This is a genomic window from Rhizobium sp. BK312 (assembly GCF_014193605.1).
Classification (GTDB): domain Bacteria; phylum Pseudomonadota; class Alphaproteobacteria; order Rhizobiales; family Rhizobiaceae; genus Rhizobium.
The window spans coordinates 57,672-288,357 of the sequence record NZ_JACHZP010000004.1 but is presented as its reverse complement, the minus strand read 5'-3'; the positions used below and the strand labels follow the sequence as shown (position 1 = coordinate 288,357).

Annotated in this window: 200 protein-coding genes and 3 pseudogenes (2 of these 203 only partly in view); 119 read left to right on the top strand and 84 right to left on the bottom strand. The window is 59.4% G+C overall.

What is annotated here, in order from left to right; genetic code table 11:
• Positions 1-985, bottom strand: partial view of an IS630 family transposase gene (locus FHT85_RS13580; RefSeq protein WP_112410784.1) — the 5' portion only. It extends 149 nt beyond the left edge of the window; only the first 985 of its 1,134 coding nucleotides appear in the window; it begins with the start codon at positions 983-985; the stop codon falls past the left edge of the window.
• A 302-nt stretch (positions 986-1,287) separates the two neighbouring features.
• On the opposite strand from FHT85_RS13580, the gene FHT85_RS13575 reads away from it, so the two are divergent.
• The 6 genes from FHT85_RS13575 to FHT85_RS13550 all read left to right on the top strand — a co-directional run bounded on the left by FHT85_RS13575 (position 1,288) and on the right by FHT85_RS13550 (position 9,212).
• Positions 1,288-2,001: a sugar transferase gene (locus FHT85_RS13575; RefSeq protein WP_112337144.1), complete on the top strand. Its 714-nt coding sequence runs from the start codon at positions 1,288-1,290 to the stop codon at positions 1,999-2,001.
• 156 nt (positions 2,002-2,157) lie between these two features.
• Positions 2,158-2,850: a class I SAM-dependent methyltransferase gene (locus tag FHT85_RS13570; protein WP_112337055.1), complete on the top strand. Its 693-nt coding sequence runs from the start codon at positions 2,158-2,160 to the stop codon at positions 2,848-2,850.
• A gap of 140 nt (positions 2,851-2,990) precedes the next feature.
• Entirely contained in the window at positions 2,991-4,394 is a 1,404-nt protein-coding gene (locus FHT85_RS13565) for a hypothetical protein (RefSeq protein ID WP_112410783.1), read from the top strand.
• Positions 4,391-6,430 (top strand): glycosyltransferase, encoded by a 2,040-nt coding sequence (locus FHT85_RS13560; protein WP_112410782.1) that lies wholly within the window; start codon positions 4,391-4,393, stop codon positions 6,428-6,430. Before FHT85_RS13565 ends, FHT85_RS13560 begins: the two co-directional genes overlap by 4 nt.
• Entirely contained in the window at positions 6,427-8,145 is a 1,719-nt protein-coding gene (locus FHT85_RS13555) for a Wzz/FepE/Etk N-terminal domain-containing protein (protein ID WP_112337058.1), read from the top strand. The genes FHT85_RS13560 and FHT85_RS13555 overlap by 4 nt, the downstream gene beginning before the upstream one ends.
• A gap of 65 nt (positions 8,146-8,210) precedes the next feature.
• Positions 8,211-9,212, top strand: a complete 1,002-nt coding sequence (locus tag FHT85_RS13550; RefSeq protein ID WP_112410781.1) for a glycosyltransferase family 2 protein — start codon at positions 8,211-8,213, stop codon at positions 9,210-9,212.
• 35 nt (positions 9,213-9,247) lie between these two features.
• Here the strand turns inward: FHT85_RS13550 and FHT85_RS13545 are convergent, their stop codons facing one another.
• Positions 9,248-10,687, bottom strand: coding sequence for a lipopolysaccharide biosynthesis protein (locus tag FHT85_RS13545; protein WP_112337060.1), 1,440 nt, complete (start codon positions 10,685-10,687; stop codon positions 9,248-9,250).
• Positions 10,688-10,906: 219 nt separating this feature from the next.
• A complete protein-coding gene (locus tag FHT85_RS13540; RefSeq protein WP_112410780.1) occupies positions 10,907-12,874 on the bottom strand; it encodes a hydrolase in 1,968 nt (655 codons plus the stop codon).
• 304 nt (positions 12,875-13,178) lie between these two features.
• Here FHT85_RS13540 and FHT85_RS13535 point away from each other — a divergent pair, with 304 nt between their 5' ends.
• From FHT85_RS13535 to FHT85_RS13525, 3 genes are all read left to right on the top strand, one after another.
• Complete coding sequence (locus FHT85_RS13535; RefSeq protein WP_112410779.1) at positions 13,179-14,516, top strand: NAD(P)-binding protein; 1,338 nt, start codon at positions 13,179-13,181, stop codon at positions 14,514-14,516.
• Positions 14,517-14,687: 171 nt separating this feature from the next.
• The gene (locus FHT85_RS13530) at positions 14,688-15,770 is read left to right on the top strand and encodes a glycosyltransferase family 4 protein (RefSeq protein WP_112410778.1); all 1,083 of its coding nucleotides are present in this window, start codon (positions 14,688-14,690) and stop codon (positions 15,768-15,770) included.
• Positions 15,771-15,816: 46 nt separating this feature from the next.
• Positions 15,817-16,749: a 1,3-beta-glucanase gene (locus FHT85_RS13525; protein WP_112410777.1), complete on the top strand. Its 933-nt coding sequence runs from the start codon at positions 15,817-15,819 to the stop codon at positions 16,747-16,749.
• A 47-nt stretch (positions 16,750-16,796) separates the two neighbouring features.
• Here the strand turns inward: FHT85_RS13525 and FHT85_RS13520 are convergent, their stop codons facing one another.
• Positions 16,797-17,954 (bottom strand): glycosyltransferase, encoded by a 1,158-nt coding sequence (locus FHT85_RS13520; protein WP_112410776.1) that lies wholly within the window; start codon positions 17,952-17,954, stop codon positions 16,797-16,799.
• Between the two features lie 447 nt (positions 17,955-18,401).
• Between FHT85_RS13520 and FHT85_RS13515 the strand changes: the two genes are divergently transcribed.
• The 5 genes from FHT85_RS13515 to FHT85_RS13495 are packed head-to-tail and all read left to right on the top strand — an operon-like array spanning position 18,402 to position 24,739.
• Positions 18,402-20,051: an ABC transporter substrate-binding protein gene (locus FHT85_RS13515; RefSeq protein WP_112410775.1), complete on the top strand. Its 1,650-nt coding sequence runs from the start codon at positions 18,402-18,404 to the stop codon at positions 20,049-20,051.
• A gap of 38 nt (positions 20,052-20,089) precedes the next feature.
• The gene (locus FHT85_RS13510; RefSeq protein ID WP_112410774.1) at positions 20,090-21,100 is read left to right on the top strand and encodes an ABC transporter permease; all 1,011 of its coding nucleotides are present in this window, start codon (positions 20,090-20,092) and stop codon (positions 21,098-21,100) included.
• Positions 21,097-21,945 (top strand): ABC transporter permease, encoded by an 849-nt coding sequence (locus FHT85_RS13505; protein ID WP_112410773.1) that lies wholly within the window; start codon positions 21,097-21,099, stop codon positions 21,943-21,945. Before FHT85_RS13510 ends, FHT85_RS13505 begins: the two co-directional genes overlap by 4 nt.
• Positions 21,924-23,651 (top strand): ABC transporter ATP-binding protein, encoded by a 1,728-nt coding sequence (locus FHT85_RS13500; RefSeq protein WP_112410772.1) that lies wholly within the window; start codon positions 21,924-21,926, stop codon positions 23,649-23,651. The genes FHT85_RS13505 and FHT85_RS13500 overlap by 22 nt, the downstream gene beginning before the upstream one ends.
• The gene (locus tag FHT85_RS13495) at positions 23,648-24,739 is read left to right on the top strand and encodes an LLM class flavin-dependent oxidoreductase (RefSeq protein WP_183774142.1); all 1,092 of its coding nucleotides are present in this window, start codon (positions 23,648-23,650) and stop codon (positions 24,737-24,739) included. The genes FHT85_RS13500 and FHT85_RS13495 overlap by 4 nt, the downstream gene beginning before the upstream one ends.
• A gap of 188 nt (positions 24,740-24,927) precedes the next feature.
• Here the strand turns inward: FHT85_RS13495 and FHT85_RS13490 are convergent, their stop codons facing one another.
• The 7 genes from FHT85_RS13490 to FHT85_RS13460 form a co-directional block, all read right to left on the bottom strand.
• Positions 24,928-25,530 (bottom strand): alkylhydroperoxidase domain protein, encoded by a 603-nt coding sequence (locus tag FHT85_RS13490; RefSeq protein WP_112410770.1) that lies wholly within the window; start codon positions 25,528-25,530, stop codon positions 24,928-24,930.
• A 24-nt stretch (positions 25,531-25,554) separates the two neighbouring features.
• The gene (locus FHT85_RS13485; protein WP_112410769.1) at positions 25,555-26,184 is read right to left on the bottom strand and encodes a CMD domain protein; all 630 of its coding nucleotides are present in this window, start codon (positions 26,182-26,184) and stop codon (positions 25,555-25,557) included.
• 30 nt (positions 26,185-26,214) lie between these two features.
• Positions 26,215-27,264 (bottom strand): putative FMN-dependent luciferase-like monooxygenase, encoded by a 1,050-nt coding sequence (locus FHT85_RS13480; RefSeq protein WP_112410768.1) that lies wholly within the window; start codon positions 27,262-27,264, stop codon positions 26,215-26,217.
• Between the two features lie 5 nt (positions 27,265-27,269).
• On the bottom strand, positions 27,270-28,949 hold the full coding sequence (locus FHT85_RS13475) for a dipeptide ABC transporter ATP-binding protein (protein ID WP_112410767.1): 1,680 nt from the start codon (positions 28,947-28,949) through the stop codon (positions 27,270-27,272).
• Positions 28,946-29,863 (bottom strand): ABC transporter permease, encoded by a 918-nt coding sequence (locus FHT85_RS13470; protein ID WP_112410766.1) that lies wholly within the window; start codon positions 29,861-29,863, stop codon positions 28,946-28,948. The genes FHT85_RS13475 and FHT85_RS13470 overlap by 4 nt, the downstream gene beginning before the upstream one ends.
• Positions 29,863-30,804 carry an ABC transporter permease gene (locus tag FHT85_RS13465; RefSeq protein ID WP_112337077.1) on the bottom strand — a complete coding sequence of 314 codons (942 nt, stop codon included), beginning with the start codon at positions 30,802-30,804 and terminating at the stop codon, positions 29,863-29,865. Before FHT85_RS13465 ends, FHT85_RS13470 begins: the two co-directional genes overlap by 1 nt.
• Positions 30,805-30,865: 61 nt before the next feature.
• Positions 30,866-32,491: a TIGR04028 family ABC transporter substrate-binding protein gene (locus FHT85_RS13460; protein ID WP_112410765.1), complete on the bottom strand. Its 1,626-nt coding sequence runs from the start codon at positions 32,489-32,491 to the stop codon at positions 30,866-30,868.
• Between the two features lie 402 nt (positions 32,492-32,893).
• Between FHT85_RS13460 and FHT85_RS13455 the strand changes: the two genes are divergently transcribed.
• The 3 genes from FHT85_RS13455 (at position 32,894) to FHT85_RS13445 (ending at position 35,175) form a co-directional block, all read left to right on the top strand.
• Positions 32,894-33,091 carry a hypothetical protein gene (locus FHT85_RS13455; RefSeq protein ID WP_112410892.1) on the top strand — a complete coding sequence of 66 codons (198 nt, stop codon included), beginning with the start codon at positions 32,894-32,896 and terminating at the stop codon, positions 33,089-33,091.
• 105 nt (positions 33,092-33,196) lie between these two features.
• Entirely contained in the window at positions 33,197-34,042 is an 846-nt protein-coding gene (locus FHT85_RS13450) for a VOC family protein (protein WP_112410763.1), read from the top strand.
• Between the two features lie 101 nt (positions 34,043-34,143).
• Positions 34,144-35,175: an NADP-dependent oxidoreductase gene (locus FHT85_RS13445; protein ID WP_112410761.1), complete on the top strand. Its 1,032-nt coding sequence runs from the start codon at positions 34,144-34,146 to the stop codon at positions 35,173-35,175.
• A 32-nt stretch (positions 35,176-35,207) separates the two neighbouring features.
• Here FHT85_RS13445 and FHT85_RS13440 read toward each other — a convergent pair whose 3' ends face one another.
• On the bottom strand, positions 35,208-36,560 hold the full coding sequence (locus FHT85_RS13440) for an FAD/NAD(P)-binding protein (protein WP_112410759.1): 1,353 nt from the start codon (positions 36,558-36,560) through the stop codon (positions 35,208-35,210).
• Between the two features lie 375 nt (positions 36,561-36,935).
• Between FHT85_RS13440 and FHT85_RS13435 the strand changes: the two are divergent.
• Both FHT85_RS13435 and FHT85_RS13430 read left to right on the top strand, forming a co-directional pair.
• A pseudogene (locus FHT85_RS13435) lies at positions 36,936-37,341 on the top strand (CBS domain-containing protein).
• A 27-nt stretch (positions 37,342-37,368) separates the two neighbouring features.
• The gene (locus tag FHT85_RS13430) at positions 37,369-37,662 is read left to right on the top strand and encodes a hypothetical protein (protein WP_112410758.1); all 294 of its coding nucleotides are present in this window, start codon (positions 37,369-37,371) and stop codon (positions 37,660-37,662) included.
• 13 nt (positions 37,663-37,675) lie between these two features.
• On the opposite strand, the gene FHT85_RS13425 is transcribed toward FHT85_RS13430, so the two are convergent.
• From FHT85_RS13425 to FHT85_RS13410, 4 genes are read right to left on the bottom strand one after another with little or no spacing between them, the layout of a single operon-like run.
• Positions 37,676-38,968, bottom strand: coding sequence for an alpha/beta hydrolase (locus tag FHT85_RS13425; RefSeq protein WP_246779976.1), 1,293 nt, complete (start codon positions 38,966-38,968; stop codon positions 37,676-37,678).
• Positions 38,969-38,979: 11 nt separating this feature from the next.
• Positions 38,980-42,030, bottom strand: a complete 3,051-nt coding sequence (locus tag FHT85_RS13420; protein WP_112410757.1) for an efflux RND transporter permease subunit — start codon at positions 42,028-42,030, stop codon at positions 38,980-38,982.
• Between the two features lie 11 nt (positions 42,031-42,041).
• Positions 42,042-43,112: an efflux RND transporter periplasmic adaptor subunit gene (locus tag FHT85_RS13415; protein ID WP_112400868.1), complete on the bottom strand. Its 1,071-nt coding sequence runs from the start codon at positions 43,110-43,112 to the stop codon at positions 42,042-42,044.
• A complete protein-coding gene (locus FHT85_RS13410) occupies positions 43,109-44,185 on the bottom strand; it encodes an efflux RND transporter periplasmic adaptor subunit (RefSeq protein ID WP_112400867.1) in 1,077 nt (358 codons plus the stop codon). The genes FHT85_RS13415 and FHT85_RS13410 overlap by 4 nt, the downstream gene beginning before the upstream one ends.
• Positions 44,186-44,291: 106 nt before the next feature.
• Here FHT85_RS13410 and FHT85_RS13405 point away from each other — a divergent pair, with 106 nt between their 5' ends.
• Positions 44,292-44,915 carry a TetR/AcrR family transcriptional regulator gene (locus tag FHT85_RS13405; RefSeq protein ID WP_112337087.1) on the top strand — a complete coding sequence of 208 codons (624 nt, stop codon included), beginning with the start codon at positions 44,292-44,294 and terminating at the stop codon, positions 44,913-44,915.
• A 254-nt stretch (positions 44,916-45,169) separates the two neighbouring features.
• Complete coding sequence (locus FHT85_RS13400) at positions 45,170-46,204, top strand: LacI family DNA-binding transcriptional regulator (protein ID WP_112410756.1); 1,035 nt, start codon at positions 45,170-45,172, stop codon at positions 46,202-46,204.
• 19 nt (positions 46,205-46,223) lie between these two features.
• On the opposite strand, the gene FHT85_RS13395 is transcribed toward FHT85_RS13400, so the two are convergent.
• The gene (locus tag FHT85_RS13395; protein ID WP_112410755.1) at positions 46,224-47,177 is read right to left on the bottom strand and encodes an alpha/beta hydrolase; all 954 of its coding nucleotides are present in this window, start codon (positions 47,175-47,177) and stop codon (positions 46,224-46,226) included.
• Between the two features lie 23 nt (positions 47,178-47,200).
• Positions 47,201-48,349, bottom strand: a complete 1,149-nt coding sequence (locus FHT85_RS13390; RefSeq protein WP_112410754.1) for a Gfo/Idh/MocA family protein — start codon at positions 48,347-48,349, stop codon at positions 47,201-47,203.
• A gap of 174 nt (positions 48,350-48,523) precedes the next feature.
• Between FHT85_RS13390 and FHT85_RS13385 the strand changes: the two genes are divergently transcribed.
• The 9 genes from FHT85_RS13385 to FHT85_RS13345 are packed head-to-tail and all read left to right on the top strand — an operon-like array spanning position 48,524 to position 56,857.
• Entirely contained in the window at positions 48,524-49,870 is a 1,347-nt protein-coding gene (locus tag FHT85_RS13385; protein WP_112410752.1) for an ABC transporter substrate-binding protein, read from the top strand.
• Between the two features lies 1 nt (position 49,871).
• Positions 49,872-50,804, top strand: coding sequence for a carbohydrate ABC transporter permease (locus tag FHT85_RS13380; protein WP_246779975.1), 933 nt, complete (start codon positions 49,872-49,874; stop codon positions 50,802-50,804).
• A complete protein-coding gene (locus tag FHT85_RS13375; RefSeq protein WP_112337092.1) occupies positions 50,801-51,637 on the top strand; it encodes a carbohydrate ABC transporter permease in 837 nt (278 codons plus the stop codon). The genes FHT85_RS13380 and FHT85_RS13375 overlap by 4 nt, the downstream gene beginning before the upstream one ends.
• 5 nt (positions 51,638-51,642) lie before the next feature.
• Positions 51,643-52,461, top strand: a complete 819-nt coding sequence (locus FHT85_RS13370; protein WP_112410750.1) for a sugar phosphate isomerase/epimerase family protein — start codon at positions 51,643-51,645, stop codon at positions 52,459-52,461.
• An 11-nt stretch (positions 52,462-52,472) separates the two neighbouring features.
• Entirely contained in the window at positions 52,473-53,549 is a 1,077-nt protein-coding gene (locus FHT85_RS13365) for a Gfo/Idh/MocA family protein (protein WP_112410749.1), read from the top strand.
• The gene (locus FHT85_RS13360; RefSeq protein WP_112410747.1) at positions 53,549-54,367 is read left to right on the top strand and encodes a sugar phosphate isomerase/epimerase family protein; all 819 of its coding nucleotides are present in this window, start codon (positions 53,549-53,551) and stop codon (positions 54,365-54,367) included. The genes FHT85_RS13365 and FHT85_RS13360 overlap by 1 nt, the downstream gene beginning before the upstream one ends.
• Positions 54,367-55,194 (top strand): alpha/beta fold hydrolase, encoded by an 828-nt coding sequence (locus FHT85_RS13355; protein ID WP_112410745.1) that lies wholly within the window; start codon positions 54,367-54,369, stop codon positions 55,192-55,194. Before FHT85_RS13360 ends, FHT85_RS13355 begins: the two co-directional genes overlap by 1 nt.
• Positions 55,191-55,916 carry a ribulose-phosphate 3-epimerase gene (locus FHT85_RS13350; RefSeq protein ID WP_112410744.1) on the top strand — a complete coding sequence of 242 codons (726 nt, stop codon included), beginning with the start codon at positions 55,191-55,193 and terminating at the stop codon, positions 55,914-55,916. The genes FHT85_RS13355 and FHT85_RS13350 overlap by 4 nt, the downstream gene beginning before the upstream one ends.
• Complete coding sequence (locus FHT85_RS13345) at positions 55,913-56,857, top strand: ROK family protein (protein WP_112410743.1); 945 nt, start codon at positions 55,913-55,915, stop codon at positions 56,855-56,857. The genes FHT85_RS13350 and FHT85_RS13345 overlap by 4 nt, the downstream gene beginning before the upstream one ends.
• Positions 56,858-56,932: 75 nt before the next feature.
• Here FHT85_RS13345 and FHT85_RS13340 read toward each other — a convergent pair whose 3' ends face one another.
• The 8 genes from FHT85_RS13340 to FHT85_RS13305 all read right to left on the bottom strand — a co-directional run bounded on the left by FHT85_RS13340 (position 56,933) and on the right by FHT85_RS13305 (position 66,478).
• Positions 56,933-57,499 carry an invasion associated locus B family protein gene (locus FHT85_RS13340; protein WP_210293681.1) on the bottom strand — a complete coding sequence of 189 codons (567 nt, stop codon included), beginning with the start codon at positions 57,497-57,499 and terminating at the stop codon, positions 56,933-56,935.
• A 132-nt stretch (positions 57,500-57,631) separates the two neighbouring features.
• The gene (locus tag FHT85_RS13335) at positions 57,632-58,105 is read right to left on the bottom strand and encodes a DUF4189 domain-containing protein (protein ID WP_112337099.1); all 474 of its coding nucleotides are present in this window, start codon (positions 58,103-58,105) and stop codon (positions 57,632-57,634) included.
• Positions 58,106-58,107: 2 nt separating this feature from the next.
• Complete coding sequence (locus FHT85_RS13330) at positions 58,108-58,797, bottom strand: hypothetical protein (RefSeq protein ID WP_112337100.1); 690 nt, start codon at positions 58,795-58,797, stop codon at positions 58,108-58,110.
• Positions 58,798-58,810: 13 nt separating this feature from the next.
• Positions 58,811-59,386, bottom strand: coding sequence for an invasion associated locus B family protein (locus FHT85_RS13325; protein WP_112410741.1), 576 nt, complete (start codon positions 59,384-59,386; stop codon positions 58,811-58,813).
• Between the two features lie 7 nt (positions 59,387-59,393).
• Positions 59,394-64,223, bottom strand: coding sequence for a YadA-like family protein (locus FHT85_RS13320; RefSeq protein ID WP_246779974.1), 4,830 nt, complete (start codon positions 64,221-64,223; stop codon positions 59,394-59,396).
• 101 nt (positions 64,224-64,324) lie between these two features.
• A complete protein-coding gene (locus FHT85_RS13315) occupies positions 64,325-64,744 on the bottom strand; it encodes a hypothetical protein (RefSeq protein WP_112401129.1) in 420 nt (139 codons plus the stop codon).
• Positions 64,745-65,085: 341 nt separating this feature from the next.
• A complete protein-coding gene (locus FHT85_RS13310) occupies positions 65,086-65,970 on the bottom strand; it encodes a helix-turn-helix domain-containing protein (protein ID WP_112337104.1) in 885 nt (294 codons plus the stop codon).
• 310 nt (positions 65,971-66,280) lie between these two features.
• Positions 66,281-66,478 carry a hypothetical protein gene (locus FHT85_RS13305; RefSeq protein WP_112337105.1) on the bottom strand — a complete coding sequence of 66 codons (198 nt, stop codon included), beginning with the start codon at positions 66,476-66,478 and terminating at the stop codon, positions 66,281-66,283.
• 445 nt (positions 66,479-66,923) lie between these two features.
• On the opposite strand from FHT85_RS13305, the gene FHT85_RS30990 reads away from it, so the two are divergent.
• Positions 66,924-67,139, top strand: a complete 216-nt coding sequence (locus tag FHT85_RS30990; protein ID WP_405048025.1) for a hypothetical protein — start codon at positions 66,924-66,926, stop codon at positions 67,137-67,139.
• A 64-nt stretch (positions 67,140-67,203) separates the two neighbouring features.
• Here FHT85_RS30990 and FHT85_RS13300 read toward each other — a convergent pair whose 3' ends face one another.
• Together FHT85_RS13300 and FHT85_RS13295 are read right to left on the bottom strand one after the other, a co-directional pair.
• Entirely contained in the window at positions 67,204-68,325 is a 1,122-nt protein-coding gene (locus tag FHT85_RS13300) for an HPP family protein (protein WP_112337106.1), read from the bottom strand.
• Positions 68,326-68,377: 52 nt separating this feature from the next.
• Entirely contained in the window at positions 68,378-69,283 is a 906-nt protein-coding gene (locus tag FHT85_RS13295) for a LysR family transcriptional regulator (protein ID WP_112401127.1), read from the bottom strand.
• Positions 69,284-69,391: 108 nt separating this feature from the next.
• Here FHT85_RS13295 and FHT85_RS13290 point away from each other — a divergent pair, with 108 nt between their 5' ends.
• Positions 69,392-70,075 carry a 5-formyltetrahydrofolate cyclo-ligase gene (locus tag FHT85_RS13290; RefSeq protein WP_112337108.1) on the top strand — a complete coding sequence of 228 codons (684 nt, stop codon included), beginning with the start codon at positions 69,392-69,394 and terminating at the stop codon, positions 70,073-70,075.
• Positions 70,076-70,149: 74 nt separating this feature from the next.
• Here the strand turns inward: FHT85_RS13290 and FHT85_RS13285 are convergent, their stop codons facing one another.
• Positions 70,150-71,295 carry an ROK family protein gene (locus FHT85_RS13285; RefSeq protein ID WP_112410736.1) on the bottom strand — a complete coding sequence of 382 codons (1,146 nt, stop codon included), beginning with the start codon at positions 71,293-71,295 and terminating at the stop codon, positions 70,150-70,152.
• Between the two features lie 199 nt (positions 71,296-71,494).
• Between FHT85_RS13285 and FHT85_RS13280 the strand changes: the two genes are divergently transcribed.
• The 5 genes from FHT85_RS13280 (at position 71,495) to FHT85_RS13260 (ending at position 77,965) form a co-directional block, all read left to right on the top strand.
• On the top strand, positions 71,495-72,772 hold the full coding sequence (locus tag FHT85_RS13280) for an ABC transporter substrate-binding protein (RefSeq protein WP_112410735.1): 1,278 nt from the start codon (positions 71,495-71,497) through the stop codon (positions 72,770-72,772).
• 116 nt (positions 72,773-72,888) lie between these two features.
• Positions 72,889-73,764, top strand: coding sequence for a carbohydrate ABC transporter permease (locus FHT85_RS13275; protein ID WP_112337111.1), 876 nt, complete (start codon positions 72,889-72,891; stop codon positions 73,762-73,764).
• Complete coding sequence (locus tag FHT85_RS13270; protein WP_112410733.1) at positions 73,764-74,615, top strand: carbohydrate ABC transporter permease; 852 nt, start codon at positions 73,764-73,766, stop codon at positions 74,613-74,615. The genes FHT85_RS13275 and FHT85_RS13270 overlap by 1 nt, the downstream gene beginning before the upstream one ends.
• 39 nt (positions 74,616-74,654) lie before the next feature.
• Positions 74,655-75,806, top strand: coding sequence for an ABC transporter ATP-binding protein (locus FHT85_RS13265; protein ID WP_112410732.1), 1,152 nt, complete (start codon positions 74,655-74,657; stop codon positions 75,804-75,806).
• Positions 75,807-75,823: 17 nt separating this feature from the next.
• Positions 75,824-77,965, top strand: a complete 2,142-nt coding sequence (locus tag FHT85_RS13260; RefSeq protein WP_183774139.1) for a beta-galactosidase — start codon at positions 75,824-75,826, stop codon at positions 77,963-77,965.
• A gap of 57 nt (positions 77,966-78,022) precedes the next feature.
• Here FHT85_RS13260 and FHT85_RS13255 read toward each other — a convergent pair whose 3' ends face one another.
• Positions 78,023-78,505: an Lrp/AsnC family transcriptional regulator gene (locus FHT85_RS13255; RefSeq protein WP_112337115.1), complete on the bottom strand. Its 483-nt coding sequence runs from the start codon at positions 78,503-78,505 to the stop codon at positions 78,023-78,025.
• A 172-nt stretch (positions 78,506-78,677) separates the two neighbouring features.
• Here FHT85_RS13255 and FHT85_RS13250 point away from each other — a divergent pair, with 172 nt between their 5' ends.
• The 5 genes from FHT85_RS13250 (at position 78,678) to FHT85_RS13230 (ending at position 82,693) form a co-directional block, all read left to right on the top strand.
• Entirely contained in the window at positions 78,678-79,457 is a 780-nt protein-coding gene (locus tag FHT85_RS13250; RefSeq protein WP_112337116.1) for an ABC transporter ATP-binding protein, read from the top strand.
• A 42-nt stretch (positions 79,458-79,499) separates the two neighbouring features.
• Positions 79,500-80,273, top strand: coding sequence for a transporter substrate-binding domain-containing protein (locus FHT85_RS13245; RefSeq protein WP_112410730.1), 774 nt, complete (start codon positions 79,500-79,502; stop codon positions 80,271-80,273).
• A 12-nt stretch (positions 80,274-80,285) separates the two neighbouring features.
• On the top strand, positions 80,286-81,011 hold the full coding sequence (locus FHT85_RS13240) for an ABC transporter permease (protein ID WP_112410729.1): 726 nt from the start codon (positions 80,286-80,288) through the stop codon (positions 81,009-81,011).
• Between the two features lie 11 nt (positions 81,012-81,022).
• On the top strand, positions 81,023-81,712 hold the full coding sequence (locus FHT85_RS13235; RefSeq protein ID WP_112337119.1) for an ABC transporter permease: 690 nt from the start codon (positions 81,023-81,025) through the stop codon (positions 81,710-81,712).
• Positions 81,713-81,775: 63 nt separating this feature from the next.
• Positions 81,776-82,693, top strand: a complete 918-nt coding sequence (locus tag FHT85_RS13230; RefSeq protein ID WP_112410728.1) for a homocysteine S-methyltransferase family protein — start codon at positions 81,776-81,778, stop codon at positions 82,691-82,693.
• A gap of 63 nt (positions 82,694-82,756) precedes the next feature.
• Here FHT85_RS13230 and FHT85_RS13225 read toward each other — a convergent pair whose 3' ends face one another.
• Positions 82,757-84,442, bottom strand: a complete 1,686-nt coding sequence (locus FHT85_RS13225) for a Na/Pi cotransporter family protein (protein WP_183774136.1) — start codon at positions 84,440-84,442, stop codon at positions 82,757-82,759.
• 380 nt (positions 84,443-84,822) lie between these two features.
• Between FHT85_RS13225 and FHT85_RS13220 the strand changes: the two genes are divergently transcribed.
• Positions 84,823-85,629, top strand: a complete 807-nt coding sequence (locus FHT85_RS13220; protein ID WP_112413134.1) for an MBL fold metallo-hydrolase — start codon at positions 84,823-84,825, stop codon at positions 85,627-85,629.
• A 27-nt stretch (positions 85,630-85,656) separates the two neighbouring features.
• Here FHT85_RS13220 and FHT85_RS13215 read toward each other — a convergent pair whose 3' ends face one another.
• Genes FHT85_RS13215 through FHT85_RS13205 form a run of 3 tightly spaced genes read right to left on the bottom strand, consistent with a single transcriptional unit; the run spans position 85,657 to position 87,955 of the window.
• The gene (locus FHT85_RS13215) at positions 85,657-87,048 is read right to left on the bottom strand and encodes a sensor histidine kinase (protein WP_112399883.1); all 1,392 of its coding nucleotides are present in this window, start codon (positions 87,046-87,048) and stop codon (positions 85,657-85,659) included.
• Positions 87,045-87,716 carry a response regulator transcription factor gene (locus FHT85_RS13210; protein WP_015342375.1) on the bottom strand — a complete coding sequence of 224 codons (672 nt, stop codon included), beginning with the start codon at positions 87,714-87,716 and terminating at the stop codon, positions 87,045-87,047. Before FHT85_RS13210 ends, FHT85_RS13215 begins: the two co-directional genes overlap by 4 nt.
• A 2-nt stretch (positions 87,717-87,718) precedes the next feature.
• A complete protein-coding gene (locus FHT85_RS13205; protein WP_015342374.1) occupies positions 87,719-87,955 on the bottom strand; it encodes a PepSY domain-containing protein in 237 nt (78 codons plus the stop codon).
• Between the two features lie 259 nt (positions 87,956-88,214).
• On the opposite strand from FHT85_RS13205, the gene FHT85_RS13200 reads away from it, so the two are divergent.
• Entirely contained in the window at positions 88,215-92,276 is a 4,062-nt protein-coding gene (locus FHT85_RS13200) for a Pls/PosA family non-ribosomal peptide synthetase (RefSeq protein WP_112413135.1), read from the top strand.
• Positions 92,277-92,283: 7 nt separating this feature from the next.
• Positions 92,284-92,901, top strand: coding sequence for a 4'-phosphopantetheinyl transferase family protein (locus FHT85_RS13195; RefSeq protein WP_112338229.1), 618 nt, complete (start codon positions 92,284-92,286; stop codon positions 92,899-92,901).
• Positions 92,902-92,982: 81 nt separating this feature from the next.
• Here the strand turns inward: FHT85_RS13195 and FHT85_RS13190 are convergent, their stop codons facing one another.
• Positions 92,983-93,930, bottom strand: a complete 948-nt coding sequence (locus tag FHT85_RS13190; protein WP_112338227.1) for a bile acid:sodium symporter family protein — start codon at positions 93,928-93,930, stop codon at positions 92,983-92,985.
• A 159-nt stretch (positions 93,931-94,089) separates the two neighbouring features.
• Between FHT85_RS13190 and FHT85_RS13185 the strand changes: the two genes are divergently transcribed.
• Positions 94,090-94,788: a methyltransferase family protein gene (locus FHT85_RS13185; RefSeq protein ID WP_183774133.1), complete on the top strand. Its 699-nt coding sequence runs from the start codon at positions 94,090-94,092 to the stop codon at positions 94,786-94,788.
• A gap of 18 nt (positions 94,789-94,806) precedes the next feature.
• Here the strand turns inward: FHT85_RS13185 and FHT85_RS13180 are convergent, their stop codons facing one another.
• On the bottom strand, positions 94,807-95,304 hold the full coding sequence (locus FHT85_RS13180) for a cupin (RefSeq protein ID WP_112413136.1): 498 nt from the start codon (positions 95,302-95,304) through the stop codon (positions 94,807-94,809).
• A 133-nt stretch (positions 95,305-95,437) separates the two neighbouring features.
• Here FHT85_RS13180 and FHT85_RS13175 point away from each other — a divergent pair, with 133 nt between their 5' ends.
• The 4 genes from FHT85_RS13175 (at position 95,438) to FHT85_RS13160 (ending at position 98,841) form a co-directional block, all read left to right on the top strand.
• A complete protein-coding gene (locus FHT85_RS13175) occupies positions 95,438-95,998 on the top strand; it encodes a DJ-1/PfpI/YhbO family deglycase/protease (protein WP_112413137.1) in 561 nt (186 codons plus the stop codon).
• A gap of 191 nt (positions 95,999-96,189) precedes the next feature.
• The gene (locus tag FHT85_RS13170; RefSeq protein WP_112413138.1) at positions 96,190-97,008 is read left to right on the top strand and encodes an ABC transporter ATP-binding protein; all 819 of its coding nucleotides are present in this window, start codon (positions 96,190-96,192) and stop codon (positions 97,006-97,008) included.
• Entirely contained in the window at positions 97,005-97,775 is a 771-nt protein-coding gene (locus tag FHT85_RS13165; RefSeq protein ID WP_112338221.1) for an ABC transporter permease, read from the top strand. Before FHT85_RS13170 ends, FHT85_RS13165 begins: the two co-directional genes overlap by 4 nt.
• Before the next feature lie 34 nt (positions 97,776-97,809).
• Positions 97,810-98,841 carry an ABC transporter substrate-binding protein gene (locus FHT85_RS13160; RefSeq protein WP_112399888.1) on the top strand — a complete coding sequence of 344 codons (1,032 nt, stop codon included), beginning with the start codon at positions 97,810-97,812 and terminating at the stop codon, positions 98,839-98,841.
• Positions 98,842-98,909: 68 nt separating this feature from the next.
• Here the strand turns inward: FHT85_RS13160 and FHT85_RS13155 are convergent, their stop codons facing one another.
• On the bottom strand, positions 98,910-99,503 hold the full coding sequence (locus tag FHT85_RS13155; RefSeq protein WP_162709828.1) for a TetR/AcrR family transcriptional regulator: 594 nt from the start codon (positions 99,501-99,503) through the stop codon (positions 98,910-98,912).
• Positions 99,504-99,636: 133 nt separating this feature from the next.
• On the opposite strand from FHT85_RS13155, the gene FHT85_RS13150 reads away from it, so the two are divergent.
• Positions 99,637-100,860, top strand: a complete 1,224-nt coding sequence (locus FHT85_RS13150; protein WP_112413140.1) for an MFS transporter — start codon at positions 99,637-99,639, stop codon at positions 100,858-100,860.
• 79 nt (positions 100,861-100,939) lie between these two features.
• Here the strand turns inward: FHT85_RS13150 and FHT85_RS13145 are convergent, their stop codons facing one another.
• From FHT85_RS13145 to FHT85_RS13135, 3 genes are all read right to left on the bottom strand, one after another.
• Positions 100,940-101,581 (bottom strand): Pr6Pr family membrane protein, encoded by a 642-nt coding sequence (locus FHT85_RS13145; RefSeq protein WP_246779972.1) that lies wholly within the window; start codon positions 101,579-101,581, stop codon positions 100,940-100,942.
• A gap of 327 nt (positions 101,582-101,908) precedes the next feature.
• Positions 101,909-103,537, bottom strand: coding sequence for a thiamine pyrophosphate-binding protein (locus FHT85_RS13140; protein WP_112413141.1), 1,629 nt, complete (start codon positions 103,535-103,537; stop codon positions 101,909-101,911).
• Positions 103,538-103,888: 351 nt separating this feature from the next.
• Positions 103,889-104,215 carry a hypothetical protein gene (locus tag FHT85_RS13135; protein WP_246779971.1) on the bottom strand — a complete coding sequence of 109 codons (327 nt, stop codon included), beginning with the start codon at positions 104,213-104,215 and terminating at the stop codon, positions 103,889-103,891.
• A 318-nt stretch (positions 104,216-104,533) separates the two neighbouring features.
• Between FHT85_RS13135 and FHT85_RS13130 the strand changes: the two genes are divergently transcribed.
• From FHT85_RS13130 to FHT85_RS13115, 4 genes are all read left to right on the top strand, one after another.
• Positions 104,534-106,018, top strand: coding sequence for a nucleobase:cation symporter-2 family protein (locus tag FHT85_RS13130; RefSeq protein WP_112338214.1), 1,485 nt, complete (start codon positions 104,534-104,536; stop codon positions 106,016-106,018).
• A 622-nt stretch (positions 106,019-106,640) separates the two neighbouring features.
• Entirely contained in the window at positions 106,641-107,690 is a 1,050-nt protein-coding gene (locus FHT85_RS13125; RefSeq protein WP_183774130.1) for a porin, read from the top strand.
• 548 nt (positions 107,691-108,238) lie between these two features.
• On the top strand, positions 108,239-110,335 hold the full coding sequence (locus FHT85_RS13120) for a carboxy terminal-processing peptidase (protein ID WP_112399893.1): 2,097 nt from the start codon (positions 108,239-108,241) through the stop codon (positions 110,333-110,335).
• A 509-nt stretch (positions 110,336-110,844) separates the two neighbouring features.
• Positions 110,845-111,429, top strand: coding sequence for an IMPACT family protein (locus FHT85_RS13115; RefSeq protein WP_112399894.1), 585 nt, complete (start codon positions 110,845-110,847; stop codon positions 111,427-111,429).
• Between the two features lie 68 nt (positions 111,430-111,497).
• Here FHT85_RS13115 and FHT85_RS13110 read toward each other — a convergent pair whose 3' ends face one another.
• Together FHT85_RS13110 and FHT85_RS13105 are read right to left on the bottom strand one after the other, a co-directional pair.
• Positions 111,498-112,715: an MFS transporter gene (locus FHT85_RS13110; protein ID WP_246779970.1), complete on the bottom strand. Its 1,218-nt coding sequence runs from the start codon at positions 112,713-112,715 to the stop codon at positions 111,498-111,500.
• A 135-nt stretch (positions 112,716-112,850) separates the two neighbouring features.
• Entirely contained in the window at positions 112,851-113,327 is a 477-nt protein-coding gene (locus tag FHT85_RS13105; protein WP_210293679.1) for a VOC family protein, read from the bottom strand.
• Positions 113,328-113,409: 82 nt separating this feature from the next.
• Between FHT85_RS13105 and FHT85_RS13100 the strand changes: the two genes are divergently transcribed.
• Both FHT85_RS13100 and FHT85_RS13095 read left to right on the top strand, forming a co-directional pair.
• A complete protein-coding gene (locus tag FHT85_RS13100; RefSeq protein WP_210293678.1) occupies positions 113,410-114,321 on the top strand; it encodes a LysR family transcriptional regulator in 912 nt (303 codons plus the stop codon).
• Between the two features lie 633 nt (positions 114,322-114,954).
• Positions 114,955-116,514, top strand: a complete 1,560-nt coding sequence (locus tag FHT85_RS13095) for a glycosyltransferase family 39 protein (RefSeq protein WP_112410984.1) — start codon at positions 114,955-114,957, stop codon at positions 116,512-116,514.
• Between the two features lie 68 nt (positions 116,515-116,582).
• Here FHT85_RS13095 and FHT85_RS13090 read toward each other — a convergent pair whose 3' ends face one another.
• From FHT85_RS13090 to FHT85_RS13065, 6 genes are all read right to left on the bottom strand, one after another.
• A complete protein-coding gene (locus tag FHT85_RS13090; RefSeq protein WP_112410985.1) occupies positions 116,583-117,203 on the bottom strand; it encodes a YdeI/OmpD-associated family protein in 621 nt (206 codons plus the stop codon).
• A gap of 294 nt (positions 117,204-117,497) precedes the next feature.
• Entirely contained in the window at positions 117,498-118,130 is a 633-nt protein-coding gene (locus tag FHT85_RS13085) for a phosphoribosyltransferase family protein (RefSeq protein WP_112410986.1), read from the bottom strand.
• Entirely contained in the window at positions 118,120-118,800 is a 681-nt protein-coding gene (locus tag FHT85_RS13080) for an energy-coupling factor transporter transmembrane component T family protein (RefSeq protein WP_112410987.1), read from the bottom strand. Before FHT85_RS13080 ends, FHT85_RS13085 begins: the two co-directional genes overlap by 11 nt.
• Positions 118,797-120,320, bottom strand: a complete 1,524-nt coding sequence (locus FHT85_RS13075; protein ID WP_112410988.1) for an ABC transporter ATP-binding protein — start codon at positions 120,318-120,320, stop codon at positions 118,797-118,799. The genes FHT85_RS13080 and FHT85_RS13075 overlap by 4 nt, the downstream gene beginning before the upstream one ends.
• 18 nt (positions 120,321-120,338) lie before the next feature.
• Positions 120,339-120,911: an aminotriazole resistance protein gene (locus FHT85_RS13070; RefSeq protein WP_112410989.1), complete on the bottom strand. Its 573-nt coding sequence runs from the start codon at positions 120,909-120,911 to the stop codon at positions 120,339-120,341.
• A gap of 439 nt (positions 120,912-121,350) precedes the next feature.
• Positions 121,351-122,226 (bottom strand): phosphoribosyltransferase family protein, encoded by an 876-nt coding sequence (locus FHT85_RS13065; protein ID WP_246779969.1) that lies wholly within the window; start codon positions 122,224-122,226, stop codon positions 121,351-121,353.
• On the opposite strand from FHT85_RS13065, the gene FHT85_RS13060 reads away from it, so the two are divergent.
• Together FHT85_RS13060 and FHT85_RS13055 are read left to right on the top strand one after the other, a co-directional pair.
• Positions 122,194-123,138, top strand: a complete 945-nt coding sequence (locus tag FHT85_RS13060; protein ID WP_112410991.1) for a LysR family transcriptional regulator — start codon at positions 122,194-122,196, stop codon at positions 123,136-123,138. The two genes, FHT85_RS13065 and FHT85_RS13060, sit on opposite strands and share 33 nt — an antisense overlap.
• 271 nt (positions 123,139-123,409) lie before the next feature.
• On the top strand, positions 123,410-123,952 hold the full coding sequence (locus FHT85_RS13055; RefSeq protein ID WP_246779968.1) for a hypothetical protein: 543 nt from the start codon (positions 123,410-123,412) through the stop codon (positions 123,950-123,952).
• A gap of 97 nt (positions 123,953-124,049) precedes the next feature.
• Here FHT85_RS13055 and FHT85_RS13050 read toward each other — a convergent pair whose 3' ends face one another.
• On the bottom strand, positions 124,050-125,126 hold the full coding sequence (locus tag FHT85_RS13050) for a LacI family DNA-binding transcriptional regulator (RefSeq protein ID WP_112410992.1): 1,077 nt from the start codon (positions 125,124-125,126) through the stop codon (positions 124,050-124,052).
• Positions 125,127-125,346: 220 nt separating this feature from the next.
• On the opposite strand from FHT85_RS13050, the gene FHT85_RS13045 reads away from it, so the two are divergent.
• From FHT85_RS13045 to FHT85_RS13015, 7 genes are all read left to right on the top strand, one after another.
• The gene (locus FHT85_RS13045) at positions 125,347-126,300 is read left to right on the top strand and encodes a sugar phosphate isomerase/epimerase family protein (RefSeq protein WP_112410993.1); all 954 of its coding nucleotides are present in this window, start codon (positions 125,347-125,349) and stop codon (positions 126,298-126,300) included.
• A 59-nt stretch (positions 126,301-126,359) separates the two neighbouring features.
• Entirely contained in the window at positions 126,360-127,592 is a 1,233-nt protein-coding gene (locus tag FHT85_RS13040; RefSeq protein WP_112410994.1) for an ABC transporter substrate-binding protein, read from the top strand.
• 70 nt (positions 127,593-127,662) lie between these two features.
• On the top strand, positions 127,663-128,550 hold the full coding sequence (locus tag FHT85_RS13035; protein WP_112399907.1) for a carbohydrate ABC transporter permease: 888 nt from the start codon (positions 127,663-127,665) through the stop codon (positions 128,548-128,550).
• Complete coding sequence (locus FHT85_RS13030; protein WP_112410995.1) at positions 128,550-129,434, top strand: carbohydrate ABC transporter permease; 885 nt, start codon at positions 128,550-128,552, stop codon at positions 129,432-129,434. Before FHT85_RS13035 ends, FHT85_RS13030 begins: the two co-directional genes overlap by 1 nt.
• Before the next feature lie 4 nt (positions 129,435-129,438).
• The gene (locus FHT85_RS13025) at positions 129,439-130,521 is read left to right on the top strand and encodes an ABC transporter ATP-binding protein (RefSeq protein WP_112410996.1); all 1,083 of its coding nucleotides are present in this window, start codon (positions 129,439-129,441) and stop codon (positions 130,519-130,521) included.
• Positions 130,522-130,551: 30 nt separating this feature from the next.
• A complete protein-coding gene (locus FHT85_RS13020) occupies positions 130,552-132,204 on the top strand; it encodes a GMC oxidoreductase (RefSeq protein WP_112410997.1) in 1,653 nt (550 codons plus the stop codon).
• A gap of 451 nt (positions 132,205-132,655) precedes the next feature.
• Positions 132,656-133,948 (top strand): NCS2 family permease, encoded by a 1,293-nt coding sequence (locus FHT85_RS13015; RefSeq protein ID WP_112410998.1) that lies wholly within the window; start codon positions 132,656-132,658, stop codon positions 133,946-133,948.
• 92 nt (positions 133,949-134,040) lie between these two features.
• On the opposite strand, the gene FHT85_RS13010 is transcribed toward FHT85_RS13015, so the two are convergent.
• A complete protein-coding gene (locus FHT85_RS13010; RefSeq protein WP_112410999.1) occupies positions 134,041-134,526 on the bottom strand; it encodes an ureidoglycolate lyase in 486 nt (161 codons plus the stop codon).
• 579 nt (positions 134,527-135,105) lie between these two features.
• Here FHT85_RS13010 and uraH point away from each other — a divergent pair.
• Genes uraH through xdhC form a run of 4 tightly spaced genes read left to right on the top strand, consistent with a single transcriptional unit; the run spans position 135,106 to position 140,179 of the window.
• Positions 135,106-135,471, top strand: a complete 366-nt coding sequence (gene uraH / locus FHT85_RS13005) for a hydroxyisourate hydrolase (RefSeq protein WP_112411000.1) — start codon at positions 135,106-135,108, stop codon at positions 135,469-135,471.
• A gap of 3 nt (positions 135,472-135,474) precedes the next feature.
• Entirely contained in the window at positions 135,475-136,959 is a 1,485-nt protein-coding gene (gene xdhA, locus FHT85_RS13000) for a xanthine dehydrogenase small subunit (RefSeq protein ID WP_112411001.1), read from the top strand.
• Between the two features lie 3 nt (positions 136,960-136,962).
• On the top strand, positions 136,963-139,317 hold the full coding sequence (gene xdhB / locus FHT85_RS12995) for a xanthine dehydrogenase molybdopterin binding subunit (protein ID WP_112411002.1): 2,355 nt from the start codon (positions 136,963-136,965) through the stop codon (positions 139,315-139,317).
• Positions 139,318-139,321: 4 nt separating this feature from the next.
• Positions 139,322-140,179, top strand: coding sequence for a xanthine dehydrogenase accessory protein XdhC (gene xdhC / locus FHT85_RS12990; protein ID WP_112411003.1), 858 nt, complete (start codon positions 139,322-139,324; stop codon positions 140,177-140,179).
• Here the strand turns inward: xdhC and FHT85_RS12985 are convergent.
• A complete protein-coding gene (locus tag FHT85_RS12985; protein ID WP_112411004.1) occupies positions 140,160-141,104 on the bottom strand; it encodes a LysR family transcriptional regulator in 945 nt (314 codons plus the stop codon). The two genes, xdhC and FHT85_RS12985, sit on opposite strands and share 20 nt — an antisense overlap.
• 156 nt (positions 141,105-141,260) lie before the next feature.
• Between FHT85_RS12985 and FHT85_RS12980 the strand changes: the two genes are divergently transcribed.
• Together FHT85_RS12980 and guaD are read left to right on the top strand one after the other, a co-directional pair.
• A complete protein-coding gene (locus FHT85_RS12980) occupies positions 141,261-142,499 on the top strand; it encodes a urate hydroxylase PuuD (RefSeq protein WP_112411005.1) in 1,239 nt (412 codons plus the stop codon).
• A complete protein-coding gene (gene guaD / locus FHT85_RS12975; protein ID WP_112411006.1) occupies positions 142,496-143,842 on the top strand; it encodes a guanine deaminase in 1,347 nt (448 codons plus the stop codon). Before FHT85_RS12980 ends, guaD begins: the two co-directional genes overlap by 4 nt.
• 63 nt (positions 143,843-143,905) lie before the next feature.
• Here the strand turns inward: guaD and bhcR are convergent, their stop codons facing one another.
• Complete coding sequence (gene bhcR, locus FHT85_RS12970) at positions 143,906-144,733, bottom strand: HTH-type transcriptional regulator BhcR (protein ID WP_112411007.1); 828 nt, start codon at positions 144,731-144,733, stop codon at positions 143,906-143,908.
• Positions 144,734-144,928: 195 nt separating this feature from the next.
• Between bhcR and gcl the strand changes: the two genes are divergently transcribed.
• The 8 genes from gcl to FHT85_RS12930 all read left to right on the top strand — a co-directional run bounded on the left by gcl (position 144,929) and on the right by FHT85_RS12930 (position 155,108).
• A complete protein-coding gene (gene gcl, locus FHT85_RS12965; protein ID WP_112411008.1) occupies positions 144,929-146,713 on the top strand; it encodes a glyoxylate carboligase in 1,785 nt (594 codons plus the stop codon).
• A gap of 13 nt (positions 146,714-146,726) precedes the next feature.
• Positions 146,727-147,542 carry a hydroxypyruvate isomerase gene (gene hyi, locus FHT85_RS12960; protein WP_112411009.1) on the top strand — a complete coding sequence of 272 codons (816 nt, stop codon included), beginning with the start codon at positions 146,727-146,729 and terminating at the stop codon, positions 147,540-147,542.
• Between the two features lie 5 nt (positions 147,543-147,547).
• Positions 147,548-148,432: a 2-hydroxy-3-oxopropionate reductase gene (glxR, locus tag FHT85_RS12955; protein ID WP_112411010.1), complete on the top strand. Its 885-nt coding sequence runs from the start codon at positions 147,548-147,550 to the stop codon at positions 148,430-148,432.
• 15 nt (positions 148,433-148,447) lie between these two features.
• On the top strand, positions 148,448-149,725 hold the full coding sequence (locus FHT85_RS12950) for a glycerate kinase (RefSeq protein WP_112411011.1): 1,278 nt from the start codon (positions 148,448-148,450) through the stop codon (positions 149,723-149,725).
• A 280-nt stretch (positions 149,726-150,005) separates the two neighbouring features.
• Complete coding sequence (locus FHT85_RS12945; RefSeq protein ID WP_112411012.1) at positions 150,006-151,634, top strand: MFS transporter; 1,629 nt, start codon at positions 150,006-150,008, stop codon at positions 151,632-151,634.
• Positions 151,635-152,000: 366 nt separating this feature from the next.
• A complete protein-coding gene (locus FHT85_RS12940; RefSeq protein ID WP_246779967.1) occupies positions 152,001-153,056 on the top strand; it encodes a hypothetical protein in 1,056 nt (351 codons plus the stop codon).
• 219 nt (positions 153,057-153,275) lie between these two features.
• Entirely contained in the window at positions 153,276-154,133 is an 858-nt protein-coding gene (locus FHT85_RS12935; RefSeq protein WP_112411014.1) for a helix-turn-helix domain-containing protein, read from the top strand.
• Positions 154,134-154,232: 99 nt separating this feature from the next.
• Entirely contained in the window at positions 154,233-155,108 is an 876-nt protein-coding gene (locus tag FHT85_RS12930; protein WP_183774121.1) for an NAD(P)H-binding protein, read from the top strand.
• 48 nt (positions 155,109-155,156) lie between these two features.
• On the opposite strand, the gene FHT85_RS12925 is transcribed toward FHT85_RS12930, so the two are convergent.
• Entirely contained in the window at positions 155,157-156,215 is a 1,059-nt protein-coding gene (locus FHT85_RS12925; protein WP_112411016.1) for a sensor histidine kinase, read from the bottom strand.
• Positions 156,199-156,891, bottom strand: a complete 693-nt coding sequence (locus FHT85_RS12920) for a response regulator (RefSeq protein WP_112400154.1) — start codon at positions 156,889-156,891, stop codon at positions 156,199-156,201. The genes FHT85_RS12925 and FHT85_RS12920 overlap by 17 nt, the downstream gene beginning before the upstream one ends.
• 239 nt (positions 156,892-157,130) lie before the next feature.
• Here FHT85_RS12920 and FHT85_RS12915 point away from each other — a divergent pair.
• From FHT85_RS12915 to FHT85_RS12900, 4 genes and pseudogenes are all read left to right on the top strand, one after another.
• Positions 157,131-158,313, top strand: a pseudogene (locus tag FHT85_RS12915) (efflux RND transporter periplasmic adaptor subunit).
• A 7-nt stretch (positions 158,314-158,320) separates the two neighbouring features.
• A pseudogene (locus FHT85_RS12910) lies at positions 158,321-161,481 on the top strand (multidrug efflux RND transporter permease subunit).
• Positions 161,482-161,922: 441 nt separating this feature from the next.
• Positions 161,923-163,497, top strand: a complete 1,575-nt coding sequence (locus tag FHT85_RS12905; protein WP_112411018.1) for a gamma-glutamyltransferase family protein — start codon at positions 161,923-161,925, stop codon at positions 163,495-163,497.
• A complete protein-coding gene (locus FHT85_RS12900; RefSeq protein ID WP_112411019.1) occupies positions 163,494-164,738 on the top strand; it encodes an amidohydrolase family protein in 1,245 nt (414 codons plus the stop codon). Before FHT85_RS12905 ends, FHT85_RS12900 begins: the two co-directional genes overlap by 4 nt.
• A 93-nt stretch (positions 164,739-164,831) precedes the next feature.
• Here the strand turns inward: FHT85_RS12900 and FHT85_RS12895 are convergent, their stop codons facing one another.
• Both FHT85_RS12895 and FHT85_RS12890 read right to left on the bottom strand, forming a co-directional pair.
• Positions 164,832-165,746 carry a proline iminopeptidase-family hydrolase gene (locus FHT85_RS12895; protein ID WP_162709664.1) on the bottom strand — a complete coding sequence of 305 codons (915 nt, stop codon included), beginning with the start codon at positions 165,744-165,746 and terminating at the stop codon, positions 164,832-164,834.
• Positions 165,747-165,800: 54 nt separating this feature from the next.
• Positions 165,801-166,583, bottom strand: a complete 783-nt coding sequence (locus tag FHT85_RS12890; protein WP_112411021.1) for a LuxR family transcriptional regulator — start codon at positions 166,581-166,583, stop codon at positions 165,801-165,803.
• A 131-nt stretch (positions 166,584-166,714) separates the two neighbouring features.
• Here FHT85_RS12890 and FHT85_RS12885 point away from each other — a divergent pair, with 131 nt between their 5' ends.
• From FHT85_RS12885 to FHT85_RS12820, 14 genes are all read left to right on the top strand, one after another.
• The gene (locus FHT85_RS12885; RefSeq protein WP_112411022.1) at positions 166,715-167,605 is read left to right on the top strand and encodes a proline iminopeptidase-family hydrolase; all 891 of its coding nucleotides are present in this window, start codon (positions 166,715-166,717) and stop codon (positions 167,603-167,605) included.
• A gap of 51 nt (positions 167,606-167,656) precedes the next feature.
• A complete protein-coding gene (locus tag FHT85_RS12880; RefSeq protein ID WP_112411023.1) occupies positions 167,657-168,595 on the top strand; it encodes an ABC transporter permease in 939 nt (312 codons plus the stop codon).
• Entirely contained in the window at positions 168,592-169,443 is an 852-nt protein-coding gene (locus tag FHT85_RS12875; RefSeq protein ID WP_112411024.1) for an ABC transporter permease, read from the top strand. The genes FHT85_RS12880 and FHT85_RS12875 overlap by 4 nt, the downstream gene beginning before the upstream one ends.
• Positions 169,440-171,143, top strand: coding sequence for a dipeptide ABC transporter ATP-binding protein (locus FHT85_RS12870; protein ID WP_112411025.1), 1,704 nt, complete (start codon positions 169,440-169,442; stop codon positions 171,141-171,143). The genes FHT85_RS12875 and FHT85_RS12870 overlap by 4 nt, the downstream gene beginning before the upstream one ends.
• Positions 171,144-171,162: 19 nt before the next feature.
• Positions 171,163-172,677, top strand: coding sequence for an ABC transporter substrate-binding protein (locus tag FHT85_RS12865; RefSeq protein WP_183774119.1), 1,515 nt, complete (start codon positions 171,163-171,165; stop codon positions 172,675-172,677).
• Between the two features lie 119 nt (positions 172,678-172,796).
• The gene (locus FHT85_RS12860) at positions 172,797-173,081 is read left to right on the top strand and encodes an acylphosphatase (RefSeq protein ID WP_112338135.1); all 285 of its coding nucleotides are present in this window, start codon (positions 172,797-172,799) and stop codon (positions 173,079-173,081) included.
• A 138-nt stretch (positions 173,082-173,219) separates the two neighbouring features.
• Positions 173,220-173,864: a Rieske 2Fe-2S domain-containing protein gene (locus tag FHT85_RS12855; RefSeq protein ID WP_112411027.1), complete on the top strand. Its 645-nt coding sequence runs from the start codon at positions 173,220-173,222 to the stop codon at positions 173,862-173,864.
• A complete protein-coding gene (locus tag FHT85_RS12850) occupies positions 173,861-174,706 on the top strand; it encodes an aromatic ring-hydroxylating oxygenase subunit alpha (RefSeq protein ID WP_112411028.1) in 846 nt (281 codons plus the stop codon). The genes FHT85_RS12855 and FHT85_RS12850 overlap by 4 nt, the downstream gene beginning before the upstream one ends.
• Entirely contained in the window at positions 174,703-175,359 is a 657-nt protein-coding gene (locus FHT85_RS12845; RefSeq protein WP_112411029.1) for a glutathione S-transferase family protein, read from the top strand. The genes FHT85_RS12850 and FHT85_RS12845 overlap by 4 nt, the downstream gene beginning before the upstream one ends.
• Before the next feature lie 4 nt (positions 175,360-175,363).
• Positions 175,364-176,743 carry an amidohydrolase gene (locus FHT85_RS12840; RefSeq protein WP_112411030.1) on the top strand — a complete coding sequence of 460 codons (1,380 nt, stop codon included), beginning with the start codon at positions 175,364-175,366 and terminating at the stop codon, positions 176,741-176,743.
• A gap of 21 nt (positions 176,744-176,764) precedes the next feature.
• Positions 176,765-177,865, top strand: a complete 1,101-nt coding sequence (locus FHT85_RS12835; RefSeq protein WP_112411031.1) for a BMP family ABC transporter substrate-binding protein — start codon at positions 176,765-176,767, stop codon at positions 177,863-177,865.
• Positions 177,866-177,872: 7 nt separating this feature from the next.
• Entirely contained in the window at positions 177,873-179,396 is a 1,524-nt protein-coding gene (locus tag FHT85_RS12830; protein WP_112411032.1) for an ABC transporter ATP-binding protein, read from the top strand.
• On the top strand, positions 179,393-180,493 hold the full coding sequence (locus tag FHT85_RS12825) for an ABC transporter permease (RefSeq protein WP_112411033.1): 1,101 nt from the start codon (positions 179,393-179,395) through the stop codon (positions 180,491-180,493). The genes FHT85_RS12830 and FHT85_RS12825 overlap by 4 nt, the downstream gene beginning before the upstream one ends.
• Positions 180,490-181,401 carry an ABC transporter permease gene (locus FHT85_RS12820; protein ID WP_112411034.1) on the top strand — a complete coding sequence of 304 codons (912 nt, stop codon included), beginning with the start codon at positions 180,490-180,492 and terminating at the stop codon, positions 181,399-181,401. Before FHT85_RS12825 ends, FHT85_RS12820 begins: the two co-directional genes overlap by 4 nt.
• A 110-nt stretch (positions 181,402-181,511) precedes the next feature.
• On the opposite strand, the gene FHT85_RS12815 is transcribed toward FHT85_RS12820, so the two are convergent.
• From FHT85_RS12815 to FHT85_RS12800, 4 genes are read right to left on the bottom strand one after another with little or no spacing between them, the layout of a single operon-like run.
• Positions 181,512-182,285, bottom strand: coding sequence for an ABC transporter permease (locus FHT85_RS12815; RefSeq protein ID WP_041678126.1), 774 nt, complete (start codon positions 182,283-182,285; stop codon positions 181,512-181,514).
• A complete protein-coding gene (locus FHT85_RS12810; RefSeq protein ID WP_112338120.1) occupies positions 182,269-183,102 on the bottom strand; it encodes an ABC transporter ATP-binding protein in 834 nt (277 codons plus the stop codon). The genes FHT85_RS12815 and FHT85_RS12810 overlap by 17 nt, the downstream gene beginning before the upstream one ends.
• Before the next feature lie 11 nt (positions 183,103-183,113).
• Positions 183,114-184,115, bottom strand: coding sequence for an ABC transporter substrate-binding protein (locus tag FHT85_RS12805; RefSeq protein ID WP_112411035.1), 1,002 nt, complete (start codon positions 184,113-184,115; stop codon positions 183,114-183,116).
• 47 nt (positions 184,116-184,162) lie between these two features.
• Positions 184,163-185,245, bottom strand: a complete 1,083-nt coding sequence (locus FHT85_RS12800) for a 4-oxalomesaconate tautomerase (RefSeq protein ID WP_112411036.1) — start codon at positions 185,243-185,245, stop codon at positions 184,163-184,165.
• A 110-nt stretch (positions 185,246-185,355) separates the two neighbouring features.
• Between FHT85_RS12800 and FHT85_RS12795 the strand changes: the two genes are divergently transcribed.
• Positions 185,356-186,249: a LysR family transcriptional regulator gene (locus tag FHT85_RS12795; protein ID WP_112338115.1), complete on the top strand. Its 894-nt coding sequence runs from the start codon at positions 185,356-185,358 to the stop codon at positions 186,247-186,249.
• A 125-nt stretch (positions 186,250-186,374) separates the two neighbouring features.
• Here the strand turns inward: FHT85_RS12795 and FHT85_RS12790 are convergent, their stop codons facing one another.
• The 3 genes from FHT85_RS12790 to FHT85_RS12780 form a co-directional block, all read right to left on the bottom strand.
• Complete coding sequence (locus tag FHT85_RS12790) at positions 186,375-187,019, bottom strand: glutathione S-transferase family protein (protein WP_210293677.1); 645 nt, start codon at positions 187,017-187,019, stop codon at positions 186,375-186,377.
• A 318-nt stretch (positions 187,020-187,337) separates the two neighbouring features.
• The gene (locus tag FHT85_RS12785) at positions 187,338-187,916 is read right to left on the bottom strand and encodes a flavodoxin family protein (RefSeq protein ID WP_162709666.1); all 579 of its coding nucleotides are present in this window, start codon (positions 187,914-187,916) and stop codon (positions 187,338-187,340) included.
• A gap of 183 nt (positions 187,917-188,099) precedes the next feature.
• Entirely contained in the window at positions 188,100-188,459 is a 360-nt protein-coding gene (locus FHT85_RS12780; protein ID WP_112338112.1) for a DoxX family protein, read from the bottom strand.
• Between the two features lie 142 nt (positions 188,460-188,601).
• On the opposite strand from FHT85_RS12780, the gene FHT85_RS12775 reads away from it, so the two are divergent.
• The gene (locus FHT85_RS12775) at positions 188,602-189,180 is read left to right on the top strand and encodes a TetR/AcrR family transcriptional regulator (RefSeq protein ID WP_112411098.1); all 579 of its coding nucleotides are present in this window, start codon (positions 188,602-188,604) and stop codon (positions 189,178-189,180) included.
• Positions 189,181-189,337: 157 nt separating this feature from the next.
• Here the strand turns inward: FHT85_RS12775 and FHT85_RS12770 are convergent, their stop codons facing one another.
• Positions 189,338-190,774, bottom strand: a complete 1,437-nt coding sequence (locus tag FHT85_RS12770; RefSeq protein WP_210293676.1) for an MFS transporter — start codon at positions 190,772-190,774, stop codon at positions 189,338-189,340.
• Between the two features lie 101 nt (positions 190,775-190,875).
• Between FHT85_RS12770 and FHT85_RS12765 the strand changes: the two genes are divergently transcribed.
• Positions 190,876-191,490: a TetR/AcrR family transcriptional regulator gene (locus tag FHT85_RS12765; RefSeq protein WP_112338109.1), complete on the top strand. Its 615-nt coding sequence runs from the start codon at positions 190,876-190,878 to the stop codon at positions 191,488-191,490.
• Between the two features lie 44 nt (positions 191,491-191,534).
• Here FHT85_RS12765 and FHT85_RS12760 read toward each other — a convergent pair whose 3' ends face one another.
• Positions 191,535-192,515, bottom strand: a complete 981-nt coding sequence (locus tag FHT85_RS12760) for an AraC family transcriptional regulator (RefSeq protein WP_112338107.1) — start codon at positions 192,513-192,515, stop codon at positions 191,535-191,537.
• 99 nt (positions 192,516-192,614) lie between these two features.
• Between FHT85_RS12760 and FHT85_RS12755 the strand changes: the two genes are divergently transcribed.
• Entirely contained in the window at positions 192,615-193,838 is a 1,224-nt protein-coding gene (locus FHT85_RS12755; RefSeq protein ID WP_183774116.1) for an MFS transporter, read from the top strand.
• Positions 193,839-194,070: 232 nt separating this feature from the next.
• Here the strand turns inward: FHT85_RS12755 and FHT85_RS12750 are convergent, their stop codons facing one another.
• The gene (locus tag FHT85_RS12750) at positions 194,071-194,961 is read right to left on the bottom strand and encodes a LysR family transcriptional regulator (protein WP_112411038.1); all 891 of its coding nucleotides are present in this window, start codon (positions 194,959-194,961) and stop codon (positions 194,071-194,073) included.
• A gap of 105 nt (positions 194,962-195,066) precedes the next feature.
• On the opposite strand from FHT85_RS12750, the gene FHT85_RS12745 reads away from it, so the two are divergent.
• Positions 195,067-195,936 (top strand): SDR family oxidoreductase, encoded by an 870-nt coding sequence (locus tag FHT85_RS12745; protein WP_112411039.1) that lies wholly within the window; start codon positions 195,067-195,069, stop codon positions 195,934-195,936.
• Positions 195,937-196,157: 221 nt separating this feature from the next.
• Here the strand turns inward: FHT85_RS12745 and FHT85_RS12740 are convergent, their stop codons facing one another.
• The 10 genes from FHT85_RS12740 to FHT85_RS12695 all read right to left on the bottom strand — a co-directional run bounded on the left by FHT85_RS12740 (position 196,158) and on the right by FHT85_RS12695 (position 206,961).
• Positions 196,158-196,583 carry a DUF4168 domain-containing protein gene (locus FHT85_RS12740; RefSeq protein ID WP_112411040.1) on the bottom strand — a complete coding sequence of 142 codons (426 nt, stop codon included), beginning with the start codon at positions 196,581-196,583 and terminating at the stop codon, positions 196,158-196,160.
• A 457-nt stretch (positions 196,584-197,040) separates the two neighbouring features.
• The gene (gene kdgD / locus FHT85_RS12735; RefSeq protein WP_112400123.1) at positions 197,041-197,949 is read right to left on the bottom strand and encodes a 5-dehydro-4-deoxyglucarate dehydratase; all 909 of its coding nucleotides are present in this window, start codon (positions 197,947-197,949) and stop codon (positions 197,041-197,043) included.
• Positions 197,950-197,986: 37 nt separating this feature from the next.
• Positions 197,987-198,961: a mannonate dehydratase gene (locus FHT85_RS12730; protein WP_112411041.1), complete on the bottom strand. Its 975-nt coding sequence runs from the start codon at positions 198,959-198,961 to the stop codon at positions 197,987-197,989.
• Positions 198,962-199,686: 725 nt separating this feature from the next.
• On the bottom strand, positions 199,687-200,484 hold the full coding sequence (locus FHT85_RS12725) for a glycerophosphodiester phosphodiesterase (RefSeq protein WP_112338093.1): 798 nt from the start codon (positions 200,482-200,484) through the stop codon (positions 199,687-199,689).
• A gap of 37 nt (positions 200,485-200,521) precedes the next feature.
• A complete protein-coding gene (locus tag FHT85_RS12720; RefSeq protein ID WP_112411043.1) occupies positions 200,522-201,412 on the bottom strand; it encodes an ABC transporter permease in 891 nt (296 codons plus the stop codon).
• Between the two features lie 24 nt (positions 201,413-201,436).
• Positions 201,437-202,363 (bottom strand): ABC transporter permease, encoded by a 927-nt coding sequence (locus FHT85_RS12715; RefSeq protein WP_112411044.1) that lies wholly within the window; start codon positions 202,361-202,363, stop codon positions 201,437-201,439.
• Between the two features lie 11 nt (positions 202,364-202,374).
• A complete protein-coding gene (locus FHT85_RS12710) occupies positions 202,375-203,244 on the bottom strand; it encodes an ABC transporter ATP-binding protein (protein ID WP_246779966.1) in 870 nt (289 codons plus the stop codon).
• Complete coding sequence (locus FHT85_RS12705; RefSeq protein WP_112411045.1) at positions 203,234-204,202, bottom strand: ABC transporter ATP-binding protein; 969 nt, start codon at positions 204,200-204,202, stop codon at positions 203,234-203,236. The genes FHT85_RS12710 and FHT85_RS12705 overlap by 11 nt, the downstream gene beginning before the upstream one ends.
• Before the next feature lie 10 nt (positions 204,203-204,212).
• On the bottom strand, positions 204,213-205,820 hold the full coding sequence (locus FHT85_RS12700; RefSeq protein WP_112411046.1) for an ABC transporter substrate-binding protein: 1,608 nt from the start codon (positions 205,818-205,820) through the stop codon (positions 204,213-204,215).
• Between the two features lie 94 nt (positions 205,821-205,914).
• Entirely contained in the window at positions 205,915-206,961 is a 1,047-nt protein-coding gene (locus FHT85_RS12695; protein ID WP_183774113.1) for a LacI family DNA-binding transcriptional regulator, read from the bottom strand.
• 360 nt (positions 206,962-207,321) lie between these two features.
• On the opposite strand from FHT85_RS12695, the gene FHT85_RS12690 reads away from it, so the two are divergent.
• Positions 207,322-209,055, top strand: a complete 1,734-nt coding sequence (locus FHT85_RS12690; protein ID WP_112411047.1) for a phospholipase D-like domain-containing protein — start codon at positions 207,322-207,324, stop codon at positions 209,053-209,055.
• Positions 209,056-209,812: 757 nt separating this feature from the next.
• Here FHT85_RS12690 and FHT85_RS12685 read toward each other — a convergent pair.
• Positions 209,813-211,453, bottom strand: a complete 1,641-nt coding sequence (locus tag FHT85_RS12685) for an FAD-binding dehydrogenase (protein ID WP_112411048.1) — start codon at positions 211,451-211,453, stop codon at positions 209,813-209,815.
• Between the two features lie 294 nt (positions 211,454-211,747).
• On the opposite strand from FHT85_RS12685, the gene FHT85_RS12680 reads away from it, so the two are divergent.
• Positions 211,748-211,972 (top strand): hypothetical protein, encoded by a 225-nt coding sequence (locus tag FHT85_RS12680; RefSeq protein WP_112411050.1) that lies wholly within the window; start codon positions 211,748-211,750, stop codon positions 211,970-211,972.
• A gap of 184 nt (positions 211,973-212,156) precedes the next feature.
• Positions 212,157-212,534 carry a hypothetical protein gene (locus FHT85_RS12675; protein ID WP_183774110.1) on the top strand — a complete coding sequence of 126 codons (378 nt, stop codon included), beginning with the start codon at positions 212,157-212,159 and terminating at the stop codon, positions 212,532-212,534.
• Positions 212,535-212,855: 321 nt separating this feature from the next.
• On the opposite strand, the gene FHT85_RS12670 is transcribed toward FHT85_RS12675, so the two are convergent.
• Both FHT85_RS12670 and FHT85_RS12665 read right to left on the bottom strand, forming a co-directional pair.
• Positions 212,856-213,044 carry a DUF3008 family protein gene (locus tag FHT85_RS12670; protein ID WP_112411051.1) on the bottom strand — a complete coding sequence of 63 codons (189 nt, stop codon included), beginning with the start codon at positions 213,042-213,044 and terminating at the stop codon, positions 212,856-212,858.
• A 67-nt stretch (positions 213,045-213,111) separates the two neighbouring features.
• Positions 213,112-213,573, bottom strand: coding sequence for a YbhB/YbcL family Raf kinase inhibitor-like protein (locus tag FHT85_RS12665; RefSeq protein WP_112411052.1), 462 nt, complete (start codon positions 213,571-213,573; stop codon positions 213,112-213,114).
• A 139-nt stretch (positions 213,574-213,712) separates the two neighbouring features.
• Between FHT85_RS12665 and FHT85_RS12660 the strand changes: the two genes are divergently transcribed.
• Positions 213,713-213,970: a DUF2934 domain-containing protein gene (locus FHT85_RS12660; protein WP_112411053.1), complete on the top strand. Its 258-nt coding sequence runs from the start codon at positions 213,713-213,715 to the stop codon at positions 213,968-213,970.
• 105 nt (positions 213,971-214,075) lie between these two features.
• Here FHT85_RS12660 and FHT85_RS12655 read toward each other — a convergent pair whose 3' ends face one another.
• Positions 214,076-214,432 carry a hypothetical protein gene (locus FHT85_RS12655; protein WP_112400111.1) on the bottom strand — a complete coding sequence of 119 codons (357 nt, stop codon included), beginning with the start codon at positions 214,430-214,432 and terminating at the stop codon, positions 214,076-214,078.
• A 268-nt stretch (positions 214,433-214,700) separates the two neighbouring features.
• Between FHT85_RS12655 and FHT85_RS12650 the strand changes: the two genes are divergently transcribed.
• Positions 214,701-215,129, top strand: a complete 429-nt coding sequence (locus tag FHT85_RS12650; RefSeq protein WP_312861341.1) for a hypothetical protein — start codon at positions 214,701-214,703, stop codon at positions 215,127-215,129.
• A gap of 10 nt (positions 215,130-215,139) precedes the next feature.
• Here FHT85_RS12650 and FHT85_RS12645 read toward each other — a convergent pair whose 3' ends face one another.
• The 4 genes from FHT85_RS12645 to FHT85_RS12630 form a co-directional block, all read right to left on the bottom strand.
• Positions 215,140-215,286 carry a hypothetical protein gene (locus tag FHT85_RS12645; RefSeq protein ID WP_183774107.1) on the bottom strand — a complete coding sequence of 49 codons (147 nt, stop codon included), beginning with the start codon at positions 215,284-215,286 and terminating at the stop codon, positions 215,140-215,142.
• A gap of 9 nt (positions 215,287-215,295) precedes the next feature.
• Positions 215,296-215,844, bottom strand: coding sequence for a BON domain-containing protein (locus tag FHT85_RS12640; RefSeq protein ID WP_112400110.1), 549 nt, complete (start codon positions 215,842-215,844; stop codon positions 215,296-215,298).
• Positions 215,845-215,912: 68 nt separating this feature from the next.
• Entirely contained in the window at positions 215,913-216,641 is a 729-nt protein-coding gene (locus tag FHT85_RS12635) for an MgtC/SapB family protein (protein ID WP_112400166.1), read from the bottom strand.
• Positions 216,642-216,880: 239 nt separating this feature from the next.
• Positions 216,881-217,510 carry a hypothetical protein gene (locus FHT85_RS12630; RefSeq protein WP_112411054.1) on the bottom strand — a complete coding sequence of 210 codons (630 nt, stop codon included), beginning with the start codon at positions 217,508-217,510 and terminating at the stop codon, positions 216,881-216,883.
• 604 nt (positions 217,511-218,114) lie between these two features.
• Between FHT85_RS12630 and FHT85_RS12625 the strand changes: the two genes are divergently transcribed.
• The 11 genes from FHT85_RS12625 to FHT85_RS12575 form a co-directional block, all read left to right on the top strand.
• Positions 218,115-219,812: a putative bifunctional diguanylate cyclase/phosphodiesterase gene (locus FHT85_RS12625; RefSeq protein WP_112411055.1), complete on the top strand. Its 1,698-nt coding sequence runs from the start codon at positions 218,115-218,117 to the stop codon at positions 219,810-219,812.
• Between the two features lie 44 nt (positions 219,813-219,856).
• On the top strand, positions 219,857-220,363 hold the full coding sequence (locus FHT85_RS12620) for a ubiquinone biosynthesis methyltransferase UbiE (RefSeq protein ID WP_112411056.1): 507 nt from the start codon (positions 219,857-219,859) through the stop codon (positions 220,361-220,363).
• The gene (locus FHT85_RS12615) at positions 220,360-221,535 is read left to right on the top strand and encodes a class I SAM-dependent methyltransferase (RefSeq protein WP_015343793.1); all 1,176 of its coding nucleotides are present in this window, start codon (positions 220,360-220,362) and stop codon (positions 221,533-221,535) included. The genes FHT85_RS12620 and FHT85_RS12615 overlap by 4 nt, the downstream gene beginning before the upstream one ends.
• Positions 221,532-223,892 (top strand): SpoIIE family protein phosphatase, encoded by a 2,361-nt coding sequence (locus FHT85_RS12610; RefSeq protein ID WP_112411057.1) that lies wholly within the window; start codon positions 221,532-221,534, stop codon positions 223,890-223,892. Before FHT85_RS12615 ends, FHT85_RS12610 begins: the two co-directional genes overlap by 4 nt.
• A gap of 4 nt (positions 223,893-223,896) precedes the next feature.
• Positions 223,897-224,451: a slr1658 superfamily regulator gene (locus FHT85_RS12605; RefSeq protein WP_112411058.1), complete on the top strand. Its 555-nt coding sequence runs from the start codon at positions 223,897-223,899 to the stop codon at positions 224,449-224,451.
• An 18-nt stretch (positions 224,452-224,469) separates the two neighbouring features.
• The gene (locus FHT85_RS12600) at positions 224,470-224,808 is read left to right on the top strand and encodes a slr1659 superfamily regulator (protein WP_112338070.1); all 339 of its coding nucleotides are present in this window, start codon (positions 224,470-224,472) and stop codon (positions 224,806-224,808) included.
• A 555-nt stretch (positions 224,809-225,363) separates the two neighbouring features.
• Positions 225,364-226,377, top strand: coding sequence for a UDP-glucuronic acid decarboxylase family protein (locus FHT85_RS12595; RefSeq protein ID WP_112411059.1), 1,014 nt, complete (start codon positions 225,364-225,366; stop codon positions 226,375-226,377).
• Positions 226,377-227,363 carry a UDP-glucose 4-epimerase GalE gene (galE, locus tag FHT85_RS12590; RefSeq protein WP_112411060.1) on the top strand — a complete coding sequence of 329 codons (987 nt, stop codon included), beginning with the start codon at positions 226,377-226,379 and terminating at the stop codon, positions 227,361-227,363. Before FHT85_RS12595 ends, galE begins: the two co-directional genes overlap by 1 nt.
• A complete protein-coding gene (locus FHT85_RS12585; protein ID WP_409527330.1) occupies positions 227,360-229,192 on the top strand; it encodes a glycosyltransferase family 2 protein in 1,833 nt (610 codons plus the stop codon). The genes galE and FHT85_RS12585 overlap by 4 nt, the downstream gene beginning before the upstream one ends.
• Positions 229,193-229,432: 240 nt before the next feature.
• On the top strand, positions 229,433-229,972 hold the full coding sequence (locus FHT85_RS12580; RefSeq protein ID WP_183774103.1) for a DUF995 domain-containing protein: 540 nt from the start codon (positions 229,433-229,435) through the stop codon (positions 229,970-229,972).
• Positions 229,973-229,989: 17 nt separating this feature from the next.
• Positions 229,990-230,686 carry the 5' portion of a glycoside hydrolase family 26 protein gene (locus FHT85_RS12575; protein ID WP_112400102.1) on the top strand. 251 nt of this gene lie beyond the right edge of the window, so 697 of the gene's 948 nt are visible here — the first part of the coding sequence; the start codon lies at positions 229,990-229,992; its stop codon lies beyond the right edge, outside the window.

Here is a 230,686-nt window from a genome sequence, read left to right as displayed (position 1 = left end):
TGAAAGCCCGCATATCAGCTTCCAACTGGCTCGCTGATGTCTGAGCGCCAGGCGGTGACCGCCTGCGGCTCATTTCACCGAACCAACTCTCGACCTGACGCAACCAGAAAACCGGTGTAGGTGTGAAATGCAGGTGATAGCGGGGGCGATGCATCAGCCAGGACTGAACCAATGAGTTCTTATGCACCTCGCTATTGTCCAAAATGATGTGAATATCGATCTCGGGCCGGGCGCTCGCATCAATCTGTTTGAGAAATTCCAGAAACTCACCGGCGCCATGCTGCTTGTGGTATCTATCGATTACAAAACCGCAAACAATATCGAGGGCGCCGACCAGCGAGACGGTCCCTTGCCAAGGTGCGGGATGGGCCTGACCTTCGCTCCCCGAGCGGTTTGACGACCCCACGGATCGCTCGTCGTCAAGCTTCTGAAGAAGGCCGCGCTCGTTGACACCCAACACCAGCGCGCGATTGGGCGGAGACATGTAAAGTCCAAGAATATCAATGACCTTATCGATGAAAAATGGATCAGTTGAGAGCTTGAATGTCTGCATGCGATGCGGCTGAAGACCGAAAGCCGCCCATATGCGCCGAATTGTCGTATGCGAAAATCCGGTCGCCGCCGCCATCGAACGGATCGACCAATGGGTAGCGTCGGGCGTGGATTGAAGAGTGCGCTCAATAATGGCCGCAATCTGTTCGTCATCGATCGTGCGCGGCCGACCCGGCCGCTCCTGATCGAGAAGCCCGTCTGTACGATTTTTCAAGAAGCGCCGCCGCCACTTGCCGACGGTGTTTTCATGGATTCCAAGCTTCGCCGCCACGGCCTTGCTGGTCATGCCATCTGCGCAGTAAAGGATGATCTGGCATCGTTCGGCCATAGAGCGCGCTGCCGCCCGACGCCGATGCACTTGCAGCTCCAGATAATCTCGCTCTTCCTTACTCAAAACCAAGGGCTCTGTGGGCCGTCCGGTCGCATTTGCCATCGCTAAGCTCCCTGCCAACAAGTACTCACTAAATAACTCGAACTTATGTTCCGGTCACCATTCACACAACCAAATATATATAGAGACGATAACCGCCGTATATATTAAGATATACAAAAATAAGTTGTGTAATAACTCGAATTTATCGGAAATAACGCACATATATTGCAGAGCAACAAAGACATTGTCAAATTATTTATTATTTGTTAATCTCAAACTACATTCGATCTCGGCGCGGGACAGCGCCTTTCTAAACATTGCTGACGACATTTCTTTGTTTCTTCCGAATGCGGGGCAAGCTGATGAGGGAAATTAACGTTAGACGTGAGCTCGATACACTGGGCGATCTGGGAACGCGTCGCCGCAGCGGCACGTCCATTCGTCGGGCAAACAACAGAACTCCAACCTCCAGCACGACCAAGCGTTGCGTTGATGCCACCCTGGCCGGGATAGCATTGGTTGTATTGGCGCCAATGATTGTCATGGTCGTGGCTATTCTTTTGGTAACGCAGGGGCGACCGATCTTCCATTCGCATCGACGCGTTGGCAAAAATGGGGTCCTGTTTCCCTGCCTCAAATTCAGAACGATGGTCAAAAATGGCGAGGAAGTTTTAGCCCAGCATCTTGATGCCAATCCTGCTCTCAGGGCCGAGTGGAACGCGACGCGCAAGCTCAAGGACGACCCGCGCGTCACGCAATTCGGCAGGCTGCTGCGCAAAAACAGCATCGATGAAATTCCCCAGCTTTTCAACGTGATACGGGGAGAAATGAGCCTTGTCGGGCCACGGCCGATCGTCGCAAGTGAAGCCGAGTTGTATGGGGCACATTTTGCCGACTATATCCGTGTCAGGCCCGGCCTGACAGGCCTTTGGCAGGTCAGCGGCCGTAGCGACACCAGCTATGATACGCGCATCGCACTTGATGTGCGCTATATTGCTGAACAGAGCCTATGGGGCGACGTCGTGATCATGGTCAAGACCATTCCGGCCGTCTTGTCGTCTCGGGGCAGCTACTGATCAGGCTGCCTCGGATGCATATTACATGCGATTGCATACGAGCTGCGTAAGCTTCCATTTTCGTAAGCCGCAGCTGCCAAACGACCCAGTATAGATTTCCAGAACCTCCGCGGCAGTCGACAGGAGGTATAAACTCCTGGCAGGGAAGGGTTAGCTTTGCACGATATTTATCTCACCGACCAATATGCCGAACTGAACCCAACGTGGCACGAGGAGGATTCCCCGTGGAAAGCACATCAGATCGAAGCGATTATTCGCAAAAATCGGCTGAACTTCGATACACTTTGCGAAGTCGGCTGCGGTACGGGTGAAATCCTCCTGAATCTGTCGCGCTCCTTTCCAAAGGCACATTTTACCGGCTATGAGATTTCCCCCCACGCCTATCAAAGAGCAAAGACGAAGGAAACCAGCCGCGTTTCCTTTCAACTGAGCGATATACTTGAGGAGAAGGATAGTACTTTTGACGTCGTCGTCATTGCCGACGTGATCGAGCATGTCGAAGACTATATTTCCTTCATCAAGGGGCTGCGCTCTTGCGGTCGCTACAAGATCTTCCATATCCCGCTCGACCTTTCCGTGCAGTCCGTCCTGCGTGCTTGGCCGATCGCGAATTTGCGCGATAATGTCGGGCATCTACATTATTTCTTCAAGGATACGGCGCTTGCTACCCTGCGGGGCTGCGGCTACTCCGTTATCGACTATGCGTATACTGCAAGCCGCCTGGAATTACCCAATCAGGCTTTCAGCAGTACATTGATGCGGTTGCCGCGCAGGCTGCTTTATTCGATTCATCCGGATTTGGCAGTGCGAATCCTTGGCGGCTACTCTCTTCTCGTTCTTGCAGAGTAGTCATCCATGGCATCAGCGCAAACCCATGCCGACGCCTGCGATGCGGCAGATTTGCAGCTTCGCCCCGACGTCTCCGCATCGCGCGGCGCCTCGAACTGCAACGCTGTCCAGCGTCGATCTCGTCGCCGCGAGGCTCTGCCATGAGTATCGAGCCGATCGGTATCGCTGCCATTCTATGCGGGCTCTTCTGCCTCTTCCTCGGCGATAGTGCAACCGTCATAGCCCTGGGGGTGGCGGCTGTATTCGGATCGGCAGCGGCAATGTTCGTCGGAGCCGCCAATATTCAGCCCGGCCATGTTATGCTCGGCTTCCTACTATTGGGTGTCATGACGCGGGAACGTGCAACACGCGAATTTCTCCACGCGTTGAAATTCGGCGAACCTGGCTTCTGGTTTGCCCTCCTTGTCTTTTATGGCGTGCTGAGCGCATACTTTTCGCCGCGGATTCTGTCGGGCGTCACCCAGATCGTACCCCTCGGCACGACAATATTTGACGATAGCCGATCGACGGTTCCGCTTGTTCCTGTTTCAAGCAATCTTACGCAAAGTGTCTACATGGTTGGCAATCTTCTTTGCTACGCGTTGACGGTTGCAATTGCCTCCAATTGGCGCGGCTTTAATGCGGTCTTGACCGGGCTTCTTGCCTATGCCGTTGCCAACACTGCCTTTGCATTTCTTGACGTCGCCACCTATTCCACGGGCACACAAGGCATGCTCGCCTTCATACGAAATGCCCAGTATGTTCTCCATACCGACGATCAGATTGCTGGCGTCAAACGCATTGTTGGATCATTCACCGAAGCCTCTTCCTTTGCACGCTCAACCCTCGGTGTCTTTGCCTTCACCGGCACGCTCTGGCTCTGTGGCCGCCGTCCTTATCTCACTGGTTTTGTCGCCGTGACGTCGCTTATCCTGGTTGTGATGTCCACATCTTCAACCGGCCTTGTCGGCGCACCCGTGATGGGTTTGATCCTTTACCTGACGGCAATTGCCGTCGGAGGGCATAAGAATGCCCGCCGCTTCAGTACCCTGGCGATCGTATTCATACCGACGATTGCGACCGCAGCGGCGCTACTGATCGCGATAGATCCTGAGGTGTCGAAGACCGTATATAATTACATCGACATCATCGCACTCGGCAAATCCACGTCCGACTCCGCCGTTGAGCGGGGCTCCTGGAACATGGCCGCAGTCCAGAATGTCGTCGACACCATGGGCGTAGGCGTCGGTCTCGGCACTGCTCGCACCTCCAGCTTTGCCCTTGCCCTTCTTGCAAATGTCGGCATCGCCGGTACGGTTTTCTATCTGCTTTTCGCCTTCGGAGCATTGATCAGGAAGCGTGGAACCCCTGGCAGCCTTACCGCGGATGCGCGGCTGGCGGCCTGCAACGGCTGCTTCGGCCTCCTTGTCGGCGATATGCTCGTCAGCCCCGTCATCGATCAGGGCCTATTCTTCTGCATGCTTGCCGGACTGGCGTCGGCCCTACCGGAACGCAGCAGACAACATACACGCACCGGTCGCCCTATAGGAGTAGTCACCATATGAGCGCTGGCGCCCTTTTTGCGGTCAACGGCCGCTTCCTCGGTCAGAATCCAACGGGCGTGCAGCGTTACGCATCGAATGTGGTGCGCGCGCTCAACACGGCGCTTGCCGCCGCCGATGAACGGGCGGCGATCATTGCCCCTTCCGGGACAACGGATCCGGGGTTCAGTCATATGCCGCTAATGCAATCCGGAGCGCTTTCCGGCCATCCGTGGGAACAGATCACCTTGCCGGCACAATGGCATGGCCGCCTTCTCAATCTCTGTAACACGGCGCCGGCGACCAAGGCGGATCAGATCGTATGCATCCACGACGCCAATGTCTTCACCACGCCGGATAGCTATAGCCGGGCTTTCCGGATCGTCTATCAGACGCTTCAACCGCTTCTCGTAAAGCGCTCGGCTCGCATCGTGACCGTGTCGCATGCCGCGGCGCGCCAGATCACAAGACATCTGCCGATCCGGATCGAAGACATCGCCGTTCTTCCCAACGGTCACGAACATGCCTTTGGCTGGGATCCGGCGCTTGCGCAGATTGCGCCGAGCTTCGTCGCCGAAACCTTCGAGCGATGCGATCGTCAGTTCATCCTGGCACTCGGCTCCAAGGCGCGACACAAGAACCTTGCACTACTCGTCGACGCCGCACCGGGGCTCGACGAGATGGGTATCGATATCGTCATTGCCGGCGGCGATGCAGGAATTTTCGTCCCGGGCGCACTCAAGGAACGGCCGAACGTCCATATGATAGGACGTGTTTCGGATCACGACTTGGCTTACCTGCTCGAAAGAGCGCTTTGCCTTGCCTTTCCATCCCTAACGGAAGGCTTCGGTCTGCCGATCGTGGAGGCGATGGCGCGTGGCTGCCCTGTCGTTGCCTCTTACTGTGCAAGCATACCGGAAGTCTGCGGCGACGCTGCTCTGCTTGCCTCGCCGACCGACCCGGCGGCATGGGTTCGACAAATCAGAACGCTGAAGGAATCTCCGGGATTGCGCATCGATCTGATGGGACGAGGATACGACCAGATCAAGAATTTCTCCTGGTCGCAAACGGCGGCCGGCTATATGGAGCTGCTGGCGCAGCCCATCGCGCGGCCAAAAACCTATAAGCCCTCCGGAATCGGAACTCCCCATATCGCGGTGATCGTCGCGACGCGAGGACGGCCGGCGACCGTAAACGCGACCGTGCGCCACCTGCTGGCCACGCAGACGCTAAAACCCAAAACGGTCATCGTCTCCTGTATCGATGCCGCCGATGCCGGTAATCTCATCGGTCATCCCGACGTGACAGTCGTAACAGGCCCCGGTGGGTTGACGAAGCAACGAAATACCGCGCTGTTGAACATCCCCGAGGAATGCGAGATCGTCGCCTTTTTTGACGATGATTTCCTGGCAGACGCGAACTGGCTTGCGGCGGCGGCAAGGGCGTTTCGCGATGATAATCAGATCGTGGGCTTCACCGGCCGTGTGCTGGCCGATGGCGTCGGCGGTCCGGGAATCGGCCTTGAGGAAGCATTGCGCCTTGTCGAGACCGCGCCGGCGAGCGACGGGACCTGGGTAGAGCCCTACAGCCCCTACGGATGCAACATGGCCTTCCGGGCGGAGGCTATCGGTGAAACACGCTTCGACGAACGTCTGGTCCTTTATGGCTGGCTGGAGGATCGCGACTTTGCCGCAGCTCTCGGCAAGCAAGGGGGTCGCTTCGTCAAATGCGGGGAAGCTTTCGGGGTGCATATGGGCGTGAAGAGCGGCCGCGTCAGCGGGGACCGCTTCGGCTATTCGCAGGTGATCAACCCCATTTACATGCTGCGTAAGGGAACAATGACAGGCCCGATGGTCGCCAATCACATCTTATCCAACATGGCCATGAACTTCTCGCGCGCCGTCTGGCCGGAGCCTTTCGTCGACAGATGGGGGCGCGCAAAAGGCAATCTCATTGCAATCAAGGATCTCCTTTATGGGCGCCTTGAACCCGAACGGGCGGCAAAATTGCCGACGCGAAGCAAGGCAGAACAACTCAAGTCAGAGGTGAGGACTAGATGACGCAAAACGCCCCGTCTCTACTGGAACGGTCGTCACGGCTTTGGCGGTTGGACGAACTGCCCGCGGACAAGACCAGCGAAGGGCCGGTCGCGCTCCTGCGATCGTTGTGCATGCTCGCCCTGCGACACAAGACGAAGCTTATTCTTTGCACGGCAGTTGGCGTCGGCCTGGCAGCAGCCTATGCCCATTCATTGCCGCGCACCTACACGGCGACGGCCACTGTCCTGCTCGAACCTCGCCACCTCTCTCTGACTTCAAGCCAGGACGCCCAGAATTTCGACCTCAACAGGGCGGACGGCGAGCTTCAAATCATCCGTTCCGAGCGTCTGCTCTCGGCCGTATTCAGCAGCCTTAATCTTGGCAACAACCCGGAGCTTGGCCCGCAGCCGCCAAGCATAAGTGCGTTTGTCATCGGCAACATAACGGGTGCAATAAACTACGTGTGGTCTGCCATAAGCAGCCCCGACACGGGGAAAGCCCCTCGTTCCGATACCACGTCGGGCACACCGGCAAATAGCTCGGCTGGCGATGCGTACCAAGCAGCCTTCTCGAATTTCACACAGCATCTGGACGCTCGCCGTGTCGGTCAATCCTATGTTATCGAGATCAGCTATTCCTCGTCCAATCCGACGCTTGCGGCACGCATCGCGAACGCCACCGTTTCCGCCTACATCCTGCAGGCCGTGAGCTTCAAGGACGAAATGGCCCGGGCGGGAACCGAGGTTCTTCAGTGGCGCCTCGACGCGCTGGCAGCCCAGGTTACCGCCGCGACCGATGCCATGAAGCTGGGAGCCTTGCCTGCGGTACCGACGCCCGACGGCGATGCACGAATTATTGGCGCGGCACTCGTACCGCTCAGTCCATCGGGGCCACGCGCCACCTTGATTACCGTTTTGGGCGGTATTCTCGGCGTGCTCTTCGGCTTCTCGATCATCGTCCTCAATATCGCCTTCGATCGCAAGGTTCGCAATGCGAAAGATCTGGCGCGGGATACGGGGGTACCATGTCTCGGAAGCCTTCCGGATCCGGCTGGCCGGGCGAGCACCTTGCGTGGGACCTACAGCAGAAAGTCCTCGGTTGCTATCAATCAGCCAGGCAGCGCCTACGCCATGGCCATTCACAATCTCAGGACATCCATCGAGATCGCATGCTCGACCATTCGAAATGAGCGAGGACTGATCATCGCGATTACCGGATGGGAGCCGGGTCAAGGCATCTCGAAGATGGGCGTCAGTCTGGCGCAATTCCTCAGTCGAAGCGGCCGGCATGTCACCCTCTTTTATGACGAGGCGGGCCAGCACAATCACAGCAATCGCGAGTCGGACGATCTGCTGATGACATCGCTGGCAGATGCTCTCGTCGACGATATGCGGCCCGAGCAGATATTGCTTTCCAACGGACGCAATGACGGACAAGGCATCGCCCGTTTTCCGATCCATTCCACCAATGCCCTGACCAATCTCTATGTCGATTTCCGCGACAGAAGGGCAGGACGGATCGTGGAGACGGCAAGGGCCAGAGGCGACGTACTCCTGGCGTTGCCTCCCGTCGGCAGCTCGTCGGATGCGGTTGCATTGTCAGTCCACGCCGATGCCGTGGTGGTGATTGCCAGCGCCGGCAGGACAACGACCGACCAGGTCAACGATACCTTGCTACAATTGCGACGCGCCGGCGCCAATGTCATAGGCACGGTCATCGATCTGGCAAAGGCATGATGCACGTCAAATCAAATCGGTAGTACTTGCTTCAAGGCACCTGCCATTCAATAAGATAAATTCCCATGAAACCGCCAAGAATTGCCGTCGTCATTACCTGCTGGAATTATGAAGCCTATGTGGCGAATGCGATCCGCAGCGTCGTATCGCAGGATTGCGACGAATGCGAACTTGTCGTCATCGACGACGGTTCCACCGATACATCATGGGATGTCATCCAACGCGAAGGTGTTGCAGCCTACCGCATTGAAAACAGCGGTCAGAGGGCGGCCGGCCTTTATGGCCTGGAGCGCACGCGGGCGCCCTTCGTGCTGTTTCTGGATGCGGATGACGAGCTGGCGCCGGGCTCCCTTGCGACCATCCTCTCGGAATTGGACGACGACGTTGCCAAACTTCAATTCTCTCTGACACGGATCGATCACCGTGGAGACACTCTCGGCGCCGGCACGACCCTCGAAGGATTTCGAGATCGCCACGTGATTGCAGACAGCGTGCTGCATACGGGTGTTTATACCACCCCTCCGACATCGGGAAATGTCTTCAGACGCGACGTCTGCGAATATTTGAGAGAAATGGATTACGATCCAGCGATCGATGGATTGCCGCTCTTCGTCGCCCCTTTCATGGGCGATATCGTCAGCCTGCCCCAAAGGCTTGGGCGCTACCGCATCCACGACAAAAATTTTTCCGGACTAGGACGCGCGGTCGATCCAGCCCCGTTGCGCCAGGAGCTGCGCCGATTTGTTATGAGGATGGAGCACTTGCGCCGAATTCTGGAGAGAACCGGACGCGCAGACGCGCTCGTTCGACCGGAAGAGGCCTATTATTATATCGAGCGCAATTTCTATCTGGCGATCGCGGAAGGCAGGCGCCCCCCGATCAAGTGCTTCCTTTCTCTGCTGCGAAAACTCCAATACCAGCGATACCCGTTGAAGACCAAGGGGACGATTGCGGCATTTTGCCTGCTCACGATGATATTGCCGAACCGGAACGCCCGCCGCGGCCTCGCCTACCGGCTGAACGGCGGTAACCGTTCGACCGTCGGACTCCTACAGGCGTTGATGTAACAAAGGCATCCTTCACGCGCGGCACAATCGAAGCATCACCGACGATCGGCCAATTCAAATCGTCCTTGGCCGGCGATCAAGCGCATGCCAAGCGCCAGCAGCGTGCCGACATAGGCCGCTGCACCGGTTCCAGCCACGAAGACAAGCTCGAGAACATGGTTCAAGGCACGACCTGCCAATTCGTCGCGCAGTATTACGACCCATAAGACCATGACAATGGCAGCAAATCCGATTTTCCAGAGATTCTTCAGCTGTGCCCATATTCCAAGCCCCAGTTGCCGCCGCACCTCATCCAGATAGAACGCGAACATGATGGTCGAAAGAAGCACCCTTGCGGCACTGACGCCCGTGATCGAGAAAAGATAGAAGCCGATCGATATCAGTATGACCCGCAGGCACAAATCGATGCTGTTCAACCTGAAAAGGACATGCGGGCGATCAAGCGCAAGGCTGACCGAATACAGCGTCTGAAAATAAGGTATTGGGATCACGGACAGGGATAGAAGGCTAAGCAAAGGAGCGGCGTCTTTCCATTTCTCACCTAGAAGCAGATCCGTGACGAGATCTGCCGTCAAAAATATTCCGATGCAAGCGGGGATCGAAATAAGCATCGCGAACCGAGCCGCCTTTAGAAATGCCAGACGCATTCGCTGCCGATCAGAAGTTATGAGCGAGAATGCAGCCATGACCGGCTGCAATGCGGGACCGATGAGAGACTGTGTTGGAACGACCGAGACATCGCTGGCAATTGCATAGCGTCCAAGCGTCGTGCTATCGGTCGTCGCGCCGATGAGAAAGCGATCGAACTGCCAGTTGAGCGCTGAAATCAATTGTGCGGAACTAAACCATCCAACGAATCCGGCGAAATCCGAGAGACGCCGCAACGAAAACGCCGGCCGATATGGTGCAAGCAGATAGGAAACCACCACAGCCGCCACTGAATTGGTGACGAAATTCGCGGCGATTGCCCAATAACTTCCTCCCGAAAAGACCGTGATCATCGCAATGACAAAGGCACATAGTTTCCCGCTGAACTCCAGAAGAAAGGTCTGACGAAAGCCGAGCTCTCGGACGAAATGTACCATCGCCGGACTACAGAAACCCCTGGCAATCGGCCCGATCGCCAGAACGGCAATCAGCGGAGTGAGTTGCGGATTGTGATTGATCCACGAGAAGGGCCACGCGGCGGCCAGTACGATGAGCGCGATCAGACCGCTTCTTACCACACTCAGGGTAAAGCCCGTATCGAGATGGCTCTTATCGACAATATCGAGCCGAACCATCGCCTGCGTCACCGGCACTTCCAACACCGTATCGACAACCACGACAAGCGACATCGCCAGCGCCGCCAAACCGAAATCGGCGGGAGTCAGGATGCGAGCGAAGAGAAGAAGCGTGCAGAAATCGACGAGGCGGCCGATAAAGCGTGAAACGACGAGCCAACCGGCTCCCTTGAAGGCTTTGAACGCAAGCATGCGATCCTAATGCTCCGTCTGTCTGGGACCCGGCCCACGGCTGCGACGACGCAACGCAAAGACCTGATGTCGAAAGCAGCTCATCGCTGACGACCGATCCGGGGCCTTGCAAGCCGGAATCACCTCGGTCCTCGATGCAGAATCCGCAACTTTCCTGAAGGGGCCAGGATAGCTAAGCGCCATATTACTCATGTACATATCCTTGGCAGCCTCCATTATTCAGCGATACAGACGGGCCGAGAACCCTCGCAACACATGCGCCATTTCCAGCGCTGCAAGCAGCGGCGGCTTGAAGCGGGGAAAATCTCGAGCGATGGCGCCCTCACGCCAAAGATGGGATTTCACCGACATCAGCTTCGCGGCCAGGGCGACTTTCTGCGAATGATTGAGCACTTGAACATGATCGGACCGGCCAAAATCCACGGAGCGGGCGCCGACGTCGAGCGCGATCACATCACTCGGACTTGGATTGATGATCGCCTGCTTCAGACGAAGCCATGCACTCCCGGCATCCCGCAGAACTTGTCCTCCCGTCTCGACCTGTGCGATATATTGCAGCGCGCCAGTCAGAAGCGGATTTCCGGCCGACGGATCCACGACGCCGAACCGGATATCCCCGGCATTGGAGACGACGGCACCCTCGGCTGTCTCACTGAAATGACGAACGGAAGAGAGTGCCGGCTCGAACAGGCTTTCGATGATCTGCCAGTACCGTAGAATGACGGTTTCCGGCTTGAAAGGGTTATAAAGATTCTGCTCGACGACAAGGCCGGCGACCCTGGGAAAATGATCCTCACTCAGACCCTTGTAGTTGCACCGGGCAAACTGGATCGTCTCGAAGCGCTGTTGAGGAAACCCCGCAGACAACAGGCGCTGCGTGCTGCCGTAAAAGCCGGTATCGCAAAGTATGATGCGCTGCGCTCCGGCAGAGATCTGTTCCAGGTGGCGAGCAAAGAGATCGTTCTGTTTGCGAATGTCATCAAGAACGTCTCGCCCAGCATCCGTATCCAGAAGGGCAAAGAACCGCGCTGGATCGAATATATGGCGCCAGGTATCAGGCAATTCATAGGCACGCCCGCCTAGGGCGCGAGCGACATCTGCAAAGCTTCCACCCTGGAATTCGCGTCCAAGCTCATCCAGGACCGCGGGGCTTCGAAGGACGACCGCCGAGCGCGCGGCCACGAGCCTCGAAATCTGAATATTGTCACGCTTGAGATCGAGGGGAAGCCCTAGCTTCTGCACAACGCGTTCGAACGCCTCGCGGATGCCGATGCCGCCCCGCGCGCAGAAGAGCAGCGCGGTGTCATGCCCAAGTCTGGCCTGCGCAGCATAGAGCCAGATATAGAGACAAAATTCTGCAACGATCGGCCCGAAGATATCTCGGCCAAACAAGACCTTGTCGCTTAGCGTGGGGGGCGGAGGGACGTGCCGCCAAGGCTGCTTCCCCAATCGACTGATCGCCTCGGTTTTTGCTCCGTCCACGCGCGAGGCGTAGCGTTCCAATCGGCTCTTGGGCAGGTGAAGTGTACGCAATCCCATCGAGTCCGGCATTCGAAAATCGGCGATATCGTCATCGCCTATGTGCAAGACGCGAGATGGAGCAACGGACTCGTTCTCAAGCATGGCGGAGAACAATGCGCCATAGCGCTTGCTTGCCTGGGCGTCAGCGCTCGAATAGACGCGATCGATCAGGCCTGGGCCGTGAAAATGATTGATCAGCACTGTAAGCTCTGCAGCGGAAAGCGCTGTATCGCTGACGGCGACGATACGGGTTCCCGCCTGGCGAAACTGCCGCAGCAGGGCAGCAAGCCAGGCGTTTGCGCGAAGAGCCGTCTTCTCGACCGAAAGCTCTATAGCGATGCGCTCTCCGACAAGATCGTCCGGCAAGCCAAGCAATTGGAGCTGCCTGCGGATAATGTCGCTCAGTTGCACTTCGCCAACCCCTCCGCCCATGTTGAGCGCGCGATAGGCGAACTTCTGCGCGAGAAGGCGACACCTGACCAGTTCAGCCTTCTCGACAAACAGTCCCTTTTCTTTCAGGAGGCGGGCAAACCGGGTTTCGCCGGCGGCAATGCGCGCACGCTGCGACGTTCCGCGGCGCAACAGCAGTGTGTCGAATACATCGGTGGAAATCAGGTCGATTTCGCTAAGATTCTTGTAGACATCGTCGAGGCTTGGCCGCAGCACGAGATAACTCCCTCGGCGTTCACCGGAATAGTAATAATCGACATAGTCGTAATTTATTCGCAATCAAATCTGGCGCTCATCAGAAGACGAGCCGATCCGCCGATGATCTAACTACACAAATACGGATATATCAAGTAAAATTGCAATATATATTGAGTATTCACTCGAATTTTTGTTCCATATAGAACTTACACAGATTTGTGATACACCGTTAATGAAGTGAGTTCCGAGCAATTTTCGACTTAAACTTTCAATAAGCAAAATTTAATCTAGTGCATGAAAAGCCGCAGCAGGGGACGCTTCCATGAACGATGCGGGTCATTATGCCGCCAACGATGTTATCGCCGAAGTAGAGAGATTTGATGCCATAGTGCTAGGGGCGGGCATCTCTGGGCTGGTCTCCGCCTCGGTCCTCCAAAAGCAGGGCTATCAGCGTATCCTGATCGTCGACACCTACGGCCATGTCGGGGGCAATCACATCGACTGGTCGCATGGAGGATATACATTCGATATCGGCAGCCTGATCTTTCAGGACGACTCCCCGTTGCTTGCCCATTTTCCGGAATTGCTACCGCTCTATGTTCCGATCGAACCGACATGGGCGCGCTTGAACCCTCAGGGAATGATCACTGCCTATCCGATTTCAGTACGCGATGACATTTTCAGCGCCGGCGTCGCTGAAGTAGTCCGAATTTTCTCCTCGGTCATTTTCGCGCGGCTCTTTCAGCGAAAGATGCGCAACGCGAAAGAATTTGCCCGCTATTGGATCGGGAGCCGCCTGCTGCATCGCTCCGGCCTGGAATCCTACATGAAGCGTTTCTATGGAGCTGCCGTCGAAAGCATAGACATCGATCTCGCTCGCAAGCGGATGCTCTGGATCAGCGAGCATGCCTCCTTGAAAAATCAGATCGCGCGGGCATTCAGACGCAGTCACAAAGGACCGAAAAACCGGCAGATGGCTCGCCCGAAGGAAGGTTTTCAATTCCTCTACCGGGCTGCAATCGAACGGTTGGAGCGGCGTGGCGCGGAATTTCATTTGGCAGCAGACATGCAGACGATCCGCAAGGTTCACGATCAGCTTCACCTACAACTGCAGGACAGGGTCGTGGCCTCACATCGCGTTATCTCGACCATACCCATTCATATGGCCGAAAAACTGTGTGGCCTCGATTCCGGCCGGAAGCTTGAGACGATCACCCTCATCTCCCTCTATTTCAGCTTTTCCGGCAATCGCGGCTTTTCGCAACCAATCATCTATAATTTCTCGCATCAAGGCGCTTGGAAGCGCCTGACGATGTACTCCGATTTCTACGGTCGGGTCGATGATCGCGAATATTTCACAGTCGAGGTCATCGGCAACCAGATTGGCTGCTCGATAGAACGCGCCGAGAGCGACTTCAGGGATCATGTTCACGCCAACGGCCTTTTTGAGGGTGATCTCAAATTGGAAGGCAGCGACATGCTCGGAGAAGCATATCCCATCTATAGCAAGGGTGCTGCTGGCCATGCTGCCCAAGCAATGCAACAACTCCTTGCGTTCGGCCTCGAATCCTTAGGCCGCCAGGGTGGCTTCAACTATCAGCCAACAGCACGGGCTTCAACGGTGGAAGCAGAAGCAGCACTGCAAAAGCCAATACCATAGGCATTGACAACAGCACTCTGGTATAATTGGAAATACCATTCGAGATAGCAGCAAATTCTATAATATAAACGCGATGCTTTATCATTGCCATGCCGAGACAGCTAAAGCATACTACGTCAGAATCCTCGATATATCGTGTTTATATTTATCACACTTATATAAGGTGCATTCATGCGGATCTTGCATATACTGAATCACACGAACAGGCTGAATGGACATGTCCATGCAGCAGTCGATCTGGCATGTGCACAAGCCCAATTGGGACATGACGTATGTATTGCAAGCGGCGGCGGTGATTTCGACCCACTGCTACACAAGAATAATGTCGCAACGGTAATGGTTGACCACCAGCGAAAGCCGGTCAATCTTTTGAAATCATCCTTCGCCTTGCGCAAGCACGTCCATGCATGGCAGCCCGATATTGTCCATGCCCATATGATGACAAGTGCAGTTCTGGCGTGGCCGATTTGCAGGTTGTCGGGCACTCCGCTCGTCACCACCGTTCACAATGAATTCGAAAAGAGCGCGATCTTGATGGGCCTTGGAAACCGCGTCATCGCAGTCAGCGAGGCCGTGCGCGCTTCCATGCTCAGGCGGGGGATACCGTCATCGAAGCTTTGTGTGGTCCTTAACGGGACGATCGGCTCGGTCCGCTCCGAAGGCCGCAGCAGAACGCCGGTCGATCTGCCATCTCCGAGCATCCTTTTCGTCGGCGGTCTACATCCGAGGAAAGGCCTGCCCGATCTCTTTGAGGCCTTTCGCCTGGCGCATGAACAGCATCCCGAGGCCAGACTTGTTATCGTCGGAGAAGGGCCCTTCCAGACCAACTACATGGAAATGGTGGCAAAGATGGAGTGCGCTTCGGCTGTCGCTTTTCTGGGAGCGAAAGAGGATCCATTCCCCTGGATGGCGGCGGCGGATATTTTTGTGCTGCCGTCACATGCCGATCCGGCTCCGCTGGTTCTCTCCGAAGCCCGGGAGGCAGGATGCGCGGTTATCGGCAGCAATGTAGACGGGATCCCGCAGCTCCTGGAATATGGGGCGGCGGGAATACTGGTGCCGCCGCACGATCCGCCCGCTTTGGCCGCCGCGCTATGCGAACTCCTTGGAGAACCTGTCCAAATGCAGGAGTGGAAGGATAAGAGCCAAGTTCATCTCGACCGCCTGACGATCAGCCGCGTTGCCCATGAGACGCTTGATATCTATGGCAGCGCCCTTGCGGCCGGCTCGAAGAACGCAGCCGTCGCCGCGTAGGACTTGAACCGTCAGCGACGATGCAATCGATCGAGGAGAAGCAGCAATGCCAAGCCTGACATCCCGGCGCAACGTGCTGATAGGCACGGCATCGTTGGCAGCGGCCGGCGGCCTGCTGCTTGCAAACCGCCATCCCGCGGCGCAGGTACAGCAGGATCCGACCGCAGGCCGTACCATCATCTTCGATGAAAACTTTACAGCGCTTGATCAGACAATCTGGCATGCCGGGGCCAAGGCGACCACCTTTGACAGCGGCTTTTATGGCAGATCGGCCTTCAGCCGCTTCGGTGGTGAGGAAGGGTTCGATCCTTATGCGATCGTCGACGATCCATCCGCCAGCAACGGCAAGGCACTGCAGATCTCGGCTCAATATATTGGGCGCCCCATGCAGGTACCGAACTATTACGGCAACAATCTTCCCGAATATCAATGGATATCGGGCAATATCCAGACGGCGAAGCCTGACGGCACGATCCTGAAGGGTTGGCGACAAGGCTATTTCGAGGCGCGGATGTGGTTTCCTGCCCATCCCTTGAGCTTTCCGGCTTTCTGGCTGATGAATGGCAGAAGCATTCTGTTCCCCGCAACGAGCAACGAACTCGACATAGTCGAGCAGAAGGGCTGGGAGCGCGATTTATACGGCGCCTATCTGCATGAATGGGGCAAGCCCGGCGAGCATCACGAAGGAGTGGGCGTTCCCACCGACGTCGATATTACAACCGGCTATTTCCGCTATGGCCTGCTCATCGAAGGTGCACGCTGTCGCTTCTATTTCGAACGTAAGCAAATCGCCGATCCAAAGACCGGCGGGCTCATCGAGTGGACGCTCGGACGCGCGGCAGAGATGGATGCGCAGAACGATGTCTTTTGGCCGCTCCTGACGCTTGCTCTGCGCTCGGATGTCCCCTTCCCCGATCCTTTGCAGCCGCAGGATCGCCAAACCCACATGCGTGTCGACTACATGCGGGTCTACGCATGATATCCCTAAGACTCGGCGAGCGCCGGGTTTCATGATGCCGTCATTTTTCAGGCAATCAGCGGTGCAGGTCCCATGGCGGCTATCCGCAAGGCATCTGCATGAACATCCACGACCCGTTCTGTGTCGTAAATATCAATGAAGTTTTGCCGAAATTCGGCATGCGCACGCTCTTCCTCGAGATGGTCGCAATAGTAAAGCATCGCCTTGACAAGCTCCTCGCCTCCGGAAACCGGCACGAGAAGGCCGAGGCGTCTATCGACCAATATGTCGCTCGGGCCAAATTCACAATCGGTCGAGATGACCGGCAGCCCAAATCGCAACGCCTCACATATTGCCAACGACCACCCTTCCCAGCGTGATGTCGATACATAGACGTCACTCGCCGCCAGTGCCGGTGAGGGATTGTCGGGATGGTGTTCGACGCTTACCACGGCTGCGAGCCCCAAATCCCGTATCTGGTTACGCAGTTCAGCCTCGCCGTCTCCATAGCCCACGACCTTCAGCCTGATATTAGGACGAAGCTTGTAGGCTTCGGCAAATGCCGTGAGGAGAATGTCCTGCCCCTTCTGGAAGGAGAAGCGACCAACATTTACAAACGTGACGCACCCCTCTTCTCCCTCGGGCTTTTGAAGGGCATCGAAGCGTCTGACAGGATTGGGCAGCCAATATTGCCGGACGCTGCTTCTGAACATCGCTTTGAACGATTCAAGCTGCCTTGGCGACGTGCCGAACACATAGGTCAGCCGCTTGATGAAATAGATCCTCATCAGGAAGAAAAGGATCTTCGCTTTCAGATGGCTCGGCTCCAGCCGCGGGTTGCCATGCAGGTGCATGGCAAAGTTCCGCCGGATGCCGATACAGGCAATCATGCAGATCACTGTCGGCTCGATCTGCGGAACAACGACCAAGTCATAGTCTTTTGCGCCGATGACATCGCGCAAGACCGACATGAGCTCGCGTCTGTTGTGCACGATCCTGTCGATTATGTTGTAGCTCTGTGTTCCGTGCGGCCGGTTTTTATGCTCGGACGTGTAGAGAACATCGATATCGAAATCGGCGGGATATTTATCGGAGAGGGCTGAGCATATCGTATCGACAACTCTCTCGATACCGGCAAACGAACTCGTTCCCGGCTGGATATAGAGGATTCTCTTGGGGGACGCAGGCGAAGCCTGATCCGTCTCAGTCGATAATGCGGCCTTCATCTGCACGCGCCCTCTTCGACCTATCCGTTCGTCTCTAACTATACTATCAATGCTAAAGCTATATGAGGGAATATTGCCTCAAATTCGGGAGAAATCTACACGAATAATGCCGGCGATCGAATAAGTTCTCGTTCGCGACTATAAACCTCGCCTTACGCCTATTCGAGCATTCGATCTGGCTGCATCAGCCAGTTCCAGGAGCCCTATTGGCTCGGATACATCGGTCGTGACAAGATCGATGCGGTGACGTTGCTCGCCAGCAAATATTTTTCCGGTTAAGTCTCCCCCGCCGGGCCTGAAAAATGCTGATCCCCTGCAGAGGCCAAAACCGGCCAAAATAATCCATAAAATTAGTAGAAAAAGAACAACCAGTCTTTCTCCTTTTGGTTCTGCCTGCGTAGGCTTTGTTTCAAGAATTCGCAGAACCCGAACCATCAGGATCTTTCTATGACCGAACGCCTTTTCTCGCTCTCCCTTTCCCGGCGCCGCTTGTTGATCACTTCATCCGCCGTGGCGACCGGTGCTTTGGTGGCGATGGCAGGCTTCACTCCCGCACATAGTGCCGGCGAGCCGAATGGCGGCGACATCACCTTCCTCATCGATTCATTGGGTGACAGCTGGATCCCGAACAACAGTGCGATTTCCAGTTTCCAGGGCCACATATGGGGTCACGTAACCGACAAGCTCATCTACGTGGATGCCGCCGGCAAGGTTAGCCCGTGGATCGCCGAGCGCTGGGAGCAGAATGATAGTGCCACCGAGTTCACCCTCCATCTCAAGAGTGGCGTGACCTTCTCGGACGGCACGCCCCTCGATGCATCTGCCACTGTCGCCAATCTCGACATCTGGTACGCCGGACGCAAGAAAGAAGGCATCAACCCGATTGGGCTTTTCCCGAAGACCTACGACCACGCCGAGGCGGTCGATGCGACCACGGTGAAGGTCTTCTTCAAAAAGCCGACGCTCGGCTTCATTCCGACCCTTGGCTATCACGGCTCCATTCTGATCTCCCCCAAGACCATCGCACAGCCGGCCGCGCAGCAGGCCGATCTCAGCAAGACCTCCGGCAGCGGGCCCTATGTGGTCGATTCCTGGAAGGAAGGCGACTTCGTCAAGCTGGTCAAACGCAAGGATTACAACTGGGGTCCTGCGGCCGTCGGTCATACCGGTCCGGCCTATCTCGATACGATCACCTACAAGCTGGTATCCGAACCGTCACTGCGGGTTGCCGCAGTCCAGTCCGGCCAGGCGGACATTGCCTATAACGCCTCGCCGCAGGAGCTGACGTCGCTCAAGCAGGAGGGCTTTACCGTCGCGACGCCGCGTTATCTCGGCTTCGTCAATGGCTGGGCAATCAATACGAAACTCGCGCCTTACGATGACGTCAAGGTGCGACAAGCCTTGCAGGCCGGCATCAATCGCCGGGAAATCATCGATACCGTCTACACGCCCGACTGGAAGCTCGCGACATCATTCATTCAGAGCAACGTTCCCGGCGCGACCGATCACAGCGAGCTTCTGGCCTACAATCCAGACAGAGCCGAGAAACTCCTTGACGAGGCTGGCTGGAAAAAGGGGGCTGACGGCATACGCACCAAGGACGGCAAGCAGCTGTCATTGACGCTCAATTCCAACCCATATCTCGTGACCTCGAGGTCGATCGACGAACTCATCGCCCAGCAGCTCGGCAAGATCGGCTGGAAGGTTGATATCCGGGCCTATGACGTCGTGACCTACGGCCAGAAGGTTCAGTATGGCGGCGCCGGCGTCCCGGCCTATGAGGTGACGCGCAGCTTTATCGACGCCGGCACCGTCGCGAGCATCCTGACCAACGCCAATAACGGCGAGAACTGGTTCGCGCTCGGCGAGAGCGACCAGAAGATCAACGAGCTGCGCGACAAGATCGCCAGCGCCGGTTCTCTCGAGGCCAGAAACCCGCTGCTCGACGAGCTTCAGAAATATGTCCTCGAGCAGGGCTACTTCATTCCGCGCACACAGATGGTCCAGCGCATCTATGTCCAGTCTCCCAAGCTCAAAGGCGAGACATACAACGGCGTCGCCTATGCCAGCTATTACACGGCCACGATCAGTGACTGACCCGCAGCGCAGCGAAGGAAAGCGAGGAGGTGACGAGCATGAACAATGCCTATCTTAGCTATGCTACAAAGCGCCTCGTCCAGGCCGTCATCGTCATCCTGCTGGCCTATGTCTTCACCTTCACCGTCGTCAGCGTTCTGCCGGGCGATCCCGTTACCAACGTTCTGCGCAACCCGCAAAACGGCTTCAGCGAGGCGGAGATCCAGGAGATCATTGCCGCCCAGGGCCTCGACAAGCCCGTTCTCGTACAGTTGTCGACATCGCTTTCCCACTTCCTGATCGGCGATCTCGGCCTGTCGATGCGAACCAACCGTCCGGTGACGACCATGATCGCCGAGGTGCTGCCCTCGACGCTCGTTCTCGCCTTTGCGGGTCTCGTCGTCGCGCTGCTTTTGGCGATCGTAATTGCCTATGGCACCCAGTTCCTCCCAAAGAGGTTCGGCCAGGGCTTCCTGCGAGGTTTCCCGTCTCTGTTCCTGTCGGTGCCGAATTTCGTGATCGGCCTGGTGCTGATCCACATCTTCGGCTTCCAGCTCGGTCTCTTCCGCGTGATTAATCCCGACAGCTTCTGGGCAACTTTTTTCGCGGCGGTCGCGCTCGGCATTCCGATCTCGGCCCAGATCGCCGAGGTACTCATCGCCAATCTCGATCATGAGTCGGGGCAGGAATATGCCGCCGTTGCCCGCAGCCGCGGCCTTGGCCAGCTGCAACTTTTTGCCAGGCATCTCCTCAAGCCGTCTTCGCTTCCGGTCATTACAGTCGTCGCGCTGACGATCGGTGAATTGCTTGGCGGCTCGCTGATCACCGAGGCGGTGTTCGGGCGCACCGGCATCGGCAGCCTGGTCCAGCGCTCGGTCAGCACCCAGGACCTGCCTGTCCTGCAGGCGGTCGTATCGCTCGCGGCCGTGGTTTTCGTGCTGGTCAACCTGATCGCCGATCTTGTCTATCCACTGCTCGACCCGCGCGTGAAACTGCTCGGCGGTGCCGAGCGCCGCCCGGCCACTTCGGACGAAGGATCCGCCGATATTTCAAAGTCGGTGCTGTCATGACCCTTCTCTCGACCAATACGTCCCCGCGCATCACTGCTGGCAGCCGACTTGCCGGTTTCCGACTGCCGGCGACCGTCGCGCTCTCATTCGCGATCGTGGCGATCGTGATCGCCTGGTCGCTCGCACCGGGCCTGTTCACCAGCCACAATCCGGCGGTCGGCATTCCCTCTCAAAAGCTGCTCGCACCCAGCACCCAGCACTGGTTCGGAACCGATCAGCTCGGCCGCGATCTCTACACCCGCGTTGTCTACGGTTCAGCCGCCTCGGTCAGGAGTGCCCTGATCGCCGTCGTCATCGGTGCGGTCGCCGGCGGTTTCATCGGCCTGCTCGCCGGTTTCTTCGGCGGCCGTGTCGATATCGCCCTTGCCCGCCTGGTCGATGTCCTGCTTGCAATTCCGAAATTCCTGCTTGCCGTCATCGTCGTCACCGCGATCGGCTTCGACACGACGAACGCCGCGATCGCCACCGGCATCTCCTCGGTTGCCGTGTTTGCCCGTGTCATGCGGGCGGAGGTCATCAAGACCAGGCAGGCGACCTTCATCGAGGCTTCTTTCCTTTCGGGTGGCTCGCGCTGGCACATCCTGTGGCGGCACATCCTGCCGAACGCATCGCGCTCCGTGCTCCCGCTTGCCGTGCTGCAGTTCGGCGACTCGATCCTGGTGATCGCCAGCCTCGCCTTCCTCGGCTACGGCGATCCGCCGCCAGCCTCCGATTGGGGTCTGCTGATCTCGATCGGCAAGGACTACCTCAAGTGGCCATGGCTGGTCTACGCACCCGCCTTCGTCACGATCGCGACCGTCCTCTCTGTGAATAGGATCAGCCGATGGCTTCGCAAGATAGACTAAATGCAGTTCGCACCCTTGTCACCGAGAAAGCCCCGACGCCGCAGCGGCAAACGCCATTGCTTCAGGTGGAGGGCCTGTCCGTCTCCTACGGCTCGCATGAGGTCGTCAGCAATGTCGGCTTCGAGCTCGGCCGCGGCAAAAGCCTTGCACTCATCGGGGAATCGGGCTCGGGCAAGTCGACCATTGCGCGCGCCGTGCTGCGATTGCTTCCCTGCACGGGACAGGCGACGGGCCGCATCGCGGTCGACGGCCAGGACATATTGCAGCTCTCCGAGCGCCGCTTCCGCCATCTTCGAGGCCGGGCTGTCGGCTTCGTGCCGCAGGATCCGGGAAACGCACTCAACCCGGTGCGGACAATCGGTTCGCAGGCGATGGAAGCCGCAGCCCTTGTCGACGAGCCTAGCAAGGCAATCCGCAAGGCGCTCGTCCTGGAGACGTTCGCCCAGGTCGGGTTGGACAACCCGCAGCGTGTCTATGATTCCTACCCGCACCAGCTGTCCGGCGGCATGCTTCAGCGCGTCCTGATCGGACTCGCGATTCTGCCGCGGCCACAGTTGCTGGTCGCCGATGAGCCGACCTCGGCGCTCGATGTTACGATCCAGAAGAGAATCCTCGACCTGCTCTCACGGTTGCAGCAAGACCTCGACATCAGTCTGCTGCTCATCACCCATGACCTGGCGATCGCAGCCGAACGGGCAAACTCCCTTGTCGTTCTCAAGGATGGCATCGTTCAGGAGGCCGGCAGCACCGCGGCCGTTTTCTCCTCACCCGCATCGACTTACGCAAAGAAGCTGCATGCCGATGTTCCGGCGCTTAATCCCAACCGTTACTACAAGCTTCGGGATCCTGGCTTTCGGTTCCTTGACGCTGAGGGCAACAACTCGCCGAAGATCGAGGTCAAGGGTATCACCAAGAGCTTCACGGTCGACGGCAAGGTTCTGACGGCCGTTGATGACGTGTCCTTTACCGTTCCGGCGGGCACCACGCACGCACTGGTCGGCGAGTCCGGCTCCGGAAAGACGACAGCGATCCGGCTGCTGCTCGGGCTCGATCAACCGGACGCCGGTCATATTTCGGTCGCAGGAGAAAAACTCAGCGGACGCTCACATCACTCACTACGGTCCGTATGGCGCAATCTTCAGCTCGTCTATCAAAATCCATTCACATCGCTCGATCCGACCTGGAAGGTCGAGCAGCTTGTGCGCGAGCCGCTCGACAGGTTCGGCATCGGAACTCATGCCGAGCGGGCGGAACGGGTGCACGAAGCACTATCCAATGTCGGCCTTGGCGAGCACCTGCTTTCACGCAAGCCGCAAGCCTTGTCCGGCGGTCAGCGGCAGCGTGTCGCGATTGCCCGCTCGCTGGTCCTGAAGCCGGAGGTGATCGTGCTCGACGAGCCGACCTCGGCACTCGACGTGAGCGTGCAGGCTGATATCGTCGGAGTATTGCTCTCGCTGCAGGCAAGCCTTGGCCTCACCTATATATTCGTCTCCCACGATCTGGCCCTCGTGCGCCAATTCGCCCATACCGTCTCCGTGATGCAACGCGGGCGCATCGTCGAACACGGCAACGTCAGGGACATCTTCGACAATCCACGCGAGCCCTACACGGTGTCGTTGCTGGAATCGATCCCGGCCGCCGCCAGCCCTGCCCGCGCACCGCTGCCGCAACTCCGCCGGATCATCAGCCAGGAACAGATCGCATGAGTATCGTTGCCCCCGCCGGCACCCTGCCCGCCACATTCCGCGCCAAGCGGCGGCTCGGCTTCAACACCCGCGTATCGTTCAACGATGAGGCCGGTCCGGCGCAGGGACTGCGCGACGGCATAGAACTGTTCAAGGCAGCCGAGCGACTGGGCTACCAGTCGGGCTGGGCCTATCAGCGCCATTTCGATCACTACCTGTCCTCTCCGATCCCATTCTTTGCTGCGGTCGGCCAACATACAAGCCATATCACGCTCGGATCGGCTGTCATCCCGATGCGCTACCAGGACCCGATCCTGCTTGCCGAGGCAGCCGCCACTGCCGACCTGCTCATCGGCGAAAGGCTTGAGCTGGCCATCTCGACCGGCGCCAATGCTGCATTCGACGCGGTATTCGGCGCGGTCGATACCGATGCTCGAACGGAAGCAAAGCGCCGCCAGGCGCGTTTTCTTGCAGCAATTGCCGGCGAGGTGCTGCACACAGTCGATGGTCCAGGCCAAGGTGCCCCGGAGGGCACCGAACTGCGGGTGACCCCGCACAGCCCGACGCTGCGGTCGCGTATCCGGCAAGGCTCGGCGAGCCTGAGCTCAGCCGTGCGGGCCGCCGAACTCGGGATCGGGCTCATCTCCGGAACTGTCCAACACGACCACGTCGAGGGCGAGAGTTTTGGAGAATATCAGGCCCGCGCCATCGAGGCTTTCCGCGCGACATGGCGCCGGAAGCAGGGCACCGAGCCGCCGCCGGTCACGGTCGCGGCGTCGATCCTGGTCGGCACCACCGCCGAATTGCGTGAGAAATATGCCGCTTATGACCTCGAGCGCCGAACCAAGGGGATCGGAGCATCTCGGCCCAGCGGCGCCCTTGAACCGACCGCGCCGGCCATTCAGCCGCCGGGCGTCCAGATTTCGCCGGTCTTCCATGGCACCCCCGATCAGGTAATCGAAGCTGTGCTCAAGGATCCGGGCCTGGCGGCCGCCGACGAGATTGTTCTCTTCCTACCGCCCGCTTTCAGTCTTGCGGAGAACGTGCGCCTCCTGGCAGATCTCGTACAGACGGTGGCCCCGAGCCTCGGCTGGTCGCCCACCGCGTGATGACGCATTTCAAGGCCTGAGAATATCCACTCGAAATACGTCCGCCGCTCAGTCACCAGAGCGGCGGCTGGAGCAATTCCAGGAAAAGTGCGCAGCGGTTTTCTATCCGGAATTGCGTGAAAACAAAAAGATAGAGCGGTTCAGAGATTCCGTGAAAAGCTGAACCGCTCTATTGGCCGAACCTTCGTTCAGGCCGCCGGCGTTGGCTCGCCAAGCGAAAGCATCAACCGGTTTGCCCAGTTGAAGAAGGCCGCGCCATGGATCACATCCGCGATTTCCAGATCATCCAGTCCTTCTTCGCGCAACCTACGGATTTCGTCGGCTCCAAATTGCGATGGCGTGGCCGTTAGCGCAGCTGACGCTTCGACGACGGCATTCCATCGGCTGCCTAAATCGGCTTGAAGGCCCTCGTCCAACAGACGCTGCACATCCTCAGTCCGCTTGGAATGATGGGAAGCAAAACGCGAATGGACCGATGCGCAGAAGATGCATCCATTCGCCCGCGAAGCTGCCGTAGCAGCCAGTTCCCGTTCAGCGCGCGGAAGGCCGGCCGAGACATTGTAGAAGATATCCTTATCGGTCTTCGTACGCGCCTGCAAAATATCTGGGTCCCGCGCCAACAACATGAAGTAAGGCGATTTTGCGCGGGACGCGTCCACGAGGCCGGCCCAGTGGCGTTCGGTCAGCTCCGCTTCGTCAAGGGGCTGCAGCCAGGGCGTCCAGCCGATCTCAGCTTGAGTGAAGGCGTTTGGCCGGTTTTCGATTGCCGGATGAATAACAATTTCGGTCATGGCAGAATTCCTTATCCGTGCGATTTAGGCTTGCGCGACCTTCCCGATGGCAGCGGAACTTGCTGTCAGGGCCTTCAGGCCGGTAACGACCCTGATCTGGAACGCAAGGAATGCGACGAGTTGCGACAGGGTGACGATGCCAGTGGTCGTCCAGCCGGCATCGAGCAACTTCTGCAATGCCCCGGCGCTTGCCTCCCTCGGTCGGAAGACCAGAAGGTGGATGTGTTCGAGCGCTGCGCTGAGTTTTGGGTCCAGAAGATTTCGGCTCTCACCCGAAACCTCGTAAACGAAGCCCGGCTTGTCCTCACGCGATAGCGGGCCAGCCGGATAATGGCCGTAAGGCCCGCGTGCATTGCCCCGATCTATTTCGGCGTCGATGACGGCAACGAGGGCGGAGCCATGGGGTTCATCCTGGAGTTTGGAAGAATAATAGCTCCTGATCGCGGCTGCCTTGTGCAGCCCTGCAACGAAGGCCGCGGCGGCGAAGCGCTCCGCCGGAGTGACGCTTCCCCAATGCTCGGGTTCAAAGAGAGCCTCATAGCTCTTCTGCGCGTTGAGGCGCGTCTCGGGCCGCTGCTCCCGAAGACCGTCAAGACGGGATCCTGGCTCTATTCCCGCAAGGAAGTCGATAATATCTCTGTTCTGCAAAGTCATGGTCGATGCCTTCTCTTCGGATGCTGCTATTCAGGCCTGCGCGGCGAAGCGACGTTCGTTCTCAGTGGCGCCTTGCGGCACCCAGCCGAGCGCGGGTGCGACATGGGCGGCGGTCAGTTCCAGCGAGCGCAGAATGTATTCATGCGGCGGATCGATGGAGTGCACCTGAAAGACCAGATCGGTGACACGCGCCAGGGCCGCATCTACCTGAAGCGATTCAATAACGTCGTCGGGGGTACCGACGTGGACGTCGAACGCTTTGATCAGGTCGGCCGTGGTTTCGCCCGGAATCGCAAAACCCGCTGCCTTGAAGTGCTCGACGATCCGCCCCAGGCCGAGATCGGCGAAATGAAGAGCTTCTTTTCTGCTGTCGGCGACAAAGAGGCTCCGCGAACCCAATATGCGCGGATGTCGCCCGGCCGGCAGCGCCGAAAGATAGGCATCGATGATCGGGTTCTGCAGGTCCGAAAGCTTGGCGTCCGGTGTCTCCGGCGGGCGCGGCTGCGTCCTAGATAACATCAGCCCGTCGCCATCACGGGCGGCACGCAAACCTCCACCGACGGAAAACGTCGCCTGCCAGACATGGTCGCGCAGATGCGGCGCGGCGGGATAAAGGCGGTTGCCGCCCGTAAGCTCTCCGCCCGCCCAGGCATTGCGCACCAAAGCAAGATGATTGCCATAAACCTCCGTGCGCTGGCTGCTTTCCAGGCCGAAAGGAAGAAAGGCTTGCGGGGTGCCGCCAGTGCCGAAGCCGACTTCCAGCCGCCCATCAAGCAGGCTATCGAGCACGGCGGTATCTTCCGCGACCCGCACAGCATTTTCCATCGGCAGCGTGATGACGCCGGTGCCAAGGCGAATGCGCGATGTCTGCGGGGCCAGGGCAGCAAGGAATACCAATGGCGCGGGCAATCCGCCCTCATCGCCGTTAAAGTGATGCTGCGCCACCCAGGCAGAATCGAAGCCCTGTTTTTCGGCATGGATGATCTGCTCGGAAACCAGCCCGTAGCGCGTTTTCGCATCTGCCTGATCGAGGACGCGGCTGAAGAAACCTAATCTCTTCGGTAATGTTGATGTACTCATGAGGATTATCCTGCACTGATGAGGGTCGGATCTGGTGCCCGCGGAAACTTTTTGCCCGGCACCGCATCGATCAGTTCACGCGTGTAAGAGCTCTTGGGATTGCTGAAGACGTCTTCGACACCGCCTGTTTCGACCAGCCGCCCACCGTTGAGGACCGAGACCGTGTCTGCGATCTGACGCACCACCGCAAGATCATGGGAGACGAACAGATAGGTCAGTCCCAGCTCGCGCTGCAGCTCGTCCAAAAGATCGAGGATCTGCGCCTGCACCGTTACGTCGAGCGCGGAGACGGCCTCGTCGAGTACCAGGATCTGCGGATCGAGCACCAGGGCGCGCGCAATCGCCACGCGCTGACGTTGCCCTCCCGAAAGCGCGTGCGGCCGGCGTTGCAATAAGTCAGTCGGCAGTCTGACTTTTTCGAGAGTTGCCGCCACCTTCGCCAATCGTTCACGCCGGGGCAACCGTTCGAAATTCAACAGCGGTTCCTCCACGATCCTTTCGATCGTCTGACGCGGATCGAGCGAACCATAGGGATTTTGGTAGACGAGCTGGATCTTCTTGCGGAACAGTCTCAGCGTTTCGCCACGCAGCGAAGACAGATCGAGCCCATCGATCACAACCTGCCCGGAGGTCGGCCGCTGAAAGGCCGAAACGATCCTGATCGTCGTCGTCTTGCCGGAGCCGGATTCGCCGACGATCGCATGCGTACTGCCGCGGCGAACACGAAACGACACGTCGTCCACCGCCCTGAAACTACTATCGCTGCCAGTACCGAAATCCTGCACCAGCCTATCAACCACGATGATATCGTCTGCCGGCGCAGCGGATACGCTCGCATGTGGCGGCGATCGCTTCGGCCGGGCGTTCAGCGATGGCGCATCGGCAAGCAGACGGCGCGTGTAGCTGCTTTGCGGGTTTCTGAGAATATCGGCGGTGCGTCCTTGCTCCTGAATGCGGCCATGCTGCAGGACGATCAGCCGGTCGGATCGATCGGCGGCAATCCCGAGATCGTGGGTCACCAGAAGGACCGCGGTGCCATATTCGCGTCTCAGATCGTCGATCAGATCGAGTATGTGCCTCTGCACCGTCACGTCCAAGGCACTGGTGGGCTCGTCAGCGATGATCAGCGAAGGCTTCAGCGCGATGGCGATCGCGATCAGCACACGCTGGCGCATCCCGCCGGAAAGCTCATGCGGATATTGCTTGGCACGCAGTTCCGGCTGGCTAAGGCCGACGCGCTTCAGCAATTCGACTGCCTTGGCTCGAGCGGCAGCACCGGATGCCCGGCCATGGACCGTCAGGATTTCGGCGACCTGCTCGCCGATCGTCCTCACCGGATTGAGCGAATTGCCCGGATCCTGCGGTACGAGGCTGATGACGGAACCGCGAATGCCATCCAGCCGCCTTTGCGGCCAGCCGGCAATGTTCTCGCCGTTCAGGCGAACGGTTCCCTGCTGGAGCAGTCCACCTTCAGGCAGGAGACCAATGAGAGCTTGCGCCGTCGAACTCTTGCCGGAACCGGACTCCCCGACCAGGGCGACGACCTCACCGGCGCGAACCTCAAAGTCAATATCGTGAACGACCGTGCGCAGGCCGCTCCTGTCGCGATAGGCTACCCTAAGGCCTGCAGCATCGAGGATCGGCGCACCCTTTTCCGCAATTGTTCCAATGATTGGAGCCGTCATTTCCCGATACTCCCAAGCGCTCGGCTGATACGGTTGATGGAAATGACGACCAGGACCACGACGAGGCCGGGCGCCGCCGTCAGCCACCAGGCGGTTGCGATATAATTGCGTCCCTCGGCAATCAGCAGGCCCCATTCCGGTGTCGGCGGCGGCGCGCCGTAGCCGAGAAAGCCGAGGGTGGCGAGCTGCAGGATGGCCCAGCCGGCCTGCAGCGCCGCAAAAGCGATCACCGAGGCCAGCGAATTCGGCAGGATGTGGCGCCAGAGAACCTTGAGGAAGGTGCCGCCGCTGCCGAAGGCGGCCTCGACATATTCGCTTCGGCGCACGGTGACGACTTCGGAGCGGACCAATCGGGCAAATTTGGCGATCAGCGTGCAGCCGACCGCAATCGCGGCGTTGACGGTGCCGAATCCGAGCAGAACGATGATGCTAAGCGATAAAAGCAGATCCGGTATGGACAGCATGACGTCCACCAGTCTCATGATGACAGTCTCGATCCTGCCGCCGAACGATCCGGCAAGAAGGCCGAGCGTCGTGCCGGCCACAAGCGCGATACCGACGGCGGCAAGCGCGCCCGAAAGCGAATGCACGGCGCCATAGACGATGCGGGCAAAGAGATCGCGCCCGAGCGAATCCGTCCCCAGGAGATGAGCGGCAGTCGGCGGCCGGAGATGCTGGCCGGGCAAACCCTGTATGGGATCATAGACCGTGAAAATGCCAGGGACGAGCGCCCACAACACAGCCAGTGCAAGAATGAGGCAGGCAAGGACGAGACCAGGCTGTATGCGCAGCAGATGCCAAGCAGCGCTGGCGTCCTTACGAAGATCGGCCGTGACCGTCACGGACGATGCTCTTTCTTCCTGGCTTGGTGCATCCAGTTCGGCATGCCGTTGCGCGGGTTCGATCCTTGCCATCATGCCGCTCCCAGTTTGATCTTCAGACGGGGATCGAGCACGGGATAAAGAAGATCGACCACGAGATTGATGACGACGAAGGCGGTTGCTGCGACGACGACGATTGCCTGGAGAACGGCGACATCCTGGCTGTCCACCGCCTGCTTCGTGAGCCCGCCGATGCCATTAAGGCCAAAGACCGTTTCGGTGATGACAGCGCTGGCGATCAACTCCCCGAACAGCAATCCGGCAACGGTTAAAACCGGCAGCAGCGTGTTCTTGGCGACGTGCCGCCACAGGACCTTGGCATGCGAGAGGCCTTTGGCTCGCGCGACGGGCACGAAGGGCCTTGTCAGGACCTCGTCTATGTTCTTCAGCAGAATTTGCGCCAGAGGAGCGGAAATTGGCACCGCGACGGTCAGGATGGGCAGGAAAAGACCTTCCCACGGGCCTGGATTGATGACCGGCACGAGGCGGAGCCGGAAGGAGAATATCTGAATGAGCATGATGCCGAGCCAAAAGGTCGGCACGGATATGAAGAGCGACGGAATCGATTGGATCAGGCCCCGCAGCCAGACAAGACCGGAGAGATTGCAGGCAATTGCAATCAGAACGGCAAGAAGCGTCGCCACCGCAAAGCCCAATGCTGCAAGCAGCAGCGATGGCGGCAGGTTGGTGGCAAGCAGTGAGCTCACAGGAACGCCCGCCTGCAGGGAATAGCCGAAATCACCCGTCAGGAAACTCCAGACGGCATGGAGATATTGATGCAGGAACGATCCGTCGGCGCCATAAGCCGCCCTGATATCGGCAAGCTGTTCGGGGCTCAGTCCGTAATCCGGGTTCTGGAACTTGATCAGCACCGCGTCGCCCGGCAGCGACTGCAGCAACACGAACGAAACGGTGAAAGCCGCCCATAGGACGAACAGCGCCTGCCCAAATTTCGATAGTATGTATCTTGCCATGCCAATACCACGTCTTCGCGTCGGGAAGGCCCGGCACCACGCCGGGCCAGCCCCGTTTTTATCAGTGTTCAGCGAGCCAGGTGCTGTAGAAGGATGGGCGTCCCACGGCTTCGAATGCAATTCCCTTCACGTAAGGCGCGCCGGCAAAAACCTGCGGCTCCTCGAAGAAGGGGATGACATAGGCCTGATCGAGCAGATATTCCTGCGCCGCCTTGGCCGCCGCCAGGCGCTTGTCGCGATCCGTCTCGGAGGCGACGGTTTCCAGGATGCCGTTCAGCTTGTCATCCGAGAAACTCGCCTTGGGATTGAGGCCGCCCTTTTGCAGCAGGGCATCGCGGTTCTTGGGGTAGAACTGGCTCTTGATGACATCGGGATCGGCACGGCCGACCTCGGCGACGACCAGCGGCGTCTTTGCCGGATCGACATTGTCGGTCACCAGATTTCCCGAGGTGCCGGCAAGAACCTGCAGCTTGACGCCGAGCTTGGCCCATTGCTGCGCGACGAGCTGTAGCACGGCCTTGTTCTGTGGCTGGGGCAGGGATTCGTAGACTGCAAGCGAAAGCGGCTTGCCATCCTTCTCGCGAACGCCGCTCGCGCCCTTCTTCCAGCCTGCTTCATCCAGGAGCTTTTCAGCAAGAGCCGGATCGTAGGTCAGCTTTGACGACAGATCCGCGTAGCCGGCGGCGGCCGACGAAATGACCGATTTCGCCTGCGGATAATTCACAGAAAACAGCGTGTCGACGATTTCCTTGTTATTGGTCGCGTGAAGGAGCGCCTGGCGAACCTTGAGATCGGCAACGAGCGGGTTGTCCGGGCGGAAGGCGACGCTGTCGTTCACGCCGCGGGTCGGCGCCGCATAGATCGCGAAACTCTGGTCGGACACCTGCTTCTCGTCATAGGCCTGCAGCTGACGGATGAAATCAGCCTGACCGGAAAGCAATGCGCCGATGCGCACGCTGTCCTCGCCGGTGATGATGTATTTGATGCCATCCAGATAGGCACGGCCCTGATGCTCCAGCTTGCTCGGACCCCAGTTGTAGTCTGTCCGCGCCTTCAGCGAGAGCTGCTTGCCGAGCGTCTCGCTCTCGACGACGAAGGGGCCGGATCCGATAATTTTCGTCGCATCGCCGAGCTGGTCGAAGGGGAGCGTCAGCGTCTTCAACGAGACCAGGCCGGATCCGATGACAGATGTTCCCTGCAGAAAACCCGGAGATGATTTCTTGAAGTAGAACTTGACCGTATAGGGATCGATGACTTCGCTGTGATCGTAATTGTTGATGACTTCGGAAACCGGCTGTTTCAGCTCCTTATTGCCGAGGCCGAACGTATCGTAGTTCTTTGCAACGGCATTGGCATCGAGCGGGGTGCCGTCGGAAAAGGTCACGCCTTTGCGGATCTTGAACGTATATTCCGTCGCCGCATCGTTGACCGTCCAGGATTCGGCAATCCACGGCTCGATATCAAGCGTCTTCGGGTTCTGATAGGTCAGCTTGTCGGTGATCTGGTTGAGAATGCCGCCGTTCGGATAGAATCCGCCTGCCGGCGGATAGAGGTTCGTATGCGCCTGCTGTTCGAGATAAATCAGCGTGCCGCCTTTGACCGGCTGGTCATCGGCGAATGCCACCGGCGCCGCCAGTAGCCACACGCTCAGTAAACTTGCCGCCTTGAATTTGGCTTTGATGCCCATTGTGTAAGCCTCTGTAGGATAATGCGCATCAACCTACGGCAAACACCTATATATCTATAGAATTAATATTCTAATTTGGACACAAGTCGGGAAACGAACGCGACTATATTTTCGGGTTGAATGGGCCTGTCGCGCTGCCTGATGGGACAAGCATCCACTAAAAATGAGCGGGCAATATTCGCGCATTCAGAAACGCCTCCGCAATCCAATGCGCTTCCGCTCTTCGATACCTTTCAATCTTTTCTATTAGAATTGTTTTCCCCTATGGCCCGACTATTTGGCATTGCCGAGAATGGCCTGCCGCATCTACCACGCATATAATCCAGTAAATTAATGGACTAATCGAACTTGGAACGCCTCCGATCGTTCGTTCGGAAGAATCGATTTCAACGGGTGATGAAGATGACCAGACAGGTGATTGAATATGCCGGCGTTCCGGTGGGCATCGTCGTTCCGGACAAGGGCGCGCTAAAGTTCATCGCAGTCAAGTTTCATGTCTATGATCTCGACGGCCAACATTTTGCCGCCGCCTCGGACGTGCTGCGAGCCATCCATCAATTGGCGTCCCCGTCGACCGGCAACCTCGACCGCGCTGCGTAAAGGAAGGCATATCATGAGCAGGCTGTATCGCTTCTTTCGGCTCTCCGCACAACGCGACGACCTATTTTCATGCCTTAACCTATTCTCATACTGAGAGCTCTTCATATGGCTGTTACTGCCCAACCCCTCATCCTCGATCACGCCGTCATCGGCGTCCTTGACCGGTTGGACGAGGCCGCCGCAATCTACCGCAAACTCGGCTTTGCATTGACTCCACGCGGCTATCATACCCTGGGCTCCATCAATCATCTTGCCGTGTTCGGCGAGAACTATCTGGAGCTGCTCGGATTTCCGCCTGACAGTGACGGGAACCGCGCCGATCTCTGGTCTTATCCGATCGGTTTGAACGGGCTTGCTTTTCGAACCACCGACGCCGCCAGCCTGCAACGCGAATTGGGCGCCGCCGGCAAACCCGTCACCGAATGGCGTGATTTCTCGCGCCCTGTCGATGTGGGCGGCATAGAGAAGTCAGCCAGTTTCCGCACCTTTCAGATCGGTAAGGAGGCGCTCTCCAACGGCCGCTTCTTCTTCTGCCAGCACAATACGCCGGAGCTGGTGTGGCAGCCGAAGGATCAGAGTCACCCCAACGGTGTTCTCGATATCGTCGATGTCTTCATCGTCAGCCGCGCTCCTAAAGCGATTACCGAACTGCTAGGTGGATTCGCCAATACCGATGCTCCTGACATCGTTAGCGAGGGCATTGCAATTCACGCCCGCACCGTCACACTTCATATTCTGTCCGAGGCTGATGCTGCCTCCCGGTTCGGCTCTTCCATTCCGACAGATTTTGACGGCAACGAAAGAAAAGTGGCGCTCGGATTGAAGGTACGATCGCTTGAAGCAACCGCAGACGCCCTGGCGCAGGGAGGCTTTTCGCCTCACGCCTTCGAGGGTGGTCTGCTTGTTGATGCCGATGCCGCCAATGGAGTCGCGCTATGGTTCAAGGAGTAGAAGAGCCGGCGCATACTTGAGGGTGACGCAACTGAGATGCCGGTATCCGGCATTGCGATCGTTCAGCGCTTCGATATCGAAATCAATGCAAGGAACTCCGCATGGCTAATCAGCCCGTCACCACCCGTATCGTGCTTGCCTCCCGTCCCGTTGGAAAACCGGTGGCGGCGAACTTCCGGCTTGAACGGGAAACCTTGCGGGATCTCGACGAAGGCGAGGTTCTTCTGCAAATCCTTTATCTTTCTCTCGACCCCTATATGCGAGGTCGCATGGACGACGCGAAATCCTATGCCGCGCCGGTCGAAATTGGCGGCGTGATGGAAGGCGGAACCGTCGCGCGCGTGGTCAAATCACGCAATACGGAATTCACGCCGGGGGACATCGTCCTCTCCCATTCCGGCTGGCAGAGCCATGCGATCTCAAACGGCGCGGGATTGCGCAAGCTCGACCCCAATGTGGCGCCGATCTCGACGGCACTCGGCATTCTGGGAATGCCCGGCTTCACGGCTTATGCGGGGCTGCGCAATATCGCACGACCCCAAGCCGGAGAGACATTGGTTGTTGCCGCCGCAAGCGGCGCGGTCGGCTCGGCCGTCGGGCAGATCGCCAAGATCTTTGGTGCAAGGGTGGTCGGGATCGCAGGCGGCCCGGACAAGTGCCGCTATATCCACGACGAACTTGGCTTCGATGCCGCGATCGATCACCGGGCCGGCGACTTTCAAGCCCAGCTTGCATCGGCTTGTCCGAAGGGCATCGACATCTACTTCGAAAATGTCGGCGGACACGTCTGGAACGCGGTGTTTCCATTGCTGAACGATTTCGCTCGCGTGCCAATCTGCGGGCTGATTGCACATTATAACGAAGACCCGTCCACTTCGCGCGGATCGGACCAGCTGCCAGCGGTCATGCGCGCCATCCTCAGAAAGAGCCTGACCATCCGGGGTTTCATACAACGCGAATTCGCCGATCAGCGCGCCGATTTCTATCGCGAAGCCGCAAAATGGATTTCCGAGGGGCGGCTCAAATATAAGGAGGACATCGTGGATGGGCTCGAAAACGCTCCGGAAGCTTTCCTCGGGCTGCTGGAAGGGCGGAACTTCGGTAAACTGGCCGTGCGTGTCGCACAGAGCTGACCGCCAGCCGTCAGTCGGCGCATATCGGTCCTTCACCGCAATCTCTCCGAAATGGCCTCGGCGACCTTTCTTGCCTGCACGCGGATATCCGGCACGGCGGTAATTTCCCAGAATTGGCCCGCAGTCAGCGCGCCAACGGCATAGATGACCGCTTCGCTGCCGCTCGAACCAGGGATGCGCGAGCGAGCATCGACCACCAGTCCAAGACGAAGCGGGTCTGCCTCGATCAGGCCTTGGCGCTGCATCTCCTGCAGCAATGGAGAATGCGCGATGCCTGCCCGCTCCATGCCAGTGCAATTCACGATCCAATCCGCCTCAATCGATGCGGTAAAGCTCTCGCCGCGCGGCCGATAATGTACGGTCAAAGCCTTGGTTTTCTCGACATTCTGGAGATAGCCGGCGCGGACCGAAACCTGGCCGCTTTGCAGCATCGTCTCAAATCTGCGGAACACGTCCGGCGCAACCCGATGACGATGGATGTTCCACCAGGGTAACGCATGGCGCAAAAAGCGGCGGCGCTCGGCCTCCGGCAATCTCGACCAGAGAGCTTGCGTTTTCGGGCGCAACCCATCCATGACTCTGCGCCAGTCCCCCGCATCTTTGCTTTCGCGACGGAGAACATGCAGGAGTTCACTCATCCTCGTGGGCAAGGCTCCGACGTCGATCTCGACCGCCGGCTTCGGATGGCTGGCGTGATCGTGCGGAACCAGACCGCGCCGCGACAACACGATTATCTTGCCGGTGAAACCGTGAGCAGACAGTGCCAAAACCTGATCGATCATCGTCAATCCCGAACCCAGGATACAGACAGTATCAGTCTTACTGACGCGCCTCAGCCATGACAGTCGCCATGGATTTTCGATGATGTGGGAGCGCAGGCCGGCAGGCAATCCGGTCAAATCGAAGGGCAGTTGGGCATTCCCCACTCCCAGACAAAGCACGACGCTTCGCCCGGCGATCTCATTGCCGTTGTCCAAAATAAAACCGAGCGCGGAACCGTAGTGCTCAACGCATCCGGTCGCCTTGGCCTTGATGAAATCAACCCGGCAACGCCGTTTCCTGTTGCGCAGCAGAGCAGCCAAACTGTCTCGAATATACAGGCCATAGTCCTGCCTGGAGGCGAAATCCCCCGCATCCAACGGTCGCTTATGCTCCCGCAGCCATTCGACAAAAGCATTCGGACGGTCCGGAAAAAGGCTCATGCGGCCGGCCGGTACGTTCAAGCGATGCAGATAGAGCTCGGTGCGATAGGCGGTTCCGCGGCCAAATCCGGGATCGTCTCCGACGATGGCGATGGATGCGGTTTCGGGAAGCAGTTCCACGAGGTTGCAGACGGTGGAGATGGCGGAAAAGCCGGAACCCACGACAACGGCATCATAGATCATGGCTTGCCTTCTTCACTTTCGGGCGCTGCGGGAATTGCCAATAAATTCCTTTCGTCTGATTTAGGGCGGATGGATTTCGATCCAACATGCGACGATGTCTTGCCGGGAGATATCCAATGTCGCCCTACCTTCTTCCGCTCATGACACGGCCGCGCGCTTGGCACGTTTTCCAATGGCAAGACATTATCCATAAATTTCGTAGATTAAAAGAATAGGTTCCGCCGCCTTCCCTTGAATGGGCAAATGAATTTCTTTGTCCTGCAGGTAGCTCTCCCCAGCGGCCGGCAGCGCATTTTCTCAGCCGCTTATTGTTCCAATGAAGGAACTCTGGGTGCCGACATGAGTTGGGGTCTTTCCTTCAAGAAGGATAGAGACATGCAAGTGAACGCAGCAATGACACGCGACGTGCGCGTCGCAAATCCCAACCATTCCATTCGCGAAGCTGCGACCATGATGGCCGATCTCGATGCCGGCATTATCCCCGTCGGCGAGCATGACAGGCTCGTGGGCATGATCACGGACCGCGACATCGCGGTACGCGCAGTCGCGCAAGGAAAAGGACCGGAAACCAGGATCGGCGACGTGATGTCGGCGGAGGTCAAATATTGCTTCGAGGATGATGACATCGACGATGTGATGACGAATCTGGGCGATATTGAGCTACGGCGGCTACCCGTTCTCAATCGGGACCGGCGATATTGCCGTTTCCGTGGAGGACGGATCTGCCGGCCTTGCGCTTGCCGAAATATCCAGACCCGGAGGAGCGCATTCGCAAACCTGAACCGGCAATGAGTGAAGGAGTGACGCGATGTCTGCATCAAAAACAACGACGGATCACAAGCTGATCCGCCAATGGGTGGAATCAAGAGGCGGACACCCATCCCGCGTGAAGAACGCCGGGGGCGATGGCGGCCATTTGCGGATCGATTTCGGAGAGCCGGAGAAAAACCTGAAGGAAATCGCCTGGTACGAATTCTTCCGGATCTTCGACGAGAACAAGCTGGTATTCCTCAATCAGGAAAAGACGGAAAAAGCTCGCTTGCCCAGCCGGGCCGAACCTCTCGCGAACGCAGTGCGATTCACGTCGTTGCCTGGCGTTTAAAGGTCTCGCCCGTTCAGTAGGAAATTCGTCCATCGACGATTGGCGACGATCCCGAGGAAAGCTGTTGTTTCAACACCTGCCTCGCATCGTCGCTGATGATCGACATCGGAGCTGCGACTGCGACCTTTGCCGCCGAGCCCGCCAGATCCGCGGTTCGCACGGCCGCAATGCCTACCCTATCCGCAAGCGAGACCTGGCCAGCGTCCAATGACTGCCCTGCCAGCCGCCGTCCGAGCAGTTGGACCATGTCGCGATTGTCCGCAAAGGTATTGTGGCCCAGCGCGTCGTCCGGTTTTACGGAACTCGTATCGACGACCGTGATCCCGAGCTTGGCCAAGTCTGCCGCATAGGGTGTTGAATCGAAGCCGCCGACCCGATTGACGCCACCGGAGAGCCACCGCGAAACCTGTAGCGCCTTGTCTTTGGTGGAGGAAAAAATCGTAAAGTGCGGTCGTTGCACGCCCATCTCGATCATCTGGCGGCGGAAGACGTCGATATCGATATCGGGCGATGCGAGGATGACATTCTTCACCTTTGACGGAATTGTCTTGTTGCGCATGGCAACGCCGCGCAACGCTTCCGCCGTCAACCATGATCCCATGGAGTGGGCAAGGATCGTCACCTCACCAACATCGGGACTTTTGGCAGCCTGCAGGATCATATCTTCGAGCGCTCGTCGCGAGAAATTCGTGCTTTCCTTGTCGTAGAGATAGTCGAAAACGTTGCCGCGCGAGGGCCAGGTGAAGAGGATCGGCGCGGCATCCGTTCCGGAATCATGCATGATCTGCGCGAAGCGGAAGACGGCGTCGGCATAGGTATTGTTGAAGCCGTGCACGAAGATGACAACCTGCCGCTTGGCATTGCGATTCTTGCCGAACCATTCGAAAATATTGCGCTCGGATGCCACCTTTCCGACTTTTAGGACTGCAAACTCTTTCTCGGGATTGGCCGGTACATGCGATGGCCATTGCACTTCGCCGATCTTGCGATTTCGATCGGGAGGAATGGAAACGACGATATCGTTGAGAGAAATCGCCGTTCCACGTTCGCCGGAATAAAGCTCGCCTGCTTTGTCGGTCGGCTGGCGTGTCGTCGCCACCATCATGTCCACGGTGCTGGTGCCTGGTCCCGCCGTTGCGACCGGCTGGAGAACATTCTCCAGCCGCCCCGCGCAGCCTGCCAGGACCGACAGGGAGATCAGAACGGAAAGACCAGACCGCTTGAGAGCAAATGAGGTCAAGCTGCGCTGTGCGCAGGCAGCATAACGGGTGCTGCCGGCGAGGTCCCTTCGTCCAACCTTCTGCATCGGACGCCCCTTCAGTGTTGCGCGTCGTCGCGAGGAATTCGGAACCAGGCAACATAGAGTGCCGGAAGGAAGAGCAGCGTCAGAACCGTACCGACGACGATGCCGCCCATCATCGCATAGGCCATGGGGCCCCAGAATATCTCCCTGGAGATCGGGATCAGCGCGAGCGTTGCGGCAGCCGCCGTCAGCATGATGGGCCGCATTCGATGCTCGGTCGCCTCGATGACCGCTTGCCAGGCCGGCACACCCTCGCTTCGAAGGTGCTCGATCTGTACGACAAGGATCACTGAGTTGCGGATCAAGATACCTATGAGAGCAAGTACGCCAAGGATTGCGACGAATCCCATGGGCGCATTGCTGAAGAGAAGTGCGGCAACCACACCGATAAGCGCTGTGGGAGCAACAGCAAACACCAGAAACAGCCTGCTGAAGCTTTGCAGCTGGATCATCAGGATCGTCGCCATGATGAACAGCATCAGCGGCGCTACCGCCACGATCGGCCCCTGCGCTTTGGCGCTCTCCTCTACCGAGCCGCCATCGACGATGCGGTAGCCGCTTGGGAGTGTCTTGCGGAACTCGTCGACCTTCGGCTGCAATTCGTTGACGATCGTCGCCGGCTGCGTCGGTCCGACCACGGCAGCCTTGATGGTGATGGTCGGTATGCGGGTACGCCGCCAAATCGTCGGCTGCTCCAGCTCGTAGTGGAAATTCGCAACTGCGGACAACGGTACGGATTTGCCATTGGAACCGCCAAGCTGGAGGTTCTGCAGCGTCTCGATCGAACCTCGCTCGGAGGTCTGGGCGCGGCCGATTACATCGATGAGATAGATATCATCCCGGATCTGCGTGGCCGACGATCCCTCGACAATGCTGTTCAGTGCCGTTGCAATATCCTGCGAGGAGACCCCCAGCTGCCGTGCCTTGTCCTGAAGGACATCGACCTTGACCACGCGCGACGGTTCGTTCCAGTCGAAGGTCATGTTGGACAATAGAGGATGCTGACCGACGATACCGGCGAATTTCTGGGAAATATCCCTGACCTTCTGGATATCCGGCCCGCTCACCCGGTACTGCACCGGCTTGCCGACCGGGGGGCCGATGTCGAGCAGCTTCACGAATGCATCGGTTCCGGGGAAGGTCTTCGTCAGATAATCCTGCAGTTCGGCTTTGACCTTGTCACGAACGTCGAGCCCCTTGGTGACGATCACGGTCTGACCGAACGAGACATCGGGAGTCTGCACGTCAAAGGACAGGATGAAACGGGGAGCGCCTTGGCCGACATAACTCGTCCAGTGATCGATATCCTTGTTGTCGGCCAGCATCTCGCGTTCGAACCTGGCCATCTGCTTGTTCGTCTCCGAAATCGAGCTGTTCTGCGGCAGATTCCAGTCGACGATCAGTTCCGGTCTGTCGGAGGACGGGAAAAACTGCTGCTGCACAAGGCTCATCCCGCCGATGGAAAGAGCGAAGGCTGCAACCGTTGCGGCGATCGTAACCCAGCGCCAACGCAGGGCGGCACGCAAGAGCCATGCAAAGGCACGGGTAAAACGGCCTTTCTGTTCATGATGGGATTTCATGGTTTTCGGAAGGATCGAAACGCCGAGCAACGGCGTGAACAGGACTGCAACGATCCATGAAACCAGGAGCGAAACGGCAATGACCACGAAGAGGGTGAAGGTGAATTCACCGGCGGCGCTGGTATTGAGGCCGACCGGGATGAAGCCTGCGACGGTCACGAGCGTACCGGTCAGCATCGGGAAGGCGGTCGAGGTATAGACGTATGTCGCCGCTTTTCTCAGGTCGTCGCCCACTTCCAGTCGGGCAACCATCATTTCCACCGCGATCATGGCGTCATCGACGAGAAGGCCAAGGGCGATGATCAGCGCGCCGAGCGAAATACGCTGCATGGAAATGCCGGTATATGCCATCACGAGGAAGGTGATCGCCAGCACGAGCGGAATGGAGATGGCCACCACGAGCCCTGCCCGGACGCCGAGGCTGATGAAGCTGATCGCAAGCACGATGACGATCGCCTCGAACAGAGCGCGCGTGAAGCCCGACACGGCCTCGTCGACGACGGCGGGCTGATCGGAAACGCGCTGGACGTCCACGCCGATGGGAAGATCTGCCGTGACCTGTTCGATCTCCTTGTCGAGCGCCTTGCCGAATTCAAGGAGATTCGCCCCAGTCTTCATGCCGATTGCAAGTCCGATCGCCGGCTGGCCGTTATATCTGAACAGCGCCGAGGGAGGATCGACATAGCCGCGTTTGATCGTCGCGACGTCGGTCAACGGGAAGAAGCGGTCGTTGACGCGAAGATTGATCGATCTAAGGCTTTCCTCCGACGTGAACTGGCCGCTGACCCGCAAGGCGATGCGCTCGGGACCGGCATCGACGAAGCCTGACTGGGTGACGGCATTCTGCGCCTGCAGCGTGTCGATGACGGACTGCTGGTTAAGACCGAGGGCTGCGATTTTCCGTGTAGAAAATTCGAGATAGATGGCCTCGTCCTGCGCACCGATAATGTCGACCTTGCCGACATTTGCGACCGTCAGCACCTTTGCGCGCGCAGTCTCGACGAGATCACGAAGCTGTCGCTGCGTCAGTCCGTCGCTGGTAAAAGCGTAGATATTGCCATAGACGTCGCCGAAAGTGTCGTTGAAAAACGGTCCGACGACACCGCTCGGAAAATCCCCCTTGATGTCGCCGATCATGTTGCGGACCCGCATCCAGATGGCATTGACATCCCTGGCTTTGGTCGTGGGCAAAAGCTCGACGAAAATGGTCGTCTTGCCGGCAACCGTCTCGCTCCTGGTATAATCGAGCGAATCCAGCTCCTCGATCTTCTTTTCAATACGGTCGGTGACCTGTTTGGTCACCTCCTCGGCCGACGCACCAGGCCATTGCGCCTGAATGATCATCGTCTTGATGGTAAAGTCAGGGTCTTCTTCGCGGCCGAGCCCAACATAGGAAAACGCGCCGGCCAGAATGAAGACAATCATGAAATACCAGACGAGCGAACGATGTTCGAGCGCCCAGTCGGACAGGTTGAATTTCTTCACGGGAATTTTCCTTAATCTACCCTGACGGCCTGGCCGTCGGCAAGCTTGTGAACGCCGGCAGTAACGATGCGTTCGCCGGGGTTGATGCCTTCGGTGATCTTCACGGAGCCGCCCTCGACGAGATCGCCGTCGATCTTGATCGGCCGAATGGAGACCTTGCGAGCTGCGGTATCGACCACCCAGACGTTCGGCGTTCCATCCTTCATCAGGACGGAGGACGACGGCAGCAGGATCATTGGATCTGCAACAACAGTCGCGGTTGCAGTGACGACGGAGCCGAGACGAAACGTCGCCGGCGGATCGATGAGCGTGATTTTCGTGCGCCGCGTGCGGGTCGTCGCCTCGGCTTCCGGGGCGATCTCTCTCACGGTGCCGCTTGCGCGAATGGTCGGATCGAGCTGGAGAGCGATCTCAAAGGGCGATCCCACCTTAAGGCCATCGAAGCTTGCCACGGGTATGTCGATGATGACATCGCGCTGGTCGGGACGGGCGACGGTGACGATGCTTTGGCCTGCGGAGACGACCTGCCCCACTTCGGCCGAAGTCGCGGTCACGACGCCATCGAATTCCGCACGAAGCTGCGCATAGCCCAGCTGTTCCTCCGCCTTGTCCAGATTGGCCTGCGCCTTGGCAACGGAAGCACTCGCACTCTTGCGCCCAAGCTGCGCTTCTTCAAACGCCGCTTCACTTCCCGATCTGCTCTCGAGCAGGGATCGCTGGCGCTCCTCGGTGGATGCAGCATTGACCAACTGCGCCTGGGCATTCGAAAGCTCGGACTGCGAACTCTTGACGGCAAGTTCCAGCGAAAGCGGATCGATGGCGGCAACGATGTCGCCCTTCTTGACGATATCGCCGACGCTGACCTTGCGTGCGATGACCCGTCCCAGGACCCGAAATGCAAGCTGGGTCTCGATCCTGGCCTCGACCGTCCCCGGAAGGGTCAGGGCGGAGGCAGCGGTGGACTGGGCGACGACGGAAAGTACGGGGCGCGGCGGCTCGTAATGGGCTTCATCCTGCTTCTGGCAGGACGTCAGGAGCAGCAACGCGAGGATCGCAAGGCCGCTTGTGGCTCGGATGTTCATTTTGCGGCTCCCTTGTCATACGCAACGGTCTGGCCCGGTCGCAGGAATTTCGCGCCATCGGCGACGACGATCTCGCCCGGCGACACGCCTGTCCGTACTGCGAAACGGCCGGTTTCGTAGCTGGAAACATCGATCTGGCGCAGCGACACGCTTGACGAAGAGGGATCGACGACCCAGACGGCCGGTTTTCCGCTTTTGGAGGCCATTGCCGACCATGGCAATTCGATTGCGTCCCGAGCGGTTGACCGGAACAAGCCGATTACCGGAGCGCCAAGCTGCATATCAGGCGCCCCTTCGAGCCCCACCTTGACCCTGATCGTTCCGGTCGACGCATCGATCGTGGGGGAGATTTCGCGTACGGAAGCCTCAACCTTATGCGATGGCGCCGAAAGGAGGCTGACGGCGACCTTGTTTTCCAGATTGCGGCCCAGATAAAGGGACTCGAAAACGTTGAAGACCGCGTCGCGGGGACCGTCATGAGCGAGCGTAAAGATCAGCTGTGCGGCTTGCGCCACCTGCCCGACTTCGGCATTCCTGGCGGTGATGACGCCATCGGCATCCGCACGCAATTCCGTATAGGAAAGCGCATCCTGAGCCGTGTCGAGCTGCGCTTGTGCCGATTTCACGCTTCCCTGGGCGGTCAGCAGCGTTTCCTGGGCCTGATCAAGGGCGGCACGGGTCGTAACCTGCGTCCTGAAGAGGTTTTGCTGCCGGTCGAAGGCAAGCTGAGCCTGCGTTTGCTGGGCTAGCGTCGATTGCAGGTTGGCGGTGGCAACATCCAGGTCGGCCTTCTGCTCCTCGGCGTCCATCCGTGCAAGCACCTGTCCGGCCTTCACTGACGAGCCGACATCGACGAAGCGCTCGACAATGCGCCCGCTGACCCTGAAGGAAAGGTCGCTTTCCACGCGTGCGCTGATTTCGCCGGTGATGGCGCTGTTTTCCACGACCGGCGTGAGCTTGGCGACGACGGTTTCCACGTTCTTCGGCTTTGTTTCACTTTCAGCCTGCTTTTCGCATGAGGAGAGCGCTACCGCGCTCGCACCCAGCCATGCGATGACAAGGATAGTTTTCATGATCTGACCTCTTGCATCCGTCGGCCGGAGGAATATTATTGACTGACCCATTAGTCAATAGAATTTATCTTGACGCCAAACCGTCAATCACGCTCAAGGTGCGGCCATGACCGATCTAAAGAAGCTGACGCGCGCGGAGCAGAAGGCCCGACGCCCCGTACAAATCCTGGATGCCGCGTTTGAGGAGTTCGTGGAACGCGGCTATGTCGCAACACGCGTTGAAGATATCGCCAGTAGGGTCGGCGTTACGAAGGGGACCGTCTATGTCTACTTCGAAAACAAGGAACAGCTTTTCGAGGCGATGATCCGGCACATTTCCGGGCCTCTCGAAAACCTCTTGTCAAGCGCGAATGAACTGAAAGGGACCGCCACGGAGCGGCTTCAGCAAAATATCGACCTCATCTACGATCTTATCATCAAGGATCGTAAATTGCGGGAGCTGATGAGGTTCGTCATCGCCGAAGGTTCACGGTTTCCGCAGATCGTCGACAGGCACCACGACATATTTATCGATCCGCTCGAACGGCAGATGCAGTCCCTTATCGACGAAGGGATAAAGCTCGGGGAGTTCCGCCAGGCACCTGCGGCATTCTGCGACGCGGTCGTCGCGCCGGCCATTGCCTTTCTATTCTTCAAGCTGCTTTTCGACGAGCGGCGAACCCTGGACAAGGCAAGCTATGTGAAGGCACATATCGATCTCGTCCTGCATGGGCTGCTTGAGCGGCGTTGAACGCGCAACGCTCTTTTTCCTTTTGCCGGGCATAGTGCCGTAAAATCCACAACCGCCCGGCAGCTCGCTGCAGTTTCGTGTCTTCGTCTTTGGCCTAAATTTAGCACACCAAATAATAAAATTTACGCGCGTTACCTTTTATGACGGCGCGAAACGCAAAAGAACTTGCCTGGATCTTACGTTTCCGGTTGCGCTGTCTTCCCTGCAGACGCATAAGGCGTCTGAGATGGGTAATAGGGAATGGCCGAGGTTCGATGGAAAAATTGACGCACAAGACGATGGAGGACTTCGCGAAGTCCTGCGGCGTCTCCCGCCCTACCCTTTCCAAGTATTTTGACGATCCGACCAGCGTGAAACCGGCGACTCGAGCGCTGATCGAGGTAGCACTTCGTTCGTCGGATTATCAACCCAATCTGTATGCGCGAAACCTCAATCGCAAGAGAACCCGCAATATCGGCATCCTGGTTCCAGCCCTTACTGACCCCTTTTATGCCGAAATGGTCAATCGCCTGGAATTGCGGCTGCGCAACGAGGGTTATTGGCCGATCGTATTCTCATCGCACGGATTACCCGAACTGGAAGCAGAAGCCGTCAATACGATGTTGTCGTTGAAGGTGGCCGGTGCGCTTGTCGCACCATTGGGACAGAAATCCGACCCGCGCACCTTTGAAAAACTCGCGCAGAACCTGCCGATCGTCTACTTCGACACCTATATCGAGGGGAGCACGCCATTCATCGGCAATGACAACTACCAGAGTGTTGCAACGATCGTCGAATATCTCTGCCGATCCGGAGAGGCGCCGGCCTATCTCGACATTCCGCATGTCAATCACAACTCGCCGGAGAGGCTGGCAAGCTATATCGCCACCATGGAAGCCGCAGGCTGCGAGCCGCTGGTCATCAGCACCAATGCCGACTACACTTGGGAGTTCGAGCGGATCGGTTACGAACAGATGGATAGCCTGCTCCGGGCAAAGTCTCTTCCCCGCAAAACCATCCTCTGCGCGAATGATCGCCTCGCCTTCGGCGTGATGTCGGCGGCCTTCTCCCATGGGCTCAAAGTAGGGCGCAAAAAGGGTGACCATCTGCGCATAGCAGCCCATGATGACCATCCCTTGAGCCGGTACACCTGTCCGCCGCTGACGACGATGGCGCAGGACTTCGCCGCGATGACGGCAAGCGGCGTCAATACGCTGCTGACATTGCTCGGAGACGCGAGTGCGCCGTTTCAGACGATCCCGCACAAGCTCAGCCTGAATGGAACGCTTGTCATGCGGCAGTCGGCCTGAAGCCGCGCCTGCTGTTCATCTACCCAGAGTTAGCCTCGAAGCTGTGCCAGGCTGCTACGGCCGCCTCCACGGCCCGCCGGGCCTCCGCCACGTACCTTCCCATCGACACGAAGCCATGGATCTGTCCCGGCCAATGACGATGCACCATAGGCACGCCTTCTTCCCGCAGCCGCTTGGTATAGGCCATGCCTTCGTCAACCAGAATGTCGTGCCCGGCTGTTGCGACGAAAGCCGGCGCCACCCCGGCGAGGAGGGTTTCAGCCCGTAGCGGCGATACCCTCCAATTGGTGATATCGGCTGTGGTGCGGACGTAGTGATCGCGAAACCATCTCATCGTAGCGGCGGTCAAGCCGAAGCCCTCGGCATAGCGATAGTAGCTATCAGCCACCTGGGTGGCGTCGGTGTTAGGATAGATGAGCAGCTGGGCCGCTATCGGCGGTGCCTCGCCGCGGCGCGACATCAATGCCAGAACGGCGGCCAGATTGCCGCCGGCGCTATCGCCGGCGACGGCGATCCGCGTGGGATCGATACCGAGATCTGCAGCAAATTGAACTGCGAATGCCAATGCCGCGGCGCAATCGTTCACGCCGACGGGGAATTTGTGTTCCGGCGCCAGCCGGTAATCGGGGCAGATCACGGTGCATTTGCCAATATTGGCGAACCATCGGCAAATTTCGTCGTGCGATTCGAGATTACCGATTACCCAGCCGCCGCCGTGAAAATAGATAAGGCCCGGACCATCCTTCAAAGCTGCGCCGATACCGCGATAGATGCGTAAGGCGATCGGACCATTGGGACCGGCGATCTGGCGATCCTCGACCGAAGCGACGGCCTCTTTTGCACCTTGGAGCGTCGGGCAAGCGGTATTGTAGTCGATACGGGCCTCTTGAGGTGTACCCGTTTCAAATGGCCGATCGTTCGATCCGCTGGTCATGGCGAGCACGCGCCGCGCGCTTTCATCCAGCTTTTCCATTGGTCATCCCTCCTCTGCAGCGATCAGGCGAGAAAACTGCGTGCTTCGTCTTCGTTAAGACGCGAGGGCGGCGTGAATTGCGTGTCGATCCTGACCAACTGTCGGCTTTCACCCGACAGGAGGATAGCCTCCATGATCTCAAGGACATGAAGGGCCAGCTCCCCCGATGCGCGGGATGGCCTGCCCTCCTGCAGTCCTCGCGCTAGGTCTGCGACGCCGAGCATCCGGTAATTTGCCCGGTCCGGAGAGTCAAAAGGCCAGTTTTTCGCGCCATAAAGTTCGCCGTCGCTTTCGAAATCGCGCCAGTCCGCGCCATGCTCGGACAGTGACACGGTTCCGCCGAATGTGTCCGGATCGGGCAAACGCAGTGAACCTTCGGTGCCGTGCAGCTCGATTGGATGATTGGAGTGACGAAAGACGTCCCAGGAGGCACCGAAATTCACGGTCGCGCCGGATTGGAATTCCAGAAGCGACAGGATGTTTGTGGGCGTGCCGACCTTGAAGCGTGTGTTCTTGAACGGGCCGTCGGCGGTGATCAGGCGCTCTTCCTGGCCCTTCGTCGCCATTGCCATGACCCGCACGACCGGGCCAAGCAAGTTCACCATCATCGTCAGATAATAGGGCCCCATATCGAAGACCGGGCCGCCGCCCGGTTGATAGTAGAATTGCGGATTGGGGTGCCAGTGTTCCATGCCGCGCCCCATCATGAAGGCAGTGCCGCTCACGGGACGGCCGATCGCGCCCTCATCCATCAGGCGCCGCGCCCGGCGGCCTGCCGCGCCGAGGAACGTATCGGGTGCAGATCCCAGCCGCAGTCCGCGCCGCTTCGCTTCCGCCACAAGAATGCGGCCGTCGGCCGCCGACGTCGCAAGCGGCTTTTCGGTGAAGACGTGCTTGTCAGCCGACAGGGCCGACATTGTCACGTCGAAATGGACGGCTGGAACAGTAAGGTTCAGCACGAGATCGACTTCGGGATCGGCCAGCAATTGGTCGACGCTCAAGGCACGAATGCCATATTCGCGGGCACGCAAGGCCGCGGCATCGGCGGATATATCGGCGCAGGCGCGCAATTCGACGCCGGCAAACAGCGCCGCATTGCGCAGATACGTCATCGAGATGTTACCGCAGCCGATAACGCCGATGCCAAGTTTAGCTTTTGAATTGCCAGCCATATTACCCATTCCTCCCTATCCACCGCATCTGTCGCCGCGCTTCGGCTCATCCGAACGATGACTCCCGGATCGATTTAAAGCATCTTATTTCTTGACGCGCGACAAATTTTTATAAAACATATGCGAATACTGGCGCGGAGGTTTGGAGGTCGCCGGTCTTCCTGGGAGGGAAACATGACAGATATCAAGAAGACGCCGGCTCACGCCAAGAGTGCCGGACAATCGATAATGCTTGATCGTCGTCAGCTGGTGCTGGGTGCCGCCGGCACCGCCATCGGTACGGCGATGCTCGGTGTTGCCTCAGGCCTCGGCATCCGCCCGGCACGCGCTGCGGAGCGGACGGAAATCAGCTTTGCCAGCGCCAGCTTCTTCGGCAAGGAAGGGCTCGGCGATCTCGTCAAAGCGTTCAACGAGTCGCAAAGCCGCATCACCGTCAAGTTTATCGAGCTGCCGCCGCCGAGTTCGTCGACGGAAGTCTATCAGGGCCTCGTCCAGCAGCTCGCCCGCCGCAACGGAACGCCCGACGTCTTCAGCCAGGACGTCATCTGGATCGCCGGTTTTGCGTCTGCCGGCTGGGCGCTGCCGCTTGACGAATATTTCCCGAAAGACAAGCGCGCAGATTATTTCCCCGGTACGGTGGCTGCCTGCACCTATGGCGACAAGCTGACAGCCCTGCCGTGGTTCGTCGATTCCGGCATGTTCTACTACCGCAAGGACCTGGTGGAAAAGCACGGCGGCAAGGTGCCGGAGACCTGGGCCGACATGGCGACGATAGCGGCAGAGGCGCAAAAGGCCGGCGATGCCAAATTCGGTTATCTCTGGCAGGGCAAGCAGGCCGAGGTTCTGGTCTGTGACGCCGTGGAAATCATTGCATCCAATGGCGGCTCCATCCTTTCCGCCGACGGAAAATCTTCCGTCATCGGCGACGATGCCGCCGTTGCCGCGATCCAGTTCCTGTATGACACCATCAACGAGACGAAGATCAGCCCTCAGAACGTGCTCTCCTGGGACGAGGAACCCTCTCGCCAGCCGTTTACGTCTGGCGAGGCGATGTTCATGCGCAACTGGTCCTATGTCTATCCGATCGCGCAGGACCCGAAAGCCTCGCATGTCGTCGACAAGGTCGCCGTCGCGCCGTTGCCGCATTTTGCCGGCGGCAAGAGCTCGGCCTGCCTTGGCGGCTACCAGCTCGGCGTCAATGCCAACTCCAAGAAGCGGGAAGCAGCGATCGAATTCCTGACTTGGATGTCCTCGCCGGAAACGCAAACCCGACTCGCACTCAATTTCGGTCTTGCGCCCTCGCGCCCCGCCATCTTCCAGGACGCGAAGCTGAAGGCCGAACAGCCGTTCATGGCGAGCCTTCAAAGTGTCTTCACCGGTGCCACCCCGCGGCCGATCACGCCGCAATATGCCAAGGTAACGCTGGCACTGCAGTCCAGCATTTCCAAGGCACTCGTCAGTGGCAACGTCAAGGCGGAACTGCAGGCAGCCGCGGCCCAGATCACTAAGATCGTCAGCTGACATGGCAGTAACGATGACGGCTGCCGTTTCCGGGCAAACATCGGGCAAGTCGGGGGCGCTCTCAAGCGCCCTCTGGCCCTGGCTGTTGCTGCTGCCGGCATTTCTCTCGCTCGCATCGGTATCCTTCTATCCGATCGTCAACGGCGTCTATCTGTCCTTCACCAACCGCTCGCTGATTACCCAGGACAATGATTTCGTCGGTATCGCCAATTATGTGCAGCTGCTGGCCGATCCGCCGTTCTGGAACGCTTGGTGGCACACGATCTGGTTTACCCTGATCTCGACCTTGCTCGAGACGTTCATCGGCCTGGCGATGGCGCTGATCCTTTGCGAGACCTTCGCCGGCCGGGGCATGATCCGCGCCGCCATGCTCGTGCCCTGGGCCATGCCGACCGTGGTGACGTCGAAAATGTTCGGCTGGCTCTTCGACGGTCAGCACGGCATCATCAATTTCATCCTCCTGCATGCCGGACTCATCAACCAGAACGTCAATTGGTACGGCTCGCCCGACACGGCACTGACGACGATCATTCTTGCCGATGTTTGGAAGACCACGCCATTCATGGCGCTCCTGTTGCTGACCGGGCTGCAAACCGTTCCGAAATCGCTGATCGAAGCAGCACGCATGGATGGAGCGAGAGCCTGGACGATCTTCTGGCATATCCGCCTACCGCTCCTGATGCCGACGCTGCTGATTGCCGGGCTCTTCCGTGCGCTCGATGCCTTCCGCGTCTTCGATCTCGTCTATGTGCTGACGGGCGGCGGTCCGGCCGATTCCACCGAGACGCTTTCGACCCTTTCCTACAAGGTGCTCTTTTCGACGCTTCAGTTCGGCTACGGCTCGGCGGTCTCGACCGCCATGTTCATCACCGAGGGGCTGATCGCTATCGGCTTCTGCGTCTTCCTCGTGCGCCAGATCAGGAGGACGACATGAACGGAGAACGCTCAGTCTTCCAGAACATCCTCATCTATCTCGGCGCCCTGTTCATCCTCATCTGGTCCGCCGGCCCGTTCATCTGGCAATTTTCGACATCGCTCCAGCTCGACAAGGCACTGACCGAGGGGACGCCCTCGCTCATACCGAACCCGTTCACTCTGGAGCACTACTACAACGCCTTCGTCGAAAAAGGCCTGCATCATTACGTGCTGAATTCGCTCGTCGTTTCCCTTGCGACCACCGCCCTATGCTTGATCGTCGGTTCGCTCGCTGCCTTTTCGCTATCGCGCCTCGATGTGAAGGGGCGTTTCGGCATCCTGACGGTCATCCTTTCGGTATCGATGTTTCCGCAGATCGCCCTCGTCGGACCGCTCTATCTCATCGCCTCCGATCTCGGGCTGCTCGATACCTATACGGCGCTGATCATCACCTATCTTGCGCTCGGATTGCCGCTGGTGACCTGGGTACTGTTCGGCTATTTCGAAACGCTTCCGCGCGAAATCGACGAGGCAGCCCGCATAGACGGCGTCGGCCCTCTCGGCCTGCTCTGGCATATCATCCTACCGATGTCGTTGCCGAGCCTTGTCACGACCGGCCTGCTTGCCTTCATCACCGCTTGGAACGAGTTCCTGTTCGCGCTGGCCTTCACCTCGGACAGCGACAGCCAGACGATCCCGGTCGGCATCGCCAATTTCACCAACCAATATTATGTGCCTTGGGGAGACATCGCAGCCGCATCGGCCGTCGTCACCGTGCCGCTCATTATCTTGGTGCTCTTCTTCCAACGACACATCATCGAAGGCCTGACCCAAGGCGGAATCAAGGAATAGCGGGAATGCGCAAGGACATAAAAGTCGGCTGCCAGACGTTTACATGGGAAATGCTCGGCAATGCCTGGACAGGAACGGTTGACGACCTGCTGTCGGCGATTTCCGCAGGCGGTTACTCCGGCATCGAAATAACCGATACCATGATCGGCCGTTATGGCGCGGACCCGCATGCTTTCGCAAATGCATTGCGAGATTGCGGCTTGACGCTCGTCTCCTTCGCCTTCGGTTCGAAGAGCGGCTTTACGGTGGCCGATGCGATAAAGGATGATCTGGCGACGGCCAAGCGCTGGATCGATTATGCAGCGCACTTTCCCGGCGCACTCATTTCCATCGGCTCGGCGACCGTCGTTTCCGACGGTCCGCGAGACGACAAGTTCGCCATTGCCGGCGAGTTCTACAATCGTGCGGGAGAGCTTGGCAAGGCCGCCGGCGTCGAGGTCGCGGTACATCCGAGCTCGCATCACAATACGCTGCTGTTCGACCGTGCCGATTACGACCGCATCTTCACACTCCTCGACCCGAGCCTGGTCGGCTGGGTACCGGATACCGGCCATATCCTGCGGGGGCATGCCGACATGCTTGATACGATGCGTACCTATCAGGACCGTATCCGCTACCTGCATCTGAAAGATGTCGATGCGCAGGGCCGATGGGCGATGCTCGGCAAGGGCGTCCTCGATACGCCCGCCGTGATCGACCTCGTCTCGGCAGCTCCGCACTTTAACGGCTGGCTGGTGCTGGAGGAGGAATCCGAGACGGCCAGCGCCGATCCTGCAGCTGCGGTCAAAGCCAATCGCCAAACCATGCGCGGCTACGGCGCATAAGGAAGAGAACCATGATCGAAAAGGAAAGTCGCCGTCTTCGCGTGGGAGTCCTCGGCTGCGGGCCGATCGCGCAATTCGCGCATCTGGAATCCTGCGTCAAGGCGCGGAATGCCGATCTTTATGCGATCTGCGACGCGGCCCCCGATCTTCTGGCCCGCATGAGCGCGACCTATGAACCGCAGAAGATGTACGGCGATTATGACGCCATGCTGGCCGATCCCGAGCTGGAGGCCGTAATCGTCGCGACGTCCGACGCCTATCACGTGCCGATGTCGATCAAGGCCCTGGAAGCCGGAAAGCACGTGCTCTGCGAAAAGCCGATCGGCGTGTCGGTCGAGGAAGGGCAGCAGCTTGCCGAGGCCGTGCGCCGGTCCGGAAAGATCCTGCAGGTCGGGCATATGAAACGCTTCGATCCGGCGCTCGAGGCAGCGCGCGATTTCGTGCGCGACGATATAGGCCAGATCTTTGCGATGAAGGCCTGGTATTGCGATTCCACCCACCGCTACACCAATACGGATGCGGTGCAGCCCCTGCCCGTCACCAGCAAGCTTGCACGCAAACCATCAGGCAATCCCAAGGCCGATCTCCGGCAATATTTCATGCTGGCGCATGGCTCGCATCTGGTCGATACCGCACGCTTCTTCTGCGGCGAGATCATTGCCGTTCGCGCCCGGCTTCTGGAACGCGCCGGTGCCTATTGCTGGTTCGTGGAAACCGAATTTGCCAATGGCGCCCTCGGTCATCTGGACCTGACGGTTGCCGTGCGCATGGACTGGCATGAAGGTTTCCAGCTTTACGGCGAAAACGGCTCTGTTCTCGCAAAGACCTTCAATCCCTGGTATTTCCGCTCGAGCGAAGTGGAAATCTTTCACGAGAAGGATGCGACGAGTCGGAAGCCGCTCGGCGCCGACGGCCATTTCTTCCGCCGGCAGTTGGAGGGGCTCGCCGACACGGCGCTAAACGGCGCGCCGATGCGCGGCGCAAATGTCGACGACGGCCTGGCCTCCATCCGCGCGATGGTGGCGATCGCCCGGTCGGTGGAACGGGGCGAGCGTGTCGAGCTCGCGTCGGTTTCGGGAGCGGTCTGATGCAAATCGGCATATTCGCCAAGACCTTTCCCGGAACGGAGCCGCTCGGTGTTCTCTCGGCCGTGCGGGATAGCGGTTACGCATGCGCGCAGTTTAATCTCGCCTGCTGCGGTCTCCCGTCTATGTCCGATACCGTTTCGAAAGAAACGATCTCTGCGATCCGGGCGGCCGTCGAGGCGACGGGCATCTCGCTCGCTGCTCTGTCGGGCACCTACAACATGGCTCACCCCGATATTGCCGTTCGCCGATCGGGCCTCGCCCAGCTCGCCGTCATCATCGAAACGGCGGCCGCACTCTCGATTCCGCTGGTGACGCTTTGCACCGGAACGCGCGACCCGAACGACCAATGGGCACATCATCCCGACAACGGCGATCCCTCCGCCTGGGCCGACATGGCCGCTGAAATGTCGAAAGCCCTGGAGCTGGCGGAACGGCATGGCGTCGATCTCGGTATCGAGCCGGAACAGGCCAATATCGTCACCTCGGCACGCGACGCCCGACGGCTGATCGACGAGATGGGATCGCCGCGGCTGCGCATCGTGCTTGATCCGGCCAATCTTTTCGAGCAGGCGACGCGGGCGCAAGCGCGGGCGATCGTCGCAGAGGCGGTCGAAATCTCCGCCGGTCATATCGCCCTGGCGCACGCTAAGGATCGCCACGGCGACGGCCGTTTCGCGATCGCCGGACAAGGCGTGGTGGATTTTGCCGATTTCATCGCGCGGCTGCGTTCGGTGAATTTCGACGGCCCGCTCGTGACGCATGGCCTTCCGGCATCCGAAGCGGCCGGCGTCGCCGGCTTTCTCAAGGCGCTGATCTGATGGGACAGAAATCGTTCAAGCGCGGCGACGCGGAACTTGCCATCTACGACAATGGGCAAGAACTTCCGGTCGTCTTCCAGCACGGGCTGGGTGGCGATGAGGCGCAGGTGGCACAGAATGTCCCCGCTTCGGCAGGCATTCACCGACTAACGCTGGAATGCCGCGGACATGGTGCATCCTCGCTGGGCAATGCGCGACCCTTTTCGATCCATATGTTTGCCAAGGATGTTCTGGCCGCAACCACCGAATACGGGTTCGACCGCTTCATCGTCGGCGGCATTTCGATGGGCGCGGCCATTGCGCTGCATCTTGCCCATCATCACGCCAATCGGGTCGCCGGCCTCGTTCTCGTGCGTCCCGCCTGGACCTTCGAGGCATCGCCCGACAATCTCGCGCCGATCCGGGCCGTTGCCGCCCTGATCCGTTCGCACCCGATCGAGGAGGCCAAAAGGCGTTTTGTCTCCTCCGAAATAGGGCGTCGGATCGCTGCGGAGGCGCCGGACAACTTCTCCTCCCTGCTGGGCTATTTCGACCGACCGGATGCTCTCGCCTTTGCCTCCGTTCTGGCTGACATCGCCGCAGATGGACCGGATGTGCCGCAGGCAGCGGCAGCCGCCCTCGCCGTGCCCACCCTGATCATCGGCAACCGGCAGGATGCGATCCATCCGCTCTCCTGCGCGCAGACGCTCGCCAATGTCATTCCAGGCGCAAGCTTTGTCGAAGTTACCGCCAAAGCCATCGACAAAGACAAGCACTTTGCCGAGGTCCAAGACGCCATCGCGCATTTTCTCGCATCCAAAACAATCCGGAGCTTCGTTCCATCATGACGTCCAGACCCCTTTCCGGCCCGGCGGCCATCGCAGCGCTTCCCCGCAACAGGCTTCTCGGCGAATTCTCGCTCTGGTCGGCGGACCTTGCCAATATGGAAACCGACCTCAAGCGCATAGAGCCTTATGTCGACCTGCATCACATCGATGTCGCCGATGCGCGCTTTACGCCGGGCTTCCTGTTCTTTCCTGATTTCGTTGCACGCATCGCCAAGTCGACCGCCAAACCGATCCACGTCCATCTCATGGTCGAGGCTGAAATCGTCGAGGAGCAGACGCGCCAGTTCATAGAAGCAGGGGCGGATTTGATCAGCGTCCATGCTGAAAACGGTGATGCAGGCTTGCGCGCAATTGCGCTTGCCAAGGAGTTGGGTGCCGAAGCCGGCGTGGTGCTGCGGCTGGAAACGCCCGTATCGGCGATCGACCCCTTCATCGACCATGTCGCCTTCGTGACGCTGCTCGGAACCTCGATCGGCGTCAAGGGACAAAGCCTTTCCGAAAAAGCCTGCGACCGGCTGATCGAAGCCCGGTCCCTCCTGAGAAAAGCCGGCCGCGAGGATCAGATCATACTCGCAGCCGACGGCGGCATTCGCGAGCAGACGGTGCCGCTGTTACGCCAAGCGGGAGCGCAGACGGTCGTTCTCGGATCGCTGGCATTCGGCGACAAGAACCTTGGCGACCGGATCGCTTGGCTGCATGGACTGGAGAGCCGGGTTTCGTGAAAAAGGTCGCTCTTGCATTCGATCTCGGTGGAACGGAGCTTCGCGCCGCGCTTATCGATGATGCGGGACGCCTTCTGTCGTTCTCGTCGCTGTCGACGGACGCGGCCGGCGGCCCCGCCGCCGTCATCCACCAGATCGAACAGCTGGCCGAAACGGTGCTGGCGCAAACGCCTGGTCTTTCGCCGATCGGGATTGGGATCGGCGCGCCCGGCCCGCTCGATCCGGACGCCGGTGTCGTCATTGCCGCCCCGACGCTTGTCGGATGGCATGAGGTTCCGTTGGCAGACATTCTCCACGGCCACTTCCGGCTGCCTGTGCGGCTTGAAAACGATGCAAACGCGGCAGCGCTCGGCGAATGGCGATATGGCGCCGGCCGCGGGACGGAATCGATGGTGTTCGTCACGGTATCGACCGGTATCGGCGGCGGCGTGATTGCCGATGGCCGTATCCTGCATGGCAGACGGGGCCTGGCTGCCGAGATCGGCCACATGACGATCACGAGCGAGGGCGAACGTTGCTTTTGCGGCGCGGTCGGCTGCTTCGAAGCCGTCGCCTCCGGCACGGCGCTCGGCAGGCGGGCAACGGCCCGCACTAGGCCGTCAGACGGATCGATGCTGCGCAAACTCGCCGCCGATGCCGACGTGACCGGACGACACGTCGTTGAAGCCGCGCGAGAGGGCGACGCTGATGCATTGGCGCTGCTGACTGACGAGGCGCGCTTGCTGGGGATCGGCTTTACGAACCTGCTTCACCTCTATTCGCCCGACGTGCTTGTCATGGGCGGAGGAATTTCGCATGGCTTCGATCTTCTGCACGATCAAATGGTGATGACAGTTCGCGAGCGCGCCATGCCCGCTTATCGCGACGTGCCGATCGTTGCCGCACAACTCGGACGCCATGCCGGCTTGATCGGCGCGGCGAGCCTCATCTTCGACGGCTAGCTGCTGGCAGACAGCTCGTTGCCCAGGAAATAGCTCATCGGATCTTCGGCGCGAGCCGCCCGCACCGTGCACTTCCTATCGGCTGGCCAATGCAACAACGCGATCGGCAGCCGCTGAAAAGCCTTGCAGGGACACCTGGAAGCCCAAAGCATTGCCGCCATCGGCAACAACCTTGAGGTTCAAGCGGGAGCCGGTTCGCAATTTGGCAAGTGTCGGAGCATCGATCGGAAGCAAGGCTATGCAGCCGTTCGGCAGGCAGGTGCGAAAGCGCACCGGCTTCAAGGGCGGCTGATCGTCGATATTCGGTGTGACGCCCGAGTCGAGGACAATTCCGAACGGCAACAGCAGCGTCGCAAGCGCACTGCCATCGGGACGCATCTGCATCTCGACGGCGAGCAATCTTTGACCGTTCTGCTGAGTTTGATCTTGCGAGAGCGCACAAGAAGGTGCCTTATCGCGCTGATTGCACGCAACATGCCAGTCCTGATACGTCTCCTGCAGGCTGGATGCACCGTTCGGCAGGGCCGATTGGGCAAAGGCCGCAGGTGCAAGCATCAGAGCAAAGCTCGCGGAGATGAAGGCGAGCACCGCATAAGAAATGCGGCCGATTGTCCGAAGTGAAATGAATGCGGAATTTGACAAGGGATAAGATCTCTCAGCTTTGAAATGCGACCTTATGCAATCGTTTCCGCAAAGGCCAGGATGAAGAACTAGCGTCGGCAGCCACCCTTCGACGCGAACCGATCGCCCAAGGGCGATCTCGCGCGGAGGCGCTTACGTGCATACCCATTCCCGCACGCTGCAGCGGGAGCCGGAGCCCTCGCATGCCTTGAGCGCGAGATCTTCAGCTTCGCGACGTGTCGGCGCCGAATTCGCGCCCCACGGAGTGACGCGCTTGCCGCCTTCCTTGCCGGTGGCAAGCGCGCCGCAATGATTGTATGGAAAGCCGGTCTTATCGTCGTCATCCCAGTGACGATGATTGCGGAAGACACTGACGACGACGCAGCTTTTACCCTTATCCCGCTCGCAATGCTTGAGGGCGATATCCATGGCTTCCTGGCGCTTGTCGGCTCCCCAGAAGAAGCCGTATTTTTCATCAGGGGCGGAATAGGCGATGGCTGCCCATATGCCGCGCTCGTCAGGCGGAGGAGCCGGCGGCTGCTCAGTCGTGAAAAGATCGGCAGCCCACGGATGGGCGGCGGAGACAAGAAGCATGCCTATCGCTGAAATCGCGGATTTCAATCTCATGTTTAGCTCCCTTGCTTTCCTGCTGCCGAAGCTACGGAAATGACGACGCAGCCGCTTCCTGTCGGCAAAAGCATGGCATCGCCACCATCGTTGCCGAGCTGGTAGACACCGACCTGGTCGAGATTGTTGACGAGCTTGCTTCCGTTCGGGAACTTGGCCGAAACTTCCGGGCAAGACATTGTGAACGGTGCGACCCGAACCATTGCTCCTTCGCAGCCGGATGCGACCGGTGCTGCAAATACGATGCCGGCGGCCGGACCGCTATAGCCCTGCGTGGCATAGTTCATGCCCACAAGTGCCTGCACGGCATGCTTGTCGGCTGCTTCCTTGTTCCACACCGATTGGACATTGTACTGCGTGCCGTTGGTCAGCAGCTGCCCTAGAACGGGGAAAATCGTCGAACAGGAATGCAGTCCGGCCTGCTTGGCGTGCTGCAGGAACGGCGTATCGGGCAGCGCCTGATTGGCGTCGTTCGCTGCAGCGACCGCCGGCTGGGAGAGAAGATTACCCAAGACATCATATCGGACGGCGGCATAGCCGCCAGCGGCGACGATTGCGATCGCCAGCACCGAAAGGGCGGCGGTCTTTCGCCAGCTTCGCTTTGGCTCGGCTTGCTCGACCGCCAGGTTCTGAATTGCGGCATCCTTGGTGTTTCGCGACATGATGCGATCGTGAATTGATTGCTGGGTCATTGAAATCCATCCGTCACTTTATCGCCTTTACGGCTGTGGAAAGGCCCTTGAGATTTGCGGTCACGCTGATCGTCCTCCCATCCGCTGTCGGATAGGAAACCGTTGGCGCCGTACTTTTGGAAATCTGCTCGCGCAGTAGGGGTCCGACCGGCAGCATGCCGACGCACACCGTGTTGTTGCAGCCGTTGAACCGGACCTGTATCGGCTCCTTGCGGCCCTCGAATTGCAACAGGATACCGCCGTCGCTTTTGGCAACCGGGGCAGCGCGCAAGATCATATAGGGATCGCCCTTTTTCGTCGCTGCGAGCGACCAGCTGAATGCGACCTGCCCGGCCTCGTTCTCGATGATCTGGGTGACGTTGCAGACCCGCTGGCGAATTTTGAGATTTTCGTCGCAAATCAGCGTCCAGTTCTCGAAGGGACGAATGGTCCGCTGATAGTCGCCAAGCTTCACCTCCTCGGGAACAACCACCTCGGAAGGTTTTATACGAAACGCGGGAGAGGCAGCATCCTGTCCGGCTGCAATCGAGCCGAACAGGAGCATGCACATCAGGAAAGTCGGGACGCCGTAAAGCGCTCCTTTGATCATGACAGCCTCAATTCAGAGTGAAGCTGACGCCAGCGCCGACACCCACGTGTCCGCCGGCGGCCGTACCGGACAAATTCGCCCGGACGCGGCCGTTCTCGCTGGTGTAACCGGCGCCGAAGGCCACCGCGCCCTCGCCTCGCCAGACACCGCCACCGAGAGCCACGCTCGCCTTGCCCGGACGGTCATCATAACGAAGCGATGCCGCTGCAAGTCCGATTGCGGCCGCCTGCCTTGCCTCGGAACGGACGTCCCCAAGTTCCTGGTTCAGTTGGCCGAATTTCTGGTCCGTATAGTTGTTGGCGGAAGCCAGTGTAGTAGCGGCAGCCGTATCCGTATAAGATTTGACCTGAGTGATGCTGTCACCCAACTGGGCAACGTTCACCGCATCCGTGGGAGCGACACCCTTGCCGACGTTGGAAATGACCACCGGCGCGTTCACATCACCGCCCTGCAGCGTGATGCTGTTCTTCTTGCTGCCATCAGAATTGAGGTCATAGGTGACGGCGTTCTTGGTGATCGTTCCGACACCGGTCTGCAGGCTGTCGATCGCCTGATTGGTCGCATAAAGCTGCGATCCGTTGATGGCGTCGGTGCTGTCGGAAGAAATACGGCCGGCAGCGACGTTCGTGATGGTTCTTTCAGCCCCTTGAGAACCCACACTCACCGTTCCGACAGGCGCGGTGCCGGCAAAGTCGTAGTGCGTGCCTTGAAGGGTCGTGCCGGATGTGCCGACAGCAGCCTGTGTTGTGGAACCGGAGCCCAAGGCCACATCATTGGCATTGTTGGCCTGCGCACCCTGGCCGAGGGCAACCGCACCCTGCCCCGTCGCCGCAGATCCAAGTCCTGCCGCAAGGCTGCTCACGCCGCTGGCGACACTCTGCGGACCGATCGCAACGCTATCGGTGCCGCTGGCGGTGGAGTCCGCCAGCGTCGAGTTGGCGTGGAAATACTTGATGCCGCCGCCACTCGTGATGTTGGTCAGCGTGTTGTTGACCGCGCCGAAGGCATCGTAGACCGTGGTGTAGTTGTTGCCCTGGACATTATAGGTCGGGCCGGTGATCGAGCCATCCGGATTGACCGTCGTGCCGCCGCCGATCAGGTTGGTGATGTTGGTGCCGAGACCCTTGAGCTGGCTGACGTTGACGGCGTCGGTGTTTGCCGAACCGGCGGCCAGATTGGTGAGCTTGCGCTCCGATCCGGCCGAGCCGATCGACACTTCGCCGACGGAGGTTTGCGGGCCCGTCAGGGCAAAGCCAGTATAGCCGGCTTGAGCACCCACGGTCGTTACCGATTGCGCGCCGAGCGCGACACTGTTGATATTGTTTGCCTGCGCGCCGGCGCCCAATGCGACCGACTGCACGCCCGCCGCCAGCGAGTTTGTGCCGAGGGCTACGCCGTCGGCCAGCATGACATGGGCATTCTGGCCGATGGCCGTGCCGCCAGGCGCGACCTGGTCGACAACCGCGCCGTTGCCGATGCCGATGCCGTTGTCACCGTTGACCACGGTGGTCGGGCCGACCGCCACGGACTCCGCACCGACGGCGAGGGAATCGCCCGCCGCCGAGTTGGCATGGAAGTACTTGCTTGGGGTCGTGGCCACGGAAGCGATGGCGCCCTGGAGCTGACGGACGGTAACGGCATCCTGCGCGTTGGTGCCGTCGGCAACATTGATGATCTGTCGATAGGCCGAGCTCGAACCGACCGAAACCGCGCCCAGCAGCGTTTTATCCGTCGTGTTGTATTGGATGAAGTTCGTCGGCCCAGCCGCGATCTGGCCGCTGGTGGGTGCCAGGGGACGATCGGAAACCGAGTCGGAACCGAGGGCAACCCCGCCTTGGATGGTGGCCTGGCTTTGTCTTCCAAGTGCCAGGGCATCGCCTGCCGCAGCGGTCGCGTTATAGCCGACGGCTGTGGAACCGACACCCTGAGCCGAGGAATCGCTGACAGCAAGCGTGCTGTCATTGGTGCGCACATATCGGATGCCCTTACCGTTTGCATCGGTATAGGTCGTCGATGTGTCGCCAGCGAGATTGTTGATCGTATTGCCGAGGTTGGTCAGATTGCCGTTGATGGTGGTAACCGTCGTGCCGATGGCATCGACCGCCTGATTGGTGGCAAAGAGCTGCGAACCGTTGATGGCATCCGTGGACGAGCCGCTGATCCGGCCCGCCGCGACGTTGGTGATGGTGCGCTCGGCACCGACGGCGCCGACGCTGACCGTCGAAGACGGGTTAATGCCCTGGAAGGCATAGGTCGTGCCGTTGATCACCACATTGGGCGTGCCGACGGCGACGTCGGTCACCGAGCCCGAGCCGAGGGCCACGGCGCCTGCGTTGCCGGCGGTGGCATTGGCGCCCAGTGCGAGCGCATCCGTGGCACTGGCATTCGCCTGTTTGCCGAGAGCAGTTGCCTGAACGTCGGTGGCAAAGGCATTCTGGCCGATCGCGGTGCTGGACGTGGCTGTCGCATTGGCATTGGGGCCGATAGCGGTGCTGTAGTCACCCGTGGCCTTGGAGATGTATCCGAACGAGGCTGCATCGAGGCCGGAGGCCGCCGCACCGTTGCCGGCCGCGATGGCGTTCGCACCTGCCGCTGTCGAGAGAGGTCCGATCGCGACCGAGTCGGCACCCGTCGCCGACGAGTCCGCCGCCGTCGAATTGGCATGGAAATACTTGATGCCGCCGCCGGTGGTGATGTTGTTGACCGTCGTGCCGATGGCGTCGACGGCCTGGTTGGTGGCAAAGAGCTGCGAGCCGTTGACGGCGTCGGTGGACGACCCGCTGACCCGACCCGCCGCGACGTTGGTGATGGTACGCTCGGCGCCCGGTGCGCCGACGCTGACCGTCGAAGACGGGTTGGTACCCTGATAGGCATAAGTCGTGCCGTTGACCACCCCGCTGGCGGTGCCGACCGCTGTGGCGGTCACCGAGCCCGAGCCGAGCGCCACGTCGCCGGAGCTTGCCGCCGCCGTCGCGCCGTTACCGAGTGCGACATTGCCGACGAAGCCGGAGGCACCCGCCGTGGAACCGTTGCCGAGCGCAACCGAGCCCTGGCCGATCGCCTTGTTGTTATTACCGATCGCGACCGCGCCGTTGGCCATATTGGTTGCGCTGGCGCTTGCCGTGCCATCGCTGTTGGCGATGTTGTTGGCACCGCCGGTGAAGGCGCCCGTGCCGCTCGCATAGCTCGGATCGCCGATCGCGACCGCGCCGTCCCCGTACGCAGTGTTGCCGGAGCCGATGGCGACCGACTCGCCGCCATCAGCTGTTGCGCCCGTGCCGATAGCCACGGAATTGTCGGTGAGCGAGCCGGCGGCGGTGCCCAGGGCGACCCCATTTACGCCGAGTGCAGCCGCGCCTGCTCCGAGTGCCGCCGAGTTTGCTCCTTGTGAGACAGCCGCCACGCCAATGGCGACGGAACCATCACCTGAGGCCGTAACCGAACGGCCGCCCGCGAACGCACGGGCACCGGTGGCCTTGGCTTGAGAACCAACCGAGGTGGAGTCCGTTCCCGTCGCACTGGCCTGGAAGCCCATGGCTGCCGAGTCGCTGGCGCTCGCTACAGTTCCTATGCCGAGTGCAGTACTGCCAGCCCCGCTGGCATTGGCGCTGACACCGGCTGCCAGAGAGTTGTTCCCCGTCGCCTGCGTTCCAGATCCGTACGCGGAGGCATTTGTGCCACTCGCAACAGCCTGGCGCCCCGTGGCCGTGGAATTGTCGCCGCTGGCGTTGGTACCGGCGCCTACGGCAGTCGATAACACACCACTGGAATTCGAATTGTTGCCTAGCGCGACGCCGGAGGTCGCGGTGCTGGCAACGACTGCGCCCGAGCCTATCGCAACGGCACCACCGGCAGCGACTGCCTGCGCCTGGTTGCCCAAGGCAACGCCGAAAGCCCCCGACGCAACGGTGGTCGGGCCAATTGCGAGCGAGTTGGTTCCTGATGCGGCAGCATTCGTGCCGAGAGCGATGGTGTCCGTGTTGGAGGCCTGGGCCAGATAACCCATGGCGGAACCTCTTAGGGCGGAAGCCGCTGCCCCATTGCCGATCGCCGTAGTTTGGTTTGCCGTTGCGGCGGCCGACGTGCCGAAAGCGCTGGATCCTGTCCCCGTCGCAGACGAACTCGAACCAACGGCATTCGCCCATGCTCCCGTGGCCGTCGCAGCGGAGCCTAACGCAACAGACTCGAACGTGAAGCCGGAAGGAGCGGTGCCGCTTGCATTGGCATTCGTACCAATGGCAATGGGAGAACCGCCGCCCGTTCCAGCGTTTGCCTTGGAGCCGGCCCCCATGGCGATGGCAGAACCGTTTGCAGACGAGGCGTTGGACGATAGTCCGATCGCCACCGAGGCACCACCTGAAGAGGTGGCCGCGGAGCCGAAAGCGAGGCCGTTCGCCCCGCTTGCAGTGGTGTTGACACCAAAGGCCGATGCACCGCTCGCCAGCGCGCGGGCGTTCCCGCCCACGGCAAGAGCATTGGTGCCGGTCGCGTTCGCGAAGACACCCATGCCAATGGCGTTGAGGCCATTGACAGCCATCGAATAGCCGATGGCGATCGAAGCGTTGCCAGTAGCACTGTTAGAGGTGCCCAACGCCACGCTCTCCAAGCCATTCGCTTGGGTACCGTTGCCGATGGCAACTGCGTTGGCGGCTGACGCCGTTCCGCCGCCGGCCTGATATTGCGCCTGCGCCGGCGCGGAAAGGCCGAGCGCGGCGAGCGCGGCGAGGCCGCCGATCACGCCTGCCGAACGCAAGCTCCCGCCGGCGCCTAACGAGCCGGGGCCTATGTCCTTGCGGCGCATCCCGAGCACGCGAGACGCCATCCGCAGTACAGCCATCAGGCGGCGCCGGAGCGACCGATCGGTGTGATCGGCTGAAACAAAGTTTCCAGCCAATCCTATGCGAGATTTAGTCTGCAGATGTTCCCCAACGCATTCCCTCATGCTGCCTTCTCCTCGCTGCTATCTGGACGAGCGAGCACGCGTGAACCCGCATCTGCGGCTGCGTCGTCGTTGAAATTATGCGCTTGCAGAAGCGCGCGACCCATTTTGGCGGCTTGGCTTTCGAGCTGCTCGCGGACGGTATCGACCCACGGCTGCGTCAACTCCGGAACGGAATACAAGGCGGCATCCGCCCGTTCGGGGGGAAGCTTCATCGTCACCAAAGCGCGGCAGACATCGAAATGGAATAGCGGCTCCCCTTCTCCGTAAGCCGGAGAGGTCAAACCGAAGACCAGGCAGGCAAATAGATAATCGACTTCCGCGCCGCTCAAGCGGCTGGCATATCGGTCTTGCAAGGCAGTCCAGGCTACCTCGATCTTCGGAGCAAAGATTTCAAATTCAGGGAATTGAATGTCCATACCGCACCGGATAGTTACCGTCCGGGAAGATGGCCTTATTTCAGCGCAAGCGTATTTTATAAAATTCCGGATTTTTTTTAGAAAATTACGGTTTTTTGCCTAGCCGGCTGCGGGTGTAGCCACTTTGCCACACTTAACCTTAGGCTGTTCTGCACGAAGAGGCGAACCGCCGGACGATGAGCACCAAGCGGTTCTTTCCATTCCGAAAAATCTCTTCTGCCGCATGAGCGGAAGACGCCCATCCCCGCCATACATCTCTCGCATGGACGCGGGAAATAGCAAATTTGGGAATACTCGAATTGGTTTGGGACAGAAGCGGGCTTGCGTTCAAGCCCATGTGGTTATCGCATATATCGAAGCTCTGTAGGCGTGCGTCCCCGGTATCTCTTCATCGTGGTCGCCAAATGGCTTTGATCCGAAAACCCTGCCATATAGGCAATTTCCGCGATCGCGATTTCACCTTCGGCCAGCAATTTTTCGGCGAGGTCCAGGCGCAGATTTATGAGGTAGCGGTGTGGCGGCATGCCGAATGTCTTGGCGAATCTTACGATGAAATGATTGGGTGAAATGCCGGCGACAGCCGCCAGTTCCGCGACATGAACCTTTTCCGTAAAATGTTCACGGAGATACTCTTCAACGCGACGGGCGCTTTTGGCGGAGAGCCCTCCCCTTGGCGACGGAAGCTGTTTCATATTGCTTGCATAGTTGCGGATGAGATGGGTACTAAAGAGCGTAACCAATGAATCCAGAAAGAGTTCATTCGGAGTTGCTTTCCCGGTTAATTCGACAGAAATCCTCTGCGCAATGTCGAGCGCTATCGGATCGACGGTTCCGAAAGCAGGTGGCCGGAGTTCTACGTTCGCGAGATCGAACTCCTGAAGCGCCAGCTCCGACAAAGTGTCGGGAGGAATGGCGACGACAAGATTTTTCCTGGTTTCGGACCAGGCAAGGCTGCTATCCACACCGGCGGGATTGATGATGAGGCAACCGACAGGCGCATCATATTGGGTGATTCGGTCGCTGCCGAGAGAGGCTCGCAAGCCACGCATGGGAGCCAGTACAATCCCCATCGCATGCTCTTTGGCGAGAAATGTCTGCGATCCGGGATTGCGTACGGAATTGATAACGCTCCCGCGGGCGGTCGTCTTTCTCGGCCCTGCATGTTCAGGGATTATATCGAACACATATCGTTCGGCCCGTTCCCGGACCTCACCCGCATAGCCCATTCTTCATCGCCCCGCCCGAACGAAGTCCGGCAAATACTAACAGGCAGATCAGATCCCACTTTCATTTGAGATCTCATTTCCCAACTCTGCCCGCCGCTTGCCGCCGCAAGCAGCTTATTGCGGAAGATTAAATAGTATAAATCGCGGGGTTTGGAAGGGGAAATAGCCATATAGCTATGAAATGATATGCCATCAGACCATTTCTTCTCATGGTTGAGATAGAGTTTTCTAAAAAACCATTGAAACGTGCAGTCAGGATTCGGTCTATATTTCCCTTAAAAGTGGGAAAACGATTGCGCGCTATGCGACCCTAGGCATCATCCCGACGCTTTTCATAAAGATCCCAGGCAACGTCCACCATCGCTAGAAGCACATCTTTTTTGTCCCATCCGGCTGCTGCTGCTGCCTGGACGATTTGACTGACAATAGGCCGCAACTGGCGCTGACATTCCTTTGAGAGGTCTTCCGCATTTCCTCGAGGTGGTTCGCTAAATTTGAATTCTACCATTCTCGCTCTCGCAGTCGCAATATATGTCAGCTAACACATCCTCACCACAAAATAAATCTGAAAGGATGCTCGCAGATTTTCATCGGCCTGCGCCAAGTCACACTATCACTATGCTGTAGGCAAGCCAAACTTGATTACAGCCATTAACTCTATATCATTGGGCAACTCCCCGGCCGAGCCGCAATAGATAAAAGAAAAGTCGAAGTTATTCTACTGTCCAGGCAAGTGGACTTCAAAGCACTCCGGAAAATCTCTGATCCTGATCGACCGCCAGAAACAGCCATAATTATGGCCGCAGCCTTGCCGGGTCTGCGATTGATGCAGGCCAACGCGATCGGATGCGGGAAAGTCAACCAATCCGCGAACGTCTATCGCCGAGTTCAGCGCGCCTGCCCCAACGCTATGCGTCCGATGGATTGAGGTGAACTGCGAATCGCTGGCAATCATGCCGCGCCGCGACAGGCAAGATGCAAAGCCGCCGGTCGCCGGATCATTGGCCAAGCCCTGCAGACTGATGTTATCATCAGCTGCCGCCGGCTGCCCCGGAAAGGCGATGGATATGTCTCTACGGATCAAGCGAATTTACGAACCCGCGAACGGCGGCGGTGGCAAGCGTAGCCTGGTCGACCGTTTATGGCCTCGCGGCATCAGCAAGAACTAGGCCGGCGGTGTTACGCTGCGTCAGGTGCAGGGCTCGATAGTAACGATAACTGCCTCGGCCGTATTCAGGCGACAACAGGTGCCGGAATGTCCTTCTTCGGCAGGAGCCGTGCCATGGCGCTCAAAAGATCCGTCTGCGATATCAGACCGAGGACGCGCCGGTCGGCATCGACGACGATGACCGCATGCGTTCGTCCGTCCGTCAGAACGGGCAACAACGACAAAGCGGGATCGGCAGCATCGGCAACCGCCGGCTTCGATACAGCGTGCGCGATGGTGTCGAGATCTCCCGAGAGCTCGCGCAGACCGACCGTACCGATGAGGCGACCTTCCCGGTCCTTCACCGGCAAGGTGCGAATATTGTGTTTCAGCAGAAGTTGCCGTGCGTGCTCCGGCCCTGCGTGCTCGTCAATGGCGATGACATCGCGCGACATGATGTCGGCGCAGCTTATATCTCCATGCGATCGTATCGCTGCCTGCAATTCGACCTGCCGCAGAAGGCGGCTGAGGTCGGCGCGATCAATATCGAAGGTCTCGTCAAGCACGCCCAGGGCGGCATCGACGTCCTCCTCACGAAAGCCTACCCGCAAAGGCGGCGGCAGATCGCGCGTCTGATGGGTGTTTTCGGCTGGCTTGGCGACAATATGCGGATAGTTGCGCCTGGATAGCTTGTGAAACACCAGGCCGAGGCCGACGAGTATGCAGGAATTCAAGGCAACCGGCACGAAGGGAAACAGGAAACCCCAGCCCGCAACGACCGGGCCGCCGAGAACGGCGGTCAGCGCCGCGGCGCCGCCCGGCGGATGCAGGCATCGCGTAAATGACATGGCTCCTATCGCAAGCGAGACGCCGACCCCGATCGCGATGATCGGATCGTGGATCAGATAGGCCGCGATAATACCCATCATGGCCGAAATAGTATTGCCGCCGATGATCGACCACGGCTGGGCGAGCGGACTTGCCGGAACCGCGAACAGCAGCACGGCGGACGCTCCCATCGGCGCGACGATGAGCGGAAGATGCGGCCCCTGCCCGAAGAGATAACCGCTGATGACTCCGGTAAGGCCAATGCCGATCAAGGCGCCAAGGCAGGCGATCAGCCGTTCGCGCAAGGTGGCTCCGGCGAGGATCGGGGAAAACAGGCGGAACCGGCTGGAACCAGCCTTGTGGGGCTCTGAATGCTGCATGATGGAACCAGTTTAAGGAAGAAGCTCTCGAGGATGAACGGCAGGACGCCGGCTAGTTCGGCAACGACGGCACGCTCTTTCCCTTGGTAGCGCTAAGGACTTCATGAAACGCATCGAAGGAACTAGGGCGATCGGTTTTGCGAGAGATCAGAACCGTATCGACGACGGCGAGCTGATGCGTCGTCGACATCGCCGGCCAGTGCATGAGATCGAGAACCGACTTTGGCATGACGCCAGCCGCATTGCCGGTCGCTACACTGGCCAGGATGGCATGATAGGAACCAAGTTCGGTCGTCGGCAAAGCGCTCGACCTGCGTGCCCAGTCCTCTGCAATCCTGCGATAAGTGCATCCGGGCTCCAAAGCGGCAATCGATCCGACCTGCAAATCGGCGGCGGATCGAATCGCAGGATGGCCGGATGGCAACAACAGCAGTAGATCCTCGACAAATACCGGCTCGGCTTCGAGCTGCCTGAGTTCAGCCGCGAAATCCGGATCCTCACCCAGCATCGCCTTCGGCGGTCGGGCGATCAGCGCGCAATCCAAAACATCGCGCAGAACATCTCGGGCAAGGTCGCGGGAAGCGCCAAGCGTCAGCTGGAGCGACACATCCGGCCACATATGATTGAACCGGCTGAGCGCCGCGGGCAGCCGGCTTGCAGCTGTGCTTTCCATCGTTCCCAAGCGCAAGGTGCCTGTTGGGCGCCGAGGCCTGACCGCCTGACGTGCCTCAAGAGCAAGCGCCGAAAGACGATTGGCATAGACGTGGAACGTCTCGCCCTCTTTTGTCAGCGTCATCTTCTTGCCGTCACGGCTGAAGAGCAGGACGCCGAGGTCGTCCTCCAACTGCTGGATGCGCGTCGTCACGTTCGACGGCACGCGTCCTACGGCCTTCGCAGCCTTGGTCACACTGCGATCGCTTGCGACCGCCAGAAATATTTCGATCGATGAAAGGTCCAACGAAAAGATCTCGATTCAGGAATTAAGCCGCTTTATCATTCCCTATATAAAAATCATTCCCGCAGCTCAAGCATGTTTGGCCTGCCCGGACAGGGAGCATTGGAACGAATGGCAAAATCGGATCGACACGAAACCGACGAAGACATCCGCGAATATGCGTCGCCCGCCTGCACGCTGCACGAAGTCGACCCGGCTTATAGCAGCATCTCACCCCACGAAAGCCGAATCTCGGATATTTTCGCGTGGCGAAAGATGCAGCGGCAGGGCTTGATCGATGATCGAAAGGCACTGCCATTCGCGCAGCGTGAAGATTATACGCGCTCGATTGCAGCGCATCTCGATCAGGTCGTCGCCGATGTTGACGGAAAGCATATCAGCCTGTTTTGGCCATTCCTGGGAGAGCCGGACCTTAGAGGATGGATGGCAGCCGCAACGGCCCGCGGCGCGGATTGCCTGTTGCCCGTGGTCGTGGCGAAGGCAACCCCGCTAGTATTCCGATCCTGGAAAATGGGAGAGAGGCTTGAACGCGGGGTATGGAACATTCCTGTACCCGCGGAAGGCAAGGAAGCCATTCCTGATATCGTTATCGCGCCATTGGTCGGCTTCGATCGCTATTGCTTCCGTCTCGGTTATGGCGGCGGCTTTTTCGATAGAACCATCGTAGCTCTCGAACGCAAGCCTTTGGTCATCGGCGTCGGCTTCGAATCGCAGGGGATCGACACCATCCGTCCGCTGGCTCACGACATTCCGATGGATGTGATCATCACGCAGACGGGACGGCGCTATCGATGAGATGCGAGCCGGATGCCGATGGTCAATTTTCCTGACGGCGCGAGGCGCATATGCGGATCATGCGCAGAGCAGCATCATTCAACATCCAGATCAAAGAAATGCTGGGTCGCAAGGGCGGCAGCCCCCCGTGCCCACGAACCTGGCACCCAGTCAGGAAGTAATTCCGGCATATTCAAGAAGACATATTTCGCCATCGAACGCCGTATCGGCCCGAGAATCGCTTCGCCGAACTGCATGGCTTCGCCGCCGGCAATGAGAACCTCAGGATCGAACAGGTTCACCAGATCGGCCAGATGGCGCCCGATCAGCTCCCCCGCCTCCGCCATGACCTGGAGAGCCGCCGGATCGCCGCCATCGATCGCGGCTGCGAATTCGTCACGATTGGCCTTTGCGCCTCTCTGTCGGCCCCAGTCCTCGATCATCGCAGCCTCGGCTGTGTGAGCCTGGAGGCAGCCCCTTCTCCCGCATTCGCAAAGCCGGCCGCCTGGAACCGTGATGACGTGACCGAGCTTTCCGGCCAAGCCATGGCTTCCGTGATAGATCTCTCCTCCCATGACCAGCGATGACCCGACACCGGTACCGACGGCGATCGTTGCAAAATTGCTGTAGTTGCGGCCCTCACCGAAGAGCCGCTGTGCGACGGTGAAGGCGCTGATGTCGTCGTCGATCCAGACCGGGACATGGACCCGTTCACGCAGCAATTCGGGAAAGGCAAGATTGCGCCAGCCAAAGCGCGGGCTCTGGACGCAGATGCCGTTGACCGCATCCACCTCGCCGGGGATGGAAACGCCGACGCCCATAACGGGCGATCCGGTGCGGCCGGCATCGGCAAGAAGTTTCGGGATCGCCGCCACAATCGCCTCGACCATCGTTTCCGGCCGTGTGTCCGGCACAGGCATATCGAAGGAGGCGATCGGCATCGTGGCAAGATCGGTCAGAACACAGTCGATGCTGTCGTGGCGGAGCTTGAAACCGACAGCCAGGTGGCCATCGTAATTGATATCGACCGGCACGGGCCGCCGTCCCGTCGCACCCGTCTGTGCTTTTCCCTCGATGACGAGCCTCTCCTCGATCAATTCCGTGACTACGAAAGTCACGGCCGCGGGGCTAAGGCCCGTCACGGTGGCGATTTCGGCACGCGGCATCGCCCCCCGGTTTCTGAGCAGGTTGAGGATGAGCCGTCGATTAAGGGCTCGGGAAGTACCAGGGTTGCCGCGCACGGTGATCCTTAAATTAATTTTGTAAATTAACTATTGTCGCTTCTCGGAAGATACGGTATGCAATAGCACATGGCAATGGAGGAATGTCTGCTTGTATCAGCACAAGCGGAATTGCCGGTTTATTGCGTAATTTCTGAAGGTTAGCGGCTGCCCATATCTGTGGGCAGGCCTGGATTTGATGTGCCTAGGGAGGAAATAGATGGCATCGAAGAACGAACTTTCACTCGTCAATGCAATCAAGGCGTCTCGGCGCCAGTTCATGATCGGCACGGGGGTCGCCTTGGCGACCACGGCGCTTTATCGCCCCGCAATTGCCAATGGCGGCGAGGTGACGATCATTTCGGATATCGGCAATGCTGGACAGCGGGCCGTCCTTGACCGCATCGCGGCTGATTTTACCAAGAAGACAGGGACGAAAGTCACCATTAACAATATGGATCACGAGGCCCACAAGACGGCTATCCGTAGCTACCTCGTCGTCGGCGCTCCTGATATCTGCTTCTGGTTCTCCGGCAACCGAATGAAGGCTTTTGTCGACCGCGGACTGTTCGACGATATTTCCGACCTGTTTGCCAAGGAAGGCTACAGCGACAAGCTCGGTGCCACGATGACGGCAGTTACCGTCAACGGCAAGCAGTACGGCCTGCCGCTCGGCGGCATTCTCTGGGGTCTTTTCTATCGCAAGGACGTTTTTGCCGACAAGGGTTGGACGGCACCAAAGAACTGGGACGATTTCCTGAAATTCGGCGAAGCGGCGAAATCCGCCGGCATGACACCGATCAGCATGGGCACGAAGGAACTCTGGCCGACCGGAGGCTGGTTCGACCACATGAACCTGCGCATCAACGGTCTCAACAAGCACCTCGCCCTGATGGAGGGCAAGATTCCCTATACCGACCCGATGCTGAAGCCGGTCTTCGACAAGTGGGAAGAGCTCATCAAGGGCAATTTCTTCTCCGCAAGCGCGCCGTCATTCGGCTGGGAACAGGCGGGTGCGGCTCTCGCACAAAAGAAGGCCGCGATGATGGACCTCGGAGGCTTCATCAAGTCCGCCTTCCCGGCAAGCGACGAAGGCCAGATCGCCTTCGCTCCCTTCCCGGAAATCGTCCCTGGCGTTCAACGCTATGAGGATTTCTCGGTCAATTCCGTGCATATTCCGGCCAAAGCGAAGAACCGACAAGGTGCGCGTGATTTCCTGGCTCACTTCTATCAGCCTGACAATCTCGGCGCATTCCTCGAAGCCGAAGGCACCATTCCGCCACGCAACGATTGCCCGCCGAGCAAGGACCCACTGGTCAATATCGCCGTGGAATCGCTCAAGAGCGTGAAGGGAACGTCGCAATATTACGACCGCGATACCGATCCGGACATGGCGCAGGACGGAATAAAGGGCTTCCAGGAATTCATGGTCAAGCCGGAGCGGCGCGACCAGATCCTGGCACGGCTCGAAAAGACCCGCGCGCGCATTTTCAAATAGTCCTCCCGGACCAGGGCGCGGCGGGGCGTCGGCTTTACACGACGTCCCGTCGCGCCTCTCTTGAAGAATCGCGCTTTCAGAAATGTCCTGAATTATCGAACCAAGAAGTCTGAGCCATGTGGAAAAAACACAGGAACTGGCTGACGCCCGTCCTCTTCATTGTGCCTGGATGCATCCTGTTCGGAACGATCATCATCGCTTCTTCGGTGGAATCGATCTGGATTTCGTTCTTCGATTGGGATGGCGTCGGGCAGAAGAGCTGGGTGGGATTGGCAAACTATTCCGAACTCTTTGCCGATCAGCAATTCTACGTCTCGCTGAAGAACAACATCATCTGGCTCGTCATGTTCATGGCGGCACCGCCGCTCGGACTGGCGCTGGCATTGCTCGTCAATCAGCAGATCGCCGGCATGCGGATTTTGAAGTCGCTTTTCTTCATTCCGCTGGTGCTCGCCACGGTCACGGTCGGCGTCGTGTTCGGCTGGGTCTATGATCCGAATTACGGGCTTCTTGCCCTCATCTTCAGTCTCTTTGGAGCGACCGCGCCTGCCCTGCTTGCCGATGAGCATTTCGTGACCTTCGCCGTGGTTATCGCCGCGCTCTGGCCGCAGATCGCCTTCTGCATGGTGCTTTTTCTCGCCGGTCTTAACAATCTGAGCTCCGACATCATCGGCGCCGGGCGCGTCGACGGAGCCCGCGGCTGGAACATGCTCTGGCACGTCGTCCTGCCGCAATTGCGCCAGGTGGGTTTCATCGCCCTTGCCGTAACGGTCGTCGGCGCATTGCGATCCTTCGACATGATCGCGGTGATGACATCGGGCGGCCCCTTCGGCTCATCGGAAGTGCTGGCCTATCAGATGTACGAGCAGTCGATCTTTTCCTATCGCTTCGGCTATGGCGCAGCCATCGCCACCGTCCTCTTTGCAATCATGATCGTTTTCATCACCTGGTATCTGCGCGTCATGGTGCGCATGGAACGGGAGACACGCTGATGTATCCTCGCCCAATCCCTGAAGAAAAGCCCGCGCTTCGCGGCCTTTATGCCGGCTTCGTCGGCCTGATCCTTGTACTCTGGCTGCTGCCGCTCGTTGCCGTCATGCTGACGGCGGCCAAGACGGCCGATGAGATCATGGCCGGAAAATACTGGACCTGGCCCGAGCATTTCAATCTCGTCGAGAATTTCCAGTCGGTTTTCCAGCAGACCAACATGTGGGGCTATTTCATCAACAGCCTCATCATCACCCTGCCCTCGGTGCTGCTGGTCCTCGTATTCTCGACCCTGACGGGCTATGTGCTCGCCCGCTATAATTTCCGGGGCAACGCCCTGCTCTTCTCGCTCTTCGTCGGCGGCAACTTCCTGCCAGCCCAGATCATGATGATCCCGGTGCGCGATCTCATGGTTTCGGTCGGCCTATACGACACCTATTTCGCGCTGATCATCTTCCATGTCGCCTTCCAAACCGGTTTTGCGACCCTGTTCATGCGCAACTTCATCGCGGCCCTGCCGGACGAATTGTTCCAGGCGGCGCGCGCAGAAGGCGCCTCCCCCTGGCAGACGATGCGCCATGTCGTCATACCGCTGATGCGGCCTGCCCTTGCCGCGCTTGCGATCCTGATCTTCACCTTCGTCTGGAACGACTATTTCTGGGCGATCGTGCTGACGCAAAGCGATGTCGTCAAACCGGTGACGGCGGGCCTGAACAACCTCAGGGGCGAATGGACGTCCGCCTGGAACATCGTGGCGGCAGCAACCCTGTTCGTCGCCGTCCCGCCGGTCCTGATGTTCTTCCTGATGCAAAAGCATTTCATCGCGGGCCTGACCATGGGCGCCGTCAAGGGCTGACATGTCCCGCACCGCGCGAACAGATTTGGAGTATCATTCATGAGCCATGTACAGCTGATCGACATCGACAAACATTACGGCGGCTACCACGCCCTGCGTTCGATCAATCTTTCCGTCGACAAAGGTGAATTCATCGTCATGGTCGGCCCGTCGGGTTGCGGCAAGTCTACCACCCTGAAGACGATTGCCGGGCTCGAAAACATCAGTTCGGGCGAGATCTGGATCAACGGCCGCAATGTCACGCGCGAGGAGCCCGGCGATCGCGGCATTGCCATGGTCTTCCAGTCCTACGCGCTTTATCCGCACATGACGGTCGCCGAGAACATGGGTTTCGGCTTGAAGATGGCGAAGCGCCCGCAGATCGAAATCGACGCTGCCGTCAAGCGCGCGGCTGAAATCCTCAGAATATCCGACCAGCTCGACAAGCGCCCGAAGCAGCTTTCGGGCGGCCAGCGCCAGCGCGTCGCGATCGGCCGCGCCATCACCCGCTCGCCGGAGGTGTTCCTCTTCGACGAACCGCTCTCCAATCTCGATGCGGCATTGCGCACGCAAATGCGCGTCGAGCTTTCGACGCTGCATCAGCAGCTTGGCTCGACGATGATCTATGTGACGCATGATCAGGTCGAGGCGATGACCATGGCGAGCCGCATCGTCGTGTTCAACAAGGGGATAATCGAGCAGGAAGGCGCGCCGCTCAATCTCTATCACAATCCGGCGAACCAATTCGTCGCTGGCTTCCTCGGCGCGCCGCGGATCAATTTCATCAATGCGAAGCTCGTTTCCCTTCGTGACGGTGTAGCTGAAGTCGCACTCGAAGGCGGCAACACGACGGTCCTCGTTCCCGTAGCAGACGTCGGCGATCTTAAAGCACAGGCGAGCCTCACCCTCGGCGTTCGGCCGGAATCGCTGAAGATCGGCCCCTCCACCGAGGATGTCGCTATCTCCTTGGACGGCAAGGTCCGGTTGGTCGAACAGCTTGGCCGCGAAACTATTCTCTATGTCGATGCGGGTCCGCTCGCAACGATCGGCTCGGAAAGCGGCACGCGCAATTTCACCGTTCAGCTCGGCAACGCGACCGGCTTTTCGGCTGACGAGCAGATCAAACTGTCCGCCGCCACATCCTCCCTCTACCTCTTCGGTCCTGATGGCAGAACCCTCAGCCGACCGAAGTCCATCATTGCCTCTCTGTAAAGAAAGCTTGTGACCTCATGAAAGTTTTGGAAAGAAAGCCGCTCTCCGTCTGGCGGACGCTCAATCTCGACGGCTTCATGGTCGGTGTGCCGCATTATCCCGAACATGTCGACGAGAGCTATTGGGACCGCGATGCCGAACGAATGGCGACTGCCGGTTTCAATACCGTTCGCATGGCGGAATTCGCCTGGCATATCATGGAGCCGCATGAGGATCACTTCGATTTCTCGCTCTTCGACAAGGCGATTGCCGGCCTGGCCAAGCACGGCATCAAGACCATTCTCTGCACCCCGACGGCAACGCCGCCCCGCTGGCTGACGGCAAAATATCCGGAAGTCCTGCGCGTCGATGCAAACGGCAGAGAGGCAAGCCACGGATCGCGCCAGCATTGCGATACGACGAGCCCGGTGCTGCGGCGGCACAGCCAGCGTATTACCCACGCGATGGCCGAGCATTACCGCGACAATCCTGATGTCATCGGCTGGCAGACGGACAACGAGCTCAATACGACGACCTCCGAAAGCTATTCGCCATCCGCGCTCATCGAATTCCAGAAGTTCTGCCGCGCGAAGTATGGCACGATCGAAGCCCTGAACTTTGCCTGGGGCGGCGACTTCTGGGCGACGGCCTATCAGACCTTCGACCAGATCGTCTTCCCGCAGCCGATGAATCCGTCCTTCTCCAGCCCCGGTCACGTGCAGGACTATCATCGCTTCCTCGCCTTCGCGACAGCTCTCTTCCAGCACGATCAGGTGGAAATCCTGCGGGCGACCAATCCGGCATGGTTCATCTTCCATAATCTGGGCGGCCTTGTGGACATCGATTTCCGCGGCCAGTTCGGCCAGGATCTCGATTTCATCGGCTTCGATATCTACCCGTTCCTCTATGACGAGATGCGCCGCGGCGGCGGTCATGCGGTCACGCAGGCCTTCCATCTCGACCAATGCCGCGCCTATTCCGGCAATTTCATCGTTCCGGAACAGGCGTCCGGCCTCGGCAGTCAGCCGGGCTTCTCCTCATCCGTGCCGGAGCCCGGCGAGATGCGCCGCATGGCGATGACTTCGGTGTCGCGCGGCGCGGACGGCCTTATGTTTTTCCGCTGGCGCCCGGCGCACTTTGGCGCCGAGATCTACTGGAACGGCATTATCGACCACGATGACGTGCCGCGCCGTCGCTACGAGGAAGCCAAGCAATTCGCATCCGACATCCGCAAGATCGAGGGCAAGCTGCTTGGCACGACCGTCCACATGGATATTGCCATCGCCGGCGCGGATTTCGACAATCAGGAAGCCTACAAGACCTACGCGATCGGCCTGCCAAGCCCGATGCAGGACGCAGCCCATCTGCACCGCGCATGCTATCAGGCCGGTATTGCCTGCGGCTTCATTCATCCGGAAGATGATCTCTCGCGGGTCAAAGCGCTCTATGTTCCCCATTGGGCCATGTGGAAGGAAGAGTGGTCGGCAGCGGTGGAAAAGTTCGTCGCCAGCGGCGGCACGCTCATCCTATCGGCAATGACGGGCACCCGCGATGACAACAACCACATCATCCGCACCCAGGCGCCGGGCACCGCACTTTCCAAGCTTTCCGGCGTCAGCGTCTACGAATTCGGACCAGTCTCCGCTCCGGGGGCGGATGGGTTGTTCAGCGGTTTCCGTGAGGGCGGCATCGGCAGCCATCAGCCATCCCCGCGTCCGCCGGCATCCTCGGCCTCGCGCAAATATGCCTATACGATCGGCAATCATCAGCTCGAGGCCGGGCACCTTTACGAGAAGCTGGAAACGACCGCCGATATCGAAATCGTCGGTCGCTGGTCCGACCGCTTCCTGGAAGGCACGCCGATGCTGACGCGCCGCCGGCATGGCAACGGGCAGGTCTATTATCTCGGCACCTACCTCACCGCGCCGCTCGCAGAGGTCATCGGGGAGATTCTCGTCAGCAACGGCGTTGCCGCACCGCTGGTAGAGAACCTGCCTGCCGGCGTCGAAGTGTCGCTGCGCGAGAGCAATGACAGGAAGCTGCTGTTCGTGCTCAATACGGAGCATGAAACGAAAATCGTCGACCTGCCTGAAGGGATTGACCTACTGACCGGCAGGACGATATCGGGACGGAGCGAGCTTCAAGGCTACGGCGTGCTTGTGATCGAGCAATCCGTCTGACACGATCCGCAAAGCGCGGCGCCGGGGGGAAGCCGCGGCGCCGCGGCTCCACCTCGATCAACCCTCATCGTCACCGTTTGCCAGCGGCACGAACAATCCAAGCTTGACGTCACGTAGCACCACATTCGTATGCATGCGCCGAATCTGCGGATTCTCCGCCATGATTACGGCGGCGATATCGTCATAGTGTTCCACATCCCGCGCAGTGACGATCGCGATGAGATCGACAGCGCCCGTGACATAATAGACTTGCTGGATATGGTCCTGCTTTTCCGCCCAAAGGCGGAATTTCGCAAGCGCATCGTAGTTGTCCCGCTCGATCTCCATGCCGACGATGAACACCATCGGCGTCCCGGTGGCCTTGCGATCGACAACTGCGATTTCCGCCTTGATGATACCGTCCTCACGCAGCCGTTTCAGGCGCCGTTGCACCGCTGACGTCGAAAGCCCAACCTCCTCGGCGATCGCTTCGGCCGTGAGCTGGCAATTGCGCTGGACGATATCGAGAATATCGCGATCAAAACGATCCGGACTTTCCATTTCCCTACCCCTTTATGCGCGATGAAACCAGGCGACGACATCTCTATTCCATCATAAAAGATGCATAAGAAATACATTTTTGCTTTTTTTATGCAAATTGATCGGAAATTGCGCGCAAATTCGGCTGCCCTTCGCGATATTCTCCGCAAATTGTTTTTCATCGGAATTATATATGACAGAGCTGCCCTCCCAGGCTCTTTGTGTGGAAGATCTCCACAAGAGCTTTGGGTCACATCAGGTCCTCAAGGGTGTTTCAACCACCGCCAAACAAGGGGACGTGATTTCTATCATCGGCTCGTCCGGCTCCGGGAAAAGCACGTTCCTGCGGTGCATAAACCTGCTTGAGATGCCTGATCGCGGACGCATCGTCGTCAACGGCGAGGAAGTCGCGCTGAGGCAGGGGCGCCATGGACAGATGCAGCCGAAAAGCTGGCGCCAGATCGAACGCATGCGCAGCGGATTGGGCATGGTGTTCCAGAGCTTCAATCTCTGGGCTCACATGACCGTCCTCGAAAATATCATCGAGGCGCCGGTGCATGTCCTTAGCGTTCCTCGCCGCGAGGCGATTGAGAAGGCAGAGGCTCTTCTCAATAAAGTCGGGCTTTACGACAAGCGCGATGCCTATCCCGCCTTTCTCTCCGGGGGACAGCAGCAAAGAGCCGCGATTGCCCGCGCGCTTTGCATCGATCCGGCCGTGATGCTCTTCGACGAGCCGACATCGGCGCTCGATCCCGAACTGGTCGGCGAAGTCCTCAAGGTCATCCGCGATCTCGCCGAGGAGGGCCGAACCATGCTGCTGGTCACCCACGAGATGCGCTTTGCCCGAGACGTCTCGAACCATGTTCTCTTCCTGCATCAGGGACGGATCGAGGAGGAAGGTCCGCCCCGGCAGATCTTCGACGCCCCGATCAGCACCCGCTGCCGGGAATTTACCGGCATGCTGACGACCTGATCCACTCCAATTCGCAGACAACACATTAGGAGAATCCCATATATGAGACTGGTTTCCACATTATTCGCCGGACTGGCCTTCGCGTTTTCCTCGATGGCGGCGCAGGCCGAGGTTCGCTTCGGCATCATGAACGAATCCTACCCGCCATTCTTCGCCAAAGATGCCGCCGGCAAATGGCAGGGCTGGGAAATCGATATGATGGACGCCGTCTGCGAGCAGATGAAAGAGAAATGCTCGATCGTCGAGCTTTCCTGGGATGGTCTCATCCCGGCGCTTCAGAGCAAGAAATTCGATGTGATCTGGTCATCGATGTCGAACACGGCGGAGCGCTCGAAGATCATCGATTTCACCGACAAATATTATAATACACCCAGCACGCTGATCGGCCCCAAGGACCAAAAGACTGGCGCCACGGCAGACGACGTCAAGGGCAAGACCATCGGCATCCAGGTGTCGACCATCCAGTCGGAATATTACAAGAAGTACTTCGCCAAGGTCGCGGATGAGAAGACCTACCAGACGCTCGACGAGGCGTTTCAGGATCTCGCTGCAGGGCGCATCGACTATGTCTTCGGCGATTCCCTTGCGCTTGACGCCTTCCTGAAAAGCGAAAGCGGCAAGGATTGCTGCGCCAAGATGGGTGACGTCGCCGACGACAAGGAAGTCCTCGGAGCCGGCGTTTCCGGCGGCCTTCGCAAGGAAGACACCGAGCTGAAGGCGAAGCTCAACGCGGCAATCGCCGCGGTGCGCGCCAGCGGAAAATACGACGAAATCACCAAAAAGTATTTCAGCTTCGATATCTACGGCGCCAAATAAACGATCGCGACGATGGCGACTTCCTCACAAGGCATTCTGGACCTGCTCTCCCCCTATCCTCCGGGATGGGGTGGAGTGCTCTTGACCGGGGCTGCCTCCACGGTCGCCATCTCCGCCGGCGCTTTTCTGATAGGCCTGCTACTCGGTACGGGCGGCGCACTGGGCAAGCTTTCGGGCATAAGGCCGCTCCGGCTACTGCTCGAACTCTACACGACTACCGTCCGCGCCGTTCCGGAGCTGATCCTGATCGTCGGCCTTTATTATGCGGGCATGGATGGCCTCAATCGGCTCCTCGCCGCGCTCAATCTGCCGGCCTTCGAGCTGAACGGCTTTGCGGTCGCGGTCGCCGTACTCGGTTTCGTGCAAGGCGCCTATATGACGGAAGTGCTGCGTGGCGCGATCCTGGCGATCCCCGTCGGCCAGATCGAGGCAGCAAAGGCATTCGGCATGGGTGCACGCCTGCGCTTCCGCCGCATCATTCTGCCCGCCTTGCTGCCCAATGCACTGCCCGGCCTTGCCAATCTATGGATGTCGGTCACCAAGGATAGCGCTCTGGTCGCGGTGGTCGGCTACCAGGAACTGGCTCTCGCCACGCGTCTCGCCGGTGCGAGCACCAAGCATTACTTCATCTTTTTCCTGGCATCCGCCCTCATCTATCTCGCCCTCACACTCGTTTCCAACGCCCTGTTCAACCTGTTGGAGCGGCGTGTGCGGCGCGGCCAACCAAAGCTCGCGTGAGGAGTGTTGGCATGACCTTCTCATGGATATCCGCCTATTGGCCGCTTCTGTTGACGGGAGCCGTGCAGACGCTGTCGCTGCTTGCGATCTCCGTCGTCTTCGGCTTTGTGATCGCCATCGGCCTCGCCTTCGCCCAGGTCAGCGGCGGCCCCATCCTGCGAAGCCTTGCCCGTGGTTATTGCACCTTCTTCCGGGGCACGCCGCTGCTGATACAGCTCTGGCTGCTTTACTATGGGGTCGGCTCTCTTCTGCCGATGATTCCGGGTATCCGTCAGAGTCTGTTCTGGCCGATCCTGCGCGAAGGTTTCTTCTTCGCGGCCGTCAGTTTCACGCTCAACTATGCGGCCTATGAGGCGGAGGTTTTGCGCGGCGCATTGCTTGCCGTTCCGAAGGGCGAACTGGAAGCCGGACGCGCATTCGGCATGCGACCCTTCACGCTGACGCGGCGTATCTGGCTGCCGCGGGCCATTCGCATCGCACTGCCGACGATCGGCGGCGAAATCGTCATGCAGCTAAAGGCCACTCCGCTCGCCTTCACCGTCACCGTGATGGATCTCTACGCCGTTGCCACAAAAGTTCGCCAGGACACCCTGCTGGTCTACGAACCGCTTGTTGTCGTCACCGTCTTCTATCTCATCATCACAGCCATCATCGCGCGAAGCTTCCGTTTCCTGGAAGCGCAGGTGCCGGTGCGGCGCTAACCCACGGCACGAAGGAGAGATCAAACCTCTCCGCTGATCCGAACCATTCTGGAGATCCCATTCATGAGCAAACCCTTGATCCTCGACGGCGGCATGAGCCGCGAACTGCTGCGTCTCGGCGCGGAACTGAAGCAGCCGGAATGGTCGGCGCTCGCGCTCGTCGATTCGCCGGAGATTGTCCGGCAGGTGCATGACGAATTCATCGCCGCCGGCTCGGACGTTGTGACCACCAACAGCTACGCGCTCGTCCCCTTCCACATTGGCGAGGAGCGGTTCTGGAAGGAAGGCGCCGATCTCATCGCGCTTTCCGGACAGCTGGCTCGCGACGCCGCCGATGCCTGCAAGGATCGAAAAATCCTGGTCGCCGGCTCGCTGCCGCCCATCTTCGGCTCTTATGAGCCGCAGAATTTCGATCCGTCACGCGTTCAGGACTATCTCAAGGTTCTGGTAGAAAACCTCGATCCTTATGTCGATGTCTGGCTCGGGGAAACCCTCAGCCTGATCGCGGAGGGAGAGGCGGTTCGGGCCGCGGTCGCCGAAACCGGCAAGCCGTATTGGATCTCCTTCACACTGGCCGACGATGCCGCGCAAAGAAATGGCGCCTCGCCCAAGCTCCGATCCGGCGAAGCCGTCGAGGATGCGGCTCGCTGGGCCGCATCATCCGGTGCCGACGCGCTTCTTTTCAACTGCAGCAAACCGGAGGTCATGCGAGAGGCCGTCGATGTCGCAGCGGAGGTTTTCAAGCAGAGCGGCCATAATCTGCAGATCGGCGTCTATGCCAATGCCTTCGAAGGTGAACAAGGCGAGTTGGCCGCCAATGAAGGCCTTCACGCGACCCGGCTAGATCTGAATGACGACGCCTATTCGCGCTTCGCCTGTTCATGGGTCGATGCCGGCGCAACGATGGTAGGCGGTTGCTGCGGGATTGGCGCCGGGCATATACATCGGCTGAAGAAGGCCCTCCTTACTCAGGGCGTGTAGCAAAAGCCGCCACGAACATTGATCCGGAAGGCGATCGTTAGCCATAGGACCGAGATAGGTCTTTTAGTCATGCACCGTTGCTGCGGCCTGCGGAGCCGGGCCTGGAGTCCGGCTTTGCAGGAGTTCGCCGCGCTCCTCCAGAACGGGATAGGCGGCAGCGGCGACCAGATGGGAATTGATCTGTTTGAGATCACGTAGCAGGTCGAGGTGAAGAGAACTGGTCTCGACGGTCTCGATCCCGCCTTGCCGCAGGCGTTGGAAATGAGCCTCCGTACCCTCACGCTCCGCTTTGCGAAAGATAACCTTCTCCTCCGCCAGCATGCGAGCGGTGCTCTCGTTTTGGGTCATGAGCAAGGCCGCCGTCGTGCGCAGATTCGTCTGCAATCGATCGAACAGCCGCGCCAATTCAAGCTGGCCCTCCTTCGAGAAGTTCAGACCCCGGCGCAGACGTTTGGCCAGATGCGGCAAGAGGTTCTGATCGAGAACGTCGCCGGCGTGTTCCATATTCATCGAGAACAGCAGGATCTCGTTCAAGCGTCGTCTGTCGGCCTCGCCGAGTTCATCGGGATCGATCGAGGTGAGATAGGTCTTTACGGCCGCATTCAGACTGTCGAGGATATTGTCCAGCGACCGCAATCGCGTCAGCGCCTTTCGATCCGTATCCGATAGGGCAGTCTTGGCGCCGGCGAGCATTTCGGAGAGGACATCGACCAATCTCAATGCCTCCCGTGCTGCCGCGCCAAGCGCGACGACAGGCGTCTCCTTGGCAGCCGGGTCGAGATATCGGGGACGCGTCGGATCGGCCTCGTCAATCTTCCGCGGCAGCAATTTGGTCAGGAGATCGGCATAGGGCCGCAATAGCGGCATGAACACCATGGCCAAAACGACATTGAAGGCGGTATGAAAATTGGCGACGGCGCGGGCGCTATCGCTATCCACCAGCGCCGACAAGCGCGTGACCGGTTCGAGAAAGCCGATCAGTGCGATCACACCGACAATGCGTGTCATCATATTGCCGATGGGTAGGCGTTTCACCGATAGATCGGTCCCCGATTGCCCTTCGATGAGCGGATTGATCGCGGTTCCGAGATTGGCGCCGAGAACGAGCGCAAAAGCCTGGTCGACATCGACAAGACCCTTGCTCGCGAGAGACATGATGAGCAGAACGACGGCAACGCTGGAATGGGCTGCCCATGTCAGAATAGCGGCAAGGAGCATGCTCAGCACCGGCGTCGCGGCAATCGCACCGAGGACATACGCAAGCGCCGTCGATCCCTCATACTGAGTCATCAGGTCGAGAAGCTGATGCAGCGCCAGAAGCATGAAGCCAAGCCCGATCATGACCCGGCCAAGATCGTGCACGCGTGAATTCCCGGTTCGGCGGAACATCAGCACGCCGATCAGGATCAGCGCCGGGGAAGCCGCCGCGACATTGAAAGACAACACCTGGACGATCAGGGTCGTGCCAACATTGGCTCCCAGCATGACGGCAAGCGCCGGCACGAGATCCACCAGGCCGCCAGCCGCGAAGCCGGAAGCCATCAGGCCGGTTGCCGTGCTGCTCTGCAGGATGGCAGTGACGCCGATCCCGGCAAAAAACGCCTTGGTGCGATTGCTAAGCGCGCGGCCCAGAAAAGACCGCAGATCAGGTCCGAAGGCGCGCTGAATGCCGGTCTGGACCATACGCGTGCCCCAGAGCAGAAGGGCGATGTGGCCGGCCAGAGCAACGAGGCCGAGGATAAGCGCCATAATGGTCCTCCATAAGCCTGCGATCTCTCCCGAGACAAGCGCCGGGAATCAAGATTGCAGATTGTAGACTTTCATTAGCCGACTATGTTCTTTGTCTTTGCATTTTTTGCAAGGGCGGATTGTCGTAAAACTGTTATTGTAATATTTTTTCATTTAAAATCAGCGAGATAAACCGACACAGATACGATTGCCTCACTATGACGAATAAGCGCCTTACCGGAAAAGATCGGTCCAAAAACGACGGTTTCTATCCACGGCAACACAACCTCGCCTTTTCCCTGTAATCCAGGGTATATCTGACCAATGTACCTATACAGCCATCTCAGCCTGCGCCAGATCCCATCCGCCGGCTGAGGCGATAGCTTGGCGAGGAATTCGAGATGGCGCATTTTGTCTGTATCACATGCGGTACGCAGTTCAGCGAGAGCGACGCACCACCGCGAGCCTGCCCGATCTGCGAGGATGAGCGTCAATTCGTACCCCAATCAGGTCAGGAATGGACCGATATGGCAAGCATCGGCCAGACGCATAGCGTGATCTGGACCAAGCAAGCGGAAGGCGTTCATGGCCTGCAGATCAAGCCCGATTTCGGTATCGGCCAGCGCGCATTTCTGATCGAAGGGCCGGATGGCAACATTCTTTGGGATTGCCTGAGCCTCATCGATGAGGCCAGCAAGACGCGGATTGCTGCGATGGGCAGCCTGAGCGCGATCGCGATCTCCCATCCGCATTTCTATACGTCGATGGTCGAGTGGAGTGCCGATTGCGGCGGCGCACCGATCCATATCCATGCCGACGATAGCGAATGGGTGCGAAGGCCGGATGCCGCCTTGCATCCATGGAGAGGCGCGACGCTTTCGATCGGCGCGGCGACCATGATCCGATGCGGCGGCCATTTCGACGGCAGTTGCGTGCTCCATTGCCCCTGGCTCGAAGGCGGGCGCGGCGCCCTCTTCGTCGGCGACACGATGCAGATGACCATGGACCGTAAATTCGTGAGCTTCATGCGCAGCTACCCGAACATCGTTCCACTCGACGCCAAGGCGGTAACGAGGATATTGGAAGCGGTTCGGCCCTATCGTTTCGAAGCGATTTACGGCGCATTTCCCGGCCGAACGGTCGAGAGCGACGGAAACCAGGTGGTGGAGCGTTCGGCGGAAAGGTACCTGAAGGCGATCGCAAACTGAGAATCTTGCGCCGGAAATGCCGTAGACCTAGTTTTCCAGCGCCGCTTGTCTGTCCTTGACCAGTCGCGCCGGCAGATTGACGGTGACAGACAAACCGCCAAGGCTAGAGCGGGCGAGCGCCAGCTTGCCGTCATAGGCCTCGACCAGATCCTTGGCGATCGCCAGGCCGAAACCGGTTCCGGCGATGCTTTCATCCAGCCGCCTGCCGCGGCGAATGAAAGCCATCTCGGCATCCTCCGGCAGGCCCGGACCGTCGTCCTCGATGCACAGTTCCACGCCCTCGAGCTCGGGCAACTGCGACAGACGGACCTTCACCTTACCGGCCGTCCACTTTCTGGCGTTGTCGATCAGATTGCCGGTGATATCGGCAAAATCCGCTTCGTCGATCGCCAGCCACATCTCGGGCGGCGCCACAAGCTCGAAATCGATCTTGCGCTCGCTCGATAGCCGCCGCATCACGGAGATGATCTTCTGCAGATCGGCGCTGGCGTCCATGACGCCGACGGTATGAGCGGCCGCCAGGCTGGCCCGGGTTTGCGCAAGCGTTCGCTTGATCTGCGCCTCCATCCGGCTGACCTCCGTCTGGATGGCGGCGGCTCGCTCCGACATGCCCTCTTCCGACAGAAGGCGCGCCGTCGCCTCCAATGCCGCGAGTGGCGTCTTCAGGCCGTGCGCCAAATCGCCGGCGCGTGCACGCGCCTGCGTCAACTGCGTTTCACGCGATGCGAGCAGCCCGTTGAGATCGTCCACGAGAGGCTGGACTTCCCGCGGAAACTGACCGGTGATCTTGCGTGCCGATCGCTCCTGCACCGCCATCAGGGCTGCGCGCAGATCATTGAGAGGTCGTAGCCCGTATCGCAGAAAAGCGATGACAGCCACGATGAGGGCGGCTGAAAGCACGCCAAGGGATGGCGCCATGGCGTAGAAGAAGCGCCAGCGCGCCGGCGCAAGCTCGCTGTTGTCGAGCGCCATGACGATATCGACGATCTGGTCGCCCGTGGCCGAGGGGATCGAAATCGACCGCTCGACGGCAAGAAGACGGCTGCCGTTCGGCCCTTTCATATCCGTCGCTCGCCCGGCATCGCGAGGGCGGGCACGCAGCCAGGGCAGGTTCTGCTCCCAGAGCGATTGGGAGCGCAGCTCCACGGTGCCGTTGCGGCCGACCTGCCAATAGAAGCCACCATTCGGAATGCCGAAGCGGGGATCCGTTGGCGTGTCGTCGAGGAAGAGCTGATTGGAGGAATTTATATCGACCGCCGCCAGCAGAACGCGCAACTCCTCATCTATCTCCGAGAGGGCAAGCGCTCTGACGGCCAGTCCGGAAATGGCGTTGATGCCGACCCCGGCAAGAAAGGTTGCAACGATGATCGCCACCACGGAACCCAGCAGCAACCGCCCTCGCAGCGAGAACGGTGTCATGACGGCGGCGCCTCGCGCGGAATGATGTAGCCCTGGCCGCGCCGGGTTTCGATGACGGTGCCGTCGAACTTGCGCCTAAGACGCGCTACAACCACTTCTAGCGCGTTCGACAGCAGCTCCGTCTCTTCATCATAGATGCTGTCGGCGATCTGCGTTCGGGAAAGCACGGTGCCGGCATTGTGCATCAGATAGGCAAGAAGCCTGTATTCGAGTGCCGTCACCTGAACCGGCTGCCCGCGAAACGAAACCGTGCGCTGGCGTGTGTCGAGCTCCAGCACGCCATTGGAAAGGATCGGAGAAGATTGTCCGGCGGCGCGGCGCATCAGGGCGCGCACGCGCGCCAGAAGTTCTTCCATGCGGAAGGGTTTGGTCAGATAATCGTCGGCACCCGCATCCATGCCGTCGACCTTGTCGCGCCATCCGTCTCGCGCCGTCAATATGATGACAGGCATGCCGCGGCGTTCTGCGCGCCAGCGTCGCAGCACCGTCAGTCCATCAAGCTTCGGAAGTCCAAGATCGAGGATGACAAGATCAAAATGCTCGATATCGCCGCGATACCATGCTTCCTCGCCGTTGCTCACGGTCGAGACGACATAATGCTGATCCTCCAGGCAGCGGCGCATGTCCGCCACAATACTGGGCTCATCCTCAGCAATCAGAATGCGCATTCTCAGCGTCTCTCGATCACGGCAAGTGTTGCGCCGTCGAGCACTATATCACCACGTTTGCCATCCGGCTTCAACACACGCACGGCATAGGCCTGGCGCCCAGCCCGGCGAACCCGCTTGATTCGCAGCACCTTTCCCGGCATTTCGCGCGCAACGACCGCATAGATGTCGCGTAGCGGCCGCAAGCTGCCGGCATCTTCGACCAGGACATTGCTATGTATGCGAGCCAATGCTTCCATGCCTGGCAAGCTTAGCGGAACCGCTACCAAGAGAACGGACAGCCAGCGGGGCCAGCCGGCTCTTCGCCCGAATATGCGCAACGATATCAATCCTTCTTTCGAGATGGCACACAGGGCTCGCCCTGCAGCGAACCAAGCATAGCTTTCCCAACATTACAATTCACTGACAACGCCCGTAAGAGAGCTGCAAATTGAAGGGTGTATAAGCATGGGCAGATGGCACGCTGATTGTGCCGAGTTTCGTTCCGCAGAAGATACCATGACTATCCAGATTTCTTCGATTACCCCAAATGCCAGCCTCTCGGTCTCCTCAGGCGGCATTCGGCCTGAGTTCGTCCGCAATGAAACCCTGATGGACATCTTCAAGGCAACGGTTGCCCGCAGCCCCGACAAGACGGCACTGACCCTGATCGGAACCGACCAGGCGATGACCTATGCCGAACTGGACCGGCTTTCCGATGAGGCAGCGCGTGCGCTTAGCCGTCGCGGCATCGGTCCCGGCGATTTCGTCGGCCTTTGGTTCCAGCGCTCCCTCGAGCTACATGTCGCACTTCTGGCGATTCTCAAGGCCGGAGCCGCCTATATTCCCTTCGATGCCGCTGCCCCTGCCGACCGCGTGGGCGTGAGCCTCGCCGATTGCGGCGCGAAATGGCTGCTGACGCATGATGAAAAGGCGGCCCTCGCACCCGAATTCGACGGCCAGACCCTGATCCTCAAGGCACTTCTCGCAGAAGACGATGATGGCGTCGCGCCGCGCGCCGCCGCTCACGATGATCCGGCCTACGCCATCTATACGTCCGGCTCCACTGGCAAGCCGAAGGGCATCGTCATCACGCATCGGAACATCTGTCATTATCTGCGGGCCGGCAACGACGTCCTCGGCATGGTCGAATCGGACGTCGTTCTGCAGCAAGCTTCGGTCGCCTTCGACCTTTCTCTCGAAGAAATCTTCGTTCCCTATCTGGTCGGCGCGACGCTGAAGGTTGCGACATCTGCCGTCATGGCCGAGCTCGACAGGCTCGCGGATGTGCTGGAAGCGGAAAAGATCACGGTCATCGACACCGTACCGACCCTGCTCACCATGCTCGAGCGCGATGTCGAAAGCCTGCGCGTCATCATCGTCGGCGGCGAAGCCTGCCCTCCGGCGATCGTCAGCCGCTTTTCCAAAGCCGGCCGGCGCCTGATCAATACCTATGGCCCGACCGAGACGACGGTGGTTGCAACCTACGCCGAACTCGATCCATCCCGGCCGATCACGATCGGCTGCCCGATCGCCAACACGACCGCCTACGTCGTCGACGAAAACCTGCAGCTCGTTGCCCGCGGTGATACCGGCGAATTGCTGATCGGCGGACCGGGTGTTGCTGCCGGCTACAGAAACCTGCCGCAGCTGACCGCCGCAAAATTCGTCGCCAACCCCTTCGCAGGCCATGACCCCTTCGCAGGCCATGACGATCCGGTGCTTTACCGCAGCGGCGACGCCGTGCTGATGGACGAGGAAGGGCAGCTCCATTTCCTCGGGCGCATCGACGACCAGGTCAAGATCCGCGGCTATCGCATCGAGCTCGGCGAGATCGAAACCGTCGTGGGCGAGCTTCCCGACGTGAAGGCCGCATCCGTCGTCGTGCACCGCCCCCCGGATGGCGAGGACATGCTGGTCGCCCACATCGTTACCACGGGTAGCAGCTTCGATCGCGACAAGGCGCGCGCCGTGCTTGCAGCCAAACTGCCGCCCTACATGGTGCCGGCCGCCTGGCATAGCCATGTCTCACTGCCGCGGCTTCCTTCCGGCAAGATAGACCGCAAGACGCTGGCCGCGATCCCGCTCGTAGCCGACCAGCCGACCCAGGCACAAGAGCCGCCGCGCACATGGACGGAAGCACAGCTGCTGAAGGCCGCGACCGAGGCGCTTCGACTGCGTTCCATCGGCTTCGAAGCGGATTTCTTCACCGAACTCGGCGGCCATTCCATGCTGGCGGCCCGCTTTGTTTCCGAAGTGCGCAAGATCCCGTTGCTCGCCAGCATCGCCCTGCGCGACGTCTATGCCGGCCGAACCTTGCGCGGCATTGCCGCGATCCTGGAGCAGCGCGCCGAGAGCACTTCGGGACAGGAGCGTAAGAGTTTCGAACCGGTGCCGTTGCGCCGGCGTTTTTTCTGCGGTCTTGCTCAAGCCGTGGTATTGCCCTTCATCGTCGCGATCGCAACGCTGCAATGGATCGGCCTGCTGCTCGCCTCGATCCTGCTGATCGATGACGGTGCATCGCTCTGGAATGAAATCCTCATTCTCGGCGGCGTCTACCTCGCGCTCAATCTCGGCGAGAAGCTTGTTGTCGTCGCCCTGAAATGGCTTGTCATTGGCCGCACGCGGCCCGGCATCTATCCGCTCTGGGGTACCTATTATTTCCGCCTCTGGCTGATGCAGCGCATCGTACAGCTCACCGCTCCGAAATTCCTCAAAGGTTCGCCGCTTATCCGCGTCTATATGCGCGCACTCGGCGCCAAGGTCGGCAAGGACGCGATGATCGACGAGTTCGAAGAGGGTGCGATCGACCTCGTGCGCATCGGCGCAAGATCCAGCCTCGGCGTCAAGATCAAGCTCGCCAATGTCGAAGTCATCGGCAACGAGCTCCATGTCGGCACGATCGATATCGGCGAAGGCGTGCAGATCGGCAATGGCTCCGTCATCGGTCACAACGTCAAGATTGACGATGGTGCCGTCATCGGCGATCTGACGGCGATTGCCGCTGGCACGCATGTCGAAGCCCATACGCGCTGGGACGGCTCGCCCGCCCGCCAGACCGGGCATGCCGAGCACGAAGAGATGCCCGCCCATCCGGAGCTTGGAACCGTCGGACGCGTCTTCCAGTTCGCAGCCTATTTCGTTGCCTACAATCTCAGCCTCGTCGTCGGCCTGCTGCCGATCTTCCCGGCCTTCTATCTGTTCTCTGCCGTGCAGCAGATCTATGCGCCCGGCTCCGACGAGGCCTTGTCGTGGGGGATGATCGCCGCGCTCTCCTGGCCGGCCGCCTTCCTGCTGATCGTCGTGTCCATGGCTGTCGTCGTGGCGCTCAGATGGGTGCTGTTGCCTCGCGTCGTGCCGGGCCGCTATTCCATCTTCGGCAATCTTTATTTCCGCAAATGGGTCGTCGGCCTGACCACCGAGGCCATGCTCGAAACCCTGAATTCGCTCTACGCGACCGTCTTCATGCGTAATTGGTACCGCCTGATGGGGGCCAAGATCGGCAAGGGCACGGAGATCTCCGCAAACTTCGCCGGTCGCTACGATCTGATCGAAATGGGCCGCGACAACTTCATTGGTGACGAGACCATCTTCGGCGACGAGGAAATCCAGAACGGCTGGATGATACTCAAGCGCCTGAAGACCGGCGATCGCTGCTTCTTCGGCAACTCCTCCGTCATCTCGCAGGGTGCGGTGATCGAGAGCGATTCGCTCATCGGCATCAAGACGCGCCTGCCCGACTCCCTGCACGTCAAATCGGGTGAAACCTGGTGCGGCAGCCCCGCCTTCCAATTCCCGACGCGCGAGAGGCTGGAGGCGGCTGCGAACACCACCTATGCACCGCCGCTCCGCATGCGCCTTGTGCGCATTCTGTTCGAGGCCATGCACACATCGCTGCCGACCGCCATCCTGATCGTCATGGCACTTGCCATGTCCGACATGCTGGCCAGCGAAATCGACAATGGTGCCTGGGGCAGCCTATTCTGGACACTGATGGCCGCGGGCCTGGCGACCTCTGGCATCCTCTATCTCGTCGCTGTCGCCTTCAAATGGACGCTAATTGGCACCTACAAGCCGATGAACCGGCCGATGTGGTCCTGGTGGGCGATGCGTACTGAGGCCGTTGCGGTGTTTTACGGCGGTCTCGCCAGCAAGATGCTGCTCGACTATCTGCGCGGCACGCCTTTCCTGCCCTGGCTGCTCCGTCCCTTCGGCGCCAAGATCGGCCAGGGTGCGTGGATCAACAGCACCGATATCTGCGAATTCGATTGCACCCATATCGGCGACCATGCGGTTCTCAATATGGGATCCTGCCCGCAGACCCATCTCTATGAAGACCGTATCATGAAGGTCGGCCGCATCACGATCGGCGAAGGCGTCTCCATCGGCTCAGGCAGCACCGTGCTTTACGAGGCCAATGTCGGTGATTTCGCCGAAATCGGATTGCTGACCCTGGTCATGAAGGGTGAGGCCATTCCGCAGGGAACGTCGTGGGTCGGCGCACCCGCCCAGGCAGTTCAAGCCGAGCAGGCGCCAGCTCCGGTCGCTCACAAAGAGACCCTGCCCTCCGCCGCTGCGTGAGCGCGGTATGACGACCCCTCGATTCGAGGTCGTCCTGGCGGTCGCTGATGCGATCGCCATCCTCGTCCGCCCGATGCCCGGCGGACGAGCAGAGCGTGATCAGATCGCGCAAATGGCCTTGAGAGAAGCCACACAACGGGACGATCTTTCCATCTATCGCCGGCCCAGCGAGCGGCCGGCGCTAAGGCCTCCGTATCACGAGCTGGGCGTTTCGCTTTCGCATCGCACCGATGTGCTGCTGGCGGGCTATTCGCCTAAAAGCGCTGTCGGCGTGGATATAGAGGTTGAAGATATCAATGGTTTCGAACCGGTAGCCTTTGCCGCCGACCACTTCTCGCCAAAGGAAGCGGCCGCCGTGGCCACATTCGATAGCGCAGCGGCGCTGGAGGTCTGTTACCGACTCTGGGTCGCCAAGGAGGCTGCCTTGAAGATCAGCGGCCGCGGCATTTTTGACGGTTTGGACGAACCTGATCTGGCGGCGCAGCTGAACCTCCTCCGCACCGATGGCACAACGATCCATCTTGGCGCCGGGTCGCGGCTGCCGCCGATTGCGCTCGCAGTGACTCGATTTTCCAACGCTGCGGATCAATCCGTCTATTGTGCCCTTGCCAGGGATATGCGCTGAGCGACGATCCCTCGGCTGCGAGCAGCCCGGCTAGAAAGGCGGTGGCAGAAGGACCCGCGCCTTCCCGCAAGCGTAGATATTTCAGGGACGCGGCGGTGCGTCGGCGTCTTCGCGCGAGGCAAACCAGTTTGCCAGCGTCGCGCCGGAAATATTATGCCAGACGGAAAAGATGGCGCTGGGAACCGCGGCGATCGGCGAGAAATAGGCCGTCGCCAACGCGGCACCCAGGCCGGAATTCTGCATGCCCACTTCGATAGCCAGCGCCTTGCGCTTGTAGAAATTGAGTCCGAGCACCTTCGAGGCATAATAGCCGAAGAGATAGCCAAGACCGTTGTGCAGGATAACGACGGCGAAAATCAGCAGGCCGGACTGCACGATGGCCGCCTTCGACGCACCGACGACAGCCGCAACGATCAATACGATGCCAATGACGCTGACGAGAGGCAGAACGGGGATTGCCGCACGAACCAGACCGGGCACGGCTTTCTGGGCGACAAAACCGAGCAGAAGCGGCACAATGATGACCTGTACGATGCTGATGAACATCGACCAGGCATTGACGGGCAGATACTGGCTCGCGAACATCCACACGAGGAACGGCGTGACGATCGGCGCAGCCAGCGTCGTCACACTCGTGCATGCGACCGACAGCGCTACGTCGCCGCGCGCAAGATAGGTCATGACATTGCTCGAGGTGCCGCCCGGGCAGCAGCCGACCAGAATGACGCCGGCGGCGACTTCCGGCGGCATCGGAATGATCCGCGTCAAAAGCAGTGCCAGCGCCGGCATGATGCCGAAATGTGCGATGACGCCGATCGCGACCTCATGGGGACGACGCGCCAGCTCGCGAAAGTCGTCAACGGATATGGTCAGTCCCATGCCGAACATGATGATGCCGAGAAGCACGACGATCCAAGGGGCAAGCTGCTTGAAGACGTCGGGCAGGAAAAAACCGAGGACGGCAAACAGGATGACCCATATGGAAAAGGTCTTACCGACGAAGGCGGAAAAGGATGCCAGGAATTTCATGGAATCTCCGGGGGGAAGGAGCATAATGACATTCGGCCGGTCTAAACCCGGCGCATCGGGTGTCAAGGCTTCGAACCGCTCGATCCGTCCACTTCCATCATCGATACGGTATGAATCTGTCGACGAGCACAGCAGGTTTGTCCTGCAAGGAGCCAATACATGACCGTTACCGAGCCCGAGCCGATGTCCCGCACGAAGGCCTTATGCTACGCGATCGGACTGCCGCTGGCGCTGCTCGTACTTATCTTTCTGCCCGCCGGTCGTCTCGACTGGCCGCCTGGATGGGTCTTCATCGCGTTCCTGGTGGTGAGCTATGGAATAGCGTTTCTGATCATGCGGCGCGTAAACCCGGTCATATTCCAGGCGCGCAGCCGCTTCCAGACCGGAACAAAAGGCTGGGATCTCATCCTGGTCTCGCTGACCTTCCTGGGCATGATCGCCGAAATACCACTCGGAGCCCTGGATGCCGGCAGGATGGAATGGTCGGTGATGCCAACCTTTATCGTGATCCTCGGTTATCTTCTGCTCGCGGCAGGCATCGCGCTCGCCACGTGGGCTCAGGCGGTCAATCGCTTCTTTGAGCCCGGCGTGCGCCTCCAGCGCGAACGCGGCCAGCACGTCATCAGCGACGGTCCCTACGCCTACGTGCGTCATCCCGGCTATGTCAGCGCGATCTTGGTATTTGCGGGGCTGGCATTGGCACTGGGTTCCTGGTGGGCCTTGATCCCTGCCGCCTGGGCAAGCGCCGTGCTGATCCTGCGCACGAGCTGGGAAGATGCGCTGCTTCATAGCGAGTTGGAAGGCTATGCCGACTATTCCAAGCGCGTTCGATTCCGATTGCTGCCGGGTATCTGGTGACGCTCTGTTTCACCGGCGCTAGGTGTTGCCATGCCAAAGGGAGCGGAGGCCACCGGCCTCTCCTTTCAGCGGATCCCTTGCCGGTATGCCAAGCTCGTCGATCATCGCCTGCTGCTCGGCCGTTGGCATTTCCCGGCAGAGATCGGCCTCCTGACCTGGCGGATAACCGCCGATCACGAGCAGGTCGTTGCTCGCCTCCAGCCGGCAATGGCCGGTTCCGGCCGGCAGCAGCAGGGCATCGCCGGCTTGGACCGCGATTTCCTTACCGGCGGGTCCACCGATCATCAGCCGGGCCTGACCTGCGGCGATGCCCAATATTTCATGGGCCGTCGAATGAAAATGGTGAAAGGAATAGACGCCGTTTCGCCAGAGGCCGCCCCACCCATTGGTTCGAAAGAGCCGTTCGAAAGCCCTTGCCCTGTCGGGGCCGTCAAGCACCCGCCGATAGACGATTACCGGAAATCGCCTGTTGTTGGGAACCCAGCCGGACTGCTCGAATTGGATTGTCTGCTCCATCCGTTCTCTCCCTGTCGATTGCCACCATAACCGCCGGACCTCGCTGCGGTTCCCGCGGAAATTCGGGAACGATTGCCTGCCGCTGGGGTTTGGAAACGGGCATCCGATCAACGATACAGCGAAAGGATAGATCATGCCTTCCATCAATTCCGCACATATTCTCATTCTGGCAACGGACGGCTACGAACGTTCAGAGCTCCGCGTTCCGCTCGACGAACTCAGCAAGCGTGGCGCCGACGTCAAGATTGCCTCCGTGAAGAAGGACAGCATCAAGAGCTGGGACAAGACCGATTGGGGCGACAGCGTCGACGTCGATCTCCTGGCCAAGGATGTCGACGTGAACCAGTTCGATGCGCTGGTGCTGCCGGGCGGCCAGATCAATCCCGACAAGCTGCGCCTCGAAGGAGACGCCATGCGTGTCGTCCGCGAGTTCCTGAATTCCGGCAAGGTGGTCGCCGCCATATGCCACGCACCCTGGCTGCTCGTCGAGGCCGGCGCATTGCGAGGACGCCAGGCAACCTCCTATTGGTCCATCAAGACGGATGTCAAAAATGCCGGCGCGGACTGGAAGGACGAAAAGGTCGTGACCGATGAAGGCATCATCACGTCCAGGTCGCCCGACGATCTTCCGGCCTTCGTCGACAAGATCGTCGAGGAAGTTCAGGAGGGCCGGCACCGGCGGCGTGCAGCCTGACCGCCCGATTCCAATGAAACTTGCGAAGCCCCGGCAGCAACTGTCGGGGCTTCGCATCTTTTCCCTGCAGCAGAGCGGGAGCGGAGCCAATCCGCATATTGACTGGCCGGGCATGCTTTGATCTGTTGGCCGAACATGACAATGCCTGATGTCCGCCGGAGGTAGACGGATATCGGGGAGGAAAGCAGGGCATGACGATGGAGGCTGTGAGGGCGGTCAGCCTGAAGCAGGTGGCGATTTCCTTTGAAATAGCCGGCAGGACACGGTTCGATGCCGTGGCGGCGACCAATCTGGAGGTCGGAGCGCATGAGTTCGTGGCTATCGTCGGTCCGACGGGTTGCGGCAAATCCACCCTTCTCAATGCGACGGCGGGCCTTTTGACGCCGGCGTCCGGCACGGTCGAAGTCTTCGGCCAGCCGCTGAAATCCATCAATAAGCAGGCAGGCTATCTCTTCCAGCAGGATTCGCTGATGCCGTGGAAAACGGTTCTCGAGAATATTGCGATCGGACTTGAGATCGCGGGTGCGGATAGAGCCGAGGCAAGACGGGTTGCGCGGGATTGGCTGGGGCGCGTTGGCCTTGCCACATTCGCCGATCGTTTCCCACGCACGCTCTCAGGCGGCCAGCGCAAGCGTGTCGGCCTCGCCCAGGTGCTCATCCGCAATCCCAAACTGCTGCTGATGGACGAACCCTTCGGGCCGCTCGATGCGCAGACCCGCCTGATCATGGGCGACCTCCTGCTGAAACTCTGGTCCGAGGACCGCAAGGCGGTGATGTTCGTCACTCACGATCTCGATGAGGCGATTGCCCTTGCCGACCGCGTGGTCATCATGTCGGCCGGTCCGAAATCCCGCATCATCGGCGATTTCAAGGTCCCTCTGGAGCGACCGCGCGATATCAGCGAGATACGCCACGATCCCGTATTCAACCGGCTGCATCGTGATATCTGGCAGGCGCTGCGCGATGAGGTGATGACTGCCTATCGCCAGAGCAGCGGAGAGATCGCATGAACCGTTCTCTGCTTCTCCTGCTGCAAATCCTGGTGGCTGTGGCCCTTCTGACTATCTGGCATCTCGCAACGAATACCGGCCTTTTCGGCAACCCGAAAACCATATCCTTCTTCTTTGCCGATCCGCTCAAGGTGGCGCAGCGCGTCATTCAATGGTTTGCGACCGGATCGATTTGGTATCACCTCTGGATCACGCTATCGGAATCGATCCTGGCCTTTCTGCTCGGCGCCTTCGGCGGCATCGTCTTCGGCTTCTGGTTCGCGCGCCGACCGCTGATTGCCGCCGTCTTCGACCCTTATGTGAAGGCGGCCAATGCACTGCCCCGCGTCGTGCTCGCCCCGATCTTCGCGCTGTGGTTCGGCCTCGGTATCTGGTCGAAGGTCGCGCTCGGCATCACCCTCGTCTTCTTCATCGTCTTCTTCAACGTCTATCAGGGCGTCAAGGAGGTCAGCCAGCCGGTGCTGTCCAATGCCCGCATGCTTGGCATGAACGAGCGACAGCTGTTGCGCCATGTCTATCTGCCCTCCGCGCTTTCCTGGGTGTTTTCCAGCCTGCATACTTCGGTTGGTTTTGCCGTCGTCGGCGCCGTTGTCGGCGAATATCTGGGCTCGGCCGCCGGCCTCGGCTATCTCATCCAGCAGGCTGAAGGTGTCTTTGACGTGACAGGCGTCTTTGCGGGCATGGTGGTTCTGACCGCATTCGTCCTGCTGGTGGATTGGGTCATGACGATGGTCGAACGGCGCCTGCTCTCCTGGCGCGGCCAGTAGCGCATCGAGAATAGCGAAGTGGAGGAACAAGGACATGGAACGCAGGACATTTCTGATCGGGACGGCAAGCTTCGGGATCGGCGCATCGCTTGCCGGCATCTTGCCCGCCGCGGCACAGGATGCGAAACCGGAAAAGCCGGATCTGTTGATCGGCGTCGGCGGCAAGCCGCTGCTCTATTACCTGCCGCTGACGATCGCCGAGCGAAAAGGCTTCTTCAAGGAAGAAGGTCTCAATGTCACCATCAATGATTTCGCCGGCGGTTCGAAATCGCTCGAAGGCCTGATCGGCGGCTCCCTCGATGTCGTCGCCGGTGCCTATGAACATACGATCCGCATGCAGAACAAGGGGCAGGATATCGTCGCGATCTGCAATCTCGGGCGCTTCCCGGGCATCGTCATCGCCGTGCGCAAGGATCTCACCGGCGAGATCAAGTCGATGGCGGACATGAAGGGCCGCAAGATCGGCGTGACCGCGCCAGGCTCCTCGACGGCGCTGATGTTCCAATATGCCATGCTGAAGAGCGGGCTGAAGACCGACGATGCATCGCTGATCGGCGTCGGCGGCGGGGCCGGCGCGGTTGCCGCGGTCAAGAGCGGCCAGATCGACGGCCTTTCTCATCTCGATCCGGTTATCGCGCAATTGCAGTATGACGGCGACATCACGGTGCTTCTGGATACGCGCACCGAGGCCGGTACGCGTGCGCTTTTCGGTGGTCCGAACCCGGCTGCGACCGTCTACATCAAGCGCGAATTTGCCAAAGAGAATCCGATCACCGCGCAAAAGACGGTCAATGCCTTCATGAAGGCCCTGAAATGGATCGCGGCAGCAAGCCCCGAAGATGTCGCGGGCGTCGTTCCGGAGGAATATCTGCTCGGCAACCGCGATCTCTATATGCAGGCCTTCAAGAACTCTAAGGAGATGTATTCTCCCGACGGCATGGTCACGATGGAAGGCTATAATTCCATGATGGGCGTCCTGAAAACGCTCGATCCCGAACTCGCCAATGCCGACGTGCCCTTTGAGAAGACATTCGATCCGACCTTTGCCAAGGCCGCAAAGACCTGATCGCGCAATGGACGACAAGCGATAACCCGAGTGCCGCCGTCGTCTACGGCGTCACGTCACTTCGCAAATCAGCCCTTCTCGACCCGCAATCCTTCGAGAAAGGTGCGAAATGCGCCGACCGCCCGTTTCGAGGTCATCTCTGGATCGTCCGAATTGGCGATCCATTGCGCGGCGCAGCTGCTTGCCGCATTGATCAGGCGAGCGCCCGCTTCCGGGTCAATATCGACGATGATACCGTCTTCGTGAAGACAGCGAAGGCTTTCTGTAATCGTGGCGATGCAGCCGTTGGCGCTCGGCCATCCGGAGGGTTCGCCGAGCACGGCCGGACCGTCACGAAACATGATGCGCTGAATTTCCGGCTCCAGCGCCATCTCGACGTAACCGACATTCTCGTCGACGAACGCCTGCCAGCGCGACGGTGCTTGAGATGAGATCTGACAGAGCCTTGCGGTCATTTCGGCATCGATCTCGTTGATCACGGCCTGCAGCAGTCCCTTCTTGTCGCCGAAGTGGTGATAGAGAGCCCCTCGCGTCAGCCCCGCCGCCGCTGTAAAATCATCCATCGATGCCTCGGCATAGCCGACGCTGCCGAATGCTTTACGGGCGGCGGTCAGCAGCTTGGCTCGCGTTTCGGCAATCATTTCACTGCGAGGTTTGCGCATTGCGTCTCCGTCGGCTCTCTGCATTCACTTGCATACGCTGCGTATATTAGTTGACATACGCGACGTATGCAATTATCCATTGACATACGCCGCGTATGCGTACGCAATCTCGTTCAATTCGGGGAATGTTCCGATGTCCAATCCATATAGAGAGATTTTCCGAGCGCCCGGGGCCAAGGGCTTTTCAGCCGCCGCCTTCTTCGCACGTCTTCCGCTTGCCATGGCGCCGATCGGCATCGTTGCCATGCTGTCGCAGACGCGTGGCGAATATTGGCTGGCCGGCGCGGTTTCGGCCACCTTCGCTCTGACAAATGCTTTCGTCTCGCCGCAGATATCGCGCCTCGTCGACCGGCTCGGTCAAAGTGCCGTTGTCGTGCCGAGCACCATCGTTTCGGTCCTCTCCTTCATCATTCTGGTCGTCGCGGCAAATCAGGGCTGGCCCGCCTGGACACTGTTCGCATCGGCCTTTTTCGCGGCTGTCATGCCGAGCATACCTGCCCTGGTACGCGCGCGCTGGACGGAAATCTTTCGAGACCGGCCCGAGTTGAACACGGCCTTCGCATTCGAATCGGCAGCCGATGAGCTCGTCTACATCACCGGCGCATCCTTTTCCGTTGGACTTGCCGTCTCACTGTTCCCGGAAGCCGGGATGATCGCCAGCACCATCTTCCTCGCGATCGGATCAGCAGCCTTCCTGATGCAGCGATCGACGGAGCCCAAGGTTCGTGCAATCGATGCCGAAGCGCCGCAGCACTCGGCGATCTGGCAGCGGCCGGTCCAGATCATCACGCTCGCGCTGATCTTCGTCGGAGCCACCTTCGCTACGGCGGAAGTCAGTGCCGTGGCCATCACCAAGCAGCTCGGCGAACCGAGTGCCGCAAGCATCGTCATTGGTGTGTATGCGCTCGGCTCCTTCATCGTCGGCCTCATCATCGGAGCGCTGAACCTCAAAATGCCGCTGCAACGTCAGCTGCTGGTGGCCGCCACCGTCCTTGCCATCACCTCCCTGCCGCTTCTTGTAGCCAGCAGCTCGGTCGCACTGCTCGCTTTTGCCGTTTTCCTCAGCGGCGTCGCCATTTCACCGACCTTCATCACTGCCTTCGGATTGATCGAACGCCGCGTACCGGAGGCCATGCTGACGGAAGGAGTGACCTGGGTCATGACCGGCATCGGTATCGGCATGGCACTCGGCGCCTTCGTCTCCGGCTGGGTGGTGGATAGTTTCGGCCCCGCCAACGGCTTCTGGGTTTCAATCGCGGCAACCATCGCAGCCGTCATCGTCATAGCGCTCGGCCAGGCAAGCCTTTCCGGCACCCGGGCACCCAGCTCCGCCGCCGCTACACAGCTGGCCGAATAAGGAGACAGGAGAGCCGCCTGCAGCGGCATATTGCTCCGTGACAAATGTGCCCCGGAACACATTTGCCTATTCCCGCAACCTATGCGCGCCGAAAGACCCGTTGCCAGGTGCTGACCCAGTCGAGAAAAGTCAGCACCCCTCCCAAAATCAGAAAGGCTGCTGCCAGCAGCCCCATGTTCTGCAGGACGGCTTCAAGGCCGATATCGCGAACGTCCAGGAACGGGTATGGGTAGAAGTGAGAGATATATCCATGCGCAAGCGTATAAGCCGAATAGGCTGCGGGAAAAGCCAGCCACCAGAGCACATCGCGCCAGGAAAGCCTGCCGCGTTCACTCAGAAAAATCCAATCCAGGGCATACAGCACCGGAACACAATAATGAAGTATCTGGTCTCCGAGCAGTTGCCAGCCGCGAGGGTGCCAAACGTCCCTTAGCATCAAAACATAAACGATGCCCGCAATCCCGACGTAAATGAGAACAGCGCTTCGGATCGACGGCTTGCTCGCCCATCGGCCAATCGACGAGCGCGGCGCGATTTGCGCGCAAAGCAGTATCGCGGCGAGGAGAAGATTGGACTGAATGGTGAAATAGCTGAAAAAATTCAACGTCATGGTCAGTCGCGAAACATGCACGCCCGGTATGATAGCAAAATATGAGATCGCGATACCCGACAAAGCAAGCAGGGCAAGCAGATAGCGATAGAGGCGAATCAAGCCTGCCATGATCCCCCGCCCGCTGAATTGGCGCCAGAGCGGAGGCTGAGGGAATTCAACATCGACTCGCTCGATTTCATCGAAATTCTATAGCTCATTGAGGACAAGGCGCGCCTTGAAACTTCCGCCAATCCGCCGCCTTCCGCGGCAAGATCGACGGTATTGGAGACATATACCGTCTCGCAGAAGACTATTCGATTGCGGCAAATCAAAAGCAAGCATCGAACGGCCGAAGAAATCCTTCGGCCATGAGGTGACGACAGCTCTTGGCCAAGTCGATGTCGACATGTTGAGCCCTGAAAGCGGTTTTGCCTCTCGTGCCCTCGCAGGAGATCGTCAGATGCGCATGCGCGGCACGTCATTGGGATCGAGGCGCAGCTCGATCAGCACCGGGCGATTGCGATTCCGGATGGCGCCCAGGGCGCTTTCAAGCTCGTCGGCCGAGCTGACCGCAATACCGTGGCCGCCGAGCGCGGTCGCGACCTCGGCAAATGAGGGCCAGTTGAACAGAGTGAGGCCGGGGTCCATCTTCCGATCGCGAAACTGGATATGTTCGGCACCATAGGCGGAATCATTGCAGACGATGACGATCAGGTCCTGCCCAAGACGCACGGCCGTATTGAACTCGTTGACGCCGCTCATCATGAAACCGCCATCCCCGGTGAAAAGCACCACCGGTCGATCCGGCGCAGCAACGCTTGCGCCGATTGCTTCCTGCAACCCAAGGCCGATCGAGCCGAAATTTGCCGTCACCACGAAGCTCCTCGGGTCGCTGACGGAAATCCGGCACCAGACCTCGGTCATGAAACGCCCGCCGTCTGTCACAAGCACCCTGTTCTTCGGCAGAGCTTTTTCCAGCTCTTCGAGCGCCCAGATGTAATTCACATATCCCGTATTCGTCGTGCCGCGCTGATCGGATGGGTGGGTGGTGAGCGAGGCAATATCCAATTCGTGCGTGAAGCCGCTCGGCGGAATCTCCGCCTCGTCCAGCCAATGAACGAAATTGTCTGCCGTCAATCCTGCATCGGCTACCAGGGCTGCATCCGGATGAATGTTCTTGCCGATGGCGCGCGCATCCATATCGATCTGGACGATGCGCTTGCCCTTCAGGAGCTTGCCCCGGTCGGTGGTGAAGTCATGCAACCCCGCTCCGAAACAGATCAGGCAATCCGTCCTGGCAATCAGGTCATAGGCGGCGGGCGTGCTGAGCGTGCCGAAAATGTCCATATTATAGGGATGACCGCCGAAGAGCCCCTTTGCTTTCAAGGTCGTCGCAAGCGGAGCCTCCAGCCGATCCGCCAGCCGGATCAGCTGATCGCGCGCACCACAAGCCCCGCTCCCTGCGAGGATGAGCGGACGCTTTGCCGAAGCGATCATGCCGATGGCCCTGTCCAGCGCGTCACCCTCGGGCACATATCCGGGAGCATCAAAGACTTCGAAGACAGCCCGCTCGTGAGGCTGTTCGCACCACATGAAATCGGCCGGCATGTTCAAGACGATCGGACGCCGCTCGACCCGGGCACGGTAGAAAGCGCGGGCAACGTCCCGGGTTGCAGTTTCCGGTGAGCGCATCTGCTCGAAGCCGGCGCCGGTGGCCTTGACGACCTCGCGCTGGTCGATGCTTTGCAGATGGTGCGGGTTGACGACCGGCGTGTCGCCCGCCAGGAGCACCATGGGGATGGAACCGCGGGCGCCTTCAGTGAGTGCGGTGACGCAATTGGTCAAAGCCGGACCGTGAGTCACGCTCGCCACGCCCACCCTGCCCGCGACGTGAGCATAGGCAAGCGCCATCAGAACCGAACTACCCTCATGCGCTGCCGGCACGAAGCGGCCGCCGCATCCGCGCACATAATGGTCGATAATAAAGAGATTGGCATCTCCCATGAGACCGAACATCGTGCCGACATCGTGATCGCGAACCGCACGCGCAATCGACTGGTACACATAGATCGCATTGTCGGTCATTTTTGTACTTTCCCTCCCGCAGCCCGGCAGATCATTGATGCTCAGAATATCAGCAAGGCCATGCAAGAGGTGCGCGATTTGGAGATTAAAATCTTCTTTCTGCGCACGATAATCACTGCTTCGTCAACTAATGTGCACGATATATGCGGAGATGGATATGATGTTTCAACATGCCCCTTTTCAGGCTGATGGTGCGGTGTCATCTCAACCCTTTTTGAAGTGAAGCGGGCACGGAGATGCCACTGTTGAAGTGCAGGCAACCCGTGCGGGCTGGCCAAGAGCCCAGGCATCCACACAACGGATGGGCTCGTTTGCAACATTCATCATTGGCCTGGAAGGAATCTACTTCTATCAGGGATGATGATGCTCGCCAGCAAATGTCTGCTTGGCGTCGTCGAGCTTGTTGTAACCTGCCTGTATGATATCAATATCGCACGCGTGACCGATACCGGCCAATTTGTAGAGCACATCGCCGACGGCTATATCCACGCGTGGCTTACTCGTCGAATAGACTTTCTCAACCATCGGCTGGATAGCGTCTTCGGTGCCACCGGCCGCAAAATAAAGCTCCAGAGCTCTGTGCAGAAATGCATCCCTGCGATCATTCAAATCCATTAGAGACCCATCGCTCACAGTCGAAGCCAGCAGCTTGACTGCCTTATTTTGGTATTCACTCATACAATCCATCCAAATCTTCTGAATGATATTCGAATCGCAACTCTGCTATAGGCTCTGCACATACAGTCTTTCCCGAGACTGTATTGGTTCGGAAGATGCATAAGTCCTGCGACAATGCGTGCCGACATCAGTTTTCGCCCTATCTCAGTTGGACAAAGACCGGGCATTTTTTAAACGGCCGCCGGCGGAGAGCGGTATCTGCCTACGAAACCGGGCGCGGCCTGCCGATAAGGTGTTTCGCATTTTTCTATAAAGTCTTGTGACGGCGCACGCCGTAACGTGCAGCTCTCGTTTGGAGGAAACGAGAAACGCAAAGGTATGGAGGAGATTACCTTGGCAGCAGCAGAGGAAAATACCGCGCGCCTACCCCCCGAAGATGAAAAACTCAGCATCGGCGCCAACCTGGCCTATGGCCTTCAGCATGTTCTGACGATGTATGGCGGCATCGTCGCCGTTCCGTTGATCATCGGTCAGGCATCGGGCCTGACGCCGGCCGACGTCGGCCTGCTCGTGACCGCATCGCTGTTTGCCGGCGGTCTTGCGACCATCCTGCAGACAATCGGGATACCGTTTTTCGGCAGCCGCCTTCCCCTCGTACAGGGCGTATCCTTTTCCGGCGTCGCGACGATGATTGCCATTACCGGGCATGGTGGCATACAGGCCGTTCTCGGCGCGGTCATTGCAGCATCCTTCATCGGGCTCCTCATCACGCCGGTCTTTTCACGCGTCACGCGCTTCTTTCCGCCGATCGTCACCGGCATCGTCATCACGACTATCGGCCTCACCCTTATGCCGGTCGCAGCGGGCTGGGCCATGGGCGGCAACAGGAATGCACCGGATTTCGGCAGCCAGGCCAATGTCCTGCTCGCCGCCGCGACACTCATGATCGTGCTGCTGCTCAGCAAGCTGGGGAGTGCTGCCATATCAAGGCTCTCGATCCTGATCGCCATCATCATCGGCACGGGGATCGCCTATGCAGCCGGCATTGCCGACTTCTCCCGAGTAATGAACGGGCCATTTGTTGCTTTGCCGCAGATCTTCCATTTCGGCTATCCTGTGTTTGATGTGGCCGCGATCGTCTCGATGTGCATCGTCATCATGGTGACGCTGGTCGAAACCTCGGCGGATATTCTCGCTGTCGGCGAGATCGTCGGCACCAAGGTCGATGCGCGCCGGCTCGGCGACGGCTTGCGCGCCGATATGCTGTCCAGCATCCTCGCCCCGGTCGTCGGCTCCTTCACGCAGAGCGCCTTTGCCCAGAATGTCGGCCTTGTGGCCGTGACCGGCATCAAGAGCCGATTTGTCGTGGCGACCGGTGGCCTTTTTCTTGTCGCTCTCGGCTTGCTGCCGATCGTCGGCCGCATCGTCGCCGCCGTTCCGAGCTCCGTACTCGGCGGGGCGGGGCTCGTCCTCTTCGGGACGGTCGCGGCAAGCGGTATCCGCACACTCGCCAAGGTCGACTATGAAAACAACATGAATCTCATCATCGTGGCGACCTCAATCGGCTTCGGCATGATCCCGATCGCCTCACCGGGCTTCTACGAGCACTTTCCGGCATGGGTCATCACCATCTTCCACTCCGGTATCAGCTCGGCGGCGCTGATGGCGATCATGCTGAACCTCCTATTCAACCACCTGACGACCGGAAATTCGGATCAGCAATCGGTCTTCGTTGCGGGAACGGAACGTCTGATCCGCTATCAGGACATTGCCGGACTGCATGACGGCGATTATTTCCTGAACGGTAAGCTTTACGACGCCAATGGCACGGAAGTTCCATTGGTCCCCGCGGAAGCCCATTAAACCACAGAGGGACCTGCTTCGGCGGCTTCAAAGCATTCTGCACGGCTGAGAACCTTGTGGGCCGGACGGTCCCACAATCGCGCCGGTCTCGCAATCCAGCCATTTGACCGGGGACATCGGCTGCTGAAGTATGCCCGAGTTCGCAAGTGGCCTGCGGCCAAGTTCGGCTTCAGGCGCACTGCCGAGCGGCACTTTCGCCTCTCCACCCGCAGATCTCCGATCCTTCTGCAATCCCTCTAACTGACTTGAGTGAGATCGCATCAGGATTCGCCCTACAAGCACACCTCGGCAATTATTGTATAGTTTGTATTCTTTACTTATTACTTTTACAAAATTTCGATTAATAACATACATCTTGTACGTTTATTACGTATAGATTTCTAATATACTTCATATACATACTAAGATCGTGTGATTTTATGGTGTATTTTTGCATCTTTGACGAATTTATGACGGTAATTACTTTATCACTCCGAATTATTCTATTCCGATGCGTCAAAAGCACCGCTAGCGTGCCGATACGAAAGTCTTTCGGGCTTTCGGTTAGAGGGAACGCCTAATTGATGAACGTGGTGGAAAACCTCCGGCTACGTTCCGATCCGGCAAATCGATTGGAGAAAAAATGAATATCAAGAGCCTTCTTCTCGGCTCCGCTGCTGCGCTCGCAGCAGTATCCGGTGCTCACGCGGCTGACGCAATCGTCGCTGCTGAGCCCGAGCCGCTGGAATACGTTCGCATCTGCGACGCATACGGTGCTGGTTACTTCTTCATCCCGGGCACGGAAACCTGCCTCAAGATCGGCGGTAAGGTTCGTACCGAAGGCAAGTGGTACGACGCCTACAGCCCAGACACTCACTTTGGCACTCTCTGGCACACGCGTGCTGAGCTGCAGCTGCAGACGGCAACCGACACCGAATACGGCCCGCTGAAGACCAACACCGAGCTGCGTTGGGACTGGAATGACGGCGGCGCTACGGCTACCAACCTGCTGCACGCCAGCATCAGCCTCGGCGGCTTCACCGTTGGTAAGGAAGACTCGCAGTTCAACGTCTTCACCGGCTACGCCGGCGACGTCATCAACGACGACGTGATCGCTGATGGCCCGTACGAATTGAACCAGATCACCTACAACTACGACGCCGGCAACGGCTTCACGGCTGTGATCTCGGTTGAAGACTCGAACTCCGGTAAGGGCGCAACTGGCGCAAACGGCGAAGACAGCACGAACCACTACATCCCTGATGTTGTTGCCGGTGCTGGTTACAAGGCTGGCGGATGGTCCTTCAAGGTGGTTGGCGGTTACGACTCGATCGTCGAAGAAGGCGCCATCAAGGCCCGTGTCGATGCCGACTTCGGCGTATTCGACGCCTTCTTGATGGGCGGCTGGAACACCGACGGCAAGAAGCTCAACAAGTATGCGCCTGGCGATTCGATCGGCCAGAGCTGGGGCGACTGGGCTGTCTGGGGCGGCGTTGGCGTACCGGTCAACGAAAAGCTGAAGTGGAACCTGCAGCTCGCCTACACCGACAACAAGACCTTCTCGGCAACCACGAACGTCAAGTGGAAGCCGGTCAAGAACCTGCTCATCGAGCCGGAAGTCACCTACACCAACTGGGACTCCATCAACAAGGACCAGTGGGCTGGCATCCTCCGCTTCGAGCGCAGCTTCTGATCTGATCTGAACTAGACCTCCGATCAGAGACGGAAGAAGACCTGGTTTCCCTCCGGGTCTTCTTCCACAATTCGTTAAAGCCGTACCGGCTGCCATATCCAATCCGCATGATACGCGCCTCCCCGCTATGCGAGAGGAAGCGCACGCGTTACCGACGCGAAACTTTTCGGCCTGGTGGCCTGCGCCTACTGCGATGAAGGCGCGCCAGGAAATAACATTGCTTTCGCTCACCTCTCCGTTGCCGCACATTGCCCGCCGCGAGACCCAAGAAAGCTCCTCTGCCCTCAAAATCCGAGGACGATATCCCCGATGCACCTCGGCATGGCCAAGAAACGTTTCGCGCAGCATCTTCTACGGCATTCCAAGGTCGAATCCGGTAGGACCAGCTTCGTATTCGCGGCTGTGTAGACCGTCTTCGCACTCGCGTAACACAAATGTTTCGAGAATCTTTCCCGAAGGAAAGCATCTGTCCGGTTGCCAAAAAACCATAATTGTTCCACCTAGATTATAGATTGAACATTTAACATTGAGAATCGGGCCAAGACTTGATGCGTACGAAATATGGTTTCTTCTGCCTGTTCCTGGCATTTGCGTCATCGGCATATGCTCTGGAAGCCGGTTCACCGCCAGTTTTGACACCGCTGCCGCAGCAGGCGCAGGCCGCTCATTTGACGGCGCAATTTCTGCAGCGCTTCCACTACAAGCCCGTTCCGCTCGACGACGTTCTCTCCGCCCGGATCATGAATCGCTTCATCAAGTCCCTCGATCCGGATCGTGTCATCTTCCTGCAGAGCGATATCGACAAGTTCATGGCGGGCAGCACCAAGATCGATGACGCCATCAATCAGGAAGACTTAAACATCCCGTTTTCCATCTTCAACGTCTATGAGCAGCGCGTCGTCGATCGCATGACCTATGCGCGCAGCCTCCTCAATCAGAAGCTGGATTTCACCGCCAAGGAAGACTACGCGCTTGCGCGTGACAAGGAGCCTTGGCCACAAACCGAAGCTGAAAGCGATGATCTCTGGCGCAAACGCGTCAAGAACGACTGGCTGCGCCTGAAGCTGGCGGGCAAGGATGATGCCGCCATTCGCGATACGCTCGACAAACGCTACGAAAACTCGCTGGAGCGCGCCTATAAATACAAAAACGACGATGTCTTCCAGACGTTCATGGACGCCTATACGACGTCTGTCGATCCGCATACCGACTATTTCGGCGCGACCGCCTCGGCGGAATTCGATATTTCGATGAAACTTTCCCTGGTCGGTATCGGCGCGGTGCTACAGGAAAGGGACGACTATACGACGATCCGCGAACTGGTTGCCGGCGGCCCGGCGCAATTGTCCGGCAAGCTTGCGGTCGGTGACCGCATCATCGGTGTCGGTCAAGGCGAGAACGGCCCGATCAAGGAAGTCGTCGGCACGCGGCTCGATGAAATCGTGCAGATGATACGCGGCGCCAAGGGTTCGGTCGTGCGCCTCGACATTTTGCCTTCTGATGCCGGGCCGGACGGCAAGCATCACGTCATCAGTCTCGTCCGTGACAAGATCAGCCTCGACAAACAGGCCGCCAAGCAGACGATCCTATCCGTGAAGGACGGCAATACGACGCGCAGGATCGGCGTGATCACTCTGCCGGCTTTCTATGAGGATTTCGAAGCCCGGCGCAAGGGCGATAAGGATTACCGCAGCGCCAGCCGCGATGTCGCCAAGCTTCTCGGCGAATTGAAGCAGGAGAAGGTCGACGGCGTCCTGATCGACCTGCGTAATAATGGCGGCGGCTCGCTGTCGGAAGCGATCGACCTGACGGGGCTCTTCGTCGGCAAGGGTCCTGTCGTCCAGCAGCGCGATGCAGGCGGCGAAGTGGAGGTCGAAAGCGATGATCTTGCCGCCCCGGCCTGGACCGGCCCGGTCGGCGTGCTGATCAATCGCGGCTCGGCATCGGCCTCCGAGATCTTCGCCGCAGCGATCCAGGATTACGGGCGCGGCGTGATCATCGGCGAACCGAGCTTCGGCAAGGGCACGGTGCAAACCGTGGTCAATCTCGATCAGGTGGCCCACAATCAGAAACCGAAATTCGGCGAGCTGAAACTGACCGTCGCTCAATTCTTCCGCATCAACGGCGGTACGACGCAGTTGCGCGGCGTGACGCCGGATATCAGCCTGCCCGGAATTTCGGACCTCAAGACCTTCGGCGAATCCAGCTACGACAACGCGCTGCCTTGGACACAGGTGAAGCCTGCGAACTACAAGCCCTGGGGTGACCTCCAGGCGCTGCTGCCGCAGCTGCAAAGCCGCCATGACGCGCGAGTGAAAGACGATCCGGAATATAAGCGCTTCGTGGAAGACCTCACCACGCTGAAGGAGCAGCGCGACAAGAAGGTCATCTCTCTCAACGAAGCCGAACGTCGCAACGAGCTGACCGCCCAGGCAAACCGCATCAAGGCGCGCGGGCAGGCGAATGATGGCATCGATACCGGCGAGGATGATGGCCTGCAGGCCAATGAGCGCAGCTTGAGCGCCGATATCGCCATCGAGAAGGCCCGCAAGAACGCAAAGGATATCCTGCAGAACGAGGCGGCCTCCATCGTTGCCGATGAGGCTGACCTCCAGGCCGGCATGTCCAGGGCCGCGGCAAAGTAGTCGCAGAGTTCCATCGTGCCTCTCACGGCCGAGGAATCGACGTCGCCGACGTAACGTCGACCGCCTCGCCGGCTGCGGATGCATGAGACTTGCGGCTAAAGCAAAATGCCAAAAAGTGTGGATGGCTTTCGGGCGACCTCCCGTTCTATCGCCTTGATTTCAAGGCGAATTCGGATTTTAGATCGAAGACCATGAGATCATGGAGCTTCAGAGCCTCAGCTACGTTTCAGCTAGCCGTTGTACACTGTGTGCGTGCGAATACTTGCGCCCCCAACAAAGTTTCGCACGAGGCGCCGATAAGGCTCTCTGCTCTGCCTCATGCAAATGAGGCAGAGCTTTCCCTGCCTGGATCATGCTCAACGAGCTTCGGCTACGCCATCGAAGGCCTTGGATACTTTCCACGGCTATGCTCATCCAATTCATTTTATCTCACCGCGCGCCACCGCATGTCTTTTCGGGCGGCGGCAGCTGCCTCTTCGCAGCGTGCACGAAATTGGCTAAGAGGCCATATGTTTGAGCTTGTTTCGATCGCCACCGCCAATCAGGAAGTCAAACGAAGCCGGTTCGTTGCGACGGCAGCTCCGATCGCCGATACCGAGGCGGCAAAGGCGTTTGTCGCGCAGCACTCTGTCACAGATGCCAATCACAATTGCTGGGCCTGGCGTATCGGACAGACCTATCGCTTCAGCGATGATGGCGAGCCGAGCGGCACGGCCGGCAAGCCGATCCTCCAGGCTATCGACGGCTTCGAATTGGATATGGTCGCCGTAGTCGTAACACGCTGGTTCGGCGGCACTCTTTTGGGTGCAGGCGGACTGATCCGCGCCTATGGCGGCACTGCCGCGCAATGTCTGCAATGCGCGGAAAAAAGAGAAATACTGCCGACCATCGCGGCAACGATCGATGTGCAGTTTTCGCACCTCGCTCTCGTAAAAGCGAAACTTCATAGCGAGGCCGGCGTGCAGGTTCTGGAAGAGCGTTTCACCGAATCCGGAGCCCTGCTCAGCGTGACCATAGCCGCGTCGCTCGCCGAACAGGTTTTTGACACTATTCGGGATCTCACGAGCGGCCGCGCCACGGTAAAACTCGATTGATCGGAGCGCTCAGGGTATGCCCAAAGGATGATGCTTTCCTGGCCCCGCAATAGGGTGGAGATAGGCAATCAATCACCTGAGAACACAACGCCCTGAGGTCGCCCCGGTGTGGAAGCGGCAACCCGCACCACTCCATGAAACCCGACCCAAAGCGCAATCGACCCGAGCGCGAAGCTGCCGAGGATCATGAACATCGTGCTGTAACCAATCTCCTGCGCCAGCCAGCCGCCGATCGCCGGGCTCAGGGATGCGCCGACCCCTTGCATGGTCATGACGACGCCCTGGCCGACATTGATACGGCCGGTTCCGTTCAGGATGCGGGCGACGAGCGTCGGCACGGCAACGCTTTGCAAGCCCGCGCCGATACCATCGAGAACCTGAACGGGATAGACCCCCCAGGACGTAATCAGATGCGCCGCCACGAAGCCGCGGATCGGCAAGGAGGCGAACGAGACCAGCAGCACGAGCCATTGTCCTCTCCTTTCCGCCATATGCATCGCGATTAGAGAAGTGATGATCATCGTGCCCTGCGCCACCACCACCGTCAGCGCAACGAAGCCCGCGGGATCGGCCTGACCGGCGGAGACGACAGCCAGCCCGAACAACGGCAACATCGCGCCGTTGCCAAGATGAAATAATGCAAGCGCACCGGCCAGGATGAGCAGCGGCTTCGATTCGGCAAGCACCTTGAAGCCGCTCGGTTTTCGGTGCCTGGCAGGCTCCCCCTCTCCCGGCGGACCAACGATGGCAAGGGTCGCGCCGCGCGCTTCGTCATCGTCGATCGCATCGGCTGGGATCATCAACACGGAAATGATAGTCAGCACGCCGAAGACAGCGGACAACCAGAACACGGCCGTAAGCCCGAACATCCAGCCGAGCCATCCCGACAGTCCGGCGCCGACTAGGTTGCCGGCATGATTGAATGCCTGATTGTAGCCATTCTGCCGATTGAAGCCCGCCTGCCGGACAATGCCGAGAGTAATGCCATTAAGCGCTGGCCCGATCGCGGCGCCGGCAATAGCGGTCGCAACCTGCGACAGCGCCACGACCCAGAAGAGCTGCGACACCAATATGATCATCGAGGCAAGGACCGTGCAGATGCCAAGCACGATCACGCATGTGCGCTTATGCGTGGTCTCATCGATGAAGGCTCCGGCGGGGGCCATCATCACCATCCCCGCAATCCCGCCGATCGTCATGACGGAGCCGATCGAACCGCTTTGCCAGCCATGAGCGACGAGGAAAACGCCGAGGAAGGGTCCGATGCCCGCCTGAACATCGGCCATGAAGAAATTCAGAAATCCAAGGGGGACGAGAGCTCGGGCTTGGTGGTGGTCGTTGGGGGATGAGCGCGACAAGTGACAACCACATGGTTTCTGAAATCGTCCAATGAAAAGCGCTGGACGGCAAAAGGTTCCCACTCATTTAGATGAATGGGGTAGATGAATGGCGCCATAGATCCGCGCTCCCAGCTGCTCCGTCGTGAAGGCGATCTCTTGTCCGAAGGATAATTCAAGCGTATTGCCGTCGGGATCGGCAATATAGGTCCAGCAGCCGACCGGAGGCCCGTCGTCGCGTGGCTTGGACCGCAATATGCCCTGACGTTCGGCTTCATTCGCTTGGCGCAGTACTTCCCCGCGTGTAGCACAGGCGATGCCGATATGACCGAAAGGGCCAAGCGGCGTGTCCTGGAGACTGCGCGATGCGACGAGAACGAGCGCAAAGGGACGCAAGCCGTCCGCCATCCATGCGACCGCGTCCAGCGGTGTCTTTGCACCCCGACGATGGATCACCCGAAGACCGGCAAATTCCTCATAGAAGGCGATGCTCCTGTCGAGATCACGCACGAGCAGGGCGACATGGGATAATCCCATATCCGTGTTTGTCGATTGGTTCACGGTCAATTCTCCTTTCCTTTTCAATCTGGATCATTGAAATTGAGAATGGAAATCGGAATTCGATATCGAAATCATGCATAAAATGAATAATATTGCCGCCTCGGATTTGAACCTTCTGCTCGTCCTGGAGGCGTTGCTTGAGGAGCGTCACGTCTCGCGCGCCGCCTTGCGGCTCAATCGCTCGCAACCGGCCGTCAGCCATGCACTGGCGAGACTGAGGGATATCTTCAACGATCCACTACTCGTGAGAGGCAACGATGGGATGCAGCCGACCGCACGAGCGCTCGAGCTCGCCGAGCCGCTGGCGGAAGCCCTTGCACTCGTGCGCTCCATGGTGGAACAGCCTTCATTCGATATCAGGCAGACCGAGCGCCTTTTCCGCCTGTCGCTATCGGATTATGGCGCTGCCATTCTCTTGCCCACCCTCGTCCGGCGAATGAGGCAATGCGCGCCGCTTGTCGACCTCACCGTCGTCTCCTATGGCAGGGAGAGAGCTCTTGCTGCCCTGATGGATGGCGAGATCGACCTTGCCGTCGGTGTTTATCCAACATTGAAACAGCCGAACCTTCGCGATCTCGATAGCATGCTGCTGTTCGAGGAGAGCTTCGCGTGCCTGGTGGATGCGAAGTCCGCGCCTCTGCCCCTCGATCTCGCCGCCTATCTGTCGCGGCCGCATGTGCAGGTTTCCGTCGCGCTACAGGACAGCAGCGAGATCGACGCCGCGCTCTTGCGACTGGGTCACAAGCGCCGGATCGCCGTTCAGATTCCACATTGGTCAGCCGCGCCGGATCTCGTGCGCGGCACCGACCTCATATTGACCGCGGCACGGCGAAGCATAGAGCATCTGTCGGATCAGGATGTTCTATGTCTTGAGGTGCCTTTCACTCTGCCGATCTTCCCTTTCGTCCAGACCTGGCATCGTCGCCGTGATCGGGATGCGGCGCATCATTGGCTCCGTGGGCAAATCCGGGACTTGCTGCAGCGGGCGACATGAAACGCAGGCGGTAAACCTTTGGAAAGTCGACGGGCATGTTCGCTAGGGTCGACCTCGCCAGGATCCAGTGTTCCAGACGGAGCGCGACTATTTCCGCATCCACGGAAGGCAAAAGTCCAAGCAGCTAAAAAGAGAAGGATTCGGAGGGAAAGCCGAATCCTTCTCGTCTTGATCGGAGGTCAACCGATCGGGGTGGGCAGCCGCATCGGATTGGAACGATGGGCTGCGGCTACCGACACAGAGTGTCGGATGGCGGTCGGACTCGGAGTTTGAAAAGCGCCCCTCGCCCAAGCTTGGATTCTATATACATACATTCGGTATGTTTGACAACTGATCTCAAGGAGATTATGGCAACATTCAGAGAAAATTTATTGTTGGCGCCGGGTGTGGCCTTCATACTCCCGCAGCCCTAGTCAATTATTGGCCATGCGAATTCGACCGGCATGATGTCGGAAAGCTGAATGCGATGAATGACGAGGATACTTTAATGACCCGGCTGCTCAGGAACGATATCTGAGGAATTAGATCCATCCTCGACATGCCAACCCTAGAAATCCCGCTGAAAACGATTGTGCCGTCGCGACATCTATGAGATGGCCGTGCAACGATCTTGGCAATCGCACGGAGAACCGGATGAATCCCCTCGGAAAAGACAGTCTTGCCGGTGCCGGACAGCAGACTGCATCAATCGACAGCAGGTCATCCTCCGAATATTGGTGGGTACCCGGGAGCCTGGCGATATATTTCATCGTGCAGGCAGCCATCCGCATCGCCATATCGAGCTCGCTGCGGATCGACGAAGCGCAGCAGTTTCTCGTCGGTCAATGGCTCGCCTGGGGTTACGACGCCCAGCCGCCGCTCTACAACTGGATTCAGTACGGCATCTTCGAAATTTTCGGCACGAGTGTCGCATCGCTCGTCATCGTGAAGAATCTTCTGCTTTTCCTGGTCTATCTCGCCTATTACAAGCTTCTGCGATCGCTCTTGGCCGACAAAAGGCTGGCGGCGGTCGGAACGCTATCGCTCCTGACGATGCCACAGATGTTCTGGCAGGCGCAGAGAGACCTGACACATACCGTCGGCACACTGCTTGCGGTGCTCATGTTGATCTATTTCGTCATCGTCACCATCCGTCGTCCGACAGTCCTCTCCTACGCGCTGATCGGGCTTTGGGCCGGGCTTGGCATGCTGACGAAGTACAATTTTGCTCTGGTGATCGGCAGTGTCCTCATCGCGACCTTCTTTCATCCGGTCGGGCGAAAAAGGCTCCGGGACTGGCGCCTCCTGCTGACGCTCGCAATCGCCGTTCTCGTGTTCCTGCCGCACGCGATATGGATGGTGTCCAACATGGATCGGGTCCTGACAACGACTGTCCAAACCATGTCGGAGCAAGGCGCCGGCGGAAAGCTTTCGGATATCGGTTTCGGACTTCTGGAGCTGATTAAGACGAGCGTCGCCATCATAGCTCCCACGAGCGTGATCTTTCTGCTGTTCTTCCGTCAATCATTTCTGCGAGCCCTGCGAGCCAGAAGTGAATGGAGCGATTTCGTCGGCAGGATACTCTTAAGCACCGCCGCTATCTTGGTACTCTTGATACTGGTGATCACGCTTACGGAATTTCGCGACCGCTGGCTGCTACCCTTCCTGTTTCTGCTGCCAGCCTACTTCTGTCTGAAGCTCGATGCAGCGGGACAGCAGAGCCAGGCCGATATAAAGAAATTCCTTTACGTACCCATCGTCATGATGATCGCGCTGCCTCTGATCATAGCCGGAGGTGTCCTTTTTGCGCGGTTTTTCCATTCTTATGAGCATTTGAACGCCCCTTATGCCACCTTCGTGGACAAAGTCGTCACCCCGGAAGGAAAACAACCCTCGGCGGTCGTCACGACGACCTGGCTCAAGGCCGGCAATCTGCGTGTGAGCATGCCGCACACATCGGTCGTATCGACGGAATATCCTGCGTCGGATCTCAGCCGGCAGGTCATAGGCGATGGACCGGTCCTGTTGGTCTGGAACGAACGCGACGGGCATCAATCAACCATGCCGAACGCACTGCAGCTATGGCTCACGTCGAAATACGGAACGGCGGCAGAACTGCCGCCGCAGCAGGACATTGCCCTTCCCTATTACTACGGCAAGGAGCCGGATCGTTATCACTTTGGTTATGCTTGGTATTATCCCAAACCGAACTGACTTGAGATTGCGCAGCGGTTCGAACTCATCGATGAGATGATCAAGAAGCAGGAGACATCAATTGCCGGCTAGCGCTCCAGCGCGCCCTTCCCGGCGAGAATATGGTTGCGGAACTTCGCAATCCGCGCGGCCCGCGTTTCGGATTTCTTCACGGAGCCGAGGTTGATCACATAGCTTTTCTTTCGCCCTGGCGTCAGATCGTGAAAAGCTTCCGCCAGCTCGGGATCGGAATCCAGTGCCTCGATCAGCTCGTCCGGCAATTCAATTTCGCCCACCTCTTTTGCAGGCTTGATGCCGGCCTCCGCATATCCCATCGCCTCCTTCAGATAGGTTCGGATGACGGGCTCCATCTTCGCCACGGCGGCGTTACTCACGAAGCGGATCATATCGGGATGCTGGGTATTCTGCCCTTGTCTTTCAAGCACGCCCTCAGGGTCCTTCATCAGCGCCGCGTTGAAGAAAGTGAGGCGAAAATCGCCGCGAAAGGCGCCGATGATGACGATGTTGCGACCCGCGTGCATGTAACATGGATGGGCCCATTTCACCGTCTCGACGAGCCCCGCCTCCAGACAGATTCGGCGCAGTTCGTTCAGACCGTCAATCCACAACCTCGTCGAACAGTCCGGCGTCGCAAAGCGTTCGCAGCGTCCGCATCCCTTGGCAAAGAAGTCCTCGATATCGGTGATCATGTCCTCATCCACTTTATAGTTCGGCTATCTGAAGTATCCACGCCATCAGCCAGAACAAGACAAAGGCTTGATGAAAGCAAGTGGCCGGGCCATGCTCGCATGATTGCATCCCGGGTTTGCCAGCAATAACCTCAACTTACGTCATCTCCGCCTTGGCACCTCCATAGCCCTGTTTCTGATCCGGCCCGAAGCCGGATCATCATGTGCGAAATTCCATTTGTAGGACAGTCGACTGCTCGGGTCGATGACGAGCGCCCCACGATCCAAGATACCGCGCCAGTCGTTGCGGAAAGTTCAAGTGCCGGGGATCGGCTCCCAAGTCGAATTGCCGGCCCTTGAGAATTGCGGGATATGGGCGAGGCTCTGAATGAGATCGCAATCGGGTCCCAGCGTCTCGCGCCAATCGCGGGCTTCCGTCAGAATGACGCCAATGCCGACGACCTCGGCTCCAGCCTTGCGCACCAGTTCCAGCGAGCCCTTGAGGCTCGATCCGGAGGCGACCACGTCGTCGACGACAAGCACGCGCTTGCCGTTGAGAAGGGGGATTGCGGCACGGTCCAGCAGCAAGCGCTGCTCGCCCTTGGAGGTGATGGAGGAGATGCGTTGTTCCAGTGCATTCGCCAAATGGATTTTGGGCGACTTCTGCAGGACGACATAGTTGTTGAGGCCGAGTGCACGCGTGACCTCGATGGCGACGGGAATGCCGAGCGTCGCGGTACCGATCACGATATCGGGCTTGAGCGATGCGAATTTGGCGGCAAGCTTGGTGCCGACATGTTCACCGAACTTCACACCGAGATCGATGACCATCATCAGCGAAATGGCAAAATCCGGCTTGATCGCCACGATGGGCAGATCAACGGTATAGCCGGCAACATCGACCTTCCAGTTCTGCCCGGTTCTCGGGTCGGCGGTCTCAGAGCTCATAGGTCTTATCCTTCATGCTAAGGCGCTGCTCGACCATCAAGCCAACTTCGCGCCAGGTTGTTCGCTTGTGTTTCAGATCGTACCCGTAAAGGGTAAGCGAAAACGAGATGGCATGCGCCATGCGGATCGCCTGAACGAGCAGCGGGATGCCGCGTGCCAATGCAAAGCGCAATTTCGTCGGCAGGCCGACATCGTCAATCTCCATGCCGCGAGAACGCTGGGCATCCGCAATGCGCTCGAAATCGTCGCGCAGCATCGGAATGACGCCGAAGGTGAGCGACAGAACGAGAGTGGCAATGGAGGGTAGGCGCGCGGCGCTTGCCGCCGCCAATATTTCGCCCGGCGAGCTTGTTTCCATGACGAAATAGAAGGCGGCCGTTGTCGTCACCAGCCTGGCGGCCATCGCCGCCGCCACAGGCAGGGCCTGCGGCGTCGAAAGACCCTGCAGCCAGAGATTTATCATCCAGCTCACCATGACCATGCCCGTCAGCAAAGCAGCACCCTTGATGTAGCCGCGAAGACCGGGAACCCTCAGGCCCCACAGAAGGGCCAAGCAGACAAGCGCAAGAGGTACGCCGAACCGCCAATCCGGAGCAAACCAGGCAGCCAGCATGATGATGAAGGCAACGCCTAGCTTGATAAAGAAATTGAGCTCATGAAGCCGCGTCATGCCATGCTCCAGGCCGTCATATCATAGGGCGTCTGCCAGCCGAGAGAACGGAAGGGATCGCTTTTCCAGCCCTCTTCCGGCGTTCCCTCGAACGCGATCGTGCCATTGTCGAGGATCATCAGGCGAGTGGCCAGATCGTCGACCAGTTCCAGATCGTGCGAAATCAGCATAACGGCTCGGCCCGAGGACTGCATTGAAGAGATGAAAAGCTCCAGCATCTGCCGGCCTTTGATGTCTCTGCTTAGAAGCGGTTCATCGATGATGGCAACGAGTGCGCCGGTGGCATCGGCGCAGGCAAGCCCCAGCAGCGCCTGCTGGCGGGCCGATAAAGCAAACGGATTGGCTTCGGCCAGGTCGGAGAGTGCGTAGCGCTCCAGCGCCGCCTTGGCGCGCGCGATGACGGCCGGGTCGCTCGACGATGCGCTCGACGCGGTGATGGCAAAGATCACCTCACCGAGCACGGTCATGTTGAACAAGATATGCCGCATGTTTTGGGGGATATAGGCGATCTTACGGGCTCGCGCGGCGACCGACCAATTATCGGCCTTCATCCCGTCGAGGAGGATGGAACCCGAGGTGGTTTTCGTCAGCCCGAGGATTGATTTGAACAGCGTCGTCTTCCCGGCGCCGTTACGGCCGATAAGCGCCAGCACCTCTCCGGCCCGGACATCGAAGCTCACGTCCTTCAGCACGGGGTTTCCGCGCGAGCGCGAAAGCTGGCTCGCCAGCCCGGATACGGTCAATAGCGGACGCCCTCGCTCGGCCGTCTGCCGCGCGGGCGGGGCGCGCATCGGCGGCAGAATGCCGGCATCGATCCAGGCGGCATCCTGTCTGAGCACCATCTTCGGCGGCATGCTTGGAGAAATGCCGCCGCGACGCAACAAGGCAATGCTGTCTATTACGGAGCGAAGCGGCAAAGGGTCCTGCTCGGAAATCAGCAATGTCGGAGTGCTGTCCAGCACTTTGCGCAGGATATTGGACAACCGCACGCGCGCAGCCGGATCGAGCCCGGTCGTCGGTTCGTCCAGCACCAGAATCGATGGGCTGGAGACGATCGCCGCAGCAATGGTGACCATTCGCCGTTCGCCCCCCGAAAGGGTCAGAACCCGACGGCCGCTCAGTGCTTCCAGCCCGAACTCGGTCATCAGTTCGGTGAGCCGGTCCCGGATCGCGCTCCGCTCGACGCTCTTGTTTTCCAGCGGAAAGGCGATGACGTCCTCGACGCAGATATCCCAAAGCTGGTCTTCGCTATTTTGCGACACGAAGCTGATCGTGTCGAAGAGTTCCTTCTTTGTGAGGGAAGGCAGCGAACGGCCGGCAAGCTCCACCTGCCCGGAGAATTCGGCAACGGGAATGAGCCGCGGAATCAAACCCGCGGCAACGCCGAGCAGCGTCGACTTGCCGCTGCCGGCTTCACCACAGACGAGAAGCCGCTGCCCCTCGTCAAGCATGCAATTGGTATCGGCAAACACCGGTGCGGCGCCGCCGAAACCAATCGTCAGATTGGCAATATTGAGCACTTGTCGATCCAGATTGGTTCAGAAGCGCTTGAAACCGGCGGGATGAGCACTCTTCAGAATTTTCAGGGCCGGGATGATCAGAAGCGGCGTGCCGACGACCATCGGGACGATGTCGGACAGGCCGATATAGCCGAAGCCCCACCAGAACGGGAAAATGCCGAGATAGGCAAGGCTTGCTGACACCGCCGCCACCATGATCAGCCCGATGACAAGGCAGACCACGGCAATCTTGATCAGCGCGGCGCGATCGAAGACCGTCTTGGCAGGATCGAAGAAGAGCCCCGGCACGAGACCGGTCAGACCGACCATGATGCCATCAACAATAAGCGAATGTGCGGGTATGAACGTGCCGGCAAGAAGCGACCAGACAATGGTGCCGAGATAGCCGCAGATGAAGCCGCTGCGCCAGCCGAGCAGAATGCCGATCACTGGCGGCAGGAAGGCGAAAATGCGCCACTGAATGATCCCCGGCACGAGTTGGATCGGATTGGCATAGGCCCAAAGCACACCGGTCGCGGCTGCCGCCACGATCGAGAGGACGATGGGAAAGAGAGTATTGCCGTCAGTTTGGGACATGCTCGCTGGCTGCATGATTTTGGTTCCTTTAAAAAGTAATTTCCAAAAATTGCCGGAGAACCGGCTGAGAGGTTCTCCACGACCATTCAAGCGCAGGGACGCGCTTTATCTATAATGCATGCACTTGCTCGGATAATCGCCCATCCGATCATGAAAGGCAGTGTGAACACGCCACCTGCCAACCTCAGTTACAGTACGTCTCGAACTTCAGAGGCTTGGATGAGTTTTTGAAACGAAGATCGCGAAGCAATCGAATTGAGATAGGGATCGATTGCCGGCTCACAGAAAAACCTTTTCCAAGAATTGAATGACTATGCGTGTTTCCGTTCGTAAAAACCATTTCAGATTGCATATAAAACATCACCTAGCATAGGGGACATCGATCGGCCAATCCATTCGTGCGCATCATGGACCGGCTGCATCAAGATAGCCATGCTAGGGATCGGCGACTTGCCTACATCCCTGCTGCGCTCTTTTGGATTGCTGCGCGTCTTCGCTGGAACTGCGTCAAACTCTTGCCAGGCGAAGCCCGATCATCCGTCCAAGCGTCCTTTTCGGTGACGACATCGGGCGTCGCCACCCCATCGACAATATCGAACTGTGGAATATGTCCCAGGCTGGTCACGAGACGGGCGTCATCACCCAGCAAATTCCGCCAGGCATGACCCTCGGTCAGAATGGCGCCGGCGCCAATGATGTTTGCGCCTGCACGGCGCACCAGCCTGAGTGCAGCCGCCATGCTGGAACCGGTTGCGATAACATCGTCGACAACAAGGACGCGTCTGCCTTGAAGCAGCTTTATCGAACGTCGATCGAGCAGGAGACGCTGCGGCACTGCGGTCGTGATGGAACGGACATCCTCGACCAAGGCATCCGCAAGATGAAACTTGGGCGACTTCTGCAAGATGACATATTGATCGATACCAAGGCGCCGCGAAACCTCTATGGCGACCGGCACGCCCAAAGTGGCGCTGCCGACGACAATATCGGGTTTCGACTGCGCGAAATGACGGGCAAGGGCTTCGCCGACGAGATCTCCGAACCGGATCCCCATATCGATTACCATCAGCAATGCGATCGCACGCCGCTCGCTCAGCCGGACGATCGGCAGGCTGAAATTTTCGCCCGCAACCTGTACCCGATAGGTTTGAGAAGTCTCAAGATACATCACTGCGGCCTTTTTGGCACATTGTTTGCATTCAAATTCTCGTCTTAATAGACACCAGATCACACGATTTTTACAACCAACAAAATTCGTCTGGTATGTTTCCTTTTCTTCAACGAGGTATAGCTCCGAATGAGCAGGCTCCTGTTTTCCCGCTTCGCGCATTACCTCGACGAGATCGCCAATCACGGCTCGATCAGAAAGGCCGCCGAGAAGCTGAACGTATCGGCTTCAGCGATCAACAAACAGCTCATCAGCGCCGAGGAGGAGTTTGGCGTCACTCTCTTCGAGCGCCTGCCGCGCGGCATGCGGCTGACATCGGCGGGCGAATTGCTCGTCAATGGCTATAGGGAATGGAATAAAGACCTTTCCCGCATCAAATCCGAAATCGAGGAGCTGAAAGGACTTCGCCGCGGCGAGGTGAAAATAGCCTCGTCGCAAGAAGCGGTGCCCGATTTCCTGCCCGCAGTGATTGCGCGGTTCACGAAGGATCATCCTCGTATCCGCAATGCGATCGCAGTGGAGGATTCCGACCGTGTGCGGCAGCTGGTTAGGGATGGGGGCGCAGACTTCGGCCTTACCTTCAGCCCCCTGCCCTTGCCGGGAGTCGTCGTCACGCGTTCCGCCGACTTTCATCTCATTGCCATGCTGCCGGGAGATCCCCACCTTGAACGGCCTGACAGCATATCCATAGACGAATTCTTCAAGAAGCCGATAATTGTACCCGACACCAGCAGCCACCTGCGGGATATCGTCGATATCGCCGCTGCCCGTATGGACATCCGCTTTCAGCCAATTTTGACCACCAATAGCCTGTCGCTCATGCGTTCCATGGTCCGCGAGGGCTGCGGTTTCGGCGTGACGGCCATGCCTGCCGGCAGGCCCCTTGCCCATGAGGTTGGATTGCACTACGCCCGCATAGCGGACAACGACTTACCGCCAATGGTGCTTTCTCTGATCGTCGATCCCAAGCGCAGTCTCTCGATGACTTCAATCATTGCGCGCAGATACTTTGAGAGGTATTTTGATGAGACTTCTCTTCAAAATGGAAAAACATCGACCAATACGTTTGAATAGCCGTTCCCTATCGAGGCAAGTCACTGCTTATCCCCGCTGCCACCTGACTTCCCCTGATCATCCTCTTCCTTAAGCGGCGTACGGCGAGGCCGAGTGTCTTATGATTATCTCCGTGAAATTATTCGAACGCAGGAGATTAAGAGTCGCTCTCCCGTTGAAGAAAAGGCAACACACCGAGCGAATTTTGATGCTTGCAAAAGTTGCATAATCTCGTGCCTATAAGGCCCTGTCTCTTCCAATGCTAATTCTCGATGTGGCAAGGGAACGGTGAATGACGGATAGCTATGGCCGATCTGGATCCCAGGGGAGAGCGCGAACAAAGCTGCGACTCCTCCCTGCGCTGGAACCACGCCCTGTCGAAGAGCAAACTGAAGAAACTTCCCCGCCCGAAGCCAAGGCGTATCTTTTAAATCCGGCTGATGGAACCATTCGCACGGTGATGCTTCCCGCCGGCAACCGCACCGAGTACATCCGCAAGTTGGTGAGGGCCAGCAAGGTTGCTGTTATCGGCATCGAGGATGCGCATCTTCTCTATACCGATAACAATGGCCTTATCGACGGCCTTTCGAGCGTTACGGATTTGAAGGGGCACTCCTCCCCGCTGGCTGGTAATCTTTTGATCGTTGGCAGGGATGAAAGCGGCGCTGCCGCAAGTGTCAGCGCCGGTATCGATGATGTCGCTTCGTGGTTTACCATCATCCGTCCGGTTTTCCTGCCTGTTTTCGAGACCTTGCGCGAATCTCAAACACTCGGCACCCGTGTCATCCGCCTGGATGTCCGGATCGAACGCTCCATACCGAATGTCATACGGTGAGCGGGAGAGAACGTCGGTGCTCTCGCTATAATTCACTATAATGATGTCCCTATAGCTGCGGCTCTTTTACGCCCGGATGAAAAATGCAGAGCTGTCCCTAAACATTTGACGGCGCCGGACCAACGCTTTCGCGCCGAGTGAGCTTGCTTTCGATGACATGACGGAAGGCCGTCGCCTTATCCGGCGCGTCGATCCGCTCCATCAGCAAGCTCACGGCCATCTGGCCCATTTCCTCCACCGGCTGTTCGATGGTCGACAATGACGGCAGCGAATATTTGCAGACCGGAGCGCCGTCAAAGGATACGATGGAAAGATCTGTCGGAATTTTCCAGCCCATGCGTTGAACGCAACTCATGAAGGAAATCGCCATGTCGTCGCTCGTGGCAATGACGGCCGTGGGCTTCAAGATGAGATCGGCAAATTCCGCCGCCGCATCGACGCCGATCTGGAAACCATGCTGATAATCAAGGCTGCCGCCGGACCTGACGATCGCCGTCTCCGGCAGACCCGCGGCGGCAAGCGCTTCAACGGCACCCAGATAGCGTTCTCGGTCATGGTAATTGCCCTCCGGACCGGCAAGATAAAGGAAACGCCGGTGGCCGAGAGTAATCAATTCGGTCGTGGCATCGCGAACGGCCTGGCGATCATTGGTTACGACACTCGGCAAGGCTGCGTGGCTCATGTCGAACAAAAGAGAGACAATCGGCAGAGCGGAATCCTTCAGTGACCGACCGCCATGGACCGGCAGATCCGAGGAGAGAATGATGGCGCCACGCACCGTGCCTCCGAAAGCCAGATCGAGGATATGGCGCTCCGAAGCCTCGTCGCGATCGAGGTTGGCAATCATCAGATGATAACCATTCTGCCTCAACGACCTGTTTATTCCCTGTAGGACCAGAGGGATGACCTGCGAGACACCGTAATAGAGCGAGCCCGGCAGAATGATCATGACGACATTGGACTTGCCGACACGAAGCCCCCTCGCCATGGCATTGGGCGTATAGCCGAGCTGCTTGGCGGCAGCGTCGATCTTGGCGCGCGTCTTTTCGTTCACGCGACCGGGATTGGCGAGCGCCCGGCTCACCGTGGAGATCGCGACGCCTGCCAGCCGTGCGACATCCGCCATCAGAGGGCCGGAATGCTCTTCTGCCGGCAGATCCTTGTTATTCTTCACTTTTTGGCGTCCTTCCCAATGCCCATCGCGCGGGATGCTACGGCAATCCCAGTGGTTTAGCAAACGTTTGCCAAAAAGCACTTGCATATAAAAAGGACTTGTCTACTATCTAGGCACGGCAAACGTTTGCCAATTGCAGTGCATTGAAATCATTATCGATTATTTGCTGTGGGCCATGGTTCCACGAGCGATCTTCCATGCCTTAACAACGGATAGTCTCATGACCTCTACGGAACGGCTGCGCTTTGGTGTCGATCTCGTCACCTTTTTCCACTCCGGATTTTGGGGCGTAGAGGATTATGACGGCATCATCGCGCTATCGCGCAATGAGCCCCGCGCCTTCTGGGATAAGATACTGAATGCCGTACAAGCCTCCGGCGTCACTGGCGTGGAGTTGACCTTCTCGCCCTTCAACTGGCAGGACGCGACGAAGACCTATGGTTCGGTCGAGAAGTTTGCGGCCGAGCTTTCCAGGCGCGGATTGACGCTTGCGAGCGGTTTCTTCGCGGAGCTCGAAGCCGCCGGCGATTTCACCGAGGCATCAGCGCAGGCCGCCATCATCGACAAGGCCGAAAAATATGCCGAATTCTTGAAGGCGTGCGGCAGCGACATCATGGTCATCGGGGCGCCGCTTCGTCAGACGCTCGGCGCTCAGCCGACACACTTCTTCGATTTCGAGCAGGCGCGCAAAATTGCCGATTTCCTCAATCGCCTCGGCGCTGCTCTCTATGTCAAAGGTGTGCGTCTCGCTCTCCACACCGAGGCGCATTCGATCTTCGCGGCAGCGCGCGACGTCGATCTGCTGATGCTGCTGACCGATCCCGCCTACGTGCATATGTGCCCGGATACGGCGCATATCATCGTTGCCGGCTCCGATCCGCTGCAGCTCGTCGACCGGCACCATGAGCGCGTCATCATCGCTCACTGGAAGGATGCGCTGGGACCGATGCCGGCCGATACGGTGATCGACGAGCATATCCATGACCGCCATCGCCCGTATTTCTGCGGCTTCGGCCTTGGCCGGGTCGATTGGCCGGGCTGGGCCAGGCTGCTGCGCGACCGTAGCTATGAAGGCTGGGCCATTCTCGAGCTGGATGCAGCACCCGATCCGGTCGGCGATATCGCCAACGGCCTGACGCTCGTCAGACAGGCGCTCTTGCCGATCTATCGCTGATACCAAAAATCCGAAAACGAATGGCCCCGCCAAGAGGGCCTTTTTGAAGAGGTGGAACAATGAACAATCGAATGAAATTGCTATTGATGGGAGCCGCACTCGTCACGGCCTCCATGACTGCCCATGCAGAAGACAAGCCGCAGGCTGAGGTTATGACCTCATGGACCTCAGGCAGCGAGGCCGCGGCCCTCGGCGTCGTCAAACAGGAGTTCGAGAAGCGCGGCGGCACCTGGAAAGACTCTTCCATCGCCGGCTTCGGCGCGGCCGATGCGGCTTTCCAGAACCGTTTGGTCGCGGGCGACCCGCCGACTGCCAAGCAGGCCGTGCTCGGCCTTGCCAACACCGATTTCGTCAATCAGGGACTTATGAGCCCGATCGACAATGTGGCGAAAGCCAGCAAATGGGCCGATGTCCTGCCCAAGTCGATTTACGACCTCATCTCCTATAATGGCAAGGTCTACCTCTCTCCGACCGGCGCCCATGGCGAGAGCTGGGTGTTCTATTCCAAGGATGCCTTCGCCAAGGCTGGCCTCACTGACGAGCCGAAGAGCTGGGACGAATTCTTCTCGGCCCTCGACAAGCTGAAGGCATCAGGCATTCAGCCCGTCGCCTGGGGCGGCCAATCCTGGCAGGAATCCAAGGTCTTCAACATGATCCTGCTGACCCAGGTCGGCATTGACGGCTTCCTCAAGATCTATGTCGACAAGGACAAGGGCGACGCATCGACAGCGGGCGTAAAGAAGACGCTGGATATTCTCGGCAAGCTTCGCGCCTATGTCGATGAAGGTGCCGCGGGCCGCAACTGGAACGACGCCACCGCCATGGTCATCACTGGAAAAGCCGGCGTGCAATTTATGGGCGATTGGGCCAAGGGCGAATTCGTGGCCGCCGGCAAGGAACTGGGCAAGGACTATGGCTGCATGCTCGCGCCGCAATCGCCGGGCATGGTCTATGTCGCCGATTCCTTCTCCTTCCCGAAGATCGCCGATGCGACCGCGCAGAAGGGCCAGACCCTGCTTGCCGAGGTCGCCATGGATCCGGCCGTGCAGGTGGAGTTTTCGCTGAAGAAGGGCTCGGTGCCCATGCGGACCGACGTCGACAAGTCCAAGCTCGACATCTGCGCACAAAAAGGCCTTGAGCTGATGAGCGCCGGCAAGATCGTGCCCGATCAGGCTCTGATCCTCTCGCCGCAACAAGCCGGCGCACTCAACGACTTCGTCGACGAGTTCTGGACCAATCCGTCCGAGGATAGCGCCTCGGGGGCGGAGAAGTTCTTCGCGATCTTCGAATAGACCTTCAGCGAGCCGGTCGTCCGAGTTCCCTGTCGATCGGCTCTGCCCATCCTTTCGAGAAAGTTTGCTGATGCAAGCCAAGCGCAGACGTCCCCTTGCTGCGACCTTCGCCCTGCTGCCGACATGGATTGCCGCCATTTTCATCTATATCGGCACCATGGTCTGGTCGGTGCGCCTGTCATTCACGGATTCGACCATCTTCCCGTCGTCCAACTATGTCGGCTTTGCCCAATATGCCAAGCTGTTCCGGACATCGCGATGGCTCGCGTCCCTGGAAAATGTGCTGATCTTCGGCGTACTCTATGTTGCCGGCTGCCTAGCATTGGGCTTCGTGCTCGCCGCGGCGCTGGATCGCAAGGTTCGCTTCGAAAGCGTGTTTCGCACGATCTTTCTTTATCCCTATGCCATGTCTTTCGTGGTTACCGGCCTCATTTGGCAGTGGATGCTGAACCCGACCTTCGGCATTCAGGCGACCGTCAGGGCGCTCGGCTGGCAGGGCTTCGTCTTCGACTGGATCGTCAATCGCGACATGGCGATCTACACGGTGGTCTTTGCCGGTGTCTGGCAGGGCGCGGGCCTCGTCATGGTCATCGCACTGTCAGGCATGCGCGGGATCGGCGAGGAACAATGGAAAGCGGCTCAGATCGACGGCATTCCGGTCTGGCGCATCTATACCTCGATCATCCTGCCGCAGCTTGGGCCCGCGCTTGCCGCGTCGGGCATGCTGCTCTCCATGGGCGTGATCAAGACCTATGACCTCATCGTCGCGCAGACCGGCGGCGGTCCCGGCTACTCGACCGAAGTGCCGGCAAAATTCATCATGGACAATCTGTTCGAGCGCCAGAACCTCGGCCTCGCGAGTGCCGGCGCCACCGTGCTCGTGCTTTCGGTCGTCATGGCCGTCGCACCATTTCGCTATGCGCTCGCCATGCGCGCCAGAAGAAGAGGAGCACATTGATGGCGGCTCTTCATCCTCGCGGTCCCAAGCCATCACGGCTGACGGCCGGCCAAATTGGGCTCTATGCCTTTCTTATTCTGTCTGCACTCTTCTTCCTGCTGCCGCTCTATACGATGCTCGTCACCTCGCTGAAGACAATGGAAGAGATCCGCCAGGGCCGCGTCTTCGCCTTGCCAGATAGCATCGACTTCGGCGCCTGGAAGACCGCCTGGTCGGGCGCCTGCATGGGCACGCAATGCCTGGGCGTGCGCATCGGCTTTTGGAATTCGGTCAAGATCACCGTGCCGGCCGTGGCGATTTCCGTCTTCATCGGTGCGATCAACGGCTATGCCCTCTCCTTCTGGCGGCCGAGAGGCTCGAACCTGCTGTTCGGGCTTCTGATGGCCGGCGGCCTCATCCCCTACCAGATCTTCCTCTATCCGCTGGTGCGGCTGCTCGCCAATCTCAGCCTTTATAATTCGGTAGCGGGTGTGGTCCTCGTTCATGTTATCTTCGGCCTGCCGCTGGTGACGCTGCTGTTCCGCAACTATTTCGTCGCCATTCCCGAAGAGCTTTGTAAGGCGGCTCGCGTCGATGGCGCCGGCTTCTGGCGGATCTTCATCGAGATCATGCTGCCCATGGCTGTGCCCATGATCGTTGTCGCCTCGATCTTCCAGTTTACCGGCATCTGGAACGATTTTCTGATCGGCCTGGTCTTTGCCGGGCGCGACAATCTGCCGATGACCGTGCAGCTCAACAACATCGTCAACACCACCATGGGCGAGCGCGCCTACAATGTGAACATGGCAGCCACCATCCTGACCGCCGTCGTTCCGCTCGCCATCTATTTTTTCTCCGGCCGCTGGTTCCTGCGTGGTGTCGCCGCCGGGGCCGTCAAGGGGTAACGCCATGCAGCCTGCCGTCTCGGTCAAGGATCTCAAGATCGCCTATGGCGATCACACCGTCATCGACAAGATGTCGATCGACATCGCGCCTCGGGAATTCCTGGTTCTACTCGGCCCCTCCGGCTGCGGAAAGTCGACCCTTCTCAACTCCATCGCCGGCCTGCAGGACATTACCGACGGCGAGATCTGGATATCGGACAAGAACGTCACCTGGGCCGAGCCGAAGGATCGCGGCATCGGCATGGTCTTCCAGTCCTATGCGCTCTATCCCCGCATGTCGGTGCGCAAGAATCTCTCCTTCGGCCTGCGCGTGGCGGGTCTTCCCAAAGCCGAGATCGAGGCGCGTATCGCCCGCACGGCGTCGCTTCTGCACCTCGACAAGCTGCTTGACCGCCGTCCCTCGGAATTGTCGGGCGGCCAGCGCCAGCGCGTCGCGATCGGCCGCGCGCTGGTGCGCGAAGTGAACGTCTTCCTGTTCGACGAACCCCTGTCCAATCTCGACGCCAAGCTGCGCAACGAGTTGCGCGTCGAGATCAAGAAGCTGCATCAGAGCCTCGGAAATACGATGATCTATGTCACGCATGATCAGGTCGAGGCACTGACCCTTGCCGATCGTATCGCCATCATGAAGGACGGCGTGATCCAGCAGCTCGCCAGCCCGTCCGAAATCTACCATCGCCCCGCCAATCTCTTCGTCGCCGGTTTCATCGGCGCGCCGGCGATGAATTTCATCGAGGGCGAGATCGTCTTGAAAGGGGGCACGCCGGTCTTCGAAAGCAACGGGCTTGCCATCGATCTAGCGGGCTATCCTTTCCTCAGCGCCACCAAGGCAGGTCCCGCGACACTCGGCATCCGGCCGGAGCATATCGCCCCGAATGGCGCGGACGCGGGTTGGCCCACCATTCCCGGCACCGTCTCGGTCGTCGAACCGATGGGCGCCGATACTGTGCTGTGGTTCGATTGGGCGGGCCAAAGCCTCTCCTACCGCATCATGGGAGATGCCGCACTCCAGCCGGGTACGGCGATCACGCCGGGATTCGATATCGCCAAAGCCTCCCTTTTCGACGCCGATGGTGCGCGCCTTTAAAACCGCTTTCACAGCATACGGAAATGACTCATGTCTCAGACTATTTATGACGCGCTGGTGATCGGCTCCGGCGCCGCCGGCTCCTTCGCCGCTAAGGAATTGACCGCCCAAGGACTGTCGGTATTGCTGCTCGAAGCCGGCCCAGCCGTGACCCAGAAGGATTTCGATCCGAACCGCAAGAAGGCGCCGGCAAGCAGTATCAATATCTGGGAGCGCGCACGCGCGACGCTCAAGGGCCAGCCCATCCAGGCGCGCGCCGCCTTCTTTACCGAGCGCTTCAGCCATTTCTTCGTCAACGATCGCAAGAACCCCTATACGACGCCGAAGGATGCACCGTTCCTGTGGATACGCGGCCGTCAGGGCGGTGGCCGCCTTCATAGTTTCGGCCGCGTATTGCTGCGCTGGACCGACGATGATTTCAAGATCCGTTCGAAGACCGGCAAGGGCGTCGACTGGCCGGTTTCCTATGACGAGATCGCTCCCTACTATGCGGAGGTCGAAACCAGCCTTGGCCTTTATGGCAATGAGGATGGCGTGGAGACATTGCCCGACGGCGTCTACGCCCATCCGGCAAAGCTGACGCCTGCCGAAGAAACCTTCAAGACGGAAGTCGAAGGACGCTGGCCGCAGCGGCATGTCGTTTCCTGGCGGTATATCGCGCCCGACGCCGAGCGGACGCCGAAGCCGCTGCGCGAGGCGTTGGCGACCGGACGGCTGACTATGCGCCATGACGCCATCGTGCGCCGTATCACCACCGACGATCCCGGCGGCCGAGCGACGGGAGCTGAGTTCATCGATCGCGCGACTGGAAAGGTCGAAACCGCCCGAGCAGCCATTGTCGTGCTCTCGGCATCGCCGATCGAAAGCGTGCGGCTACTTCTCAATTCGTCCAGCGCTCGCCATCCCCATGGGCTTGGCAACAGCTCGGGCGCACTCGGGCGCTATTTCATGGATCAGCTTCCATGTCTTGCCTTCGGCTCCTTCTCCAAGGCGAAGGGATGGGCGGCCGATGATTCCGCGCCTGTCGATCCCTTCTACAATCCCTCCGGCGGCATCTTCGTGCCGCGCTTTGGAGAGGGCGATATCGGCCGCGACGATTTCGATTACCAGGGAAGCATCGGTCGGGCGCCGACACCGGATGACGAGCCTTCGCGGCTGGCCTTCTTCGGCTTCGGCCGTATGCTGCCCTATGCCGACAATCGCATCACGCTCGATGCACGACGGAAGGATGCCTGGGGGGTCCCCGTTCCTCATATCCGATGTGCCATGGGCGAGGAGGAATACACCCTGCTGCGCCGGCAGGAAGAGGTGCTGATCGAGATGATCCGTGGCGTCGGCGGCGAGCTGGAATTCATCGGTTCGCCTACCGGCCTCAGGGAAATGGGTCGCGGCGCCTTTCCCGATGCCGATCCGTTCAGCCGTTTCATGTTCCGCACATGGTTCCGCAAGACCATGTGCATGGGCGCCGCCATCCACGAAACCGGCGGTGCCCGCATGGGGACATCGAGCCAGGAATCCGTCCTCAACGCCCATAACCAGAGCTGGGACATACCCAACTTGCTCGTGACGGATGCTTCCGCCTTTCCAGGCAGCGGCATTGCCGGCACCACGCTGACCGTGATGGCCCTGACCATCCGCGCCTGCAGAAACATCGCCGATCAATATCGCGCCGGTCAGATATGATCGGCGTCCAGCCGGATTGAGTGCGCTCCGCCTTCGGTAGCCTTCCATTTTAGTTACCGGGCTCGCCGCAATCCTCCATGGCCGCTGTCTGTGTGGCCTCTACGTTTTCGCCAGGCGATGGAAATAGGTTGGCTTTGTCACCTTCCGGCTATAGATACATACATATCTTCTTGCCTGCGCCGCACGAAGCGCTGGTGCAGGACGGAGGGATGGCTTCGACCATCAAGTAACGGCTCCGAAATCGGAAGAAATTCGCGCGGAAATAGCTCGAAAATTTAGAATGTCTTTCGCGAATTGCAGGGAAATCCGGCTCTAGCGCGCAAAGCCATTAAAAGCGCACAATCCCCCCTCGCCACGAAGCGTTCAAAGACGCTTCTCGCGGCCCACATCTGGAGGAGATGCGGGCAAGCCCCATGATTTCACGAGCGTCGGGAACGCTTAGGGAGGAACAATGCTTGAACGACTTTTCAAATTGAGTGAGCACGGCACGTCCGTGCGCACCGAACTCATCGCAGGCGTGACGACGTTCCTGACGATGTCCTATATCATCTTCGTCAATCCCGACATTCTGTCGACGACTGGCATGGACCGCAATGCGGTCTTTGTCGCCACCTGTCTCGCGGCCGCGCTCGGTTCGATCGTCATGGGCCTTGTTGCCAATTGGCCGATCGGCATGGCGCCGGGCATGGGGCTCAATGCCTTCTTCGCCTTCACCGTCGTTGCCGCACTCGGCTTTACCTGGCAGCAGGCGCTCGGCGCGGTTTTCATCTCCGGTTGCATCTTCGTTCTGCTGACGGTGACCGGCGTGCGCAGTTGGCTGATCGCCGGTATCCCGCATTCGCTAAGAAGTGCGATTGCCGCAGGTATCGGTCTCTTTCTGGCGATCATCGCGCTGAAGAGCGCTGACATCGTCGTCGCCAACAAGGCGACCCTCATCGGCCTCGGCGACCTGAAGCAGACCGGCCCCCTTCTCGCAATCTTCGGCTTCTTCGTCATCGCCGTTCTCGATGCGCTGAAAATAAGAGGTTCGATCCTTATCGGCATTCTCGCCGTCACCATTCTCTCCTGGATCTTCGGCGTCAGCCAGTTTCACGGCATTGTTTCGGCGCCGCCGTCCATCATGCCGACCTTTTTGCAACTCGACATCGTCGGCGCTCTCCATGGCGGTCTGGTTCATATCATCCTCGTCTTCGTGCTGGTCGAAGTCTTCGACGCCACCGGGACGCTGATTGGTATCGCCAAACGAGCGAACCTGATCCAGGACGGAAAGCCGAACCGCTTAAGCAGGGCTCTGCTTGCCGACAGCGCCGCCATCGTCGCCGGCTCGCTGATGGGCACGAGCAGCACGACAGCTTTCGTCGAGAGCGCTTCAGGCGTTCAGGCCGGCGGCCGTACGGGCCTGACCGCGATCACCATCGCCGTCCTCTTCATCGCCGCCCTCTTCTTCTCGCCGCTCGCGGCGTCCGTGCCAGCCTATGCGACGGCTCCGGCGCTGCTCTATGTCGCAGGCCTGATGATGCGCGAACTGACCGAGATAGAATGGGATGACCTGACAGAGGCGGCACCGGCAGCAATCACCGCGCTTGCGATGCCCTTCACCTACTCGATCGCCAACGGCCTTGCCTTTGGCTTCATCACCTACGTGGCCGTGAAAGTCTTCACCGGCCGCTGGTCGATGCTGCATCCGGCAACGCAGATCGTCGCAGCCCTGTTCGTCGTGCGCTTCGCCTTCTTCGCGGATTGACGGCGGAATGCAAAAACGGGAACCACGTTGACAAATAAGGGGCGCTGCGATCGCAGCGCCCCTTATTTTTGTCTGCACCGATCGAGATCCGATCAGCGGATCAGGAACGCCTCGCCATAAAAATGTTCCTCGAGATTGACGCCCCTGCCGCCGCGATCGATGACGATGAAGTCGGAGACACCATCGAGGGGCGTCAGAATACCGTGCCAGACATTGCGCCAGATATTGACGCCCTGGCCGGGCCTGGTGCGGAACGCCACCGGCTCGCCCGGACCATTGTCCGTCTGCGGCGCTGCAACGACGAGGAATGGATTGCAGGTCAGCGGCACAAAGGCCTGGCTGCCGAGGGGATGCCGCTCGACCATCTTCAGCTCCAATGGCAGCGCATAGGGTTCGCCGCGCAGCCAGCTGATCATCGTACGTGCCTCCTCGCCGATCGCTTCGACCTTTGCGAGGTCATGGTAGCGAACGCATTTGCCGGCATTGATGGGAAAGCTGTGCGCACCCTCCATTTCGATCACATCGCCGAAAGGCGCGAATGCGGCTCTCGTCAGCGGCTGAATTTCGATCACTTTCATTCATGGTCTCCCGTTTCCATTCTCCGAAATCACCTCTTCCTCGATCGACGATATGTTCGCTTGGGTACGATGTTTGACCCGCGGTGCAGGCAGCAGAAGTCGACCGGAGCACGGCTGGCACTCCGGCAGCCGCCGTGCCGCGGCTATTTCCATGGTCGATCACTGCCGACGCTGATCGCAAAGACCGCGACATCGGTTTCCCACTAGCTGCGGCAAGGTTTTTTGCCGCCAAGCGTCTCGAACTGACGCCCATCAGGGCCAGCCGAGAATCGGCGCATTCATTACTTCCGCCATGCAGCGAGACCGGCGGAAACCTGCCTTTTCATGAAATGCATATCGCGACATCGGCACGTATTTCGACGCCTCAGTGCATGCGAAATGCGCAAGTCGAGCCCATCCGTCCCGCCGCGACATCGTATGAAACGTTCCTCCAAACGTTTTCGATACCCAATGTCTAACCGCAAATCGCGCGCGCCATTCCCCTTGGAAATTTTGAAAGTCTCGAACGTTACGGCTGCTTTTCATGGGAATGGGCCTGGCCGATAGTAGAGACAGGAGCGCCAGGTTCGGGAGAAGAATATGCAGTCTTATTCGCCAGGAGCCGGACGGCTCACGACCCATGTATTGGATACGGCGCTTGGCAAGCCCGCCCGGGGCCTGCGCATCGAACTCTACCGGATCGAGGGCGATGTACCGAATCTGCTGAAGTCGACGGAGACCAACGACGACGGTCGCTGCGATGCGCCGCTGCTGTCGGGAGAAATCATGCAGGCCGGCATCTACGAGTTGCGCTTTCATGCCGGCGACTATCTCGGTCGCGCATCGGATGGCCCAATGTTTCTAGACATCATCCCGATCCGTTTCGGTCTTGCCGACGAAGGCGCGCATTACCATGTGCCGCTCCTCCTCTCGCCCTACAGCTATTCCACCTACCGCGGGAGCTGAGCGATGACATCGACGACAATCCGCTCCGAACTTCGTTTCATTCTCAACGGTCGGGACGTCGCTCTTACCGACGTGGCACCAGACCAGACGCTGCTTGACTGGCTGCGCCTCTCCCGCTCGCTGAAGGGCACGAAGGAGGGTTGCGCCGAGGGCGACTGCGGCGCCTGCACTGTGCTTGTGGGGCGGCTGACGCCAGCGGGCGGCCTCGTTTACGAGGGCGTCAACGCCTGCATTCGCTTCCTTGGCTCACTGGACGGCTGTCACGTGGTCACCGTCGAGCATCTCGCCCCGAGCGACGAGCACCTGCATCCGGTGCAGCAAGCCATGATCGACTTTCACGGTTCGCAATGCGGCTTCTGCACGCCAGGTTTCGTCATGTCGCTCTACGGACTTTGGATGCAGACGCCGAACCCGACGGATGAGCAGATCGAAACGGCGCTCCAGGGCAATCTCTGTCGCTGCACCGGCTATGAGCCGATCCTGCGCGCTGCCCGCTCCATCTCCAGCTATGGCGGGACACAAGACGACCCACTGCTGATAGAGCGCGAAACCATGATCGCGCGCCTGCAGGCCCTTCGCGACGGCGCCCGCGTCGAAATCGGCGAGGGTCGTAATCGGCTTATTGTGCCGGCGGACCTTGATGATCTCGCATCGGTTCTGGAGGCATCGCCGACGGCAACCGTGGTGGCCGGCTCGACCGATGTCGGCCTCTGGGTCACCAAGCACATGCGCGACATCACGCCGGTCGTGTTCATTGCTGGGCTGCAGGAGTTGAAATCGATCGGGGTGAAAGACGGGCTCGTCACCATCGGCGCCGGCGTCACCTATTCGGAGGCGATCGTGACGCTGTCGCAGCATATCCCGGCGCTCGGGCCGCTGATCACCCGTATCGGCGGCCAGCAAGTGCGCAATATGGGCACGATCGGCGGCAACATCGCCAACGGTTCGCCGATCGGCGACACGCCGCCGGCGTTGATTGCACTCAACGCGTCGCTGACCTTGCGCAAGGGCGCCGTCCGGCGCACCATTGCGCTTGAAGACTTCTTCATCGCCTATGGCAAACAGGACCGTCAGCCCGGCGAATTCGTCGAAGCCGTGCATATTCCGGTTCCGGCAACAGGTGAAATGTTCGCCGTCTACAAGGTGACGAAGCGCCGGGACGAGGACATTACCGCCACGCTCGGCGCCTTCCGGCTGACACTTGGCGAAGATGGCACGGTTGCCGAAATCCGAATCGCCTATGGCGGCATGGCCGCAACGCCAAAGCGGGCTTTCGCCGTCGAAAAGGCATTGCTCGGCCAGCCCTGGAACGAGCAAACTGTAAATCTGGCTATGGAGAAATATGCCGAGGATTACGCGCCGCTGACCGACATGCGCGCCACGGCGGAATATCGTGCGCTGGCGGCAAGGAACCTTCTGCTGCGCTTCTTCCTGGAAACGACGTCCAATGAGGCACCGGTTCAGGTGTCTAGATATGAGGCGGCATAGGCCATGAACAAACACGCTTCAGACATCAAGGCCGAAACCATCGTTGGCGGGGTTCATACCAGCCCCCGTCATGACTCCGCGCACAAACATGTTTCCGGTGCCGCCGTTTATATCGACGACATTACCGAACCGACCGGAACGCTGCATGCAGGGCTTGGCCTATCCACCGTTGCGCACGGCATCCTGAAATCCGTCAATCTGACAGAAGTGCGCGCCGCGCCCGGCGTGGTCGCCGTGCTCACCCATGAGGACGTGCCTGGCGTCAACGATATCTCCCCCTCCTACATGAACGACGACCCGGTGCTTGCCGCCGGCAAGGTCGAGTTTCATGGTCAGCCGATCTTCTGCGTGATCGCCGAAACGCGTGAGCAGGCCCGCCGCGCCGCAAAGCTGGCAAAGATCGAATACGAGGAATTGCCGGCCGATATCGACATCTGGGATCTCGACGTTTCGACCCATCGGCAGGTGGTTACACCGCTTACGCTGAAGCGCGGCGATGCGGATGCCGCCCTCAACAGCGCTCCGCGCCGCGTGAAGGGCCGCATGCGGCTGGGCGGCCAGGATCACTTCTATCTTGAAGGCCAGGTCTCGCTTGCCGTGCCCGGCGAGGATGACGAGGTCGTCGTCTATTGCTCCACCCAAGGCCCGAGCGAGACGCAGCATATGGTCGCCCACGCGCTGGGCGTCTCGAGCAATGCTGTTACGATCGAGGTTCGCCGCATGGGTGGCGGCTTCGGCGGCAAGGAAACTCAGGCGAACCAATGCGCTGCGATCGCAGCCATTGCCGCCAAGAAGCTGAAGCGCGCCGTCAAGGTCCGGCTCGACCGCGACGAAGACATGGTCGCGACCGGCAAACGGCATGATTTTGCCATCGATTACGATGTCGGCTTTGACGACGAGGGCCGCATCTTGGCCGTGGACTATACGTTTGCGCTCCGGGCCGGCTTCTCGGCCGACCTTTCCGGCCCGGTCGGTGATCGTGCGCTGTTTCATTGCGACAATGCCTATTTCTTTCCCCATGTGCAGGCGAAATCGGCGCCGCTCTATACCAACACCGTCTCCAACACGGCCTTCCGCGGCTTCGGCGGCCCGCAGGGAATGGTGGGCGCCGAACGTGTCATCGACGAAGTCGCCTTCGCTGTCGGCAAGGACCCGCTCGACATCCGCAAGCTGAATTTCTACGACGCAATGGGCGTTCAAGGCGAGCGCAACCTCACACCCTATCACCAGAAGGTGGAGGACTGCGTCATCCAGCGCATCGTCGCCGAACTGGAGGAAAGCGCCGACTATGCCGGGCGCCGCAAGGCCATTTCCGAATTCAACGCCAGGAGCCGTATCGTCAAGCGCGGCATCGCGCTGACCCCGGTGAAATTCGGCATTTCCTTCACCAAGACGGAATCGAACCAGGCCGGCGCGCTGGTGCATGTTTATAGCGACGGTTCCGTACACATGAATCATGGCGGCACCGAAATGGGGCAAGGCCTGCATCTGAAGGTGGCGCAGGTCGTGGCAGAAGAGCTCCAGATCGATCTCGACCGGGTAAAAATCACCGCAACGACGACAGCCAAGGTGCCCAACACCTCGCCAACCGCGGCTTCTTCGGGCGCGGACCTAAACGGCATGGCGGCGCAAAACGCTGCACGCCAGATTAAGGACCGGCTGATCGCCTTCGCCGCCGAAAGCTATCAGGTGCTCCGCGAGCAGGTGACGTTCCTGCCCAACCGCGTGCGCATTGGCGATGTCGAAATGTCCTTCCCTGATCTCATCAAGAAGGCCTATATGGCCCGCGTCCAGCTTTCAGCCGCCGGCTTCTACAAGACACCGAAGATCCATTGGGACCGCAAGGCGGGCCGTGGCCACGCCTTCTACTACTATGCCTATGGCGCGGCGTGCTCGGAAGTATCGATCGATACGCTGACGGGGGAATATGTGGTCGAACGCACCGATATCCTCCACGATACCGGACGCTCCCTGAACAGGGCCATCGATATCGGTCAGGTCGAGGGCGGCTTCATCCAGGGCATGGGATGGCTGACGACGGAAGAGCTCTGGTGGGACGGCAAGGGGCGTCTTCGAACGCACGCGCCCTCGACTTACAAGATCCCGCTTGCATCCGACCGCCCGAAGATTTTCAATGTAGCCCTGACCGATTGGTCGGAGGCCCATGAACCGACGATCCATCGCTCGAAGGCTGTGGGCGAACCGCCGCTGCCGCTCGGGCTTTCCGTCTTGCATGCGCTTTCAGATGCCGTGGCGAGCGTCGCCGACCATAAGATCTGCCCGCGTCTCGACGCGCCGGCAACGCCCGAACGGGTGCTGATGGCGATCGAGCGCCTCAAAGCGGCGAAGAAGGAGTAAGATCATGCCTGCCGCCCGTGAAGATATCCGGGACTTCCTGCGCCGCGAACCGGCATCGATGCTCGTCGAGGTGACGGGGGTCGCGGGTTCCGCGCCGCGCGATGCGGATGCCTGGATGCTGGTATCGGAACGGGCAATCTTTGCGACGATCGGCGGCGGCGCACTGGAATATATGGCGATCGACCAGGCGCGACGGGCCCTGCGCTCCGGTCTGGCCGCCGAGCCGATGAACGTGCCGCTCGGTCCGGAGATCGGCCAGTGCTGCGGCGGCCGGGTGGGCCTGGCCTTCACCGCCCTCAGCCCCAGGCTTGCGAATGATCTCATAGCTCGGAGCGACCGCGAGATGGCCGCGCGCCCACATGTCTATGTTTTCGGCGCCGGTCATGTCGGCGATGCCCTCGCCATGGCGCTTTCGCTGGCGCCGTTACGCGTGGTGCTTGTCGATACGCGGGAAGAAGAGCTCATTGCCTCCAACCTGCCGCGCATCGAGACCTGTCTCACGGCCATGCCCGAGGCTGTCGTGCGCGATGCGCCCGCCGGCAGCAGCTTCGTGATCCTCACCCATGACCATGCGCTCGATTTCCTGATTGCCGCGGAAGCGCTCAAGCGCACAGATGCAGCCTATGTCGGCATGATCGGCTCCAAGACGAAGCGCGCCACCTTCCGCAACTGGCTGTCGCGCGAAACCGGCCAGACGGAGCTTTTCGATCGCCTCATCTGCCCGATCGGCGGAACGGCTGTGAAAGACAAACGTCCGACCGTCATCGCGACACTGGCCGCCGCCGAGATGATGACGGCGGCGCTGAACTGGACGGCTGATCACGCAAGGTTTGCGAGCAGCGTTAACCGCCCGCAGCCGTAGCGGCAGGCTCATCTTCGAGCAGCTTGCCGATCAGCCGCTGACAGCGCTCCGCCATGAAATCGATCATCAGGCGGACCTTCGGATCCTGGAAGCGCTTGTGCGGGTAGATGGCCGCAAGCTGCACCGGAGCCGGCGGGCTCTCCTTTAGGATTTCCACCAGCCGCCCTTCCCTCAGATAGGCCTTCACCTCGAACAGCGGTTTGTTGATGATGCCGCGATCTTCCAGTGCCCATTGGGTGAGCACGTCGCCGTCGTCGCTGTCATAGGGGCCTGCGACCTCGAACTTGCGATGGCCTTCCGCCGTCATCAGCGTCCAGTAATATTCCTTCGAGCCAGGATAGCGCAGCAGAAGACAGTCGTGTTTGTCGGCAATTAGAGCATCCGCGCTCGCCGGCACGCCGCGACTTGCGAGATAGGTCGGCGAAGCGCAAAGCACCCGATCGCAATTGAGGATGCCGCGCATGCGCAGGTTGGAATCCTCCAAGACGCCGAGCTTGAAGGCGACGTCGACACCCTCCGCAAGGATATCGACATTGTGGTCCGACAGGCGGACGCGCACCTCGATATCCGGATATTTGTCGTGAAACTCCGGAATGCCCGAGGCGATCAGCCTTCGGCCGATGCCGAGTGGCGCGGTGATCCTCAGCGAACCCTTGGGATTGCGTGAGAGATCGGCGATCGCGGCTTCCGCCTCGTTCACTGCCTCGATGATCTTCACCGCCTTTTCGTAGAAAACGCGGCCATGCTCGGTCGGCGAGAGCTTACGCGTGGTGCGGTTGAAGAGGCGCACGCCAAGATGGCGCTCGAGCTCCTTGATGCGATTGCTCGCGACCGCAGGCGTGACGCGCTGGTCGCGTCCCGCTGCCGAGAGAGTACCGAGTTCGACCACGCGAACGAAGACACGGACATTATCGAGATAGGACATGGCACCTTTCTACCACATCGGCACGCGGAACAAACCAGGGTTCATCTTATAGATTTTTTTGAAAGTGTTGGCGGATTAACCGGGATTTTCGGGAAAATCACGCGATGGCAAACAGTCCCGTAAAGATCGGGCCCATGAAGGCCGGGAGGAGTTCCCATGTATGAATATGCCATCGCCTGGGACTGGCTGACATTTGCCGTCCGCTGGCTGCACGTCATCACCGCCATCGCCTGGATTGGCTCGTCGTTCTATTTCGTAGCACTTGACCTCGGCCTGAAAAAACATCCGGCGCTGCCGCCGGGAGCCTACGGCGAGGAGTGGCAAGTCCACGGCGGCGGCTTTTACCATATCCAGAAATATCTGGTGGCGCCGGCCAACATGCCTGATCATCTCGTCTGGTTCAAATGGGAGAGCTACGTCACCTGGTTGTCGGGCTTCGGCATGCTCTGTCTCGTCTATTATGCCGGCGCCGACCTCTATATGATCGACCCGGCCGTGCTTGACGTTTCCAAGCCGGTGGCGATCGCCATTTCGCTCTGCTCGATTGCCGGCGGCTGGCTCCTATACGACCTGATCTGCAAGTCGCCCTTTGGCAACGACAATACGCGGCTGATGGTGGCGCTCTATTTCATTCTGGTCGCGGTGGCCTGGGGCTATACGCATCTCTTTACCGGCCGCGCCGCCTTCCTGCATCTCGGCGCCTTCACGGCGACGATCATGTCGGCCAACGTCTTCTTCATCATCATCCCGAACCAGAAGATCGTTGTCGCCGACCTGCTTGGCGGGCGTACGCCGGATGCGAAATACGGCAGGATCGCCAAGCAACGCTCCACGCATAACAACTACCTGACGCTGCCCGTGCTGTTCCTGATGCTGTCGAACCACTATCCGCTGGCTTTCGGCACGCAGTTCAACTGGATCATCGCCTCGCTCGTCTTCCTGATGGGGGTCACGATCCGCCACTGGTTCAACACCCGGCACGCCAATGCCGGTAACCCGACCTGGACCTGGCTTGCCACCGTCATCCTGTTCATCATCATCATGTGGCTCTCCACGGTGCCGAAGATCCTGGCCGGCGAACCAACAACGAAGGTCTCTGCCATCCAGCAGCCCTTCATCACGGCGCAGGATTTCCCGAAGGTCCGCGACACCGTGATGGGACGCTGCTCCATGTGCCATGCGAAGGAGCCGAGCTGGGAGGGGATCGTCGCTCCGCCAAAGGGCGTCGTCTTCGAGACCGACCGCGATATCGCCGCCCATGCGCGCGAGATCTACCTGCAGGCCGGCCGCAGCCATGCCATGCCGCCCGCCAACGCCTCGCACATAACCGATGAGGAGCGCCGGCTGCTCGTCTCCTGGTACGAAAATGCCGTCAATGGGGAGAAAACCCGATGAATGAAGTCCTGATCCGTGGCCGTGTGCTGACCTTCCTTGCCGAGCCGCAAGGCATCGACGATACCACCTCCTATCGTTACATCGAGGATGGCGCGGTTTATGTTCGCGATGGCAAGATTGTTGATATCGGTGCCTATGGCGACATTCGCAAGCTGGCAGACGCCGGTATCCGGATCGCGGACCATCGCCCGAACCTTATCCTGCCGGGCTTTATCGACACGCACCTTCATTTCCCGCAGACGCAGGTGATCGCCTCCTATGGCGCGCAACTGCTCGAATGGCTGAACACCTATATCTTCGTCGAGGAACAGAAGTTCGCCCGCGCCGCCCATGCGGCCGAAGTGGCGGACCGTTTCATGGACGAACTCCTATCCAACGGCACGACGACGGCCGTCGCCTATTGTTCGGTGCACCCGGAAAGCGTCGATGCCTATTTCGCGGCAGCCGAAGCGCGCGGCATGTGCATGATCGGCGGCAAGGTGATGATGGACCGCAACGCGCCGGATGCACTGTGCGATACGCCGCAGCGCGGCTATGACGAGACGAAGCGGTTGATTGCGAAATGGCACGGCCGCGGCCGCGCGCATTATGCCGTCAGCCCACGCTTTGCGATTACCTCGACGCCCGAGCAGATGGAAATGAGCAAGGCTCTCGTTGCCGAACACCCGGATTGCTACGTTCAGACGCATCTCTCGGAAAATCGGGACGAGATCGCCTTTGCCACCTCTCTTTATCCCGAGGCCAAGGATTATACGGATATCTATGCCCGCTACGGTCTGCTCAACGACCGCATGCTGCTCGGCCATTGCATCCACATGAGCGAACGGGAAGTCGCGGTGCTTGCGGAGACGGGCGCGGTGGGTGTCTTCTGCCCGACCTCGAACCTCTTCCTAGGCTCGGGGCTCTTCAATGCCGCTCAGTTCGACAAGGTCGGTGCACGCTGGTCCGTTGCAACCGATGTCGGCGCCGGCACCAGCTTCTCGATGCTGGAAACGATGGATGAGGCCTACAAGGTGCTGCACCTGCAGGGGCAGCGGCTGACGCCATTCAATTCCTTCTATCGCATGACACGCGGCAACGCTCTCGCACTCGGGCTCGAAAAGCAGATCGGCTCGCTGCAGGCGGGCGCGGACGCCGATATCGTCGTGCTTGATTCCCGCTCCAAGTCGGCGATGGAATTCCGCATGCGCACCGCGACCTCATTGGCCGAGGAGCTCTTTATCCTGCAGACCATGGGCGACGATCGCTGCGTCGCCGAAGTCTATGTCGCGGGTAAAGCGATGAAAACCAGAAGCAATCGAACGCCGGAAGCGGCAGTACCCGAACAACTGCAGTTCGCCTGACCCACTATGCGGCGGGCCGTCAACGCCATCGTCTCTGGAAGAGAGACGATGGCGAAGGCGTTTTTATACCCGCTTCGATTTTCCGCCCATTGCCTTCGTCAATTCTTCTGCCGCGGCCCGCACAACCGGACCGAGCGCCGCGACCCTTTCATCCGGCAGCCGCACGGCCGGACCTGAAATCGAGATTCCGGCAATAGCCTCGCTATATTCGTCGAAGATCGGCGCGGCGACGCATCGCATGCCGAGCGTGTGTTCCTCATCGTCGATCGACCAGCCGCGAGAGCGGATCTCGGCCATATCCGCAAGCAGCATAGGCAGTGTATCCCGGGTTTTGTCGGTGAAATGCTGGAGCGAACGCTCCCCGAGCAAGGCCCCGATCTGACTGTCCGCCCAGGTGGAGAGGATCGCCTTGCCGATACCGGAGGCATGGATCGGCCCACGCCGACCAGGACGGAAAAAGGCGCGCATCGGCGCATGGCTTTCCGCCTGGGAGATGAAGACAATGTCGCCATCTTCCTCGATGGCAATATTGGCGGTCTCGCCAGACGCCTCCATCAACTGCTTGAGGAAAGGCCGGCTGATGGTACCGAGCTTGCGGAAGCGCAAATAGGCCGTTCCGATCTCGAAGGCTTTCACCCCGATCGTCCAGGCGCCGGTCTCCTCGTCATGCGCCACCATGCCGTGCTGGGCGAGAGAAGTCAGTAGCCGATGGACGGTGGAGGGTGCCATGGCCGATCTATCGGCGAGATCGGTCAGAACCGCGCCATCAGCTTCGGCAACCAGCTCCAGCAGTTTCAGACTGCGATCGAGTACCTGCACGGACGAGGCCGCTGCATTCTCGGCCGGTTTCCGGCCTGGTCTGCCCCTCGTCTTTTCCCGATTTTCCGCCATGACGCTCACTTTTGACTAAAGGCGCGCCGCGCAGTTTGGCGCCGCTCGTTTTGGCTTCATGACATATCCTCTTCGCTTCGATTGTTCCAGATTTGTTGAAAATGTTTATTTCCATATGATGGGATTGATTTCCATTTTTAGATTGCACTCGTTCACCCATGCGGTACCTTCAATCCAGAAACGGAGGAAATTCCCATGGTGAAGATGCGCGCAGTCGATGCCGCAGTGCTGGTTCTGGAAAAGGAAGGCGTCAATTGCGCCTTCGGCGTTCCCGGCGCTGCGATCAATCCCTTCTATTCGGCGATGAAGGCACGCGGTTCGATCCGCCATGTACTTGCCCGCCACGTCGAGGGCGCAAGCCATATGGCCGAGGGCTACACCCGCGCCCGCGCGGGCAATATCGGCGTGTGCATCGGAACGTCTGGACCTGCCGGCACCGACATGATCACCGGTCTCTATTCGGCCTCGGCCGACTCTATCCCGATCCTCTGCATTACCGGCCAGGCGCCGCGCGCCCGTCTCGACAAGGAAGATTTCCAGGCCGTCGATATCGCCAAGATAGCAGCACCCGTCACCAAATGGGCCGTGACCGTCATGGAGCCGGCGCTCGTCCCTTACGTCTTCCAGAAGGCATTCCACACGATGCGCTCCGGTCGCCCAGGCCCGGTCCTCATCGATCTGCCCGTGGACGTCCAGCTCGCCGAGATCGAGTTCGATATCGAAACCTATGCGCCGCTCAACCCCTACAAGCCTTCCGCCACGCGGGCGCAGGCGGAAAAGGCGCTCGCCATGTTGAACGCGGCCGAACGGCCGCTGATCGTCGCAGGCGGCGGCATCATCAACGCCGATGCTTCCGACCTGCTCGTCGAATTCGCCGAGATCACAGGCGTTCCAGTCATCCCCACGCTGATGGGCTGGGGCACGATCCCGGATGATCATCCATTGATGGCCGGCATGTGCGGGCTGCAGACCTCGCATCGCTACGGCAATGCGACACTGCTTGCCTCCGATTTCGTTTTCGGGATCGGCAATCGCTGGGCCAATCGCCACACCGGCAATATCTCGACCTACACGGAAGGGCGCACCTTCGTGCATGTCGATATCGAACCGACCCAGATCGGCCGTGTCTTCGCTCCTGATTTCGGTATCGTCTCCGACGCCGGTGCTGCGTTGAAACTCTTCCTCGACGTTGCGACGGAATGGAAGACGGAAGGCAAGCTGCGCGATTGGTCGACCTGGGCGGAGGAATGCCGCGAGCGCAAGCGCACCATGCTGCGCAAGACGCATTTCGACCAGACGCCGCTGAAGCCGCAGCGCGTTTACGAGGAGATGAACAAGGCTTTCGACCGCGATACCTGCTACGTCTCGACCATCGGACTTAGCCAGATCGCCGGCGCGCAGTTCCTCCACGTCTACAAGCCACGCAACTGGATCAATTGCGGCCAGGCAGGCCCGCTCGGCTGGACGCTGCCGGCAGCGCTCGGCGTGCGCGCTGCCGATCCGGACCGCCCGATCGTCGCACTATCCGGCGATTACGACTTCCAGTTCCTCATCGAGGAGTTGGCCGTCGGGGCGCAACACAAGCTTCCGTATCTGCATGTGGTCGTGAACAATTCCTATCTCGGCCTTATTCGCCAGGCCCAGCGCGGCTTCAACATGGATTTCGAGGTCAGCCTCGCCTTCGAGAACATCAACGCATCCGGTGATGCCGAACCTGGCTATGGCGTCGACCATGTCGCGGTTGCCGAAGGGCTTGGCTGCAAGGCTATCCGGGTGCGCAGCCCGAACGAGTTCCAGGAGGCGTTTACGACAGCAAAGCAGCTGATGGCGGAGCATCAGGTTCCCGTCGTCATCGAGTTCATTCTGGAGCGCGTCACCAACATCGCCATGGGCGCGGACATCAATGCGGTCGTCGAGTTCGAGGAGCTTGCCGAACGTGGTGAGGATGCCCCGACGGCAATCCTCGCTCTGCTGGACTGAAGGAGGAATAACCATGCCGAAATTTGCGGCCAATCTGACCATGCTCTTCACTGAAGCGCCGTTTCTGGATCGCTTCGCGCTTGCCGCCAAGGCGGGCTTCGAGGGCGTCGAATATCTCTTTCCCTATGATTTTGCGAAGGAAGCGCTGCGCGCCGAACTCGATCGTCATGGCCTGACCCAGGTGCTGCACAATCTGCCCGCCGGCAATTGGGCCGGCGGCGAGCGCGGCATCGCGATCCTGCCCGATCGTATCGACGAATTCCGCCGCGGCGTTGCCTCGGCGATCGACTATGCGACGACGCTCGGCTGCAGACAGGTCAATTGCCTCTCAGGCATTATTCCGGCCGGCGTGCCCGATGAGGTGCTGCGGACCACCTTCCTCGTCAACCTCAAATATGCGGCGGAAGAGCTCGGCAAGCACGGGATACGGCTGCTAATCGAGCCAATCAACAGGTTCGACATTCCCGGCTTCTACCTCAACACGCTGGACCAAGCCGCTTCGATCATCGCCGAAGTCGGCAGCGACAACCTGTTCATTCAGTACGACCTCTATCATCAGCAGCGCACCGAGGGCGAGCTGATCGGCACCTTCAAGACCCATCAGGCGCAGATCGCCCATGTGCAGCTTGCCGACAATCCGGGCCGCAACGAACCGGGCACGGGCGAGATCGCCTACCCCTTTGTCTTCGAAACGCTCGATGCGCTCGGCTACGAGGGCTGGATCGGCTGCGAATACAAGCCGCGCACGACGACCGCGGCGGGGCTCAGCTGGTTTGCCGCGGCCGGCCGCCACGCCGAAAGTGCAGCCATTCTCAATATCAGGAGCTAACAACCATGGCACATATCGGATTTATCGGCCTCGGCATCATGGGCACCCCCATGGCGCGGCATCTGCAGGACGCCGGGCACATCGTCGTCACCTCAAAATTCTCCATCCCGCCGCGCCAGGAGCTGCTCGACAATGGCCTGCAATTCGTCGAAACGCCGAAGGCGCTCGCCGAAACCGTCGACACCATCATCCTGATGCTGCCGGATACGCCCGAGGTCAAGGACGTGCTCTTCGGCGAGAACGGCGTTGCCTACGGCTTATCCAAGGGCAAGCTCGTCATCGACATGAGCTCGATCTCGCCGATCGAGACCAAGGAATTCGCCAGGAAGGTTCGGGAAACGGGTGCCGAATATGTCGACGCGCCCGTCTCCGGTGGCGAAGTCGGTGCCAAGAACGCCTCGCTATCCATCATGGCCGGCGGCTCCGAGGCAAGCTTCGAGCGAGCGCTGCCGCTCTTCCAGCTGATGGGCAAGAACATCACGCTCGTTGGCGATTGCGGCGATGGCCAGGTCACAAAGGTCGCCAACCAGATCATCGTCGCATTGACGATCGAGGCGGTGTCCGAGGCCCTCGTCTTTGCATCGAAGGCCGGCGCCGATCCGGCCCGCGTGCGCTCGGCTCTGATGGGCGGCTTTGCCTCCTCACGCATCCTCGAAGTGCATGGCGAGCGCATGGTCAAGCGCACCTTCGAACCGGGATTCCGCATCTCCCTGCATCAGAAGGATTTGAACCTTGCCCTGCAAGGCGCCAAGGCTCTCGGCGTCTCGCTGCCGAACACTGCGGCAACGCAGGAGCTTTTCAACCAATGCGCCGCCAATGGCGATGGCGGGCTCGATCATTCCGGTCTCGTCAAGGCGCTGGAGCGCATGGCGAACCATCCCGTCGCGTAACATGTGAGAGACCCGATGCCTGACATCGCCGATCCCCGCGCCTTTCTGGAAAGGCTCTTCTATGCAGCGGTTGCGGCTGCCGATCCGGACAAGGCGCTCGCCGCCCATCTGCCGGAAAAACCGAAGGGCCGGACGGTGGTGGTCGGTGCCGGCAAGGGAGCGGCGCAGATGGCTCGGGCCTTCGAGCGTCTCTGGGATGCACCGCTCTCCGGCGTTGTTGTGACGCGTTACGGCTACGCCGTGCCGTGTGAGCGTATCGAGGTTCTCGAAGCCGCGCATCCGGTGCCGGACGAAAGTGGCCTGCACGCATCAGATCGGTTGATGGCAGCGGTGGGCGGTCTCACGGAAGACGATCTGGTCGTCGCCCTCATCTGCGGCGGCGGCTCGGCACTGCTGCCCGCGCCGGCCGGCGATCTCACGCTTGCCGATGAGATCGCTGTCAACCGGGCCTTGCTTGCCTCCGGTGCACCGATCGGCGCCATGAATGCCGTGCGCAAGCAGGTCTCGCGTATCAAAGGAGGGCGGCTGGCCGCCCTTGCCCATCCGGCAAAGGTCGTCTCCCTCGTCGTTTCAGATATTCCCGGCGACAACCCCGCCCTGGTTGCCTCCGGCCCGACTATTGCCGACGAGACGACCCGCGCCAATGCACTTGCGATCATAGAACATTATGGTCTCGATTTACCTGACGCGGTGATGCGTCATCTCGAGGATGGCACGGATGAGCCGCCGCTGCCCTCGGACCCTCATTTCGCCCGCAACGAGATAAAGCTCGTTGCTTCGGCGGCCATCGCACTGGATGCGGCTGCCGATGTCGCCCGCAAGGCCGGCGTCGAGACGATCGTGCTTTCCGATGCCATCGAGGGCGAAGCATCGGAAGTCGGTCGTCAACATGCGGCGATCGTAGCCAAGATCCTGCAGCGGGGGCTGCCATCGCAAGAGCGCTTGCTTCTTCTGTCTGGCGGGGAAACCACGGTAACGATCAAGGGCAAGGGCAAAGGCGGTCGCAACAGCGAGTTCCTCCTATCCTTCGCCTGCGCCATTTCCGGCCAAAAGGGCATTTCGGCGCTTGCCGCCGACACGGACGGTATCGACGGTTCCGAGGACAATGCCGGTGCCTTTGCCGACGGCACCACCGTTCCACGGCTTGCCGCTCGAGAGAAGAATGCAGCCGAATTCCTGGAGCACAACGACAGCTGGTCGGCCTTCGCCGCGATCGACGACCTATTCGTCACCGGACCGACCGGCACGAACGTCAACGACTTCCGTGCCATTCTTCTAGACCCGCTGGATTGAGGCCAGGCGACCCAGGCGATCGGAATCATCAAGACGCCAAATGTCACCTGGTCAACGAAATGCCGGATAAAGCTTATGGCGCCGAGGCTCATAGAGCTGCTCTGAATTAACGAGGGCCTCGGCCAGAGCTCAATTCCGCCTTCATTGACGAGAATATTATTCCAAAATGATTTCGGAACTTAGCAAATCACTATAGGGTTGATACCGACTCGGCGGTGCGTACGCTTTGAGCGAGTTCGCTTTGCCGCCGAGCAAGACAATCCTGCGAAGAAAAGCCGACATGCCCAAGAGAACCTCCCCGCTCGTCGCGTTTCAGTCCAAGACATTCCGTTCTCTCTGGTCGGCAACACTCATCTCCAATCTCGGCGGATTGGTCGAAGGTGTTGGGGCTGCCTGGCTGATGACCAGCCTCGCCACCTCCCATGGCATGGTCGCCCTGGTTCAATCCTCCACGACGCTGCCTGTCATGATCTTTTCGCTCGCTGCCGGCGCGCTTGCCGACAATTACGACCGAAGACGGATCATGCTGATCGCGCAGACGCTGATGCTCAGCGTATCGGCAACGCTGGCGATCCTGTCCTACAGCAATGCCTTGACGCCCTGGCTGCTGCTTTGCTTCACCTTCATGATCGGCTGCGGCGGCGCGCTGCATAACCCGTCATGGCAGGCATCGATGGGCGATGTCGTGCCGCGCGAGCATCTGCCGGGTGCGGTCGCGCTCAACAGCATGAGCTATAACCTCATGCGCAGCATCGGGCCGGCGATCGGCGGCGTCATCGTGGCGGCTGCAGGCGCGGCCTTCGCGTTTCTCTTCAACGTCTTCTGTTATTTTGCACTCATCTTCACCCTATGGCGCTGGAAGAAGGCTCCTGTGCGCAACACGCTGCCGCGTGAGTCTTTCGGCAGCGCAATGTCTGCCGGATTTCGCTACGTCCAGATGTCGCCGAACCTGCTCAAGGTGATGTGCCGCAGCTTCGTCTTCGGCCTGACGGCGGTCGTCATTCTGGCTTTGCTGCCTCTCGTTGCACGCGATCATGTGCATGGCACCGCAATAACCTACGGCATCATGCTCGGCTTCTTCGGCTTCGGCGCCATCTGCGGCGCGATGCTGATCGGCCGTATCCGCGATGCGCTGAGCAATGAATGGGTGATCCGTGGTGCCTTCTTCACGCTGGCCGTCAGCTGCTTCTTCCTGGCGCTTAGCGACCAGGTATGGCTAAGCTGCCTTCTGCTCATGCCGGCCGGCGTCGCATGGGTGCAGGCCTTTTCTCTCTTCAACGTCACGGTTCAGCTTTCCACGCCGCGCTGGGTCGTCGGCCGCGCTTTGTCTCTCTATCAGACCGCCACCTTCGGCGGCATGGCTGTGGGGAGCTGGCTCTGGGGCGAACTGGCCGATGCCCACGGCGTGACCGGCGCCCTTCTCATCGCAAGCGCCGCTCTCGGTATTGGCGGTCTGCTTGGCCTCCTGTTGCAGCAGCCGGACTTCGAATCCCTCAATCTGGATCCGACGAACACCTTCAGCGAGCCGCAATTGCAGCTCGACCTGCGCCCCAGAAGCGGCCCGATCCTCGTCATGGTGGACTACGACATCGAGCAAGAGGACGTAGAGGAATTCCTGGCCGTCATGGCGAAGCGCCGCCGGATGAGAATCCGCGATGGCGCGAAGCAATGGTCGCTGTTGCGCGATCTCGAAAAACCGAACACCTGGACGGAAAGCTACCATCTGCCGACATGGATCGACTATGTCCGCCACGGCCAGCGCCAGACGCATGCCGATGTCGAGGTCGCCGAACAGCTGGATAGACTGCATCGTGGCGACGGGCCGCCGGTCATTCACCACATGATCGAACGTCAGACGGTGCCCCGGCACGACGACATGCCCCTGAAGCCCTATCTGGATGCGACATGACGGAGCGGCCGCAGACCTGCTCCAGGCGACATGGTCATGTTGCTTTTCTTTTTGGCCTCGAATTACCGGTTCAAAGTGAAAACCAGCGGGCTCGACCCGTCAATTGATCTTGCGAGGCAAAAAGGTCACACGCTGCAAGCATTTGATATCACATCATCGTAAAGCCGGGGAATGCTTCACAACCATATATTGAGCTGTCAAGCAAAACGCCTATTTTCCCGCGCTGCTAATGTAGGCACCAAATCAACCCCGGGATCTGGCGAAGCACATGCTTCGCTCCTCGCCTTGCGGCTGCCTACGCAACCATTCGGAGTTTCACGGCAGACAATGACATTTCCGACGATTAAGCTTCCCCAGAGAGCCATCATGCTTGCTCGAGGGGTGATCACGACGCCGAAGGCCGTCTATTTCTCCCTGCCGATCCTGATTGCGCTTACGGGTTTCATGACGGTTTACGAAGCGCCGGGCATATTGAGGGATTGGACGATCAGCCAAAACCCCATCAATCTCGCCGATGGTGATATCCACGACGGAAAATGCTCAACGCGAAGAGGCTTCTTCACCACCTGCGAGGCGCACCTCAAATATGCCTACAATGGGCAGACCTACGACAAGGATGTCGAAATCATGTTCGTCGATATCCATGCCGGCGACTATGACACTGACCTCGTCATCTCCAGAGATCATCCAGACTTGGCGACCCTCAGCCTCGGACTGGATATGCTCTGGAACCGGATCATAACGCTTGCCGTCTTCGTCGCTCTTCTTGGCGGCGCCTGCATTGCCGCGATCTTCCAGATCCTGCGCGTCTGGCGCGCCCGCGGACAACTGCGCCGGCCTGCCCAGCTCGAGCCGGTTCCGGTGGAAATCACCGCTTTCCAGCGACGCGGCAAGCGACTGATAGTGACCTATGCCGACAAGATCGTCGGCAGAAAAACCGGACGAACAGCCCATACGATCTTCGAGCCCGGACAGGAGCCGCTGGTCGTTGGCGCAAAAGGCGACAAGGCGGTGGCGCTTGCCGTCTGGCATGGAAATACGGCCCTCCCGGTGCTTTTGGACAACCGGCTGGAACGCATCGACATCTCGGCGGAGGAGCGCGCAGGCATTCTTACGCCGCTGACAGCAGAACTTGGCGCCCATCCGCCGGAGCTCGTTGTCCAAGGAAAAAGAGGGCCGTCCGTCATGGCGCGGCTAGCCAGATTTTTTCTGGTCATACTTCTCTTCATCGGCGGCGTTTTCGGCTATTGGATCTGGTATGTGACCAGCGCCGGCTCGCAATTCACATCGCCCGCCATGGATCTCAACAATATGATGCCGGCGCCTCTCAACCGCTGGGGCTGCGATCAGTTGAAGAAGCGTTTCGGCGATCAACGCGCCCCGTTCGGCTGCGCCGCCGCCGACTTTACAAGCTGGAAGTGACATTCGATCAGCAGAAATGGACGCGGCCTCTCCAACGGGACCGCGTTCATTCGGACATTCTGCCTGATCATTCGCTGATCTCCGGCGCGCGAACCACACCGATGGGCGTGACGGCCGCACATTGCCGAAGACAGCTCGACCAGATGCGCCGCTCTAACTATATTCTCTGGATATAGATCGTCCCAGTTGCGGACGATGGATTAACGGAAGCGCGCAAACATGGACCAGCTCAACAGCACCGCCGCGACACTCCTCTCCAGCACGGATCGCGGCTGGAAGGGCCTGGAAGCGAATTTCCTTCGTATTCAGGCTGGCCGAACCCATGTGCCGGGGTCGCAGACGCATCGGCTCGGCATTCATTTCGGGCGGGCCGTAAATGCTTTTTGTGAGTGCGACGGCCGTCAATACCGCCGTCGGCAGGCGCATGGCGATATCGATATCGTTCCTGCCGGACTCGATGGCTGGTGGGAAGATGACGGGGACTGCACCATTCTACGCCTGAATATCCAGCACGAACTCCTTCAATCCGCCGCAGAAGCGCTCGGCAGAAATTCGGATGCGGTTTCTCTGGCACCAAAATTCCAGCTTCGGGATTCGCGGATTGAATCGATCGCCTGGGCGATCAAGGCCGAAATCGAGTCGCCGGTCCCGTCGGACAAAACCTATGCGGAAGCGCTGGGATTGGCGCTGTCGATCCGCCTGATAGAAGGCGGCGAACAGACTTCGGTCGGCACAGCCGCGATAGGCGCCACTTTGACAAACCGCCATCAACGACGCCTGGTGGATTTCATCGAAGCCCATATCGATCAGTCGCTGTCTCTTGGCGATCTTGCCGCGACGGTCGGTCTCAGCGTATCGCATTTGAAGCCACTCTTTCGCGCCACTTTCGGCGTGCCGGTTCATCACTATGTGCTGACGCGCCGGATCGAGCGCGCCAAATTGCTCATCCTCTCCACCGACATGCCGCTCGCCGAAATCGCTTTGGCGACAGGGTTTGCCCATCAGAGCCACATGACGCATTGGATGCGGCGCATCCTCGGCCTCACCCCCGGCATGCTGAGCCGGATGCATTCATGACTTCGATTGTCGTCCAAACCTGCAATTGACCATCCGGATCTGTGCGATCCCGCGAGCATACATGGCTAGACTGCAGGAAAATCGACAGGAGAAGATGCAATGCACGCAATTCTGGGCGCCACCGGCAAGGTTGGCCGCACGACCATCGCCGCCCTGCGCAAGGCTGGCGTTCCCGTTCGCGCAGTTCTGCGTGACGGCTCGAAAGCACAGGCCCTTTTGGATCTTGGCTGCGAGATCGCCATTGCCGATATACATGATCATCGGGCGCTGACGGCCGCATTCGAGGGGGCGAGCGCCGTCCAGATCATTTGCCCGGTCGATATTCGCGCCGCTGAAGCCTATTCCAGCATGATACGAGTGGTGGACTGCCTTGGCGAAGCGCTGTCAGCCGCCAAGCCGCGAACCATTCTTGCCATTTCCGACTATGGCGCGCAGCATAGCTCTGGCACCGGCGTCACCTTGATCTTCCACGCGCTTGAAACACGGCTGCGTCGGCTGGAGACCGAAAGGCTTATCCTGCTGCGATCGGCCGAGCACATGGAGAACTGGGCACGTCTGGCAAAGGTAGCGGCGGATAGCGGCCGATTGCCGAGCTTCTATCATCCGCTGACCAAGCTTCTTCCGACCATCTCCGCCTATGACGTGGGTTCGATCGCGGCCGAACTGCTTTTGGAAAAGCAGGACACCGCGCTAAGGATTGTTCATGCCGAAGGTCCTCGGCGTTATACGCCGAATGGCGTTGCGGCGGCCATCGGCTTGCTAGCCGGGCGCGAGATCGTTGCCAAACCGCTTCCCCAGACCGAATGGCAAGCCGCACTCATGCGGGCGGGTCTTTCCGAAGACTATGCGCGACTACTGGTCGAACTTTATACCGCCCACAATGCAGACCGAATAGATGTCGAAAAAGATGTGGGCGAGATCCGTCGAGGTACAATCGAATTGGTGGAGGTGTTGCGGCGGATTCTCAGCGCATGAGGATTCCCGAACGCCTGGAACAGGCCATTTGCTGCCCTGCGCACGATCTCAGCAGCGCGGGATTGTCAGCACAACGGTCGTGCCGCCACCCTTGCGGCTGTCGATCGTCGCGTGGCCGCCATGCGCCTCGGCGATCGCCTTGACGACGGCGAGGCCGAGGCCTGACCCGCCGCCTCTTCGCGTTCTCGCATCGTCGGCCCTCCAGAACCGCTCAAAGGCCCGTTCGCTTTCCGCAGCCGTCATGCCGGGGCCGTCATCCGAAACCATGATGACGGACAGGTTGCCGGCCTCCTGAGAGGCTACACTCAACCTCGAGCCCGGAGCGTAGCGTGCGACATTGTCGATGAGCGCAAGCATTGCCTGCCGGATGCGCGCCCGATCGGCAATCACCGGCATCTTCTGCAAGTCGGTTTCAATCCTGATGCTGAGGCTGGCAAGCGCCGGCCCAACGGAATCGATGATGTCTGCGATTTCTTCTCCAACGTCGAAACGCGATTGCTGCAGCTCCATGCGCCCGGCATTCATCAGCGAAAGCGTCCTGAGGTCGTCGACGATGCGCGTCAGAGCATCGATATGTCCGATCAATCCGCGGAATACCTCCTGGCTCGGCTCGAACACCCCATCCGCCAGCCCCTGCATGCGCCCACGCAGGATCGTCAGCGGCGTGCGCAACTCGTGCGCGATGGCCGAATTCGAATATTGGAGCTCCTTTTCCGCCCTTTGCAGCTCCTCTGCCATCCGATTGAAATCGTTGATCAGACGGTCAGCTTCGCCGAAATTGCCTTCGCCGGTCGCCCGTCCCGCGAAGTCTCCATCCGCGATAAGGCGCGCAGCCTCCGTCACGGCCGTCAGAGGCTTGACGAGACGCCGGGCAAGCCGCCATCCGACATAAGCGCCGACGGCCTGGCCAATTGCCACGTTGATGCCGAGCACGACGAAATCGCTGACGGCCCAGTCGTCCGGCGGAGCGGAGTCCTTGAACAGCCATTCGTAGACATAGCCGTAGATCAGGAAGCCGAAAAACATCACCGACAGAGCGACGAAGGCGACGATGGTCGTCGACCAGATGATTTGCCTGTTAAGGCTGTTGCTAACCGAAATCGCCAAGGCGGTAACCTACTCCCCTGACGCCATTGAGAAGTTCGCCGACACCGGCGGCATCGAGCTTGCGGCGAAGTTTGCTCATGTGGCTGTCGACGGTGCGGTCAAGTGCATCGCCTTCGGGAAGGCAGGCATCGACGATCTCGCCGCGTTCGAAGGCCCTGTTCGGAAACCCAGCCATATATTCGAGGATGCGGAATTCGGTGCGCGTCAGGTTCAACGATATGCGGCTTTCGCCGTCCTCAACGACGGCCATGTGGGCGATCGGATCGATTGCGAGCCTGCCGACCCGCAGCACCTTGTTCGCAGCACTTCCCGTCGCCCGTCTCAGAACCGCCCGCGCCCGGGCGACCACCTCGACCGGGTTGAACGGCTTGACCACATAGTCGTCGGCGCCGGAGCGCAGCCCATGCAGCTTGTCGAGATCGTCGGCAAGTGCCGTGACCATGATAACAGGCGTATCGCCTCTTTGGCGGATGGTGGCAAGCACGGTGTGACCGTCGAGTTTCGGCAGCTTGACGTCGAGGACGACGAGATCGGGCCGCAGCCGCTGGTGATGGGAAAGCCCGATCTCGCCATCCGAAGCCGTCAGCACACGAAACCCCTCGCGCTCAAAATAGCGTTCAAGAATATCGGAGATTTCCGGCTCGTCCTCGACGATCAATATCAATGCATTTTCCATCCAAGGCTCCTTTACCGGATAGAAACGTCAGACAGGGCCTGCGCGTCAACATTCCTCTGCCCTCCTCCATAAAACCTCCACAAAACGTCGACCGAAGGCCAACAATCCCAATGTTTGCTTAGCCTCGGACGAAAGTGCCATTCGCGCCCGGCGTTGAAGCGGCTCCTTTCGAATGAGTTCATGCCGTCGAGACGCGGAGCGACGATCTCCTCGCGCCACAGTCAATTGGGAATACATCTATGCGATCTGCAATCGAACTGCCTTGCGGGAAGGCGATATTGGCGGCAATGGCGATGCTTATGCTGGTTTCCAGCCAGGCTTACGCGCAGGAGAGCAGCGAAATGCCCGCTCCCACAGTCGGTGTCCTGGAAATCAAGGCGCATCCGGTGCCTGTCATGAGCGAGCTTCCAGGGCGCATCGCCGCGACCCGGGTCCGAGGTGCGTGCTCGCGTCTCGGGCATTCTCCAGGAGCGCGTCTTCGAGCAGGGCAGCCTCGTCCATAAGGGCGACGTTCTCTACCGGATCGATCCGAAGCTGTTTCAGGTGCGGGTGGCGAGCGCCAGGGCGGCCTTGCAGAAGGCGAAGGCCGTCCAGGCCAATGCGGGGCAACAGCTGGAACGCCAGCGCTCGTTGCGAGAGCGCAATGTCTCGACCGCCGTCGACTATGATACAGCCGCCGTCAATCTCGCACAGGCCGACGCCGATGTCGCGGCTCAGCAAGCCGCCCTCGACGAAGCTGAGATCAATCTGGACTACACCGAGGTAAAAGCGCCCATCACCGGCATCATCGGTGGCGCTCTCGTGACCGAGGGAACGCTTGTGACCGCGGAAGGCGCGTCCAATCTCGCGCTCATCCAGCAGATCGATCCGGTCTATGCCGATTTCACGCAATCCGCGCAGGACCTCCTGGCGCTGAAGCGGGCCGTCAGCGAAGGCAAGCTGCAGAGCCCGGCACCCGGACAGGCATCCGTCGAGCTCGTGTTCGACGGTGGAAAGAGCTATTCCAAGCCAGGCAAGCTGCTGTTTTCGAACGCGAATGTGGACCCCAACACGGGACAGGTCACATTGCGTGCGGAATTTCCCAATCCCGATGGCGATCTCCTGCCGGGCATGTATGTCCGCGTGCGCATCCAGCAGGCGGTCCAGAAGAGCGGCATCACCATTCCGCAAAGGGCGGTGATGAGGGACGCCGAGGGCAATCCGCAAATTTTCGTGATCTCCGCCGACCAAACAGCACAGGTGCGCAACATCGCCCTCGGCACGTCTCTCGGCGCCGAATGGATCGTGCTTTCCGGGCTGAAGGATGGCGAAACCATCATAGCGGACGGCGTCCCGAAGGTCACGCCCGGTGGCAAGGTCGTCACCGAACCGTGGACGCCGCCAAGCGCCGAGCCGAACACCTCAGACCAGGCCGCAAAGTAATCAAATCATGGCACAGTTCTTTATCAGGCGACCCGTCCTCGCATGGGTCTTTGCTTTCTTCATCATGATTGCGGGGATCATTACCATCCCGATATTGCCGGTCGCGCAATATCCCGCCGTCGCTCCTCCGCAGCTTTCCATTTCCGCCTCCTACCCCGGCGCCTCGCCGCAGGAAATCTATCAGGGCGTGACCCGGCTGATCGAGCAGGAGCTGAACGGCGTCCACGGCATCGCCTATTTCGAGTCGACCTCCGACAATTCCGGCTCGGTGAGCATCAACGCCACCTTCGTCTCCGGAACCGATATCGGCAAGGCGACCGTCGACGTGCAAAATGCGGTGCGGCGCATCGAGGCGCGACTGCCGCAGGCCGTTCGCACGCAAGGCATTCAGGTCGAAGAAGCCAGTGCCGGCTTCCTGCTGATCGCGGCTCTGACCTCGACCGACGGCAAGTTGGATGAGATCGCGCTCGGCGACTACATCAACCGCAATATCCTCGGAGAGCTGCGCCGCCTTCCCGGTGTTGGCCGTGCGCAGGTCTTCGCCTCGCAGCGGGCGCTGCGCGTCTGGATCGACCCGGACAAGATGGTCGGCCTCCATCTGACGGCGGCCGACATCAGCGCGGCAATCGCCGCCCAGAACGCGCAGGTCGCAGCCGGTCAGATCGGCGCGACGCCCAATCCGGTCAGCCAGGATCTGACCGCCACCGTGATCGTCGAGGGCCAGCTCAACAGCGCGAAGCAATTCGGTGACATCATCCTTCGCGCCAATCCCGACGGTTCGACCGTGCGCCTGCGCGACGTCGCCCGCGTCGAGGATGGCGCGGAAACCTACTCGACTGCAAGCCGGCTCAACGGCAATCCGAGCGCCGGCCTTGCCATCCAGCTTTCCTCGACCGGCAACGCCGTTGCCGTCTCGGGGGCCGTTAAGGCGAAGATGGACGAGCTGTCGAAGTTCTTCCCGAAAAGTGTCGAGTACTCGATCCCCTATGACACCAGCCCCTTCGTCAATGCCTCGATCGAGAAGGTCGTGCACACGCTCATCGAGGCGATCGTGCTCGTCTTCATCGTGATGTTCGTCTTCCTGCAAAACTTCCGCTACACGGTCATCCCGACGCTCGTCGTGCCCGTTGCCCTGCTCGGAACCTGCGCCATCATGTATGCGACAGGATTCTCCATCAACGTGCTGACCATGTTTGCCATGGTGCTTGCGATCGGCATCCTCGTCGATGACGCCATTGTCGTGGTCGAGAATGTCGAGCGTATCATGGCCGAAGAGGGTTTGCCGCCGAAAGCCGCGACGCAGAAGGCAATGAAGCAGATCACCGGCGCCATCCTCGGCATCACGCTGGTGCTGTCCTGCGTCTTCATTCCGATGGCATTCTTCCCGGGAGCTTCCGGCATCATCTATCGCCAGTTCTCGCTGACGATGGTCGTCTCGATCATGTTCTCCGCCTTCCTGGCGCTGTCGCTGACGCCGGCGCTCTGCGCCACCTTCCTGAAAAGCCGATCGACGGAAATCATCATGAGAAGAAGGGGCTCGGCGGGTGGTTCAATCGCAAGTTCGACGGAATGACGGCGGGCTACACCAAGACGGCTGCCGGCCTTGCGCGCCGGTCGGGACGCGTGATGGCCGTCTATCTCGCACTTGCCGTCGGTCTCGGCTACCTCTTCGTCAACCTGCCTGGTTCCTTCGTGCCGGAGGAAGACCAGGGCATTCTGATCATTGACGTCCAGGGACCGCCGGAGGCGAGCGCCAACCGCACGATCGCGTCGCTGAAGCAGATCGAGGCGATTTTCAAGGCCGAACCGGCCGTCGAAAACGTCTTTGCCGTCCAGGGTTTCAGCTTCGCCGGAAACGGGCCGAACTCGGCCATCGCCTTCGTTACGCTCAAGGACTGGGCCGTACGGCCGGCGGGCAGCTCGGTGCCGGAAATCGCAGAGCGCGTCAACGCGCAGCTCGCCGGATTGAAGGACGCCACCTCCTATGCCCTTTCGCCGCCGCCAATCGAAGGTTTCGGAACGACGAGCGGCTTCTCCTTCCGGCTCCAGGATCGCGCCGGGCGCGGACAGAAGGCGCTCAAGCAAGCTGCGGAAGAATTGATGGCAAAGGCGGCCAAGAGCAGCGTGGTGACGAACGTCCGCGTCGAGGGCATGCAGGAAGCCGCCCAGATCCTGCTGGCGATCGACCGCGAGAAGGCGAACACCTTCGGCGTCGGCTTCACCGACATCAACGATGCGATCACCGCAAGCCTCGGCTCCTCCTATATCAACGACTATCCGAATGCCGGCCGCATGCAGCAGGTCATCGTGCAGGCGGATGGCCGCAGCCGCATGCAGGTGGAAGACATGATGAAGCTGAACGTCCGCAACGCCAGCGGCGGGATGGTGCCGCTGGCATCCTTCGCGATCGCTGATTGGCGCAAGGGCGATCCGCAGATTGTCGGCTACAATGGTTATCCGACCGTCCGTATCACCGGCGAGGCAGCAGCAGGCAAGTCTTCGGGTGCCGCGATTGCCGAGATGGAACGCCTCGCATCCGAACTTCCTGACGGTTTCGGCTACGAGTGGTCCGGTCAGTCGCGCGAGGAAATCGCCTCCGGCAGCCAGGCGCCGATCCTCTTCGCCTTCAGCATCCTCTTCGTCTTCCTGCTGCTGGCGGGCCTCTATGAGAGCTGGTCGATCCCGCTGTCGGTCATGCTTGTCGTACCACTCGGCATTGTCGGCTGCGTATTGGCGGCGATCCTCCGCGACATGCCGAACGACCTCTATTTCAAGGTCGGGCTCATCGCGATCATCGGCCTGTCGGCGAAGAACGCCATCCTGATCGTCGAGTTCGCAAGGGATTATTACGCACAAGGCAAGTCCCTGTTGGATTCAGCGGCCGAGGCTGCTCGCGTCCGCTTCCGCCCGATCGTGATGACCTCGCTTGCCTTCACGCTTGGCGTCGTGCCGCTGGCGATCGCAACGGGTCCCAGTGCCGCCAGCCAGAATGCGATCGGCACGGGCGTCCTTGGCGGCATGATCTCCGCAACGGTCCTTGCCGTCTTCTTCGTCCCGGTCTTTTTCGTCTTTGTGCTGTCCCTCCTCCGGACCAAGAGACCGGCCGAAGAGAAGGGTGCGGGCGCCGACGTCCCGCCCGCACCCACAGTCGATCTCCGATCTCGATGAGAAGGAAAATGACCTTCCAAGACCGCCTTATGCCGACCGCATCATGCCGGTGATTTCGAGAACCTGCAGCTGATTGCCGCTTTTTCCGTCACCTATTCATGACGAAATGAATTGTTAGGCATCGGCTGCGGCAATCTCGGAGAACCGGCAAAGGCCGCTTTCTTCCGGGATTGGTTGGCCGCAGACTTATTCCAAATAAAACACAAAAGCTTAGCGGGCGAAATGCTGAGCACGGCTAACCAGGATTCCTTATGGCATCGGTATTGCATGCACGGTTTTTTGCAGATCATGCCGTCAGGATTGTGCCCATGCCAAACGCATGCCATTACCGTTAGCCTGAAGGACGATTTCGTGACTCCAATGGCCGAGTATCGGTCGAAAGCCGCCCCGTCGCTCCACGCCAAACCGCATCGCTACCGGAAGCATCGCTGAAATCTACCCATGAGCCCTTCTGCTAAAGAGACCCCGCAAACGAATTCGCCGTCTTCCAGCGCAATGATCGCGACACCGCATTGGCTGGCCAGCCAAGCTGGCGCGAAAGTGTTGAAGCGCGGCGGCAATGCGATCGAAGCGCTTGTTGCCGCCGGCGCTGCCTTGTCGGTTACCTATCCTCATTTCTGCGGTCTCGGCGGCGATGCCGTCTGGCTGGTGTCAGACGAGAAAGGCAATGCGCGGACTTTCCTCGGCATCGGACAGGCCGCGGCAGCCATGCCGCGGGGAGAGATACCTCTGCGGGGGCCGGCCTCTACGCTCACGACAGCATGTCTCGTCGACAGCTGGGAGAAGGCGCTGGCCTACTCCGCTGCCGAATGGGCAGGCACCGAACAATTGCCGGCCCTTCTCGACGACGCCATTGCGCTCGCCGACGGCGGATTTCAGGTCAGTCAGTCGCAGGCTTTCTGGTACGAATTCCGGCGCGATGAACTGAACGACTGGCCGGGCTTCGCCGGGCTCTTCCGATCTGGCGGCCTCCAGCACCAGCCCGCTTTGGCCCGGACGCTCGAGGCTATAGCTCGTCACGGCACCCGCGAATTCTACGAGGGCGCGCTGGCCCGGCGAATTGCGAGCGGGCTTGCCGAGGTCGGTTCTCCGCTCTCCGCCGCCGATCTCGCCGCCACGCAAACCGATATTGTCGCTCCCCTCCGGCAGGTATATCGCGACACGATACTTCTTGCTCCGCCACCGCCGACCCAAGGCATAACCACCCTCGGCATCATGGGTGTGCTCGGCCACCTGCCGATGGCAGATTTCCAGCCCGACAGCCCGGCCTATTATCATGCACTGGTCGAGGCCGTGAAACAGGCATTCCTCGATCGGCACGCCATCGCCGATCCTCGCTACGCCGCAGATGTCGCGAAACACCTTCTCGATCCGGATCGCCTTGTGGCCAAGGCTGCTGCGATCGATCCGGCATGGGCCTTGCCATGGCCGCAAGACTATCGACACGGCGATACGGCGCTGCTTGCCGCCGTGGATGCCAATGGGAGATGCGCATCACTATTGCAAAGCCTGTATTTCGATTGGGGCAGCGGCGTGGTAATCGGCGACACCGGCCTCCTCTGGCAAAACAGGGGAGCCGCCTTCAGCACCGATCCGGCAAGCCCCAATCATATCCAGCCTGGAAAGCGTCCTTTCTATACGCTCAATCCAGGTCTTGCGCTGAAGAACGGGCGACCGCATCTGGTCTATGGGACGCAAGGGGCGGACGGCCAGCCACAGACGCTGTCGCTGCTGCTCAGCCTGCTGATCGATCACGGCCTTGATCCCGCTGCCGCCCTTGCACGCCCGCGCTTTTTGCTCGGCCGCACATTCTCGGACAGCCGCGACAGCCTGAAGATCGAGGAAAATATTGGCGCCGAATTGGTGTCGGCCCTTGCCGCCATGGGGCATGAGATCTCGACAATCGAGGCTTTCAGTCCGCTTGGCGGCCAAGCCGGTGTCATCCGCATCGGAAACGACGGATCGATCGACGGCGCGCATGATCCGCGCAGCGATGGAGGCGCGATCCTACTTTGAGCGCCAGCGATCAACAATTCGATCTCATCATCCGTAACGTTCGCATCGCGGAGGACGGCGATTTCGTCGACATCGCAGTTCGGGGCGACCGGATCGCAGCCATAGAACCCCGCATTCGATGCGACGCGGTATCGCACGTCGACGGCGAGGGAAGCTTCGCCTTCGGCGGATTTGTCGATACCCATATCCATCTCGACAAGGCCTGCATTCTCGACCGCTGCGCAATTTGCGAGGGTACGTTGAGCGAGGCCGTGCAGGAAGTCGCCAAAGCCAAGGTAAGCTTTAAAGAAGCCGATGTTTATTCGCGCGCTGCACGTGTTGTCGAGAAGGCGATTTCCCACGGCACCACGAGGATGCGAACCTTCGTCGAGATCGATCCGCGCGCAGGCTTCCGCTCCTTTGAAGCGATCAAGCGTATCCGTGGGGATTATGCTTTCGCGATCGACATCGAAATCTGCGCCTTTGCTCAAGACGGGCTCACGAATGAGCCGCAAACATACGACATGCTCGACGCCGCACTTGCGGATGGTGCAGATCTGGTGGGAGGCTGTCCTTATACGGATCCCTCTCCCGGCCGGCATGTGGACATGATTTTCGCATTGGCATCAAAGCACAATGTTGCGGTCGACTTTCATCTCGATTTCAGTCTCGATCCGGGTCGAACCGATCTGCCCAAGGTGATCGACGCGACGCTCCGTCATGGCTGGCAGGGTCGCGTATCGATTGGCCACGTCACCAATCTGTCGGCTATGCCACAGGCACAGCTGCTTGCCATCGCCGATCGCCTTGCACGGGCCGGGATCGCTCTATCCGTGCTACCGGCAACCGATCTGTTCCTCATGGGCCGGGGCCAAGACCGCCTGGTTCCACGTGGTGTAGCGCCGGCCCATCTGCTCGCCGAAAGAGGGGTCGCCACGTCGATTGCGACCAACAATATTCTTAATCCCTTCACGCCCTATGGCGACGCTTCGCTAATTCGCATGGCTAATCTTTACGCCAATGTGGCCCAGCTTTCGCGTGACGAAGATATGGCCTTGGTTTTCGACATGGTGAGCGGAATGGCAGCGGGCCAACTCGACGGCAGCACGCGTCTCCAGGCCGGCGGCGAAGCGACGATCGTTCTCCTCGACAGCGCCGGCCCCAGTGCGGCCGTGCGCGAGATTGCTCGTGTGATTGCCGGCTGGAAAAAGGGGCGCAAGAGCTTCGACAATGGTCGCCCTATGCTTCACAAACCGATCTAGAACGACCGCGCCATTCCATCGGGGACCGAAGTCGTCCACGATGGAAGAAGCGAGGCGGGCAGCGCAATTGGATACCCCGTTAAGGCCGAAAGATCAGTCATACCGCTCCAGGAACTCCGAGACCGTCTTCAGGCAAAGATCCTTCTCTTCGACATGCGGCATATGGCTCGAATTTTCAAAGAGCACCCACTCGCAGCCCCTCACACGATCGACATAGGGCTTGACCACCAGAGGCGTCGCCTCGTCATATTTGCCTGAGATCAGCAAGGTCGGCGCCTCGATGAGCGGAAGCCTGTCTTCGATCGTCCAGTCCTTCATCGTGCCGATGACGTGAAACTCGGTCGGGCCATTCATGTTGCGGTAGACGGTATTGTCCTCGTCCATGGTGGCGAAGGTGCGGGCAACCTCCTCCGGCCAGGGCACGACGCGGCAGACATGGCGATCATAGAAGACGCGGGAGGCAGTGATATATTCCGGATCGGTGATCGTGCCGGCGCGTTCGTGCTTCAATAATGTGTCCTGCACCTCTTGCGGCAGCTCCTCGCGAAGGCGATTCGCTTCTGCGACCCAAGTATGCATGTTGGCCGGCGAATTGGCGATCACCAATGCCTTCAGCCCCTTCGGTCGACGCACCGCATGTTCGGCACCCAGCATGCCGCCCCAGGACTGTCCGAGAAAGGCATAGCGATTCTGAATGCCGAGGTGCCTCAGCAGCGTGTCCAGCTCATCGAGGAAAAGCGCCGGTGTCCAGAAATCAGGGCCTTTCTCTGGCAGGCGCGTGGATTTGCCGTTGCCGAGTTGATCGTAGTGAATGACGGCGCGGCCATCGATTTCGGCAATGCCCTTGAAGCTGTCGACATAATCATGAGTGCAGCCAGGCCCTCCATGGGCGACGACGAGCGGCAGCCTGCCGGAATCGAGCGAACCGGTGATGCGGTACCATGTCCGGTATTCGCGAAAGGGCAGAAAGGCTTTCTGCGTCGGGATTGCGGCCACGTGTCTCTCCATCTCCAGGCTACGATGGAGCAGACCATAACGCGACCGAAACGGCTGCGGCAGCTATCAGAAGTTATAGGATGGCTGCACGTCCAGCAGCCGATAATGCGTGGCGCGGACGACCGCCTGCGTGCGGTTCTTGGCGCCGAGCTTCTTTGCCGCGGCGTTCAAATGCATGACGACAGTCGGCACCGAGCGATCGATAATGCGGGAAATCTCCTTGGCGGAATAGCCCTCGGCGGAATAGCGCAGGCATTCCCTCTCGCGCTCAGTCAGCCGGATCTTGCCGACACTTAGCGCTGCGGTGTCGAAGAGCGAATAGGCCGTCTCGTGGAAGACATGCGCAAGCAGGTTGAAATCGGCGATATAACGCAGGGCGTCGCGCTCGAACTCCTTGTTGGCACCAAAGCGAATTCCCGTGACCGTCGCGTAATCACCGCGCGGCATGTGCACCGGCACCGTGACACCCGTCGACATGTCGCGCTCGCTCAGGTAGCGCGCAACGGGAACCGTGGCCTCGCTCATGAAGCGCTTGATCAGCGTATCGGCGTCGGGATCATAATTCCAGAAGAAGGGCGCCGAGGTTCGTAGCGCCACCTGCTGCACCGGATCGATGCGGAAATAGCCGCGATCGAACCAGTATTCATACATGTCGTCGGAGATGTTCCTGAGCTTTAAAAGCGATGGGATCATGATCTTGCCGTCGAGGTCGTAGGGAACCGGCGAATAATCGTAGATCAAAGCCTCGAAGCCGATTGCCTTCATACCCTCGAAGATATGGTCGATGCGGCCGTCCAGCGTCTGATGCGCCGTGAACTGGCGCCTGATGGTTCCGATTTGATCGAACATGCAGCGGTTCCAATCTGTGCCTGCGACCTCCCAACCTATCACTTCTTATAGCTGGTGCCGAGCGCGGTTTAAGGTAAAAATTTAGCCATGCTCAAATATTGAGCAAGCAGAATCTTTCGCCGGAGTTGTCAATGTGGCGTGAAATTGAGCCGGAGGCGCGGCATGTCGTCGAGGTCGATGGCTACAAGGTGGTTGCCTATAGCTTTGGCAGCGGCCCTGAGACGGTCTTCTGCCTGAACGGCGGCCCCGGCCTGCCCTGCGACTATCTGCGCGAGGCTCATTCCTGCCTGATCGACAAGGGGTACAGGGTCGTTGCCTTCGACCAGCTCGGCACCGGCGCCTCAGACCGCCCGACCGACAAGGGTCTATGGAGCATTGGCCGCTACGTGGAGGAGACCGAGACCGTCCGCAAGGCGCTCGGTCTCGGCAAGGTCCATATGCTCGGCCACTCCTGGGGCGGCTGGCTGGCGATCGACTATGCGCTGACCTATCCCGAGAACTTGCAGACGCTGATCCTCGAAGATACTGTCGCGGACATGCCGCATCTAATTTCGGAGCTGGAGCGGCTGCGCGCGGTACTCGGCCCGGAAACGGTCGCGATGATGCAGAAGCACGAGGCGCAAGGCACCTATAACCACCCCGAATATCTCGCCGCCGTCACCATCCTCAACTATCGCCATGTCTGCCGCCTGCCGGAATGGCCGGCACCTGTCCGCCGCTCGCTCGACGATTGGAACATGGGTCCCTACGAGACGATGCAGGGACCGAACGAATTTCTCTATATCGGCAATCTCAAGGACTGGAACCGCATTCCGGACCTTCCGCAACTTGCCATGCCGGTGCTGATCACGGCGGGCGAACATGACGAGCTGACGCCGGCCTGCGCACTCAGGATGAAGCTTGCCTTGAAGGATGCCGAACTCAAGGTCTTCGCTAATGCTAGCCACATGCCCTTCTATGAGAACCCGTGGGATTACTATCCGGCGCTCCTCGATTTCCTGTCACGGCATAGGGCAAGCTGATGCAAGTTAAGGTGATCCAATCCCGCCGACGACAAGGGGGCGATCGCCGCCATGCATCGCTATAGATTCGTACTGACACGGCCGCTGCAATTCCTGCCCGTCCTCTTCGGCATCAGCGTCATCACCTTCGTTCTGGTCCGCCTCATTCCCGGCGATCCCGCGCGCAATATCCTCGGTACGCGCGCCACGCCTGCCGCACTTGCCAGCATTCGCGCGCAATATGGCCTCGATCAGCCGATGTGGCTGCAATATTTCTATTTCATCAAAAACCTCGGCAATGGCGAGATGGGCAAATCGATCCTCTACAAGATCGACGTGCTGCCGCTGATTTCGACCCGGATCGAGCCGACGATCGCACTGGTCGTCTCGAGCGTCATCCTGTCGATCCTGATTGCCGTGCCGATGTCGGCGATCGCCGCGCGCAATGTTGGGCGCGCACCGGATCATATCGTGCGCGTCGTCTCGACCTTCGGCATCGGCTTTCCGCCCTTTTGGCTGGGGCTGATGATGATCATCCTCTTCAGCGTCCAGCTCGGCGTCCTGCCGGTCTCGGGCTACGGCTCGACGATCGGCGAGAAGATCGCCCATCTCATCCTGCCGGCCCTGACGGTTGCGCTATCGCTTTCGACGGTGCTGACCCGCAGCCTGCGGGCGGCGATGATCGAATCTCTTAAATCGGATGTTGCGACTGCGGCCCGCGCCCGCGGCATGCCGGAGGGTATCGTCTTCTGGCGGCATGTCGTGCCGAACTCGCTGGTGCCATCAATCAACCTGCTCGCCGTCAACATCGGCTGGCTGATCGGCGGCACGGTCGTCGTCGAAAGCGTCTTTGCCCTGCCCGGCATGGGACAGCTGCTGGTGCGCGCCATCTTCTCGCGCGACTACATGGTCGTCCAGGGTGTTGCGATGGTCTTTGCCTGCGCCACGGTGCTGGTCAACTTCCTCGCCGATATCGTCACGGTCGCCGCCGATCCGCGGGTGAAGCTATGAGCATCGACACGGCGGCGACCACTTCCCCCGGCTGGAACAGGTTTTTTGGGAAACACCTGACGCTGACGCTCGGCGGCGGCATCCTTCTGTTCTTCCTCCTTCTGGCGATTTCAGCGCCAATTGTCGCGCCCTATGACCCAATCTTCCAGAATGCCGATATGCGCCTGCAGGCGCCGTCGTTCCTGCATCCGTTCGGCGCGGACAATTTCGGACGCGACATTCTTTCCCGCGTTATCTGGGGTGCGCGCATCGATCTGCAGATCGCCGTCATTGGCGTGCTCTTCCCGTTTCTGATCGGCACCACGGTCGGCACCATCGCCGGCTTTTTCGGCGGCCTTATTGACGCGATCTTCATGCGCATCGTCGATATTATCTTGGCCTTCCCCTTCCTGGTGCTGATGCTGTCGATCATCGCCATTCTGGGACCGGGACTGAGCAGCTTCTATATTGCCATGGCCCTGGTCGGCTGGGTCTCCTATGCCCGCCTCATCCGCGCGCAGATGCTGATGCTGAAGGGCAGCGATTATGCCGTTGCTGCCGTCAGTCTCGGCTTCAGCCGGCCTAGGATCATGTTCCGCCACCTGCTGCCGAACGCCATTGCCGGCTCGATCGTCTTTTCCATGTCGGATGCCGTTCTGGTGCTCCTGAGCGGCGCGGCCGTCAGCTATCTCGGCCTCGGGGTTCAGCCGCCACTTGCCGAATGGGGTGTCATGGTGGCGGAAGGCCAGAGCTTCATCACCACGGCCTGGTGGATCACGCTGTTTCCCGGCCTGTCCATCGTCTGCCTCGCCTTCGGCTTCAGCATGCTGGGCGATGCACTCGGCGAGCTGCTGGGGTTGCATGAATGAGCGACTCCCTGCTCTCCGTTCGAGACCTCGTGGTCAAGGCAAGACTCGATGGTGGCACCCGCACGCTGATCGACAGCGTTTCGCTCGATCTCGGCAAGGGCGAGATTCTCGGCCTTGTCGGCGAGAGCGGCTCGGGCAAGAGCCTCTTGTGCCGCTCGCTGGTGCGGCTGCTACCCTCGTCGCTTCTGAAGATCGAAAGCGGCTCCATTCGCCTCGAACGGCGAGAGCTCACAGAAATCAGTGATGCCGAGATGCTTAAGGTGCGTGGCGGCGAGATCGGCATGATCTTCCAGAATCCGACGAGCCATCTCGATCCTGTCATGCGCATCGGCGACCAGATCGCCGAAGGCATCCGCTACCATCAGGGGCTCAAAACGCGCGAGGCGCGCGCAGCCGCAACCGAGATCCTTGCGCAGGTCGGCTTTCCTGATCCCAAAAGACAGTATGACAGCTATCCGCACGAGTTTTCCGGCGGAATGCGGCAGCGTGCCATGATCGGCGTCGCGCTCTCCTGTAACCCTAAGGTCCTCATCGCCGATGAGCCGACGACGGCGCTCGACGTCACCATCCAGGCGCAGATCCTGCGGCTGCTGATCGACATTCGCGACAAGCGCGGGCTTTCGATCATCCTCATCACCCACGATCTCGGCATCGTCGCCCAGACCTGCGACAGGATCGCCGTCATGCGCAGCGGCCGGCTGCTTGAACAGGGTCCCAAAAGGACGATCCTCAGCCGGCCTGAAAATCCCTATACGATCGATCTGATCAACAGCCACCCTTCCCTGCCCGACGAAGTGGCGATGGCGCAGCCGGAACCCACAAGGCCGGCGAGGTCAGCCAAGCCGCTTCTCGAAATCGATGACCTGCGTGTCGACTTCAGGGTCGGCGGCGGTTTCTTAAAGGGCAGCGGGGCAAAGACGGTCAGCGCCGTTTCCGGCGTCAGCCTGCAGGTCATGCCGGGCGAAACCATCGGCATCGTCGGCGAATCCGGCAGCGGCAAGAGCACGCTTGCGCGCGCCGTCCTCGGCCTTACCCCGATCTCCTCCGGTCATGTGACTTTCGACGGTATCGATCTGACCCAGCAGAAGAGCGCCGGCCTGGCAAGGCTCCGGCGCGAAACGGCCATGGTCTTCCAAGACCCGTTCAACGCACTCAACCCGCGCCTGACGATCGGCCAGACGCTTGCCGAGGTGCTGAAAGTCCAGGGCAAGGTCGCAAAGGCTGAGATCCCCGCACGCATCGGCGAATTGCTCGATCTCGTCGGGCTGGAGCGCGAATTCGCCGATCGCAAGCCGCGCAGCATGAGCGGCGGCCAATGCCAGCGCGCCGGCATTGCAAGGGCACTTGCGGTCAACCCGAAGCTCATCATCGCCGACGAATGCGTGGCTGCCCTCGATGTCACCATCCAGGCGCAGATCATCGATCTCTTCCGTGAGCTGACGCGCAGGATGAACCTGACCTTGATCTTCATCGCCCACGACCTCGCCATCGTGCGCAATCTCTGTGAGCGGACCGTCGTGATGTATCGCGGCGAGATCGTCGAGGAAGGCCGCTCGCAGGAAATCTTCTCCCACCCGAAACATGCCTATACCGCGGCGCTCATTGCAGCCATTCCCGATATCGATCCGGACAAGCCCTTACATGGCAAACGCGACGCGGCACCGGCCGGGCAGATCCAATCAGCCAAACGCATGCGATAACAACGAAGGGAACGAATTCATGATGAATAAGTGGAAGACAATTGGGCTTGCCGCAATTCTCGTCGCCTTGACATTGAGCGCGAGCTATGCAGAAGCCGCCGGTGTGCTGACCATCGGCCGCCGCGAGGATTCGACGACGTTCGATCCAATCAAGACGGCGCAGAATATCGACAACTGGGTGTTCTCCAACGTCTACGACGTGCTGGTGCGCGTCGACAAGACGGGCACGAAGCTGGAACCGGGTCTAGCGGAAAGCTGGACGACCTCGGATGAAGGATTGACCTACGTCTTCAAGATCCGCGATGCGAAATTTTCCGATGGCTCGCCGCTGACGGCTGATGATGCGGCCTTCAGCCTTCTGCGCATCCGCGACGATCCGGCGTCGCTCTGGAGCGATTCCTACAAGGTTATCGATACCGCCGTCGCGACTGATCCACACACGCTGACGATCAAGCTCAAGCACGCATCGGCCCCCTTCCTGTCGACGCTTGCGCTTCCAAATGCCTCAGTCATCTCGAAGGCCGGCATGCAATCCTTAGGCGCTGATGCTTATGCGGAAAAGCCGATCGCCTCCGGCGCCTTTTCCGTCGAGGAATGGCGCCGCGGCGATCGTATCATCCTGAAGAAGAACCCGAATTTCTGGCAGGCCGACCGCGTCAAGCTCGACGGCGTCGAATGGATCTCTGTACCGGACGACAACACGCGGATGCTGAACGTGCAGGCCGGCCAGCTCGATACCGCCATTTTCGTTCCGTTCTCGCGCGTGGAAGAACTGAAAAAGGACCCAAACCTCAACGTGCTGATCGATCCGTCCACGCGTGAGGATCACCTGCTGATCAATCACGCCCATGGCGACCTCGGCAAGAAGGAAGTCCGCCAGGCCCTCGACATGGCGATCGACAAGAAGGCGATCGTCGACGCCGTTACCTTCCATCAGGGCACGGTCGCCAATTCCTATATTCCAAAGGGTGCCTTGTATTACTATGCGGATAATCCGCAACGCCCCTACGATCCGGAGAAGGCCAAGCAGATGCTTTCGGCGGCAGGCGTCTCCAATCTCACTGTGAAGTACCTCATTCGCGCCGGCGATGAAGTGGATGAGCAGACGGCCGTCCTGGTGCAGCAGCAGCTTGCCAAGGCCGGCATTACCGCCAACCTGCAGAAGGTCGATCCGAGCCAGGAATGGGACATGACCGTTGCCGGTGATTACGACATCTCAGTCAACTACTGGACCAACGATATCCTTGATCCGGACCAGAAGACGACCTTCGTGCTCGGTCACGATTCCAACAACAACTATTCAACCAACTACAAGAATGAGGCCGTGAAGGAGCTGGTTGCCAAGGCCCGCCTGGAGCTCGATCCCAAGAAGCGCGAAGAGATGTATGTCGATCTGCAGAAGATGGCGAAGGACGACGTCAACTGGATCGACCTTTACTACAGCCCCTACATCAACGTCGCGCGCAAGAACGTCGATAAGTTCCATCAAAACCCGCTCGGCCGCTTCTTCCTGGAAGATACAGTCAAGAATTGACATGGCCCATGCTCCGCTGTCCACAGGGGCGGCGGAGCATTGCTTTGTAAGATGCCCCTTTCGCAAACCCACGAAGCGGTTATTCTGTCATCTTGATGCGAGGCAAGGATCATTGGCGAATGCACGTGCCGCAAGGTGAATTTCGGGAGCGCATGACGATACTGGGCGACCTTAACGCAGCCTCATTCGTCCCCTGGATCCAGCGTCACGCCAACAAGCTCGGGCTTTCGCAGACATTCTTCCATTCTGATGCGGACCGGATCGAACTTGAGGTCACCGGGCCTGTGGAACTAATCGACATGCTGGAAATGGGCTGCTCACTCGGTCCGATCGACGTCTGGGTAGATGAGATTCAGCGCAGGGTCATGAATGACCCGCAGCCATCGCATCTTAGAAATTCCTGATCTATTGCCTTTTATTTAATCATTGTTGCCAATGCGAATTATTTATGCAAAATCTTTGAACGCTACGGGGATGCAGGCATCAGTGCCTGCCTATGACCAGCGGCGCTAAGCCATTGGTGAAATTAGAGAGTTGAGACCATGCCATTTGATGGGGCCGGATCCTGGGCGCCAGTCGCCCTTTCCTCTGATCTGCCGCCAGGAACCGTCATACCGGCCTGGACATCGGTTGGCCCGATTGCCCTGTGGCGCAGTCAGTCGGGCCGCGCAACTGCATCTTCCGATCGCTGTCCGCATCGCGGAATGAGATTGTCGCATGGTTTCGTCCGCGGCGAAGCGCTGTCCTGCATCTATCACGGTTGGAGCTATGCGGTGTCAGGCGGATGTATTCGCATTCCCGCCCATCCGGATCTGGTTCCCCCGGAAACCATTCGTGTCGCCGTCCAGCAAATCGAAGAAGCGGGCGGCATCTTATGGGCAGCCGTCGGACAGCCGGCAACGCAGCCTCCACAGCTCGACGAACTTGTCCCATTACGCTCTCTGAGCGTGGAAGGGGATGTCGCGGCAATCGAGGCTGCGGCAGGGGCGAAGATCGATGCGAGGGGACTGATCCGCCTGCCGGAATTTCCCTGGATTGGGTTGCTTCTGGCGCCACAGGAAAAGCATACGCTCCTACTTCTCATGATCGACAGGGATCGCGGCCCGGCAGACCGCATTGCGGCGTCTCGGATTGTTGAATCCATCCGCCGTGCGGCGGAAGAGCGCCATAGGGAGATCGCGGAATGAAAGGCGGCGCCATGATGGATGAATGGTATCCTGTCGGCCTCTTCAGCCAACTCAGCGAGAAGGGAAGCAAGACCTGGCTAATGGGCGAGGCGATCGAGGTCGCGCGCGATCGGCATGGCAATGCGCAGGTGATAACTGCCGAGGGAAGAGCCCTCCCCATCCGGGTGCGGTATGGCCATGTCTGGTCTTCCCTCGGGAACCCGGAGAAGGAGCTTTTCGCCATTCCGGAGGCTGATCAGCCGGGCCGGCGCTTCGTCGATGTCGGCGTGGTCCGTGTGCGCTGCTCGCCGCTTCGCGCCGTAGAGAACTTTCTCGACATCGCGCATTTTCCCTTTGTCCACACCGACATCCTCGGTGCGGAACCGCATACGGAAGTCGAAAACTATAAGGTCGAGATCCGCGAGGGTGTCGATGAAGTCTGGGCAACGCAAGTAAAATTCTACCAGCCGCAGGCTGCAAAATCCGCGACCGGCGGCATTACCACCGAATACATGTACCGCGTGCCAGCCCCGACCTGTTCCGTCCTCTACAAGACATGCCCTCCGCGCCCCAGCGAATGGGACGTCATAACCCTGTTCGTCCAGCCTCTTGCTGAAGACCTATGCGACGTATGGCCGTGGATGGCGCTCTTCGATGGTGAAACGCCGATGACGGACCTCATCCACTTTCAGCAGACGATCTTCCTGCAGGACCGCTCGATCCTCGAGAACCAGATACCCGCGCTTCTTCCGCTCGATCCCGGCATGGAAATTCCGACAAGGGCCGACCTCACCTCGGTCGCCTACCGGCGATGGCTCAAGCGCCATAATTATACCTACGGCGCACAGTTGGTCGCACAATGAAGCTCTACGATTATGTTCTATCGCCGAGTTGCTACAAGATCCGGCTGATGGCCGCGATCCTCGGCATCAAGCTCGACATCCGGCCCGTCGACTTCCATCCCGGCGCGGAGCATCGCGGGCCGGAGCTTATGGCGCTAAATCCGGCAGGCTCCATCCCGATCCTCGAAGATGGCGATCTTGTGCTCACCGAATCCTCGGCGATGCTTGCCTATCTCGCGGCCAATTCTGCGCCGGAATGGCTGGGGCAGGATTCGCCGCAGGAGACGGCGCGCGTGCAGCAGTGGCTCTCCTTTTCGCATCGTCTGACAGCCAATCTTGGTGGCGCGCGGCTCCACGAAATGCTCCTGCGACCAGGAGATATCAAGACATTGCAGGCGCAAGGGGTTGCTGCCCTGCGCGAGCTCGAAGCTGGCCTCTTCGAACAGGGCGAGCGCGGCATGCAATTCCTTGCAGCAAGCCGGGCGACGATCGCCGATATCGCCTGCTTTCCCTATGTCGCGCTTGCGCCCGACGGCGGCATCTCGCTTGACCCCTACCCGTTGATCCGGCTCTGGATGCGCGCCATCCGCAGCCTGCCCGGTTTCATCGAAATGCCCGGCATTCACCGCCTGCATGAGCTGAAACCCGATCCGCACCAGGTGGCGCAGAGGTGATGGAATGACCGGCTATCTTCTGAAAAATTGCACGGCTGTGATCGTCGATGAGGGCAAGGGACCGAGCGTACGCCGAAACGTCGACCTGCTCACCAACGGCCCGGCGATCCAGGCGATCGGCGAAAACCTGTCGCTGAATGCCCTGCCCGAGGGCACGATCGCCCAGGACGCATCCGGTTGGTTCGTCTATCCGGGGCTCGTCAACACCCATCACCACTTCTTTCAGTGCTTCGTGCGCAACCGGGCCGACCTCGACTGGACGAAACTTTCCGTCATCGAATGGCTCGACCGCATCTATCCGATCTTCTCGCGGCTGACGGAGGACTGTTTCTATCATTCCTCGGTCACCGCTATGGCCGAGATGATCAAGCACGGATGCACCACCGCCTTCGATCATCAATATTGCTTCCCTCGCCACGCGGGAAAACGCCTGATCGATCGCCAGTTCGAAGCGGCAGAATTGCTCGGAATGCGCTTTCACGCAGGCCGCGGCGGCAACACCCTGCCGAAGTCCGAGGGGTCGACGATCCCGGATGCCATGCTCGAGACCACGGATGAATTCATCGCTGATTGCGCGCGGCTGATCGACAGCTATCACGATGCCGGCCCCTTCAGCATGCGCCAGGTGGTGGTCGCACCTTGCCAGCCGGTCAATTGCTATCGCGAAACCTTCGTCGAGTCGGTTGCGCTCGCGCGCGATCGCGGCGTGCAGATGCACACACATGTCGGCGAAGGCGAAAGCCCGGTCATCAAGGCGCGGCATGGCATGCGCACGGTCGATTACTGCACCGAATTGGGCTTTGCCGGCCCTGATGCATTCTACGCCCATTGCTGGGAACTGACGCATGACGAGCTGCGCAAGATGGCGGCAAGCGGCACCGGCGTCTCCCATTGTCCGGAGCCGGTCTACCTCGTCGGCGCCGAAGTGACCGATATTCCGGCGATGCAGGCCTTCGGCTTGCGCATCGGCCTCGGCTGCGATGGAGCGGCATCGAACGACAACTCGAACCTCATGCACTGCATCCATTCCGCCTACATGCTGCAGTGCCTGACGGCCTCGACGCGTCAGCACTCGGTCCCCGCCCCGCTCGATTTTCTGCGCTATGCGACAAGCGGAGGCGCAAGCCTGCTCGGGCGCACCGATATCGGCCGTCTCGCCCCCGGCATGGCCGCCGACCTCTTCGCCATCGATACGCGACGGATGGACTATGTCGGGACTCGGCATGACCCGCTGAGCCTGATTGCCAAGGTCGGGATCGGCATGCCCACCGATCTGACCATGATCAACGGACGCATCGTCTGGCAGGGCGGTGAATTTACCGGACTGGACGAGGCTGCGCTGTTTGCCGCGGCCGAGGCAGCACTTGCAACAGTAGAATTCTGAAAAACCAAAAGGGGAACTGGGATGCAGAAGAATCTGACCCGCAGAACATTGATGAAGAGCGCGGCTGTTGCAGGCCTCGCAACGGCCTTTACCGGCCGCTCTGCCTTTGCCGCAAACGAACCGCTCGGCATCACGCTCGTCGTGCCCTCGCCGATCGGCGATGTCGGCTGGGGCCATGCGCTGGCCGCGGGCCTTGATCCGATCAAGGCCGCCTATGGCGACAAGGTCAAGGTAACGGTGATCGAAAACATCGCCGAAGGTCCGGATGCGGACCGCATCATGAACAAGACGGTCGCCGATGGAAACCATTTCCTGATCGCCGGCTCGTTCGGCTATCAGAACGGCGCGCTTCAGGTTGCCCGCCGCAATCCGAAGGTCAGCGTCCTGCATGCCTCCGGCTTCCAGGTCGCGCCGAATTTCTCCCCCTTCGCCGCCAAGTATTTTCAAGGAACTTACCTGCTTGGCATGGCGGCAGCGGCTGTCTCCAAGACGGGCAAGCTCGGTTCGGTCTCCGCCTTCGCCATTCCTGAACTGATCACGTCGGTAAACGCCTTCACGCTCGGCGCACAGGCGGTAAAGCCCGACATCGAAGTATCGGTCGTCTGGGTCAACTCCTGGTTCGATCCGGCCAAGGAACAGGAAGCGGCCAAGGCCTTGATCTCGCAAGGCTGCGACGTGATCTTCTCGAACGCGCAGGATACGCCCTCGGTCATATCGGCCTGCGAGGAAGCCGGTATCTACGCCTTCAACCTGAACTCCTCGATGAAGAAATATGCGCCGAAAACCTACCTCGGCTGCGTCTCCACGGATTGGTCGCCGTTCTTCAAGGCATCGGTCGATGCCCATCTCGCCGGCACGTTCAAAGGCGCCAACGCGTTTCTCGGCGTCGCGGAGAAGGTCGTCCAGGTCGTCGACTGGAGCACGGCAATCCCGGCCGATACCATGGCGAAGATCAAAGAAACCGAAGGCAAGATCGCAAGCGGCAGCTTCTCGCCGTTTACCGGCCCGATCACCAAGGCTGACGGCAGCGAGGGAGCTGCTTCGGGCGCGACATTGACGGATGCCCAGATCGTCGCGATGGACTGGCATGTCAAAGGTGTGAAGACGCCTTTGCCGAAGTAATCACGTCATGACCATTCCGCTGCTGTCGCTGCGCGGCATCTCCAAAAGCTACGGCCAGGTCCATGCTAACAAGCATATCGACCTGGACGTGGCCAAGGGCTCGATCCATGCCATCCTCGGAGAAAACGGCGCCGGCAAATCGACCCTAATGAAGCTAATCTACGGCGTCGAACAACCGGACGAAGGGACTATCGCCTGGCATGGGCAGCCTCTCAGCCTTGCCTCCCCTGCGGAGGCGAGGCGTACCGGCATCGGGATGGTCTTTCAGCATTTCTCGCTGTTTGAGAACCTGACGGTCGTCGAGAATATTCGCTTGATCGTGGCCGGCCGCAGGGCCGAACTTGCGCAGCGCATCCGCACATTGGGGAATGAATTCGGTCTCGAAGTCGATCCGCTCGCCCATGTGCACGAACTGTCTGTTGGCGAGCGGCAGCGGGTGGAAATCATCCGATGCCTGATGACCGATCCGAAGCTGCTGATCCTCGACGAGCCGACATCGGTGCTGCCGCCGCAGGCCGTCGGGAAGCTGTTCGAGACGCTGCGCCGGCTGCGAGACGGCGGCGTCTCGATCCTCTTCATCTCGCACAAACTGGAGGAGATCCAGTCCCTGTGTGACCGCGCCACCATCCTGCGCGCCGGACATGTGACCGGGCATGTGGATCCGCGCGAGCATGACGCCCATGATCTCGCCCGCATGATGATCGGCCGCGACATGCCGGAAGCGATCCCTGCATTGCCTATGGCCGAAGGCGAAAAGCGCCTGGAACTCATTGGCCTCGATTACCTACCCGACGATCCTTTTGGCATGCCGCTCTCCGCCATCAGCCTGACGGTGCGCAGCGGCGAGATTCTGGGCCTTGCCGGCATTTCCGGCAATGGACAAAAGGAACTGGCAGCCCTGATTTCGGGGGAAACGACCCTGCCGCGGGACAAGCGCGACCAGATCTTCATGATGGGGCACGACGTAGGTAGCCTCGATGCGGCGAGCCGCCGGAAGCTCGGCTTTGCTTTTGTCCCGGAAGACCGGCTGGGCCATGGCGCCGTCCCCGAAATGTCGCTGACGCTCAATGGTCTGCTAACGGCTCATCCCTTGAGGCTCGTGAGACATGGCCTCTTCGACAGCGGCAAGGCGACCGCATTCGCAACCGAATGTATCCGGAACTACGACGTGCGCACGCCCGGCCCGGATGCGGAAGCAGGCTCACTTTCCGGCGGAAACCTGCAGAAGTTCATTGTCGGGCGCGAAATCATGCTGGCGCCGAAACTGCTGTTTCTCGCGCAACCAACCTGGGGCGTCGATGTGGGCGCGGCCTCCGCCATTCGCAAGCGGCTGATTGAGCTGCGCAATCAGGGCATGGCCATTCTCGTCATATCGGAAGAACTCGAGGAGCTGTTCGAACTCAGCGATTTTATCCAGGTCCTTTATCACGGCAGGTTGAGCCCGCCGCTCGTCACGCGCGACACCCACCCGGAAGAGATCGGTCGATACATGATGGGCGTACAGTCCCAACGCGAGAAAGCGCCCGCATGAGCAGTTCCTTCTCCGCCATCCTGCCCACCCTGGTTCGACGGGAACGAGCCTCGCTGACTGCGAAATTGCTCGCGCCACCGATTGCCCTCATCGTGACAATCGCCCTCAATCTTGGCCTCTACATTGCGATGGGTCGCGACCCGGCAGCGGTGATCTACGCCATGCTGATCGAGCCGTTCGTCTCGTGGGCATCATTCTCGGAGGTATTGCTGAAGACCGGTCCGCTGCTTCTGATCGCACAGGGTCTGGCGATCGGCTTTCGAACGAAGATTTTCAACATCGGTGCCGAGGGCCAGTTCATTCTCGGGGCAATCTTCGCCTCCGCCATACCCATCTGGATGCCGCAGGCAACGGGCCAATGGATCTGGCCGGCGATGCTGTTGCTCGGCACCCTCGGCGGCGCGCTCTGGGCGTCTGTCACCGCCTTTTGGCGTGTCAGGCTCAATGCCAATGAGATCCTCGTCTCGCTGATGCTGAGCTTCGTCGCCGCGCAATTGCTCAATTATCTGCTTCTCGGGCCATGGAAAGATCCGAACGGCTTCAACTTCCCGCAGTCGGTCATGTTCCAATACGATGCCATGGTGCCTATCCTGTTTGAGGGAACGCGCGTCAATGTTTCGTTCGTGTTTGCCCTTGCTCTGTCGATTGCCGCATGGATCTTCATGCAGAAGAGCTTTGCCGGCTATAAATTGCAGGTCGGCGGACTGGCGCCCCGCGCGGCGAGCTATGCCGGCTTCAAGGAGAGTTGGGCAATCTGGCTCTCGCTGATCATTGGCGGAGCGGCGGCCGGTCTTGCCGGTGCTGCCGAAGTTGCCGGCCCGCTTGGCCAGCTGCAGCGTTCGATCTCTACCGGATATGGCTACGCCGCAATCATCGTCGCTTACCTCGGCGGTCTCAATCCCATCGGCATCGTCATTTCCTCGATCGTCATGGCAGCGCTCTACATCGGCGGCGACAATGCCATGGTTTCCGCCAATCTGCCGATTGCTGCGGTCCGCGTATTCCAAGGCAGCCTGCTCCTCATCTATCTGATCGCCATGGCCTTCGTGCGCTATCGTATCGTATGGCGTCCCACATCCGCACGGAGCACATCATGAGTGCTGTCGAGTTCATTCTTGCGGGCATGCTGGCAGCTGCAACACCGTTTCTGCTGGCAGCCCTGGGCGAGCTTGTCGCAGAGCGTGCCGGTGTCCTCAACCTCGGTGTCGAGGGGCTGATGGCGCTTGGCGCAGCCATCGCCTTCATTGTCGTCTATCACGGCGGCGGCCATTTTCTCGCCTTCCTCGCCGCGGGTCTCGGAAGCGCTCTCCTTTCGATGATCTTTGCCGGGATCATCCTTGGTTTCAACGCGAACCAGGTTGCGGCCGGCCTTGCTCTCGGGATTTTCGGCCAGGGCCTCTCGGCGCTGTTCGGCAAGAGCTATGAGAGCCTGACCATCACCACGCTGCCGAAGATCGCGATCCCCGGGCTGTCGGACATCCCGGTTATCGGCAGTCTCTTCAACCAGGATATCGTTGTCTGGATCTCGCTTGTCGTGACGATCGCCATATGGGCGCTGTTTGCCTACGGCAAGGTTGGCCTGGTGCTGCGCGCGGTCGGTGAAAACCCGAAAGCCGCGCATGCGATCGGCTATCCCATTATTGCGATCCGTTTCGCCGCGGTTGCATTCGGCGGCATGATGGCAGGCTTCGCCGGCGCTTACGCGTCCACGATCTATACACCGCTCTGGGCGGACGGCATGATCGCCGGGCGCGGCTGGATTGCCATTGCTCTCGTCGTATTCGGAACCTGGCTGACGGGGAGGATCTTCCTGGGCGCCTGCCTGTTTGGTGCGGTATCGCTTATGGGACTTGCCGCCCAGGCGACCGGATTTGCCGTCCCCTCCCAACTCTTGGCGTGCCTACCTTACCTCGTGACGATTATCGTCCTCGGCATTATCTCGGCCGACCGCCGCCTGCTCAAGCTTAACGGTATCGCTTCCCTCGGCGAGCCATTTGAGCGTTAAAGCAATTCCAGAAAAAATGCGCACCGGCTTTCCGGCCGGATGCGCATAAAACCAAAGAGCGTTCACGCAATTCGAAGAAATGCGTGAACGCTCCGACTATCTTTGCGCAATCAGGTGGTACGTTCTGCCGCGCGGGGACGCCACTTGATCAGACGAGCCTCGACGAAATCCAGGACGAGATCGATCAGCAGGACGAACACTGCCAGGATGAAGATCCCCGCAAAGACGCCGACGGCATCGAAGTTCCCTTCAGCCTGCGCAATGAGGTAACCCAGACCGGCCGATGCACCCAGATATTCGCCGATGATGGCACCAACAACCGCAAAACCGACGGATGTCCGAAGCGATGAAAGGATCCAGCTCGCCGCAGCCGGGAAATAGACATGGCGCAGCAGTTCGGATTTCTTCGCGCCGAGAATGCGCGCATTGGACAGCACCACCGGGTTGACTTCCCGCACGCCCTGCATCGCGTTGAAAAAGGTTACAAAGAACACGAGCGTGACGGCAAGGGCCACCTTAGACCACAGGCCCAAGCCGAGCCACAGGACAAAGATCGGGGCAAGGACCACACGCGGAATGGCGTTCAGGCCTTTGATGAACGGATCGAGGATTCGGGCAGCGGAGCGGGACAGTCCGAGCCATACGCCTGCCGCAACGCCAAGAGCCGTGCCGATGACGTAGCCGAGCACCGTTTCTGTCAGGGTGATGGTCACATGCTTGAAGAAGCCTGGATCGGTCACCCACGTGAATACCTGTTTCAGAATATCGACAGGCGAGGGAAAGAAGAAGACATCGATCACGCCCAGGTTCACGCCGATCTCCCAACCGCCGACAATGACCAGCAGCAATGCCAGTTGGGTAAGTCTCTCAGTCATGGCGTTCATAGCTTTTCTCCACTTCACCGCGCAGGGAAGCCCAGATATTGCGATAGAGTTCGGTAAAGCGGGGATCGAGCTTGATCTCCGCGACGTCGCGAGGGCGCTCCAGATCGACTGGGAAACTGTCGATGACACGCGACCGGGGACCCGAGGCCAGAACCACAACGCGATCCCCCAGAGCAATCGCTTCCTCAAGATCATGGGTAATCAGAACCACGGCCCGCTGCTCTTCCTGCCATAGCCGAAGCAGCTCATTCTGCATCAAATGCCGGGTATGAATGTCGAGCGCGGAGAAAGGTTCGTCCATGAGGATAACCTTCGGCCCGGTTATCAGCGCCTGCGCCATCTGCACACGCTTGCGCTGGCCGCCCGAAAGCTGGTGCGGATAGCGATCCTCGAAGCCTTTAAGCCCGACCTTCGCCAGCCATTTGAGGGCTCGCTCCCGGCGCTCGCCCGCGCCGACGCCTTGGAACATCGGCCCCAGCTCCACATTTTCGATCGCGGTTTTCCAGGGAAGCAGAGCATCCTGCTGAAACAGATAGCCGATATTATTCTGGATGCCGGAGACTACGCTGCCATCGATGGAGACCGAGCCCTTTGCCGGCTTCAAAAGACCTGCGATCGCATTCAGGATCGTACTTTTGCCACAGCCCGTCGGCCCGACGATAGCAACGAATTCGCCATCGGCCACCGCCAGATTCACATCCTGGACCGCGACGAAGGAGCCAAAGGCCATAGTGACATTTTCGATTGCCACCATCGCTTTGGGTGACGCCGCCGCATGCGGTGTCTGTGCTGCCGGCTTTAAGGCTGTCACGGACATCTTAACCTCCCTCAGTTCGATGCCGTCGCCGGCACCTTAGCTACAAATTCGTTGGTATAGGTCTTGGAAAGGTCGATCTTGGCAGCCTTGACCTTGTCGTTGAACGACGTCAGGACATCGAGAGGCGTCTTGATATCTTGTTCGTCCAGCAGCCCATCCGTGGAAAAGATCTGCCGGGCGTTTTCAACTGCCTTGATATATGTCTCCTTGTCGCCCGAAATGAATTCAGGCGGGAGCTTCTCGACAATCTCTGTGGCGCTGTGCGTCTTCATCCATTGAAGCGCTTTTACCGTTGCATTGGTGACCTTCTGAATGGTCTCCGGATTTTTGGAAATGTAGTCCTGCGTGGCGTAGAGCACCGATGTCGGATAGATGCCGCCATAGATTTCCTTGGCACCATCGTCGTTGCGAGCATCGATCAGGATCTTTCCGACACCCTTCTCGACCACAAACGTTGCCGCAGGATCGTAATTTACGAGCAGATCGATCTTGCCTTGCTGAAGCGCTGCCACCGCCGCGGCGCCCGATCCGACACCGACGATCGAAACGTCGTTCGCGGAAAGCTTATGCCGCTGAAGATAGTAGCGAATGAAGAAGTCCGAGGACGATCCCGGAGCGGTGATTCCGATCTTGGCGCCCTTAATGGTCTCCGGATTTTTCGGGTCGAATTTCGCGTCTTTGCCGCCGGCCAGCACGAGGCCGGAATTGCGCCCGAGCTCTACGAAGGCGACAACATGCTTGTTCTGCGACTGCATCTGAATCGTATGGTCGTAAAAGCCGACAGCAACATCCGTCGAGCCGGCGACCAGCGCCTGCAGGGTCTTCGATCCGCCCGACGCGAAGTTTTCGACGGTGACCTCCAGGCCCTCTTTCTCATAAAAACCCAGCCCCTGCGCGACCGGGAAAGGCAGGTTGTTGAGGTTGTAGGAACCAACGCTGATGCGCACAGGTTCCGCGAAAGCCGTTCCGGATAGCGCGACCGCCGCAGCGAGTGCGAGAATAAGCTTTTTCATTCGATCTCCTCCATTTTGGCACCCTCCCGGCACCATAGGTTGATTGATTATGCTGCACAAACCAGCGCTTTGGCGGGTTTCGCAAAGACATGGCCTTCGAACAGCCGGCGTGCCGTGCGAAGAATTCCGGCGACGAGCTTCCCATCTCGCAACTGCAGCTTCACGTCCAGATGGCCGCTCGGATGTTCAATGGAAAGCACAATGGGCGGTGTTTGAACGCCAATAAGGCGGGATGCCACAGTGTTTTCGCTTACGCAGGCCGTTGCAATCCCGACAGCACCTGTTGTCGCCAGTGACGGATGGCATTCACTCGGCATGAAGTAGCGAACGTTCAATGCGCCGCCTTGTCTGGCGGGAGAGATGAGAACCGGTTTCGGAGTGACCTGACTGCGAACATCGCCCATTCCCATTTTCTCGCCGGCAAGGATACGAAAATCTTCCAGCCGCTCGATCAGCGAATGATTGCCGTTCAGTTCAGCAGCGCTCTCGTATCCGGTCACACCAAGCGAGGCCGCTTCAATCAGGAGCATCGGCATCGCGCAATCGATACAGGTCACGTCGATGCCGTCGATCGTCTCTATCGATTTGCCGCTCGGGAAGAGCTGGCCCGTTCGGGCACCTGCCGCATCCTTGAACGTAAGCGCGATCGGAGCGGCCTGGCCGGGTACGCCATCGATCTTCGCGTCGCCGAGATAGGCTACCGCGCCGTTCGGTGTCGGAACCTCGGCTTCAATCATCTTGCCGGTATTGACGTTGAAGATTTTGACGAGGGTGGTCTCTCCGGCGACCGGCACAAGCCCCGCCTCTATCGCGAACGGCCCGACAGCCGCCAGCATGTTCCCACAATTGGGTGAGGTATCGACGATCTGCCTGTCGACGCGAACCTGCGCAAACAGATAGTCCACGTCGGCGCCAGGCACCGTCCCAGGACCGCAGATGGCAACTTTGCTGGTGACCGGATTTCCCCCTCCGATGCCATCGATCTGAAGCGGGTGCCCAGAACCCATCACCGACAAAAGCACTTGATCCCGCTCGGCAGGGTCCTGCGGCAAATCCGACGTCAGAAAGAACGGGCCCTTCGAGGTGCCGCCCCGCATCAGCACGCACGGTATGGAGAGCAAATCATTCATGCGTTTTTCTCGCCGTATAATGTGATTGGCGTATCAATCAGCCTTGTTATTGCTATTATGAAATTAATGATTGATATGTGAAATGCTAAAATCGAGGGCATTGATACAGAATGAACATCAATTGCGAAATCCTTGACCTCAGAGCCTTCCTTGCCGTGGTCGAACTGCAGGGCTTTCATCGCGCGGCCGATCAGCTGAACATGTCGCAACCGGCGCTGAGCCGGCGCATCCAGAAGCTGGAGCAGGCAATCGGCGCGCCTCTGCTGGAAAGAACGACGCGCCATGTCGCGGCCACAGCTCTCGGAACCGAGCTCGTGCCTCTTGTGCAGCGTATGCTCGAAGAGTTCGACGGTTCGCTGTTTTCGATGCGGGAATTGGGAACCAAGCGTGGAGGCCTGGTAACAATTGCATGCCTGCCGACGGCAGCCTTTTATTTCCTGCCGTCCGTCATTCGCCAGTTCAACCAGGAATATCCGAATATTCGGCTTCGGATTCTCGATCTGACCGCGACTGACGCACTGCAGGCGGTGGCACGCGGCGAGGTCGAATTCGGAATCAATATCATGGGGAGCTCCGACAGCGATCTGATCTTCGAGAGGCTGGCCGAGGATCCGTTTGTCCTGGCGGCCAAGCGCGACCATCCGCTAGCGGAAAAGAAAGAGGTCCGATGGCAGGATCTTGAACCCTACCCGCTGATCACGGTTCATCGCTCCAGCGCAAACAGGACATTGCTCGACGCTGCTCTGGCCAGATCGAACATCAAGCTCAACTGGTTTTACGAAGTGACCCATCTGTCCACATCGCTCGGTCTGGTGGAGGCAGGGCTCGGGATTTCCGTGCTGCCGAAAATGGCAACTCCGCAGGGAGAGCATCCCTTCCTGATCACACGTCCGATCCGAAACCCCGAAATCTCGCGCACTATCGGCGTTGTCCGCCGCCGGGGAGGAACGCTGTCGCCCGCTGCCGAGCATTTCATGCGCATGCTGATCGGGGCGTGGACATAAAACTAATCGGCAGGCACAGCCGACAGCACGCTCTGACAGGCAGCGCCAGCTCAAAATCGTTCGGAGCGCTCAATTAACTGAGCGGGGATCCGCAAGATGGCAGACCGCCTTTCGGCAAACCGCTATCAGCCGCCCGATGCGGCGGTGAAAACCGCCAACTGCGCGTCGAAAGCACGCTTGAAGGCAGGCCGCGCTTCACCGCGACTGACATAGGCGTGAAGGTTCGGGTATTCGTTCAGAATTCCCGATGCGTGCAACCTGCGCAGCACCGACACCATCATCAGGTCGCCGGCACTGAATGCGCCCTCGAGCCAGTCGGCATCGCCGAGGCATGCTGAAAGGTCACCCAGTCGATTGCGGATACCTTCTTCGACGAGCGGGCGGCGCTGCTCGTACCAGGGTTCGTGGATGCCGCGGTTGATGATCGGCGGTTCCACCGTGTTAAGCGCAGAGAACATCCAGGCGATCGCGCGGGCACGGGCGTTTGGGTCATCCGGGAGCAGGCGCCGGTAATGCTCTGCGATATGAAACACGATCGCCCCCGACTCGAAGAGAACGAGATCGCCTCGCTCATAGGTCGGGATTTGCCCGAAGGGCTGACGCGCGCGATGTGCGGGCTCCTTCATCGCTTCGAACGACACAAGGCGGACCTCGTAAGGCTCTCCCACTTCTTCGAGCGCCCAGCGAACCGGCATGTCCCGCGCCAGTCCCCGACCGCGGTCGGGCGATCGTTCAAAGACGGTAATGATGGTCGATATCTTGTTGCTCATCGTCCTCTCCATTTATGGCGTGTTATCTTAGGGACGATTGAAACGGGGGCCGCCCGACAATGGCTGGCAGGATTTTTCCACCGCAGACGTGAGCACAACTTCCCGGGACGTAGCCGAGCCACGTCCGTATGGAAGAGGCTGACGGACGGTCAATGCGAGAATTCGCGATCCGTAGGTAGAAAATGACCGGGAAAACCAACCGGATTGAACATGCACAGTCGATCTTCACGCCGCCACGCCAAGAGCCGGTCACGCAGTAAGCGGCCGCCTGCCCACGGGAGCCAGCAGCCGTTTACGCCTTGAGAACTGGTGCCGATATCAGGCCGCCTGAGCCAACGCGAGCCGCAGCGCAACCCATGCGACGCGCTCGCCGTAAGCGCGGGCTGTTTCCAGATCGCCGACCGACATTTCGCTCGGGGCTGCATCGGCGTCGGACTGAGCCATGGGCGCGATGTACGATCCCATCCTGTTGGCATCGTCACGCTTCGATGCCTTCACGTTTGCTGGCTTCATACCCAGGCTGACCCACAGACCGCCATGCTGTCCCGCCAGAAGAACGAAATATTCGAGGGTGTTAAGCTTGTCACCGTTCAGGCTGGCGCTGTTGGTAAAGCCTCCGAAGACCTTGTCCCGCCATTTGTTGGCAAACCAGGCCTTCGAGGACGTGTCGGCAAATTTTTTAAACTGCCAGCTCGGACCACCCATGTAGGTCGGCGATCCGAAGATGATGGCGTCAGCGGCATCCAATGCGGCCCAGGCCTCGTCTGAAAGGTTGCCGTCAGCGTCAATGGCGTAGAGTGTACCACCCGCCCCTTCCGCGACGGCTTCCGCCATTCGCTGAGTGTGACCGTAGCCGGAATGATAGACGACGGCTGTATTGGTTTTGCGATGTGACATGATGATCTGGCCTCCTTGGGGCCGTGGCTTTGCGCAGTCCGGAGGCAATTTCGCTCCGTACGGTGCCTTCTTTCAAAAGAGTTTGATGGGGGCGGATGACGTCCAACGTCTGGCGATGGATAGTTTTAGTCAGCCGGTTACGCGGAGGTTCTCAGGGTGATGAACTTATGTGCCGCGAGATGCTCAAGCATGACCGCTGACACCGGCCAGCATCAGCAACAGCAGGAACAGCATTGGCGGCGGTAGCTCGCGATAGTTCCGGATACGGACAATGGCCGCGATCGCTGCGAGCATGATGCAGGTGCCCAAGGCGACCCCGATATATCGGCTGCCGGCTGTAACCAGCAGCACTGCGGTTAGGAGTTCGAGTGCGCCCGTGATCCAGCACCACCAGAACGGAAATCCGAGCTGCACGAAGCCCGCGCGGACTTTTGAATGGCCGCTCATGTTGACCATGGCCCCGACGAGAAACGCGGCTGAGGACAGCCAAACGAGGACGGTATTGAGCACCGTTGTGCCCGTGAAAATTTGAACTGAATCCATTGCTATCTCTTCTCCGATACGCCGCGTCGCGACCAGCTCTTATAGCGTCATCATATATTCTAGCAGTGCTAGTTTGTCAATCGACGTTCTTTTTGATAGCTTCAGGATAAGGGAATTCGTGCGAATGAAGACGGGAGCCAAGGTGGGTATCAGCGAACGCAAAGCCCGGGAAAGGAAGGAACGAGGCCGCAGGATCGTTGTCGCTGCGAGGACGATCGCGGAACGCGACGGCTGGGCCTCGGTCACCATCCGGCGTCTCGCCGACGAGATCGAATACAGCCAGCCCGTTCTCTACTCGCATTTCCAAAATCGCGATGAAATCGTCGGCGCAGTCGCACTCGAAGGATTCGGCGAGCTGGCCGGGATACTCCGCGCCGCGATCCGGCCATCGTCCACGCCCGAGGAGGCAATAGAAGGCGTGGCGACCGCCTATCTCGATTTCGCCTTTGCCCGACCGGCAATGTACGAGGCGATGTTTATCCTTCCCACCGGTCTGCGCTTCGCCAGATCCGATACACCAACGCAGCTCCGGGAGGGCTTCGGGGCCATGGCGACGGTGATCGCGCCCTTCGCCCAGGATGTGGATACCGCAACAGAAACTTTCTGGGCAGCGCTCCACGGATTGGCGGAGCTTGAGCGCCACGGCAGAATAAGGCCCGCTTTCCGGTCCCACCGGATCACACTCATCATGCAGATGGTGTCGGGCCAGCTCCAACGATAAATGTTGCGATTGATGGGATGCCGCAGCAGGGGAGCAGGAGTTGGGCGAAGGGTCTCGATCTTCGGAATTTGTTCACTGCCGATAGGGGCACGATTTACTGAAATTCCGCGACTTTCCCTTGGGCGTATCGATATCTAAATCGAAGACGGATAGCTGGTCATTCCTGCGATCGCCGCGGTCGGATCAGCGCTGCCACGGCAATAGCCGTGGCGATGATGCCACCCGCCGCGCAAAGCCAAAAGGCGAGACGAACACCGCTCGCCAGGTCGCTGGCAGATACCTTGCCTCCTGCAAAACCGGCATAAGCATTGGCAAAACCAACAAGGACAGCAAGACCAACGGCGTTGCCGATGTTCATCGTGGTCGACGCCATCCCCGATGCAACGCCCTGTTCGCGATCCGGCACTCCGGAACCGGCAATGATCCACATTGCGGTCCACACAACACCCTGACCGATCCCCGAGACGAGCAGACCCGGAACGATGGCCGCATAACTGCTTTCGGGCCACGCCCCGGCCACCATGATAACGGTGCCCGCCGCCCCTACCAGCATTCCCGCGATCAATGTCGATCGCGCCGAAAAGCGTGACGCGTAACGCTCACCGATTTGAGTACCGGCAGCAATGGCAAGCGAGGGAACGAGGAAGGCAAGACCCGTCTCAGAGGCCGTGAAGTGATGGATATCCTGAAACAGCACCGTCAGAAAATACGGCAAGGCTCCAAACGTACCCATGTAGAGAAAGGTGATGGCCATGCTCGTCACGAGCATGCGGTTGCCGAACAGTCTCAGAGGCATCAATGGATCGCGGCTTTGCGATTCGATGATCATGAACGCGAGCAGTAGAAGCACCGCTAGACCGAAGGCCCAGAGAATCGGTGCGGCACCCCACCCGAACACCGGCCCCTGGACGAGTGCGAACACCAGCAGAGTGGCGCCTCCCGTAACCGTCAGCGCTCCCGACAAGTCGAAGGAGCGGCCGCGGGGCACGCGAGGATCTCGCGGGATGACGAAAAAGGCTGCGACGATTGCAATCAAGACGAGGAAGACATTGACGAAAAACACCGATGGCCAGCCAAAAGCGCTCGTTAGAAAACCGCCGGCAAGCGATCCGATCGTGAGACCGCTAGCACCTGCTCCTCCCCAGACTGCCAGAGCGCGGTTGCGCGCTGACCCCTCCGCAAACAAACGGTTGACGAGCGAAAGCGTGGCCGGAAATAGAAAAGCGCCGCCGATGCCTTGGACGGCTCGCGCTGCGATGATGACTGCGGGCTCCCAGGCCAATCCCCCCACCAGTGAGGATATCGCATAGAGCCCCAGCGCCGTGATGAACAATCGGCGTTGGCCGATGAGGTCCGCCGCACGCCCGCCGAAGAGCAGAAAACCGCCGCAAAAGACCGTGTAGGCGCTGACGACCCATTGCAGCGTCTGACCGGAAAAGTTGAGACCCTCGCCGATTTTGGGCAAGGCGACGAAGACGATGTTGATATCGAGCGAGATGATCAACTGTGCAAATGCGAGGAGCGCCAGCGCAGCCGTCCGGTTGAAATTCGCCGCACCTGCCCCGACTGATGGTCTTTCTGCAATGTGGTCCATTTATCCTCTCCGTCAATTCTTTGTCGATCAACAAATAATGTGAAGCTTGCGTAGCCGAGTCAAGGTGATTATTTGTTGAATGACAAAGATTGAGGTTAAGCATGGCAGGACGGCCGCGGGAATTTGATCGTGATGAGGCGCTGGCCAAAGCCCGCGACCTCTTCTGGGAGCGAGGCTATGAAGGCGTCTCGATGTCCGACCTCGTCGACGCCATGGGCATAGCGTCGGCGCGCATCTATGCCGCTTTCGAATCGAAAGAGGCGCTGTTCCAGGAAGCGGTCATGCTGTACGCCTCCGGCGAGGGCGGATTTGCCACTCGAGCACTGGCTGAAGAATCGACTATTCTCGATGCCTTCGAGCGACTTCTGCGGGATGCGGTCCTGCTCTATACGCGCCCCAATCACCCACACGGCTGCATGATCGTGATGGCGGCCACCAACTATACGATCAATAACCAGGCCGTTCGCACGCGGCTCGGCCGATACAGGCGGGACCGCGCTGCCTCCCTACACGAGCGTCTGAAAATGGCATCGGAGGCCGGCGAGTTGAAACCTGATGCCGACCCGCGCGCGCTGGCGGAATTCTACGCCGCTTTTCTTCACGGTCTATCAGTGCAGGCGGCCGACGGAGTGCCAAGAGACATGCTTCTGTCTACATTGTCTCCCGCGCTATCGCCGTTGAAGAACGCGTTATTGGCCAAGGCTGACGATCTCTGAACCGATTGCCGCCGGCGTTGCACATTCTCGCGATGGTGAGAGCTTCAATCCACAGGGAGCGAATTCGTTTCAGCTCCGCTGCCCTTGCGGAACTGGCTCGGTGGCGCACCGATAATGCGCTTGAAGGCACGGCTGAACGATGCTTCGGCGTCGTAGCCCAATCTCTGCGCGACTACGGACACGCGCATTCCATTGCGCAGCCATTGAAGAGCTTGATACATGCGCACCCTCGCCACGTAGCGCGCCGGCGTTTCACCCACGACCTTCAGGAATCGCTCCGCAAAGCCCGAGCGTGAGATGCCCATCAGGTTCGCAAGCGCCGCCAAGCTCCAGTCACGATCCGGCTCGAGGTGAATTGCAGCCAGCACCCGGCCGATTTCGGGGTTGCGCACCGCGGCAATCCAGCCGGTGGTATCGCCGCAGCCATGTTCGACCCATGTGCGGATCAACGTCGCGGTCAGCACATCCGCGAGCCTTGCCAATATACCTCCCGCGCCGACACGATCCATCTGCACTTCACGCGTCATGGCGTCGAGCAAATGCGGAATCGCCGGCTCGTTCTTGGCCAGATCGCTGGTGAGCATGGTGTCGGGCATCAACCGCAGCAGCGGATGAAGGTTGTCGATATTGAAGCGCATCGCCGCGGTCAAAGCCACCGTTCCCCCACACGCATCCTGGCACTGGAGATCGAAGACATCCCGGCAGACTTCCTTGCGGTCAAATTGCTCGAAAGGCACCGGCGGGATGCCTGGCTCGCTTGCAATCATATGCGCATCGCCACGCGGCAGAAGCGCAGCATCGCCGGGTCCCAACGGAAGCCAATCGCCTGACGGCGCCTGAAGCCAGGCGGAGCCGGACGAAATGAAATGCAATCTCGCCGACGACTGCGGCGCAAAATAGGTCGCCCACGGCTCCGAGAGCCGACAGCGCCCATATTCAACGCCATCAAGCCGCAAGCCCCTCAGCATCTCGCTTAGGGCATCATGAGTCTCGCCGACATTATCTTTGGACGAATAGTCAAGCATCTCGGATTTCCTAGCATGGAAAGTACAGACTGTCACCACTACCTTTTGCTCAATGGCATCAACCGTACGCCAAGACATCTTAATATAGGACCGCCCGCCATGGCAGACAGCGATTTCAGGCCAATTTCATCTCCTCACAATCAGCCGACGGCAGAGACATCCCACCGACCAAGATGGGATGCCGTCGTCGCCCTGGCTCTCGGCGTGTTCGGTCTCGTTACGGCGGAATTTCTGCCTGCCAGTCTGCTCACCCCAATCTCTTCCGATCTTGGTCTCTCTGCCGGGGAGACCGGCCAAACGGTGACTGTAACGGCTGTCGTCGCTGCATTTGCAGGCCCCGGTATCGTCATAGCCACGCGAAATTTCGATCGGCGCCGCGTGCTGTTCGGTCTGACTGCTCTTTTGATCCTTTCCTGCGCCCTGGCGGCAACCGCCAACAATTTGATTTCACTCCTCGTATCACGAGTTCTGCTTGGTGTCGGGCTCGGCGGTTTCTGGGCAATGGCCGGCGCGCTTGCAATGCGGCTGGTCCCGATTGAACATCTCCCCCGAGCAATGGCGATGATCTTTACCGGCGTCTCCCTCGCCACCGTCACGGCAGCACCGCTTGGCTCTTATGTGGGGTCGACCCTTGGATGGAGAGCTTCCTTCGTCCTGGCCGGAGCCGTCGGCGTGCTTGCATTTATTGCCCAGGCTGTCACCGTGCCGTCGTTGCCACCAGCCGGTCACGCAGGTTTGTCAACGCTCGGCGCCGTTCTGACGCGCCCCAAGATCCGGGTGGGTCTGATCACCACACTTCTCATCGTTGCAGGCCATTTTGCCGGCTTCACTTATATTCGCCCGTATCTGGAAGGTATCGCCCACCTCAAGGTCGAGATGGTGTCGCTGGTGCTCCTCGCCTACGGCGTCAGTGGTTTCTTCGGCAATATTGTCGGTGGCATGATCGCGGAGCGCAGTGCTGCTGTTGGCACCGTCTTCTCGTCGAGCCTGATCGCCGTTGCCGGCGCTATCTTCGTAACCGTAGGCGCGTCCGAGCTCGCGGCGATTGTCGGAGTTGCTATTTGGGGTTTCGCCTTCGGCGCATTTCCCGTCTCCATCCAGAGCTACATCACGCGTGCTGCTCCCGACGAAGCTGAAAGCGCAGGAGCATTGCTTCTGACCGCTTTCCAGGTCGCTATTTCGAGCGGAGCGGTCCTGGGCGGCGTATTGATCGATCTGCAGGGGCCGCTGGGCGTCATGTCGTTCCTTGGCGCCGCATGCCTTGCGGGAACCATCGTGATGGCAGCACGCGGCGGCAAACAGACCGCGCTCGCTCAAAGCTGACGGGCGAGATGACAGCGTCTGCTCCGATTATCGAGGGTAGCTTTGAAGCTGCAGATACGGCAGTGATCGGAAGCGCCCTCGGTTTCCAAAGTAGGGAGCAATCGAAGCATTCGTTCGCGCTGCAGCGATCGAGATAGCTCCAGTCTGGACCAACGGCCTTTCACCCGGCGTTATCGGCGCTCAGCCAGACAGACATCGGGCCACGCTCCCACTTTATGGTTCGGCTACGCCGTCATTCCATATAGGCCGCAAGCTCCTCGGGCGCTCCCCGAGGAAAAGCCTCCTTAAGATAATCCAGAAATGCAGACACGCGGGCGCTGAGCAGCCGCCGCGTCGGGTATAGCGCCCAAAGGGCAGTCTGAAATCCTTCCACCTCACCCCAACTCACCAGCCTGCCAGTGGCCAGATCCGGAATAGCGAGCGATAGGGGTAGACGCGCCGCGCCCACGCCGGCGCGGACGGCGTCACGAACCATGACGAAGGAGGAGACGCTCAGAACCGGCCTTGCCACGAGGCGGAATTTTCCCGCTGAAGTCGTGACCTCCCACGATTCAGCCTGGTTCATCGCTCCACGGCTGACGGCGGGAACGGCATTGCGGCCTGCTGGACGCGGCAGGTCGGGACTTGCCACGACAACAAGCCGATCATACAGGAAGACGCGGCCGACAAGACTTTCATCCGGCTCCGGATTCACGCGAATGACCACATCATAAGCTTCCTCGATCATGTCGACGGCCCGGTCTTCCGTCGTGATCTCGAGCTGAACTTCGGGATATTTCCGGACGAATCCTGCTGCAAGCTTTCCCAACGCCGTCTGCGAGAACAGCAAGGGCGCGCTGATCCTCAACCGGCCGCGGGGACTATGTCCGCCCGATGCGATCGCCTTCGCCGTTTCGTCAAGTTCTGTCAGCAGCGCGCCCGTTCGCTCGAAGAGCGCACGCCCCTCCTCCGTCAGCTTCAGCATCCGTGCACCGCGCTCGAACAGGCGCAGGTCGAGACTTGCCTCCAGCTCAGCCACGCGCCGTGACAAGGTTGCCTTCGGACGACCGGTTGCACGAGCGGCCCTTCCGAACCCGCCGTGGCGGGCGACCAGATTGAAATCGGCGAGAGCGAGCAGATCCATGTGTTTCACCAGTGAGACAGCGAGTCCAAAAGTGGCGTCTATCGGGATCAATGTGGATCATTAAATTGATGACTGTCAACTGAACACCCAACCGGAGTAACCACAATGACCATTCTCGTTACAGGCGCCACCGGCCGTGTCGGCCACCACGTCGTCGATCAACTCGTCAAGCGCAGCGCAAAGGTCCGCGTGCTGACCCGCGACCCCTCGAAGGCCAATGTCCCGGCCGGCGTCGAAGTTGCCCAAGGCGACCTGCTCGACATCGATGCCCTGCGCAGCGCCTTCCATGGCGTCAGCACGCTCTTCCTGCTGAATGCCGTTACCGGCGATGAATTCGTCCAGGCAATCATTACGCTCAACATCGCCCGCGAGGCAGGCGTCCAACGCGTCGTCTATCTCTCTGTCTTCGAAGCCGATCGCGCGGTGAACGTGCCGCATTTCGCCGTCAAGTTCGGCGCCGAGCGCATGCTCGTGCAGATGGGCTTCAGCGCCGCCATCCTGCGCGCGACCTACTTCATCGACAATGAACTGATGATCAAGGACGTGATCCTCAATCACGGCGTCTATCCGATGCCGATCGGCAGCAAGGGTGTCGCCATGGTGGACGCCCGCGATATCGCCGAAGTCGCCGCCATCGAGCTGATCCGCCGCGACCAGGCTCCTGACAAGCTGCCGATCGAAACGATCAACCTTGTCGGCCCCGACACGCTGACCGGCCCGGATGTGGCCAAGATTTGGTCGGATCTGCTCGGCCGCCCGGTTGTTTACGGCGGCGATGATCCGAGCGGGTTCGAGCAGAACATGGCGAGCTTCATGCCGAAGTGGACCGCTTATGAGATGCGCCTGATGGCGGAACGCTATGTCAGCGACGGCATGATTCCCGAGACCGGCGACATCGAACGGCTGACCAGCATCCTCGGCCGCCCGCTGCACAGCTATCGTGACTTCGCAGCAGCGATTGCGAACGCAGCATAGCCCTGGCTGCTCACCTCAACTTCGCCTGACGATCCCTCATGATTATTCAGCTGCTGCTGTGCTGGTGAATTTCTCGGCGAAATCGTGCTGAAAGCAATGGCCCGGTAAGCCGCAACGACCGCTTTCAAACGATTGTGTAAAAAATGCCGCCGCCGCGCCAAGATCGAAGCTCCTGGCGCGGCGGCGGCATGAGATCAACTTACCTGGAGATCGTGCGACGCCTATTGCTGTGCGGGCTCGGCTTTCTGGATCTTGTCCTGGACTTTCTTTACAAGCGTCGGATCACTCTTTGCGGCCGTCAGAATTGCGTTGTATTCGTTCACCGACATGCCCGGCGAGGTCTGGACGGCCTGCACCATCTGCTTGCTTGCCTCGGTCTGGAGCTGTTGCTTCGCGGTTGGATCCTGCGTTGCGCCGATCTTGGCCGAGTATTCCTGCCTGATCTTGTCCACCTGGAGATAGGCGACGGCAAAGGCCTCTATCTTCTGGTCGCTGACGGGTGCAGCCGCAGCATTGCTGTCGGGCTGCTGCGCTTGCGCAGGTGGCTGCCCTTGTGTTGCTTGCTGCGCAAAGGCCTGGTTGCCGAGAACCATCAAGCTCAAGATTGCAGCGGTCAGCGATGCAGCGGGGATATGACGAACAATCATCTCAATTCCTCTTCAATCGTGTGGGGGAACACCTCTTTGACGGCGTAGAGCTAGGGGTGACATATCGTTTCGATATCACCGCCGGTTAGGTTTCAGGAACGATCCGGCGGCAATGTGGCCCTCAAACGGTTTCTATGGGGTCATAGCGCGGCGACGTGTTGACGATAGAACGGCAGCTTTATGGCAGCAGCTCCGCTTCGGCGCGGGTTTCTTGCCAAGGTGACAAGCATCGTTACGGGATGTGAAAGCCTGTGAAGTTCACGATGGTGACTGAGCCTTGGCCCTAGTTATTGTGTGACCATCTCGCCGGCGAGGGCGACGGAATAACGATCGAACGGCCCGGAGCGTAGTGTTCGCCCGGGGGATGCAGCTCACCGAAATTCTGAACCGCTCTCTCTTTTCCCGCAATTGTCGACGGAAAACCGCTGCGCACTTTTCCTGGAATTGCGCTATCGGTTCAAGCTACCTTGGCCATCTCGATAATCTTGGCGAGTGCTGACAGCTCCTCCGGCGTCAGATCAGTCAATGGTGGCCGCACCGGGCCGGGATCTTTGCCGAGAACGTGCAAGCCGGCCTTGATGATCGAGACTGCATAGCCTTTCTTCCGATTGCGCAGGGCGACGAAGGGGAAGAAGAAGCCCGTGAGGATTTCGTCCACCGTTGCCTGGTCTGCGCTCCGCAACGCACTGTAAAAACGCTGGGCCAGCGCGGGGATGAAATTGAAGACGGCGGAGGAATAGGTCGTGACACCGGCAGCGAAATAGGCCTGAGCATAGACTTCATGGGTCGGCATGCCACCGACATAGACGAGACGGTCCTTGAGGGTCGTGGTGATCTCGATCACCTTGTCGACATCGCCGACTCCGTCCTTGCAGCCGATGAGGTTGGGGCACTCGTCGGCAAGCCGCGCGATGCTGTCGGCGCTAAGCACCGCATTGTCCCGATTGTAGATGATGACCCCGATCCCCACGGATTGGCAGACCGCCTTGACATGGGCGATCAGGCCGGCCTGCTCCGAAGACATGAGGTAAGGCGGCAAAAGCAGCACCCCATCGGCTCCGGCCTTTTCGGCCGACTTGGCGATCTCGACGGCGAGCGACGTGCCGTAGCCTGCTCCGGAGATGATCGGCGTATTGCCGGCGGATGCCTTCGCGGCACGGACAACCTGCGGAATTTCGGCAGGATTGAGGGAGAAGAATTCACCTGTTCCGCCGGCTGCAAAAAGGGCTGCAGCATCATAGCCTGCCAGCCATTCGACATGGCGGCGGTATTTCGCCTCGTCGAATTTGAGATCGCTGTCGAAATGGGTGACGGGGAAGGACAGCAGACCGCTGCCAACCGCCTTTTTCAGTTCAATCGGGTCCATCTTGGAATCCTATCGTCGATTGGTATGACAACGGTTCTCAGGCGCCTTCGAGCGACTGAACGAGGGCGGCGATGTAGCCGTAGCAGAAGGCGAAAGCGACGCCGGTCGGATCCCGGCCACTGATGGTCGGCACATGATCGGGCATCAGCATGTATCGATAGCCGACTTCCTTGTAGACCTTCGCGGAACGAACCATGTCCATGTCGCCCTCATCCGGAAAGGTCTCCATGAAGGAGAGCTTGCCGCCGCGAATATTGCGGAAATGGACGTTGAAAAGCTTGCCGCGCGTGCCGAACCAGCGAATGATGTCGTCGATCTCCTCCCTCGGATTGTCGAGCATCTCGCCGACCGATCCCTGGCAGAAATTCAGCCCATGATAAGGGCTTTCGCGCATCAGCACGAATTTCTTCAAGCCTTCGACGGAGCCAAGGACGCGAGTAACGCCGCGGTAGCCCGGCGGTGTATAGGGATCGTGCGGATGGCAGGCGAGACGGACGCGATTGCTCTCCGCCACCGGGACGACGCGCTCCAGGAAATAATCGATGCGCTCCCAATTCTCGTCCTCCGACAGGACGCCGGCAAGGCCCGGGGCAGCCTGGTGGTCCGCCTTATTCCAGCGGAAACTCGCATTCATCGAACCACCACGGCCAGGTTCTTGCGGCGTGCGTGGAATGCCGATAAGATTGAGATTATATTTCGCCGCGGGAATGCCGGCGGCCGCCACATCTTCGATGAGCTTGCAGATCGCATCGATCTGTCGATCACGATTCCGTCCGGCAAGCAGAATATCGGGATAGGTCGCCTTCTCAATCGGCTGGGACGGCAAGGGAAGCTGGATCATGTCCAGAATCAGCCCGAAACTCTCGACCTTGTCGCGCAGGCGCTCAAGATCGGAAAGGGTCCAGCTTTCCGGCTTTCCCGGCGGGTCCGCGCAAATATGTTTCACCCCCAATTGAGCGAAAACGCGATAGTCGTCATCATCCCGCGCCTCGACCTGCGTTCCTGCATACACGGAGCATCTCTTCCATATGAGATTGACCTACATCATATGACATAATATGAATTCTGTGACGTGTCGAGCATTAATACTCAGTTCGGCCAGAAGGTGTGGCAGAGGCGCTGGCTTCCGCCTTGTATGCATTGTTTGGCGCATAAAAGGTCGCCTGAATGGCGAATATGCTCTATCGGTAGCCTGCAGTGCGCCTAGCGACTTTTGTCGTGGGTCTGGTCTCTTTGTTCGCACCAAAGCCGTCTCAAGGACTTTCAAATGTCGCGGATTCCCGAAGTCATAATATGATGTCAGCGCGCACTCCAAGTGCGCTATGAAAATCAGGGAGGTTGAACTTGGTCTTATGCCCCAATGCTCCTTGACATATGGCCTAGTTACCTAGTTTCCCCATGGCTCAAGGGCTCATAGGTTTGCATTCATCATACGATCCTGTAATCGAAAATAGATGATGAACAAATTTCCTAGTCTTCTTTTGATCGGCCTTACCCTTTGCGCCTGCGAGCAACGCGGCACGGAGGCTGTGGATTGCCCGAACCAAAATCCCAACCTGGTCGCGCAAGGCCCCAACGGACCCTACGAATTCCGGGAGGATTGCGAGCCGGGTGCGTTGACCTGCATAGACCCTAACAAAAAAGCCCAAACGGGGAATGCCACCGTGATATGCCGGATCAGGAAGCAATAGAGGACTATCCGCTCTGCGACGATAGCCGTCCTTTGATGCCCTCTTCTCAGGCGCTCGCGCCCAGCATGCGGAGGAAATCCACATCGTCGCCGATAAGGGCATCGACCAGCCGATCCCGAATGCAGCTGCGGATCATGGGAAGCAGGTCGCGGCCACCCTGCCAGAACAGGGCAAGCTTTTCCGGCAGCGGCAGGCTCAGACGCACGGCAATGCCGGACTCCTGCAGCGCTTCAGCGTCAGTGCGATGAAAACGGTTCAGTTCCAGCGAAACGCCGTCAATGCCGCCGGCGCGCATCGAGGCGACGATGTCTACTGGGCGATGGTGGAGGATCGCTTCCGTCTGCAGGCGCGGCTCGAGCTCCTTCACGCGCAACAGATCGATATGATCAAAGGAGGATATGGCGACATGGTCGAACGCGTCGAGCTCCCGCAGCGTGCCGACCATGAGATCGATGAGGCGCTCAGCGCGCTCGGGCTCCTTCATCTCGATTGCGAGACGGGTATCCGTTTGCTTGGCCCACAGAAGCGTGTCAGCAAGCGTCGGCACGCGGGTTCCGGCGAAACGGGGATCGAATTTCGCGCCGGCATCAAGGGAAAGAATGTGCTGGAGATCGTGATCGGCAACAAAGCCGAAGCCGTTGGTCGTGCGATCAAGGGTTCTGTCGTGCATCACGACGATCTGATCGTCGCGCGTCAGCATAAGATCGATTTCGCACTCGTTGGCGCCTGCGTTCACACCCGCCTGGAAGGCGAGAATAGTGTTTTCCGGGAAGCGTCGGCTGAAGCCGCGATGAGCGGCAATGCGGAGCGAGCCATGACGAGCAGCGTGAAGGGGCAAAGGCAATGCAAGTCTCCTTGGAGTCGGTTCTTTACGGGGCAACCTAGTGAAGTGTGGGGTCGAGAACGTCGCGCAGATAATCGCCGATCAAGCTGATCGACAGTGACAGGATGAAGATCACGATGCCCGGCAGGATCGCGATCCACCATTCTGTCATCACATAATCGCGGCCGGCGCCGACCATGCTGCCGAGGCTGACGAGGGGCGGCTGGATGCCGAGGCCGAGAAAGCTCAGCGCCGATTCCTGCAGCAGGATTTCCGGCAGGAGGATCGTCAGATTGACGAGGACGACGGAGAGGATATTGGGCAGCACGTGCAGGAAGGCGATGCGCGCTGTTCCTGCACCATTTCGCCTCAGCGCCGCGACATAGCCCCGCTCCAACTCCAGCCCTGCCATGGCCCGCACCAGCCGCGCGTAGCGCTCCCAGCCGTAGAGGCCGAGCAATGCCATGAACAGCCAGAGATTGTCGCCAAAGAAGGCGAGGACGGCGAGCGCGATGATGAGGAACGGCATCGACGCCTGGAAATCGACGGCGACACGGATCAGCATATCGGCAAATCCACGGCCGAAAGCGGCAAGCAGCCCAAGCACGGTGCCGAGCGCCAGGCTGATCGCCGACGCGCCGAGCGCGATCAGCAGGCTGGTGCGCAAGCCATAGAAGATGCGGCTCAGAATATCGCGACCAAGCTCGTCGGTGCCGAGAATATGCTTGAAGGAGCCTCCAAACAGGATCGGCGGCGCCTTGCGGGCATGAAGATCGATCTGTGCAAACCCATGAGGCGCAAGCACATTGGCAAAGATCGCGACCACGATGAAGGTCACGAGCACAATGACGCAAATGGCCGTCATCAAATCGAACCGGAGGCGGGGCAGAAACGCTCGCTCCGATCTTTTCTTGGGGAGAGCATCGGCACCCGTCGCTGCGTTCGCCATGGCTTTTACCTTTCGAGCGGCCAATCAGGCCGATGCGCGATGCCGCAGACGCGGATCGGCGAGAATGTAGAGACAATCGATCATGAGATTGGCCGTCACCATCGTCGCCGTGATGAGCAGCACGATGGTCTGCACGATGTTCAGATCGCGCTGCGCGACGGAGGAGACGAGAAAGCGTCCGACACCTGGCCAGGCATAGACGCTCTCGACCACGGCAGCGCCGCCGATCATGCCTCCGACGAGAAAACCCAGCATGGTCAGAAGCGGCAGGGCTGCGTTCGGCATGATGTGGCGCCAGAGAAGAGCGCTTTCGCCGATGCGCTTGGCGCGCGCTGCCAATATGAAGCGCTGGCCCAGCACTTCCAGCACGCTCGAGCGGACGAAGCGGGCGATGATGCCGGCATTGTAAAGACCAATGACCAGAACGGGCATGACGAGATGCGCCATCGTCGATCCCCCGCCGCTCGGCAAGATCCGCAAGGAGACGGCGAAAAGCTGAATGAGGAGGATGGCGATCAGAAAATTCGGCAGCGAATGCATCAGCACCGCAAGCGCCATGACAAAGCGGTCGATCAGGCCGCCGCGGTTGCGTGCAGCCAGAATGCCGAACGGCACACCGGCGCCGAACGCCAATATCAGCGCGGCTCCCATCAACTCCAGCGTGGCCGGGACTTTCGACAGAACCAGCGTCAGGGCATCCTGCCCATTCAGCAGCGACGTGCCGAAATCGCCGCGCAGCAGGTGGCCGAGATAGGCGAAATACTGGATGTAGAGCGGCTGATCGAGACCCCATTGCTGCCGCATCAGCGCCACCACTTCCGGCGGCGTCTCGATGGGCAACAGGGAATGCAGCGGGTCGCCGCTGACGCGCAAGATGACGAAGGTGAAGGTCATCGCCAGGAATAGCGTCACGAGCGCCCTTAGAAACGCCCGCAGGATGGATTGAAGCATTGCCTGTTCCTTCAGAGCGTTTCGAGTATCGCCGCTGCCTGCCGCACTCTGCTCCGCCGTCCGCGGGGGACGGCGGAGAGGAGTTTTGCGGTATAAGGATGGGCCGGTTTTGCGAAGACGTCCTCCGTGGGACCGGTTTCGACGATCTGTCCCGCTTCCATGATCGCGACGCGGTGCGAGACATGCCGAACCACCCGCACATCATGGCTGATGAAAAGCAGCGACAGGCCGCGTGCGCGTTGCAGCTCGAGCAGAAGGTTGAGCACCTGCGCCTGCACCGAGACGTCGAGCGCCGAGACCGGCTCGTCGCACAGCAGAATTTTGGGTTCGACCACGAGGGCACGGGCAATGGCGACGCGCTGGCGCTGGCCGCCGGAGAGCTGATGCGGAAATTTCTGCAAGGCGGAAACCGGCAGGCTAACAGCCTTGAAAACTTCTGCCGCGCGATCGAGCCGGCTTGCCGGATAGCCTATGCGGTGAATCGTGAGCGTCTCCACCATCTGATGACCGACGCTCCGGCGCGGATCGAGCGCGCCCATCGTATCCTGCGAAATGACCTGCAGATGTTTTGCCAGACCACGCCGGTTCGGCTTCATCAGACTCTTGAAAGACTGGCCGAACAGCGTGATTTCGCCTGATGTTGGCATACGATCGCCGCAGAGCAGCGAGGCAAGCGTGGACTTGCCGCAACCGGACTCACCGACAAGACCGAGCGTCTCGCCGGGCTTCAATTCCAGGCTCACATCCTTGATCGCATGAAATCCCTTCGCGCGTCCCGGCCAAAGGGAAAAGCCGGGCGCATAGGAAAATTGCAGATCATGGGCCGCGAGTGCGACACCGGTCTCCTTTGCATCGGAGGCGATTTGCTTCTCAGGCATCATGGGAACTCCACGGATTGAAGCAGGCAAGCGCTGCCGCACCCGCAATCAACGGCGGGACCATTGTCGCGCAATTCGGCTCTGCACGCGGACAACGGGGTGCAAAGGCGCAGGCCTGCGGCGGGTCGTCATGCAGCTTCAGCTCGCCGGGAATGTCCGCAAGCCTTTCCAGCGGTCTGCCGCGTCCGGGCATGGCCTCCAGCAGCAGCCTTGTATAGGGATGGCGCGGATTATCGTAGAGATCGTCAGTGCGATTGATCTCGACCAGCGACCCCGCGTACATGACTGCGATGCGGTCGCAGACTTCGGCGACGAGATCGAGATCGTGGCTGATGAAGATCATTGGAATCCCGCGCTCTCGCACCGCCTTGACCAGAAGAGCGACGACCTGCGCCTGCACGGTCACGTCAAGCGCCGTGGTCGGCTCGTCGGCAATGATCAATCGCGGCTGCATGGCAAGCGCCGTGGCAATCATAACGCGTTGGCACATGCCGCCGGAAAACTGCGCGGGATAGGCATTGTAGCGCGCCTCGGGTTGCGGAATGGCGACCTCCGCCAGAAGCCGGAGCGCTTCGTCCCTGGCTTCCCTTGCGGACATGCCGGCGCTGACAGCCGCCTCGGCTATCTGTGAGCCGATCGTGCGGACCGGATCGAGGCAGGAGACGGGCTCCTGAAAGATCAGCCCGATGGGCGGCAGCTTTACCCGCGACCGCGGGCCGCGCTCGGCTGCGTCATACATCGCATCCTGAAAGGAGATATAGCCCGTGGCGCTGGCGCTCGGCCCGAGAAGACCGGCAAGCGCCAGGCAGGTGAGGCTCTTTCCCGATCCGCTCTCGCCGACGATGCCGAGGATTTCGCCCTGGGCAAGGTCGAAAGACACGTTGTTGACCGGATGAAACCGCCCGGTGCCCGTTCTGAACGAGACACTCAGATTGTCGACGGAAAGAACGGGCGTCGCCATGACGAGCAGCTCAGCTCTTCTGCTCTTCGAAGGCAAGGCTGCCGGCGCCGAGATCCATCTGGAAGGCCGGCAGAGGCTGCCACTTAATGCCCTTGCGAATGCCGAAGAAGACAGCGTTCTGATGGAGGACCGTCTCGCCCGGATCTTCCCACTCGATCAGATGCAGCATGTCGCGGAATATCTTGGCGCGGTCGGTCGGATCGACGGCCTGTTCCATCTTGGCGCCGAGGGCATCGAAATCGGCATTCTGCCAGATCTTGAACGAGCTCAGATTACCTGCCGAGCTGAACTGCGTGAAGAAGGAGATATAGGGGTCCGGTACCTGGCCAGTGCTCGACCAGTTGCCGGTCGCGCGGGTCGACGAGGCCTCAAACAGTTTGCCTGATTCCACGAACTTCATCTTGGCATTGACGCCGATCGCCTGCCACATGGCAACAACGGCCTGCGTGACCGGGTTTTCCGCTGTGTAATAATTGTTCTGCGAGCGGATCTCGATTTCCTCGCCATTATAGCCGGCATCCTTCAGGAGCTGCATGGCCTGGTCCGGATCATATTTGTAGGCAGGATAATCCTTGAGATAGACCGGACCGTAGAGCTCGAACTGCAGGCCGTTCGGCACCCTGGTGCGACCGTTCCAGATCGTGTCGACGATCGCCTGGCGATCGATGGCGAGAATGAGTGCCTGGCGAACGCGCGGGTCCTTCAGCGCCGGATTGTTCTTGTCGAAGAACAGGATGCGGTTGTTCGGCACCGGGCCGCCGACGATTTCGTGATCGGTGCTCGCGGTGACGACCGAGAGCTGGTCCGGCGGCAGATCCGTCGCAATGTCGTAGTCGCCGGCCAGCAGACCGGCAATGCGCGAGGAAACCTCGGGCACGATGCGCAAGGTCACGCGCTTGGCGGCCGGCTTGCCGCGATAGGCCTGATCGTGCGCGGCGAGAACGACGCTCTCATTGGCCGTATAGCTTTCGACCTTGTAGGGGCCGGCGCCGACCGGCTTCTGCCGCCAGGTCGTCCAATTACCGCCATTCTTCTGCCAGGCGTCCTTGCTGATGACCACGGCCGCGTAAGATGCAAGGCGCTGCAGGAAGATCGGATCCTGGAATTTGGTGACGAAGCGGACCGTCAGCGGATCGACCACTTCGACATGGTCGAGGCTGGTGAAATTGGTGCGATAGGTCGGATAACCCGGTGCGTCCTTGTTCAGGAGCCGCTCAGGCCCGAAGGAGAAGGCGACGTCCTCGGCGGTCATCTCGCGGCCATCATGGAAGATCACGCCGGGGCGCAGCTTCATTTCGAGCACGGTCGGCGAAATCCAGGTCCAGGACGTCGCGAGATTGGGCTTCACCGAGAAGTCGCCGCGCATGTCGAGCGCAAGCACTGTCTCGTGGATGGAAAAGTTGTTGCGGAAGGCGACGTTGCTGGCGGCATCGACGGGCTCCTGCGACACCGGATTCATCTGAACGGCGATGCGCAGTTCAGGCCTCTTGTCGGTGCCGGCATCGGCCGAGGCCGACAACGCTGGGACAAAAGCGCTGAGGCCGGCCGCGGCTCCCATCAGAAGGGTTGTGCGGCGGGTAACCGGGCTGTTGAAGCCGCTGGGCAGGTAATCGGACATCGGCACACTTTCCTGTTAAAGCAATTTATAAATCGCTGCACAAACGTTTGCGCATATGAAATACGACCACTTGCGTTCAAGATCGTCTTTTCTTTTACGCAAGGGAAAGTGGCCGCAAGCTAGGCGAGCTCGATGACGCACGTATGACAAGTTCGGGGGTGACGAACCGCATCGGACGCTTTGCAACGCGTGCGTCCATCGGAAGGTTCGAAAGCTCAACCAGAAGATCGAGCGAGGCTTCGCATAGCGCATCCGTCGGCTGCGCGACCGTCGTCAGCGGCGGAGCCCAATAGGCGGTGTCGGGCACGTTGTCATAGCCGACGACGGAAATATCTGCGGGGATCTGCAGGCCGAGATCGCGCAGGAAGGCGACAACCTCGATGGCAAGCCCGTCACTGCCGCAGATCAGAGCCGTCGGGCGTTCCGACGATGCCAGGAGATCGGCAAGAAGCTTGCGGTCGTGCTCGCCCCTCTCAAAGGAGATGACATCACCGGCGATCAAGCCAGCACTGCCGGCAATCGCATCCTGGAAAATCGACATCCGATCGCGAAGCGCGCTACGGCTGATGCGGTAGACGAAGGAAATGCGGCGGTGGCCGAGCTTCACAAGGTGATCAAGCAGCAGTCTAATGCCAAGCCGATCATCGGTTAGAACCGCAGGAAGCGGACCCGTCAGCCCCGCACCGAGCGTCACATGCGCCTTACCTATGAGATCAAGGTGATCGCAGAGCGCCTGCTGGCCCGGAAGGTCGCTCACCATGATGACGCCGTCGAAGAAATCCTGTTGAAACAAGCGCAGCTGGCCGGCGATTTCGCCGGCCTCCGTCTTGGCTTGCGCGACCAGGAGTTCCACGCCCCGACGTTGGGCCACGATTTGCAGGCGGCTTGTCAGATGCGGCTGATAGTGGCCCGACAGGCTGTTGACGATCGCCCCGAAGACACCGGTTCTGTGTGTTCTGAGCGATGTTGCGAGACGGTTGACAACGTAGCCGAGGCTGCTCGCCGCCTCCCTGACACGATCCTGTGTCTCCAGGCGGATGCGGCTGTCGACCTGACCATTCAGGACGCGCGATACGGTCGTAGCCGACACGCCGGCCAACCGGGCGACGTCCAGAATGCCGATTCTTTTGGGTGCTTTCATACAGTCTGCCGAAATTTTTCGCGCCGCGCCGCGCCGGCGCAAGGGGGTCCCAGAAGTCTTGCCACACTTGCTTCGAGACGCAAGATCACATTTCGACTCGAGTGGAATTTTCATAGGCGACTATGGATCGCGAATTTCACAGCTGCTCCAAAGACTGCTAAATCAGGATGGCATTGCGCCGTCCTTAAGATGCCCAGAGCAATTCATGAGACCGTCACGGCCGTGACGCAAAGTAGGATAGAGCCACTCAACCGGCCAAACCACCAGACGCGCCCGATTAAGGCTTCGCGGTCAGGTATCGGCGCAAATCCGATACGCCGCAGTAAGAGGAACAGAAGCAACCATCCAGGGAGAGGGATAATGAACATAAATCTGATCGTGCATCCCGGTGTCGATAGTGCTCTTATCGCCTGGCGCAGCGACTTCATCGACCAGTGCCGTGGCTTTGCCCTGCGGCGGAAGATCAAGCGGGCGGCTGGAAGCCCGCAAAGCCCCAACACGGTCTCCGATGTCGACGCCGATGGCTATCATGAGGAGATCGTTGCCAGCTGGGTCGGCTTCGCCGACGGGCCTCCCGTCGAGGAAGGCACGCGCAAGCCGACCACGGAATGGCCGATTCAGAAATATCTCTGGTCCGATTTCGCCGTCAATCCGGGCGATATCGTCGCCTACCGGGTCTCCGCCATGATCGGACCCGAGACGGCGTTGCAGGAATCGGTCGATCACGTATCGGACTGGAGCGAGGCCATGCAGATCGGGGCCGAAACCAGCGGCCATGTCAGCTGCTATTTCAATCGCGGCATCGTCGCCAGCCAGTGGCTTGCACGCCTATTGCCCGAAGAGGCTCCCACCACCAAGCTCAAGAAGGCGATCGCCAACCCCGAGGACCCGATCCGCCAGTTCCTTGCAGGGCCGATCCGCGACAAGCTTGTATCGCTCCTCAATGATGCTCGGGCGAGCGGCGAGCATATCTATGCGGCCCTGTTCGAGCTGGATGATCCGGAGCTTATTCCCCTGCTGCAGGGCTTCAAGAAACGCGCTCATATCGTGCTTGGCAATGGCAGCGTCAAGAAAAAGGGCGAGGACGAAAACGAAGACGCCCGATCCGACCTGTCTTCCTGCGATGTCAGGGATCGCATGAGCGCGCCGCGGGCGCTGGCGCACAATAAATTCCTGGTCATCTGCGACGCCGACAAATCGCCGCAGGCCGTATGGACCGGCAGCACGAACTGGACGATGACCGGCCTTTGCACGCAGGCCAACAATGCGCTTCTGATCGACAATCCGGCCATCGCACAATTCTACCTGGATCAGTGGAAGACGCTTGCCGCCGACGGCAATGATTCGCCGCCCGCCCTCTATCAAAGCAATGCCGAGCCCAGAACAACGCCCAAGGCCAAGAATACGACGGTCTGGTTCACGCCCATGCGCGAAGGGCTTGATCTCGAACAGGCAAGCGAGCTGATCCGCGGTGCACAGCAGGGCATCCTGTTCGCCATGTTCAATCCCGGGCCTCGCGGCACGCTTCTCAACGACATCATCGAGCTTGCCTCGCCGTCGAGCCCTTCGTTCAAACCCGATCTCTACATTCAGGGCGTGGTCAACCAGAATCCCGGCACAGCAAAGAACCCTGTCGTGCTGTTCAACAGAGGCGAGAGGATCGATGCCAATGCGGACGTCGTGCTGCCCGCCGCTATCCCCGGCCGGTTTGCCTATTGGCAGAAGGAAGTTCTGAAGCTGCCAACGGCCCATGCCATGGTCCACAGCAAGGTGGTCATCGTCGATCCATATGGTCCCAATCCCGTCGTCATGACCGGCTCCCACAATATGGGTCCGAAGGCGAGCGGCGTGAACGACGAGAACCTGGTAATCATCACCGGCAACGGCGATCTTGCCAGCCAATATGCCGGCAAGATCATGGAAATCTATGCCCAGTACCGCTGGCGGCAATCCGTCCAAAAACAGGGCGGCGCGCCCAAGTGGACCGGTCTTGCCAATGATGACAGCTGGCAGATCAAATCGCCGGAGCAGCCCTATGACAAACGCCGCATACGCGAACTCGACTTCTGGTTCGGCAAGAATGACACCGCCTGATGCCCGGCCTGACATCGCGTAGAGGCTAATCCGGGATCGCAACCGATTGCTTCGGGATGAATGAGTTGCGATCCCCTTGCCCCTGTGGCTCGGTCCGGTCGAGCATTTGTAATGCCGACGCAATCTTCGGCTTCTAGTGGCTTGGCAACAATCTGGATTCCCCAATGTTGCTCCGCTATGCTTTTCCCGTTCCTATTTTTATCGGCGCTTTGGCACTCACGGGGTGGGCTTTCCCTATTCTCAAAAGCCATACCGTCCGGCCAGACGAGATGGCCACGCCATATCCCGGGGCGTTTGCCGACATGCGTCATCTCACATCCGAACGACAGGATCCTGCAGGGTATAGGATTGCCGGCGATGCCGTACCGACTGGTTCCGGCGGCGAGGCTCGTCAGGCTCCATCGCGTGGTGACAGTAACGCGCCTTCGCCACCCGGCTATTTCGAACGGGCCAGGATGCTTCTATACCTTCTGCGGACGCGCCACCGGCGAAAATAGGCCGGCCATGAGGCTACGCAAACGAATACGAGGCATGAATGATCCCGCCGCTGCAGCATCAGTTGCCGGACCCTCCCCGCCCACCGAAGCCTCCAGCCATCCATTCGGGCAGGTTAAATAAACCTCTGGTAGCTGATATGATATTCACTATCGGCTTGGATGCCACCCCCGAGCCGACTACCGCAGCGTCCGACGAGACTGCATGCCCTCGCAGTGTCGTCGGACACCCCTCCCCTAAAACCGCGCCCATTTCGACCGGCTTATGCCGCCCGCCCCGCATTGCGGCCGGAAAAGATGCATCCTCCCAGGAATGTGCCCTCCAACGCATTGTTGCCGTGATATCCGCCGCCGCCGAAGCCTGCGGCCTCGCCGCAGACATACAATCCCGGGATGAGTGCGCCGCTCCGCCCGAGCGCCTGGCTATTCAGATCGGTTTCGAGACCGCCAAGAGATTTCCGCGTCAGAATATGGAGGCGCACGGCGATCAATGGACCTGCCTTCGCATCCAATATGCGATGCGGAGGGGCCGTGCGCATGAAGCGATCACCGAGATAGCCGCGCGCCTGTCGCAAGGCTACGATCTGGGCATCCTTGGCAAAGGGGTTATCCAATTCGCGGTCGCGGGCTTCGATCTGCCTGCGCAGATGGGCAAGATCGAGCGGACGATCGCCGATACGGTTCATGCCGGCCACCAGCTCTTCCAGCGTTTCGGCAACGACGAAATCCCTGCCCTTCGCCTTGAAGGCTTCCACCGGCGGAGGAGCCGATCGCCCAAGGCGGCTGCGCAGAAGAAGCCCGATATCGCGTCCGGTAAGATCCGGGTTCTGCTCGGAGCCTGAAAGGGCAAATTCCTTCTTGACGATTTTCTGCGTGGTTACGAACCAGCTGTAGCTATGCCCGAGCCTGCAGATGTGCTGCAGCGTCGAAAGGCTGTCGAAACCCGGCAGGCAAGGTGCTGGCATGCGATTGCCATTGGCGTCGAACCAGAGCGAGGACGGGCCTGGCAGGATGCGGATGCCGTGGTTCGGCCAGATCGGGTCCCAGTTGGCAATGCCTTCGGTATAATGCCACATCCGGTCGCCGTTGATCGGCCGCGCGCCGGCTGCCTCGGCATGACTGATCATCAAGCCATCCACGTGATGGGGCACGCCGCTCAGCATCCGCTCCGGGGGTGCGCCAAGGCGTTCGACGGGCCAGGCGCGGCGAACCAGTTCCGGATTGCCGCCGATGCCGCCGCTTGCCACGATCACAGCACCCTCGATGCGGAAGTCACCGACAACATCACGGTTCGATTGCTGACCGCGGCGGATGTTGTCCTCTGCGAGGATCTCGCCCTCCACGCCGAAAATGCCGTCTTCATCACCGACCAATCGTGTCACGCGCCGCCGGAACAAGAGCTCGATCTTGCCGTCCTTCTCCGCCGCCAAAACCCTTTTTACGAATGGATCGAGAACGCCAGGACCCGTACCCCAGGTGACATGGAAGCGCGGCACGGAATTGCCGTGCCCGTCGGCAAGGCCACCGCCGCGCTCCGCCCAGCCGACAACGGGAAACCAGCGCATGCCGAGCCCATGCAGCCAGCTGCGCATCTCGCCGGCGGCGAAATTGAGATAGGCCTCTGCCCAGGCACGCGGCCAGAAGTCCTCCGGTCGGTCGAAGGCCGCAGCGCCCAACCAATCCTGACGGGCGAGATCGAGACTGTCGCGAATGCGCATCCGCCGTTGTTCCGGCGTATCGATCATGAACAGCCCGCCAAGCGACCAGAAGGCCTGTCCGCCGAGACTTGCCCGAGGCTCCTGATCGATAAGGATCACCCGTTTCCCACGCTCTAGCAGCTCGCAAGCCGCAACAAAGCCTGACAGGCCTGTTCCAACGATCACCACATCAGCATGACTGCTCATTCGTTTCCCCCTCCGCGAATAGCATATCAATTAGAGAGCTTAATGAAGCTTACGTAAAAGTAAAACGAATGTCAGAGCTGACGACCATCCAGAATCGATCCACCAAGCCTGCATTTCGTCTCCACGAAACCTGCACGATGTTCATGTTGTCTTTCGACACTGACAGCGATCAATCGCCCTTTTTGTTGATGCGGTTACCGCTGTCGACACGAAAGGAACCCCTCAGCAGGCATGGGCTTCCGAGCGAACGGAGATAGTGACGAACGACATCGGCAGCCCCTCAAGGGAAGCATCATGTATAAACAGAAGACGCCCACGCTTATCGATTGGCTTTTCATGTTGGCGCGTCTGGCGCCGATCATCATGGTTTACCTGTGGCCGACATTCCTTCGTTTCATTCTAGGCACTGTCTTTTTTGTTGCGCTCGCCGCGCTGATGTATCATTTGGTTGACGTGGAACCGAACTTTTCGGTGCATGACTCTTCTCCACAAGTGGCTCCACTCACTCGCGAGCGGTAATCTTTTCCTTGGGAGGTCGAACCAAATGGCGCCCCTTCGGCATAACGAAAGCCTCGTCCCCGCAATTGACTGGCGGAGGGAAATCACGACAGAGTATATGCCCACACGGCCTTCTCCACCGCATCGGCTTGCCTGACATCGGAAAAGGCATACCCGATTGCTTAACAGGAGAGGAGCAGCAGCCATGGGCAAGCTTCCCGACATGACGAAACATCGCGGCTTTCCTTCCGGCATGCCGGGTACAGGCGTGCAATTCACCATTCGCCGCGCAAACCCCAAGGGCGTGACGCCGATCAAGAAACTGCCACGCCGCGCGCGGCCGGGAACGCAGGAACACCGGATCGACGCGGCGTTCCTGCATGCGCTCTGGCACTATTTCGGCGCAGAACCTTTCGAGCGCGGCAATCTCGACGCTGCTCGGCTCAACCTGCTCTTCGGGCGCGAGGTGCTACCCGCAGACAAGGATTTCGATCCGCTCTCCTATGAAGCCATGCTGGTCATCAACGAGAAAGTGGCGCGCGAAAGCTTCCCCGAAGCATTCGAAGATGTGATGGAGATCTGACGCCACGCGCAAGCGCGCAGCCCTCCCGAACGGGCGGCAACGAAAGTGCCGCGCCGCGGAGCCATGTCGATAAGGATGGCATGCGGCTCTATGCCGGTTGCCTCTGGACTGGAGCGCGCTAACTTATGGTAGTCGACACTCTTCATTTAGGCTGACATGCCCGACGATGTGGATGGCCTAAAGGCAAAGCTCGTCACGCATCACGATTACGTCCGGCGACACGGCGAGGATATGCCGGAAGTTCGCGACTGGCGGTGGAAACGATAGAACTGGCTTGACGTCGACAACAAGCCGGGAACACCGCCGTGCAGCGGCCAAACCTTACGATTTGGACGCGTGTTCCGGCTTTCCCTTTTGCTTGGTGGAGGCCATGTCGCGAAGCTCCTTCTCGCTCATGGAGTCAACCATGCTCTTCGACGCACCCTTCAGTTCGCTCTTCTTTCTTTCGCCGCGTTTGGCGGCGAGTGCCGCACCGGCAGCCATTTGCTGTGATTTCGACTTTGCGGGCATGATAACATCTCCTTTGGATTAGGTTGAAATTTGCCGCCGACGATCGTGTCCGCTTGCAAGGCGCGACTTACGCTTGGTAGCTGCCGATAAGGCTTGCTTCTGCAAGCGTGTGTTTCTTCACCTTCTGCCACATGGCTTCCGCGCCGGCGGCCTCGGGAAGGGTCACCCTCGGTACATCAAGCGCGGCAAGCCGGAAAATATACCGATGGGGCGGATCGCCCGCAGGCGGTTGTGGACCATCGTAGCGGGCATTGCCGAAATCGTTCCTGTAGAAACGCAGCGCCTGTTCCTGCATCGTGTCTAGACTTTCAACCAGGCCAGTCCATTGCGCGGGGATATTGGCGATACCACAGTGACGGAATGTTCCGCTCGGCGCATCCGGATCCTCGACGATCAGCGCGAAGCTTTGGGTTTTCTCCGGCGCGCCGCCCCAGGCAAGAGGCGGAAATATATTTTCCCCTTCCAGGGCATATTTGCGCGGTATGGGCGTACCCTCGGCAAAGGCCTTGCTGATCAATGTCAAAGCCATTCGATCCTCCTTTTATCATCGCAGATTCATGAGCCTGTGAACCTCTGAATCTAAGGTGGAACACATCAGAATCACTATTGTTCCCCCATGGAACCATCGCTCGCCTCAGTTGTTTAGAACATCCACGAAGGAGGAAAAGATGGCGGATGAACGGTTCGAGTGGATCAGCAGACGGGCCTATGCGATTTGGGAAGCGGCTGGACGCCCCTGGGGCTGCAGCCAGCATCATTGGGAGCAGGCAGCGAAGGAACGCGAGATCATGGAAAGAACGCGCGCATCGGCAGATGGCGAAGAAATACTCGCAAGATTCAGAAAAGCCCCCGCGAAGCACCAGCCCGATAACGCCGGTCAGGAACCCGAGGAAAAAACGCAGTCCGGCGCCCGGCGCGCCGGATAATAGACATCCGCTTTTTGCTGGATAAGGCCAACAATCAGATGCGCCAGGAGCTAACCTGTCGACGGACTCATTGATCCTGCGATTTCATCCGCAATTCAAAAGCCCCTAATTCTGCGTTCCGTCACGGTTCGGCTGGGCCGGCGTGCTCTTCGTGCCCTGCTGATTGTTTTCCGTGCGATCGGTAGGCGCTGGCTGGGCCGTTTGGCCGGCTGGCGGCGTGTTGTCTACCGTGCCCGCCTTCGGCTGTCCGCTGGAGGAGCTAGTCGTCGGCGACGCATTCTGAGGTTTGCCTGGTTCGATGTAACGACCCCAGATTTCCACGCCAACCCATACGATTGCCGCCAGAACCAGCGCTGTCACCAGCACGGTGAACAGATGTGTTCCCCGCACGCCCTGCCGGGCTTCAGTCGCGGATAGTGGTTTCGTCTGTTCCCGGGGCTTCTTCTGTTCGTCGAACGTCATAGCAAGCCTCTATCTATTGCAAATTTTACATCGACCTAACCAAAACACCCGGCGATGGTTCCAGAGGGGCGCCAAGGAATTGGGTCGAAGCGGAACAACAGGGAAAGCCCAGCGTTAGCCCAATAAGGTTGCAGATCGTGCCAAGTGGACGCGATGGTGCTGAAGAATATGGAGATTTTTCCGCTTTCTCTCCATAGCCAACGAAACGGCAGTCGAGTTTCCTATCCATCCGATCTGCAGCCCCTCCAACATTTAAGGAGGGTGAACAATGCCCATGAATACCGTCAACGCGGTGACGCTGCAGAAATTGTCGACCCTGTCGGCGCGCGCTCGCCTGAGGGCTGGTCGACCGCGCCAGTGGAACGGTTGGGACCTGACTGAAAGCGGCCGCCTGCTGTTGATTGCGACGATAACGGCTGCCATGTCCTGGAATTTTGCCGCCGCGCAGCAATCGAACGATGATCGCTGCAAAGCGGAAGAAACCAACCGGCAGACTGATGGCCAGCAGGCGCAAGGCGAACAGACGCCGCCGGCTAGGAATAATCCCAGCCGGAAACTGTCCGACTGTGGCGGTGTGCTGAAACCGCCGTCAGTCGGCGATAGCAAGATGGAAAAGCCCGCGCCGCAGGTGGGCAACACTCCCGTCATCAAGCCTGGCAACACAGAACAGCAGAACAATCAACAGCCGGGCAAATGAGACTGATCCGTCAGGGTTTGGGTTCGGGCTGCTCGATGGGGCCGTTCTTAACGGCGCCGCCATCTCGGCCGTCGCTTGACGTAAACGGCTTGATGACGAGAATCGCCAGAACGGACGCGACCATGAGGCCGAAGATGACGAGCAATAGCATCCGCATCTGAAAGCCTTACGCCCGTTGCGATTTGCGGACGGCGAGGTTGCTGTCGTGCCCGATAATGCCGCCAGCCTGCCGGGATATCGCTTCCGCACGCTGCTTGGCCTCGTGATTTTCAACGGAACCGTCAATAACGACGCGCCCGTGACTGACGGTCACGAAGATACTGGTCTCGTCGAGCAGTTGATCGGCTTTAAGCCCGCTCTCGATTTCCGTTCGTATTTCAACGTCTGTTCTCTCCGGCGTCGATGCGTAAGGGGGTTCGGATCGTGTATCTTCGCTGGCCTCTTCTGATTCGGAAGCTGCCCTCACTTCCGAGATTTTGCCGGAAACTTCATCAGCCATCTGCCTGCGCAATAGATCATGCGTAGCCGAATCTTCGCAGCGCGCATCGTCGGTTCCATTTTCGGGCCATAGCTCTATTGGCGAGGCTTCTCCTGCCCGCTGTTCGGACTCGATATCCCCGGACCCACCGGCTGCCTGGTCGAGTGCCTGCACGGTGCGCGTATCGCCACGACGCGGGGAACCCCTTGCGTTTGTCCTATCGCTGATTTTGGTCATGGTTTTCTCCCTGTCCGATGAGGGCTTAACCTTTGCCGCTCCAGAATGTTCCGGTCTCAGGGCTTGCGTCAGGCCCCTGTCGTCAGCATTTCGAAGGATACCACCTTGTAATGTTCCTCAAGGGACGCAAGCAATTGCGCACCACCGCCATCCGGTCCCGCCTCCCGCCATCGCACCTCGTAGGAAATATGCGTTGTCGCGTCGCTCGGCCCTGTCCTGCAGCCAATAAAAGAGAAAGCATATCCAAGCGGTTCCAGCGCTGCTTGCGCATCGGCGACCGCAACGCCTGCATCGCGAGGCAACTCGATCACGAGGCGCGCCTTTTGCTTGCGTGGCATCAGCCTGTCGAACTGTTTGAAAGGCGATAGCACGATGAAGGCGATAATGGCCCCGGCGGAACCCACGATCACTTGACCGCCGCCGATGCACAGGCCGACTGCCGTCATGATCCACAAGGTCGCCGCCGTCGTTACGCCGGTGATCAGGTCACCCCGCTTGAGAATGGCGCCGCCACCGATGAAGCCGACACCCGTCAGCACGCCGAGCGGAAAGCGCAGCACATCCATCGAAGCGAATGATTGCGACGTCTTGCCCAGAGTGGATAGAAGCAGATTGGCCTGGATCATCGACAGGCATGCGGCGAGCCCGACCAGGATCGTCGTGCGAAACCCGGCGGCATGACCACCCATTTCCCGATTGATACCGATCAGCCCTCCGGCTGCGACGACCAGCAGCAGACGGAGGGCGATATCCAGCCAGTCCGCGTCTATTGGCATAGTGTCGGTCAGGTCAGGCACGATGTCCTCCCAAGGAAGCGTCACCAGCAAATTTCAGTGGGGAACATCGCAAACGACATTTCGTTCCATCTTCGATGGAAGGTGCGCGTGAAAAACATAATAGAAGCAGTACGATGCTCTACCGCTTCATTGTCACCTCGGGAAAAGCGCTTGAGCCCGTGGGCCGCCTGCCGGATTGCGCCGCGAGCCGCCTCTCGCGCGTCAGGCCTCTGCTTTTTCCAGCCGCATCGCGAAATATATCACATTGCTCTTGAGGACAGGCGAGCGGCACGCTGTCTTCGGTTGGCATCCAGCGCCCGTCGAAAATCGAGGTCGGTTCTCGCATGGTGACGGAGGTCGTCGAGAAAACGAGAGATATCTTCGAGCGTATCGACGACGACATATCGCAGACCACCGCCGGCATCGATCAGATCGTGGCCGATGCTGACGCCGAAGCCGCTGGCTACCTTGCGAAACCATGCCGAGCGCCAGCGCTTGAAACCATCGGGGTCCGACTGAAGCTCTGCGAGCAGCATCTTTTGCTGATCAAGCCGCGCAAGGAATGTTTCAACCACATCCTGTGAGCCGGCCTTCGGCCTTTCCGCCTTCCTTGCCAGCCATTTTTCAAGAAGCCGAGAGCTGGGCTGCGGCGCTATCGCTTCATCGCGCTCCATCAGAGCCGCGGAATCAATATCCAGGCGCTCCGCGCCCTCCTTGTGCTGGGCCTCATCCACGGGCGAACCTGCTTGTATCTCCTGCTGCAAAGCCAAGGTCTGCTTGAGGTCGGCGGCAAGCTCTCCCCAGATGGATCTCGATGATTCAGTCGATCTTGCTTTCATCCGGCGGGAGGTTTTGACTTCGATGATAAAGGGCTTTGTCTGTTTAACCATGATGCTTCGATATGTGCCCGATGATGGAGCGCAGTTGATGGACAATCACTATGAATAAGAGGCTGGCATTCTCTGGGAGCAACACCGCAGCAGGGCGATCGTCCGCGGATATTGAAGGTCTAGGCCCTACACCAAACCGCTTGATGAGGCAATCTCCGCCGCCGCCTCATCCCAAATGGGCATCAATGCATTGCGACCTGATCTGCGTCACGGGCGTATGGCATAAGTCGGGACGATCATCGGGGAGGCCGCTTTGACCGCACTCATGTCTGCGAATCAACGATCTTGTAATCGGACCATTCGATACGCACCACAACCACTGCAATGCCTCTACCGCGACAATACAATCTCAGTGCATTCAAAATGAAACAAACGAGGTCGTGGCAGTCAGTTTAAACTGCATATGTCTTAGCAATCATTGCTAAATATGAAGGTCTCGTAATATATTCGCTTAAAGCGGCTGCCGCCTTCTGGTAAGTTATCACTTGCGCGCGTACGCTCGATGAGATTGCGATCATTGATAGGCGTGCTCCGATGCGAACGGACCAGTTCAAACTGCACAATGCCCGGATTTTGCGCGGCCGGCTTGGGAGGACGAGGCCATATGCCCGAGAACCGAGTGGATCGGTCGCAGCAAACTCTCTACGGGTCCGAATCCGACAACGGTTTAGAGGCGACGGTCTCGCTTTGGGATCTGGATTTCAAACTGCTCGATTGCTCGAAGCGATTCAGAGAGCATATCGGTCTTGCGCCCCGGAGCGATGTATCCTTGTGGGAAGCCTATCCCGCGCTTGCGAATCCGACGCTTGCCGAGCTTATTCATAAGGTCATAGACACAGGCGAACCTTGCACGATCCAGTTCGACGATCCGACGCTGGGAAAGCGCCGCTTGCTCGCCTCCCGTATTCGAGTGGGGCTTCTGATCGTTGAAACCAATAGAGCACATGAAAGCCCATCGTCCGAAGACAATGAAAAAGCACAGCTCATCCATCAGGCAACGCACGATGTCCTGACCGGATTGCCTAATCGCCGCCAATTCAGCGCGGCTCTGACGCAACTGCTTCCGGTTACCGGCAAGGTCGGGCCGGCGCTGATGCAGCTCGACCTCGATGATTTCAAGCCCGTCAACGACACACTTGGCCACGGAGCCGGCGATATCGTACTGAAACTCGCCGCCGAGAGGATTACGAAAGCACTCGGCCGCGGCGGAACGGCCTACCGTCTCGCTGGCGATGAATTCGCCATCATCCAGATCGGTCCGCAGCGGGCCCTGGAGGCGGAACGGTTGGCAGACGCGCTGGTGGCCGAATTCAAAAAGCCGTTCACGGTCAACGGCATCTCACTTTTCGTCGGCGTCAGCGTGGGGATCGCAATCGCGCCGCGCGACGGCAACGAGGGAGAACAGCTGATGAAGGCTGCCGATGTCGCCCTTTATGCCGCTAAGAAGGAAGGGCGGCGGCGGGCGCGGACGTTCGATCCGGCCATGCTGATCGTGGTCGAACAAAGGGAGCTGCTACGGCGCAGCCTGCGCGTGGCACTACAGCGCGATGAGTTCTTCATCGAATATCAGCCGCTGGTGGAGCCTCCGTCCAATGTGGTCGGATTCGAGGCGCTCCTACGCTGGCGGCACCCGACCCTCGGGGTCATTCCGCCGGCAGCTTTCATTCCAATGGCCGAAGCCGATGGTCTCATGCGTGAAATCGGCCAGTGGATGCTGGAGGAAGCCTGCCGCGAGGCCTTGGCATGGCCGGATCACTATACGCTTGCCGTCAATCTTTCTCCCGCGGAGTTCCTGACGCCGGGCCTCACCGATCGCGTTTCTCAAACGCTGGATATCGTCGGATTTCCAGCCGAACGCCTGGAACTGGAAATCACCGAAGGTGTGCTTCTGGAGCGGACCATCAACAATCTCGACACGCTGAACACGCTTAACGTGCTCGGCATTCAGATTTCCCTCGATGATTTCGGCACCGAATATTCCTCGCTCAGCTACCTCAAGAATTTCCCCTTCGATACGATCAAGATCGATCGCTATTTCATCAGGGATCTTTTGCAGGACGGCAAAAGCCAGGCCATTGTGCGCTCCGTCATCGGCCTTGCACATGGCCTGGGCATGCGGGTGACGGCGGAGGGTGTCGAGACGCGGCAACAGGCGGCCTGGCTCCAGCAGGAGGGCTGCGACCGCCTGCAAGGCTATAGCATCAGCCCTCCGCTGAGCGCCGACAAGCTTGATGATTTCATAAGGCAGGGTGCACGCGATCAGTCGGCCGCGACATTCGACGAATTTCACGCAAGTCCGTGAGTTTTTGAAGCGCATTTCATTCGGGAATTTTTCGAGAGGATACCATGCGGGTGCAAGTGGACGCGGCTTTCGAGCCATTGCTTGAACTGGAAATGGAGATGGCGACCCTTGTGGCAGACTGGTCGAATTGCGATCAATGTGCCGCTTACGTGGCTCGCATGGTCAGCCACGATCGGCACGATCCCATCCGTCATGCGAACCTGCTTTCGGCAGCCCTGAACGAGCTTTTCGAAATGTCGTTCCACACCAGAGAAAGCACCGGTACCCTTACCTTTCGCGTCTACCGGAATGGCTCGATCGAGCGGATCGAACTGGCCTTTCCCTGCTCGGCCGAGCAGCGCAATTTGTATGAAACCATCGTCCAGCGCATTAGAAGCGGTCACGCGCTCGCAAACTATCTCGATGTCATCACCGACGACACCGCGCGTGCCGAGCAGGCGATCCTCCTCGGCCTTGCCGTCAATTACGATGCCAACATCGAGCTGTCCATTCGGGATAAGGGAGCAACGACTTTCGTGGTAGACCTCGCGCTCGAAAGGCTACTCAATTGAACAACCGCTCCTCTGGCCGTTTCACAGCGCAATTCGATGCCAACAATCAAGAATTCTCTCTATCCGGAGTTCTGAGACCACATTCAGTTGCCGAGCTTGCCGATGATCTCGCCCTGCTGCGCAACGGCATCGAAACGGTGAACGGCGTCTGCTACGTCAATCTGAAACGCGTCATCCACATGAACAATACGGCGTTCCGTGCCCTGACGCGTGTCCTGCTCGATGCCACGCGATCGAGGCCGGATCTCAAACTGACGGTCGTAGCTTCCAGTGTCGTTGCATGGGCATCGCGACTGTTTCGCCATTTGAGCGATCTGTCACCCAACATTATCGTCGAGATCTATGATTCCGCCTTCTATCCCGGGCAGACATTCGTGGAGAATCAGAGCTTCATCCCGATCCTGCGAACCCAGACGAAGATGACCTGGCGCCACGAGCGCGAGATATTGCCGCGGCACGGCCTTCGCGAGGGTTTGCATATCGCCGACATCTGCTGCGGCATCGGCGATTTCGCCATGCTGCTGCGGAAGGATTTCAAACCCGCGCGGATCGTTGCCCTCGACCATTCAATCCCCAGCCTGGAATATGCCCGCAAGGTGGCGGAGGACTTCAATGTCCACGACATCGAATATACCTATGGCGATGCATCCCAGATGCTGTTCGAGAGCGACCAGTTCGATTTCGTGACCTGCAGGCACTCGTTGCAGATCTTCGACCGCCCGGATGTTCTGCTTCGCGAACTCTATCGCATATGCAAGCCAGGCGGCAGGGTCTACATCACCAACGAGAAGAACTCCCATTGTCTTGGTGAGCCCAGAGCCGAAAGCATTCAATGGACCTATAATGAGGTCGCGAAACTGTTCGCGCATTTCGATATGGATGTCGAGATGGGTCCCAAGGGGCGCCGCATGCTACTGGATGCCGGCTTCAAGGATGTGCGCATGGAAAGCTTCATGGTCACGAATCTCGATGGCGATCCCCAGGATTTCGCAGACATCATCACGGCATGGCAGAATGTCTATGCCGATGAAATGGCGGTCAGAAGAGGGGATTCGGCCGCATTTATCGAGCGATTCAAGCAAGGTTTCGCCGATCATATTTTTGCCGCGCTCCACCCAAGAGGCTATGCGGGCTGGCCGATCTGGGCTTCTTCGGGACAGAAACCGCTATGACGGACGCGCCAATCGCCAAGCAACGGCTCGGACTGCGCTCATTTCGCGCCAAGTTTCTCCTCGTCGTCGGGGGAGCCGTTCTCTTCGACCTGCTCGTCAGCGGCGGCCTTGCTTTATGGAACGTCCAGCGCCTATCGCGCAACGCCACGATGGAAGTGGGACAAGGCCTCGAGAAAGCGAGCCAGGATTATATCGGCTCCTATGCGGATTCGACCGCCGCAGAGGTCGGTTTGCTGATCGACCAGGTCCATTCCGATGTGAAGGGGCTGGCGGGCGTGCTGCAGGGACAGATCGATAATCCGGCGCGGAGTCTCGATGTCGGTGCTGCCATGAGCAGAGCGTCTCCAGGCGCGGTAACAGTGACCTACGACCAAGCTGGCCAGTGGTCACAAAACCTGCCCGGCACACCCTCGGTCGTCAGCGTCTGGGGTTACCTGCTTGATAAGGATCACCATCCCCTGCCTCAGGTGCAGGCAGACATAGAATGGAGCGCGGTGCTCGATCTGGTTGCTCCTTCCTTGCTGCACAACGGCGCGTCGAAGCTGCAGATGTATTATATCGGCCCGAGGGAGCGTCCGATTTTCCGGACTGCTCCCTATACGACGCAAGCGCAGACCTTTGACCGGCTCTATCCCGGCCACAACAGCTCCGATTTTTGGACATTCTTCTTTCCAGGCCTATATGAATCCTGGCAGCAATGGGCCTCCAGCCCCTCATCCCGCCCCGTTGCCGACTACATCACCCAGACGGCTCCCTATACCGACGCTATCACCGGCAAGCTGATCGTCAGCTTTTTCCATCCGCTCTGGACGCCCGATAGGCATCAGGTGGCCGGTGCGGCCGGCGCAGATATTACACTCACACAGCTTGCCGAGATCGTCGAACATGTGAAAGTCGCTCAAACCGGCTTCGGCTTTCTCGCCATGTCGAATGGGAATGTGGTCGCAATCAATCCTGTAGGCGAAAAGGTCATCGGCTTGCGCGCCGCCAACGATGCCGCCGCCAAGGGGGTTACCGGCCTCGACCGATCCTTACGCAACAGCACGCAAACGGCCATTACCAAGCTGCCGCTCGACGCCGACGGCGTGATCCAGCACATCAGCCTCCGCGAACAGGGAGAGGACGTTCCCTATCTCGCGGTCGTCAAGCAATTGCGCCCGACCAATCTCTGGGTGGACGGACCGGTCAAGAGCGAAGTCATGTCGCTCGGGATCGTGGTGCCCGAGCGCGAGATCTACGCCTCGCTCATCGCCGCCAAGGATGAAATCTCGCGGGCGACCAACCGCATTCTGCTCTATCAGATCATGGCCGTTCTCGTGTCTCTGATGATCGTCACGGCGGCGGTCTTTGCGGCCTCGAAACGCGTCACCAGCGGCATCAGCGCGCTGGCGAGCGCCGCAAAGCGCATACAGGCGAAGGATTATTCGGTTAGGGTCGATATTTCGACCAGGGACGAAGTTGGGGATGCCGGTATCGCTTTCAATAGGATGGCGGAGGATATCAGCTTCCACACCGAAAACCTCGAAAAGCTCGTTTCGGATCGGACCAGCGAGATCGAGGCGGCCAAGGAAGAGATCTCAACCCTCAATAACCAACTCAAGAACGAAAACCTGCGGCTGGGTGCGGAACTCAACGTCGCCAGGCAGATCCAGCTCATGGTCTTGCCGCGGGCCAAGGAACTGACGGCAATCAACAATCTGGAGATCGCCGCCTACATGCGCCCGGCAGATGAAGTCGGCGGCGACTACTATGATGTTCTGCAGAACGGAAAGAACCTGAAAATCGGCATCGGTGACGTGACCGGCCATGGGCTGGAAAGCGGGGTGCTGATGCTGATGGTCCAGTCGATTGCCCGCGCCCTGCAGGAGGCGGGTGAGATGGACCCGGCAAAATTCCTGACCGATCTCAATCGGACGATCTTCAAGAACATCGAACGGACCCGGACCGACAAGCATATTACCTTGTCGTTCCTCGATTACGACGGCGAGAGATTGACGATATCCGGTCAGCACGAAGACATGATCATCATTCGCCAGGATGGCAAGGTGGAGCGGATAGATACGGGCGATCTCGGCCTTCCGGTCGGTCTTGAGCCTGATATCGCTCCCTTTATCGATACGCGGCAAGTGCCCTTCGAGAAGGGCGACATGGTTGTGCTGCATACCGATGGCGTCACGGAAGCGGAGAATTCGAAAGGAGAGCTGTTTGGCTTCGACAGGCTTTTGGAGGACGCCCGCCGCCTGCATGGCGGGACTGCGCAGGAAGTCGTCGCAGGCATACTCGACGACTTGATGGCTTATATCGGGACCCACAAGATCCATGACGATATTACCCTTGTGGTGATGCGGCACAGGTGAGGAAATGACGACAGCAATTTTCGGCGAGGAACGCCTGGCTTCGTTCGATGCCACCAATGCTCTTCGCATACGACTATTCGACGGGCCGCTGCATCTGGCATGGCGCCATTCGGCCATGACATCCGACTTTATCGCGGAGACGATAGCGCTCGGTTTCCGCTCTTCCGAGCGACAATATAAGTCGGTGCGGCACGACATTGGTTATGTGACCAACGAACTCATCGAAAATTCGATCAAATTCCGCGCCTCGGGCGAGATCCTTATCGAGGCATTGAGGGATGGCCATTGTTTCCGGATGCGGATTATGAACTTGATCGACCGCGAAGCGATGGCGCGCTTCCAACAATTATTATTGAGGGTTACCACTGGCGATCCTGGCGATCTCCTCATAGAACAGATTGAAACAAGTTTTCTTGCCGGCGGCAACGCGTCGGGGCTAGGACTTTTGACATTGATGAGCGACTACCAGGTTCAGTTGGCCTGGCATTTCGACGAGGATGGTCCGCACAAGCGGGTCAAACTCCAAACCTATGCCGCCATGGCGATATCATCGGCGTGAACCCGTGAGAGGCCCTTTATGGAAATCAAAGAAGAAGCATTTCGCATCTGGTCCGAAGGCAGTACCTTATATTTTGACGGCACCATGCGCCTGGCCGGTCCCGATGCCTATGCACCTGTCTATGAGCTGGCCAGGTCAGTCCTTCATGGAAGTGGAGGCAAAGCGACTTTCGATCTGACAGGTCTGCAATTCTTGAATTCTTCGGGCATCAACCTGCTTGCCAAACTGACGATAGAGGCACGCAAGCATCCGGATATTCACCTCACAGTATGTGGCTCCTCGCAAATTCCCTGGCAGATGAAATCATTACCAAACCTGAAGAAGCTGCATCCGCGCCTGGATCTGCGACTGACCTGAACCAGGTCGCGCAAGTGGGCAGCGGTTTTGCGATCACGACATGCGTTAAATCAAAGCCCCAAGCGCGGAAGGCCGGTCTGAAAGATCGCGACGATCCTTAGCAATCGAACAGCCACCCCTCTTATTTAGGTGCGCCATCGCCACTGTCGAAAGCTCGATGCCGAGCCGCGTCGCGAAACAAGCTGCTGTCTGCGTCTGTCTGGAGCAATCTCGGTTAGCTACTACTTACGCTTATTGATTTCTTGATTTGGCTAGTTAAAAACACCGACCTACCGGCATCATGGGCCTATATTACAGCAAACCTTAGTTAAAATAGTAAAATATGCGTTAGTCTTGCCACATATTACTTGAGCCTATTATTTTTGTTCCATGTGATAAAAATGGACAGAATGTAAAGCTTCCGCATTCCCTGATAACGACAGAATTATTAATTTTTTGTAAAAGATAACCAGAAATTGCAGCAATAATTACTTGTTGTAAAAAGTCTTTCACAGGACAGAGGAAAGTTCTCCTCTCCCTGAATACTGGGTCGCGTCTAATTATCGGGAGGGTTTGATGGGCATAGCGTTCAAATCTACAAATATAACACTCAACAACACCAAAAGACGTACAATTCTCGTTGCAGGAGGTGCGGGCTTCCTTGGCTCACATCTTTGCGATCGACTTTTGCAGGATGGTCATGAAGTCATATGCGCGGATGATTTTTCAACCGGGCGGATGGACAATCTATGGCATCTGCTTCGTTACGAGACGTTCAGCTTCATCCGCCACGACGTCATCGCATCACTCGATCTACCTGTCGACGAAATCTACAATCTGGCCTGCCCGGCATCTCCGCCACACTATCAGGCTGATCCGGTCCGTACGATGAAAACATGCGTTTTCGGCGCGCTCAACTTGCTGGAGCTTGCCACATATCATCAAGCGCGAATTTTTCAGGCCTCGACGTCGGAGATCTATGGCGATCCCCACGTGCATCCGCAGCCGGAAAGCTACTGGGGCAATGTCAACTCCTTCGGCCCCCGCTCCTGCTACGATGAAGGCAAGCGCTCCGCCGAAACGCTTTTCCGTGACTTTCACGCCCGTCATGGCGTCGACATCAGGATTGCGCGCATCTTCAACACCTATGGACCGCGCATGCGTCCCGACGATGGCCGCGTTGTTTCCAATTTCATCGTACAGGCGCTCAAGGGTGAGGATATCACCGTCTATGGCGATGGCTCCCAGACGCGCTCCTTCTGCTATGTCGCCGACCTGATCGAGGGCTTCATTCGCCTGATGGCCGATCAAACGACCATCCATACGCCTGTCAATCTCGGCAATCCGGCGGAATTTACCGTGAGCGATCTCGCCGAACAGGTCATTGCGATCACCGGCTCCAAGTCGAAGATAGTCTATAAGCCCTTGCCAATCGACGACCCCCGCCAGCGGCGGCCCGATATCACCGTGGCGAAGCGCGAGTTGGGATGGGAACCGTCCATCGCGCTGGCGGATGGATTGAAGTCCACCATCGCGTATTTCGAACGTCAGTTGGTACGTGCGAGCAGCGAGCTTTTCGAGGTTGCGTGATGGGCAAGCAAAAAATACTGGTCGTGGGTGGCGCCGGTTTCATCGGCAGCCACACCGCGAAGCTCCTGCATCGACAAGGCTTCGAGCCGGTCGTCTATGACAACCTCTCGACGGGCCACCTGACCTCCGTGCGCTGGGGACCGTTTGTGGAGGGAGATATTCTCGACACATCCCATCTTGCCGAGACAATCGAGGAGCACGGGCCTGCGGCAATCATCCATTTCGCAGCCTCGGCATATGTCGGGGAGTCCGTTGAAAACCCCGCAAAATACTATGCCAACAATGTGAGTGGCACGCTGTCGGTTCTGGAGGCGTGCCGTCGCACGGGCTCGGACAAACTGATCTTTTCATCGAGCTGCGCGATCTACGGAATTCCCGCGCATCTGCCGATCCGCGAATGCGAGGCGCCTCAGCCAATAAATCCCTATGGCAGAACCAAGCTGATTGCCGAACATATGCTTGCCGACTATTCGGCGGCCTATGGGCTTTCCTATGTGGCGCTGCGTTACTTCAACGCCTCCGGCGCCGATCCGGAACAAGAACTCGGAGAGTGGCATAATCCCGAAACGCATCTCATTCCCCGTGCATTGCAAGCAGCGGCCGGCACGACCGAGACCTTGGAAGTCTATGGGGACGATTACGACACGGCGGATGGCACCTGCGTGCGCGACTATATCCATGTGCTCGACCTCGCCAAGGCGCATGTTCTGGCGGTCGAATATCTGCTGGCGGGCGGAAGCAATCTTGCCGTCAATCTGGGAAGCGGCCGCGGCACGTCGATCAAGGAAATCGTCGGCGCGATCGAGCGCGTTTGCGGTCGCCAAGTTCCTGTCACCATGCATAGCCGCCGGCCGGGCGATCCGCCTGCTCTTTATGCCGCTTCGGATCTTGCTGCCGAGAAGCTCGGCTTCCGCGCTCTGCATTCGGATATCGACACGATCATCCGGACCGCAGCTCCCTTCTTCGGGCTGGAGATGCGAGGATGACATCGATCCGAACACGAGCTCAAGCGATGAAGGACCGGGCGTTGATGACACCGGTGCTGCAAGGTCGCAAGCGCGCGGAATATATGGTTTGCGCCGCGCTTTGGCTTGCGGCACTCGGCTATTTCTGGAGCTGGTGGTTCGCGCCCGCACACCATGTCGACCTCATGGGGTCGATCCTCGTGACCTTGGTGCTCGCCTGGGTGACGATCATTCCGGCCTATTTCATCATCGTCTTCTTCCGGGCCGAAAAGCCGACGGGGGAATTGCGGCTTCCCGCCGGCAGTCGCATCGCCATGGTGGTAACCAAAGCACCATCGGAGCCCTTTTCAGTTGTCGCCCGGACATTGGATGCGATGCTGGCGCAGGCGGTGACGCACGACACCTGGCTTGCAGATGAAGATCCGTCACCCGCGACACTGGATTGGTGCCGCAAACATGGCGTCCAGATTTCCACCCGGAAAGGGCGGGAAGATTATCACCGCAAGACATGGCCGCGGCGCACACGCTGCAAGGAAGGCAATCTTGCCTTCTTCTACGATCACTACGGCTATGAAGGCTACGATTTCGTCGTGCAGCTCGATGCCGACCATGTGCCCGAACAAGGCTATCTTCTCCAGATGCTTCGGCCCTTTGCTGACCCGGCAGTCGGCTATGTATCAGCACCCAGCATTTGCGACCAAAATGCTCATGAGAGCTGGGCGGCTCGCGGCCGCCTCTATGCGGAAGCCAGCATGCATGGATCGCTTCAGACCGGGTTCAATCATGGGCTGTCGCCACTTTGCATCGGCTCGCACTATGCCGTCCGCACCAAGGCCCTCAAGAGCATTGGCGGGCTGGGACCTGAACTGGCGGAGGACCACTCCACCACGCTAATGATGAATGCCTATGGCTGGCGTGGCACTCACGCGCTCGATGCCATTGCTCATGGCGACGGTCCACGCACTTTCGCCGATCTCGTCACCCAGGAGTTTCAATGGTCGCGCAGCCTGATGATGATCCTGCTGCAATATTCGCCAAGCTTGATCAAACGGCTGCCGCCACGCCTCAAAATGCAGTTCCTGTTTTCGCAGCTCTGGTATTCCCTCTTTTCTCTCTTCATGGCGCTGATGTTCGTCATGCCGATCATCGCGCTTACTAGAGGAAAGACCTTTGTCGATGTGTCATATCCTGACTTTTTGCTGCATTTCGTGCCGCAGTCCATTCTGCTGATCCTGTTCGCCTATCGCTGGCGCAGTACGCATACATTCAGACCAGTCGATGCGAGTATTCTGAGCTGGGAAATGACGTTGTTCCTGTTTGCTCGCTGGCCATGGGCGCTTATGGGTTCTCTCGCTGCCATTCGCGATTGGACGACTGGAACATTCGTGGATTTCCGCGTCACTCCGAAGGGTACATCGGACGTCGATCCTCTGCCATTCAGAGTTCTTGCACCCTATGCCATGCTCTCTTTTGTCTCGATCCTGCCGGTTCTATTTGTCAGTGCTGCGGAAGAGAGCAGCGGCTTCTATATCTTCGCGACGATGAATGCCACCATCTACACTTTACTGCTGCTGGTCATCATCGTTCAGCATGCGCGTGAAAATACGCTCAGCGCGAGCAGGCGCTTTTACCGGCCGGCGCTCGCTAGCGGTCTGATTGCTCTGACTGCCCTGCCATTTTTCGGCATCATGGAGCACGGCCGCGCCGGAGCACAATCATTGATTTGGGACACCGACGGCTACGTATTGTTCGATACTCGCTTTTCGGTGGCAGGTGCTGGAATTGGCGGTCGCGGACTGCACAGAATGGTGCTCAATCCGCACTGGCACGTGAGCGACACGGACAATTGAGTTTCATAGGGACACTATGGCGGAACGCAGATGAAAATGGCTGTTATGGAAACCGAGCAGGATCTCAGCGCGCTGGCGGAACGAAGCCATGCCCGTCGGACCGGCGCTCGCATCTGCGCCATAGGTAAGTCGGCAAGCACGCAGGGTAACCTGCGAGACATTGCCAGGCGGCGAGACCTGCAGCGAGCCTTGAGGGCAGACGCGCCAAGGCTCGCCAATCACGAACACGGGAGAAATAATATGAAACCATCAAGGAAACAGGCCTCCATCCTCGCCGCAGCATCGCTGGCATGCGCGATCGTTCTTGGGCTTACGACGGCGAGCAATGCGACCGTAGCCGCGACCACCACCAAGGTGCCGGATGCCGCGAGGCCCATGACGGCAGCCGAACTTTACATGCTCTATCACGACAAAAGCTGGCGCTGGCCCGATGGCGCCGGCCGAATGCAGAATACCGACCGTAGGTTCTCAGCCTGGGTCGACGGAACCGGCGGGCAATCCTGGGCGGAGGGCCGCTGGGCTATAACAGACACCGGCCGGCTGTGTCTGGAGGCAACCTGGCATGCCGCAAACGGCCAGTTTCCGGCCAAGACCTGCTTCGTCCATCGCATCTTCGATGGAACGATCTATCAGAAACGCGAGACTGGCGGAGCATGGATTGTGTTTCGCCATCCCACTACCGAGAAAACCGATGAGGCGACAAACCTCATCGCCGATGATCTGGTCTCACAACGACTGGAGGCCTTGAAGACCTCTTTGACCGTCCACAAGACCGAATAGAGGAAGGAGGCAATGCGATGAAAACTCTATCGAAACTAACGACGGCTTTGCTTGCGGCTGCCGCCCTCTGCGGGGGCGTATATGCTGCTAGCAACGGCTTGGATGCAAGGGCCGAGACCCGGCCGCTCTTCAATGACAAGAGGCCTATTATCACTCCCCAATCGCTACCGGGGGGTGCCTATGATCCCAACGGGGATTTTTCCAATGACCCCAATCCAAAGATCGAGCACCTCTTCCTGCCTTGGGAAGATGTCGATCTGTCGACGCTGAGCACGGCAGACGAATATGCCCGCAAGCGCGGGCGCTCGCTGCTGATCACGGTCGAGCCCTGGTCATGGGCCCGCAACTGGCGGGTCACACCAGCCGATCTCCTCAGTGGAATTCTGGCGGGTCACTACGATTCCAACATGACGGCGATCTGCTCCGCGGCCGCCAAACTCAATACGCCCGTCACCATTCGCTGGGCTCAGGAAATGGACGAGAAGAACGGACAGTTCACCTGGGCCTATTGGAAGGCGGACGACTACGTGAAAGCCTATAAGCACGCGGTCACCGTCTGCCGCAAGAGCCTTCCCACGGCAAAGTACATGTGGTCGCCGATGGGCAAGGATGGGCTCGAAGCCTATTATCCTGGTGATTCATTCGTCGACGTCGTCGGATTGTCGGTGTTCGGTTACCAACCGTTCGATCTACGCAAGCTCGGGCGGGATTCGA

Coding starts and splice junctions, on each gene's coding strand:
- FHT85_RS13170 (WP_112413138.1), top strand. CDS start 96,190: ATGACGATGGAGGCTGTGAGGGCGGTCAGCCTGAAGCAGGTGGCGATT.
- FHT85_RS13520 (WP_112410776.1), bottom strand. CDS start 17,954: ATGAAGGCCGCATTATCGACTGAGACGGATCAGGCTTCGCCTGCGTCC.
- FHT85_RS12825 (WP_112411033.1), top strand. CDS start 179,393: ATGAGCAGTTCCTTCTCCGCCATCCTGCCCACCCTGGTTCGACGGGAA.
- FHT85_RS12630 (WP_112411054.1), bottom strand. CDS start 217,510: ATGGTTAAACAGACAAAGCCCTTTATCATCGAAGTCAAAACCTCCCGC.
- FHT85_RS13245 (WP_112410730.1), top strand. CDS start 79,500: ATGAGACTGGTTTCCACATTATTCGCCGGACTGGCCTTCGCGTTTTCC.
- FHT85_RS12645 (WP_183774107.1), bottom strand. CDS start 215,286: ATGCGGATGCTATTGCTCGTCATCTTCGGCCTCATGGTCGCGTCCGTT.
- FHT85_RS12755 (WP_183774116.1), top strand. CDS start 192,615: ATGGCAGACAGCGATTTCAGGCCAATTTCATCTCCTCACAATCAGCCG.
- FHT85_RS13335 (WP_112337099.1), bottom strand. CDS start 58,105: ATGAGATTGAAATCCGCGATTTCAGCGATAGGCATGCTTCTTGTCTCC.
- FHT85_RS13110 (WP_246779970.1), bottom strand. CDS start 112,715: ATGGCCGATGTTCAGGCGGGCATCGGACCCTTCCTCGGCGTTTTCCTC.
- FHT85_RS13325 (WP_112410741.1), bottom strand. CDS start 59,386: ATGATCAAAGGAGCGCTTTACGGCGTCCCGACTTTCCTGATGTGCATG.
- FHT85_RS12945 (WP_112411012.1), top strand. CDS start 150,006: ATGCCCAAGAGAACCTCCCCGCTCGTCGCGTTTCAGTCCAAGACATTC.
- FHT85_RS13040 (WP_112410994.1), top strand. CDS start 126,360: ATGAACAATCGAATGAAATTGCTATTGATGGGAGCCGCACTCGTCACG.
- FHT85_RS12585 (WP_409527330.1), top strand. CDS start 227,360: ATGACATCGATCCGAACACGAGCTCAAGCGATGAAGGACCGGGCGTTG.
- FHT85_RS13010 (WP_112410999.1), bottom strand. CDS start 134,526: ATGAAAGTGATCGAAATTCAGCCGCTGACGAGAGCCGCATTCGCGCCT.
- FHT85_RS13060 (WP_112410991.1), top strand. CDS start 122,194: ATGAGCAGGCTCCTGTTTTCCCGCTTCGCGCATTACCTCGACGAGATC.
- guaD (WP_112411006.1), top strand. CDS start 142,496: ATGAATGAAGTCCTGATCCGTGGCCGTGTGCTGACCTTCCTTGCCGAG.
- FHT85_RS12895 (WP_162709664.1), bottom strand. CDS start 165,746: ATGGAGAGACACGTGGCCGCAATCCCGACGCAGAAAGCCTTTCTGCCC.
- FHT85_RS13125 (WP_183774130.1), top strand. CDS start 106,641: ATGAATATCAAGAGCCTTCTTCTCGGCTCCGCTGCTGCGCTCGCAGCA.
- FHT85_RS12830 (WP_112411032.1), top strand. CDS start 177,873: ATGACCATTCCGCTGCTGTCGCTGCGCGGCATCTCCAAAAGCTACGGC.
- FHT85_RS12715 (WP_112411044.1), bottom strand. CDS start 202,363: ATGCTTCAATCCATCCTGCGGGCGTTTCTAAGGGCGCTCGTGACGCTA.
- FHT85_RS12835 (WP_112411031.1), top strand. CDS start 176,765: ATGCAGAAGAATCTGACCCGCAGAACATTGATGAAGAGCGCGGCTGTT.
- hyi (WP_112411009.1), top strand. CDS start 146,727: ATGCCGAAATTTGCGGCCAATCTGACCATGCTCTTCACTGAAGCGCCG.
- FHT85_RS13055 (WP_246779968.1), top strand. CDS start 123,410: ATGACGGATAGCTATGGCCGATCTGGATCCCAGGGGAGAGCGCGAACA.
- FHT85_RS13465 (WP_112337077.1), bottom strand. CDS start 30,804: ATGGCAAGATACATACTATCGAAATTTGGGCAGGCGCTGTTCGTCCTA.
- FHT85_RS13490 (WP_112410770.1), bottom strand. CDS start 25,530: ATGACCGAAATTGTTATTCATCCGGCAATCGAAAACCGGCCAAACGCC.
- FHT85_RS30990 (WP_405048025.1), top strand. CDS start 66,924: ATGCCGCGCCGCGACAGGCAAGATGCAAAGCCGCCGGTCGCCGGATCA.
- FHT85_RS13070 (WP_112410989.1), bottom strand. CDS start 120,911: ATGCAGCCAGCGAGCATGTCCCAAACTGACGGCAATACTCTCTTTCCC.
- FHT85_RS12770 (WP_210293676.1), bottom strand. CDS start 190,774: ATGGACCACATTGCAGAAAGACCATCAGTCGGGGCAGGTGCGGCGAAT.
- FHT85_RS13565 (WP_112410783.1), top strand. CDS start 2,991: ATGAGTATCGAGCCGATCGGTATCGCTGCCATTCTATGCGGGCTCTTC.
- FHT85_RS12690 (WP_112411047.1), top strand. CDS start 207,322: ATGAACATAAATCTGATCGTGCATCCCGGTGTCGATAGTGCTCTTATC.
- FHT85_RS12660 (WP_112411053.1), top strand. CDS start 213,713: ATGGCGGATGAACGGTTCGAGTGGATCAGCAGACGGGCCTATGCGATT.
- FHT85_RS13130 (WP_112338214.1), top strand. CDS start 104,534: ATGGAGGAGATTACCTTGGCAGCAGCAGAGGAAAATACCGCGCGCCTA.
- FHT85_RS13375 (WP_112337092.1), top strand. CDS start 50,801: ATGAACGGAGAACGCTCAGTCTTCCAGAACATCCTCATCTATCTCGGC.
- FHT85_RS13330 (WP_112337100.1), bottom strand. CDS start 58,797: ATGACCCAGCAATCAATTCACGATCGCATCATGTCGCGAAACACCAAG.
- FHT85_RS13360 (WP_112410747.1), top strand. CDS start 53,549: ATGCAAATCGGCATATTCGCCAAGACCTTTCCCGGAACGGAGCCGCTC.
- FHT85_RS12580 (WP_183774103.1), top strand. CDS start 229,433: ATGAAACCATCAAGGAAACAGGCCTCCATCCTCGCCGCAGCATCGCTG.
- FHT85_RS12790 (WP_210293677.1), bottom strand. CDS start 187,019: ATGAGCAACAAGATATCGACCATCATTACCGTCTTTGAACGATCGCCC.
- FHT85_RS12600 (WP_112338070.1), top strand. CDS start 224,470: ATGGAAATCAAAGAAGAAGCATTTCGCATCTGGTCCGAAGGCAGTACC.
- FHT85_RS12935 (WP_112411014.1), top strand. CDS start 153,276: ATGGACCAGCTCAACAGCACCGCCGCGACACTCCTCTCCAGCACGGAT.
- FHT85_RS13150 (WP_112413140.1), top strand. CDS start 99,637: ATGTCCAATCCATATAGAGAGATTTTCCGAGCGCCCGGGGCCAAGGGC.
- FHT85_RS13255 (WP_112337115.1), bottom strand. CDS start 78,505: ATGGAAAGTCCGGATCGTTTTGATCGCGATATTCTCGATATCGTCCAG.
- xdhB (WP_112411002.1), top strand. CDS start 136,963: ATGAACAAACACGCTTCAGACATCAAGGCCGAAACCATCGTTGGCGGG.
- FHT85_RS13265 (WP_112410732.1), top strand. CDS start 74,655: ATGAGCCATGTACAGCTGATCGACATCGACAAACATTACGGCGGCTAC.
- FHT85_RS12810 (WP_112338120.1), bottom strand. CDS start 183,102: ATGTCCGTGACAGCCTTAAAGCCGGCAGCACAGACACCGCATGCGGCG.
- FHT85_RS12780 (WP_112338112.1), bottom strand. CDS start 188,459: ATGGATTCAGTTCAAATTTTCACGGGCACAACGGTGCTCAATACCGTC.
- FHT85_RS13500 (WP_112410772.1), top strand. CDS start 21,924: ATGGCTTCGCAAGATAGACTAAATGCAGTTCGCACCCTTGTCACCGAG.
- FHT85_RS13315 (WP_112401129.1), bottom strand. CDS start 64,744: ATGGACATTCAATTCCCTGAATTTGAAATCTTTGCTCCGAAGATCGAG.
- FHT85_RS13025 (WP_112410996.1), top strand. CDS start 129,439: ATGCAGCCTGCCGTCTCGGTCAAGGATCTCAAGATCGCCTATGGCGAT.
- FHT85_RS13175 (WP_112413137.1), top strand. CDS start 95,438: ATGCCTTCCATCAATTCCGCACATATTCTCATTCTGGCAACGGACGGC.
- FHT85_RS13510 (WP_112410774.1), top strand. CDS start 20,090: ATGAACAATGCCTATCTTAGCTATGCTACAAAGCGCCTCGTCCAGGCC.
- FHT85_RS12820 (WP_112411034.1), top strand. CDS start 180,490: ATGAGTGCTGTCGAGTTCATTCTTGCGGGCATGCTGGCAGCTGCAACA.
- FHT85_RS12605 (WP_112411058.1), top strand. CDS start 223,897: ATGACGACAGCAATTTTCGGCGAGGAACGCCTGGCTTCGTTCGATGCC.
- FHT85_RS13300 (WP_112337106.1), bottom strand. CDS start 68,325: ATGCAGCATTCAGAGCCCCACAAGGCTGGTTCCAGCCGGTTCCGCCTG.
- FHT85_RS13550 (WP_112410781.1), top strand. CDS start 8,211: ATGAAACCGCCAAGAATTGCCGTCGTCATTACCTGCTGGAATTATGAA.
- FHT85_RS13545 (WP_112337060.1), bottom strand. CDS start 10,687: ATGCTTGCGTTCAAAGCCTTCAAGGGAGCCGGTTGGCTCGTCGTTTCA.
- FHT85_RS13485 (WP_112410769.1), bottom strand. CDS start 26,184: ATGACTTTGCAGAACAGAGATATTATCGACTTCCTTGCGGGAATAGAG.
- FHT85_RS13135 (WP_246779971.1), bottom strand. CDS start 104,215: ATGAGTGAATACCAAAATAAGGCAGTCAAGCTGCTGGCTTCGACTGTG.
- FHT85_RS12625 (WP_112411055.1), top strand. CDS start 218,115: ATGCCCGAGAACCGAGTGGATCGGTCGCAGCAAACTCTCTACGGGTCC.
- FHT85_RS13230 (WP_112410728.1), top strand. CDS start 81,776: ATGAGCAAACCCTTGATCCTCGACGGCGGCATGAGCCGCGAACTGCTG.
- FHT85_RS13390 (WP_112410754.1), bottom strand. CDS start 48,349: ATGGCTGGCAATTCAAAAGCTAAACTTGGCATCGGCGTTATCGGCTGC.
- FHT85_RS13190 (WP_112338227.1), bottom strand. CDS start 93,930: ATGAAATTCCTGGCATCCTTTTCCGCCTTCGTCGGTAAGACCTTTTCC.
- FHT85_RS13560 (WP_112410782.1), top strand. CDS start 4,391: ATGAGCGCTGGCGCCCTTTTTGCGGTCAACGGCCGCTTCCTCGGTCAG.
- FHT85_RS13200 (WP_112413135.1), top strand. CDS start 88,215: ATGACTATCCAGATTTCTTCGATTACCCCAAATGCCAGCCTCTCGGTC.
- FHT85_RS12950 (WP_112411011.1), top strand. CDS start 148,448: ATGCCTGACATCGCCGATCCCCGCGCCTTTCTGGAAAGGCTCTTCTAT.
- FHT85_RS12785 (WP_162709666.1), bottom strand. CDS start 187,916: ATGTCACATCGCAAAACCAATACAGCCGTCGTCTATCATTCCGGCTAC.
- FHT85_RS13275 (WP_112337111.1), top strand. CDS start 72,889: ATGTGGAAAAAACACAGGAACTGGCTGACGCCCGTCCTCTTCATTGTG.
- FHT85_RS12920 (WP_112400154.1), bottom strand. CDS start 156,891: ATGGAAAATGCATTGATATTGATCGTCGAGGACGAGCCGGAAATCTCC.
- FHT85_RS12980 (WP_112411005.1), top strand. CDS start 141,261: ATGTATGAATATGCCATCGCCTGGGACTGGCTGACATTTGCCGTCCGC.
- FHT85_RS13380 (WP_246779975.1), top strand. CDS start 49,872: ATGGCAGTAACGATGACGGCTGCCGTTTCCGGGCAAACATCGGGCAAG.
- FHT85_RS13445 (WP_112410761.1), top strand. CDS start 34,144: ATGGCTAATCAGCCCGTCACCACCCGTATCGTGCTTGCCTCCCGTCCC.
- FHT85_RS13290 (WP_112337108.1), top strand. CDS start 69,392: ATGGCAAAATCGGATCGACACGAAACCGACGAAGACATCCGCGAATAT.
- FHT85_RS12680 (WP_112411050.1), top strand. CDS start 211,748: ATGTATAAACAGAAGACGCCCACGCTTATCGATTGGCTTTTCATGTTG.
- FHT85_RS12880 (WP_112411023.1), top strand. CDS start 167,657: ATGCATCGCTATAGATTCGTACTGACACGGCCGCTGCAATTCCTGCCC.
- FHT85_RS13260 (WP_183774139.1), top strand. CDS start 75,824: ATGAAAGTTTTGGAAAGAAAGCCGCTCTCCGTCTGGCGGACGCTCAAT.
- FHT85_RS13165 (WP_112338221.1), top strand. CDS start 97,005: ATGAACCGTTCTCTGCTTCTCCTGCTGCAAATCCTGGTGGCTGTGGCC.
- FHT85_RS13240 (WP_112410729.1), top strand. CDS start 80,286: ATGGCGACTTCCTCACAAGGCATTCTGGACCTGCTCTCCCCCTATCCT.
- FHT85_RS13160 (WP_112399888.1), top strand. CDS start 97,810: ATGGAACGCAGGACATTTCTGATCGGGACGGCAAGCTTCGGGATCGGC.
- FHT85_RS13270 (WP_112410733.1), top strand. CDS start 73,764: ATGTATCCTCGCCCAATCCCTGAAGAAAAGCCCGCGCTTCGCGGCCTT.
- FHT85_RS13195 (WP_112338229.1), top strand. CDS start 92,284: ATGACGACCCCTCGATTCGAGGTCGTCCTGGCGGTCGCTGATGCGATC.
- FHT85_RS13100 (WP_210293678.1), top strand. CDS start 113,410: ATGAATAATATTGCCGCCTCGGATTTGAACCTTCTGCTCGTCCTGGAG.
- FHT85_RS12805 (WP_112411035.1), bottom strand. CDS start 184,115: ATGAAAAAGCTTATTCTCGCACTCGCTGCGGCGGTCGCGCTATCCGGA.
- FHT85_RS13525 (WP_112410777.1), top strand. CDS start 15,817: ATGCCAAGCCTGACATCCCGGCGCAACGTGCTGATAGGCACGGCATCG.
- FHT85_RS13475 (WP_112410767.1), bottom strand. CDS start 28,949: ATGACGGCTCCAATCATTGGAACAATTGCGGAAAAGGGTGCGCCGATC.
- FHT85_RS13235 (WP_112337119.1), top strand. CDS start 81,023: ATGACCTTCTCATGGATATCCGCCTATTGGCCGCTTCTGTTGACGGGA.
- FHT85_RS13505 (WP_112410773.1), top strand. CDS start 21,097: ATGACCCTTCTCTCGACCAATACGTCCCCGCGCATCACTGCTGGCAGC.
- FHT85_RS13575 (WP_112337144.1), top strand. CDS start 1,288: ATGAGGGAAATTAACGTTAGACGTGAGCTCGATACACTGGGCGATCTG.
- FHT85_RS12860 (WP_112338135.1), top strand. CDS start 172,797: ATGCACGTGCCGCAAGGTGAATTTCGGGAGCGCATGACGATACTGGGC.
- FHT85_RS13140 (WP_112413141.1), bottom strand. CDS start 103,537: ATGACCGACAATGCGATCTATGTGTACCAGTCGATTGCGCGTGCGGTT.
- FHT85_RS13365 (WP_112410749.1), top strand. CDS start 52,473: ATGATCGAAAAGGAAAGTCGCCGTCTTCGCGTGGGAGTCCTCGGCTGC.
- FHT85_RS12670 (WP_112411051.1), bottom strand. CDS start 213,044: ATGCCCGCAAAGTCGAAATCACAGCAAATGGCTGCCGGTGCGGCACTC.
- FHT85_RS13310 (WP_112337104.1), bottom strand. CDS start 65,970: ATGGGCTATGCGGGTGAGGTCCGGGAACGGGCCGAACGATATGTGTTC.
- FHT85_RS12710 (WP_246779966.1), bottom strand. CDS start 203,244: ATGATGCCTGAGAAGCAAATCGCCTCCGATGCAAAGGAGACCGGTGTC.
- FHT85_RS12765 (WP_112338109.1), top strand. CDS start 190,876: ATGGCAGGACGGCCGCGGGAATTTGATCGTGATGAGGCGCTGGCCAAA.
- FHT85_RS13015 (WP_112410998.1), top strand. CDS start 132,656: ATGCTTGAACGACTTTTCAAATTGAGTGAGCACGGCACGTCCGTGCGC.
- FHT85_RS13480 (WP_112410768.1), bottom strand. CDS start 27,264: ATGAGTACATCAACATTACCGAAGAGATTAGGTTTCTTCAGCCGCGTC.
- FHT85_RS13180 (WP_112413136.1), bottom strand. CDS start 95,304: ATGGAGCAGACAATCCAATTCGAGCAGTCCGGCTGGGTTCCCAACAAC.
- FHT85_RS13280 (WP_112410735.1), top strand. CDS start 71,495: ATGGCATCGAAGAACGAACTTTCACTCGTCAATGCAATCAAGGCGTCT.
- FHT85_RS13425 (WP_246779976.1), bottom strand. CDS start 38,968: ATGCAGAAGGTTGGACGAAGGGACCTCGCCGGCAGCACCCGTTATGCT.
- FHT85_RS13350 (WP_112410744.1), top strand. CDS start 55,191: ATGACGTCCAGACCCCTTTCCGGCCCGGCGGCCATCGCAGCGCTTCCC.
- FHT85_RS13220 (WP_112413134.1), top strand. CDS start 84,823: ATGGCGCATTTTGTCTGTATCACATGCGGTACGCAGTTCAGCGAGAGC.
- FHT85_RS13385 (WP_112410752.1), top strand. CDS start 48,524: ATGACAGATATCAAGAAGACGCCGGCTCACGCCAAGAGTGCCGGACAA.
- FHT85_RS12610 (WP_112411057.1), top strand. CDS start 221,532: ATGACGGACGCGCCAATCGCCAAGCAACGGCTCGGACTGCGCTCATTT.
- FHT85_RS12740 (WP_112411040.1), bottom strand. CDS start 196,583: ATGATTGTTCGTCATATCCCCGCTGCATCGCTGACCGCTGCAATCTTG.
- FHT85_RS12650 (WP_312861341.1), top strand. CDS start 214,701: ATGCCCATGAATACCGTCAACGCGGTGACGCTGCAGAAATTGTCGACC.
- FHT85_RS13095 (WP_112410984.1), top strand. CDS start 114,955: ATGAATCCCCTCGGAAAAGACAGTCTTGCCGGTGCCGGACAGCAGACT.
- FHT85_RS13415 (WP_112400868.1), bottom strand. CDS start 43,112: ATGAACATCCGAGCCACAAGCGGCCTTGCGATCCTCGCGTTGCTGCTC.
- FHT85_RS12665 (WP_112411052.1), bottom strand. CDS start 213,573: ATGGCTTTGACATTGATCAGCAAGGCCTTTGCCGAGGGTACGCCCATA.
- FHT85_RS13215 (WP_112399883.1), bottom strand. CDS start 87,048: ATGACACCGTTCTCGCTGCGAGGGCGGTTGCTGCTGGGTTCCGTGGTG.
- FHT85_RS13470 (WP_112410766.1), bottom strand. CDS start 29,863: ATGGCAAGGATCGAACCCGCGCAACGGCATGCCGAACTGGATGCACCA.
- FHT85_RS13430 (WP_112410758.1), top strand. CDS start 37,369: ATGTCTGCATCAAAAACAACGACGGATCACAAGCTGATCCGCCAATGG.
- FHT85_RS13535 (WP_112410779.1), top strand. CDS start 13,179: ATGAACGATGCGGGTCATTATGCCGCCAACGATGTTATCGCCGAAGTA.
- FHT85_RS12640 (WP_112400110.1), bottom strand. CDS start 215,844: ATGACCAAAATCAGCGATAGGACAAACGCAAGGGGTTCCCCGCGTCGT.
- FHT85_RS13410 (WP_112400867.1), bottom strand. CDS start 44,185: ATGAAAACTATCCTTGTCATCGCATGGCTGGGTGCGAGCGCGGTAGCG.
- FHT85_RS13210 (WP_015342375.1), bottom strand. CDS start 87,716: ATGCGCATTCTGATTGCTGAGGATGAGCCCAGTATTGTGGCGGACATG.
- FHT85_RS13555 (WP_112337058.1), top strand. CDS start 6,427: ATGACGCAAAACGCCCCGTCTCTACTGGAACGGTCGTCACGGCTTTGG.
- FHT85_RS12855 (WP_112411027.1), top strand. CDS start 173,220: ATGCCATTTGATGGGGCCGGATCCTGGGCGCCAGTCGCCCTTTCCTCT.
- FHT85_RS13515 (WP_112410775.1), top strand. CDS start 18,402: ATGACCGAACGCCTTTTCTCGCTCTCCCTTTCCCGGCGCCGCTTGTTG.
- FHT85_RS13030 (WP_112410995.1), top strand. CDS start 128,550: ATGGCGGCTCTTCATCCTCGCGGTCCCAAGCCATCACGGCTGACGGCC.
- FHT85_RS12845 (WP_112411029.1), top strand. CDS start 174,703: ATGAAGCTCTACGATTATGTTCTATCGCCGAGTTGCTACAAGATCCGG.
- FHT85_RS12620 (WP_112411056.1), top strand. CDS start 219,857: ATGCGGGTGCAAGTGGACGCGGCTTTCGAGCCATTGCTTGAACTGGAA.
- FHT85_RS13320 (WP_246779974.1), bottom strand. CDS start 64,223: ATGGCTGTACTGCGGATGGCGTCTCGCGTGCTCGGGATGCGCCGCAAG.
- FHT85_RS12685 (WP_112411048.1), bottom strand. CDS start 211,453: ATGAGCAGTCATGCTGATGTGGTGATCGTTGGAACAGGCCTGTCAGGC.
- FHT85_RS13080 (WP_112410987.1), bottom strand. CDS start 118,800: ATGACGCGGCTTCATGAGCTCAATTTCTTTATCAAGCTAGGCGTTGCC.
- FHT85_RS13395 (WP_112410755.1), bottom strand. CDS start 47,177: ATGGAAAAGCTGGATGAAAGCGCGCGGCGCGTGCTCGCCATGACCAGC.
- xdhC (WP_112411003.1), top strand. CDS start 139,322: ATGCCTGCCGCCCGTGAAGATATCCGGGACTTCCTGCGCCGCGAACCG.
- kdgD (WP_112400123.1), bottom strand. CDS start 197,949: ATGGACCCGATTGAACTGAAAAAGGCGGTTGGCAGCGGTCTGCTGTCC.
- FHT85_RS13185 (WP_183774133.1), top strand. CDS start 94,090: ATGACCGTTACCGAGCCCGAGCCGATGTCCCGCACGAAGGCCTTATGC.
- FHT85_RS12595 (WP_112411059.1), top strand. CDS start 225,364: ATGGGCATAGCGTTCAAATCTACAAATATAACACTCAACAACACCAAA.
- bhcR (WP_112411007.1), bottom strand. CDS start 144,733: ATGGCGGAAAATCGGGAAAAGACGAGGGGCAGACCAGGCCGGAAACCG.
- xdhA (WP_112411001.1), top strand. CDS start 135,475: ATGACATCGACGACAATCCGCTCCGAACTTCGTTTCATTCTCAACGGT.
- FHT85_RS12750 (WP_112411038.1), bottom strand. CDS start 194,961: ATGGATCTGCTCGCTCTCGCCGATTTCAATCTGGTCGCCCGCCACGGC.
- FHT85_RS13400 (WP_112410756.1), top strand. CDS start 45,170: ATGGAAAAATTGACGCACAAGACGATGGAGGACTTCGCGAAGTCCTGC.
- FHT85_RS12875 (WP_112411024.1), top strand. CDS start 168,592: ATGAGCATCGACACGGCGGCGACCACTTCCCCCGGCTGGAACAGGTTT.
- FHT85_RS13530 (WP_112410778.1), top strand. CDS start 14,688: ATGCGGATCTTGCATATACTGAATCACACGAACAGGCTGAATGGACAT.
- FHT85_RS12795 (WP_112338115.1), top strand. CDS start 185,356: ATGAACATCAATTGCGAAATCCTTGACCTCAGAGCCTTCCTTGCCGTG.
- FHT85_RS12675 (WP_183774110.1), top strand. CDS start 212,157: ATGGGCAAGCTTCCCGACATGACGAAACATCGCGGCTTTCCTTCCGGC.
- FHT85_RS13225 (WP_183774136.1), bottom strand. CDS start 84,442: ATGGCGCTTATCCTCGGCCTCGTTGCTCTGGCCGGCCACATCGCCCTT.
- FHT85_RS13405 (WP_112337087.1), top strand. CDS start 44,292: ATGACCGATCTAAAGAAGCTGACGCGCGCGGAGCAGAAGGCCCGACGC.
- FHT85_RS13145 (WP_246779972.1), bottom strand. CDS start 101,581: ATGGCAGGCTTGATTCGCCTCTATCGCTATCTGCTTGCCCTGCTTGCT.
- FHT85_RS13020 (WP_112410997.1), top strand. CDS start 130,552: ATGTCTCAGACTATTTATGACGCGCTGGTGATCGGCTCCGGCGCCGCC.
- FHT85_RS13045 (WP_112410993.1), top strand. CDS start 125,347: ATGACCTCTACGGAACGGCTGCGCTTTGGTGTCGATCTCGTCACCTTT.
- FHT85_RS13450 (WP_112410763.1), top strand. CDS start 33,197: ATGGCTGTTACTGCCCAACCCCTCATCCTCGATCACGCCGTCATCGGC.
- uraH (WP_112411000.1), top strand. CDS start 135,106: ATGCAGTCTTATTCGCCAGGAGCCGGACGGCTCACGACCCATGTATTG.
- FHT85_RS12720 (WP_112411043.1), bottom strand. CDS start 201,412: ATGGCGAACGCAGCGACGGGTGCCGATGCTCTCCCCAAGAAAAGATCG.
- FHT85_RS12655 (WP_112400111.1), bottom strand. CDS start 214,432: ATGACGTTCGACGAACAGAAGAAGCCCCGGGAACAGACGAAACCACTA.
- FHT85_RS12885 (WP_112411022.1), top strand. CDS start 166,715: ATGTGGCGTGAAATTGAGCCGGAGGCGCGGCATGTCGTCGAGGTCGAT.
- FHT85_RS12930 (WP_183774121.1), top strand. CDS start 154,233: ATGCACGCAATTCTGGGCGCCACCGGCAAGGTTGGCCGCACGACCATC.
- FHT85_RS12940 (WP_246779967.1), top strand. CDS start 152,001: ATGCTTGCTCGAGGGGTGATCACGACGCCGAAGGCCGTCTATTTCTCC.
- FHT85_RS13370 (WP_112410750.1), top strand. CDS start 51,643: ATGCGCAAGGACATAAAAGTCGGCTGCCAGACGTTTACATGGGAAATG.
- FHT85_RS13120 (WP_112399893.1), top strand. CDS start 108,239: ATGCGTACGAAATATGGTTTCTTCTGCCTGTTCCTGGCATTTGCGTCA.
- FHT85_RS12700 (WP_112411046.1), bottom strand. CDS start 205,820: ATGTCCGATTACCTGCCCAGCGGCTTCAACAGCCCGGTTACCCGCCGC.
- FHT85_RS12865 (WP_183774119.1), top strand. CDS start 171,163: ATGATGAATAAGTGGAAGACAATTGGGCTTGCCGCAATTCTCGTCGCC.
- FHT85_RS13115 (WP_112399894.1), top strand. CDS start 110,845: ATGTTTGAGCTTGTTTCGATCGCCACCGCCAATCAGGAAGTCAAACGA.
- glxR (WP_112411010.1), top strand. CDS start 147,548: ATGGCACATATCGGATTTATCGGCCTCGGCATCATGGGCACCCCCATG.
- FHT85_RS12985 (WP_112411004.1), bottom strand. CDS start 141,104: ATGTCCTATCTCGATAATGTCCGTGTCTTCGTTCGCGTGGTCGAACTC.
- FHT85_RS13035 (WP_112399907.1), top strand. CDS start 127,663: ATGCAAGCCAAGCGCAGACGTCCCCTTGCTGCGACCTTCGCCCTGCTG.
- FHT85_RS13305 (WP_112337105.1), bottom strand. CDS start 66,478: ATGGTAGAATTCAAATTTAGCGAACCACCTCGAGGAAATGCGGAAGAC.
- FHT85_RS13205 (WP_015342374.1), bottom strand. CDS start 87,955: ATGGAAGCATTGGCTCGCATACATAGCAATGTCCTGGTCGAAGATGCC.
- FHT85_RS13495 (WP_183774142.1), top strand. CDS start 23,648: ATGAGTATCGTTGCCCCCGCCGGCACCCTGCCCGCCACATTCCGCGCC.
- FHT85_RS13355 (WP_112410745.1), top strand. CDS start 54,367: ATGGGACAGAAATCGTTCAAGCGCGGCGACGCGGAACTTGCCATCTAC.
- FHT85_RS12905 (WP_112411018.1), top strand. CDS start 161,923: ATGAGCCCTTCTGCTAAAGAGACCCCGCAAACGAATTCGCCGTCTTCC.
- FHT85_RS13460 (WP_112410765.1), bottom strand. CDS start 32,491: ATGGGCATCAAAGCCAAATTCAAGGCGGCAAGTTTACTGAGCGTGTGG.
- FHT85_RS12890 (WP_112411021.1), bottom strand. CDS start 166,583: ATGTTCGATCAAATCGGAACCATCAGGCGCCAGTTCACGGCGCATCAG.
- FHT85_RS12850 (WP_112411028.1), top strand. CDS start 173,861: ATGAAAGGCGGCGCCATGATGGATGAATGGTATCCTGTCGGCCTCTTC.
- FHT85_RS12705 (WP_112411045.1), bottom strand. CDS start 204,202: ATGGCGACGCCCGTTCTTTCCGTCGACAATCTGAGTGTCTCGTTCAGA.
- FHT85_RS13250 (WP_112337116.1), top strand. CDS start 78,678: ATGACAGAGCTGCCCTCCCAGGCTCTTTGTGTGGAAGATCTCCACAAG.
- FHT85_RS12840 (WP_112411030.1), top strand. CDS start 175,364: ATGACCGGCTATCTTCTGAAAAATTGCACGGCTGTGATCGTCGATGAG.
- FHT85_RS13090 (WP_112410985.1), bottom strand. CDS start 117,203: ATGATCACCGATATCGAGGACTTCTTTGCCAAGGGATGCGGACGCTGC.
- FHT85_RS12745 (WP_112411039.1), top strand. CDS start 195,067: ATGACCATTCTCGTTACAGGCGCCACCGGCCGTGTCGGCCACCACGTC.
- FHT85_RS12800 (WP_112411036.1), bottom strand. CDS start 185,245: ATGAATGATTTGCTCTCCATACCGTGCGTGCTGATGCGGGGCGGCACC.
- FHT85_RS13065 (WP_246779969.1), bottom strand. CDS start 122,226: ATGCGCGAAGCGGGAAAACAGGAGCCTGCTCATTCGGAGCTATACCTC.
- FHT85_RS13440 (WP_112410759.1), bottom strand. CDS start 36,560: ATGATCTATGATGCCGTTGTCGTGGGTTCCGGCTTTTCCGCCATCTCC.
- gcl (WP_112411008.1), top strand. CDS start 144,929: ATGGTGAAGATGCGCGCAGTCGATGCCGCAGTGCTGGTTCTGGAAAAG.
- FHT85_RS13085 (WP_112410986.1), bottom strand. CDS start 118,130: ATGAGCTCTGAGACCGCCGACCCGAGAACCGGGCAGAACTGGAAGGTC.
- FHT85_RS12870 (WP_112411025.1), top strand. CDS start 169,440: ATGAGCGACTCCCTGCTCTCCGTTCGAGACCTCGTGGTCAAGGCAAGA.
- FHT85_RS12760 (WP_112338107.1), bottom strand. CDS start 192,515: ATGCTTGACTATTCGTCCAAAGATAATGTCGGCGAGACTCATGATGCC.
- FHT85_RS13455 (WP_112410892.1), top strand. CDS start 32,894: ATGACCAGACAGGTGATTGAATATGCCGGCGTTCCGGTGGGCATCGTC.
- galE (WP_112411060.1), top strand. CDS start 226,377: ATGGGCAAGCAAAAAATACTGGTCGTGGGTGGCGCCGGTTTCATCGGC.
- FHT85_RS12815 (WP_041678126.1), bottom strand. CDS start 182,285: ATGAACGCCATGACTGAGAGACTTACCCAACTGGCATTGCTGCTGGTC.
- FHT85_RS12695 (WP_183774113.1), bottom strand. CDS start 206,961: ATGAAAGCACCCAAAAGAATCGGCATTCTGGACGTCGCCCGGTTGGCC.
- FHT85_RS13155 (WP_162709828.1), bottom strand. CDS start 99,503: ATGCGCAAACCTCGCAGTGAAATGATTGCCGAAACGCGAGCCAAGCTG.